The 230686-nt window shown below is 70.9% G+C and carries 201 protein-coding genes and 2 tRNA genes (2 of these 203 running past the window's edge); 123 read left to right on the top strand and 80 right to left on the bottom strand.

The genetic code is table 11. The annotated features are described in order from the left end of the window. A protein-coding gene (locus KAF39_RS09695; RefSeq protein ID WP_210677067.1) for a PHP domain-containing protein crosses the window boundary here: on the top strand, positions 1–462 show its 3' portion. The gene continues 402 nt to the left of window position 1, outside the view; only the last 462 of its 864 coding nucleotides appear in the window; its start codon lies off the left edge, out of view; its stop codon occupies positions 460–462. Between the two features lie 63 nt (positions 463–525). After that, positions 526–1455, top strand: a complete 930-nt coding sequence (locus KAF39_RS09700; RefSeq protein ID WP_210677068.1) for a DUF817 domain-containing protein — start codon at positions 526–528, stop codon at positions 1453–1455. Here the strand turns inward: KAF39_RS09700 and KAF39_RS09705 are convergent. Continuing rightward, on the bottom strand, positions 1442–2962 hold the full coding sequence (locus KAF39_RS09705) for a DEAD/DEAH box helicase (protein ID WP_210677069.1): 1521 nt from the start codon (positions 2960–2962) through the stop codon (positions 1442–1444). The genes KAF39_RS09700 and KAF39_RS09705 overlap by 14 nt on opposite strands. A 192-nt stretch (positions 2963–3154) precedes the next feature. Between KAF39_RS09705 and KAF39_RS09710 the strand changes: the two genes are divergently transcribed. Then, on the top strand, positions 3155–3868 hold the full coding sequence (locus KAF39_RS09710) for a ferritin-like fold-containing protein (protein WP_210677070.1): 714 nt from the start codon (positions 3155–3157) through the stop codon (positions 3866–3868). Here the strand turns inward: KAF39_RS09710 and KAF39_RS09715 are convergent. Together KAF39_RS09715 and KAF39_RS09720 are read right to left on the bottom strand one after the other, a co-directional pair. Then, positions 3865–4152: a hypothetical protein gene (locus tag KAF39_RS09715; RefSeq protein WP_210677071.1), complete on the bottom strand. Its 288-nt coding sequence runs from the start codon at positions 4150–4152 to the stop codon at positions 3865–3867. The genes KAF39_RS09710 and KAF39_RS09715 overlap by 4 nt on opposite strands. Before the next feature lie 7 nt (positions 4153–4159). Next, complete coding sequence (locus KAF39_RS09720; protein ID WP_149084878.1) at positions 4160–4384, bottom strand: DUF3107 domain-containing protein; 225 nt, start codon at positions 4382–4384, stop codon at positions 4160–4162. 150 nt (positions 4385–4534) lie between these two features. Here KAF39_RS09720 and KAF39_RS09725 point away from each other — a divergent pair, with 150 nt between their 5' ends. Both KAF39_RS09725 and KAF39_RS09730 read left to right on the top strand, forming a co-directional pair. After that, positions 4535–7744, top strand: a complete 3210-nt coding sequence (locus KAF39_RS09725; RefSeq protein WP_210677072.1) for an ATP-dependent DNA helicase — start codon at positions 4535–4537, stop codon at positions 7742–7744. Next, entirely contained in the window at positions 7741–11226 is a 3486-nt protein-coding gene (locus KAF39_RS09730; protein ID WP_210677073.1) for an ATP-dependent DNA helicase, read from the top strand. Before KAF39_RS09725 ends, KAF39_RS09730 begins: the two co-directional genes overlap by 4 nt. Here KAF39_RS09730 and KAF39_RS09735 read toward each other — a convergent pair. Continuing rightward, positions 11172–12506 carry a hypothetical protein gene (locus KAF39_RS09735; RefSeq protein WP_246878275.1) on the bottom strand — a complete coding sequence of 445 codons (1335 nt, stop codon included), beginning with the start codon at positions 12504–12506 and terminating at the stop codon, positions 11172–11174. The two genes, KAF39_RS09730 and KAF39_RS09735, sit on opposite strands and share 55 nt — an antisense overlap. Before the next feature lie 64 nt (positions 12507–12570). Here KAF39_RS09735 and nudC point away from each other — a divergent pair, with 64 nt between their 5' ends. Together nudC and KAF39_RS09745 are read left to right on the top strand one after the other, a co-directional pair. Continuing rightward, positions 12571–13452, top strand: a complete 882-nt coding sequence (nudC, locus tag KAF39_RS09740; RefSeq protein WP_210677074.1) for an NAD(+) diphosphatase — start codon at positions 12571–12573, stop codon at positions 13450–13452. Beyond that, on the top strand, positions 13449–15170 hold the full coding sequence (locus tag KAF39_RS09745; protein WP_210677075.1) for an ATP-dependent helicase: 1722 nt from the start codon (positions 13449–13451) through the stop codon (positions 15168–15170). Before nudC ends, KAF39_RS09745 begins: the two co-directional genes overlap by 4 nt. Before the next feature lie 811 nt (positions 15171–15981). On the opposite strand, the gene KAF39_RS09750 is transcribed toward KAF39_RS09745, so the two are convergent. Continuing rightward, entirely contained in the window at positions 15982–17394 is a 1413-nt protein-coding gene (locus KAF39_RS09750; RefSeq protein WP_210677076.1) for a zinc-dependent metalloprotease, read from the bottom strand. Positions 17395–17512: 118 nt separating this feature from the next. Between KAF39_RS09750 and KAF39_RS09755 the strand changes: the two genes are divergently transcribed. The 4 genes from KAF39_RS09755 to KAF39_RS09770 all read left to right on the top strand — a co-directional run bounded on the left by KAF39_RS09755 (position 17513) and on the right by KAF39_RS09770 (position 23791). Further along, positions 17513–18604 (top strand): PDZ domain-containing protein, encoded by a 1092-nt coding sequence (locus KAF39_RS09755; RefSeq protein WP_210677077.1) that lies wholly within the window; start codon positions 17513–17515, stop codon positions 18602–18604. Positions 18605–18677: 73 nt separating this feature from the next. Beyond that, complete coding sequence (locus tag KAF39_RS09760; RefSeq protein WP_210677078.1) at positions 18678–21587, top strand: UPF0182 family protein; 2910 nt, start codon at positions 18678–18680, stop codon at positions 21585–21587. Positions 21588–21894: 307 nt separating this feature from the next. After that, positions 21895–22761: a hypothetical protein gene (locus KAF39_RS09765; RefSeq protein WP_210677079.1), complete on the top strand. Its 867-nt coding sequence runs from the start codon at positions 21895–21897 to the stop codon at positions 22759–22761. 187 nt (positions 22762–22948) lie between these two features. Beyond that, complete coding sequence (locus KAF39_RS09770) at positions 22949–23791, top strand: universal stress protein (protein ID WP_210677080.1); 843 nt, start codon at positions 22949–22951, stop codon at positions 23789–23791. Positions 23792–23814: 23 nt separating this feature from the next. Here KAF39_RS09770 and KAF39_RS09775 read toward each other — a convergent pair whose 3' ends face one another. Then, entirely contained in the window at positions 23815–24690 is an 876-nt protein-coding gene (locus KAF39_RS09775; protein WP_307805168.1) for an aminoglycoside phosphotransferase family protein, read from the bottom strand. Between the two features lie 905 nt (positions 24691–25595). Continuing rightward, positions 25596–25669 (bottom strand) — tRNA-Met (locus tag KAF39_RS09780). A 78-nt stretch (positions 25670–25747) separates the two neighbouring features. Between KAF39_RS09780 and KAF39_RS09785 the strand changes: the two genes are divergently transcribed. Continuing rightward, complete coding sequence (locus tag KAF39_RS09785; protein ID WP_210677081.1) at positions 25748–26557, top strand: carbon-nitrogen hydrolase family protein; 810 nt, start codon at positions 25748–25750, stop codon at positions 26555–26557. A gap of 7 nt (positions 26558–26564) precedes the next feature. On the opposite strand, the gene KAF39_RS09790 is transcribed toward KAF39_RS09785, so the two are convergent. Beyond that, entirely contained in the window at positions 26565–27767 is a 1203-nt protein-coding gene (locus tag KAF39_RS09790; RefSeq protein WP_210677082.1) for an aminotransferase class I/II-fold pyridoxal phosphate-dependent enzyme, read from the bottom strand. A gap of 95 nt (positions 27768–27862) precedes the next feature. On the opposite strand from KAF39_RS09790, the gene KAF39_RS09795 reads away from it, so the two are divergent. Genes KAF39_RS09795 through KAF39_RS09805 form a run of 3 tightly spaced genes read left to right on the top strand, consistent with a single transcriptional unit; the run spans position 27863 to position 32164 of the window. Next, positions 27863–29431: a S1C family serine protease gene (locus KAF39_RS09795; RefSeq protein ID WP_246878276.1), complete on the top strand. Its 1569-nt coding sequence runs from the start codon at positions 27863–27865 to the stop codon at positions 29429–29431. 46 nt (positions 29432–29477) lie between these two features. Further along, positions 29478–30731, top strand: a complete 1254-nt coding sequence (locus KAF39_RS09800; protein ID WP_210677083.1) for a CDP-glycerol glycerophosphotransferase family protein — start codon at positions 29478–29480, stop codon at positions 30729–30731. Continuing rightward, the gene (locus KAF39_RS09805) at positions 30728–32164 is read left to right on the top strand and encodes a CDP-glycerol glycerophosphotransferase family protein (RefSeq protein WP_210677084.1); all 1437 of its coding nucleotides are present in this window, start codon (positions 30728–30730) and stop codon (positions 32162–32164) included. The genes KAF39_RS09800 and KAF39_RS09805 overlap by 4 nt, the downstream gene beginning before the upstream one ends. 8 nt (positions 32165–32172) lie before the next feature. Here KAF39_RS09805 and KAF39_RS09810 read toward each other — a convergent pair whose 3' ends face one another. Beyond that, the gene (locus tag KAF39_RS09810) at positions 32173–33198 is read right to left on the bottom strand and encodes a glycosyltransferase family 2 protein (RefSeq protein ID WP_246878607.1); all 1026 of its coding nucleotides are present in this window, start codon (positions 33196–33198) and stop codon (positions 32173–32175) included. Between the two features lie 151 nt (positions 33199–33349). Here KAF39_RS09810 and KAF39_RS09815 point away from each other — a divergent pair, with 151 nt between their 5' ends. The 6 genes from KAF39_RS09815 (at position 33350) to KAF39_RS09840 (ending at position 39257) form a co-directional block, all read left to right on the top strand. Next, a complete protein-coding gene (locus KAF39_RS09815) occupies positions 33350–34633 on the top strand; it encodes a CDP-glycerol glycerophosphotransferase family protein (protein WP_210677085.1) in 1284 nt (427 codons plus the stop codon). After that, entirely contained in the window at positions 34630–35400 is a 771-nt protein-coding gene (locus KAF39_RS09820; RefSeq protein ID WP_210677086.1) for a biotin--[acetyl-CoA-carboxylase] ligase, read from the top strand. The genes KAF39_RS09815 and KAF39_RS09820 overlap by 4 nt, the downstream gene beginning before the upstream one ends. A 58-nt stretch (positions 35401–35458) precedes the next feature. Further along, complete coding sequence (locus KAF39_RS09825) at positions 35459–36007, top strand: PH domain-containing protein (protein WP_307805169.1); 549 nt, start codon at positions 35459–35461, stop codon at positions 36005–36007. 82 nt (positions 36008–36089) lie between these two features. Then, positions 36090–37214, top strand: a complete 1125-nt coding sequence (locus KAF39_RS09830; RefSeq protein ID WP_210677087.1) for a 5-(carboxyamino)imidazole ribonucleotide synthase — start codon at positions 36090–36092, stop codon at positions 37212–37214. A 124-nt stretch (positions 37215–37338) separates the two neighbouring features. Beyond that, a complete protein-coding gene (gene purE, locus KAF39_RS09835) occupies positions 37339–37806 on the top strand; it encodes a 5-(carboxyamino)imidazole ribonucleotide mutase (RefSeq protein WP_210678027.1) in 468 nt (155 codons plus the stop codon). Next, positions 37803–39257 carry an LCP family protein gene (locus KAF39_RS09840; protein ID WP_210677088.1) on the top strand — a complete coding sequence of 485 codons (1455 nt, stop codon included), beginning with the start codon at positions 37803–37805 and terminating at the stop codon, positions 39255–39257. The genes purE and KAF39_RS09840 overlap by 4 nt, the downstream gene beginning before the upstream one ends. A gap of 238 nt (positions 39258–39495) precedes the next feature. On the opposite strand, the gene KAF39_RS09845 is transcribed toward KAF39_RS09840, so the two are convergent. Together KAF39_RS09845 and KAF39_RS16255 are read right to left on the bottom strand one after the other, a co-directional pair. Then, positions 39496–40062, bottom strand: a complete 567-nt coding sequence (locus tag KAF39_RS09845; protein WP_210677089.1) for a hypothetical protein — start codon at positions 40060–40062, stop codon at positions 39496–39498. Between the two features lie 141 nt (positions 40063–40203). Beyond that, the gene (locus KAF39_RS16255; RefSeq protein ID WP_210677090.1) at positions 40204–41967 is read right to left on the bottom strand and encodes a DUF4012 domain-containing protein; all 1764 of its coding nucleotides are present in this window, start codon (positions 41965–41967) and stop codon (positions 40204–40206) included. Between the two features lie 122 nt (positions 41968–42089). On the opposite strand from KAF39_RS16255, the gene KAF39_RS09855 reads away from it, so the two are divergent. The 5 genes from KAF39_RS09855 to KAF39_RS09875 all read left to right on the top strand — a co-directional run bounded on the left by KAF39_RS09855 (position 42090) and on the right by KAF39_RS09875 (position 49324). Beyond that, positions 42090–43163: a glycosyltransferase gene (locus KAF39_RS09855; RefSeq protein WP_210677091.1), complete on the top strand. Its 1074-nt coding sequence runs from the start codon at positions 42090–42092 to the stop codon at positions 43161–43163. A gap of 101 nt (positions 43164–43264) precedes the next feature. Continuing rightward, positions 43265–45727, top strand: a complete 2463-nt coding sequence (locus KAF39_RS09860) for a VCBS repeat-containing protein (protein ID WP_210677092.1) — start codon at positions 43265–43267, stop codon at positions 45725–45727. 47 nt (positions 45728–45774) lie between these two features. Further along, on the top strand, positions 45775–46698 hold the full coding sequence (locus KAF39_RS09865; protein WP_210677093.1) for an ABC transporter permease: 924 nt from the start codon (positions 45775–45777) through the stop codon (positions 46696–46698). Continuing rightward, complete coding sequence (locus tag KAF39_RS09870) at positions 46695–47432, top strand: ABC transporter ATP-binding protein (RefSeq protein WP_210677094.1); 738 nt, start codon at positions 46695–46697, stop codon at positions 47430–47432. Before KAF39_RS09865 ends, KAF39_RS09870 begins: the two co-directional genes overlap by 4 nt. Continuing rightward, positions 47429–49324: a DUF6541 family protein gene (locus KAF39_RS09875; protein ID WP_210677095.1), complete on the top strand. Its 1896-nt coding sequence runs from the start codon at positions 47429–47431 to the stop codon at positions 49322–49324. The genes KAF39_RS09870 and KAF39_RS09875 overlap by 4 nt, the downstream gene beginning before the upstream one ends. Here the strand turns inward: KAF39_RS09875 and KAF39_RS09880 are convergent. Both KAF39_RS09880 and KAF39_RS09885 read right to left on the bottom strand, forming a co-directional pair. Beyond that, complete coding sequence (locus KAF39_RS09880) at positions 49308–49661, bottom strand: DUF2304 domain-containing protein (protein ID WP_246878277.1); 354 nt, start codon at positions 49659–49661, stop codon at positions 49308–49310. The genes KAF39_RS09875 and KAF39_RS09880 overlap by 17 nt on opposite strands. Before the next feature lie 2 nt (positions 49662–49663). After that, positions 49664–50362, bottom strand: a complete 699-nt coding sequence (locus KAF39_RS09885) for a glycosyltransferase family 2 protein (protein WP_210677096.1) — start codon at positions 50360–50362, stop codon at positions 49664–49666. A gap of 140 nt (positions 50363–50502) precedes the next feature. Here KAF39_RS09885 and KAF39_RS09890 point away from each other — a divergent pair, with 140 nt between their 5' ends. From KAF39_RS09890 to KAF39_RS09930, 9 genes are read left to right on the top strand one after another with little or no spacing between them, the layout of a single operon-like run. Continuing rightward, positions 50503–51114 carry an acyltransferase gene (locus KAF39_RS09890; protein WP_307805171.1) on the top strand — a complete coding sequence of 204 codons (612 nt, stop codon included), beginning with the start codon at positions 50503–50505 and terminating at the stop codon, positions 51112–51114. Then, the gene (locus KAF39_RS09895) at positions 51111–52208 is read left to right on the top strand and encodes a DegT/DnrJ/EryC1/StrS aminotransferase family protein (RefSeq protein WP_210677097.1); all 1098 of its coding nucleotides are present in this window, start codon (positions 51111–51113) and stop codon (positions 52206–52208) included. Before KAF39_RS09890 ends, KAF39_RS09895 begins: the two co-directional genes overlap by 4 nt. Then, complete coding sequence (locus KAF39_RS09900; RefSeq protein WP_210677098.1) at positions 52208–53194, top strand: Gfo/Idh/MocA family protein; 987 nt, start codon at positions 52208–52210, stop codon at positions 53192–53194. The genes KAF39_RS09895 and KAF39_RS09900 overlap by 1 nt, the downstream gene beginning before the upstream one ends. A 3-nt stretch (positions 53195–53197) precedes the next feature. Continuing rightward, positions 53198–54358, top strand: a complete 1161-nt coding sequence (locus KAF39_RS09905; RefSeq protein WP_210677099.1) for a glycosyltransferase — start codon at positions 53198–53200, stop codon at positions 54356–54358. Between the two features lie 48 nt (positions 54359–54406). After that, positions 54407–56188: an ABC transporter ATP-binding protein gene (locus KAF39_RS09910; RefSeq protein WP_210677100.1), complete on the top strand. Its 1782-nt coding sequence runs from the start codon at positions 54407–54409 to the stop codon at positions 56186–56188. Continuing rightward, entirely contained in the window at positions 56185–57276 is a 1092-nt protein-coding gene (locus tag KAF39_RS09915) for a glycosyltransferase (protein ID WP_210677101.1), read from the top strand. The genes KAF39_RS09910 and KAF39_RS09915 overlap by 4 nt, the downstream gene beginning before the upstream one ends. Next, positions 57269–58429 (top strand): glycosyltransferase, encoded by a 1161-nt coding sequence (locus tag KAF39_RS09920; protein ID WP_210677102.1) that lies wholly within the window; start codon positions 57269–57271, stop codon positions 58427–58429. Before KAF39_RS09915 ends, KAF39_RS09920 begins: the two co-directional genes overlap by 8 nt. Continuing rightward, positions 58426–59547 (top strand): glycosyltransferase, encoded by a 1122-nt coding sequence (locus tag KAF39_RS09925; RefSeq protein WP_246878613.1) that lies wholly within the window; start codon positions 58426–58428, stop codon positions 59545–59547. Before KAF39_RS09920 ends, KAF39_RS09925 begins: the two co-directional genes overlap by 4 nt. Before the next feature lie 49 nt (positions 59548–59596). Further along, complete coding sequence (locus KAF39_RS09930; protein WP_210677104.1) at positions 59597–61777, top strand: glycosyltransferase; 2181 nt, start codon at positions 59597–59599, stop codon at positions 61775–61777. 18 nt (positions 61778–61795) lie between these two features. On the opposite strand, the gene KAF39_RS09935 is transcribed toward KAF39_RS09930, so the two are convergent. Beyond that, a complete protein-coding gene (locus KAF39_RS09935; protein WP_210677105.1) occupies positions 61796–63304 on the bottom strand; it encodes a cell wall-binding repeat-containing protein in 1509 nt (502 codons plus the stop codon). A gap of 128 nt (positions 63305–63432) precedes the next feature. Between KAF39_RS09935 and KAF39_RS09940 the strand changes: the two genes are divergently transcribed. The 6 genes from KAF39_RS09940 to KAF39_RS09965 are packed head-to-tail and all read left to right on the top strand — an operon-like array spanning position 63433 to position 69844. Then, entirely contained in the window at positions 63433–64662 is a 1230-nt protein-coding gene (locus KAF39_RS09940) for a glycosyltransferase (RefSeq protein ID WP_210677106.1), read from the top strand. Positions 64663–64664: 2 nt separating this feature from the next. After that, positions 64665–65762: an acyltransferase gene (locus KAF39_RS09945; RefSeq protein ID WP_246878614.1), complete on the top strand. Its 1098-nt coding sequence runs from the start codon at positions 64665–64667 to the stop codon at positions 65760–65762. A 37-nt stretch (positions 65763–65799) separates the two neighbouring features. Then, on the top strand, positions 65800–67095 hold the full coding sequence (locus KAF39_RS09950) for a nucleotide sugar dehydrogenase (RefSeq protein WP_210677108.1): 1296 nt from the start codon (positions 65800–65802) through the stop codon (positions 67093–67095). 49 nt (positions 67096–67144) lie between these two features. Continuing rightward, on the top strand, positions 67145–68281 hold the full coding sequence (glf, locus tag KAF39_RS09955; protein ID WP_210677109.1) for a UDP-galactopyranose mutase: 1137 nt from the start codon (positions 67145–67147) through the stop codon (positions 68279–68281). Between the two features lie 10 nt (positions 68282–68291). After that, positions 68292–69110 carry an ABC transporter permease gene (locus KAF39_RS09960; RefSeq protein ID WP_210677110.1) on the top strand — a complete coding sequence of 273 codons (819 nt, stop codon included), beginning with the start codon at positions 68292–68294 and terminating at the stop codon, positions 69108–69110. Then, positions 69110–69844: an ABC transporter ATP-binding protein gene (locus tag KAF39_RS09965; protein WP_210677111.1), complete on the top strand. Its 735-nt coding sequence runs from the start codon at positions 69110–69112 to the stop codon at positions 69842–69844. The genes KAF39_RS09960 and KAF39_RS09965 overlap by 1 nt, the downstream gene beginning before the upstream one ends. A gap of 28 nt (positions 69845–69872) precedes the next feature. On the opposite strand, the gene KAF39_RS09970 is transcribed toward KAF39_RS09965, so the two are convergent. From KAF39_RS09970 to KAF39_RS09980, 3 genes are read right to left on the bottom strand one after another with little or no spacing between them, the layout of a single operon-like run. Beyond that, positions 69873–70472 carry a hypothetical protein gene (locus KAF39_RS09970; RefSeq protein ID WP_246878278.1) on the bottom strand — a complete coding sequence of 200 codons (600 nt, stop codon included), beginning with the start codon at positions 70470–70472 and terminating at the stop codon, positions 69873–69875. 2 nt (positions 70473–70474) lie between these two features. Next, the gene (locus tag KAF39_RS09975) at positions 70475–71437 is read right to left on the bottom strand and encodes a glycosyltransferase (protein ID WP_210677113.1); all 963 of its coding nucleotides are present in this window, start codon (positions 71435–71437) and stop codon (positions 70475–70477) included. Beyond that, positions 71434–73344 carry a glycosyltransferase gene (locus tag KAF39_RS09980; protein ID WP_210677114.1) on the bottom strand — a complete coding sequence of 637 codons (1911 nt, stop codon included), beginning with the start codon at positions 73342–73344 and terminating at the stop codon, positions 71434–71436. Before KAF39_RS09980 ends, KAF39_RS09975 begins: the two co-directional genes overlap by 4 nt. A gap of 147 nt (positions 73345–73491) precedes the next feature. Here KAF39_RS09980 and galE point away from each other — a divergent pair, with 147 nt between their 5' ends. Then, positions 73492–74481, top strand: a complete 990-nt coding sequence (gene galE / locus KAF39_RS09985; RefSeq protein ID WP_246878279.1) for a UDP-glucose 4-epimerase GalE — start codon at positions 73492–73494, stop codon at positions 74479–74481. A 22-nt stretch (positions 74482–74503) separates the two neighbouring features. On the opposite strand, the gene KAF39_RS09990 is transcribed toward galE, so the two are convergent. Together KAF39_RS09990 and KAF39_RS09995 are read right to left on the bottom strand one after the other, a co-directional pair. Further along, entirely contained in the window at positions 74504–75802 is a 1299-nt protein-coding gene (locus KAF39_RS09990; RefSeq protein ID WP_307805172.1) for an O-antigen ligase family protein, read from the bottom strand. Next, complete coding sequence (locus KAF39_RS09995) at positions 75799–77214, bottom strand: O-antigen ligase (protein WP_210677115.1); 1416 nt, start codon at positions 77212–77214, stop codon at positions 75799–75801. The genes KAF39_RS09990 and KAF39_RS09995 overlap by 4 nt, the downstream gene beginning before the upstream one ends. Positions 77215–77282: 68 nt before the next feature. On the opposite strand from KAF39_RS09995, the gene manA reads away from it, so the two are divergent. From manA to KAF39_RS10015, 4 genes are all read left to right on the top strand, one after another. Continuing rightward, positions 77283–78410, top strand: coding sequence for a mannose-6-phosphate isomerase, class I (gene manA / locus KAF39_RS10000; RefSeq protein ID WP_210677116.1), 1128 nt, complete (start codon positions 77283–77285; stop codon positions 78408–78410). A gap of 158 nt (positions 78411–78568) precedes the next feature. Then, positions 78569–78886 (top strand): WhiB family transcriptional regulator, encoded by a 318-nt coding sequence (locus KAF39_RS10005; RefSeq protein WP_210677117.1) that lies wholly within the window; start codon positions 78569–78571, stop codon positions 78884–78886. Positions 78887–78967: 81 nt separating this feature from the next. After that, positions 78968–82027 (top strand): glycosyltransferase, encoded by a 3060-nt coding sequence (locus tag KAF39_RS10010; RefSeq protein ID WP_210677118.1) that lies wholly within the window; start codon positions 78968–78970, stop codon positions 82025–82027. After that, positions 82024–83406 (top strand): DUF5719 family protein, encoded by a 1383-nt coding sequence (locus tag KAF39_RS10015; protein WP_210677119.1) that lies wholly within the window; start codon positions 82024–82026, stop codon positions 83404–83406. Before KAF39_RS10010 ends, KAF39_RS10015 begins: the two co-directional genes overlap by 4 nt. 12 nt (positions 83407–83418) lie before the next feature. Here the strand turns inward: KAF39_RS10015 and KAF39_RS10020 are convergent, their stop codons facing one another. Continuing rightward, on the bottom strand, positions 83419–83844 hold the full coding sequence (locus KAF39_RS10020) for a hypothetical protein (protein WP_246878280.1): 426 nt from the start codon (positions 83842–83844) through the stop codon (positions 83419–83421). A 77-nt stretch (positions 83845–83921) separates the two neighbouring features. On the opposite strand from KAF39_RS10020, the gene KAF39_RS10025 reads away from it, so the two are divergent. Then, entirely contained in the window at positions 83922–84128 is a 207-nt protein-coding gene (locus KAF39_RS10025) for a DUF3499 family protein (protein WP_021199833.1), read from the top strand. A gap of 49 nt (positions 84129–84177) precedes the next feature. On the opposite strand, the gene KAF39_RS10030 is transcribed toward KAF39_RS10025, so the two are convergent. Then, positions 84178–84987: an RDD family protein gene (locus KAF39_RS10030; protein ID WP_210677120.1), complete on the bottom strand. Its 810-nt coding sequence runs from the start codon at positions 84985–84987 to the stop codon at positions 84178–84180. A 16-nt stretch (positions 84988–85003) separates the two neighbouring features. On the opposite strand from KAF39_RS10030, the gene KAF39_RS10035 reads away from it, so the two are divergent. Continuing rightward, the gene (locus KAF39_RS10035) at positions 85004–85996 is read left to right on the top strand and encodes a stage II sporulation protein M (RefSeq protein WP_210677121.1); all 993 of its coding nucleotides are present in this window, start codon (positions 85004–85006) and stop codon (positions 85994–85996) included. Positions 85997–86011: 15 nt separating this feature from the next. Here KAF39_RS10035 and KAF39_RS10040 read toward each other — a convergent pair whose 3' ends face one another. The 5 genes from KAF39_RS10040 to KAF39_RS10060 all read right to left on the bottom strand — a co-directional run bounded on the left by KAF39_RS10040 (position 86012) and on the right by KAF39_RS10060 (position 91461). Further along, on the bottom strand, positions 86012–87319 hold the full coding sequence (locus KAF39_RS10040) for a DUF58 domain-containing protein (protein ID WP_210677122.1): 1308 nt from the start codon (positions 87317–87319) through the stop codon (positions 86012–86014). Continuing rightward, positions 87320–88243 carry a MoxR family ATPase gene (locus KAF39_RS10045; protein ID WP_246878618.1) on the bottom strand — a complete coding sequence of 308 codons (924 nt, stop codon included), beginning with the start codon at positions 88241–88243 and terminating at the stop codon, positions 87320–87322. A gap of 97 nt (positions 88244–88340) precedes the next feature. After that, positions 88341–89525 (bottom strand): DUF4350 domain-containing protein, encoded by a 1185-nt coding sequence (locus KAF39_RS10050; RefSeq protein WP_210677124.1) that lies wholly within the window; start codon positions 89523–89525, stop codon positions 88341–88343. Further along, positions 89522–90151, bottom strand: a complete 630-nt coding sequence (locus KAF39_RS10055; RefSeq protein WP_210677125.1) for a DUF4129 domain-containing protein — start codon at positions 90149–90151, stop codon at positions 89522–89524. The genes KAF39_RS10050 and KAF39_RS10055 overlap by 4 nt, the downstream gene beginning before the upstream one ends. Before the next feature lie 8 nt (positions 90152–90159). Next, a complete protein-coding gene (locus tag KAF39_RS10060) occupies positions 90160–91461 on the bottom strand; it encodes a glycerophosphoryl diester phosphodiesterase membrane domain-containing protein (protein WP_210677126.1) in 1302 nt (433 codons plus the stop codon). A gap of 95 nt (positions 91462–91556) precedes the next feature. On the opposite strand from KAF39_RS10060, the gene mtrA reads away from it, so the two are divergent. The 5 genes from mtrA to hpf all read left to right on the top strand — a co-directional run bounded on the left by mtrA (position 91557) and on the right by hpf (position 97169). Then, positions 91557–92237 (top strand): MtrAB system response regulator MtrA, encoded by a 681-nt coding sequence (mtrA, locus tag KAF39_RS10065; protein WP_025103044.1) that lies wholly within the window; start codon positions 91557–91559, stop codon positions 92235–92237. A gap of 7 nt (positions 92238–92244) precedes the next feature. Beyond that, complete coding sequence (gene mtrB, locus KAF39_RS10070) at positions 92245–93924, top strand: MtrAB system histidine kinase MtrB (protein ID WP_210677127.1); 1680 nt, start codon at positions 92245–92247, stop codon at positions 93922–93924. After that, positions 93921–95642 carry an LpqB family beta-propeller domain-containing protein gene (locus KAF39_RS10075; protein ID WP_246878282.1) on the top strand — a complete coding sequence of 574 codons (1722 nt, stop codon included), beginning with the start codon at positions 93921–93923 and terminating at the stop codon, positions 95640–95642. Before mtrB ends, KAF39_RS10075 begins: the two co-directional genes overlap by 4 nt. A gap of 91 nt (positions 95643–95733) precedes the next feature. Next, positions 95734–96381 (top strand): ComF family protein, encoded by a 648-nt coding sequence (locus KAF39_RS10080; protein WP_210677128.1) that lies wholly within the window; start codon positions 95734–95736, stop codon positions 96379–96381. Between the two features lie 131 nt (positions 96382–96512). Beyond that, the gene (gene hpf / locus KAF39_RS10085; RefSeq protein ID WP_210677129.1) at positions 96513–97169 is read left to right on the top strand and encodes a ribosome hibernation-promoting factor, HPF/YfiA family; all 657 of its coding nucleotides are present in this window, start codon (positions 96513–96515) and stop codon (positions 97167–97169) included. Positions 97170–97230: 61 nt separating this feature from the next. On the opposite strand, the gene KAF39_RS10090 is transcribed toward hpf, so the two are convergent. Together KAF39_RS10090 and KAF39_RS10095 are read right to left on the bottom strand one after the other, a co-directional pair. Then, positions 97231–98556, bottom strand: a complete 1326-nt coding sequence (locus KAF39_RS10090) for a hypothetical protein (RefSeq protein ID WP_210677130.1) — start codon at positions 98554–98556, stop codon at positions 97231–97233. 63 nt (positions 98557–98619) lie between these two features. Next, positions 98620–99258 (bottom strand): PadR family transcriptional regulator, encoded by a 639-nt coding sequence (locus KAF39_RS10095; protein ID WP_210677131.1) that lies wholly within the window; start codon positions 99256–99258, stop codon positions 98620–98622. Between the two features lie 188 nt (positions 99259–99446). On the opposite strand from KAF39_RS10095, the gene secA reads away from it, so the two are divergent. After that, positions 99447–102251 (top strand): preprotein translocase subunit SecA, encoded by a 2805-nt coding sequence (secA, locus tag KAF39_RS10100; RefSeq protein WP_210677132.1) that lies wholly within the window; start codon positions 99447–99449, stop codon positions 102249–102251. A 67-nt stretch (positions 102252–102318) separates the two neighbouring features. Further along, a complete protein-coding gene (locus KAF39_RS10105; RefSeq protein WP_210677133.1) occupies positions 102319–103545 on the top strand; it encodes a pyridoxal phosphate-dependent aminotransferase in 1227 nt (408 codons plus the stop codon). Here the strand turns inward: KAF39_RS10105 and KAF39_RS10110 are convergent. Both KAF39_RS10110 and KAF39_RS10115 read right to left on the bottom strand, forming a co-directional pair. Beyond that, the gene (locus KAF39_RS10110; RefSeq protein ID WP_307805177.1) at positions 103436–104713 is read right to left on the bottom strand and encodes a P-loop NTPase; all 1278 of its coding nucleotides are present in this window, start codon (positions 104711–104713) and stop codon (positions 103436–103438) included. The two genes, KAF39_RS10105 and KAF39_RS10110, sit on opposite strands and share 110 nt — an antisense overlap. Further along, positions 104710–105330: an SAF domain-containing protein gene (locus KAF39_RS10115; RefSeq protein ID WP_210677134.1), complete on the bottom strand. Its 621-nt coding sequence runs from the start codon at positions 105328–105330 to the stop codon at positions 104710–104712. The genes KAF39_RS10110 and KAF39_RS10115 overlap by 4 nt, the downstream gene beginning before the upstream one ends. Before the next feature lie 98 nt (positions 105331–105428). Here KAF39_RS10115 and KAF39_RS10120 point away from each other — a divergent pair, with 98 nt between their 5' ends. Next, entirely contained in the window at positions 105429–105704 is a 276-nt protein-coding gene (locus KAF39_RS10120) for a helix-turn-helix domain-containing protein (protein ID WP_210677135.1), read from the top strand. Here KAF39_RS10120 and KAF39_RS10125 read toward each other — a convergent pair. Continuing rightward, positions 105692–106309, bottom strand: a complete 618-nt coding sequence (locus tag KAF39_RS10125) for a hypothetical protein (protein ID WP_210677136.1) — start codon at positions 106307–106309, stop codon at positions 105692–105694. The two genes, KAF39_RS10120 and KAF39_RS10125, sit on opposite strands and share 13 nt — an antisense overlap. Positions 106310–106482: 173 nt before the next feature. On the opposite strand from KAF39_RS10125, the gene KAF39_RS10130 reads away from it, so the two are divergent. Next, positions 106483–106869: an Rv3235 family protein gene (locus tag KAF39_RS10130; protein WP_210677137.1), complete on the top strand. Its 387-nt coding sequence runs from the start codon at positions 106483–106485 to the stop codon at positions 106867–106869. Positions 106870–106893: 24 nt separating this feature from the next. Further along, positions 106894–108378: a sensor histidine kinase gene (locus tag KAF39_RS10135; RefSeq protein ID WP_210677138.1), complete on the top strand. Its 1485-nt coding sequence runs from the start codon at positions 106894–106896 to the stop codon at positions 108376–108378. Positions 108379–108438: 60 nt separating this feature from the next. On the opposite strand, the gene KAF39_RS10140 is transcribed toward KAF39_RS10135, so the two are convergent. After that, the gene (locus tag KAF39_RS10140) at positions 108439–108687 is read right to left on the bottom strand and encodes a WhiB family transcriptional regulator (protein ID WP_017203224.1); all 249 of its coding nucleotides are present in this window, start codon (positions 108685–108687) and stop codon (positions 108439–108441) included. A gap of 229 nt (positions 108688–108916) precedes the next feature. On the opposite strand from KAF39_RS10140, the gene KAF39_RS10145 reads away from it, so the two are divergent. Continuing rightward, the gene (locus KAF39_RS10145) at positions 108917–109303 is read left to right on the top strand and encodes a hypothetical protein (RefSeq protein WP_210677139.1); all 387 of its coding nucleotides are present in this window, start codon (positions 108917–108919) and stop codon (positions 109301–109303) included. Between the two features lie 15 nt (positions 109304–109318). Here the strand turns inward: KAF39_RS10145 and bcp are convergent, their stop codons facing one another. Genes bcp through aroA form a run of 3 tightly spaced genes read right to left on the bottom strand, consistent with a single transcriptional unit; the run spans position 109319 to position 112192 of the window. After that, positions 109319–109792, bottom strand: coding sequence for a thioredoxin-dependent thiol peroxidase (gene bcp / locus KAF39_RS10150; RefSeq protein WP_210677140.1), 474 nt, complete (start codon positions 109790–109792; stop codon positions 109319–109321). A 9-nt stretch (positions 109793–109801) separates the two neighbouring features. Further along, positions 109802–110872, bottom strand: a complete 1071-nt coding sequence (gene rsgA, locus KAF39_RS10155; protein WP_210677141.1) for a ribosome small subunit-dependent GTPase A — start codon at positions 110870–110872, stop codon at positions 109802–109804. 3 nt (positions 110873–110875) lie between these two features. Next, the gene (gene aroA, locus KAF39_RS10160; RefSeq protein ID WP_210677142.1) at positions 110876–112192 is read right to left on the bottom strand and encodes a 3-phosphoshikimate 1-carboxyvinyltransferase; all 1317 of its coding nucleotides are present in this window, start codon (positions 112190–112192) and stop codon (positions 110876–110878) included. Positions 112193–112258: 66 nt separating this feature from the next. Here aroA and KAF39_RS10165 point away from each other — a divergent pair, with 66 nt between their 5' ends. From KAF39_RS10165 to KAF39_RS10175, 3 genes are read left to right on the top strand one after another with little or no spacing between them, the layout of a single operon-like run. Then, positions 112259–112921 (top strand): sigma-70 family RNA polymerase sigma factor, encoded by a 663-nt coding sequence (locus KAF39_RS10165; RefSeq protein WP_210677143.1) that lies wholly within the window; start codon positions 112259–112261, stop codon positions 112919–112921. Continuing rightward, entirely contained in the window at positions 112918–113163 is a 246-nt protein-coding gene (locus tag KAF39_RS10170) for a zf-HC2 domain-containing protein (RefSeq protein ID WP_025103064.1), read from the top strand. Before KAF39_RS10165 ends, KAF39_RS10170 begins: the two co-directional genes overlap by 4 nt. A 49-nt stretch (positions 113164–113212) precedes the next feature. Beyond that, complete coding sequence (locus KAF39_RS10175; RefSeq protein WP_210677144.1) at positions 113213–114514, top strand: GNAT family N-acetyltransferase; 1302 nt, start codon at positions 113213–113215, stop codon at positions 114512–114514. A gap of 66 nt (positions 114515–114580) precedes the next feature. Here the strand turns inward: KAF39_RS10175 and KAF39_RS10180 are convergent, their stop codons facing one another. Continuing rightward, positions 114581–118258, bottom strand: coding sequence for a multifunctional oxoglutarate decarboxylase/oxoglutarate dehydrogenase thiamine pyrophosphate-binding subunit/dihydrolipoyllysine-residue succinyltransferase subunit (locus KAF39_RS10180; RefSeq protein WP_210677145.1), 3678 nt, complete (start codon positions 118256–118258; stop codon positions 114581–114583). A gap of 161 nt (positions 118259–118419) precedes the next feature. On the opposite strand from KAF39_RS10180, the gene KAF39_RS10185 reads away from it, so the two are divergent. The 3 genes from KAF39_RS10185 to KAF39_RS10195 all read left to right on the top strand — a co-directional run bounded on the left by KAF39_RS10185 (position 118420) and on the right by KAF39_RS10195 (position 122365). Next, positions 118420–119874: a GuaB1 family IMP dehydrogenase-related protein gene (locus tag KAF39_RS10185; RefSeq protein WP_210677146.1), complete on the top strand. Its 1455-nt coding sequence runs from the start codon at positions 118420–118422 to the stop codon at positions 119872–119874. A 113-nt stretch (positions 119875–119987) separates the two neighbouring features. Further along, a complete protein-coding gene (locus KAF39_RS10190) occupies positions 119988–121307 on the top strand; it encodes a hemolysin family protein (RefSeq protein WP_210677147.1) in 1320 nt (439 codons plus the stop codon). Next, complete coding sequence (locus KAF39_RS10195) at positions 121304–122365, top strand: hemolysin family protein (RefSeq protein ID WP_210677148.1); 1062 nt, start codon at positions 121304–121306, stop codon at positions 122363–122365. The genes KAF39_RS10190 and KAF39_RS10195 overlap by 4 nt, the downstream gene beginning before the upstream one ends. Positions 122366–122431: 66 nt before the next feature. On the opposite strand, the gene KAF39_RS10200 is transcribed toward KAF39_RS10195, so the two are convergent. Further along, complete coding sequence (locus tag KAF39_RS10200; protein ID WP_210677149.1) at positions 122432–123499, bottom strand: NADH:flavin oxidoreductase/NADH oxidase; 1068 nt, start codon at positions 123497–123499, stop codon at positions 122432–122434. A gap of 56 nt (positions 123500–123555) precedes the next feature. Here KAF39_RS10200 and KAF39_RS10205 point away from each other — a divergent pair, with 56 nt between their 5' ends. From KAF39_RS10205 to KAF39_RS10225, 5 genes are read left to right on the top strand one after another with little or no spacing between them, the layout of a single operon-like run. Further along, positions 123556–124386 (top strand): ADP/ATP-dependent (S)-NAD(P)H-hydrate dehydratase, encoded by an 831-nt coding sequence (locus KAF39_RS10205; RefSeq protein ID WP_210677150.1) that lies wholly within the window; start codon positions 123556–123558, stop codon positions 124384–124386. Then, positions 124383–125621 carry a glycosyltransferase 87 family protein gene (locus tag KAF39_RS10210; protein WP_210677151.1) on the top strand — a complete coding sequence of 413 codons (1239 nt, stop codon included), beginning with the start codon at positions 124383–124385 and terminating at the stop codon, positions 125619–125621. The genes KAF39_RS10205 and KAF39_RS10210 overlap by 4 nt, the downstream gene beginning before the upstream one ends. 4 nt (positions 125622–125625) lie before the next feature. Further along, complete coding sequence (locus tag KAF39_RS10215) at positions 125626–125958, top strand: thiamine-binding protein (RefSeq protein WP_210677152.1); 333 nt, start codon at positions 125626–125628, stop codon at positions 125956–125958. A 9-nt stretch (positions 125959–125967) separates the two neighbouring features. Further along, positions 125968–127197 carry an MFS transporter gene (locus tag KAF39_RS10220; protein ID WP_210677153.1) on the top strand — a complete coding sequence of 410 codons (1230 nt, stop codon included), beginning with the start codon at positions 125968–125970 and terminating at the stop codon, positions 127195–127197. Between the two features lie 9 nt (positions 127198–127206). Then, positions 127207–127812 carry an NUDIX domain-containing protein gene (locus KAF39_RS10225; protein WP_210677154.1) on the top strand — a complete coding sequence of 202 codons (606 nt, stop codon included), beginning with the start codon at positions 127207–127209 and terminating at the stop codon, positions 127810–127812. Positions 127813–127818: 6 nt separating this feature from the next. Here the strand turns inward: KAF39_RS10225 and KAF39_RS10230 are convergent, their stop codons facing one another. Both KAF39_RS10230 and KAF39_RS10235 read right to left on the bottom strand, forming a co-directional pair. Beyond that, complete coding sequence (locus KAF39_RS10230; protein ID WP_210677155.1) at positions 127819–129024, bottom strand: homoserine O-acetyltransferase; 1206 nt, start codon at positions 129022–129024, stop codon at positions 127819–127821. 105 nt (positions 129025–129129) lie between these two features. Further along, positions 129130–130452, bottom strand: a complete 1323-nt coding sequence (locus KAF39_RS10235) for a bifunctional o-acetylhomoserine/o-acetylserine sulfhydrylase (RefSeq protein WP_071328312.1) — start codon at positions 130450–130452, stop codon at positions 129130–129132. A 160-nt stretch (positions 130453–130612) separates the two neighbouring features. On the opposite strand from KAF39_RS10235, the gene KAF39_RS10240 reads away from it, so the two are divergent. From KAF39_RS10240 to KAF39_RS10250, 3 genes are read left to right on the top strand one after another with little or no spacing between them, the layout of a single operon-like run. Then, complete coding sequence (locus KAF39_RS10240; protein WP_210677156.1) at positions 130613–131395, top strand: SDR family oxidoreductase; 783 nt, start codon at positions 130613–130615, stop codon at positions 131393–131395. Next, positions 131392–132111 carry a uracil-DNA glycosylase gene (locus tag KAF39_RS10245; protein ID WP_210677157.1) on the top strand — a complete coding sequence of 240 codons (720 nt, stop codon included), beginning with the start codon at positions 131392–131394 and terminating at the stop codon, positions 132109–132111. The genes KAF39_RS10240 and KAF39_RS10245 overlap by 4 nt, the downstream gene beginning before the upstream one ends. 4 nt (positions 132112–132115) lie before the next feature. Then, the gene (locus KAF39_RS10250) at positions 132116–132727 is read left to right on the top strand and encodes a GNAT family N-acetyltransferase (RefSeq protein WP_210677158.1); all 612 of its coding nucleotides are present in this window, start codon (positions 132116–132118) and stop codon (positions 132725–132727) included. A gap of 87 nt (positions 132728–132814) precedes the next feature. Here the strand turns inward: KAF39_RS10250 and KAF39_RS10255 are convergent, their stop codons facing one another. From KAF39_RS10255 to KAF39_RS10280, 6 genes are all read right to left on the bottom strand, one after another. Next, positions 132815–133603 (bottom strand): ABC transporter ATP-binding protein, encoded by a 789-nt coding sequence (locus KAF39_RS10255; protein ID WP_210677159.1) that lies wholly within the window; start codon positions 133601–133603, stop codon positions 132815–132817. Continuing rightward, complete coding sequence (locus tag KAF39_RS10260; protein WP_210677160.1) at positions 133600–134391, bottom strand: ABC transporter ATP-binding protein; 792 nt, start codon at positions 134389–134391, stop codon at positions 133600–133602. The genes KAF39_RS10255 and KAF39_RS10260 overlap by 4 nt, the downstream gene beginning before the upstream one ends. After that, positions 134388–135257: an ABC transporter permease gene (locus tag KAF39_RS10265; RefSeq protein ID WP_210677161.1), complete on the bottom strand. Its 870-nt coding sequence runs from the start codon at positions 135255–135257 to the stop codon at positions 134388–134390. Before KAF39_RS10265 ends, KAF39_RS10260 begins: the two co-directional genes overlap by 4 nt. After that, entirely contained in the window at positions 135254–136204 is a 951-nt protein-coding gene (locus tag KAF39_RS10270; RefSeq protein ID WP_210677162.1) for an ABC transporter permease, read from the bottom strand. The genes KAF39_RS10265 and KAF39_RS10270 overlap by 4 nt, the downstream gene beginning before the upstream one ends. A 16-nt stretch (positions 136205–136220) precedes the next feature. Further along, complete coding sequence (locus KAF39_RS10275) at positions 136221–137741, bottom strand: ABC transporter substrate-binding protein (protein WP_210677163.1); 1521 nt, start codon at positions 137739–137741, stop codon at positions 136221–136223. 92 nt (positions 137742–137833) lie between these two features. Continuing rightward, the gene (locus tag KAF39_RS10280; protein WP_307805180.1) at positions 137834–138751 is read right to left on the bottom strand and encodes an alpha/beta hydrolase; all 918 of its coding nucleotides are present in this window, start codon (positions 138749–138751) and stop codon (positions 137834–137836) included. Between the two features lie 177 nt (positions 138752–138928). Between KAF39_RS10280 and KAF39_RS10285 the strand changes: the two genes are divergently transcribed. From KAF39_RS10285 to KAF39_RS10295, 3 genes are read left to right on the top strand one after another with little or no spacing between them, the layout of a single operon-like run. Further along, positions 138929–139405 (top strand): carboxymuconolactone decarboxylase family protein, encoded by a 477-nt coding sequence (locus tag KAF39_RS10285; protein WP_210677165.1) that lies wholly within the window; start codon positions 138929–138931, stop codon positions 139403–139405. Beyond that, positions 139402–140136, top strand: coding sequence for a tyrosine-protein phosphatase (locus KAF39_RS10290; RefSeq protein ID WP_210677166.1), 735 nt, complete (start codon positions 139402–139404; stop codon positions 140134–140136). Before KAF39_RS10285 ends, KAF39_RS10290 begins: the two co-directional genes overlap by 4 nt. Before the next feature lie 33 nt (positions 140137–140169). Next, complete coding sequence (locus KAF39_RS10295; RefSeq protein ID WP_210677167.1) at positions 140170–140640, top strand: SIP domain-containing protein; 471 nt, start codon at positions 140170–140172, stop codon at positions 140638–140640. A 2-nt stretch (positions 140641–140642) separates the two neighbouring features. Here the strand turns inward: KAF39_RS10295 and KAF39_RS10300 are convergent, their stop codons facing one another. The 4 genes from KAF39_RS10300 to KAF39_RS10315 all read right to left on the bottom strand — a co-directional run bounded on the left by KAF39_RS10300 (position 140643) and on the right by KAF39_RS10315 (position 144786). Further along, positions 140643–141086, bottom strand: coding sequence for a Fe-S oxidoreductase (locus KAF39_RS10300; protein ID WP_210677168.1), 444 nt, complete (start codon positions 141084–141086; stop codon positions 140643–140645). Beyond that, a complete protein-coding gene (locus tag KAF39_RS10305) occupies positions 141083–141886 on the bottom strand; it encodes an arginase family protein (RefSeq protein WP_210677169.1) in 804 nt (267 codons plus the stop codon). Before KAF39_RS10305 ends, KAF39_RS10300 begins: the two co-directional genes overlap by 4 nt. Before the next feature lie 63 nt (positions 141887–141949). Next, positions 141950–142693, bottom strand: coding sequence for a PspA/IM30 family protein (locus KAF39_RS10310; protein ID WP_071328326.1), 744 nt, complete (start codon positions 142691–142693; stop codon positions 141950–141952). 59 nt (positions 142694–142752) lie between these two features. Further along, positions 142753–144786: a TPM domain-containing protein gene (locus KAF39_RS10315; RefSeq protein WP_210677170.1), complete on the bottom strand. Its 2034-nt coding sequence runs from the start codon at positions 144784–144786 to the stop codon at positions 142753–142755. 122 nt (positions 144787–144908) lie between these two features. On the opposite strand from KAF39_RS10315, the gene KAF39_RS10320 reads away from it, so the two are divergent. The 4 genes from KAF39_RS10320 to KAF39_RS10335 are packed head-to-tail and all read left to right on the top strand — an operon-like array spanning position 144909 to position 148478. Continuing rightward, complete coding sequence (locus KAF39_RS10320) at positions 144909–145748, top strand: DUF3097 domain-containing protein (RefSeq protein WP_210677171.1); 840 nt, start codon at positions 144909–144911, stop codon at positions 145746–145748. A 41-nt stretch (positions 145749–145789) separates the two neighbouring features. Then, entirely contained in the window at positions 145790–146515 is a 726-nt protein-coding gene (gene trmB / locus KAF39_RS10325; protein WP_210677172.1) for a tRNA (guanosine(46)-N7)-methyltransferase TrmB, read from the top strand. Then, entirely contained in the window at positions 146512–147363 is an 852-nt protein-coding gene (locus KAF39_RS10330; RefSeq protein WP_210677173.1) for a CPBP family intramembrane glutamic endopeptidase, read from the top strand. Before trmB ends, KAF39_RS10330 begins: the two co-directional genes overlap by 4 nt. A gap of 38 nt (positions 147364–147401) precedes the next feature. Beyond that, complete coding sequence (locus tag KAF39_RS10335; protein ID WP_210677174.1) at positions 147402–148478, top strand: DNA polymerase IV; 1077 nt, start codon at positions 147402–147404, stop codon at positions 148476–148478. Positions 148479–148480: 2 nt separating this feature from the next. Here the strand turns inward: KAF39_RS10335 and KAF39_RS10340 are convergent, their stop codons facing one another. Together KAF39_RS10340 and KAF39_RS10345 are read right to left on the bottom strand one after the other, a co-directional pair. Beyond that, entirely contained in the window at positions 148481–148882 is a 402-nt protein-coding gene (locus KAF39_RS10340) for a RidA family protein (RefSeq protein ID WP_210677175.1), read from the bottom strand. 93 nt (positions 148883–148975) lie between these two features. Further along, positions 148976–149362 (bottom strand): SHOCT domain-containing protein, encoded by a 387-nt coding sequence (locus tag KAF39_RS10345; protein ID WP_210677176.1) that lies wholly within the window; start codon positions 149360–149362, stop codon positions 148976–148978. Between the two features lie 184 nt (positions 149363–149546). Here KAF39_RS10345 and KAF39_RS10350 point away from each other — a divergent pair, with 184 nt between their 5' ends. From KAF39_RS10350 to KAF39_RS10360, 3 genes are all read left to right on the top strand, one after another. Then, positions 149547–151220, top strand: a complete 1674-nt coding sequence (locus tag KAF39_RS10350; RefSeq protein ID WP_210677177.1) for a SulP family inorganic anion transporter — start codon at positions 149547–149549, stop codon at positions 151218–151220. A 105-nt stretch (positions 151221–151325) separates the two neighbouring features. Further along, positions 151326–152306, top strand: a complete 981-nt coding sequence (locus KAF39_RS10355; protein ID WP_210677178.1) for an FUSC family protein — start codon at positions 151326–151328, stop codon at positions 152304–152306. Positions 152307–152401: 95 nt separating this feature from the next. After that, positions 152402–154987, top strand: coding sequence for a LuxR C-terminal-related transcriptional regulator (locus KAF39_RS10360; protein ID WP_210677179.1), 2586 nt, complete (start codon positions 152402–152404; stop codon positions 154985–154987). Between the two features lie 23 nt (positions 154988–155010). Here the strand turns inward: KAF39_RS10360 and KAF39_RS10365 are convergent, their stop codons facing one another. From KAF39_RS10365 to KAF39_RS10385, 5 genes are all read right to left on the bottom strand, one after another. After that, positions 155011–157353: an arylsulfatase gene (locus tag KAF39_RS10365; protein ID WP_210677180.1), complete on the bottom strand. Its 2343-nt coding sequence runs from the start codon at positions 157351–157353 to the stop codon at positions 155011–155013. Positions 157354–157482: 129 nt separating this feature from the next. Beyond that, a complete protein-coding gene (locus KAF39_RS10370) occupies positions 157483–158199 on the bottom strand; it encodes a GAP family protein (RefSeq protein ID WP_210677181.1) in 717 nt (238 codons plus the stop codon). 42 nt (positions 158200–158241) lie between these two features. Beyond that, positions 158242–158913: a GAP family protein gene (locus KAF39_RS10375; RefSeq protein ID WP_210677182.1), complete on the bottom strand. Its 672-nt coding sequence runs from the start codon at positions 158911–158913 to the stop codon at positions 158242–158244. Then, a complete protein-coding gene (locus tag KAF39_RS10380) occupies positions 158914–160593 on the bottom strand; it encodes a SulP family inorganic anion transporter (RefSeq protein WP_210677183.1) in 1680 nt (559 codons plus the stop codon). Between the two features lie 130 nt (positions 160594–160723). Beyond that, positions 160724–161857, bottom strand: a complete 1134-nt coding sequence (locus KAF39_RS10385; RefSeq protein WP_307805182.1) for an AI-2E family transporter — start codon at positions 161855–161857, stop codon at positions 160724–160726. An 89-nt stretch (positions 161858–161946) separates the two neighbouring features. Between KAF39_RS10385 and KAF39_RS10390 the strand changes: the two genes are divergently transcribed. From KAF39_RS10390 to KAF39_RS10410, 5 genes are all read left to right on the top strand, one after another. Then, positions 161947–162993, top strand: a complete 1047-nt coding sequence (locus KAF39_RS10390; RefSeq protein ID WP_210677185.1) for an AAA family ATPase — start codon at positions 161947–161949, stop codon at positions 162991–162993. A 39-nt stretch (positions 162994–163032) separates the two neighbouring features. Then, positions 163033–163353, top strand: a complete 321-nt coding sequence (locus KAF39_RS10395; protein WP_210677186.1) for an SHOCT domain-containing protein — start codon at positions 163033–163035, stop codon at positions 163351–163353. A gap of 4 nt (positions 163354–163357) precedes the next feature. Then, a complete protein-coding gene (locus KAF39_RS10400) occupies positions 163358–164731 on the top strand; it encodes a hypothetical protein (RefSeq protein WP_210677187.1) in 1374 nt (457 codons plus the stop codon). Positions 164732–164809: 78 nt separating this feature from the next. Beyond that, a complete protein-coding gene (locus KAF39_RS10405) occupies positions 164810–167143 on the top strand; it encodes an arylsulfatase (RefSeq protein WP_210677188.1) in 2334 nt (777 codons plus the stop codon). Positions 167144–167240: 97 nt separating this feature from the next. Next, entirely contained in the window at positions 167241–168125 is an 885-nt protein-coding gene (locus KAF39_RS10410) for a formylglycine-generating enzyme family protein (RefSeq protein ID WP_210677189.1), read from the top strand. An 18-nt stretch (positions 168126–168143) separates the two neighbouring features. On the opposite strand, the gene KAF39_RS10415 is transcribed toward KAF39_RS10410, so the two are convergent. Then, positions 168144–169076 carry an HAD family phosphatase gene (locus KAF39_RS10415; protein WP_210677190.1) on the bottom strand — a complete coding sequence of 311 codons (933 nt, stop codon included), beginning with the start codon at positions 169074–169076 and terminating at the stop codon, positions 168144–168146. Between the two features lie 155 nt (positions 169077–169231). Here KAF39_RS10415 and KAF39_RS10420 point away from each other — a divergent pair, with 155 nt between their 5' ends. The 3 genes from KAF39_RS10420 (at position 169232) to KAF39_RS10430 (ending at position 174027) form a co-directional block, all read left to right on the top strand. Further along, positions 169232–169441: a heavy-metal-associated domain-containing protein gene (locus KAF39_RS10420; RefSeq protein WP_210677191.1), complete on the top strand. Its 210-nt coding sequence runs from the start codon at positions 169232–169234 to the stop codon at positions 169439–169441. After that, complete coding sequence (locus tag KAF39_RS10425) at positions 169441–171696, top strand: cation-translocating P-type ATPase (protein WP_210677192.1); 2256 nt, start codon at positions 169441–169443, stop codon at positions 171694–171696. Before KAF39_RS10420 ends, KAF39_RS10425 begins: the two co-directional genes overlap by 1 nt. Before the next feature lie 177 nt (positions 171697–171873). Continuing rightward, positions 171874–174027: a heavy metal translocating P-type ATPase gene (locus KAF39_RS10430; RefSeq protein WP_210677193.1), complete on the top strand. Its 2154-nt coding sequence runs from the start codon at positions 171874–171876 to the stop codon at positions 174025–174027. A gap of 30 nt (positions 174028–174057) precedes the next feature. Here KAF39_RS10430 and KAF39_RS10435 read toward each other — a convergent pair whose 3' ends face one another. The 6 genes from KAF39_RS10435 to KAF39_RS10460 form a co-directional block, all read right to left on the bottom strand. After that, positions 174058–174624 (bottom strand): hypothetical protein, encoded by a 567-nt coding sequence (locus KAF39_RS10435; RefSeq protein WP_210677194.1) that lies wholly within the window; start codon positions 174622–174624, stop codon positions 174058–174060. A 2-nt stretch (positions 174625–174626) separates the two neighbouring features. After that, positions 174627–175775, bottom strand: coding sequence for a zinc-dependent alcohol dehydrogenase (locus KAF39_RS10440; RefSeq protein ID WP_210677195.1), 1149 nt, complete (start codon positions 175773–175775; stop codon positions 174627–174629). Between the two features lie 100 nt (positions 175776–175875). Beyond that, positions 175876–177162: a Na+/H+ antiporter NhaA gene (gene nhaA / locus KAF39_RS10445; RefSeq protein WP_210677196.1), complete on the bottom strand. Its 1287-nt coding sequence runs from the start codon at positions 177160–177162 to the stop codon at positions 175876–175878. A 61-nt stretch (positions 177163–177223) separates the two neighbouring features. After that, a complete protein-coding gene (locus KAF39_RS10450; protein WP_210677197.1) occupies positions 177224–177397 on the bottom strand; it encodes a hypothetical protein in 174 nt (57 codons plus the stop codon). Positions 177398–177494: 97 nt separating this feature from the next. Then, a tRNA-Arg gene (locus KAF39_RS10455) sits at positions 177495–177567 on the bottom strand. A gap of 16 nt (positions 177568–177583) precedes the next feature. Further along, positions 177584–178393 (bottom strand): SGNH/GDSL hydrolase family protein, encoded by an 810-nt coding sequence (locus KAF39_RS10460; RefSeq protein ID WP_210677198.1) that lies wholly within the window; start codon positions 178391–178393, stop codon positions 177584–177586. 93 nt (positions 178394–178486) lie between these two features. On the opposite strand from KAF39_RS10460, the gene argS reads away from it, so the two are divergent. Together argS and KAF39_RS10470 are read left to right on the top strand one after the other, a co-directional pair. Then, on the top strand, positions 178487–180151 hold the full coding sequence (gene argS, locus KAF39_RS10465) for an arginine--tRNA ligase (protein ID WP_210677199.1): 1665 nt from the start codon (positions 178487–178489) through the stop codon (positions 180149–180151). Between the two features lie 8 nt (positions 180152–180159). Further along, complete coding sequence (locus KAF39_RS10470; RefSeq protein WP_210677200.1) at positions 180160–181005, top strand: DUF2993 domain-containing protein; 846 nt, start codon at positions 180160–180162, stop codon at positions 181003–181005. Positions 181006–181020: 15 nt separating this feature from the next. On the opposite strand, the gene KAF39_RS10475 is transcribed toward KAF39_RS10470, so the two are convergent. Genes KAF39_RS10475 through KAF39_RS10490 form a run of 4 tightly spaced genes read right to left on the bottom strand, consistent with a single transcriptional unit; the run spans position 181021 to position 184343 of the window. Next, entirely contained in the window at positions 181021–181755 is a 735-nt protein-coding gene (locus tag KAF39_RS10475) for an alpha/beta fold hydrolase (RefSeq protein ID WP_210677201.1), read from the bottom strand. Position 181756: 1 nt separating this feature from the next. Beyond that, entirely contained in the window at positions 181757–182338 is a 582-nt protein-coding gene (locus KAF39_RS10480; protein WP_210677202.1) for a TetR/AcrR family transcriptional regulator, read from the bottom strand. Then, positions 182331–183218, bottom strand: coding sequence for an alpha/beta fold hydrolase (locus KAF39_RS10485; RefSeq protein WP_210677203.1), 888 nt, complete (start codon positions 183216–183218; stop codon positions 182331–182333). The genes KAF39_RS10480 and KAF39_RS10485 overlap by 8 nt, the downstream gene beginning before the upstream one ends. 51 nt (positions 183219–183269) lie before the next feature. Continuing rightward, positions 183270–184343, bottom strand: a complete 1074-nt coding sequence (locus KAF39_RS10490; RefSeq protein WP_210677204.1) for a YihY/virulence factor BrkB family protein — start codon at positions 184341–184343, stop codon at positions 183270–183272. 147 nt (positions 184344–184490) lie between these two features. On the opposite strand from KAF39_RS10490, the gene lysA reads away from it, so the two are divergent. The 5 genes from lysA (at position 184491) to prfA (ending at position 191399) form a co-directional block, all read left to right on the top strand. After that, the gene (gene lysA, locus KAF39_RS10495; RefSeq protein WP_210677205.1) at positions 184491–185909 is read left to right on the top strand and encodes a diaminopimelate decarboxylase; all 1419 of its coding nucleotides are present in this window, start codon (positions 184491–184493) and stop codon (positions 185907–185909) included. A 21-nt stretch (positions 185910–185930) separates the two neighbouring features. Then, on the top strand, positions 185931–187235 hold the full coding sequence (locus KAF39_RS10500; RefSeq protein WP_210677206.1) for a homoserine dehydrogenase: 1305 nt from the start codon (positions 185931–185933) through the stop codon (positions 187233–187235). Further along, entirely contained in the window at positions 187232–188200 is a 969-nt protein-coding gene (thrB, locus tag KAF39_RS10505; RefSeq protein ID WP_307805184.1) for a homoserine kinase, read from the top strand. The genes KAF39_RS10500 and thrB overlap by 4 nt, the downstream gene beginning before the upstream one ends. A gap of 143 nt (positions 188201–188343) precedes the next feature. Beyond that, a complete protein-coding gene (gene rho, locus KAF39_RS10510) occupies positions 188344–190311 on the top strand; it encodes a transcription termination factor Rho (RefSeq protein ID WP_210677207.1) in 1968 nt (655 codons plus the stop codon). Positions 190312–190319: 8 nt separating this feature from the next. Further along, positions 190320–191399: a peptide chain release factor 1 gene (gene prfA, locus KAF39_RS10515; RefSeq protein WP_210677208.1), complete on the top strand. Its 1080-nt coding sequence runs from the start codon at positions 190320–190322 to the stop codon at positions 191397–191399. A gap of 15 nt (positions 191400–191414) precedes the next feature. Here the strand turns inward: prfA and KAF39_RS10520 are convergent, their stop codons facing one another. Together KAF39_RS10520 and KAF39_RS10525 are read right to left on the bottom strand one after the other, a co-directional pair. Then, complete coding sequence (locus KAF39_RS10520; protein WP_210677209.1) at positions 191415–192068, bottom strand: response regulator; 654 nt, start codon at positions 192066–192068, stop codon at positions 191415–191417. Beyond that, complete coding sequence (locus KAF39_RS10525; protein ID WP_210677210.1) at positions 192065–193702, bottom strand: sensor histidine kinase; 1638 nt, start codon at positions 193700–193702, stop codon at positions 192065–192067. The genes KAF39_RS10520 and KAF39_RS10525 overlap by 4 nt, the downstream gene beginning before the upstream one ends. Positions 193703–193852: 150 nt before the next feature. Between KAF39_RS10525 and KAF39_RS10530 the strand changes: the two genes are divergently transcribed. Next, complete coding sequence (locus KAF39_RS10530; protein WP_210677211.1) at positions 193853–195400, top strand: CitMHS family transporter; 1548 nt, start codon at positions 193853–193855, stop codon at positions 195398–195400. A 3-nt stretch (positions 195401–195403) separates the two neighbouring features. On the opposite strand, the gene epsC is transcribed toward KAF39_RS10530, so the two are convergent. Both epsC and cysK read right to left on the bottom strand, forming a co-directional pair. After that, positions 195404–195973: a serine O-acetyltransferase EpsC gene (gene epsC / locus KAF39_RS10535; RefSeq protein ID WP_210677212.1), complete on the bottom strand. Its 570-nt coding sequence runs from the start codon at positions 195971–195973 to the stop codon at positions 195404–195406. A gap of 8 nt (positions 195974–195981) precedes the next feature. Continuing rightward, positions 195982–196920, bottom strand: a complete 939-nt coding sequence (gene cysK, locus KAF39_RS10540; protein WP_210677213.1) for a cysteine synthase A — start codon at positions 196918–196920, stop codon at positions 195982–195984. A 97-nt stretch (positions 196921–197017) separates the two neighbouring features. On the opposite strand from cysK, the gene prmC reads away from it, so the two are divergent. From prmC to KAF39_RS10620, 16 genes are all read left to right on the top strand, one after another. Continuing rightward, positions 197018–197878, top strand: a complete 861-nt coding sequence (gene prmC / locus KAF39_RS10545) for a peptide chain release factor N(5)-glutamine methyltransferase (protein WP_210677214.1) — start codon at positions 197018–197020, stop codon at positions 197876–197878. 52 nt (positions 197879–197930) lie between these two features. Beyond that, on the top strand, positions 197931–198626 hold the full coding sequence (locus KAF39_RS10550) for an L-threonylcarbamoyladenylate synthase (protein ID WP_210677215.1): 696 nt from the start codon (positions 197931–197933) through the stop codon (positions 198624–198626). Further along, a complete protein-coding gene (locus tag KAF39_RS10555; RefSeq protein WP_210677216.1) occupies positions 198623–199795 on the top strand; it encodes an MraY family glycosyltransferase in 1173 nt (390 codons plus the stop codon). Before KAF39_RS10550 ends, KAF39_RS10555 begins: the two co-directional genes overlap by 4 nt. Beyond that, positions 199792–200310, top strand: a complete 519-nt coding sequence (locus tag KAF39_RS10560; RefSeq protein ID WP_210677217.1) for a hypothetical protein — start codon at positions 199792–199794, stop codon at positions 200308–200310. The genes KAF39_RS10555 and KAF39_RS10560 overlap by 4 nt, the downstream gene beginning before the upstream one ends. A gap of 144 nt (positions 200311–200454) precedes the next feature. Further along, positions 200455–201243, top strand: a complete 789-nt coding sequence (gene atpB, locus KAF39_RS10565; protein ID WP_036292497.1) for a F0F1 ATP synthase subunit A — start codon at positions 200455–200457, stop codon at positions 201241–201243. Positions 201244–201286: 43 nt separating this feature from the next. Next, positions 201287–201523 (top strand): ATP synthase F0 subunit C, encoded by a 237-nt coding sequence (gene atpE / locus KAF39_RS10570; protein ID WP_025103147.1) that lies wholly within the window; start codon positions 201287–201289, stop codon positions 201521–201523. 27 nt (positions 201524–201550) lie between these two features. After that, positions 201551–202129 (top strand): F0F1 ATP synthase subunit B, encoded by a 579-nt coding sequence (locus KAF39_RS10575; RefSeq protein WP_210677218.1) that lies wholly within the window; start codon positions 201551–201553, stop codon positions 202127–202129. Next, a complete protein-coding gene (locus KAF39_RS10580) occupies positions 202129–202920 on the top strand; it encodes a F0F1 ATP synthase subunit delta (RefSeq protein WP_210677219.1) in 792 nt (263 codons plus the stop codon). Before KAF39_RS10575 ends, KAF39_RS10580 begins: the two co-directional genes overlap by 1 nt. Positions 202921–202967: 47 nt before the next feature. Continuing rightward, positions 202968–204608, top strand: a complete 1641-nt coding sequence (atpA, locus tag KAF39_RS10585; protein WP_062634989.1) for a F0F1 ATP synthase subunit alpha — start codon at positions 202968–202970, stop codon at positions 204606–204608. A 19-nt stretch (positions 204609–204627) separates the two neighbouring features. Then, the gene (locus KAF39_RS10590) at positions 204628–205524 is read left to right on the top strand and encodes a F0F1 ATP synthase subunit gamma (protein ID WP_025103151.1); all 897 of its coding nucleotides are present in this window, start codon (positions 204628–204630) and stop codon (positions 205522–205524) included. A gap of 26 nt (positions 205525–205550) precedes the next feature. Next, positions 205551–207005, top strand: coding sequence for a F0F1 ATP synthase subunit beta (gene atpD, locus KAF39_RS10595; protein ID WP_025103152.1), 1455 nt, complete (start codon positions 205551–205553; stop codon positions 207003–207005). 2 nt (positions 207006–207007) lie between these two features. Further along, entirely contained in the window at positions 207008–207268 is a 261-nt protein-coding gene (locus tag KAF39_RS10600) for a F0F1 ATP synthase subunit epsilon (RefSeq protein ID WP_025103153.1), read from the top strand. A 76-nt stretch (positions 207269–207344) separates the two neighbouring features. Further along, a complete protein-coding gene (gene yaaA, locus KAF39_RS10605) occupies positions 207345–208091 on the top strand; it encodes a peroxide stress protein YaaA (RefSeq protein WP_210677220.1) in 747 nt (248 codons plus the stop codon). A gap of 135 nt (positions 208092–208226) precedes the next feature. Next, the gene (locus KAF39_RS10610) at positions 208227–209021 is read left to right on the top strand and encodes a large exoprotein (RefSeq protein WP_210677221.1); all 795 of its coding nucleotides are present in this window, start codon (positions 208227–208229) and stop codon (positions 209019–209021) included. A gap of 244 nt (positions 209022–209265) precedes the next feature. After that, positions 209266–210063, top strand: coding sequence for a PP2C family serine/threonine-protein phosphatase (locus tag KAF39_RS10615; RefSeq protein ID WP_210677222.1), 798 nt, complete (start codon positions 209266–209268; stop codon positions 210061–210063). A gap of 58 nt (positions 210064–210121) precedes the next feature. Then, the gene (locus KAF39_RS10620; RefSeq protein ID WP_210677223.1) at positions 210122–212890 is read left to right on the top strand and encodes an FtsK/SpoIIIE domain-containing protein; all 2769 of its coding nucleotides are present in this window, start codon (positions 210122–210124) and stop codon (positions 212888–212890) included. A gap of 37 nt (positions 212891–212927) precedes the next feature. Here the strand turns inward: KAF39_RS10620 and KAF39_RS10625 are convergent, their stop codons facing one another. Next, a complete protein-coding gene (locus KAF39_RS10625; protein ID WP_210677224.1) occupies positions 212928–213923 on the bottom strand; it encodes an asparaginase in 996 nt (331 codons plus the stop codon). 83 nt (positions 213924–214006) lie between these two features. On the opposite strand from KAF39_RS10625, the gene KAF39_RS10630 reads away from it, so the two are divergent. Next, positions 214007–214504 carry an OsmC family protein gene (locus tag KAF39_RS10630; protein ID WP_210677225.1) on the top strand — a complete coding sequence of 166 codons (498 nt, stop codon included), beginning with the start codon at positions 214007–214009 and terminating at the stop codon, positions 214502–214504. A gap of 5 nt (positions 214505–214509) precedes the next feature. On the opposite strand, the gene KAF39_RS10635 is transcribed toward KAF39_RS10630, so the two are convergent. Beyond that, positions 214510–215289, bottom strand: a complete 780-nt coding sequence (locus tag KAF39_RS10635; protein ID WP_210677226.1) for a 1-acyl-sn-glycerol-3-phosphate acyltransferase — start codon at positions 215287–215289, stop codon at positions 214510–214512. Positions 215290–215413: 124 nt separating this feature from the next. Between KAF39_RS10635 and KAF39_RS10640 the strand changes: the two genes are divergently transcribed. Both KAF39_RS10640 and dxr read left to right on the top strand, forming a co-directional pair. Further along, positions 215414–216376 (top strand): FKBP-type peptidyl-prolyl cis-trans isomerase, encoded by a 963-nt coding sequence (locus tag KAF39_RS10640; protein WP_210677227.1) that lies wholly within the window; start codon positions 215414–215416, stop codon positions 216374–216376. A 43-nt stretch (positions 216377–216419) separates the two neighbouring features. After that, positions 216420–217502: a 1-deoxy-D-xylulose-5-phosphate reductoisomerase gene (dxr, locus tag KAF39_RS10645; RefSeq protein ID WP_210677228.1), complete on the top strand. Its 1083-nt coding sequence runs from the start codon at positions 216420–216422 to the stop codon at positions 217500–217502. A gap of 15 nt (positions 217503–217517) precedes the next feature. On the opposite strand, the gene KAF39_RS10650 is transcribed toward dxr, so the two are convergent. The 3 genes from KAF39_RS10650 to KAF39_RS10660 all read right to left on the bottom strand — a co-directional run bounded on the left by KAF39_RS10650 (position 217518) and on the right by KAF39_RS10660 (position 220579). Then, positions 217518–219134 (bottom strand): Mur ligase family protein, encoded by a 1617-nt coding sequence (locus tag KAF39_RS10650; protein WP_210678036.1) that lies wholly within the window; start codon positions 219132–219134, stop codon positions 217518–217520. A gap of 91 nt (positions 219135–219225) precedes the next feature. Then, positions 219226–219900, bottom strand: a complete 675-nt coding sequence (locus tag KAF39_RS10655) for a YcnI family protein (protein ID WP_210677229.1) — start codon at positions 219898–219900, stop codon at positions 219226–219228. A 94-nt stretch (positions 219901–219994) separates the two neighbouring features. Then, complete coding sequence (locus KAF39_RS10660) at positions 219995–220579, bottom strand: hypothetical protein (protein WP_210677230.1); 585 nt, start codon at positions 220577–220579, stop codon at positions 219995–219997. A 66-nt stretch (positions 220580–220645) separates the two neighbouring features. On the opposite strand from KAF39_RS10660, the gene KAF39_RS10665 reads away from it, so the two are divergent. Next, entirely contained in the window at positions 220646–221959 is a 1314-nt protein-coding gene (locus tag KAF39_RS10665; protein ID WP_210677231.1) for an RIP metalloprotease, read from the top strand. A 17-nt stretch (positions 221960–221976) separates the two neighbouring features. On the opposite strand, the gene KAF39_RS10670 is transcribed toward KAF39_RS10665, so the two are convergent. Next, complete coding sequence (locus KAF39_RS10670; protein WP_210677232.1) at positions 221977–223860, bottom strand: chorismate-binding protein; 1884 nt, start codon at positions 223858–223860, stop codon at positions 221977–221979. A 171-nt stretch (positions 223861–224031) separates the two neighbouring features. Next, entirely contained in the window at positions 224032–224658 is a 627-nt protein-coding gene (locus tag KAF39_RS10675) for a pyroglutamyl-peptidase I (RefSeq protein ID WP_210677233.1), read from the bottom strand. 81 nt (positions 224659–224739) lie between these two features. Here KAF39_RS10675 and ispG point away from each other — a divergent pair, with 81 nt between their 5' ends. Further along, positions 224740–225870 carry a flavodoxin-dependent (E)-4-hydroxy-3-methylbut-2-enyl-diphosphate synthase gene (gene ispG, locus KAF39_RS10680; protein ID WP_025103167.1) on the top strand — a complete coding sequence of 377 codons (1131 nt, stop codon included), beginning with the start codon at positions 224740–224742 and terminating at the stop codon, positions 225868–225870. A gap of 5 nt (positions 225871–225875) precedes the next feature. Continuing rightward, positions 225876–226742 (top strand): hypothetical protein, encoded by an 867-nt coding sequence (locus KAF39_RS10685; protein ID WP_210677234.1) that lies wholly within the window; start codon positions 225876–225878, stop codon positions 226740–226742. Between the two features lie 102 nt (positions 226743–226844). On the opposite strand, the gene KAF39_RS10690 is transcribed toward KAF39_RS10685, so the two are convergent. Together KAF39_RS10690 and KAF39_RS10695 are read right to left on the bottom strand one after the other, a co-directional pair. Beyond that, entirely contained in the window at positions 226845–227537 is a 693-nt protein-coding gene (locus KAF39_RS10690; RefSeq protein WP_210677235.1) for a nucleotidyltransferase domain-containing protein, read from the bottom strand. Positions 227538–227651: 114 nt separating this feature from the next. After that, on the bottom strand, positions 227652–229067 hold the full coding sequence (locus KAF39_RS10695) for an RNB domain-containing ribonuclease (RefSeq protein WP_210677236.1): 1416 nt from the start codon (positions 229065–229067) through the stop codon (positions 227652–227654). Positions 229068–229147: 80 nt separating this feature from the next. Between KAF39_RS10695 and KAF39_RS10700 the strand changes: the two genes are divergently transcribed. Together KAF39_RS10700 and KAF39_RS10705 are read left to right on the top strand one after the other, a co-directional pair. Continuing rightward, positions 229148–229918 (top strand): isocitrate lyase/phosphoenolpyruvate mutase family protein, encoded by a 771-nt coding sequence (locus KAF39_RS10700; protein WP_210677237.1) that lies wholly within the window; start codon positions 229148–229150, stop codon positions 229916–229918. A 39-nt stretch (positions 229919–229957) separates the two neighbouring features. Next, positions 229958–230686: the beginning of a proline--tRNA ligase gene (locus KAF39_RS10705; protein WP_210677238.1), read on the top strand. 1032 nt of this gene lie beyond the right edge of the window; the window shows 729 of its 1761 coding nt (coding positions 1–729); its start codon is at positions 229958–229960; its stop codon lies off the right edge, out of view.

Below are 230686 nucleotides of genomic sequence, written 5' to 3' on the forward strand. Positions count from 1 at the left end.
ACCGTGGGACGCCCGCACATTGCCGACGCCCTCGTTGCGCGCGGCATCGTGCGCGACCGCGGAGAGGCCTTCGACGGGATCCTCCACCCACGGGAGGGCTACTACGAGCCGCACTACGCCCCCGACCCGCTGACCGCCGTCCGGCTGATCACCGAGGCAGGGGGAGTGGCGATCATCGCCCACCCGGTCACCGCCGGCCGGGATCGCATGATGCCGGTGCCGTACATCGAACGACTCATCGATGCGGGGCTGGCCGGCTTCGAGGTGGACCATCGCGAGAACACCGCGGCCGGCAAGCGGCTGCTGCGGGAGCTCGCGTCCGCGCACGACCTCATCGTGACGGGATCCAGCGACTACCACGGGACGGGGAAGCCGAACATCCCCGGCGAGAACACCACCGCCGACGAGATGGTGGCGCGGCTCATCGCGCGCGCCTCGGGTTCGGCGCCGCGCCGCCCCTGAGGGAGGCGGACCTGTCGGCGGTCTCCCGGCATTCTGTCGAGGTGGGCCGATACGGTCCGAGGCATGCAACGTGCCACCTCCCTGGAACGCCGCGTCGACGCGGCGGCCCGTCGTCTCCTCCGTGCGGTGCCGACGTCGGGCTTCCGGGCGGGGATGGCCGAGTTCCTCGTCTTCGTGCTGAAGCAGGCGTGGGCGTGCGTGTTCGGGGCCGCCCTGCTGGTGGTGATCGTCGCGGCGCGCCTCTGGTATCCGGACGATGCCGCGCTCGCCCGCAACGACGCGCTGACGATCGCGGCGATCCTCATCCAGGTGGCGATGCTCGTGTTCCGTCTGGAGAGCGGCCGCGAGCTCTGGGTGATCGTCCTGTTCCACCTCACCGGGACGGCGATGGAGCTGTTCAAGACGGACGTCGGCTCCTGGGCCTATGCCGCCGACGGCGTCCTCCGCATCGGCGGCGTGCCCCTGTTCAGCGGCTTCATGTATGCGGCCGTCGGCTCGTACATGGTGCGGGTGTACCGCCTGTTCGACCTCGGCTTCATCCGCTACCCGCGCCGCTGGCTCACGGCGATCCTCGCGGCCGCCATCTACGTCAACTTCTTCACCCACCACTGGTGGTGGGACGCCCGGTGGGTGCTCCTCGCCGGTGTCGTCGTGCTGTGGCTGCCGACCGTCATGCAGGCCCGGGTGTGGCGGCGGACGATCCGCCTGCCGCTGCTGCTGGTGTTCGCCGGGGTGGCGGTGTTCATCTACCTGGCCGAGAACATCGGCACCTGGGCCGGCGCCTGGGCCTACCCCGATCAGGCGGAGGTCTGGCAGCCGGTGTCGGTGAGCAAGCTCAGCTCCTGGTTCCTGCTGATGATCATCTCCGTGGTGCTCGTCGCCTGGGTGTACCCGCCGCAGGTGCCGAGCGCCGCGATACGGGACGAGGGGCGCCCCACGGAAGACCGTGCGGACGCCCCTCGATCGAAGCGGACGCGGATCAGGCGCCGGTGACGGGAGCGGCGCCGGTGCCGGAACCACCGCGGCGGCGCCGACGGCGACGCGCCGGAGCGGGCTTGCCGTCGTGGTGCTCCTTGCCGGCCCCGTCGTGGGTGCCGGCGCCCTCGGCGCTGCGGTCGGCGGACGGCGCGGTGGACTCCCCACCGGACGCCGTGTCGCCGGAGCCGTCCGCGAACGTCGATCCGACCGCCGTGGTGCTGTTGCGACGACGACGGCGGCGGCGCGTGCCGCCCTCACCGGTGCCCTCGGCGGCCGCATCGGCGGCGCGCTCGGGGCGGCGGCTGCGCTCAGGCTTCGCGACGTCCTTCTTCGGAGCACTGACGAGTCGGCCCTTCGTCCCCTCGGGGATGTCCAGGTCGGTGTACAGGTGCGGGCTCGACGAGTAGGTCTCGACGGGCTCGGGCTGACCGAACTCGAGGGCGCGGTTGATGAGGGCCCACTTGTGCAGGTCCTCCCAGTCCACGAACGTGACGGCGATGCCGGTCTTGCCCGCGCGACCCGTGCGGCCGGCGCGGTGCAGGTACGTCTTCTCCTCGTCCGGGATGGTGTGGTTGATGACGTGCGTGACGTCGTCGACGTCGATGCCGCGCGCCGCGACGTCGGTCGCGACCAGCACGTCCTTCTTCCCGGCCTTGAACGCGGCCATCGAGCGCTCGCGCTGATCCTGGCCCATGTCGCCGTGCACGCCGCCGACGTTGAAGCCGCGGTCGCTGAGCTCGTCGACGAGGCGCTGTGCCGCGCGCTTGGTGCGCGTGAAGATCACGGTCTTGCCGCGCCCCTCGGCCTGCAGGATGCGGGCGATGACCTCGTCCTTGTCGAGCGAGTGCGCGCGGTACACGAGGTGCTTGATGTTCGCCTGGGTGAGCCCCTCGTCCGGGTCGTTGGCCCGGATGTGGATGGGGTTGGTCATGAACCGGCGGGCGAGCGCCACGATCGGCCCGGGCATCGTCGCGGAGAACAGCTGGGTGTGCCGCACCGCGGGGACCTTCTGGAAGATCTTCTCGATGTCCGCGAGGAATCCGAGGTCGAGCATCTTGTCGGCCTCGTCGAGGACGACCTCCGTCGCGTTCGACAGGTCGAGCAGGCGCTGGCCGGCGAGGTCGATGAGACGCCCCGGCGTGCCGACGACGATCTGCGCGCCGGCCTTGAGCTGGTCGATCTGCCCCTCGTACGCCTTGCCGCCGTAGATGGCGACGACGCTCGTGGAGCGGTTGCTGGTGAGCAGGTCGATGTCCTCGTACACCTGCACCGCGAGCTCGCGGGTCGGGACGACGATGAGGGCCTTGACGCCGTGCTCCGGATCCTTGCCGAGGCGCTGCACGACGGGGATGCCGAAGCCGAAGGTCTTGCCGGTACCGGTCTTCGCCTGACCGATGATGTCCTGCCCCGGCAGTCCGAGGGGGATGGTCTGCTCCTGGATCGGGAAGGCATCCACGATGCCCTTCGCGGCCAGTGCGTCGACGATGTCCTGATCGATGCCGAGTTCGGCGAAAGTTGTCACTGTGTTCAGATGCCTGTCCGGCGACCGTGCGATCGCCTCGTAAACGGATCCACGCCGTCTCGTGTGCCACAGGCGCGGGCCCCGCTCCGACGGCGGGGACACGCCCAGCCTACCGGAGGGGCGGCTCCGGACAGGAGAGGCGGCGTCCGCCGAGTATTGTGAACGACGTGGCCGACTCGGGAGGAACACGTCGTGGTTAAGTGGTTCTGGCAGCGCGATGCCGCGCCCCGGCGCACGCTCGCGTTGCGCAGCCGCGGAGAGCAGGGCGACGCGACGCGCGTCGACTTCGCGGAGCTCGCGCCCGAGCTCGACCGGTTCCTCGGGCAGGCGGCGTACCTGCAGCTGGGCTACTTCGAGACACTGACGCGGCTCATCCGCGGCACGCCCGAGCTCGCCGAGAAGGAGTCGCTCTCCCGCGCCGCCGGAGCCGCGCTCACCAAGCACCGCGGCATCGTCGACCTCATCGCGGCGCGCGGGGAGGATCCGACGCAGCTGATGCTCCCGTTCCGGGAGCAGCTCGACGCGTTCCGGCGCAAGACGATCGGAGCCCGCCCGCGCGAGACGCTGCTGGCGGTCTACATCACGGCGGGCATGCTCGACGACTTCTACCTGGCGCTCGCGTCCAGCTACGGCGAGACCGGTCGTCGGGTCGCCCAGATCCTCCGCGAGGACGACGCGCGGCACGAGATCGTCGCGATCATCCAGGAGACGATCGAGAGCGATGAGGAGTGGCGGTCGCTGCTGTCGATGTGGGCGCGCCGCCTCGTCGGCGACACGATCCTCGTCTGCCGGGCCGCGCTGCGGCCGGAGCTCCTCGCGGTCGAGGAGGCACGCATCGAGCCCGTCTACACGGAGCTGATGGGTGCGCACGCCCGGCGCATGGATGCGATGGGCCTCGCCTCTTAGATCCCCAGAGCGGCGCGCTTGTGCACATCCGCACGACGGCGCGCTGCAGTGAGCCCCGCCGTCGCGAGGGCGGCGACCAGGACGGCGCCGAGGACGCTCGCGAGCCACAGCCAGACGCTGTCCTCGCCGACGCCCGCCCATTGCAGGCCGGTGTAGACGATCGCCGAGACGGCGGTCGCGATCGCGGGCGCGAGTGCCACGCCGCGCAGCTCGCGGCCGCCGATCAGGTAGTGCACGGCGATGCCGAGCACGCACGCGCCCACGAGGGCGAGGAGGATGTACATGCGCGGGTCAGGCGACGAAGCCCACGCGACGCGACTCCTCGGTGCCCAGCTCGATGTAGGCGAGGTTCGCGGTCGGCACGATGTAGGAGTTGCCCTTCACGTCGGCGAAGCTCACGTGCGAGGCGCTCTGCTCCAGCGCTGCGGCGACCTGGGTGCGGACCTCGTCCGCCGTGGCAGCGGTGTCGAAGCTCAGTTCGCGGCCGGTGTTGATGATGCCGATGCGGATTTCCACGGGTGCTCCTTGAAGTTCGTCGGACGGGGCCAACTCTATCGCGCGCCGGGTGGGGGGAGAGCGGCCGCGGCGGTCGTTTCGCCGTGAGCGCACAGCCGTCGGACGGAGGCCGTCGAGGCCGATGTCCCCTGCTCCCGATAGCGTGGAGGCATGATGTCGGATGCCGCCCAGCGAGCCGTGATCACGGCCGCCCCGACGGCGTCCGCGGTCGTCATCGGTGCCCCGGGGACCGGCAAGACCAGCACGCTCGTCGACCGCATGGTGCACCTGCTCGACGCCGAGGGGCTGCGCCCGGAGGAGGTACTGGCGCTTACGCCCAGCCGGCAGGCGGCGACCGCCCTGCGCGACCGCATCGGCGTGCGGATCGGCCTGGCGACCCCGGGTCCGCTCGCACGGTCGCTGGGTTCCTTCGCGTTCCAGCTCGTCCGCGGCGCGATGGTGCGCGAGGGCGCGGAACCGCCCGCGCTGCTCACCGGCGCCGACCAGGACCGCATCATCGCCGAGCTGCTCGCCGGCGATGCCGAGGACCGGCGCATCCGCTGGCCCGAGTCGCTCAGCGAGCCCGTGCGCGCCTCGAAGGGCTTCCGTTCCGAGCTCCGCGCGTTCCTGGCCGAGTGCACCGAGCTCGGCGCGAGTGCGGACGAGCTCCGCGCCACCGGGGACGCGGTCTGGGCCGCGGCGGCGGACTTCATGGAGGAGTACCGCAGCGTGCTCGATGCCCTCAGGGCCGCGCACCGGGATGCCGCCGACCTGCTCAGCGAGGCCGCGGGCATCCTCCGCGCGGCCGACGCGCCGACGCTCGGCGCGCTGGCCCCGCTCCGCGTCGTCCTCATCGACGACGCCCAGGAGCTGACGCGCGGCGGCATCGGCGTCGTGCGCGCCCTTCGGGAGCGCGGCATCGCCGTGCAGGCGTTCGGCGACCCCGACATCTCCTCCGGGGCCTTCCGGGGCGCGAGTCCGGAGCTCTTCGCGCAGCTCGCCGGGGCGCTGGACGCAGTGCACGTGCTCGACGGCGCACACCGGCAGCACCCCCTCCTGACGACCCTCACGCGGACGGTGACGCAGGCGATCGGCGTGTCCGGCCGGGTCGAGCACCGCCGCGCCCCGGTGCCGGCGCCGGAGGACGACGGCGCGGACGTCTCGACCTTCCTCGCTCCGTCGCCGTACGAGGAGTTCGACCGCATCGCGGGCGTGATGCGCGACTGGCACCTCAGCGCCGGGGTCCCGTGGGATCGCATGGCGGTCATCGCCCACGACACCCGGCAGGTGACGGCCCTGGAGACCGAGCTCGCTGCGCGCGAGATCCCGACGCGGGCCGCCGGGGTGCAGCGACCGCTCGGCAGCGAGGGGATCGTCCGTGACATCGTCGGGATCGTGCGGCTCGCGCTCACCCCCGACGAGGAACGGACGGTGCAGGCCTGGGAGGAGGCGCTGCGGACACCGTTCGGCGGCATGGACGCGATCGCGCTCCGCCGCCTGCGCGCGCGATTGCGGCACCTCGAACTGGGCCAGGGGGGATCGACGCCCGCGCGGGAGCTGCTGCGCGCCGCGATGGCGGCGCCCGCGACGCTCACGCTCATCGACGCGCCGGAGTCGCGGACTGCCGAGCGGTTCGCCGAGACGGTCGCCGCGGTCGCCCGGGCCGCGGCCGCGGGGGAGACCATCCACGATCTCCTGTGGCGCATCTGGGACCAGGCCAGGGCCGTGGACGGACGGCGTCTGCAGGTGGCCTGGCGCGAGATCTCCCTGCTGCCCACCGGTGCCGAGACGGCACGGTCCCTGGATGCCCTCGTCGCGCTCTTCGATGCGGCGAAGCGCTTCGTCGAGCGGAGCCCCGACGAGCGTCCGGAGATCTTCGTGCGCGACATCCTCGACAGCGAGGTCCCGGAGGACACGCTGTCGGCACCCGAGCGGCCCGGCACGGTCACGCTGCTGACGCCGGCGACCGCCCTCGGGACGGAGTACGACGCGGTGGTGGTGGCCGGAGTGCAGGACGGCATCTGGCCCAACGTCCGGCTGCGCGGCGGTCTCCTCCAGACCTGGCGACTGGCCGACGCCCTCCTCGCTGCCCGCTCCGGGACCGCCGTCGAGGTACCGGGGGTGCTCGACCGTCGTCGGGCCGCGCTGCACGACGAGCTGCGGCTGTTCGTGCGGGCGATCTCGCGCGCGCGGCATCGGCTGCTGATCACCGCGGTGGACGACGACGATCTGTCCCCCAGCGCCTTCTTCGGTTTCCTGCCGCCCCCCGGACCGCCGGAGCGTCATGCCTCCGCCGAGCACCCGCTCACGCTCCGCGGACTCGTCGCCCGCCACCGCCGTGTCCTCACCACGGTGCACGCCGAGCCGCTGCGTCGCGAGGCCGCCGGCCAGCTCGCCGTGCTCGCCAGGGAAGGCGTGCCGGGTGCGCATCCGCATGACTGGTACGGCATCACCCCGCCCTCCACCGCGGCGCCCCTGCGCGATCTCGCGGTCGCCGGGGCCCGCGTGTCGCCGTCCGCGGTCGAGTCCTACGAGGAGTGCGGCCTCAACTGGGTGGTGTCCGCGCTCGGCGGCGACACGGTGATGCCGCCCACAGCCGGGATCGGCACGATCGTCCATGAGGCGATGGAGCGCGTCCCGGACGGCGACCTCGAGCGCATGCGGGCGATCGTCGAGGAGCACTGGCCGGAGCTCGACTTCGAGACCGCCTGGATCGGTCGGAAGGAACGCCGGCGGGCCGATCTCTTCGTCGACCGGCTGCACAGCTATCTCGGCGAGGTGGCGAGGGACGGCGGACGCGTGCTCGGCAGCGAGGTGGAGTTCCGGTTCGCCGTGGACGTGTCCGGCGACACGGCGGTGCCGACCGTCCATCCGGTGGGGGAGGATCGCGGTCATCGGGCGATCGTGCACGGGTACATCGACCGCGTCGAGGCGTATCCTCCCGGCGCCGGTGAGCACGGCGCGGCTCGGGGGCGCGGGTGGGAGCCGATGGCCGGCGCCCCTGAGGGGGCGACGGTCGTCGTCGATCTGAAGACGGGCAAGACCGACCCGGAGTCGGACGGGGGCGTGCTCGACCACGCCCAGCTCGCCGCGTATCAGATCGCCGTGCAGGAAGGACTCGTGCCCGGTGCCTCGCCGGCGTCCCTGGGCGGCGCCCGTCTGGTGATCGTCTCGAAGACGCTGGCCAAGAGCGACTACCGGGTGGCGCATCAGCACGCGCTCGACGGGGAGGCGCGGACGCGGTTCCTGCAGCGGGTCGCCGAGGTCGCCCGCGGAATGTCGGCGGCGAGCTTCACGGCTCAGGTGGAGGCGCATTGCGCCGACACCCAGCGCCGTGTGCACCCGTGTCGCATCCACACGGTGCCGGCGGTGAGCGCATGACCGCAGCATCCCCGGCCGCCGTCCTCTCGGCGACCGACATCGCCGCCGCGCTCGGACTGCCGACCCCGACCCCTGCCCAGCAGCAGGTCATCGAGGCACCGCTCGAGCCCGCGCTCGTGGTGGCCGGCGCCGGCAGCGGCAAGACCGAGACGATGTCGGCCCGGGTCGTCTGGCTCGTGGCGAACGGCCTCGTCCGGCGGGACGAGGTGCTCGGTCTCACCTTCACCCGCAAGGCGGCCGGCGAGCTGGCGGAGCGCATCGGCGCCCGTCTCGCCGTCGTCGACGAGTATGGACGCCGCGGGCTCCTGCCGCATCTGTCCGAGATCGTGGCGGGGGACGCGCTGCGGCGCGTGGGCGAGGCCGCGCCGGGTCGTCAACGCGAACTCGTGCGCGCGCACGTTCTGGACGAGCTGGCGGAGCGGCACGGCACGGGATGGGTCCCTGGTGCGGCCCGCACGGCGGACGATCTCATGATCCGGCCGCGGGTGTCGACCTACAACGCCTTCGCCGACGGGATCGTCCGTGAGCACGCCGCCCGGATCGGACGGGATCCCGACGTGGCGATGCTGAGCCAGGCCGCGTCCTGGATGCTGGCGCGGGAGGTCGTCCTCCGCAGCGACCTGCCGGAGCTCGAGGAGGTCGACTACGCACTCGGAACGGTCATCGACGCGGTGCAGCGGCTCGCCGGCGAAGCGCTGGACCATCGGGTGGACCTCGCCGAGGCGGAGCGGATCGCGATGGCGCAGGCCCTGGCGTTCGACCCGTACCGGGGCAACGCGGACGTCGAGAAGGCCGCCGTCAATCTGCGGAGCCTGCCGACCCTGACGCGGCTCGTCCGCGAGTACATCGCCGAGAAGGACCGGCGCGGCGTGCTGGACTTCGCCGATCAGGTGGCGGGGGCGTACGACATCGTCGAGTCGGCGCCGGATGTGCGCGCGGAGCTCCGGGAGCAGCACCGGGTGGTGCTGCTCGACGAGTACCAGGACACCTCCGTGATCCAGACGCGGTTCCTCGCGGAGCTATTCCGCGACGCGGCGGTCATGGCGGTGGGCGACCCGCACCAGTCGATCTACGGATGGCGTGGCGCGAGCGCCGACAACCTCTACGCGTTCCCGCGGTCGTTCTCGAGCGCGGGCGGCGTCCGCACCTACAGCCTCATGACGAGCTGGCGCAACGATCGCGGCATCCTCGACGTCGCCAACCGCGTGCTGGAGCCGCTGCAGCGCCCCGGGCTCGACGTGCCGCCGCTGGAGGCACGGCCCGGCGCGGGCGAGGGGACGGTCGCCGTGCGCTACCCCTTCACCGTGGACGACGAGGCGGATGAGGTGGCGGCGTGGTTCGCGGAGCGGCGCGCGCGACACGAGGCGACGACGACCGCCCCGCACACCGGAGCGATCCTGTTCCGCTCCAAGCGGCACATGCAGACATTCGCGGCGGCACTCGCGGCCCGCGGGATCCCGCACCGCATCCTCGGTCTCGGCGGCCTGCTCGCCACCCCCGAGGTCGTGGACGTCGTCTCGACACTGCGGGTCGTGCATGATCCGACGGCGGGCTCCGCACTCATCCGGCTCCTCACCGGCCCTCGTTTCGGGGTCGGCGTGGCCGACATGGCGGCCCTGTACGAGCTGGGGCGGGCGTTGGCGGAACGCGACACCGCGCTGGTCCCGCTTCCGGAGGAGGTCCGTGCGCGCTTGCGGTCATCGCGTGGTGCCGACGAGGCGATCTCCATCGTGGACGCGGTCGACGTCGTGCGCGCCGTGCGCGACGACTACCGGCTGCTGGAGGGCATCACGGCCGAAGGGCGAGCACGGATCCGCGCGGCGGGGGAGATGCTGGAGCGTCTGCGTCGCGCGTCGTCCCAGCCGATCCCCGAGCTGATCCGGCTCATCGAACTGGAGCTGCGGCTGGACATCGAGCTCGCGGCGAACGAGACCCGTGGCCCGGCGCGTGTCGCGGCCACCCAGCTCCGTGCGTTCGCGGATGAGGTGCGCGCCTTCCTCGCCGCCGACGAGCGCGGCACGATCGGCAGCCTGCTGGCATGGCTGGACAAAGCGGAGAGCACCGACGAGCTGATGCCGCGCCCCGAGCCGCCGGAGCCGGGGGTGGTCCAGCTGCTCACGATCCACGGTTCCAAGGGGCTGGAGTGGGATGCGGTGGCGGTCGTGCGCCTGGTCGTGGACGAACTGCCCGGACGCGTGTCCGACACGTCCGGCTGGTTCGGCTTCGGCGTCGTGCCCTTCGCCCTGCGCGGTGACCGTGACGCGCTGCCGCGCTTCGCCTGGGATCCCGATGAGGCGATGGGTGACGAGACCGATCCCGCCAAGCGGCTGAAGCTCGCACAGGCGTCGCTGTCGGGCGGGGTGACGAAGGCGAACCCGCACGGCGGCGCGCTCAAGCGGTTCAAGGACGCCTACCGGGAGTATCAGCGTCAGGAGGAGCGTCGCCTGGCGTACGTGGCGGTCACCCGCGCCAGGAGCGACCTGCTGCTCAGCGGAGCGCACTGGGCGGGGCAGAAGGCACCGCGCACGCCGAGTCCCTACCTCCAGGAGGCCATCGAGGTCCGGGGCCTCGAGGAGATCCCGACGGTGGACCCGGAGGACAACCCGTACGACGGCCCGGGCGCGACCCTGCACTGGCCCCTCGACCCGCTCGGCGCCCGCCGAGGGGTGGTGAGCGCGGCGGCCGATGCCGTCGAGGAGGCGCTCCGCGACGGCACCGCCGCGCCCTCCGACGAGCTGCGGCGGCTGCTGGCCGAACGGGAGGCGCGTCAGCGGGGGACCGATGCGGAGGCGCCCACCCGGGTGCCGGCGTCGCGGTTCAAGGACTACGTGACGGATTACACGGGGACCCTGTCCTCCCTCGTGCGCCCGATGCCGGAGCGCCCGTACCGCCAGACCCGGCTCGGGACGCTGTTCCATGCGTGGGTCGAGCAGCGCTCGGAGCTCGTCGGCGTCGGCACCCGCGTGGACGAGGCGCTCTGGGAGCAGGACGAGGACGAGCCGGACGGCGACGCCCCCCTCGACGGCCTGGCACCGGGCGCCGCGGCGGACGCGGCCGATCTCGCGGCGCTGCAGGAGACGTTCGAGCGCAGCGAGTGGGGGCCGCTGCAGCCGCTCGCGGTGGAGATCGAGATCGACTTCGCGCTCGGTGCGGGTCTCCCGGGCGCGCGGCCGGGGGCGGCCGACGCCCACATCGTGATCTGCAAGCTCGACGCGGTCTATCGCCGCGCCGACCGCGGCGGCAGGATCGAGATCGTCGACTGGAAGACGGGACGAGCACCCCGCACAGCGCAGGAGCGGGAGGAGCGCATGCTCCAGCTCGCCCTGTACCGGCTCGCCTACCACCGGCGCTTCGGCGTCCCCCTCGAGGAGATCGACGTGGCGCTCTACTACGTGGCCGACGATCTCGTGATCCGCGGCGACCGGGTCTACTCCGAGGAGGAGCTCTTCCAGCGCTGGAGCGCCGCCCGCGCCGCGCGCTGAGCCTCGTCGGAGTCGTCGTCGTCGGTGGCCGCCGTCGAGAAGGTGCGGACCTCGTCACGGTCGTCGCCGCCGCTGTCGGCGAAGCGCAGTGCCACGCCGGAGAGGTCCTCGGTCTCGACGCTCGCCGCCGCCGTGCGCTGGGCGGCGTCGAAGTGCGGGGTGGCGGACGAGTCGACGCCCGCGTCCCGGGGGGCCTCCTCACCCTGCTCGTCCGCATCGGCGGCCCAGAACTCCTCCGGGTTGTAGGCGTCCGTCTGCATGGACGTGTCGACCTCCGGAGCGGGGGCGACGGGCACGCGGTCGAGGGCGTCCAGCGCAGAGTCCACACCGGACCGGCGGTCGCCGGGCACGCCGAGGTCGTCGTCGCGCAGACCGTCGGCGAGAGCTTCGAGCAGGGCGGCGGCGTCTTCGACGATGTCGTTGCGGCGGAGGGCGTCGCCGTGGACGAGCCAGCGGGCGAACTCGAGCTCCGCGAGCAGTCGCGCCCGGATCTCGAGGCCGGCATCGGGGGAGCGCTCGAGGGAGCGCGCGTAGGAGGCGTGCACATCGGCGGCCGCGTCGGGGGCCGCAGACAACCAGGAGAGATCGAGGGCCGGGTCGCCGACCGCGAGCCCATGCCAGCCGATCACGCCGGTGACCTCGGGGCCGCGCTCGGGGTGGTCGTCGAACAGGAACGATGTGGCCTGGGCGCCGCCGAGCACGACGGTCGATTCGAACCGCCACAGTTCGTCGTCGGCGACGGCCTCCCGCCAGCGCACGGTGAGGCGCGCGGGGACGCGTCCGGTCGCGGCGGCCGTGTCGACCAGGCGCTCCAGCTCGGCCCGGCTCTCGTCGGCGCTGCGCATCACCAACCCGGCCCCGCGGACGACGGATGTCGGCAGGCCGTGCACCGCGGCGATGGCCGCGCCCATGGACTCGGCGGCGCCACGCCCGGCGGGGACCATCGACGCCTCGATCTGGAATCCGGGCAGCAGCTCGGTCACGAGCGCACGGCCGTCGCCCACCCGGGTCTCGCCGATGTACGCGGGGGCACGGAAGGGCAGCATCGCACGCGCACCGTCCGTGAGCGCCCGCAGGGCGAGCGCCTCGGCGGCGAGCTCTCGGGCCGCGTCGTCGTCGTCCGCGACGCGGATGGCCAGTTCGCGGCCGTCGGCGAGCGACGCGACGGCGGAGTCGAAGCGGCCGTCGCCGCCGGCGGTGAGCGTCCGGGTGCCCGTGACCTCCGCGCCGGGAAGTGCGGCCGTCACCGCCGCGGCTAGAGTGAATGGAGAGCGTCCCATGCCCCCAGGGTAGGTGGGCTCAGGGGCGGTCCCGCCTCCGCCACGCCCGTGAAAGGGGGAGTCGATGAGCATTCCGCGCCCGTTCTTCGACCGTGCCGCCGACCTCCGCGAGGAGGAGGGCGTGCTCGAGCGACTGCGCGACGATCTGGCGTCGCGCGTCGTCGTGGTGCGCGAAGGGCGCGTGCGTGTCGTCGCCTCCGCGTTGCTGCGCGTCTCAGTCGACGAGGTCGCCGATGCGACATGGGCGCTCCTCGGACGGGACGTCGACGGAGCGGTGCTGCTGCTCGCGGCACTGCCACCGGAGACCGAGGCGCTGGACGCCGCGCCGGACGAGGTCTGGCTCGGCCTGCGCGACCTCGGCGGGCGACTGGATCCGACCGAGTCGGAGGTGCTGGTGGCGGCGGTCGCACTCGCCGGCTGGCTGCGGGACGCCCCGTTCTGCCCGACGTGCGGAGGGGGCACGGAGCTGCGCAACGCGGGCTGGTCCCGTCGGTGCCTGGTCTGCGGGCGCGAGCACTTCCCCCGGACCGACCCCGCGGTGATCGTCGCCGTCGAGAGTGCGGACGGTGAGCGGCTCCTCCTCGGAGCCAACGCGAACTGGGGCGGACGCATGTACTCGTGCTTCGCCGGGTTCACCGAGGCGGGCGAGTCGCTCGAGGCCACGGTGCACCGCGAGATCGAGGAGGAGTCCGGCGTGCGCCTGGCGGCGCTGCGCTACGTCTCCTCGCAGCCGTGGCCGTTCCCACGATCGCTGATGGTCGGGTTCCGTGCGGTGGTCGAGGACGAGTCGGCGGTGCGCCCGGACGGCGAGGAGATCATCGACGTCCGCTGGTACACGCGGGCCGAGATCGGCTCGGCCCTGGCCGGCGAGGGACCGGTCGGTTTGCCCGGACCCGCGTCGATCGCGCGCGCCCTCATCGTCGACTGGTTCGAGGAGCGCCCGTGAGCGCACTCGATGCCCTCGACGAGCGGCAGCGAGCGGCGGCGTCCGTCCTCCGGGGACCGGTCGCGGTGCTGGCGGGAGCAGGGACGGGGAAGACCCGGGTGATCACCCACCGCATCGCGCACGGGGTGGACACGGGGGCGTACTCGCCGTCGCGCGTCATGGCCGTGACGTTCACGGCGAAGGCCGCGGGGGAGCTGCGGGGGCGGCTCCGGGCGCTCGGGGTCGAAGGGGTCGCCGCCCGCACGTTCCATGCTGCGGCACTCGCGCAGCTCAACTTCTTCTGGCCGACCCTGGCGGGCGCGCCCGCGCCGTCCCTCATCGACAACAAGGTGCGCATGCTCGGTCAGGCGGCCGATGCGCTGCGGCTCCGCCCTCGCACGGCGACCCTGCGCGACATCGCGTCCGAGATCGAGTGGCGCAAGGTGTCGATGATCTCGATCGACCGCTACGCCGAGCTCGGCCGTCCGATCAGCGGGGTCGATCCCACGCAGCTCATCGAGCTGATGCGCGGGTACGAGGCGCTGAAGGACGAGCGCCACCAGCTCGACTTCGAGGACGTGCTGCTGGCGTGCGCGGGGATGCTGGAGACCGAGCCGCGGGTCGCGGCCGCCGTCCACGAGCAGTACCGGCACTTCACGGTGGACGAGTTCCAGGACGTCTCGCCGCTGCAGAACCGGCTGCTGGAGCTGTGGCTCGGCGACCGGCACGACATCTGCGTGGTCGGCGACGCGAGTCAGACGATCTACTCGTTCGCCGGGGCCGAGCAGCGCTTCCTCCTCGAATTCGAGCGTCGGCATCCGGATGCGACGGTCGTGCGACTGGAGACGAACTACCGGTCGCAGGCCCCCATCCTGACCGCCGCGAACGCCCTGATGCACGGCCGCCCGGGAGCACTCGAGCTCGTCCCCGCCCGCGAGCAGTTCTCGGCGGAGCCGCCCACGGTCACCGCCTACGACTCCGAGAGCGACGAGGCTGCGGGGATCGCGGCCGGGGTGGCGGCACGCATCGCGGGCGGCGCCTCGCCGTCGGAGATCGCCGTGCTCTACCGGGCGCATGCGCAGTCGGCGGTGCTGCAGCAGGCTCTCGCCGCCGAGGGGATCGCGACCTCGGTGCTCGGCGGCACCCGCTTCTTCGCGATGCCGGAGGTGCGGCAGGCGATCCTCGCGCTCCGCGCGGCCGCGGTCGCGCCCACCGAGCACGGGTTCCTCCCCGGCGTCCGTCGTGTCCTCCGGGAGCTCGGGCTGACGGAGGAGCCGCCGGCGGCGGGCGGCGCGCAGCGGGACGGCTGGGAGGCGCGCCGGGCCATCCTGCGGCTCGCGGAGGAAGCGGGGCCGGAGACGACTCTCCGATCGTTCAGCGACGAGATGATGGCCCGCGCGAAGGACCAGCACGAGCCGACGATGCGGACGGTCACGCTGTCGACGCTGCACGCGGCGAAGGGTCTCGAGTGGCCGCACGTCTACCTCGCGGGGTGGGCGGAGGGCTCGTTGCCGATCTCGTACGCCACCACCTTCGAGGCGATCGACGAGGAGCGCCGGCTGGCGTACGTCGGTGTCACACGCGCGGCGCGCACGCTGGAGCTGTCGTGGGCACGCTCGGCGGGTCGAGGGGAGCGTGCGCCGTCGCGCTTCCTCGCGGAGATGGGGACGACGGCCCGCGGCACAGGCATCCTGCGCGAAACGACACCGAACGCCACGCGATCCCGCCGTCCGAGGTGATCCGCGCGATCCGCGCCGGGTCGGCCGCGGCGAGCAGACGCGCCGCCACGGCTCCGGCCACGGCCAGCCGCGCGAGCGCGACCCGCCCCGGGTCGCGGGCGACGAGCTGACTGTGCACCAGCGGCCACGCATCGTCACGGGCGGCGTCCTCCGCATCGCGACAGGTCAGGCAGGGGGTGCTCCCCGGGACGACGAGCGGTCCGACGGTGATCCGTCCCGGTTCGATCGCGACCGGGAGGTGCGGGGCGTCCGCGCGCAGGAGTCCGGTGAACTGCGCGGCCGCCGCCGCCCCGGGGACCAGGACGACCGCGACGGCAGCCGGATCGTCGGCGAGGGGGACGCCCTCATCCGCGAGAACCTCCCGCAGCCGTGACTCCGCCCGCTCGTCGACGAGGCCGAGCGCCCGCACGCGAGCCGCGCGAGGGGGAGGGGACTCGTCCCGCAGCACCGACTCGACGGTGCGGAGCAGCTGCCGGGCCTCCTCTCGCGGCGCGCCGGCCTGATGCGCGATGACGTCGAAGGCGGAGCGCCGGAACCCTCGGCGCATCCGGCTGAGGAGTCGTTCGACCCAGGGGGCCGAGGCGGGGATGCGGATGGCGGCATCGTCGCCGAGCTGGAGGGTGGTCCCGTCCCGCCAGAGCAGCGGCACGCCGGGATCGAGCTGGGTCAGGATGGTCGGACTGAGCGGCACCCCTCGATTCTGCGGAGGAACGGGCACCGGTGGGCGGTCCGAACGGATCGGTGGAGAAATCCGGCGTCCGGCCGGGGCGGGGGAGGGAGCATGCCCTGCGCCCCGCCGCGGCGTGGTCGCTCAGACGGGGCGCTCGCCCTCGGGGGCGTCGTCGTCGCCCTCGTCGCGCGGAGGCACGTCGTCGCCCTCCGGTGCGGCTTCGGCGGAGAAGTCGTCGCCGTCCAGCAGGCGTGCGAGAGCCTCGTCGAACTCGTCGGCCTCGGGCTCCTCGCCGCGTTCGGCGGCCTGCAGACGGGCGACGAGAGCGGTCGGGTCGTCGATGTCCTCCGCCGTCGGCATGAGGTCGGGGTAGTCCCACAGGGAGTCGCGGGCGGCGATGCCGACCGCGTCCGTCACCGTCCGCCACATCGCGGACGCCTCGCGGATGCGTCGCGGTCGCAGCTTCAGGCCGACGAGGGCGCCGAGGGCGTCCTCCGCCGGACCCCCCACCGCACGACGGCGACGTGCCGCCTCCGCGATCCGTCCACCGTCGGGGAGCCGCGACGTCGCTTCCGCCGTGACCACGTCGACCCAGCCGTCGATCGTCGCGATGAGGTTCTCCAGGCGGGCGAGGGCCTCGCGCTGCGCCTCCGTCTGGGTGGGCAGCAGGGCGCCGCCCTCGATCGCCGCCCGCAGTTCCTCGGGGTTCGAGGGATCGAGGCGGCTCGCCACGTCCTCGAGCGCGTCGACGTCGACGGTCACCCCGCGGGCGAAGTCGGTGATCTGCGCCATCACGTGCAGGTGGAGCCACTTGGCGTGCCGGTACAGGCGGGCATAGGCGAGCTCTCGCGTCGCGACGTAGAGGGCGATCTGGTCTTCCGGGATCTCGAGGCCCTCGCCGAACGCGGTGAGGTTCTGCGGGATCACGGCCGCGATGCCGGCCGGCAGCACGGGGATGCCGACGTCGCCGCCCGAGACGACCTCCAGCGAGAGGTTGCCCAGCACCTGACCGAATTGGGCCGCGAACACCGAGCCGCCGAGACCGCGCATCAGACGTCCCGCGCCCTGCACGACGCCGCGCATCTCCTCCGGCACCTGCGTGTCGAGGGCGGCCGTCAGCGCGTCCGCGATGCTCGTCGACACCGGGTCGGCGATCTCCTTCCACACGGGGAGGGTCTTCTCGACCCATTCTCCGCGCGTCATCGCCACCGGCGCCTCGGCGAGCTCGGAGATCGTCGTCGCCTCGCCCAGCCAGAGGTTCGCGAGCGCGAACGTGTCGGCGAGGGAGGATCGCGAGCCGTCGCCGATGCCCTGGCCCTCCCTGTTCGCGATGTGCAGCGCCTGGCGCAGCGAGTTCTCCCAGGGGTCACCGGCGAAGGCCCCCTGGAGCTGCGCCATGATCGTCTGCATCATCGCCGGATCGAAGGTGAACCCGTCCATGCCCTCGAAGGCGCCGCGCAGCGCTTCGGGGTCGATGTCTCCGCCGCCCTGGTTCGAGAGCATCCGTCGCAGGAACTCCTGGAAGTCCTCCGGGTTCGGGTCGTTGTCTGCCATGTCGCTCGCCCTCTCAGCACGTCTGAAGCCGTGCCATCTACGCTAGTCACAGGTTTCAGTGCGCGACCCCGAAGCGGGCAGATCGCTGTACGCCGCTCGCGAACGACGGAGGATTGCTGTGGAACGACCGCGCGCAGGAAAGCTCGGACTGGGTGTCTGGGCGCTGGTGGTCGCGCTCGCCGCGCTGGCCGTCCTCACCTTCCTGCCGTCGCCGTACGTGATCCAGCGTCCCGGCCCGGTCTACGACACCCTCGGCACGGCGAAGAACGCGGACGGCGAGGAGGTCCCGCTCATCAGCGTCGAGGGGGCGGAGACGTACGAGACGGGCGGCACGCTCGACCTCACGACGGTCCAGGTCGTCGGCAACCGGGAGCGCACGCCGAGCTGGTTCGAGCTCGCGCTGGCGTGGATGGACTCGTCCCGGGCCGTCGTGCCCCTGGACGCCGTCTTCCCCGAGGGCGTCACGACCGAGCAGCGCGACGAGCGCAACGCCATGCTCATGGTCGACTCGCAGCACGAGGCGACGGCGGCCGCACTGAACGAGCTCGGCTACGACACCGGCGCGCAGGTCGTGGTCGTCGATGCGGTCGAGGGGTCCCCGGCCGACGGCCTGCTCGAGGCGGACGACGTGATCACCGCCATCGACGGCGTGCCCGTGACCTCGGCCACCGCGTTGCGCGAGGCGATCCAGGAGGCCGGTGGCGATCCGGTGGCGCTGACCGTGCGCCGCGACGGCGCGGACCGGACGGTCGAGGTCACTCCGGAGGAGCAGACCCAGGATGGGACGACGACCTGGCTGATCGGCATCACCCTGCGCACGGACTACGACTTCGAGGTCGACGTCACGCTCCAGCTCGACAACGTCGGCGGTCCCAGCGCCGGCATGATGTTCGCCCTCGGGATCATCGACACCCTGACGCCGGGGGAGCTCAACGGGGGCAAGGACGTCGCCGGCACCGGCACGATCGACGCCGAGGGCACCGTCGGGCCGATCGGTGGCATCCGTCAGAAGCTCTACGGCGCCCGGGACGCCGGCGCGGACTACTTCCTCGCCCCGGAGGCGAACTGCGACGAGGTCGTCGGGCATGTGCCGGACGGACTGCAGGTGATCCGCACCGCGACGCTGGACGAGTCGCTGGCGGCACTCGAGGTCATCGCGGACGGGGGCGACGTCGACGCCCTGCCGACCTGCGAGGTCCCCGCGACCTGATCGCCCGGGGCCGTGACCTCGCTGTGACCGGCATGACAGCCACCCCACAGCGAGCGATGCCTAGGATGGAAGGGTGACCTCGACCCCAGCCCAGCCCCCGGCCACGCCTCGAACATCCCGACGCATCCTCGGAATCTCCCTGGTGATCATCGCCGCTCTGATCGCGGCGTTCTTCGTCTTCGCGTCGCTCTACACCGAATTCCTCTGGTTCGACCAGGTCGGGTTCACCGGCGTGCTCACCACGCAGTGGATCGCGACGGCGGTGATGTTCGTGATCGGCTTCCTCGGCATGGCCGTGCCGCTGTTCGTCGTCATCCAGCTGGCCTACCGGCTCCGTCCGGTCTACGTCCGGCTGAGCTCGCAGCTCGACCGCTACCAGGAGGTCATCGAGCCCCTGCGGCGCCTCGCCATGTGGGGCATGCCGATCTTCTTCGGCCTCTTCGCGGGCTTCGCCGCGGCGGGCAACTGGAAGACCGTGTGGCTGTGGGCCAACGGTGTCGCCACCGGTGACGTCGATCCGCAGTTCGGTGTCGACACCGGCTTCTACATGTTCGCGATGCCGTTCTACTCGATCCTCCTCGCCTTCGTGTCGGCGGTGCTGCTGCTGTGCCTCCTCGTCACGGCGCTGGTGTCGTACCTCTACGGCTCCGTCCGCATCGGCCAGGGGGAGCTGCGAATCTCGAAGCCGGCCCGCATCCAGCTGGCGGTCATCGCGGGGCTCTACCTGCTCGTCCAGGCGGCCAGCCTGTGGCTCGACCGGTACAAGACCCTCGTCGAGCCGGACGACCGCATCACGGGTGCGGCCTACACCGGCGCCAACGCGACGATCCCCGGCCTCGGCATCCTCGCGATCATCGCGGCGGTCGTGGCGATCCTCTTCTTCATCACCGCGGTCATCGGCCGGTGGCGCTTCCCGCTCGCGGCGACCGCGCTGCTGATCGTGGCGTCCCTCGTGGTCGGCATCGGCTACCCCTGGGTGGTCACGACCTTCCAGGTGAAGCCGAACCAGAACGCCTATCAGGCCGAGTACTACCAGCGGAACATCGACGGCACGAAGGAGGCCTACGGGGTCGCCGACCTGGAGACCACAGCCTTCGAGGCGGAGACGGACGCCGAGGCGGGCCAGCTCCGTGCCGATGCCGAGACGACCGCGTCGATCCGCATCATGGACCCGAAGGTCATCCCGCCGACGGTCCGTCAGCTCGAGCAGTACCGCGGGTACTACCAGTTCCAGACCAACATGGACGTCGACCGGTACGAGATCGACGGCGTGAAGCAGGACACCGTCGTCTCCGTCCGCGACCTGGACATGTCGGGCCTGGGCGACGGGGACAACTGGAACAACCGCGTCGCGGTCTACACGCACGGCTACGGTCTCGTCGCCGCCGCGGGCAACCAGCGCACCACGGACGGCGAGCCCGTCTTCCTCGAGCGCGGTATCCCGACCTCCGGCTTCCTCTCCGACCAGGGTGACTTCGAGCCGCGGGTCTACTTCGGCGAGAACTCCCCGGAGTACTCGATCGTGGGAGCCCCTGAGGGCGCGGACCCGGTCGAGATCGACTACCCGCGCGGTAAGGACGGGTCGAGCGAGACGAAGACCACGTTCTCCGGGAACGGCGGGCCGAAGATCGGCGACACGTTCACCAAGCTGCTCTACGCGCTGAAGTTCCAGTCGGAGCAGATCCTGTTCTCGAACCTCGTCAACGACGACTCGCAGATCCTCTACGACCGCGACCCGAAGACGCGCGTGCAGAAGGTCGCGCCGTACCTCGAGCTCGACAGCGACCCGTACCCCAGCGTGGTCGACGGACGCATCGTCTGGATCGTGGACGGCTACACGACCAGCTCGACGTACCCGTACTCGACGAGCGTGAGCCTGTCGGACGCGATCGCCGACTCGAACGTGCCCACGCCGTCGCTCGCGATCGACGACATCAACTACATCCGCAACTCGGTCAAGGCCACGGTCGACGCCTACGACGGCTCGGTCACCCTCTACGCCTGGGACGAGGAGGACCCGGTCCTGAAGACCTGGCAGAAGGTGTACCCGTCGACCCTCAAGCCGATCAGCGAGATGTCGGGCGAGCTCATGAGCCACGTCCGCTACCCGACCGATCTGTTCAAGGTGCAGCGCGACATCCTCGGCATCTACCACGTCGACAAGGCCGGCTCGTTCGCGCAGCAGGACAACCGCTGGCAGACGCCGAACGATCCGCGCAGTGACGCGATGCTGCAGCCGCCGTACTACCTGACCATGCAGATGCCCGGTCAGGACGAACCGCGGTTCTCGATGTTCTCGACCTTCATCCCCGCCTCCCAGGGTGCGGGCGGAAGCCGCGACGTGCTGATGGGCTACCTGGCGGTCGACTCCGATGCCGGCGCCGAGAAGGGCGTCAAGGCCGAGGGGTACGGACAGCTCCGCATGCTGGAGATCGATACCGACACCACGGTGCCCGGACCCGGTCAGGTGCAGAACACGTACAACTCCGACACGGCGGTGGTCCCGCAGCTCAACCTGCTCCAGCAGGGGGAGTCGGAGGTCATCTACGGCAACCTGCTGACCCTGCCCGTCGGCGGCGGTCTGCTCTACGTGCAGCCGGTGTACGTCCAGTCGTCCGAGGGCACGCAGCTGCCGCGTCTGCAGAAGGTGCTCGTCGCCTTCGGAGACCGGGTGGCCTTCGAGAACACGCTGACCGAGGCGCTCGACACGCTGTTCGGCGGCGACTCCGGCGCGACCGGTGGCGATGATGAGGTCGAGCCCACGGATCCGGGGACGACCGATCCGGATGCGGGGGAGACCCCGACCACGCCACCCACGCCGACCGACGAGCAGGCCGACGCCCTGGCGCAGGCACAGCAGGCGCTCCTCGACCGGCAGGCCGCTCTCGCCGAGGGCGACCTGGAGAAGTTCGGCGAGGCCGACAAGCGCCTCACCGCGGCCGTCGAGAAGCTCCTGGAGCTGGAGGCCGCTGCCGGCGAGTGAGTTCCGAGCACAGGAAAGGGCACCCCTCGGGGTGCCCTTTCGTGTTCAGCGGCACTCGTGGGCGGGAAGCCCGCCCGCCGCATCGGGCGCAACCGCGCCCGCAGGCGAGATCCTGCGCCAGAGGCCTGACGCCGCCCGGACGCCTGCCTCCGATCGTGTTAGCGTGGGGGACGTACCGCATCCGGTAGCGGCCTTCATTTCCTGATTCCTCTGGAGGCCCGCAATGCACCATCCACCCCGTGCCCGATTCTTCCGGCGCGACGACAGGGACCAGCTCGCAGACCTGGTCAACGTGCATCTTTCGACCGTGATCCCGGGAGCCCGGGTCTCGGTCAACACCGTTCTCAGCACCCTCGAGCGCCAGCCGGACGAGTATGTCCTCGACCCCTGGGTCACGGAGCGCGCGACCATCGTCGTCGAGCAGCGCGACCGTGTCGTCGCCGCGGCGCATCTGCAGCGGTTCTCCGGCGATGCCCGGGTAAGCGACGATTATCGCGACGCGGGGCTGATCCTGTTCGCACTGGCTTTCCCGGACTCCGATGACGCTTCGGTGCTCGATGTGCTCCTGCGTGCGTGCCTGGCCCAGCTCCGGACGTGGCGTGTGGGGGCGGTGTACGCGGATGGACAGCTTCCGTTCCCGGGAGTCACCGGGGTTCCCGCGTCCTGGCCGCACGTGCGCCGGGCCTTCGTGCGGGCGGGGTTCGTGCACGCCGGTTCGACGGAGGTCGTGCTGATGGCGACGTCGGCCGCGCTCGCGGGAGCGCGAGTCGCCAGCGAGCGGATCACGGTGCGCCGCGAGCTCGGTCCCGGCGGAGTCCGTTTCGTCGCAGGCGCCGACGGTGCCGACACCGGGTACCTGCAACTGGATCTCACGGTCGGTCGCCCCGAACGCCACCCGGTCGGCCCCGTCCTGGCCGAGCTGTCCGACGAAGACGCGGAGGACCCGGCAGTGCGACGTGCGCTCCTGGCGGAAGCCGGCGAGTGGATGCGGCTCGGGGGCGTGCACGCCCTCCTCGTCGTCGTCGATGGCGCGGACGCGCAGGAACGGGCTCGGTGGACGGGATTCCGAGAGGTCACGGAGAACGCCCGCGGCTGGCGGTACGAACGCGAGGAGGAGACTCGCGGGCTCAGGCCGGTCGCGCGACATCAGGCCACCTCCGCGACACAGGCCTGAATCCACGCGAGCGCCTGCCCCGGAGGTGTTCTGCGCGCCCGCAGGCGCATGCGCGAGGTCAGGCGTTCTGGGGGCACGACGCCTGAATGAGCGCGAATGCCTGGGGCGGCGGAGGGTTTTGTCCGGGACGGACCGTCGCGCCGTGAGGGGGTTGCATGGGAGGGTGGAGGGGAACAAGGAGGTTGCCGTGACAGAGCGCATCGTTGTGGGAGTCGTGGACACGTCGGCGGGTCGGCGAGCACTGGAGTGGGCGACACAGCGCGCCCGCGCGCGGAAGGCGACGATGCTTCTCGCGAGCGTCGTCGGGGGAGCGGTCGGCGCGGTCGGCGAGGGGCCCGTGGTGGACGCCGCGATCGCTGCCGCCCGGAGCCTTCTCGAGGAGCACGCCCGCACGCTGACCGCTCAGGGGCTGGATGTCGACATCGTCGTCCTCCGAGGCGACCCGGTCCGACAGCTCGTCTCGACCACCGCGGGCGCGAACCTGCTCGTGATCGGAAGCGACTATCGCGCGGACGATGCGGACAGCCCCCGGCGGGGCGCGCACGGACTGCGCATCGTCGCCGACTCCTCCTGCCCGGTCGTGGTGATCCCCGACATCGAGACGGTCGACCGTCGCGGTGTCGTCGTCGGGGTCGACGGGTCGCCGATCTCGGAGGCCGCCGTCGCCTTCGCCGCGGCCGAGGCCGACCGTCTCGGCGAGCCACTCATCCCGGTGACGGTGTGGACCCCCGTCCCCCTTCCGCGCGGATCGAGGGCCTACCCGGAGCAGTATCTCTCCTCGATGCAGGAGCTGTCCGAGGAGACCCTCGCCGTCGCCCTGGCCGGACTGCGCCAGACGTACCCGGATCTCGAGCTGCAGCCCCGGGTCGAACGCGGATACCCGTCCGAGGTCATCAACCGTGCGGCCGCCACGGCTCGTCTCGCCGTGGTGGGATCGCACGGTCGCGGTGCCGTCGCGCGGTTCCTTCTCGGCTCCATCAGCCACGAGGTGATCGCCGCGCTCGTCGCCCCCACGGCCGTCGTCCGCTGACCCGAGGCGGCGGATCCGCAGGCCTAGAGGGGACTGGTCAGCACTTCGTGGAGCACGCGTCGGCTGTCGTCGCCGCCCGGTCCTGACGCGCCGGAGAGCGTCACCAGCGCCTTCCACAGCGCCCAGCCGCGAGCCCGTCGCCAGGTCGCTGCATCGAGGTCGACGGCGTCATGGAAGGCGTCGCGCGCGTCCCCCTCGAAAGAGGTCCAGGCCATGACGAGGTCGCAGGCCGGATCGCCGACGCCGCAGGTGCCAAAGTCGATCATCGCCGAGAGCCGGCCGTCGCTGACGAGGAGGTTGCCGACGGCGACGTCGCCGTGGAACCAGACGGGCGCGGACTCCCACGCGCTGTCCGTCGCGGCGCGCCAGATGCTCCGGCAGAGGTCCGTATCCACGGTGCCGTCCAGCCGGTCGAGCGCCGCGCGGACGTCATCGCTGTGGACGCTCGGATGGGAACCGCGGAAGAACGAGTGCCGGCCGGCGGGTCGACCCGCGCGCACGGGCAGGGATCTCAGGACGCGGAGGAGGGTCCCGAGATCGACGGCGAGACGAACGCGATCGAGCCGCGGGGCCGCGTCCACCGTGTCGCCGTCGAGCCATCGGCGGATCGACCACGGGAACGGATAGCCCCGGCCGGGTTCGCCGACCGCCACGACGGAGGGAACGGCGACGGGGAGCCTCCCCTCGAGGAACTCGAGCGCGCTGCTCTCCTTCTGCACGGCCGCGGCGTAGGGCTCGGCGACCGGAAGCCGTACCGACAACTCCTCGCCCAGGCGGAAGGTCCTGTTGTCCCACCCCTGACGCGCCACTGCGCGGACGGGCAGGTGCGCCCAGCGGGGGAACTGCTCCGCGACGAGTTCGGCCACCATGCGCGCATCGATGTCCACCGGTCGGCTCACCCCTCGATCCTCGCAGAGGTGCACTCTCCCCGCGGAGACCGGCTGCCCGTGTCCGCCCCGCTCCCGCCCCGCGGATCTCTCCCGGCCGGAGGGCCGTTCATTCGATGCGGGGACTGGATGTGAACCTGCGACCTCGGGGAGCTGTGCGGCGTGGACCGCGGGACGGTATCAGGTTCTCGCTCTGTATGCCTTCGCGGTGTTTGGCTGGGAGCTCAGGGTGGATGCGCGCACGCCAGGGCGATCAGCGGGAGAGGTAGAGCAGCCGGATCGCGGCGGGCACGCGGATCACGAAGTGGGTCAAGCCGGTGATCGCACCTGAGAGAGTATGGAGTGGGAGAGGACAGGTGAGGGAAATGGTGCAGGGGAGACACGGCGAGCTCGTTGACGAGTTCCTTGACGAGGTGCGGGGGACGAGCCTTGAGCAGTGGCGAGTGTTCGCAACTCACTCCGTCCCCAGTGAGGCCGACGTCGAGGCCACGCGCGCGACAACAGACGTCAAACTCAGTGCTGCAACGCTGACCAGCATGAATGCGGCTGCGACCAACGCGTACCGCAGTCTCGGTCTCGACCGCAGCATGTTCGAGAGCCGGTTGTATCCGAGCCGCATTGCGACATCGATCCGTGTCGCGAGCAGGGCGATTGCTGGTCACGATCAGCTAGACCCGCGCCACCTGGAAACCCTGCTGCGGCCGTTCGCCGCAATCGGCTTCACTTCCGCCACCCGGCTGCTGGCCTCGGAGGACGGGCGGAGGTGCCCTCGACACCCTGGGTAGCACGTCGACGGCGGGCATGCGCAACGGCACCCTCGCGCTGCCCGAGTCGCGGCTCAAGACCGAATCTGCCGAGTTGTGCCTGATTCAAAAGGAAAAGGCCCCGAGATCGTGATGATCTCGGGGCCTTACTTGTTGCGGGGACAGGATTTGAACCTGCGACCTCCGGGTTATGAGCCCGGCGAGCTACCGAACTGCTCCACCCCGCGGCACAAGAGATAACTTATCACGGATCTGGAGGGCCGTCGAATCGAGCGGGGTCGGGGCGGGTGCGAGAGGATGGCGTCATGCCTGAGAACACCGCCGTGCCCGTCGCCGTGTGCCAGTTCGCGCCGATCGATTCCCGCGAGCAGAACAGGGAGCGCGTCGCGGAGCTCGCGACCGAGGCCGCCCGACTCGGAGCGAAGCTCATCGTCTTCCCCGAGTACTCGAGCTACTTCGTCGACCCGATGGATGAACGGCTCGCAGCGAACGCGGAGGATTTGGACGGGCCGTTCGTGAGCGGACTCATCGGGCTGGCCGCCGATCTGGCCGTCGTCATCGTCGCGGGGGTCACGGAGAAGGCCGCGGCTGACGGACGTGTGCGGAACACGGTCGTCGCGGTCCGCGGCGACGGCATCCTCGCGGTCTACCGCAAGCAGCACCTGTACGACGCGTTCGGGCAGACCGAGTCGGATTGGGTGGAGCCCGGGGAGATCGGCGAGCCGGCCCTGTTCGAGGTCGGCGGCCTCCGCTTCGGTCTGATGACCTGCTACGACCTGCGGTTCCCGGAACTGTCGCGGCTCCTGGCCGTCGCCGGTGCGGACGCGCTGGTGGTGCCGGCGGAGTGGGTGCGGGGGCCGCTCAAGGAGCACCACTGGACGACGCTGCTGGCGGCGCGGGCCGTGGAGAACACCGTGTTCGTGGTCGCCGCCGACCACCCGGCGCCGATCGGCATCGGTCACTCGCGGATCATCGACCCGCAGGGTGTCGTGCGAGCGGGCATCGGGCCGGAGCCCGGAGTGGCGCTGGGCGTCGTCGACGGCGCGGCGATCGCCCGGGTCCGGGAGACGAATCCGTCCCTGCGGGCGCGGCGCTACGCGGTGACCCCGCGCTGACCGGCGTTCACCCCTGCAGGGCGGCGAGCCGAGCGGCGGCCTCCTCCAGCACCTCGACGCGCTTGCATGCCGCGAAACGCACGAGTCCTGCGTAGTCGGCGCGGTGTGCGGGGGAGACGAATGCGGTCAGGGGGATGGCCACGACCCCCGCCCGTTCCGGGAGTTCCCGGCAGAAGGCGGCCGCGTCACCGCCGCCCAGCGCGCTCGCGTCCGCGACGGTGAAGTAGCCGCCCTGGGGAGCGTACACCGTGAAGCCGGCCGCACGCAGGCCGTCGCCGAGGATCGTCTGCTTGCGGGCGAGCAGGGCGGCGCCGTCACGGAAGAAGGCGTCGTCGAGGCGAAGACCGACGGCCACCGCGGGCTGGAACGGCGCCCCGTTCACGTAGGTGAGGTACTGCTTGACGGTCAGGACCGCCGTGATGAGTGCCGCGGGACCGTGCACCCAGCCGATCTTCCAGCCGGTGGTGGAGAAGGTCTTGCCCGCGGAGGAGATGGTGAGGGTGCGCTCGGCCGCACCGGGAAGGGTGGCGATCGGCGTGTGCGGGCCGCGGAAGGTCAGGTGCTCGTAGACCTCGTCGGTCACGATGACCGCGTCATGGAGCGCAGCCAGGCGCACCACCTCCCGGCGCACCTCCTCGCCGAACACCGCCCCGGTGGGGTTGTGCGGGTCGTTGACGAGGATGATCCGGGTGCGATCGGTCACGGCATCGGCGAGCCGCTCGAGGTCCGGCTGGAAGTCCGGAGCGCGCAGCGGCACGGTGCGCAGGCGGGCGCCGGCCAGCGCGACAGCCGCGGCGTACGAGTCGTAGTAGGGCTCGAAGACGACGACCTCGTCCTCCGGCCCGTCGATCAGGGCGAGCAGCGTCGCGGTGAGGGCTTCCGTAGCGCCGGCCGTGACGATGACCTCGGTCGCGGGGTCGACATCGAGCCCGTAGAAGCGCTGCTGGTGCTCCGAGATCGCCGCGCGGAGATCGGGGAAGCCGCGCCCCGGCGGGTACTGGTTGACGCCCTCGGTGATCGCGCTGCGGGCGGCGGCGAGCACCGCTTCCGGACCGTCCTCATCCGGGAAGCCCTGCCCCAGATTGATCGCACCGGTCCGGGCCGCTGCGGCGGACATCTCTGCGAAGATGGTGGGCGCGACGGTACCGTCCGCGTCGAGCAGACCGGCACCGGCCGCCGTGCGACGCCATGCGCCGGAGATGACACTCATGAAGAACAGGCTAAGGCCATAGCGGAAACTCAACCTCGGCATAAGAAACGCACAGGGACGCGCGGCATCCTGGAGGAGCGTTGAAGGAGCACACCATGAACCAGGACAACTCGCAGGACCGCCCGGTACCGGCGTCGGACGACGCCGTCTCGGCCGGACAGACCCCTCAGACCCCGCAGACCCCGCAGGCGCCCGAGGCCGGGACGACCCCGCCCTCCGCCCCTGCCGCTGACGCCCCCGCGACGGGCGTCCCTGCTGCGCCGCACGGCCACCACATGCCGCCGACGTTCGCATCGCACGCCGCCGGCGGACCGACCGTCGCGCCCGTGCCGCATGGCCTGGCCGCCCCGGGCCCGGCCGCCGCCGGAGTCCCCGGCGCCGCGTTCGGCGTCCCCGCGCAGGACACCCGCCGGCTCGACGGCACGGTGCCGCCGAGCGACGGCACGCCGACCGCCACCAAGGAGAAGTCCCGCGGCGGCACCCGCGTCGCGGCCTTCATCGTGGCCGCCGCGCTCGTCGGCGGTGTCGCCGGCTTCGGTGGCGGTGCCCTCCTCACCGGGCTGCAGGACACCCCGTCCTCCGGCACCGCGCAGGGCCCGCAGACCGTCACCGTGAACAACCCCGGGTCGGTCAACGAGACCACCGCGGTTGCGACCGAGGCTCTTCCGTCCGTCGTCACCATCGAGGTGGCGGGGTCGCAGGAGGCCGGCAGCGGCTCGGGCGTGATCATCAGCAAGGACGGCTACGTCCTGACCAACACCCACGTGGTCACCCTCGGCGGTGCCGTGGCGGATCCCACCATCCGCGTCACCACCTCCGACGGGCGCATCTATCAGGCGACCATCGTCGGCACCGACCCGATCTACGACCTCGCTGTCATCAAGCTCACCGACGCCAAGGACCTGACGCCGATCAAGTTCGCGGATTCGTCGAAGCTCAACGTCGGTGACACGGCCGTGGCCCTCGGCGCGCCGCTCGGGCTCGCCAACTCGGTCACCACCGGCATCGTCAGCGCGCTCAACCGCAGCATCCAGATCGCGTCCTCCGCGCTGCCCGACTCGTCCTCCGAGGACGCGCCGCAGGAGCAGGCGCCGGAGCAGGGCCAGGGAGAGGGACCGTTCCAGTTCGACCTCCCCGGCAACAGCGGACAGCAGGCCACCGAGTCGATCTCGATCGCCGTGATCCAGACGGACGCCGCGATCAACCACGGCAACTCGGGCGGAGCCCTCGTGAACAGCAAGGGCGAGCTCATCGGCATCAACGTCGCGATCGCCGGCTCCGGCAACTCCGAGGACTCGGGCTCGATCGGCATCGGCTTCGCGATCCCGTCCAACATCGCCGAGCGCGTCTCCGAGGAGATCATCGCCGACGGCCAGGCCACCCACGGCCTGCTCGGGGCGTCGGTCCGCGACGCCGCCGGCGTCGAGGGAGCGACGGAGGCCGGCGCGTACATCGCCGAGGTCACCGACGGTGGCGCCGCCGCGGCGGCGGGCCTCAAGGCCGGCGATGTCGTGACGAGCTTCAACGGCGTGCCGATCTCGAATGCCACCGACCTGACCGCCCAGGTGCGGGCCGCCGCCGCCGGCAGCAAGGCGGATGTCACGTACGTCCGGAACGGTTCCCAGGACGAGGTCGAGGTGACGCTCGGCACGCTCGCCGGCTGATCCCGACCGTCAGAGAAGGACGCCACCCGCGCGATAGGCTCGCCGGGTGGCGTCCTTCTCTTTCGGCACCGGCAACGCGGCCAAGCTGCTTCGGATCCCGTTGTACGCCGTCGGCCGTCTCGGCACCCTCCTCGTCCCGCGCGGTCGGCGGTGGGTCTTCGGCTGCGGCGCCGGGGTCGGGGACGGCGCTCTCGCGCTGCAGCGGTATGCGGCGGCGCAGGGACACGACACCCTCTGGGTGACGGGGTCCTCCCGCGAGGCCGTGGACGCCGCGGCCCTCGGCTTGCGGACCGTCCCGCGCCACGGACTGCGGGGCTGGTGGGCGACCGCGCGCGCCGGGGTCCTGGTCGTGACGCACGGCCTCGGCGACGTGAACCGATACGGCAACGGCGGCGGGTTCGTCGTGCAGCTCTGGCACGGCATCCCGCTCAAGCGGATCGGCCTCGACTCGCCGGCGACGACGCAGGTGCCTGCGGTCCCGGGGGCGCCGATCCTGCGGAGACTCGTCGGTCTGCTCTACCGCGGTGCCGCGCAGCGGATCCGTGTGCTCCCGGCGGCGTCTCACCGTGCGCGGGCGCGCCTGGAGTCCGCGTTCGGGCTGGGCGACGACCGCGTGGTGGTGACCGGGGAACCGCGCGTCGACGTGCTGTCGACCGGTGCCGTCGAGGATCGCCGCGCCGCCGCCCAGCGACTGCTCGAGGCAGCGGTGGGACCGATCGCGGACGATCACCGCGTCGTCCTCTACGCACCGACCTGGCGTGACGGCGCCCCGGATCCCTCGGTGCCGACGGCGGAGGAGTGGGTGCGCATCATCCGACTGCTCGATGAGCAGGACGCCGTCCTCCTCATCCGCTCCCACCCGCTCGGCGACGGATCGTACGCGCCGCCGCTTCCGACCGCGCGCGTGCGGGCGCTGTCGAGCACGGTCGTCAGCGACGTCACGCCACTGCTCCCCGCCGTCGACGTCCTCGTCACGGACTACTCCTCGCTCGCCTACGACGTAGGTCTCCTCGCGATGCCCGTCGTCTTCCTCGCGCCCGACGTGGACGAGTACGCGCGCACCCGCGGGTTCTACGGCCGATTCGAGGAGGTCGCCGCGTCCGGAGTCGCGTCGGGGTGGGACGCCGCCGTCGCCCGGCTGGCGTCGCTGCTCGGCGATCCGGCCGCATTCGACGAGGCCGCCGAGCGTTCCGCTACGCTCAGCGCGGGGATGCATGCTTTCCGCGACGGTCAGAACACCCGTCGGGTGTACCGGGCGATCCTCTCGCGGGGTGTCCCCGCGCCGAAGGGAGCAGTATGACGACGGCCCGCATCGATGACACGGCACAGGCGCTGGTCATCGCAGGGACCGGGCAGCGTCCGGGGAGCGCCGAGCTCTCCGGGCCGCGGGCGCGGGTGGAGGCCCGCCTCACCGGTGGGGGGAAGACCTGGAAGGCGACGTTCGCTCTGCGCGCGTCCCGCTGGGGCGGCGCCGAACTGCCGCTGCCGTCCGGGGAGTATGAGCTCCGTATCGACGGCGCGGACCTGACGGAGCTGCACCTGGCGCCGGTGGTGCTCCCCGGGCTGCGGGTCGCGGTGCAGGGCGCCGCCGTCCGCATCGCCCCGCCGATCGACCCCGTGTACGACACGGCCGAGGGGCGATCGACGCTCGAGGAGCGCTACGTGGCGCAGGCGGGCGGCACGGAGAACGCCGTGTTCTTCGAGAGCTTCTACGGCCGCACCGCGGGGTGCAACCCGCGCGCCATCGACCGGGAGCTCGCGGCGCGCGCCCCCGAGGTGCGCCGGTACTGGAGCGTCGCGGACCTGTCCGTCGAGGTCCCGGACGGCGCGATCGCCGTCATCGAGGGTAGCCCGGAGTGGTGGCACGCCCGCGGTGCCGCCCGCCTGCTCGTGGTGAACGACTGGTTGCGGCGCCGGTTCGCCCGCAAGCCCGGACAGAAGGTGCTGCAGACCTGGCACGGCACCCCGCTGAAGCGGCTCGCCCTGCACCGCCCCGGGTTCGACCCCCGTCGGATGGCGGCCGTGGTGAAGGAGTCGCGGCGCTGGGACGTGCTGCTCGCACAGAACACGTATGCCGCGCGGATCCTGCGCAAGGCCTACGCGTTCCTCGGGCGGCCGATCTGGGTGGACGGCTATCCGCGCAACGACGCGCTGCGCACCGGCGATCCCGACGCCGTGCGGGCCGCCCTCGGCATCGGCGCCGACGAGCGGGTGCTGCTCTACGCGCCGACCTGGCGCGACGACCGGGCGGAGATGGTGGATTTCGTCGATCCGGAGCTCCTCGCACGGCAGACGAACGCCGTCGTGCTGGTCCGCGGCCATTCCCGGACGCTGGAGCAGGGCAGGGACCGGGCCGGTGCGCGGGTGATCGACGTGACCGGGTACCCGGAGACCGCACAGCTGCTGCTCGCCGCGGACGCCCTCGTCACGGACTACTCCTCGGTCATGTTCGACTTCTCGGTGACAGGGAAGCCGATGTACTTCCTCGTCCCCGACCTCGACCACTACCGCGGGCAGCTGCGAGGCTTCTACTTCGACCTCGCCGCGCGCGCCCCCGGCCCTCTCGTGGGCAGCCAGGACGAGCTCGTCGCCGCCCTCGCGGACGACGGGCACCGGGAGCGCTACGCCGAGCGGTACGCCGCGTGGCAGCGGCAGTTCAACGTGCTCGACGACGGTCACGCCGCGCGCCGCGTCGTGGACCGGATCCTCGACCTCGGATTCGTGACGCCCTAGCCCGCGGCTCAGGGGAGCGGGGTGTTGCGCGTCCCGAGACGCGACGCGTCCACCGTGTCGCCGGCGCCCCGCAGCACCCCGCCGAGGAAGCCGAGCCCCCACGACAGGTGCATGGTCGGAAGGACCACCAGGGTCCACAGCCGCTGCCGCACGCCTCCTCCGCCCGGAGCGAGCGCCACCCCGACCACGAGGAGCGCGTACAGCGCGAGCGGGAGATAGACGAGGCACGAGGCGACCAGAGAGGCCGGGCCGGACACGGCGCCCGTGAGCTGCAGGACGCCGAGCAGCACGGCGAGGGCGACGAGGAGCACTAGCACGGGCGGAGCGAAGTAGCGCAGACCGTTGCGGCGGCCGAAGCGGCGCACGAGCTCTCCGCGCCAGGCCCCGGTCGCGCGGAACTGGCGGGCGAGACGCAGCCAGCTCTCCCGTGGCCAGTAGGTCACCGACAGATCGGGATCGAACCACACCCGGTGCCCCGCCTGGCGGATGCGCAGATTGAGCTCCCAGTCCTCGCCGCGGCGGATGGACTCGTCGAACAGTCCGACCTCGTCCAGCACCGCTCGCCGCATGACGCCGAGGTACGCCGACTCCGCCTCGCCCTCGACGCGGCCGCTGTGGTACGCACCGCCGCCGAGACCGACGGGGGAGTTGTACAGCCGTGCGACGGCCTTCTGGAACGGGGTGCGTCCCTCCGCGTGCATGACACCGCCGACGTTGGCTGCTCCGGAACGGTCGAGGGTCTGCAGCGCGCGCGCCGCATAGCCGGGGGCGAGCTCGGAGTGCGCGTCGACGCGCACGATGGTGTCGTAGCGACTGGCGCGGATCGCGGCGTTGAGCCCCACGGGGATGTGGGCCGCCGGGTTCTCGACGAGACGGATCCGGTCGTCGGCGGCGGCGAGTCGGCGGGCGAGGTCGGTGGTGCCGTCGGAGGAGGGGCCCAGAGCCAGGACCAGCTCCGTCGGCACGCCCACCTCCTGCGCGAGCACCGACGCCACGGCGTGCTCGAGGTAGGCGCGCTCGTTTAGCACCGGCATCACGAAGGACACCCCGGTGACGGGGGCGGGGGATCCGTTGGCTGGCACACGTCGATCATGTCACGGGCTCCTCCCGCCCCCTCCCAGGCGAGGGCGGCGAGGCTTCCTCCGGAGGCCGGGGGAAGACGGCCGGACGAACTATCCTGGAGGGATGGGTGCACTCTCTGACGCGAAGAAGGCCTACCGTCTCCTGCAGCGGGCCCTCGCGTCGCGCTCCGCCGTGCAGCGGGTCCGTCGCCGGCTCGCGGACCGGGAGCCGTACCCGGCGGATCACTTCCGTGTCGCGGTGTACTTCGCGGACGGCGCGGTGAACATGTACCAGATGCGGCAGTGGTACCGGCCGCTCGCGGCCCTCGCGGAGCGCTGGCCCGTGGTCGTGCTGGCGCGTCAGGCGACCGGTGCGGAGAAGCTCCTCGAGGAGGATGCACCACCGGTCGCGTTCGTCCCGAAGGTGCGCGACCTCGAGCGCTTCCTCGCGACGCAGGACATCCGCGTCGTCCTGTACGTCAACCAGAACACCCGCAACTTCCAGATGTTCCGGTACGGCCGTCGCTGGCACGTGTTCATCAACCACGGCGAGTCCGACAAGATGTACATGACCACGAACCAGTACAAGGCGTACGACTACGCCTTCGTCGCCGGTCAGGCCGCCAGGGACCGCCTCTCCCGCACGCTGTGGGACTACGACGTCGAACGGCGGACGATCGAGATCGGCCGTCCCCAGGCCGACCACTATTCGGGCTCGCTGCCGTACACCCCGGACGACCGCCTCGTCGTCCTCTACGCGCCGACGTGGGAGGGGGACCGTCCGAGCGCGCACTACGGCTCGATCGCGTCCCACGGGGAGCGCCTCGTCGACCGGCTCCTGGCCACGGGCCGGCACCGGGTCATCTACCGACCGCATCCCCGCAGCGGCGTGGTCGACGAGGCCTACGGTGCGGCGCACCGGCGCATCATCGCGGCGATCGCCGCCGCCAACGCCGCCGACCCGGCCGCGCAGCACGTGTACGACGACGGGCCCGAGCTCGGATGGCAGCTGGCTGCGGCCGACGTCGCGGTCGTGGACATCTCGGCGATGGTCTACGACCGGCTGGCCGCCGGGAAGCCGCTCATGATCACCCGTCCGGTCGACGAGGAGGCCGCCGTCGACACGACCGGCTACCTGTCCGACTGTGAGTGGCTGACCGCGGAGTCGGCCGACGACATCGTCGCCGAGCTGGAGCGGGTCCGGGCTGACGACGCCGCGGTCGCACGCCTGCAGATGTGGGTCCGCCACTATTTCGGCGACACCACGCCGGGGGTGGCGACGCAGAAGTTCCACGCGGCCGTCGACGGGCTGATGCAGGAGTGGGAGCAGTGGCGCGACCGCGAGATCGGTGCGGTCCGCGGCGACGAGGACGATGATGACGACGAGACGGACGACGAGGACGCATGAGCGGCGACCTCCCGCTGTCCGCGGCGCGTGCGGGGCGCCTCGAGGTGCTCGCCGCCACCGGCTCCACCAACGCCGACCTGCGGGCACGGACGGCGGACGTCGAGGGCTGGCCGCATCTGTCCGTCCTGCTCACGCGCGATCAGACCGCAGGACGCGGCCGGCTCGACCGTCGCTGGGAGGCTCCGGCGGGCACCGCGCTCGCCGTGTCGGTGCTCCTGCGCGCGCTCCCCGCCGATCCCGCCGCACGCGGCTGGATCCCGCTGGCAGCCGGGGTGGCGATGGCGGAGGCGGTCGCCGCGCAGCTCCCCGCTGATGCGGTGGCGCTGAAATGGCCGAACGACGTCCTCGTCGACGGCCGGAAGATCTGCGGCATCCTCGCCGAAGCGGGGCCCGACACGGTCATCGTCGGCGCGGGGGTGAACACCGCCATGACGACGGCGCAACTCCCGGTGCCGACCGCGACGTCCTTCGCCGTGCAGGGCGTGGCCGTCGACGAGGACGCGCTCCTCCACGCGTACCTGACGGCGCTGGACCGGCACCTGACGGCGCTCGCCGCGGCGGGGGACGCGCGCTCGAGCGGTCTGCATGAGGCGGTCACCGCCCGCTGCGCCACGATCGGACAGCGGGTACGGGTGGCCCTTCCCGGCGGAGCGGCGCTCGAAGGCACGGCGGTCGGCATCGACGACGAGGGCCGGCTGCTCGTGGAGGTGGAGGGGGCGGTGCACGCCGTCTCCGCCGGCGACGTCGTGCACGTGCGTCCGGCGTGACGCGGGGACACGCCGCCCCGCGGCCGGTGTTGTCGGGGATCCCGGGCACAATGGGGGTGTGACCCAGCCCGTGACGCTCGGCGGACGCCCGATGATGCCGCCGCCCGGCACTCCCGCCGAGGAGCTGCTGATCGCGCGCTTCCGCGGGCATGCGCGTCGGCTGTTCTGGTCCGCGCTCGTGCTCATCGCCACGTTCGGCGCCACCGGCTTCCTCTACGGCAACCTTCCGGCCGGGTTCGAGGACTGGATGCTCCTCGCCGCTGCCGGACTCGTCGTCCTGGTGGCCGTGGTCATCCCGTTCATCGTCTGGTACTCCCGGACCATGACCCTCACGACCCGTCGGGTGATCGTGGTGCAGGGGCTCGGATCGCGGCACCGCCGCGAGATGTCGCATGCCCGGGGGTACACGATCGGCGTGCGGCGCGGGCCGCTGCAGCGGATGTGGGGGTGCGGCACCATCACCCTCTCGAACGGCGTCGATGCACCGCTGTCGCTCGTCAACGTGCCCAACGTCACCCTCGTGCACGAGACGCTGGCCGACCAGGTCGAGGTCGGGCAGATCCTCGCTCATCGCGACGCGCAGGCCAGCGGCGACGACTTCGCCTGAGCGGGTCCGAGCCCGCCGCTCCTCCGCGTCCCCCGCAGGGCCGCACGTGCGGAAGAATGGAGGGGACGAATGGAGGCGGCACATGGCGCTGCGCGTGGGCGTGATCGGCGGAGGACAGCTGGCACGGATGATGATCGCTCCGGCGGTCGAGCTCGGTCTCGACCTTCGGGTTCTCGCGGAGGAGGACGGCATGGCGGCCGGCCTGGCTGCGACCGCGGTCGGTGACTACCGCGACCTCGACACGGTGCGCGCCTTCGCCGCTGACGTCGACGTCGTCACGTTCGATCACGAGCACGTGCCGCAGGACGTGCTCCGTGCTCTCGTCGCCGAGGGCGTCGCCGTCCACCCGGGCCCGGACGCTCTCCAGTTCGCCCAGGACAAGCTGGTGATGCGCGCCCGTCTCGCCGAGCTCGGCGTCCCGCAGCCGGAGTGGGCACCGGTCCGCACCGCCGACGACCTGCAGCGCTTCCTCGACGCCCACGACGGTGCGGCGGTGGTGAAGACGTCGCGGGGCGGGTACGACGGCAAGGGCGTGCGGGTCGTGCGATCCGCCGCGGAAGCGCAGGACTGGCTGGACGGCCTCGCGGACGGCGATGCCCTCCTCGCCGAGGAGCTGGTGCCGTTCGTCCGTGAACTCGCCCAGCAGATCGCCCGCCGGCCCGGGGGCGAGATGGTGTCGTACCCGGTCGTCGAGACCGTGCAGCGCGACGGTGTCTGCGCCGAGGTCATCGCGCCGGCGCCCGCGGCCACCGAGCGTCTCGCGCAGGTGGCCGAGGAGATCGGCCGCCGCATCGCGGACGGCCTCGGGGTGACGGGCATGCTCGCGGTCGAGCTGTTCGAGACCGACGACGAGCGCATCCTCGTGAACGAGCTCGCGATGCGACCGCACAACAGCGGGCACTGGAGCCAGGACGGTGCGGTGACCGGCCAGTTCGAGCAGCACCTGCGGGCCGTGGCCGACCTTCCCCTGGGCAGCACCGAGCCGCGCGCGGCGTGGTCGGTGATGGTGAACATCCTCGGCGGACCCGCCGATGGCACGCTCGGGGAGCGATTCGGCGCCGCGATGGCCGCGCACCCGACCGCGAAGATCCACACGTACGGGAAAGCGCCGCGCCCCGGCCGGAAGGTCGGCCACGTCAACGTCTCCGAGGATGACCTCGACGACGCCGTCTACGTGGCCCGTGCTGCAGCGGCGCACTTCGTCTGACTCGACGCGCGTCGGGAGACGGGAAAGTCGTGTGCCGCTCGGGTGTTCTCCCAGCGCGAGACCGTAGCCTGATCTGGTGACCGAGCCACTGCACTCCTCCGCCGCCCCTCTGGTCGGCGTCGTCATGGGATCCGACTCCGACTGGCGCGTCATGAGCGACGCGTCCCAGGCGCTCACCGACTTCGGGATCCCGCACGAGGTCGAGGTCGTCTCGGCCCACCGCACGCCGGACAAGCTCATGTCCTACGCGCGGGAGGCGCGGGCCCGCGGGCTCCGCGTCATCATCGCGGGTGCCGGCGGCGCCGCCCATCTTCCCGGGATGCTCGCGTCCATGACGGCGCTTCCCGTCGTCGGGGTGCCCGTGCCGCTGGCCTACCTCGACGGCATGGACTCGCTGCTGTCGATCGTGCAGATGCCGGCCGGGATCCCGGTCGCGACGGTGTCCATCGGGGGCGCCCGCAACGCCGGGCTGCTGGCCGCGCGCATCCTCGGCGCCGCGGACGACGAGCTCGCGGACCGCGTGGAGGCCTATGCGGCCGAGCTCGAGGCGCAGGTCACCGCCAAGAACGATCGGCTGAAGGACTCGCTGTGACCTTTGCGCCCCCGCGCGCGACGCGACGCCCGCTGATCGAGACGCGGCCGCTCCGTCACCCGGACTCCGCCGATCCCGGGCTGATGTCGAAGCGCGCATGGTGGCTCGTCGGGCTCAACGTCCTGCTCCCGGGGTCGGCCCAGGTCCTCGCGGGCAACCGCCGGCTCGGCCGGTTCGGACTCGGGGTGACACTGACCACCTGGTTCCTCGCGATCGTCGCGGTCGGCCTCGCCCTGTTCGCCCGCCCCGTCTTCCTCTGGCTCACGATCGGCGGCGGTTTCGTCTCCGCCGCCCTCCTCACACTCGTGCAGGTGCTGCTGATCGGCGTTGTGATCATGTGGATCGTCCTCACGTTCGACACTCTGCGCCTGGTGCGACTGGTCAAGGTCCCCGCGCCTTCGCGCTTCCTCCTCCCGGTGGTCGCTCTCGTGCTGCTGGGACTCGTCGGCGGCGTCACCGGCTACGCCGCCACGGCCGTGGGTTCCGTACGCGGCAGCGTCGGGGCGATCTTCGGACAGAGCGGACCGAGCCTGCCGCCGAGCGACGGCTACTACAACATCCTCCTGCTCGGCGCGGACAGCGGTGACGGCCGGGATTCGATGCGTTTCGACAGCATCTCCGTCGTTTCGGTCAACGCCGAGACCGGCGCCGTCACGATCACGGGCATCCCTCGGGAGCTCCCGCACTTCCCGTTCAGCGACGGCAGCCCCATGCAGGAGCTCTATCCCGATGGGTTCGAGGGCCACGGGTCGTCGACCTGCGGGTGGAACGGCTGGATGAACCATGTCCGCAACGCCGCGGAAGTCTGCCGCGAGGACAAGGGGACGGGGCTGTATCCGGACGCCGAGGCCGCCGGGTCGGCTCCGGGCATCGAGGCCACGAAGGACGCGGCGGAAGGTGTGCTGGGGATCGAGATCCCGTACTACGTGTTCGTCGACATGCACGGCTTCGCAGATCTCGTCGATGCCCTCGGCGGCGTCGACATCACGGTCACCGAGCGGCTTCCCAAGGGCGGACCGCCCGAGGGGTGGACCGGGACGGATGTGAACGAGTGGGCCATCGGCTGGATCGAGCCGGGTGCGCAGCACATGGACGGCGACACCGCGCAGTGGTATGCCCGCTCGCGCTACACGACGAGCGACTGGGATCGGATGAAGCGGCAGCGTGAGCTGCAGGAGGCGATCCTCGCCCAGTTCACGCCGCAGACCGTCCTCACGCGGTTCAACGAGGTCGCTGCCGCCGGTACGGCCCTCATCAGCACCGACCTGCCGCAGGGCAAGCTCCCGGAGTTCTTCGATCTCATGCTCAAGGCCAAGGAGCAGCCGGTGCAGACGATCGAGCTCACGCCGGAGAACGGCGTCGACGAGTTCGAACCGAACTACGACTTCATCCGCGAGCTCATGCAGCAGAAGCTGCACCCGCCCACGGAGACCCCGACGCCCACCCCCTGACCGGGGGAGTGCCGTGCAGCGATCGGCATCCGTCGAACGCCGCCCGCGCCCTCTGTCGTCCGCCCCTCGGGCATGACGCAGCCCACGGGCGACGTTCCAGGGAACGTCGCCCGTGGGCTGTCCGGTACAGGACCGGATTTCACCAGACGACGGTGATCGGAGGGGGAGGGATCACCGTCGTCCAGCCGGCCACCGCACGAGGCGGCAGCCTGGCTCAGGTGCGCGCACGGCGCGCGGGTCAGGCGCGCTTGCGGCGCGCGGCTCCGACGGTGACGAGGGCACCACCGGCGACGAGAGCGACTGCTCCACCGCCGATGACCCACGGCGAGACCGAGCCGCCGGTGAGGGCGAGCTCCGTGCCGCCCGTGAGCGGCAGCTCGGTGCCGGCGGCGGCAGCGGCCGCCGGGTCGTGGTCACAGCTCGAGGCTGCGGAGTTGCCGTGCGAGACGGTCACCGTGGCGGTGTACGGCCGCGACCCGTCGAAGGCGAGGGCGTAGGAGCCCTGCCCGTCGGAGGGCGGACGGAACGTGACCCGCAGGCTGCCGTCGGATGCGGCGGTGTTGCCCGAGATGGCGGCCTCGCCGGCGTTCTGCCCGGAGACCGACACACCGACGGTCTCCGAAGGCTCGAAGTACCCGGCGCCGAAGGAGACGGTCGAGACCTGGCAGGTGTCGATGATCGCGTCTCCCACCTTCGCGCCCGGAGGCGACGGGTAGGAGTCGCTCGGCGCCGCGGAGGCGACGGTCGGCGCGGCCAAGATGAGCGCGCCAGCGGTGAGGCTGATGGCAGCCAGTTTCTTCAGCATGATTTCTCCCCAGAATTTCACGCGGAATCGCCCCGGACACACCCCTGCGTCCGATTGCGGGAGGTCCTCTGCCCCCACGGCAGGTTCACGGACCTCGGTTATTCCCCAGTGAGACGACAGTACATCATCCGCCGGGGAATGTCACGAGCCGCACTGCAGGGTGTCGCGCGACACCTTCGGCGCGACGATCAGGGGCGTGTGCTGTACCTCGGTGAGTCGTTCCCCCGCGCCCTCGCCCTGGAACTCGACCGTGATCGTGGTCGACTCCCCGGGCGCGAGCAGCACCTCGTGCTGCACCACCGACCGATCATCGATGGTCGCCGTCTGGACGCCGTCCTCGGCGCCGTCGCGATCGATGTGCGACGGCGTCGCCCCCTGCGGGCCGTACACGGCGATGAGGGTCCGGACGCTGCCGGCCGGCACGCCGTAGACGCCGTCGGCGGTGACGTAGGGAGGAAGGGACGTCGCCGCATCGGCGGGGGCGGTGTTGGTCCATGTGACGCGCACCTGCGTCGTGGCTTCCCCGGCGCAGGTGCCCACCGCGGTCACGATCGAGGCGCGGGTGTAGTAGTCCATCTTCCCGCCCGTGCCGTCGTTCATCAGCACTCCGACGACGGGGGCGTCCGCGCCATCCTCCGGGATGGTGCCGCCCAGGTCGCTGGTGGCCAGGAGCGCCTCCTCCTCCTCGTGCGCGCTCCAGATGCGGATGCGTCCTTCTCCGGCGGCATCGGACAGGGCGCGCAGGAGCGCGGGCGGCTCCGCCCGGGAGAGCGCGGCGGCGAAGAGGCCGCCGGCCGCATCGGCGAAGATCTTGTCCTGGACCGCGGGGTCGGGGACGGCCGCGTAGATCTCGGACAGCAGGATGTCGGTCACCGTGTCGGCGGTCGCGGTGAACGGTCCGAACGAGAGGTCCCCGGTGGCGCGCATGAGATGCGAGGCGACCACCGCGTCCACGGCGATCACGCCGTCGATCTCGCCGCCGAAGCGGCCCTCCCAGCGCGCGGCGATGGTCGCGCCGGCCTCGCGGAAATCGGGGATGCTCGTGATGTTCTGCAGGTAGCGACCTGGGCGGTCCTCGAAGAGCGCGATCGTGCTGTCGCTGAGCGGGAGCGCCGTGTCCAGCGGCGGGAAGTCGCGCGTGGACGCCTGTCGTTGCAGGGTGACCCTCCCGTTCTCGGCGTGCAGGAGGGCGATGGATCCGATGATGCCGCCCGAGGAGCGCAGCTCCGCGTTGTTCTGCATCGCGAGCACGTACGAGCGCGGTCCCTCGCCGCCCAGCATGGTGGGAAGCAGCACCGACGCGCCGTGCAGTGCGCCCACCGCCGTCGCCGCCTGCGTGACGGAGCCGCGCATCTCGCGGATCGCGTCGGCCAGCGGGGGGAGGGTCGCGTCCGGGTCGATGCGTCGGGCCCGCTCCTCGGCGGAGTCCAGCGCGGCGCTCGCGGTCCCGAGCGGCTTCTCGACCGCGGCGAACGGGGCGAGGTCGATCGCTCCGCCGGAGAACCCGAGACTCGACAGGTCGACGTCGTCCGCGACAGCCAGCAGCGGATCGAGCGCATCAGTCGAGACGTCGTCCGCGATCACCGCGATCTCGCTCACGGCACGGAAGTTCGGTCCGATGAAGGGGAGGATGCCGAACGCCTGCCAGATCGGGTCTCCGGTCAGCGATCGGGCCGACTCCGCGTTCCGGGAGATGCGGTCGGCGATCGGTGCGGCCCCGTCCAGGTCGCCCTCCGCGATCGACTGCTTGAGCTGGCTGGTCGCTCGGGCGACCTGCTGCAGGTTGTCGACCGCTCCGATCCCGCGCACCGTCACCCACCCGACCGCCAGTACCAGCAGGGTGACGAGAAGGCCGATGGTCCACCCGATCCATCGGCGCCGGACGGGAAGTCGACCATCGCTCACCCTCGCATTCAAGCACGACGGGATCGTCGGGCGGGGTCCGGATGCTGTGGGAACGCTGTATACCGCCGCCCACGGGCGATCCGTTCCCGGGATGGCCCGCCTCCCGCGGTTAACCTGATCCCATGGGTGCTCGGCTGCGTGTGGTTCTGGATCAGCTCGTGCACGTCGTCGACCCCGACCAGGCCGCGGCCTCGCGGGATCTCGCAGCCGGTCTCATCCAGACGGCACCGCCGAACTGCGCGGTCGACGCGATCGTGCCCACCGGCGCGCAGGTCGCGCTCCGCGGCATCGGCGAGGTACGGACGCTGGCGGTCGGGCGACGCGAGCTCGCCGCCTCGTGGCAGCTCGGCATCGCGCCCGGCGTCGGGGGCGGCCTCATCCATGCGCCGACGCTGCTCGCCCCGCTGGTCCGCCACGATCGCGTGCACGACAACGACCAGACCACCGTCACGGTGTGGGATCTGCGGGCCTGGGAGGCCCCGTCCCAGCTGTCGCGCGGCACCGTCGCCTGGCGGCGCGGAATGCTCCGGCGTGCCGTGAAGCATGCGGACGCGGTCGTGGTGCCGTCCCATTCGATGGCGGAGCACCTGTCCGGGGTCGCCAAGCTCGGCGACCGCATCCGCGTCATCGCCGGCGCTCCTCCCGCGGACCTGGCCTCCGCCGCGGATGCCTCGTCCCGTCGCGACGCCCTCGACCTGCCCGCCGACTACCTCGTGCTGGCCGGCCCGGAGGACACGCTCGAGGCCGGCTTCCGCGGGGCGGTCGCCGCCGGCCTCGACGCCGTGGTGATCGGCGCGGAGGAGGGGACGGAGCCCCGGCTCGCCGAGATCGCGGCGGCGTCCGGGCTACCGGAGCGTCGCGCGCACATCCGCGGGGTGCTGGATGTGCGCGACCGCGCCGCGGCCCTGGGCGGCGCACGCGCGTTCGTGTCGACGGATCCGGTGACCGGATGGCCCTGGCGGGCCGTGGAGGCGATGGCGCTCGGCATCCCGGTCGTGGCGGTGGAGTCCGGCTGCCACCGCGACGTCATCGCGGACGGGGGCGTGGTCGTCGCCGCCGGAGACCTTCCGGAGGCCGTGGAGGATGCCGCCGGTGCGGGGGCCGATCGCCTGCGGGTGCTCGCGACCGACCGCTCACGGGCCTTCTCCTGGGCGAGTGCGGCGGAACGGGTGTGGAGCCTGCACGCGGACCTCTGATCACCTGAACGTCAGCTTCGCATCGACGCGACACGCCGGGCGCTGATCGCGTTTCCGGGGCAACAGTGGCATCATCCCGCAACTTCCGTCACACTGGTCACATGTCTCGACGTGCCCCACGCTCTCGAAACACCACGAAGGTCACCCGCCTTCTCACCTGTTTCCTCGCTGCCTCCGCCCTGGTGATCGGCACGGTGGTCCCCGCCTCCGCCGCTTCCGCCGCCGCGACCTCCGTCGCCCCGACCGTCGCGCGCACGGCTGCCGACCCTGCGCAGACAGGGCTGGCCCAGACCACCCTCGCGGGCTTCACGCCGGGCAACATCATCAGCGACGCCGTGTTCACCAACAAGAGCACGATGACCGAGGCGCAGATCCAGACGTTCTTCAACGGCAAGGTGTCGCGCTGCCTCGGCGGACGCGACGAGAACAACGAGCCGATCGTCTGTCTCAAGGACTTCCGCATGAACACGGTCACCCGCCCGGGCGACCAGTACTGCAGCGGCTACTCCGGTGCGGCGAACGAATCGGCCGCGCGGATCATCTACCGGGTGGCCCAGGCCTGCAACATCAACCCGCAGGTCCTGATCGTCATGCTCCAGAAGGAGCAGGGGCTCGTGACGCACACCTGGCCGAGCGCCTGGCGGTATCGGATCGCGCTCGGGCAGGGCTGCCCGGACACCGCCCCGTGCGACCCGAACTACATCGGCTTCTTCCACCAGATCTACGGTGCCGCGCGCCAGATGCAGATCTACATGGAGGGCAAGTGGTTCCAGTGGTACGCCCCCGGCCGCACCTGGAACATCCTCTACAACCCCAACAGCTCCTGCGGATCCTCGCCGGTCTACGTCGCGAACAAGGCCACCTCGGCGCTGTACTACTACACGCCCTACCAGCCGAATGCGGCAGCTCTGCGTGCCGGGTACGGAACGGGTGACGGGTGCTCCGCGTACGGCAACCGGAACTTCTACAACTACTTCACCGACTGGTTCGGATCCACCCAGAAGCCCACCGCTCCTGCCGGGACTCCACCCGTGTTCAGCGCCGTGAATTCGTCGTCCTACGTGGTCGCGACGGGAACGAACGGCACCGTCTGGGGATACCCGTTCGCCCGTGGCCTCTGGGGCAAGGCGGTCGCGCTCGCCGATGGGCAGACCGACATCGCCTCGGTGCACATGGTCGGTGACCTCGACGGTGACGGCAACCGGGACATGATCGCGGTCGGGAAGGACAAGAAGGTCTGGCGTCTGCTCGGCGTCGGGAATAACACGTTCCAGCAGCGCACGCAGGTGAACGTCGACTGGTCCGGCATGGTGATGGCCACGGCGGCGGGGGACTTCGACGGCGACGGCATCCCCGACATGTTCACGACGGACAAGTCCGGTGCGCTCCTGCTCTGGCGCGGTGACGATCGGGGAGGATTCCGTGCCCCGGTGACCGTCGGGTCAGGCTGGCAGTCCATGAACCTGATGAGTGGCGGGTTCGACTTCTCCGGTGACGGGCGTCCCGATCTCCTCGGGCGCGACACGTCGGGCCGTCTGACGCTGTTCGTCGGTGACGGCCGTGGAAAGTGGGAGCGTTCGGTGCGGATCGGCACCGGCTGGCAGAACATGCGCACACTCACGGTCGCCGGCGACTTCGACGGCGATGGCCGACCCGACCTTCTGGCCGCGGATGCCACCGGAGCCCTGTGGAAGTATGCGGGCGATGGACGCGGCAGCATCAAGGCCGGCGTGAAGGTGGGATCCGGATGGCAGTCCATGGCGTCGCTCGCCGGGGCCGGCCCTGTCGTCGCGAAGGCGCGCCCGCTCCCTCCCGGCATCGGCGACGTCGATGGTGACCGGCACTCCGACGTCGTGGCGACGGCCGCCGACGGTTCGGCCCTGCTGTACTCGGGGAACGGCCTCGGCGGATGGCTCGGATCCCGATCCGTCGCCTCCGGGTGGTCGGCGGAGGACCGAGCGATTCCGCTCGGCGACTTCACGGGTGACGGTACCAGGGACATCGGCCGGGTCGACGCGTCCGGGGCCTTCCAGCTGCACGCCAGCGTGGGGCGCGACGGAACGTCGCGCACGATCGGCCGCGGCTGGGCGAACCTCGATCTCCTGATCGGCAGCGTGGACTTCGACGGGGACCGCAACACCGATGTTCTCGCCAGGGACCGCGAGGGCAACCTCCTGCTCTACCCGGGCGACGGTAACGGCGGCTGGCGCGAGTCGAGCGTGGTCGGCAAGGGCTGGTCTGCGATGGACACGGCCTTCTATGCCGGTGATTTCGATGGGAACGGCGGCGGGGGAGACATCCTCGCACGTCGCACCGACGGCACCCTCTGGCTCTACAGCCTGACCGGCACCGGTTCTTGGGGCGACGCTCGCCAGATCGGCAAGGGCTGGGGAGGCATGGCCCAGATCATCTCCCCGGGCGACTTCGACGGCGATGGCAAGATGGACGTGCTCGCGCGGACGACCGCCGGTGAGCTTCTCCTCTACCGCGGTGACGGCCGGGGTGGTTGGCTCGGCTCCCGGGTGGTCGGCAAGGGGTGGGTCACAGTAGAACCCATCGGGTAGTGGCATAGACTGTTGGAGTCCTCGGCAGCACCCGCCGCCGTCGCCGAATGAGTGGGCCTGTGACCGATACCCGAGATCTTTTCGCCGCCGTACCGCGTTCCGCCTTCGACACTCCGGGCAAGAGCCGCGGGCTGATCGATGTCGTGCGCTGGCGGTATCTGCTGAACCTCCTCGTCCGAACGGGCGTCACGACGCGGTACCGGAACTCGGTGCTCGGATGGACGTGGTCCTACGTCCGTCCCGCGGCGCAGTTCCTGGTGTTCTGGATCGTCCTCGGGCTGTTCATGAATCTCGACAAGGGCATCCCGAACTACGCCGTTTACCTGTTCTCCGGCATCGTCGTGATCAATCTCTTCTCGGAGGGGTTCAAGAACGCGACCACGTCGATCGTCGGCAACGCGCCGCTGGTGCGGAAGGTCTTCCTGCCTCGTCAGCTCTTCGCGGTGTCGGCCGTGATCGTCGCGTTCGTGCACTTCCTGCCACAGGTCGGGCTCCTGCTCATCGTCTGCCTGTTGCTCGGCTGGATCACGCAGGTGTCCCTTCTCACGGTGCTGGCGATCGTGGCCGGCATGGTGATCGTGATGCTCTTCGCCCTCGGACTCGGTCTGTTCTTCGGCGCCATCAACGTGCGCTACCGCGATGCGGAGAACGTCGTCGAGCTCATGCTCCTGCTCGCCACATGGGCGTCGCCCGTCCTGTATTCCTGGGTCATGGTCCAGGACGCCGTGGTGGAGCGCCTGGGATGGCCGCAGTGGCTGCTCGAGGTCTACCTGCTGAATCCGATCACCCAGGCCGTGGAGCTCTTCCACTACGCCTTCTGGCGACCGGCGACCGCGCATTCCGCGATGGATCCGCTCCCGCCGGACCTGGCGTGGAACACGCTGTGGACCCTGCTCATCGCCGTGGGAACACTGCTCATCGGACAGCTCGTGTTCCGTCGCCTCGAGGGAAGGTTCGCGCAGGATCTATGAGTGCCCCCACCACGCTCCGTCCGAGCATCATCATCGACGGTGTCAAGAAGCGCTTCACGCTCAACCACGCGTTCTCGCTCAAGGACACCGTCGTGTCCTGGATCAAGCGCCGCAAGCTCACCAGTGAGTTCGAGGCGCTCAAGGGCGTCGACCTCGTGATCGGGGAGGGCGAGTCCGTCGCCATCCTCGGACTGAACGGCTCCGGCAAATCCACCCTCCTCAAGCTGATCTCCGGCGTCATGGAGCCCGACGACGGCGAGGTCCTGACCCGGGGCCGTGTCGCGGGCCTGATCGAGGTCGGTGCCGGGTTCCACCCGGAGCTCTCCGGGCGGGAGAACGTCTTCCTCAACGCCGCCATCCTCGGGATGAAGAAGCACGAGATCGAGGAGCGCTACGACGAGATCGTGGCGTTCAGCGAGATCGAGCAGTTCATCGACCAGGAGGTCAAGCACTACTCCTCGGGCATGTTCATGCGGCTCGCGTTCTCCGTGGCCATCCACGTCGAACTCGATGTGCTCCTCGTCGACGAGATCCTCTCCGTGGGCGACGCGCCCTTCCGGGAGAAGTGCCGGCTGAAGTTCGAGGAGCTCATCGCCGAAGGCAAGACCCTTGTCGTCGTCAGCCACGACATGGAGATGGTCCGGGAGCTGTGCACCCGCGGGATCGTGATCAACAAGGGTTCCGTCGTGTACGACGGTGAGATCGAGGGCGCGATCGCGCTGGTGGACAAGTGACCGCCTGGGTCGCGCAGGCGCCCGCGCTGCTGGTGGCGCTGGCATACCTGGTCGTCCCCGGTCTTCCCGCGGCCCTGTGTCTGCGTGGTGTGCGGAGCGTCGTGCGGCTGGCCGCCGCGGTCGGGGTGTCTCTCGGCATCGTCGCCGCGGCGTCCCTTCTGGCGCCGGTCGTCGGGCTGCGATGGGGCGTGCTCCCCGTCGTGGGTGTCGCGATCGTCGTGTCCATCGTCGCGGGTGCTCTTCGTCTGAGCGACCGGCGCCCGACTCCCGAGGCCATCGGCATCACCGCGCGGCGGTCGTGGGTCTGGGGCGGGCTCGCCGTCGCGTTCCTCGGATGGGTGGTGCTCCTGGTGCTGGGGATGCGCGACCCCGGCCATCCGTCTCAGCTGTACGACGGGCTGTTCCATCTCAACGCCGTGGAGTTCATCCTCGATGCCGGGGATGCGTCACCGCTCCACATGACCATGGTGACGCCGGGTGAGGCGACCAGCTTCTACCCGACGCTCTGGCACGCGCTCGTGAGTCTCCTCGTGCCGGTGTCCGGCGGAGTGGTGGCCGCCACCAACGTGGCGACGATCGCGGTGATCGCACTGATCTGGCCGGTCGCGCTGGCCGCGCTGACCACCGTGGTCTTCCCGGAGCGGCCGCTGGCCGCCGCCTGCGCGCCTGTCCTGGGATTCGCGTTCAGCGTCTTCCCTCTCGGATTCCTGAACTGGGGTGTGCTCTACCCCAACCTCATCGGCACGGTGCTGATCCCCATCCTGCTCGCCAGCGTCCTCCTCGCCTGTGCCCCCAGTCTGTCCTGGCAGCGCCGCACCCTGCGGGTTCTGGTGGCGCTGGCGGTCGCCGGAGGGACGGCGCTCGGGCATCCGTCCGCCCTCCTCGGCGGGGTCGCTCTGCTCGTGCCCTTCGCGGTGTGGCGCGCCTGGAGTGTGGCACGCCGCGGCACTGCCGCACGTGTCGTCGTGATCGCCCTCATCGGGCTGGCCCTGGCGGTGTTGCTGGCGGTCTGGTGGGCGGCCAACGTCACGACCCACGAGTGGCTTCCGACGCAGACGATCGCGCAGTCCGTGGGCGAGGTCGCCTTCCTCAGTCCCGTCGGGCGCAGCACGGGACTGCTCCTCGGCCCGCTCGTCGCGATCGGCGTCTGGCACCTCGTGAGGCGACGCGTCTGGTGGGTGCTGGGCTCGTATGCCGTCAGCATCGCCCTGTATCTCGCTGCGGCGTGGCTCCCGATCCTTGCGCTCCGGAGCTTCTTCGTCGGCGTCTGGTACGACGACACGACGCGCGTCGCCGCGCTGCTCGCGGTGTGGGGTCTGCCGCTGGCCGCGGTGGGTGCCTCCGTCGTCGGCGAATGGATCACGCAGCTGCACAGGGCTCGCCGCCGGGGAGTCCTGATCGCGGTCATCGCCCTGCTCGCGGTCACGGCGAGCAGTCACCTCCTCGCCGTGCGGAACGACCTGCGCTATCTGCGCGACGTGAGCTATCGCTTCGACGAGCAGTCGCAGGGCCTGTCGCCCGACGAAGCGGCGCTGTTCGAACGCGCCGAGAGCGAACTGGGCCCGGACAGTCTGGTGGTCGGCGATCCTCTCACGGGGGCCGGGCTGCTCTACGCGTACACCGGACACGATGTCGTCTTCCCGCATGTGACCGGCCGGTACGGGGCGGAGTCCGCGGTGTTGGCCCGCTCTCTCGTCACCGGCGATGCCGCCGTGTGTGACGCGATCGAGGACCTCGGAGTCACGCATGCCGTGGACTTCGGCGACACGGTGCTCTTCCAGAACCACTACACGACCTACGACGGTCTGCACGATCTCGACGAGTCGCCGATCCTCACCGAGGTGGATCGGGTCGGCGATGCCGTCCTCTACGAGATCACGGGTTGCGACTAGCGTCCTTCTCGTGCTCCTCCGCCTCGAGCAGCGCGATCTTGCGGGCGAGGAGCGTGAGCTGTCGCTGCAGTGCGATGTTGCGTCGGTACTGGGAATAGACGAAGGCCAGGAACATCACGATGAGGCCGTAGAGCACGAGATCCGTGCCGCGTCCGACGCCGACGAGGCCCGCGACGAAGCTCAGCCATTGGGGGAACAGCACCGACAGCACGGCCACCACCACGAACAGCCCCATGAGGAGGCGTCGGATCGCGAGATGGCTGTCGGCGCCGGTCCGGCGCATCATGAAGACGGCGAGGATGATGATCGCCGCGATGAGAAGGAACTGGATCCACATGATCAGCGCACCACCAGGTCGACGAGGATGTTCACGGAGTTGAGCACGCTCTGGCCCTTCGCCTTGGAGTAATCGGTGTAGAGGAGCTCCACCGGATACTCCTTCCAGGGGAGACCCGTCCGTCCCAGCTCGAGCACGATCTCGGTGGCGTGCGCCATGCGGTCCTGCTGGAGGGTGATGCCGGCCGCCGCATCGCGGCGGATCACGCGCAGACCGTTGTGCGCATCGGTGAGCTTGAGGCTCGTGGTCAGGTTCGTCACCCACACGGCGGTCTTGAGGATGACCTTCTTGATCCACCCCGGGTTGGTGCGGTCGTCGAGGAAGCGCGATCCGAAGACGATCGCGACATCCTCTTCCCTCGCGAGTCGGAGCATGCCGACCGCGTCCTCCACACGGTGTTGTCCATCGGCATCGAACGTGACGATGTAGTCGCAGTCGGGGTGCGCGAGCGCGAAGTCGATTCCCGTCTGGAGCGCCGCCCCCTGCCCGAGATTCACGGGATGCTGCACCAGGATCGCGCCGGCGGCCGCCGCTTCCGCAGCCGAGCCGTCGGTCGAGCCGTCGTCGACGCAGACGACGTTCTCGAAGTGCGGCTTGAGGCCCTCGATCACGCCACCGATGACGCTTGCTTCGTTGTAGAGCGGGATGACGACCCACGCACGGGGGTCGGCGGGGGAGGGCGCGGGGACGCTCGAGGACATGGCTCTATTGTGTCAGGTGTCGATTCACTCCCCGTGCAGGGGGCGCTGGTGCGCGTTCGCGGCGCGCGTCGAGGTTCGCGGAGCGACGCCAAGTAGAATCTGGTCAGTGCTGCCCGATCGCGCAGCGTGCAAGGAGTCCCGTGACTGAAACCCCCCGAGTGCGGATCGTCGATTCCGCCGACGTGTCCGCCGACGCCCTCATCGGCGACGGCTCCTCCATCTGGCACCTCGCCCAGGTCCGTGAGCAGGCACGCCTCGGCGAGAACTGCATCGTCGGCCGTGGCGCGTACATCGGGACCGGCGTGGAGATGGGCGACAACTGCAAGGTGCAGAACTACGCTCTCGTCTACGAGCCGGCCAAGCTCGGCGACGGCGTGTTCATCGGCCCGGCCGTCGTGCTCACCAACGACACGTATCCCCGAGCCATCAACGCGGACGGCAGCCTGAAGAGCGCCCATGACTGGGAGCCCGTCGGGGTCACCATCGAGCGCGGCGCGTCGATCGGCGCCCGCGCCACCTGCGTCGCGCCGGTCACGATCGGTGCCTGGGCGACGGTGGCGGCCGGCGCGGTCGTCGTCAAGGACGTCCCGGCGCACGCGCTCGTCGCCGGCGTTCCCGCCCGCCGGATCGGCTGGGTCGGCGAGGCCGGCGTCCCGCTGACCCGCGGCGACGACGAGCACACCTGGGTGTGCCCCGCGACCGGGGCGCGCTTCATCGAGACCGACGGAACACTGAGCAAGGAGACCGTGTGAGCGAGTTCATTCCCCCCGCCAAGCCCCTGATCGGCGACGAGGAGCGGGAGGCCGTCGACCGCGTCCTGCGCAGCGGCATGGTGGCCCAGGGCCCCGAGGTCGCCGCTTTCGAGCAGGAGTTCTCCGCGCACTTCGTGCCCGGTCGTCCCTCGGTCGCCGTCAACTCCGGGACGGCGGGTCTGCACCTCGGCCTCCTCGCCGCCGGCGTGGGCCCCGGCGACGAGGTCATCGTGCCGTCGTTCACGTTCGCCGCGACCGGCAACTCGGTCGCGCTCACCGGGGGCACTCCGGTTTTCGTCGACATCGAACCCGACACCTTCTCCCTGGACCCGGAGGCCGTCGCCGCGGCGATCACGCCGAAGACCAAGGGCATCCTCCCCGTGCACCTCTACGGCCACCCGGCGCGCATGCGCGAGCTCGAGGCGCTGGCCGCCGAGCGCGGCGTGGCCCTGTACGAGGACGCGGCGCAGGCGCACGGCGCCGCGCTGGACGGCCGCCCCGTCGGCTCGTTCGGCGAGTTCGCCATGTTCAGCCTCTACCCGACGAAGAACATGACCAGCGGCGAGGGCGGCATGGTCACCACGGCCACCGACGAGATCGCCCGTCGCGTCAAGCTGCTGCGCAACCAGGGCATGGAGCGGCAGTACGAGAACGAGATCGTGGGCTTCAACGCCCGCATGACCGACATCCACGCCGCGATCGGCCGTGTGCAGCTGACCAAGGTCGATGCCTGGACGAAGACCAGGCAGGAGAACGCCGCCTTCCTCGACGCGAACCTGCAGGGTGTCGTCGTCCCGCCCGTCGCCGACGGCGCCGTGCACGTGTACCACCAGTACACGATCCGCGTCCCCGAGGACCGGGACGGCTTCGTGGCCGCGCTGAAGAGCGAGCACAACGTGGGCGCGGGCGTGTACTACCCGATCCCCAACCACCGCCTGCCGTCGCTCGCGCACTTCGCTCCCGGGCTCGACCTGCCGGAGACCGAGCGCGCCGCCCGCGAGGTCGCCTCGCTGCCGGTGCACCCGTCGCTCAGCCGGGACGACCTCGAGCGCATCGTCGCCGCGGTGAACGCCGTCGCGAAGGCGGGTGCCTGATGGCGGACCTGCGCGCCGGACTCCTCGGCGTCGGGATGATGGGCCGTCACCACGCCCGCGTCCTGCGCGAGCTGGACGGCGTCGAGCTCGTCGCCATCGCCGATCCCGGGGGAGACCCGCACGGCGTGGCCGGTGACCTCGAGATCCTCCCCGACATCGATGCTCTCATCGACGCGGGCATTGACCTCGCTGTCGTCGCGGTTCCCACGCGGTTCCATGAGGACGCGGCGCTCAAACTCGCCGCCGCCGGAGTCCACACCCTCGTCGAGAAGCCGATCGCCCACAGCGTCGAAGCCGGGCAGCGCATGGTCGAGGCCTTCGCGTCAGCGGGACTCATCGGCGCGGTGGGCCACATCGAGCGCTTCAACCCCGCTGTCCAGGAGCTGCGTCGTCGGATCGAAGCCGGTGATCTCGGTGCGGTGTACCAGGTCGTGACGCGGCGTCAGGGGCCGTTCCCGTCGCGCATCGCCGATGTGGGCGTGGCGAAGGACCTCGCCTCGCACGACGTCGACCTCACGGCGTGGGTCGTGCAGAGCGACTACGAGCGCGTGTTCGCCCAGACCGCGTTCAAGAGCGGGCGTGAGCACGAGGACATGATCACGATCACGGGTCGGACCACCAACGGCGTGATCGTCAACAACATCGTCAACTGGCTGAGCCCGATGAAGGAGCGGCTCACGGTCGTCACGGGGGAGAAGGGGGCGTTCCTCGCCGACACCTCCACCGGCGACCTGACCTTCTACGCCAACGGCACGATCCCCCTGGAATGGGAATCCGTGTCCTCTTTCCGCGGGGTCTCCGAAGGAGACGTCACGCGCTACGCGTTCGCCAAGCGCGAGCCGCTGCGCGTCGAGCATGAGGCCTTCCGCGATGCTGTGCTCGGGCACCAGACCGACGTCGTCACGATGGAGCAGGGACTGCGCACGCTCGCCGTGGTCGAGGCGGCGCTGGAGTCGTCTCGGACCGGCGCGGCGGTCGCACTCTAGGTGATGCGCCTCTCGATCGTCAGCCGCATCTTCGCACCGGAGCCGAGCGCCGCCTCGTTCCGGCTGCGTGCCGTCGCGGATGCCGCTGTCGGTGAGGGCCACGCGGTCGACGTGGTCACGTCGCGGGCGCCGTCGACCCTCGAGGGTGCGCCGGACGGTGTCGACCCTCGCGTCCGTGTCCGCCGCGCCCGCGTGCTGAGAGACCGCTCCGGGTACGTGCGCGGCTACCTCCAGTACCTCAGCTTCGACGTGCCGCTTGCCTTCCGCATGCTGCGGGGGCCGAGACCCGACGTGGTCCTCGTCGAACCGCCGCCCACCACCGGCACGGTCATGCGGATCGTGTGCGCGGTGCTTCGTCGCCCGTATGTGTACTACGCGGCGGACATCTGGTCGGACGCGGCCGGTCTGACCGGCGCGTCGCGACCCGTCGTCGCGGTCGTGCGCGCGATGGAGAGGTTCTGTCTTCGTGGGGCGCGTCGCGTCCTCGCCGTGAGCGACGGTGTCGCCGCGCGCCTGCGGGAACTGGGCGTGGAACGGATAGAGACGATCGGCAACGGCACCGATCTCAGCGACTTCGCGGTCGACGGACCGGACATGGGCGCGCCCGGGCCCTACTTCGTGTACACCGGTACGGCATCCGAGGTGCACGGCGCGGTGGTCTTCGCGGAGGCGTTCGCCGCCGTGTACCGAGACCACCCCGACGCCCGCATCGTCTTCATCGGTCAGGGGACGGATTGGCCCGTCATCACCGAGATCGCGGGCGGTCTGCCGTCCGGTGTGATGTCGGTTCTCCCGCGCACGGAGCCGAGCGAGATCGCACGATGGCTGCGGGGCGCGACGGCGGCCCTCGCCTCGGTCGCGCCGGGAAAAGGGTACGACTTCGCATTCCCGACCAAGATGTACGCGGCCCTGGCCTGCGGTACTCCGGTGCTCTACGCGGGCGTCGGGCCAGGGCGGGACTTCGTTCAAGCCACCGGGCAGGGGCTCGCCGCCGCCTACGGTGTCGAGGAGGTGGCGGCCGCGATGCGGCGGTTCCTGTCCCTCCCGGTCCGGACGGCAGAGGAACGCCACGCGGCGGCGCGGACGGCCAGGGAGGTCGCGGACATCGACGCCGTCGCGACACGGGCTGTCCGGGTGCTGGAGTCGGCGGCAGGGAAACGTTGAGGTTGATGTGATGAGGTATCCGGTGGTTCTGATCTCGGCGGGAGCAGCATGAAGCTCATATGGAAGACCTTGCGGTCGATCGTGCCGTTGCTGCCCGCACGCGCGCGACGGTTCCTCTGGATGTATGTGGTGTCGACGAGCGCCCTGGCGATCCTCGATGTCGCCGCGCTGATGCTGCTGGCGGTCTCCGTGACCTCCATGGTCCAGATGGAGGACGTGAATCTGCCGGTGATCGGCACGATCACCAGTGACGGCTACATCTGGATCATCGCGACCGTCGCGATCCTCATCATCACCAAGTCGGCGCTGGCGGTGACGCTCCAATGGTTCGCGACTCGACGGTTCGCGACGTTCGAGCTGGAGATCGGTGACCGCCTGTTCGATGCCTACATCCGGGCGCCGTGGACCGAGCGACTCCAGCGCAACACCTCGCAGCTCGTGCGCCTGGCGGACGTGGGAATCGCCAACGTCACCTCCGGCTTCCTGCTTCCCGTGCTCGGACTGCCGCAGCTGCTGTGCACGTCGGCCGCCGTCATCGTCGTGCTCGTCGTGGCGAACCCCGTGACAGCGGTCGTGACGATGGTGTACCTCGGCTTCATCGCGCTGATCCTGTACTTCTGGATGTCGCGCAAGTCGGTGGAAGCCGGCCGGGTGAACCGCGACTACTCCTTCCGTGTCGCCTCCCTGATGACCGACATGGTCGCGGCTCTCAAGGAGATCACCCTGCGCAACATGGCGCCGGACGTGGCGAAGGTCGTGCATGACAACCGCATCCACACCACGCGCGCCCGAGCGAACCTCGGCTTCCTCGGCGCCTTCCCCCGGTTCGTGCTGGATGCCGCCCTGATCGGTGGCTTCCTCCTCGTGGGCGGCGTCGCCTTCATCGGTGGCGGTGCGGCTCAGGCGATCTCAGCGGTCGCCGTCTTCGCGGTCGCGGGATTCCGTCTCGTCCCGTCGCTCACCGGTTTCCAGGCCGTGCTCACCCAGGCCACGTCGAACGTCCCGCACGTCACCGCTGTCATCAGCGACATCGAGGCGGCGGAGGGGTACCTCGAGCGCGCAGAGCGGATCGGCCATGATCCCTTGGCGGCCGATCCCCGGCAGCTCGTGCTGCAGGGCGTGGCGTTCACGTACCCCGGCAGTGAGCATCCCGCGCTGAGCGGGGTCGATCTCACTCTCCCGATCGGCAGCACGCTGGCGCTCGTCGGTTCCTCGGGTGCGGGCAAGTCGACCCTCGTCGACCTCATCCTCGGCCTGCTGGAGCCGACCGAGGGCACCGTCCGCCTCGACGAGCAGAACCTGCATGACGTGATGGCGGCGTGGCGGTCGAAGGTGGGCTATGTGCCTCAGGACGTCGCGCTGTTCGATGGGACGATCGCCCAGAACGTCGCGCTGTCCTGGACGACGGAGCTCGACCGGGATCGCGTCGAGACGGCGCTGCGCCGAGCCCAGCTGTGGGACATCGTGAGCAAGCGCCCCGGTGGCATGGACGGCCGCGTCGGTGACCGCGGAATGTCGCTCTCGGGAGGGCAGCGTCAGCGACTCGGAATCGCTCGTGCCCTGTACAGCGATCCGCTGGTGCTGGTGCTGGACGAGGCGACGAGCGCGCTCGACACGAAGACGGAGGCTGACGTGACATCGGCGATCCAGGAGCTTCGCGGGGACGTGACGCTCATCTCCGTCGCCCACCGGCTGGCCACGGTCCGCGACCACGATCAGATCTGCTTCATGCGCGACGGGGGGATCGTCGCGAGCGGGACCTTCGACGAGGTCGTCGCCGGCGTCCCCGAGTTCGCTGTGCAGGCGCGCCTGGCGGGGCTCGTCCGTTGACCACACCGCTTCTGGAGGTCGTCATCGCGGTGCACGCCGTCACCCGTCCGATCGATCGAGCGGTGTCTTCGCTGCTGAGCGGCGAGCCGGCGTCCGGAGTGCGCGTGACGGTCGTGTGTCATGGCATCGACGCCTCCGAGATCGCGGCCGTCGTCGGTCGGCCGGAGAGCGCGTCGCTCCGATACGTCGAGTACCGCGACGGCGTGCCGAGCCCGGCGGGTCCGTTCAACCACGGCCTGCGGTCGGCGGAGGGGCAGTACGTGGCCATCATGGGTTCGGACGACTATGTCGAGCCCGGAGCGGTGCGCGCATGGACGGACGCGCTCCGGTCGCGTCGTCCGGACGTCGCGTTGATGCGCCTGCGCCGTCAGGGCGGTCCCGTGCTGGCCAGCCCCCTCACACGGATCGGGCGCACTCGTCGACTCGACGCCGTGAAGGACCGCCTGTTCTATCGGACCGCTCCTCTCGCGTTGATCCGGCGTGACCTGCTGACGGATCGCGCGCTCTCCCTCACCGAGGGACTGCGGACCGGTGACGACATGGCGATGTCCGCACGGCTCTGGACGGAGGCACCCCGGGTCGACCTCCTCCACGACGCGCCGTGCTACGTGATCGGGGCCGACGCGGGTGATCGCATCACGGAGGCGTCCATGACGGTGGCGGAACAGCTGCGGGCTGTGGAGCTGCTGGTGGGCGACGGTTGGTGGCGCGCGCTCGCTCCTCGTGTACGGACGTCGCTGGGTGTGAAGCTGCTGCGCGTGCACGTGCTGGACGCGCTCCTCGGTCGTCCCTCGGTCGACGCATGGGCGCCCCGCGAGCGGGCCGACCTCGCGCGGGTCGTCCGAGCAGTCCTCGCCGATGCCCCGGCCGCTGTGGAGCCGCTCTCCCGTGCGGACCGCGTACTGATCGAGACCGCGTCCGGCGAACCCCCTGCGGAAGAGCTCGTGGCCGCCATCGCGCGGCGGAAGAACGCCGGCCGGCTCGACACGATCCTTCCGCGGCGCCTCAGGAGGATGTTCGACAGGGAGAGCACGCTGGTTCGCTTCGTGCTCTATCGGGTGAGAAGAGGAGGAGCCGAGCGTGGCTGATTCGATCCGAGGGCAGGACGACCGTCCCTGCGTGCTGGTGCTGTCGTTCTCCCCGATCCGGCGAGACGCGCGCGTGCTCAAGCAGGTCCGTCTGCTCGAGAAGGACTACCGCGTCGTCACGTGCGGCTACGAGGGGGCGCCGAGCGACGAGGCCGAGCACATCGAGATCCCCGCAGAGGCCCGCGTGGACAACCCGTACGGCAGATTCGTGTCTCTCCGCCAGTACTCCCTCGCGTACTGGCGTCTGTCCGGTGTGGAGTGGTCCCGGCGGGCTCTCGCCGCGCGCCGATTCGATCTGATCATCGCCAACGATGTGCAGGCTGTGCCGCTCGCGCTCTCCCTGAAGCCGGGGGACGGAGTGGTCGCCGATCTGCACGAGTACTGGCCGCGTCTGCACGAGGAGAACCCGGCGTGGATGCGCTGGATATCGCCCTACTACCGCTGGATGTGCCGCCGCTACGTGCGTCGCGCATCGGCCGTCACGACCGTCAGTGCTGGGCTGGCACGCGAGTACGAGCGGGAGTTCGGTTTCGTCGCCGAGGTGGTCACCAACGCCACCCCCTATGCCGAGCTCGTGCCGTCGGATGTGCGTGCCCCGTTGCGCCTCGTGCACAGCGGTGCGGGCCTGCGCAATCGCGACATCGGGTTGATGGTCGAGGCCGTGCAGCGGACCTCCGCTGACGTGACGCTCGATCTGTACCTCACGCCGAACCATCCCGACTACCTGGAGGAGTTGCGGGTGCGCGCCGGGGAGTCCGACCGCGTGCGGCTCCGGGAGGCCGTTCCCTACGACCGTCTCGTCTCCACCTTGAACGAGTACGACGTCGGCATCTTCGTCCTCCCGCCCGTGAACTTCAGCTATGCGCACGCGCTGCCCAACAAGTTCTTCGACTTCGTGCAGGCACGCCTGGGCGTGATCGTCGGGCCGTCGCCCGAGCTCGGGCCGTACGTGGAGGAATACGGGCTTGGCCGCGTCACGACGGGCTGGGACGTCGACGCGTTGACCGCGGCGATCGAAGGGCTGGCGGAGGACGATGTGCGCGCCTTCAAGGCGGGGGCCGCGCGGGCAGCGCACGCCCTGTCCGCCGAGGAGGCCGTGGGCCCGTGGGCCGATGCGGTTCGGCGTCTCACGGGGAAGGGCGGGTGGCGATGAAGACCCTGCTGATCCTCTCCTTCTCCGACATCTCCGCGGACGCGAGGGTGCTCAAGCAGGTCACGGCGTTCCGCGACCGCTACGAGGTGACGACCTGCGGGTACGGTCCGGCACCGGAGGGCGTCGCCCATCACGTGCAGCTGCCGTCGACCGAGGAGGTGTGGCGATACTCCCGGCGCCTGCTCCTGCTCCGGCAGTACGCGCGTGCCTACCGGGAGAACGGGGCGATCCGCGCCGCGACGGAGGCGCTCGCCGACAGGCGTTTCGACGTGATCCTCGCGAACGACGTCGATGCGGTGCCTCTCGCCCTGAGCCTGCGACCGCGGGCGGGCGTCCATGCCGACCTGCACGAGTTCGCGCCGGCGCAGAAGAGCGAACTGCTGCGGTGGCGTCTGTTCGTCTCCCCGTTCATGGCATGGCTGTGTCGCACCGCGGTCACGCGCGCCTCGAGCGTGAGCACGGTCGCCCACGGGATCGCCCGCGAGTACCGGCGCCGCTTCGGCATCACCGCGAGCGTGGTCACCAACGCCACGCCGTACGTCGACCTCGAGCCGACGGCGGTGCACGATCCCCTCGCGCTCGTGCACAGCGGCGCCTGCTTCCGCAACCGTCATCTGGGCATCATGCTCGACGCGGTGGAGAAGGCACGGACGCCGGTCACCCTCGACCTGTACCTCACTCCGAACGACCCCGCCTACCTCGCCGAGCTCCGGCAGCGGGCGCAGGGACTGCCCGGCGTCCGTGTGCACGACCCGGTCCCGTACCCGCAGCTGGTCGCCACGCTGCACGACTACGATCTCGGCGTCTTCATCCTTCCGCCGGTGAACGCCAACTACCGGTGGGCGCTGCCGAACAAGCTGTTCGACTTCATCCAGGCTCGACTCGGCGTCGTGGTGGGGCCGAGCGCCGAGATGGCGGAGCTCGTGCGCGCCGAGGGCTTCGGGCTGGTGACGCCGGACTTCGGCGGCGACAGTCTCGCCCGTATCCTCGATGGGCTGACGCCCGAGCGGGTCGCTGCTCTGAAGCAGCGATCGAACGAGGTGGCTCGGCCGTTGTCGAGCGAGACACAGCTCGCGGGCTGGGGCGCCGCCGTCGATCGCCTCGTTCGGAACGAATGAGAGGCCCGGCCTTCGAAGGAGGTCGGCGCGGACTGCTAGCGTCGAGAGCATGAAGGTTCTCGTCGTCTCGACCTGGTTCCCCAGCGAGGAGGCGCCGCAGACCGGAACGTTCGTCGCCGACGACGTGGCGCTGCTGGCGGCCGATCACGAGCTGACGGTCCTCCATCTCGCACCGCCGAGCCAGGTGGCGGAGGAACGGACCGACGTCGTCGACGGCATCACCGTCGTGAGAGTGCCGATGGCGCCTTCCCGTGTCGACCATCTGCTCCGGGTCGCGCCGGTGCTCCGCCGCCATCTCGCGGCAGCCGAGGTGCTGCACACGATGGCGCTGTCGTCACTGCTGCCTTTCGCGACCGTCAGGGTGCGCGTCCCCTGGGTCCACACCGAGCACTGGTCGGGTCTCATCGCGCCGGAGACCGTGCCCGCCGCGATGCGGGCGACGCTCCCGCTGACCGCGCGTGCTCTCGCGCGTCCCGATGTCGTCGTGGCGGTCAGCAGACGGCTGTCCGAGCGTGTATCGGCGACCCGTCGCGGACCGGTCGCCGTCATTCCGAACCATGTGGAGCCCGCGCCGCCCGAGGGGAGCCGTCGCCGTGACGACAGCGGTGTCCGTCTCGTCGCGGTCGGGGGACTGGTCGCGCACAAGGGCCCGCTGCTCGCCGTCGGCGCGCTCGCCGAACTCCGCAGTCGCGGAATCGACGCCTCACTCACCTGGCTGGGGGACGGCCCCCTCCGCGCGGAGATCGCCGAAGCCGCGGCCGCGGCCGGTGTCGCCGACCGTCTGCGGCTGGACGGAGCCGTTCCGCGGCAGGCTGTCATCGAGACGATGCGGGAGTCGGACGTGTTCATCCTGCCGACCCGATCCGAGACCTTCGGCGTCGCCATCGCCGAGGCGCTCGTGGCGGGTGTGCCGGTCGTCGTCGGTGCTCGCGGTGCGCAGAGCGAGTTCGTGAGCGAGCCGGACGGGGTGCTCGTCACCGAGCGCACGGCGGCCGCATACGCGGACGCCGTCCAGCGTGTCATCGACCTCAATCGCGGACGAGGGCCGGCCGACATCGGGGCCGCAGCGAGAGAACGGTTCGCGCCCTCGACACGGAGGCAGGCGTATCTCGACGTCTACGCCGACGCGGGGGCTCCGCTCACGGGACGGCCGCGGGTGGACGTCGTCATCCCCGTGCACGAGCAATCCCGACCGATCGAGCGCGCCGTCGCGTCGGTGCTCCGCAACACCCTCGCCGTACGGGTCACCGTCGTCGCTCACGATCTCGACGCTGACCTCGTCCGGCGACGACTCGCGGCTCTCGCCGATGACGCCAGGGTGCGGGTCGTGGAGCATCGCGACGGCCTGCGTCGTCCCGCCGGCCCCTTCAACCACGGACTGGATCTCGCGACCGCCGACTATGTCTCGGTCATGGGCTCCGACGACGAACTGGAGCCGCACGCCGTGGACTCCTGGTACCGCCGCGCTCGACGTGACGGCGCGGATGCCGTCATCCCCGTCCTCGCCCGGGCCGGTGGCAGCCCGGTTCCCACTCCGCCGACCCGGCCGCTCCGGACGCGCCGACTCTCCCTCGTCCGCGACCGGCTGTCGTATCGGAGCGCGCCGCTGGGTCTGGTCGCGCGGGCGGCGTTCCCGGACCTGCGTTTCGATACGACGGTGGCAACCGGCGAGGACATCGGCTTCGTGACCGCCGTCTGGTCCCGTGCCCGGGGCGTGAGCTTCGATCGTCACGGTCCGGCCTATCTGGTCCACTCCGACGCCGAGACCCGCACATCGACCGCGACGAGACCTGTCGCCGATGATCTCGGTTTCATCGCTCCGCTGCTGGCATCCGACGATTTCCGAGCACTCGCGCGCGACGGTCGCGAGAGCGTGGTTATCAAGATCCTGCGCATCAATGTGATCGGGGCCGTGCACAACCGGCGTGATGCCGTGCTGTCGGAGGCTGATCGCGCCGCTCTGGCTCGCGCCATCCGGGAGCTCCGCGGGGCCGCGCCCGCGGCCGAACGCCCGCTGTCGCTGATCGACCGCCGTCTCCTCCACCTCGCTGCCGACCCCGGCTCTTCGACCGCGGCGCTGAAGACGATGGCGAAGCGCCGGGAGAGACGGCTGGCACCGTCGTCGCTCGTGGCACGGAGCCTCGCCGGCACTCTGCACCGGGAGGGTCCCGTGCGGATGGCGGCGGCGTCCGTGCTCGCCCTGCGGCGGCTCCGGGCAGGGCGCGGCTAGAAGGCACCCGCCGCTTCCTCAGACCTTCGATGCGCGATAGCCGGCCGCGCGTGCGGCGGCTTCGGTGCGGAAGCAGTCCTCCGGGTCCGTCTTCGCATAGTCGCGTCCGGAGGGAAGATGGTAGATCCACTCGCCCCGGCTGTTCCGGTTGCCCTTGATCGGCGCCCAGGAAGGACATGTGGACACCGTCGCCGGGGCCGTGCGGTCCGGGTAGGGGACGCGCGGCGTCGCTGCCGCGGCTCGCGCGACGGTGGTGTAGCCGGGCTGGCTGCCGGTCACGCGCACCGAGAGGGTCTTGTTGACGTAGGACGTGGTGACCGAGAGCGTCGGCCCGGTCGCTCCGCTGATCGCCACGCCGTTCGCGAGCCACTGATACGTGAAGACCGTACCCGGCGTCCAGGATCCCGGAGCGGCCTGCAGCGTGTACCCGACCCGCGCCGTTCCCGTGATCCAAGGGGTCGCGGAGGAGAGACAACCGGTTCCGGCCGCGGCCGTGGCGGTGACCGACGCCGTCCCGCCCAGGACGACCCGTGAGGTGATGCCCAGCGCGGCGGAACCGGTGCGCACGGATTCGGGCAGGCAGGCGGGCGCCGTCACATAGAGCGGAGCACCCAGGCGTCCGGCCAGGGCGGCCCCGGAGAGCGCATCGGGGAAGGTGATGCCCGTGGCGAAGAAGGCGGTCGCGGCGCCGGTGCCGAAGTAGGCGGCATTGATCCCGGCCGCGACGGCGTACCGATCGGCGCCTCCGAAGCGTCGGACGCTGTACCCTTCGGCGCGGAACTGGTTCTCGATTCCCGTCGAGACGGACGCGGGTCCGCCGGCGATGGAGACGACGCTGGTGCCCAGATCGCGTAGCAGGGCGAGGGTGGCCGGCGGCAGCGTCGCCCTGGTCCCGTCCACGAGGATGACCGGGGCGCCGACCTTGCCGGCGGCGCCGGAGGCGGCGAGGGCGTCCGCGAAGGTGCGTCCCGTCGCGATCATGACTTCGCTGGAGGGCCCGACGCCCTCGAAGGCGGCGCGACTGATGTTCCGGCTTGCGTCGTACCGGTCCGTACCGCCGCGTCGTGTCGTCGGGGCGATACCGGCGAGCTGCGCCTCGACCCCGGACGCCACCGATCCCGGGCCGCCGACGACGACGATGCGCTCGGGGCGCAGACGCTGCAGCTCGGCCCGCACGGACGGGTGCAGCTGATTCGTGGGTGTGAGCAGCAGGGGTCCGCCCTCGAGCGCGGCGGCCGCGGCGGCGGAGAGGGCGTCCGGGAAGTCGGAGCCCTTCGCCACGTACGCCACGGGAACCCCGGGTTCGTACCGGCGCGAGATCTCCACGGAGACTCCGTAGCGATCCGCGGCGCTGAGTCGCGTGACGCCATCGGGGAACGGCGTGATGACGGGGGCGGCGGCCGGGGCGCTCTGCGCGGCCGGCAGGGCCTCCGCGCCGCGGGGCGACGCGATGCTCGCGGCGGGGAAGAGGAGGGTGAGCCCCACGGCCACGGCGGTGGCGAGTGGGACGAGGGCGGTCTTCGACATGACGCTCCAGCGCGTGATGAGAGGGGGGACGACGCGCGGCAGCGGAGCCCGGCCGAGGGCGCTCGGCTGCGCCCAGCATACGATGGATCGCGGCGGCGCTCCGCGCCGCCGTCCCGCGAAGGAAGGCGATGATGACGCGACTGCTGCTGTTCACGAACGAGTACCCCTACCGCACGGGCGACGTCGTGTTCGTGGAGAAGGAGATTCGCGACCTCGCAGCCGCTTTCGACGACGTGGTCGTCTTCTGTCACGCGCGCGACACGTCCGCCGGGATGGTGGATCTGCCGGCGAACGTGACGTTCGGATCGAATCTCTTCCTGCCGGCACCGGAGGACAGCCCGCGAGCGATCCTCCGACCCCACGCCCTGAGGATGCTCCTGGCCGCGGCCTGGCGAGAGCTCCGCGCCGGGCGACTGCGGCAGCACGCGCTGCCGTTCCTCCTGGGGGCGCGCATCGGGCTCACCCAGGCGGATCGTCGGGCGGTCCGCGCGGCGATCGACGGGGCGGACGACGTGGTGGCGTACGCCTTCTGGGGCATGGGTGGGGGACAGGCGCTTCCGTGGCTCCGCGGGGTGCGTCGTCGCGTCGCCCGGGTGCACGGGTACGACCTCTATGAGGAGCGCGCCGCCTCCGGGTACCTTCCCGCGCGCCCCTTCTACTACGGCAGAGCAGACCGCATCCTCACGATCTCGGAGCACGGCCGCGCCTATCTCCTCGATCGTCTTCCTGCGCTCGACCGTGCCGACACGGTGCGGCTCAGCCGGCTCGGAGTGGCCGGCCCCGCGGCTCTCGTGCGCCCTGTGCGGGGCGAGGGACTCGTCGTGGTCTCGTGCTCGACCATCAGCGCCCTCAAGAGGGTGCCCTTGATCCTCGATGCGGTCGCCGCGTTCGCACGTGCGGACGGCCGCCCGATCGAATGGGTGCACTTCGGAGACGGGCCCGAGCGCGAGGCGGTCGCCGCGCGAACGGCCGACCTTCCGGAGAACCTCACCGTGACACTGCGCGGGAGCACGCCGAACTCCGACATCCTCGCGTTCTACGCCGCGCGGCGCGTGGACGTGTTCGTGAATCTCAGCACGACCGAAGGAGTCCCGGTCAGCATCATGGAGGCGATCTCCTACGACATCCCCGTCGTCGCGACCCGCGTCGGCGGTACGCCGGAGATCGTGGGGGAGGAGCATGGTACCGGTCGGCTCGTCGCCGCGGACCCCGGCGCGGAAGAGGTGGCCGGCGCGCTCGCCGCCGTGGTCGACGCGGCGGACGGCGAGTTCTCGCCGCGGGCACGGTGGGAGGCGGAGTTCGATGTGCGGGTGACGGGTCCGCGTGCTGCCGCCCTCGTCGCCGGGCGCGACGCGTGACGATGCCGCAGCGAGGCGACGTCGCCCCGGCGTCGGACGGTGTGGCGGCTCCGGCCCGTCGGTGGGCTCTGGACGTCCTCCGGATCGTGTCGGTCATCGGTGTCGTGGCGATCCATGTCTTCGGGAACATGGTGGGCAACGACGCCGTCCGTGGCAGCGGTCGGTGGTGGGGAGCCGTCATCGTCGACCTCGGCTTCGTCTGGGTGGTGCCCGTCTTCGTGATGATCAGCGGCGCGCTGATCCTCGAACCGCGCCAGTTCGCCAAGGGTCCTGCGGACTTCTACCGGCGACGCCTGCTCAGGCTCGGGCCCGCGTTCGTCTTCTGGCCCCTGTTCTACGTGTTCGTCGTGAGCAGCGTCATGGCGGGTCAGCTCGCGGACGTGAAGGGCTTCCTGCTCGGGGTCATCGACGGCCGCAGCTACACTCATCTGTACTTCCTCTGGCTGATCGTGGGACTGTACGTCGTCGCACCGGTGCTCGCCGCGTTCCTCCGTGACGGCGGTCGACGCCGCGCGCTGATCTTCGCCGGATCTGCGCTCCTCGTCACCGTCGGCGCACTGATGTCGGCGACCGTGCTGACCGCCGCGGGATACGAGCGCTCGCTGTCGCAGAGCGCCATGACGCAGTGGCTGCCCTACGTGGGGTTCTTCCTCGCCGGGTGGGCCTTGCGCGACACGGTTCTCCGCGGATGGCGCCTCGCAGCCGTGACGGCGGTCGCCGTCGCTGGGACGGGCGCCGTCATCCTGCAGTACGGGTGGCAGGATCGTCTTCCCGTCGCCAACGCGCTGCTCCCCATCAGTTATTTCGGTCCTGTCGTGACCGTCGTCGCGCTGGCATGGTTCGTGGTCGGCGTCAGCGTGCTGAACGAGTGGCGGCCTCGCGGTGCCGCCGCCGGGTTCATCCGTGTGCTGTCCGATGCCTCTTTCGGTGTCTTCCTCGTGCACTTCGCTCTCATCCACGTCGTCCGCACGGTCCCGGCGCTGGCACCGACGGATGAGTTCCTGCCGGTGACGATCCTCGTGTGGATCCTGGTCACGGTGCTGTCGTTCGCGCTCGTGATCGCGCTGCGGCGGATTCCCTGGGTGAACCGGCTGGTGTGACGATCGACGCGCCCGAGACGGCCATAGACTAGAACCCATGCGCATTGCTGTCGTCGCCCTCGGCAAGATCGGGCTTCCCCTCGCCGTCCAGTTCGCGTCGTCCGGTCATGAGGTGATCGGCGTCGATGTCAACCAGACGGCCGTCGATACGATCAACGCCGGGATCGAGCCGTTCCCCGGTGAGGCGGAACTGCAGGAGAGACTGTCCGAGCTGGTCCCCGCCGGTCGGCTGCGCGCGACCACGGACTACGCCGAGGCGATCCCGGGTGCGGATGCGGTCGTCCTGGTGGCGCCGGTCTTCGTGGACGATGACACGTGGGAGCCGGACTTCCGGTACATGGACTCCGCGACGAGGTCGCTCGCCGAACACCTCACCCCCGGCACGCTGATCTCCTACGAGACGACACTGCCCGTGGGCACGACCAGGGAGCGCTTCACGCCGATGCTCGAGGAGGGGTCGGGCCTCACGGAGGGTACGGACTTCCACGTGGCCTACTCGCCGGAGCGCGTGCTCACCGGGCGGGTCTTCGCCGACCTGCGCAAGTACCCGAAGCTCATCGGTGCGCTCTCGGAGGAGGGGAACCGCCGGGCTCGCGAGTTCTACGAGGCGGTCCTGCAGTTCGACGAGCGTCCCGACCTGCCGCGCCCGAACGGGGTGTGGGATCTCGGGACGACGGAGGCCTCGGAGATGGCGAAGCTCGCCGAGACCACGTACCGCGACGTGAACATCGGCCTCGCGAACCAGTTCGGGCTGTTCGCCGCCGCGCACGGCATCGACGTCTACAAGGTGATCGAGGCCTGCAACTCGCAGCCCTACAGTCACATCCACCGCCCGGGCATCGCCGTCGGCGGGCACTGCATCCCGGTCTATCCGCGGCTGTACCTGTCGACGGATCCGGATGCGGACATCGTCCGGGTGGCGCGCCAGCTCAACGCCTCCATGCCCGAGCGTCTGGTCGCGCAGGCCGAGGGCATCCTGGGCGACCTCACCGGTCTGCGAGCCGTCGTCCTCGGTGCGGCCTACCGCGGCGGTGTCAAGGAGACGGCCTTCTCCGGCGTCTTCCCGACGGTGAAGGCGCTCCAGGACCGCGGCGCGCAGGTCGTGGTGCACGATCCGCTGTACAGCGACGAGGAGCTCGCTCGCCTCGGCTTCGACGCATACGCGATCGGCGGCGAGGCGGATCTCGTGATCCTGCAGACCGATCACGCCGACTATCGCGAGCTCACCCCGGCAGACCTGCCGGGGGTGCGTCTGCTCGTCGATGGCCGCAACGCCACGGATGCGGCTCGCTGGGCGGGTACCCCCCGGATCGTGGTGGGCGCGGCAGCCTGACCGGCCCGGCGAGCCGACCTCCCAGGCGCGCCCCGATACGATGGAGCACATGGATCTTCTCGTCGTCGGGTCGGGTTTCTTCGGCCTCACCATCGCCGAGCGTGCCGCGGAAGCGGGCCGCACGGTGACCGTCATCGACCGCCGCTCCCACATCGGCGGCAACGCCTACAGCGAGGAGGAGCCCGAGACCGGGATCGAGGTGCACCGGTACGGCGCGCACCTGTTCCACACGTCGAACGCGACGGTGTGGGAGTACGTCAACCGCTTCACGTCGTTCACGAACTACGTGCACCGCGTGTACACGACCCACAAGGGTGTCGTGTTCCCGATGCCGGTGAACCTCGGCACGATCAACCAGTTCTTCCAGGCCGCCTACACGCCGGACCAGGCCCGTGCGCTCGTCAGGGAGCAGGCGGGCGAGTTCGACGTGAAGTCCGCGACGAACTTCGAGGAGAAGGGCATCGCGCTCGTCGGGCGCCCGCTGTTCGAGGCGTTCTTCCGCGACTACACCGCGAAGCAGTGGCAGACCGACCCGCAGAAGCTCTCCGGTGACATCATCAGCCGGCTCCCGGTGCGCTACACCTACGACAACCGCTACTTCAACGACACGTGGGAGGGTCTGCCCACCGACGGCTACACCGCGTGGCTCGAGCGCATGGCCGACCACCCCAACATCGAGGTGAAGCTGGACGTCGACTACTTCGACGAGTCCCAGCCGCTGAACAAGAAGGCCACCGTCGGCCAGGTCCCGGTGGTCTACACCGGTCCCGTCGACCGCTACTTCGACTATGCCGAGGGCGCGCTGAGCTGGCGGACGCTCGACTTCGAGCAGGAGGTGCTGGACGTCCGCGACTTCCAGGGCACCAGCGTCATGAACTACCCGGACATGGACGTGCCGTACACCCGCATCCACGAGTTCAAGCACTTCCACCCGGAGCGCAAGGACGTCTACGAGTCCGACAGGACCGTCATCATGCGGGAGTTCTCCCGCTTCGCGGAGCGTGCCGACGAGCCCTACTACCCGGTGAACACCCCAGCCGACCGCGAGGGCCTGCTGGCCTACCGTGAGCTCGCGAAGGGGGAGAAGGACGTGCACTTCGGCGGACGCCTGGGCACGTACCAGTACCTCGACATGCACATGGCCATCGGGTCGGCGCTGTCGCTCTGGAACAACACTCTCTCCTAGACTCGGAATCGTGAGTCACGCTGCTGTCGGGGCGCCCGGGACGCCCCGGCGCTATCTGCATTCGCTGTGGCTGCTGTCGGCCCGCGACCTCAAGGTCCGGTATGCGACGAGCTTCCTCGGCTACGTGTGGTCGGTTCTCGACCCACTGGTGATGAGCGCGATCTACTGGTTCGTGTTCACTCAGGTGTTCCGTCGCGACGTCGGTGAGCAGCCGTACATCATCTTCCTCATCAGCGCGCTGCTGCCGTGGGTGTGGTTCAACAGCTCGGTGTCGGACTTCACGCGGGCGTTCAAGAAGGACGCCCGCCTCGTCCGCTCGACCTCGATCCCGCGCTCGATCTGGGTGAACCGCATCGTGCTCAGCAAGGGTATGGAGTTCCTGTTCTCGCTGCCGGTGCTGGCGCTGTTCATCGTGGTCAACCTCCTGTTCGAGAGCCATCCCGACCAGGTGGTGCAGATCGGCTGGGGCGTGCTGTGGGTGCCGGTGGCGATCCTCATGCAGACCGTGCTGCTCGTCGGACTCGGCCTGCTCGTCGCTCCGCTGTGCGTGCTCTACACGGACCTCGAGCGCACCACGGCGCTCATCCTCCGGGCGATGTTCTACGCCACCCCGATCATCTACAACGTCACGGACCTTCCCGGCGTCTTCCAGACGCTCGGTGCCTTCAACCCGCTCGCCGGGATCTTCATGCTGTATCGCATGCCGTTCTTCCCCGACCAGTGGAACCCGTTCACGCTCACGGTCAGCGCCGTGATGTGCCTGCTCATCCTCGCGCTCGGCGTCTGGGCGTTCCGGCGTCTCGAGCGCCCCGTGCTGAAGGAGCTGTGATGGACGCCGCGATCGACGTGCAGGGCCTCGGTGTGCGCTTCCGCCGCAACCGTCGCGGGCAGCGCAGCTTCAAGGACCTCTTCGCCGGGGCATCCCGGCGCTCACGTCCCGGGGAGTTCTGGGCACTCCGCGACGTCTCCTTCACCGTGCAGCCGGGCGAGTCGATCGGCGTGGTCGGACGGAACGGTCAGGGCAAGTCGACGTTGCTCCGCCTCGTGGCCGGTGTGCTGCTGCCCGATGAGGGCTCCGTCAGCGTCAACGGCGGCGTCGCTCCGCTGATCGAGATCACCGGCGGCTTCGTCGGCGATCTCACCGTGCGCGAGAACGTCCGGCTCACCGCCGGTCTGCACGGGATGTCCAAGGACGAGGTGAGTCGCCGGTACGACGACATCATCGCCTTCGCCGAGCTCGCCGGGTTCGAGGAGACGCCCTACAAGCACCTCTCCAACGGCATGAAGGTGCGCCTCGCGTTCTCGGTGGTGTCGCAGCTCGACGAGCCCATCCTGCTCGTCGACGAGGTCCTCGCGGTGGGGGACAAGGCGTTCCGGGAGAAGTGCTACAAGCGCATCGACGAGCTGCTCTCGGACGGCCGCACCCTGTTCTTCGTCAGTCACAACGAGCGCGATCTCCGTCGCTTCTGCGAGCGGGGGCTCTACCTCGACCGCGGAGCGCTGGCGCTCGACGCACCGATCGGCGAGGTCCTCGACCGGTACAACGCGGACTACTCCGCCTGAGGGGCGTGCGGCCTCGGCCCCTGCGTGGTCAGAGTCCGACGAGGCCCTTCAGCTGGGCGGCGGCGGTGCGGGCGGCGTCCACGGCTCCCGCGACGGCGGCGCCGTTCTCGATCGCGGTACGCAGCGCCGAGAGGCGCTGGGTGTACGTCTCGACCCCGGAGCGCCAGGCTTCCTGGATCGAGGAGGGCGGCAACGCGTCCCCCAGCCGTTGCGCATCCTGCTGGAGCGAGTCGACCACGGGGAGGGCATCCTGCCCGCTCGCGCCGGCGATGATGTCGAGGCCTCGGTCCGCGGAGGTGAGCCACCCGGACACCTTGTCGCGGAACACGTCCATCGTCGGGTCGCCCACCGGTGGCGCCGTCGTGATCGGGGTCGGGGCCGGCGAGGCGGATTCCGTCGGTGCGGTGGTCGGTGTGGGCGCGGGCGTCTCCGACGGGCTGGAGGTCGGGGACGGCGAGGCGCTCTCACCCGGCGTGGGGCCGCTGTCGCGCGGAAGCAGGAAGAACAGCAGCACGCCGACGATCGCCAGCCCCGCGACGGCCAGGCCGACGATGAGCCAGATGCGGCCGGTGCGCTTCGGCGCGGCGGGAAGCGGGGCCCACCGGAGTTCGGGCTGCGGTTCGTCCATCGTCACGCCTCCAGCGGACTCATCGGCTCCCAGGAGCGGTCGCGACCGATGCGACCGCCGTCCCGGAGACCGCGGAAGAGGTTGCTCGTCCCGCGCACGGTGCGCTCGACGAACACGAGCCGGATCAGCTCCTTGAAGAACGTCGCGGTCGTCCCGAGTCCGAACAGGACCGGGTTGTAGACGCCGTGCACGCGGTAGTACTGCTTGATGAACGCCCGGTTGCGCATGATGTAGTACCGGTACGCGTTGCTCGACGCGTTCATATGCCGGATCCCCATGTCCCACTGCCGGATCTCGCGGGTGCGACGCAGGACGAACTCGTCCACGATCACGGCGGTGGTCAGGCGCGAGGCCAGCCAGCCGTACATCTGGTCGTCCCAGTAGATGAAGAAGCGCGGGTCGGGGAGGCCGATCTGCTTCACGATCGAGCGGTGGATGAACATGCCCTCGAAGCAGCCGCTGTTCATCTCCTTGTAGCCGGAGGAATCGAAGCCGGCCGGTGCGAAGGGGATCGGGATGCCCATGCGCTCCGCGATGCGGTACTGCCAGTAGAACTCGCTGCCGTCGTAGTCGTAGCGGCGTCCCTGGATGCTCTTGAAGCGCGGCGCCCATGCCCCCATCCGGGCGAGACCGTCGGGGAGGACCTCGACGTCGTCGTCCATCATCCAGATCCATTCGGAGCCGAGGTCGTACGCGGCGCGCATGCCCTCGCTGAATCCGCCGGAACCGCCGGTGTTGACATCCAGGCGCCGGTAGACGAGGTCCGTGCCGATGTCGTCGCGGAAGGACTCCACGACATCCGTGGTGTCGTCCGACGAGGCGTTGTCGATGACGACGACACGGCCCGGCTTCGGGTCCATCGCGGTGATGCTCGTGAGCAGCCCGGACAGCAGGTGCGACCGGTTGAAGGTCACGATGACGATCGCCGTGCTCGCGGGATCGAACACGGACGTCTCGGCGGTCATGCCTTCTCCTCGAAGATCTGCTGCCAGGCAGCGGGCGAGACCAGCTCCGGCAGCGCCTCCCGGTACTGTCGCTGCAGCTCCGGCCACCGCCGTCGCAGCTCGGCGTGCAGACGGACCGTCTCGCGGAGCATCCGGCGGTACTTGGCGCGGTCGCGGGTGTAGACGTTCTTCCCGGAGCCGTCGGCGGCGCTCACGAGTGCGCTGTCGAAGTGCGGGACGCGCCACCAGTGCGCGTCGCCCTTCCCGAACTCCACCTCGGGCTGCGCGATGTTCGCGGGATCAGGGCGGTGGAACCAGTGTGAGACGAGGGTCTTCAGCGTGAAGATCCTCAGCTGCAGGCCCGTCGGACTGTCGAACTCGTTCTTCGGCAGACGTTTGAACACCTGCCGACCGCGGCGGGAGTGCAGGACCCGCGCCGGGTCGCGGTGGACGACGGTCTCCGGGTACTCGGCGGCCAATGCGCGTGCCGCGGGCATCGCGGTCGCGAGGTTCCGGCGCATGTGGTCGGGACCCGACAGCACATCCCGCAGGGCGCGTGCCCGGAGGGCCACCGGGTAATACTGCATCATCATGAGGTGCTTCAGGTCGACTCGGCGACTGTGCACGATCAGGCGCCCGCCATGCGGCACGTTCGAGTGCAGGAGACCGGCGACGATGCGGTTGCGAGCGTGGAAGTAGGCCTGCCAGTCGATCGAGTCGTCCTTGTTCACCCACGAGACATGCCACAGCGCGACGCCCGGCATCGAGACCGTGGGGAAGCCCGCCTCGCCGGCGCGGAGGCAGAACTCCGCATCGTCCCACTTGATGAAGGCCGGCAGGGAGAGCCCGACCTTCCGGACCGCGTCGAGCGGGATGAGGCACATCCACCAGCCGTTGTAGTCGGAGTCCATCCGCATGTGCAGCAGCGGGGACTGCCGGAGGTTCGAGACCCCGAAATCGTGGGGCATCTTCTCCTGGTAGAGGTTCCGCCACATGAACGGCCCCTCGTCGACGACCTCGGCCCAGCCGTGGAGCTTCGGGCGGTCGAGGAGGTCGAACATGTGCCCGCCGACGAGGACGGGCGTGGTCGCGAACTGTCCGAAGACGATCGAGCGGCGCAGCGACTCCGGCTCGATGCGGACATCGTCGTCGAGGAGCTGGACGAAGTCGCTCTCCGGCCGCTGCAGGGATTCGTGCATGGCGCGGGCGAAGCCGCCCGATCCGCCGAGGTTGCCCTGACGGATGACCTGGAGAGTCTCGCCCAGGCGCTCGGCGACCTCGGCGTAGCCCTCCTGCTCGGCCACGAGCTGCGTGCCCTGATCGACGAGGAAGATGCGGTCCACGAACTCGAGCGCGTCGGGGGAGGCCGCGAGGGCCCGCAGCGTCTCGACGCAGTAATCGGGCTTGTTGTACGTCGTGATCCCGAGGGACGCCTTGCCCGTGCGGGCGGGCTCGTGCTCGGTGGTCCACTCCGCGCCTTCGAGCACCGCCGGCTTCTCGTCCGCGACGATGTCGAACCAGATCCAGCCGCCGTCGCTGTACTGCGTGAGATCGAGATCGAAGGACGTCGTCGCCTCGCCGGTGACCTCGCGGGTCGCGACGCGCTGCCGCACGCCGGAGCCGTTGGAGCGGTAGACGAGGATCGTCGCCGGGCCCGTCGTGCGGACGGTGAGCTGTACCTCGCGGACGCTCGTCCAGTGCTGCCAGTAGGAGGCGGGGAAGGCGTTGAAGTAGGTGCCGAGCGAGACGCGGCGACCGGCCACGATCCGGGCGCGGTGTCGGCCGAGGATGTTGCCGAGGTGCGCGCGATTGGAGACCCGGACCGGCTCCTCCTCGATCACGGACCACGTCTCCGGGTCCGCATACAGCGGGAGCAGGTCGGGGTCGCGATCGAGCGGGAAGACGACGTTCTGAAGGACGTGGGCCACAGGGAGGTTCTCCGTTGTTGATGCCGCGGCCGCTGCCGAAGGGCAGCGCGGGACTCGACGAGCAGTGAGTAGCCTACCGGTGCTCGCCTTCGGATCTCCGGAGAGCCGTACCGGGCGCGCTCAGCGCGCCTGGCTAGACTGACCGCGATGAAGGTACTGATCACCGGCGGGGCCGGCTACATCGGATCGACCGTGGCGACGGCGTGCATCGAAGCCGGGATCGAGGTCGTCGTGCTCGACGACCTCTCCACCGGCCTCGCCGCCTTCGGCGAGGGACGCCACCTGTACGTCGGCGACATCGCCGACGCCGACGTCCTCGATCGGCTGCTGACGGATCACCCGGACATCGATGCGGTCGTGCACTGCGCCGCGCGCATCGTCGTCCCCGAGTCCGTCGCCGATCCGCTCGGATACTACGACAGCAACGTCGGCAAGACGATCACACTCCTCCGCCACCTCAGGGACGCCGGGATCGGGCGCATCGTGTTCAGCTCCTCCGCCTCGATCTACGCGGGGGAGACGGGGGACGGGGTCGACGAGAGCGGGCGGCTCGCCCCCTCCAGCCCCTACGCGACCACCAAGGCCATGGTCGAGCAGATCCTCGCCGACGCCGCAGCGGCCGGCGACTTCCGCGCCATCGCGCTGCGCTACTTCAACCCGATCGGCGCAGACCCGCAGCTGCGGACCGGACTGCAGAACCCGACGCCGTCGCACGCGCTCGGCAAGATCATGCAGGCGCGGGCGGCGGGGGAGCCGTTCACGATCACCGGCACCGACTGGGCCACCCGCGATGGGTCCGGACTGCGGGACTACATCCACGTGTGGGACCTCGCGCTCGCGCACGTCGCGGCCGTCACCCGGTTCGACGAGGTGGCGACCACGGCGGAGCCGTACCAGGTGATCAACCTCGGCACCGGCGACGGCGTGACCGTCCGGGAGCTCGTCCGCGCCTTCGAGCGGGTGACCGGTGCGCCGATGCCCGTCGTGGAGACGGACCGCCGCCCGGGGGACCAGGCCGGTGCCTACGCGATCGTGGACCGGGCCCGCGAGGTGCTGGGCTGGCGCGCGGAGCGCTCGGTCGAGGACGGCGTCCGCGACGCGCTCGCGTGGGCCGAGAAGCTCCCCACCGTCCGCTGACATCCACGGACGTCCGCCGGCGTCACTCCTGCGGACGCAGCGTCGGGATCGCGCCCGTGTGCGCGGCGTCGATGTTCTCGCGCCAGGACCGGGACTGCCCGGCGCGCAGGGCGCACAGGGCGAGCATGAACCAGCCGGCGCCGACGAGGGTGAAGCTCTCGAACATCGAGTCGACGGCGAGCGTGACGAGAGTGATCGGCGTCCACGCGTAGACCACGGAGCGGCGGACGCTCGCGACGAGCCACGAGCGGATCAGGGCGATCCCGCCCAGCAGCAGGAACAGCACCAGTCCGGCCGCACCGAGCTGCAGCAGGACGTCGAAGAAGGCGTTCAGCGCGCTCTGATGGTGGTCGTCCAGCTGGAAGTTGATGAACGTGAAGGGGTACTCGCCGCGTGCCCAGTCGCCGAACCATCCCCATCCGGTGATCGGCTTGACGGCGGCGAAGTCGAGGATCATGTTCCACAGCTCGGCGCGCATCGAGAAGTCCGAGCCGGCGTCGAGCAGGGCGATGATCTGGTGACGCAGCGCGAACGCCACCACGAGGGCGAGGGCCACCAGGACCCCGAGCGTCCATTGGACGAGGTTGCGCCGAGCGGGGGCGGTGTGCCGGACGATCGTGAGGGCGACGGTCACGATGCCGACGGCGACGGCGAGCACGAGCACGGTCGGCGACGCCGAGAGGAAGGCGAGGCCGCCGGCGAGCGCGACGGAGACCACCGCGAGCGGCGGGTCGACGGATTGGGTGCGCCACTCGATGACGAACGTGATCAGCGCGAGCACGGCGATGAACCCGAGCATGTTGCGGCTGCCGAACAGACCCTGGACCGGGCCGCCGGCGGCGAGGTTGCCCTGGATGTCGAGGAAGGCGAACGGCATGTCGAAGAGGACCCCGGAGAGGATCTCCACGCCGAGCGAGATGCCCAGGAGCACGCGCAGCGCGTCGCCCAGCGCGCGCACGGTCTGCAGCGTGTCGCGGATGTGTCCGATCGTGATCGCGAGGAACGCATAGCCGAAGAGGGCGAGCCACCCCAGGACGGTGTCCGAGCGATCGGTCGTCCACAGCAGGCTCACGAGCGCCCACGCGAGGAACGCCAGCAGCGAGGACGGCGCGATACGCAGCAGGGACAGCTCCTCCCGGCGCACCCAGAGGATCGCGGCGCCGAGCAGGCAGAGCGCCGTGATGATCGTGGCGAGGGTGACCCTCGACGTCATCCGTTCGATCGCGAAAGACGCGAAGACCGCGAGGAGGGCCGCGAACGTGAAGGCCCTCGCCATCTCCGCGGAGCCGAGCAGGCGGCCCAGAGGATGCGCCGTCGTCACGGCACCCGCCGCGGTGCCGCGCCGCGCTCGAACACGAGGTCGCGCTCGCCGACGCCGACCAGCGGCACCGACTTGAGCTTGAAGGACAGCATCACCAGGAGCAGCCAGCCCCACAGCATGATCGGCGTGGACTCTGTGAGCCCCTGCACGAGCAGCACGATAGTGAACAGGCTGGGCAGCAGGGTCAGCGGCGAGTACGGACGACGGGCGTCCAGGTCCCACCGGGGGCGGTCGACGGCGAAGAACCACGAGCGCCAGAGCAGACTGCCGTAAGCGAGCGCCATCAGGAGCAGACCGAGCCCGCCGAGCTGGAGCAGCACGTCCAGCCACATGTTGTGGGCATGGAACACCGTGATCCCGTGGTCGACGATCCAGCCGTCGAAGGCCGGGTCGGTGGGCACCCAGGGGCTGGAGAACCCGTTGCCGAAGAAGGGGTGCTCGCGCACGCGCTCCCAGACCGCCGCCCAGATCTTGGTGGAGCGGCCGGTCAGGTCGGCGCTGCGCCCCAGGAGGCCCAGGAGCGGTTCGCGCAGCAGCCACACCGCGAGGGCGACGACGACGGTGGACCCGATCGCGACGACGTAGACCCGGGTGCGCGCGCCGGGTGACGAGGCGCGGCGCATCGCGAGGGCGACGAACAGGACGACCGCCGCGGCGCCGGCACACGCGAGCGCGGTGGCGGAGGCCGTGCGGAAGAGGAAGTATGCCGCCAGCAGCATCCACAGGGCGAGCGTGGTGCGCCACCGTGCCCGGGCGGCGAAGAGCACGCCGAAGGTGATCAGGGCGAACAGGGACACGATCCCGAGGAGGTTCGCGTTGCCCAGGATGCCCTGGATGCGTCCGCCGTCGAAGAGGTTGTCGCGGACCCAGTACCACTGGGGGTCGATCTCGCCGGCGGGGAGATCGACGAAGTTCGGCAGGAGGGGACCGTGCAGGACGAGGGAGACCCACAGCTCGAGCGCGAGGGAGAGACCGAGGATCCATTTGAACGCCGAGGACAGGGCGCGGACGATCTCATGCCACGTGAGCACGTGGGCGAGGAACAGGCCGTTCACCGTGACGGCGGCCAGCAGCACGCCGGTCACGACGGTCGGCACGCGCCACTGCGACCACGCCACGGACAGGAGCGCGAGCGCGGTGTAGCCGACGGCGGCCCAGGGGAGCCGTCGCCAGCGGAACGCCTGGGGTCGGTTCCTGGCGAGCATCGGGATGCCGATGGCCGCGGTGGCCGCGGTGAACAGGGCCAGTACGATGGCGGCGCCGACCTCGCCCAGCAAGTTGTAGACCGCCGAATGCGCGAACGCGACGAACAGGACGGCGATGACGTAGCCGCGCAGCAGCAGGTGCCCCGTGGATTCGCGCTCGGGCGCGGTGGGCGGGGCGGCCACCGGGTGCTTGGTGTACTGGGCCATCGCGACTCAGGCTACCGCGACGGGCGCGGATCCGAGCTGTGCGTCGCACCGGGCTCTACGCTGGGGGCATGCTGCGCAGCCTCACGAACGTGCCCCGCGACTACGCCTGGGGATCGCCGTCGCTCCTCGCCGACCTCGAAGGACGCACGCCGACGGGCGTGCCGGAGGCCGAGGTGTGGTTCGGCGACCATCCGGGCGATCCGGCCGACGTCGCCGGCGGGGGCACCCTCGACCAGCTGACCGGAGGCACGCTGCCGTACCTGCTGAAGCTCCTGGCGGCCGGGCGTCCGCTGTCCATCCAGGTGCACCCGACGAAGGAGCAGGCGCAGCAGGGGTGGGCGCGCGAGAGCGCGCTGCCGCTCGATGATCCGCGCCGGAACTATCGCGACGACAACCACAAGCCGGAGCTCATCGTCGCGCTGAGCGATCGCTTCGAGTCGCTCAGCGGTCTGCGGCCGATCCCCGACACCCTGCGCCTGCTCGACCGGCTCGACGACGCCCCCGGCGTGCGGTCCCTGCGCGAGCGGCTCACGGCGGAGGGCGACCCGCTCGGGGACGCCATCGGCTGGCTGCTGGGGGGCGAGGCCGCGCGGGAGGTCGACGAGATCATCGCCGCCGTGACCGACGCCGCCGCGGGGTCCGCGGGCGACGAGCATCCCGCGCTCCGCGCCGTCGCCGCGATCGCCGAGAGCTCTCCCGGCGATCCGGGGGTCGTCGTCGCCCTGCTCATGAACCACCTCGTCCTGCGCCGCGGGGAGGGTGTCTTCCTGCGGGCAGGACTGCTGCACGCCTACCTCTCGGGTCTCGGCGTGGAGATCATGGCGGCGAGCGACAACGTCCTCCGCGGCGGGCTGACGCCCAAGCGCATCGACGTCCCCGAGCTGCTGGCGGTGCTGGACACCACTCCGGGGGAGGTGCCGGTGCTGCGGCCCTCCGGCGACGAGAGCGTGACCACGTATCCGGTGCCGGTGCCGGATTTCGCGCTCCGCCGGGTGGCCCTCGACGGCTCCGCCGTGGAGCTGGACGTGACCGGGCCCACGATGGTGCTGGCCACGGACGGCGCCGTCCGCGTCACCGCGGCATCGGGGGCGGAGCTCGACGTGCCGGTCGGCACCGCCGCCTTCGCCACGGCCGAGGAGCGCGCCCTCACGCTCGCGGGCACGGGGGAGGCATTCATCGCCACGCCCGGGCGATGACCCGGCGCGGCTGCCGCGACACGCCGAGAGACGCTCATGAACCTTCAAGAATCGCTTGAGGGTTTACGATCCGCGACTTGACCCGAGCGAATGACACGGGTGTAATTAGGTGAGCACGGCCCGCCAGGGGGGCGGTTTCTGAAGGGTTGGAGGTCGAGATGACGGGATACCGTTCCGATGTGCCGGAGAACTGGTTCGTCGATCCGGTCAACCTCGGTGTCCCCGGGGTACGCCGGTCCGACCCCGAGGACGACAACGCCCTCGCCTGGCAGAGCGACGCCCTGTGCTCGCAGACCGACCCCGAGGCCTTCTTCCCGGAGAAGGGCGGCTCCACGCGGGACGCGAAGCGGATCTGCACCGCCTGCGACGTCCGCGGCGAGTGCCTCGAGTACGCGCTGGCGAACGACGAGCGCTTCGGCATCTGGGGCGGTCTCTCCGAGCGCGAGCGTCGCAAGCTCAAGCGCCGCGCCAGCTGACCCGTCCCCACGCGCGGCTTCGCGGGCGCGCCGGGAGCGGTGCCCTGCGGCGCGTGACGGCGCGCATAGGCTGACCACGTCATGCCAGCCCGAGTTCATGCCCTCATCGTCGCGCGCCCCGGCCCCTCGGCCCGCGCCCAGCTCCTCCGCACGCTCGAGGCCGTCCGCAGCCAGACGGTCCGTCCTGCCGCGGTCACGCTGATCATGTGCGGCGACGCCGCCACCGCTCGTGAGAGCGAAGCCGTCGCCGCCACCGTCGAGGGCATCATCGAGGCCCGCTCCTCGACGTCGTTCGCCGACGCCGTCGAGCTGGCCCGCCCCCGCGTCCTCGAGGGATCGGCCATCTGGATCCTCGCGCAGGACACGGCGCCGCATCCGCGGGCGCTGGAGCGGCTCACCGGCATGCTGGAACGTTCCCCCTCCGCCGCGATCGTCGCCCCGAAGCTCGTCGCCACCGACAACGACCGGGAGATCGTCTCGCTCGGGGTGAGCATGACCACGTTCGGTCGCTCCGTGGAACTGGCCGCAGGGGAGCTGGACCAGGGGCAGCACGACCGGATGGACGACGCCCTCGGCGCCGACATCCGGGGCATGCTCATCCGCGGCGAGGTCCGCGAGGCCCTGCGCCCCGATCCCGCACTCGCGGGCGCCGACGAGGGTCTCGACCTCGGCGTGCGCGCGCGCCTCGGCGGTGGCCGCGTCGTGCTCGCGCCGGCGGCGCGCGTCTCCGCGGCGCCGGACGGCCCCGCGGCGCTGCCGACCGGACGCTCCCGGCGCGCGTTCGTCACCCGCCTCGCCCAGCTGCACCGACGCCTCGCCTATGCCCCCGCGGCCGCGGTGCCGTTGCACTGGCTGACCTTCCTCCCGCTCGCCCTCTGGCGGTCGATCACGCATCTCGTCGGCAAGCGTCCCGAAGCCGTCCTCCCGGAATGGGGAGCGGCGCTCACGGCGATGATCCGATTCGGCGCGATCACACGATCGCGCTCCCGCATCCGCTCCTTCCGGTCGTCCACCTGGGCCAGCATCGCCCCGCTGCGCGTGACCTCCGCACAACTGCGGCGCCGGCTCGACGACGGACACGGCAGTGAACACGGGGCGGTCAGCGAGCTCCGCTTCTTCTCCGGTGGCGGCGCCTGGGCCGTGCTGGCCGCGCTGGTGGTGAGCATCGCCTCCTTCACCAGCCTCCTCGCCTGGCCGGCGATCGGCGGCGGGGGCCTGCTGCCGCTGCGCGAGACCGTCGGGGCGCTCTGGCAGGACGCCGCCTGGGGCGTACGCGGCCTCGGCATCGACCTCGTCGGCCCGGCGGATCCCTTCGCCGCGGTCGTCGCCGTGCTCGGCTCCCTGTGGCCGGGGGCACCGTCGTTCGCCATGGTCCTGCTCTGGATCCTCGCGCTGCCGCTGGCCGTGCTCGGCGGCTGGTTCGCGGCGACCCGGGTCACCGACCGTTCCGGGCTGCGGATCTTCGCGGGCATCGCCTGGGCCCTCGCCCCGACCTTCCTCACGGCGCTCGTCGACGGGCGACCCGCCGCAGTCCTCGTGCATCTGCTGCTCCCGTGGCTCTTCCACGCGGCGGTCGTCGCGCACCGTTCCTGGGGCGCCGCCGGCAGCGCCTCCCTCCTCCTCGCCGCGGTCGTCGCCTGCGCTCCCGTCCTCGCCCCCGCCCTCGCGCTGTTGTGGGTGGTCGCCCTGGGCATCGTGCTCGGCACGGCGCAGTTCCGCGGCGCCGGACGGTTGCTGTGGCTGCCGCTGCCCACGGTGGTGCTCTTCGCGCCCCTCGCGTTCTGGCAGTTCGCCCACGGCACGCCCCTTGGTCTGTTCGGAGACCCCGGCCTGGTCTGGCCCGGTCCTCAGGCCGCGGCGGATGCCGCCGGGCGTCTCGCGATCGCGACCGGATTCCCGACGACCGACCTCGCCGGCTGGGCGACCGTGCTGCCCGGCACCTGGGCGGCGCTCCTCGGCGCGCCCCTCGCGCTCCTCGCCCTCGGTTCCGCCGTGTCGCCGCGGTGGCGTGCCGGGATCACCCTGCTGGTCGTCGCGCTGACCGGGTTCGCGACCGCATTCCTCGCCGTGGGGATCAGTGTCTCCTTCGCGCAGGGCACGCCGGTGCCGATCTGGCCCGGCACCGGCCTCAGTCTCGCCTGGATCGGCGTGGTGGGCGCAGCGACGGTGACGCTCGACACCGCCCTCACGCTGCCCCGGCTGCGCGCCGCGGCGACCGGCCTGACCGCCGTCGCGCTCGTGGCCTGCGCCGTCCCCGCCCTCACCGCGTTCCACGCCGACCGCACGCTCCTCACGAACGGTCCCGAGTCGACGCTCCCCGCCTACGTGCGTGCGCAGGCCGCCGGGGACCGTCCGGTCGCCACCCTCATCCTCACGCCGCGGAACGACGGCGGTCTCGCCGTCGAGGTCGTGCACGGCGCGAGCGAGACGCTCGGTGCGCAGACCACCCTGCTCTCGACCGCGGTCGAGCCGCAGGGGTCCGACATCTCCACCCTCGCCGTCGACCTGATCTCCGCGCGCGACTTCGATGCGCCGGCGCAGCTGCTCGCGCAGGGGATCAGCTATGTGCTCCTCGCCGAGGAGGCGGGGGAGAGCGACCGAGCGCGCTCCCTGCGCACCGCGTCCGTCGCCGCGATCGACCAGCGGGCAGGACTCGTGCAGGCGGGATCGACCGACCGTGGCGTCCTGTGGCGCCTCGAAGGAGAACCCGCGGCCCCCGCAGGGCTCAGCGCGAGCCAGGAGGGCACGGCGCGACTCGTCCTCACCCTCCAGCTCCTCGTCGTCCTGGCGGCACTGCTCCTCTCCATCCCGACACGCGCGTCCCGGCGCGCCGCCCGCGCGCAGTCGCGCATCGTCGGCCGAGCTCCGGAAGAGCCGCTGGTGCTGCCGCGCCACGCGGAGGACCGTGAGCCCGAGCTGGCGGACGAGCCGCCCGTCGGTGCCGTGGAGGACCCGCAGGACGAGCCGGCCCTCAGCGACGAGGCACTCGCGCCGATCGCCGACGCGGACCCCGTGGACGACGATGCCGCTCCCGCCGACCCGGCGACGGAGGAGGACGACGCCGCGGTCGCCCAGGACGAGGACGGGGGCGCACCCGCCCCGCGCGACCGGGGCACCCGGACCGAGGAGGACGACCGATGACCGGCACTCGCGCATTCCGCGTCGCCGCGACCAGCGCACGGGTCGTGACCGGCGTCGTGGTCGCGGCCGCCTGCGTGCTGGGCGTCGCCGCGGCTGTCCATGCACCGTGGCCGACGGTGACCCACGAACCGGCCCAGGAGCAGGTGACGCCGCTTCCCGGTGACAGCGTCCTGGTGTGCAGCGGGGACTTCCGGGCGCTGGGGCGCAATTCCGCCGCGCCCCTGGAGATGCGCGCGGCGGCGACCTCCGAGTTGACGACGGGGGGCACGAACGGCGCACCGTCGCAGACGGGCCTCGCCGTCCCCGATCTCGTGGACGGCCGCGAGGTGCCCGTGCTGACGGGCGCCGTCGAAGGGCGCACGGCGCCGCTGATCGCCGGAGCCGAATCGTGGACCCTCGCCGCGGACGACATCGCCGGCTTCGCCGCCTCGCCGTGCGGCGTGCCGCGCCTGGAGTCCTGGCTGGTCGGAGGGACGGTCGGGACCGGTGCGGAGGACGTCGTCCTGCTGGCGAACGCCTCCGAGGTCCCTGCGACCGTGACGCTCGCCGTCTACGGGACGGCCCGTGGCGGCCGCACCGTCATCGTTCCCGCGCACACGCAGATCGCGCTCCCGCTCACCTCCTTCGCTGCGGGGAACGATGTCCCGGTCGTCAAGGTGAGCGCCGTGGGCGCTCCCGTCCGCGCCGTGCTGCAGTCCGCCCTGGTGCAGGTGCTCGATCCCGTCGGCGCCGATCAGCAGGAGGCCGTCTCCGGACCGCAGCAGCACCTCGTCCTCCCCGGTGTTCAGGCCTTCGCGGCGGACGGAGACCAGGGCGACATGACCGTGCTGCGCCTGCTCTCTCCCGGAGCGGACGCGCGCGCCGATGTCCGGGTGATCCCGGAGGGCGGTGGGGCCGGCGCCGACGAGTTCACGGTGCCCTTGACGGCGGACGAACCGGCGCAGGTGTCGCTCAGCGGCCTCGAGCCCGGGACGTACACCGTGGAGATCGACGCGGAGGCGCCCGTGGTCGCCGGCGTGCGTCAGCAGGACGGCTTCGGTGCCGACTCGGACTTCGCCTGGGTCACCCCGGCGCCGCAGATCGACGCCGACGTGGCCCTCGCGGTGCCGTCCGGTCCGTCCCCCCGGCTCCTTCTGGCCAACACGTCCGAGGAGGAGGCGGTGGTCACCCTGGAGTCGATCGACGGCGGCGCTCCGCAGGAGGTCGTCGTCGCCGCGGGCGAGACGCGCGGCGTCGACGTGACCGCCGGGACGACCTACCTCCTCCGTCCCACGGGAGAGGTGCACGCCGCGGTGGCGATGACCGCGCCTGGCGCGCTCGCCGTGGTCCCGGTCCCGCCGTCGCCCGGAGTGGAGACGTCGATCACCGTCTACCCCTGACCGCGCCCGTCGTCAGTGGTCGTGTCCGAGATCCCACGGCTCCCGGCCGACGTACTCGGCCGCCGCGCGGAAGACGGCGCTCTCGATCGCCATCCGGCGGTGGGTCGCGTCGTCGTGCCCCGGGGGGAGCAGACGCTCGATCGGGATGCGGAACAGCACGATCCGGCGACGGTCGCGGTCGAGGTGCCAGCGGGGCACCTCGCCGTCGGCCTCGAAGGCGGGGAGCGCACCGATCTCGAAGCGCACGTCCTGAAGCTCCGGCCAGGTGCCGCGCAGGAACTCGACGGCGGTGCCGACCGTGAGGTCGAAGCGGTCGATGCGGCCGTCCAACGGTGCCAGCGGCGGCTTCACGACCTCGCTGCGCCCGAGACGTCCGTGCCGGCCGTGCCGGGCGCCGCGGCGGGCGGCGGACGCGGGGGCGGAACGGCGACGGGGCATGCCGAAAGTCTAGGCGCTGCGGCCGCTCCCGGCGCGGCATCGGCGCCGCGGCCGCGGGGCGTCGTACGCTGACGGAGATGGACGGACGACTGTGCTCGAAGGTCGGCTGCGCGCGGGAAGCGGTGGCCACCCTGACGTATGACTACGGCGACCAGATGGCCGCGCTCGGGCCGCTCGGGGCGGCGAACGACCCGCAGGCCCACGATCTGTGCTCCCCGCACGCCGACCGGCTCTCGGTCCCGGCGGGATGGCTGGTCGTGCGCCACGAGGCTCTCCGCGCCTGAGCGGCCATCGTCCTCGACGACGGTGAGGCCGCTCGCGTGACGGCGGTCGTCAGACGCCCAGTCGGCGACCCGTCAGCCGTTCGGCGCGACGGTCCGAATTCTCCAGCGCCCGCCGTTCGCGTTGCCTCCGCAGAGCGGTGATCCCGACCAGCACGAGCTCGGGCGGCGCGGCGGGAACGGGCGAGACGAAGGGCGCCGCCTCCGTGAGCAGGTCGTGTGCGACGCGCTCCCGCGCGGCCGGGAGCATGCGCGGAGCGCTCACGAGGAACTGCGAGATGCGGCGGGCCAGGCGGTCGGGGAGGCGGGCGACATCGGCGACCTGCGCCCAGCCGGTCAGCGCGGGCGGCAGTGTCGGCGGCAGCGTCACGAGCGCGGGGGTGCGCACGCGCTGACTGTACGTGCCGGCGACGAGATCGCCGAGGCGCTGGGATCGAGAGGTGAACGCCCCGACGAGGACCGCGAGCCCACCGAAGGTGAGGTAGATCTCGAGGACTCCGAGCAGGGCGCGGACGAAGGCGTGGCGGAATCCGGCCGCGCCGCCGTCCACCCGCACGATCCGGCCGCCGACGGCGAGCTTTCCGAGGCTGCGTCCTCTGAGCGCGACCTCCATCGTGAGGGGGAGGACGACGAAGCTGAGGACGAGCGAGGCGACGAGCGCGATGCGGTCGGTGGCGTCGTCGAGGACGCCGATGTCGAGCAGCCAGAGGCGCAGGAAGATCGACCCGATGAAGACGGCGTAGCCGAGGAGCATGTCGATGACCGCTCCCGCCGCCCGCAGGAGGAAACCCACGGGCTGCACGTCGATCGCGACCGCTTCCCCGGAGAGCACCTCGTCGGAGACGTCGATCTGCGCGGACATGAGTACAGTAAATCAGGTGGATGCCGATGCCCTCACCGACGCGCGCCGGTCCGAATGGGAGCGGCTGGACGCCCTCAGCCGGGCCCGGCTGGACGGGGCGGGCGTGGACGAGCTCATCGTCCGGTACCGGGCCGCCTCCGCCGACCTGGCGGAGCTGAAGACGTCCGTCGGGGACTCGCCGCAGGGCGCGTACCTGTCGACCATCCTCGTGCGGGCCCGGCTCCGTCTCACCGGTGCCTCGGACAGCGTCCTCACGCAGACATCGCGCTTCTTCCGCCTCCAACTGCCGGCGGCGCTGTACCGCCTCCGCCGGACCACCCTGGTCATCGCCCTCGCCTTCGTGGCGGTCGCCGTCGGCACAGCGGCATGGATCGCGAGCGACCCCGCGCTCGTCGCCACCCTGGGGCCACCCGATGCGCTCCAGCAGTACGCGGACGAGAGCTTCACCGGGTACTACACCGAGAACCCCGCCGCGGTGTTCATGGGGATGGTGTGGACGAACAACGCCTGGATCGCGATGCAATGCGTGCTGTTCGGGGTGACCGGGATCTGGCCCGTCTACATGCTCGTGCAGAACGCCCTGGGTCTCGGCACGTCCGGCGCGGTGATGGCGATCCACGACAAGGCCGACCTCATGGTCCTGTACATCCTTCCGCACGGCATGCTGGAGATGACGTGCATCTTCGTCGCCGCGGCCGCCGGCCTGCACATGTTCTGGGCCTGGGTCGTTCCGGGACACCGCACCCGGGGCGAGGCGCTCGCCGAAGAGGGCAGGGCGCTGGCCACCGTCGCCCTGGGGCTGGTGTTCGCGCTGTTCCTGTCGGGTCTCGTGGAGGGTTTCGTGACGGGATGGGCACTGCCCTGGCCGATCAAGATCGGCATCGGCGCGGCGGCGCTCGCGGTGTTCCTCATCTACATGCTCGTGGTCGGGCGGCGCGCGTACCGGCTCGGCGAGACCGGCGACCTCGTCGAGTACGAATCGGGCACGCCCCGGCTCGTCGCGGGCTGACGTCCCCGGCCGAGGTCAGAGCCGACCGGCGGCCTTGAGCTCGAGGTAGCGGTCCGCGATCCGCGGCGGGAGGTCGTCGGGATCGGCGGCGATCGCCTCTCCTCCGGCCCGGCGGATCGCGTCCGCGACGTTCTCCGCGTCCCGGAGGGTGCGCTCGGCCGCCGCGGCGAGGTACACGTCCTCCCGGGAGTCCCTGGCACGGGCGAGCGCGGCGATGCCGTCGTCCGTGACCGAGCCGACGAGCACGGTCAGGGCGCGTGAGGCGGTCGGGAACGCCCCGAGGAAGCCGCGCGCGGACTCCGCCGCGTCCTGCGCCGTGAGGACGACGAGGAGCGACGGGCGAGTGGTCAGCGTCCGCACCGCCGCGAACGCGGAGGGCCAGTCGGTGTCGACGAGACGAGCGTGCACGGGGGCCATGGCGTCGGTGAGAGCCGGGAGCAGCGCGGCCCCGTCCACCCCGGTGACCCGCGCCCGGGTGACGCGGTCGTGCATCAGGAGGTGGACGTGGTCGCCCGCCCGCGCCGCGAGGGCGGACAGCAGGAGCGCGGCCTCGAGTGCCGCGTCGAGCCGGGTGCCGTCGCCCACCCGGGCGGCGGCCGTCCGCCCGGTGTCGACGAGGATGACGACGTGCCGATCGCGCTCGGGGCGCCAGGTGCGGAGCATGGTGGTGCCCGCCCTGGCCGTCGCCCGCCAGTCGATCGAGCGCACGTCGTCGCCACGGACGTACTCGCGCAGCGAGTCGAACTCGGTGCCCTGCCCGCGCACCTGGATGCTCGTGTTCCCGTCCAGCTCCCGCAGGCGTGCCAGTCGCGAGGGCAGGTGCTTGCGCGAGGAGAACGCCGGCAGCACGCGGATCGCGCCCCGGACGGGATGCCGTGACTGCCGTCCGGCCAGCCCCAGTGGTCCGCGGGAGCGGAGCACGACGAAGGCGCTCACGAGCTCGCCGCGGCGTCGCGGGCGGAGGGGGATGTCGACGCGCCGTCGCTCGCCGGGCGGGATGCGCAGCCGCTGGCGTTCCTCGGGGGCACCGGCCGTGGGCTGCCAGGCGTCGCGCAGGAGGAGATCGAGCGTCCGCGATCCGCGATTCTGGACCGCCACGCTGACCGGCACCGTTTCGCCGAGCCGGGCGCGCACCGGCACCCGGCGGGTCACCGTCGCCGCGCGCGGGGCGCCGGCGCGGATGACATCGACAGCGACGAGGAGGAGGCAGAGGCCGATCCACCCGCCCAGCACGGCGTACGGCGGGTACCCCGCCAGCCCGGCGAGGACCAGGGGCGCGATGCCGACGGCGAGGGCGACGGCGAGACGACCGGTGACGAACACCTAGATCGGGACCCGGGTCTGCTGCACGACCGACGTCAGCACGGCGTCCGCGGAGACGCCCTCCATCTGCGCATCCGGGCGGAGTTGGAGGCGATGCCGCCACACGGGGACGAGCATGGTCTGCACGTGATCGGGCGTGACGGCGGAGGAGGCGTTGAGCCAGGCCCACGCCTTCGCCGCCGCGAGCAGCCCGGTCGAGGCGCGCGGGCTGGCGCCGAGCTCGACCGAAGGGGACTGCCGGGTCGCGCGGGCGAGGTCGACCACGTAGCCGAGCACATCGTCGGTGACCTCCACCCGGGCGGCGGCGCGCTGGGCGGCGCGGATCTCGTCGGCGCCGATCACGGCCTCGACCCCGGTCAGCTCACGGGGCGAGAAGCCCTGGGCGTGCCGGCGCAGCACCGAGACCTCGGCGTCGCGCTCCGGCATCCCGACGACCAGCTTCATCAGGAAGCGGTCGAGCTGCGCCTCTGGCAGCGAGTAGGTGCCCTCGTGCTCGACGGGGTTCTGCGTCGCGGCGACGAGGAACGGGTCGGGGAGGGGTCGACTGACGCCGTCCGCGGACACCTGTCGCTCCTCCATCGCCTCCAGCAGCGCGGCCTGGGTCTTCGGGGGCGTGCGGTTGATCTCGTCTGCGAGCAGGATGTGCGTGAACACCGGTCCGGCACGGAAGTCGAACTCCCCGGTGCGGGCGTCGTAGACGAGCGATCCCGTCACGTCGCCCGGCATCAGGTCGGGCGTGAACTGCACGCGTTTCGTGTCCAGGCCGAGCGCACGGGCGAAGGAGCGGACGATGAGGGTCTTCGCGACGCCCGGCACACCCTCGAGCAGCACGTGGCCGCGTGCGAGCAGCGCGACGAGGAGGCCGGTGACGGTGCCGGCCTGGCCGACCACCGCCTTGTCGACCTCGGTGCGCACGCAGTGCATGGCCTGCCGCAGGGCGGCGTCGTCGGCGGGACTGTTCTCGTCGGTCACGGGTTCTCCTCGGCGTCGGTCGGGAAGGGGAAGCGGGGCGGGCGAGCGCTCATGTCTCGCCGGGTGGGGTCTGCAGGGTCCCCTCGACCGCGGTCTCGAGGTCGTCGAGACGCCGGGCGAAGGCGACGAGGGCGGCATCGTCCGCGGGCGGCGGTCCGGATAGCAGGCTCTGCAGCGAGCCGCGGGGCACCCGGAGCCGGTCGGCCGCGGCGTCGGCGACCTCGTCGGTCCCCGCGTTCACCGCGAGCCCGAGCCGGCGGGCCAGGCGGCGTCTGGTGCCGTCGCGCAGCGCCTCCGCCGCATGGGGGGCGTCGGCGGCCTTGGCGGTGAGTCGCGCGCGTCCGTGCATGGTCTCCGAGGCGCGGACGGTGACCGGGAGCGTCTCCGCGACGAGGGGACCGAAACGCCGGCCGCGGGCGGCGGCGATCGCGATCCCCGCCGCGAGGAGGAGGAGGATGGCAGGGGTGACCCATTCCGGTGTGAGGCTCCCCAGGGTGTCCGGGGTCGTGCCCGGGATGTCGGTGTCCTCCCACGACGGGACGTACCAGACGACCCGTTCCGTCTGGCCCAGCAGGGCGAGCGCGAGCGCGGCGTTGCCGTCGTCGGCGAGGGTGGCGTTGCTGAAGAGCCTGACGCCCTCGACGACGGAGCGGTGCCCGTCGCGGTCGTCCACGAGCACGGCGGCGGCGTCGCCGTCGCCGAAGCAGCCGGTGACCCCCGGGGCCGGCGAGAAGAGACGGTCGGGACGGATCCGGCCCACCTCTGCGAAGGCGGGAACGGCGCAGTCCGCGGATGCGGACGCCACGGAGCCCGATGCGTTCTCCCCGACCCCGAGCTCGCTGAGCAGATGAGTGCTCGTCGAGAGGAAGACGATCCGATCGGCAGGGGCGAGGAGAGCCGCCAGTGCGTCGTCGGACAGTGCGACGGGATTGGTCAGCGCGAGGGTGCTGTCCTCGTCCACGGCGGCCGCGGCCTCCGCCCGGGAGCGGACCACGTCGACCTCGATCCCCTGGTCGCGGAGGATCTCCGCGAGCGCGAGCGCGCCGGTGTCCGCCCGGCTCTCCGGATCGAGTGTGCCGCGGGCACCGGGGGCACTCGCCACCAGCTGGGAGGCCGCGAGGGCGACGGCGAGCACGAGCACGGCGATGAGGAGCCAGCCTCCGAGGGAGGCGGCGCGGCGGCGTGGGCGCTCCGCGGTGGCGACGTCGACATCGGACGCGGCGGTCGTCGTCATGCGGGCACCGCCTCGGGGCGGTGGGTGCGGAGCCGCTCGTCCGTCGCGGCGAGGTGGCGGTAGTCGTCCTCGCGCGCGGGGTGCCGCAGGTAGCGCACGTCGTCGAACGAGGCGGCGGCGCGACGCAGGGCCTCGGCCTCATCGGCGAAGACCGCGCTCGCGGATCGCGCGATCGACTGGGCGGTGGCGCCGGGGACGGGGTCGATGAGATCGCGTTCAAGGAGGCTGCGAGCGATCGCCCGGTAGCGCAGCACGACCGCGGCATCCCAGTCTCCCTGCCGGGCGCTGCGCTCGGCCTCGGCCCTGAGCTGCGCCGCGCTCCGGTCGTCCTCGGCGCCGAGGAGGTCGCCGTGCGGGCGGCGGACGGCCCGTGAGCGGCGCGGGCGCCCCCACACGATGAGCGCGGTGACGAGGGCAGCGGCGATGAGCACCGTGACGACGATCAGTGCCGTGGGACCGACGCTGGCGCCGTTGTCGGCGCTGAAGAGGTCGGTCAGGAAGCGCATCACGTCGCGGGCGAACAGATCGAACCAGGTGGGTTTCGCGTCGGCGTACTGCGGACGGGAGAGCTCCTCCTCCGCCCAGCGGCGTGCCTCATCGCCGTCCGGGACGAAGACGTCGTCCAAGCGCCGCATCATGGCTGTGCGTCGGAACCCGGAGCCGTCCACCCGGTGCCGGCGTCGGGTGCGGGCGGCGCGGACGGGGCGGGCGGCGGTGGCGGTGCGAAGGCGGACGGCGCGGCCGGGGGAGCAGGCGGTGAGGCGGGGAACGGCGGGGCACCGACCGTGCCGCCGGCGGCGGAAGGGGGGAAGCCGTAGCCCTGGGTCATCATGACGTGCTCGGGCACCTGACGCGGCGGCGGCGCGCTGCTGACGGCGCGCGCGGGGTCGACCGCGAACGGGTCGCCGAGCTGCTCCTCCGGCACGCCGAGGTCGCGGCGTTCCACGTGCGAGAGGAGCGTCTGGTCGAGTCCCTCGTAGCGCATCCGGCAGTCGAGGTACACGAGCACACCGCCCGTGCTCTGCACGACGATGGTGATGGCCTGGAGGATGAGGAGCAGCACCTGCGGGGCGAGGAGCGCGAAGACGTAGGCGATGACGGCGCTCGGCTCGCTCGCGCCGGTCGGGGCGATGACCGTCCCGAGGAACGAGGAGAACATCGCGGTCGGGAAGCTGACCACCTGCATCGCGAGCCCCATGATGAGGCTGATGAGGAACGTGACGCCGAAGGCCACCCAGAAGCGCCCGCGGGTCAGGCGCCAGGACCGCACGAAAGCCTCGCGGAAGCGCGCGCGCTCCAGGACGAGGATCGAGGGCACGAGCAGCAGCTTGGTCGACAGCCACACCGTCAGCGGGATCGCGGCGAGGGCCAGGAGGACGACGACGAGCACGACGATCCCGATCATCTCCGGTGTGCCGCCCAGACCGCCCGCGATGAGGGCGGCGATGACCGCCGCGACGATCGCGAGGCCGCCGAAGAGCGCGAGCACCGAGAGCGACGCGAATCCGGCCAGCCGCCAGAACGCGGGGAGCATCCGCCGCCAGAGCATCCCCAGCGTGGCCTTCACCCCGACCGTCGCATAGCCGACCTCGGCCGCCACGACCCCCTGCATCATCGCGGTGAAGGCGATGGACGCGAGGCCGACGACGAGCCCGGCGATGAGGTTGATCGCGATCGTGCCGGCGAGCACCGCCTCGAAGTCGGGAGAGGAGGGGGAGACCGTCTCCAGTCGGGAGAAGGTGGTGAACAGCACGACGCCCATCACGCCCGCGGTGGCGATCACGACGATGAGCTGGATGACGACGGCGAACCCGAACAGGACCTTGGGGTTGTGCCGGAGGGCCGCGAACGCCTTGCCCAGGAGCATGCCGAAGGTCAGGGGATGAAGGGGGATGATGCCCTTCTTGGGGGCTGGGGTCCACGTCTGGCCGCTCACGGGCCTCCCTCCGTCGTGCGCTCCCATCGTGTCATATCAGCGTGCTGACGCGCAGACCTGCGGAGGGCGGTACTCGGTGCCATAAGGTAACAGTTATGACCTCACGCATCCTTGTGGTCGACGACGACACCGCGCTCGCCGAGATGATCGGCATCGTGCTGCGCACCGAGGGATTCGAGCCGGTGTTCTGCGCGGACGGTGCCCGCGCGGTCGACGAGTGGCGCGCGCAGCGCCCCGACCTGGTGCTGCTCGACCTGATGCTGCCCGGAATGGACGGCATCGAGATCTGCACGCGCATCCGCGCCGAGTCCGGGGTGCCGATCATCATGCTGACCGCGCGCAGCGACACCGCGGATGTCGTCCGGGGGCTCGAGGTCGGCGCGGACGACTACATGGTCAAGCCGTTCAATCCGAAGGAGCTCGTGGCCCGCATCCGCACCCGGCTGCGTCCCACTCCGCAGGCCTCCAGCGAACAACTGCGCATCGGAGACCTCACGGTCGACGTGGACGCGCACGAGGTGCGTCGCGGCACGACGCCGATCGCCCTCACGCCGCTGGAGTTCCAGCTCCTCGTGGCGCTCGCGTCCAAGCCGCAGCAGGTGTTCTCGCGCGAGATGCTGCTGGAGCAGGTCTGGGGCTACCACTACAAGGCCGACACGCGGCTCGTGAACGTGCACGTGCAGCGCCTGCGGGCCAAGGTCGAGCTCGACCCGGACAACCCCAAGATCGTCATGACGGTGCGGGGCGTCGGCTACCGCGCCGGCAGCGTCACCTAGGACCGCGATGGCCGCGACGACAGCGACCACGGCCGTCGCGGTGCTGCGCGACTGGCGCGGCTGGCCGGATGTGCTGGCGGCGCTGTGGCGGCGTTCGCTGCGGTTCCGCACCCTGGCGATCACCCTGCTGGCGACGTCGCTGGCGATCTTCATCACCTGCGTGACGATGGCGCTGGTGATCCAGAACGATCTCTTCGTGTCGCGGAAGAACGTCGCACTCGAGGACGCCCGCCGTGCCGTGGATCAGGCGCAGTCGCTCCTCGACATCGCGGCGGTGGGCGACGACCCGGCGGCGCTGACCGACATGTGGAACAGCATCCCGGACACCCTCTCGCGGACGTCGAGCGCGGATCAGCTCGCGGGTTTCAAGATCCCGGACGGCACGGGCACCGTGCGGCTCAACGGGTTCACGGCCGGCCTCACGCCGGACCTGCTCAGTCCGGAGCTGCAGGCCAGGGTCCGCGAGCTGGACTACGTGCAGTCGTGGCAGTCGGTGGCCCTGCCCACCGAGGACGGCGGCGTCGTCCCGGGGATCGTCGTCGGGCAGCAGCTGCAGGTGCCCCAGGCCGGTGCCTTCGAGATCTACTTCGCGTACGACCTCGCGGACGCCGATCAGACGCTGGTCTTCGTGCAGCGCACGCTGTGGATCGCCGGCATCGGACTGGTGGCGATCGTCGCCGCCATCTCCTGGATCGTGCTGCGGACCGTGTCGACACCCATCGTGCAGGCCGCGGAGACCAGCGCGCGGCTCGCCGCCGGCGACCTCGGGGTCCGGCTGGAGGTGCACGGCGAGGACGAGCTGGCGACGCTCGGACGGTCCTTCAACGCGATGGCCGACAGTATCGAGGCGCAGATCAAGGAGCTCGGCGAGCTGTCGATGGTGCAGCAGCGCTTCGTGTCCGACGTGTCGCACGAGCTGCGGACCCCGTTGACGACGATCAGGCTCGCGGCGGACATGCTGAACGATCAGCGCGACGACTTCGACCCGACGACCGCGCGCACCGCCGAGCTCCTGCACGCGCAGGTCCAGCGGTTCGAGACGCTCCTGGCGGATCTTCTGGAGATCAGCCGCTACGACGCCGGGTCGGTGCAGCTCGAGCTGGAGGCGACCAGCCTCGCGCAGCTCGCGGAGGACATCATCGAGCAGATGCGTCCCCTCGCGGAGCAGCACGGCACCGAGATCCGGCTCGTGGCACCGGGCGGCTACTCGCCGGTGGACATGGATCCGCGGCGGGTGCGCCGGGTGCTGCGCAACCTCATCGGCAATGCGATCGAGCACGGCGAGGGCCGCCCGGTCGTCGTGACCGTCGACAGCAACCAGCATGCGGTGGCGGCGGGCGTGCGCGACTTCGGCCTCGGGATGGAGCCCGGGGACGCGGAACGCGTCTTCGACAGGTTCTGGCGCGCCGACCCGTCGCGTCAGCGCACGATCGGGGGTACGGGCCTGGGGCTGTCGATCGCTCTCGGCGACGCCACCCTCCACGGTGGCACCCTGGCGGTCTGGTCGGAGCTCGGGGTCGGTTCGCACTTCGTGCTCACCATCCCTCGACACGACCGCGTCCTCGACGGGCCCAGTCCGATCCCGGTGGAACCGCAGGAGCCGCTCGCGGAGCTCGGCGATGCCACCCAGCCGATCTCGATCGCCGAGACCTACTCTGATCTTCTCGACGGGAAGGAGCAGCCATGAGCGGTGCACAGGTGCGTCGGCGCGCGGTGCGCGGGCTCGCGCTCGCGCTCGTCGCTCTGCTGCTCCCGGCGTGTGCCGGTCTGCCCACGAGCGGGGACGTCGCGGTCGGCCTCGAGCTGGGGGAGTCGCCCGACGACGTCGACGTCCTTCCCGTCGCGTCGGGCCCGATCGCGGGCGCCGGGCCGGCGGAGATCGTCGAGGGGTTCCTCGAGGCCGGGATCACCACTTCCGACAACTGGGCGACGGCTAGGGAGTTCCTGGCGCCGTCGCTGCAGCGCAGTTGGCGTCCGTCGGCCGGCGTGTCGGTCGATGCCGGTCCCGAGGCGCGCACCGTGACGTCGGACGTGGCCGCGGACGAGGCGGATGAGGCCGAAGAGGCCGAGGTGCAGGTGCTCCTCGAACTCGTCGCGAGCGTCGACGAGTCGGGCGCCTACAGCGACGCGCCGGGGGACTCGAGCGTGCCGTTCTCTCTCGAGCGTCAGGAGAGCGGGGAATGGCGCATCACCCAGGCGCCGGACGGCGTGGTGATCGACGAAGCGCGGTTCCCGGACGTCTTCGAGGGGTACTCCCTGCAGTGGTTCGACGCCCGCTGGTCCCGGCTGGTCCCCGACATGCGCTGGTTCCCGCGACGCCAGAGTCCCGCGACGACGGTCACCCAGGCCCTCGTCGGCGGCACCCCCGCGGAGTGGCTCGACCCGGCGGTGCAGACCGCGTTCCCGGCGGACGTGCAGCTGGCGCAGGATGCGGTGCTGATCACCGCGCAGGTGGCCGAGGTGGCGCTGACGCGCCCGGCGGCCGGCCTGGACAAGACGACTCTGGCACGGATGCGCACGCAGCTGCAGGCGACGCTGAAGGGCGCCGGCGTGAACATCACCCAGGTCCGCTTCAGCGTGGACGGCAGGGCGCTCGACGCCGATCTCGTCGAACTCGCCGGGACCTCGCCGGAACCGGGGACGCTCGTGCTGAAGGACGGGGCGTTCGGACGCATCGTCGGCGATGAGATCGCGCCGATCCCCGCGGTCAGCGCGCAGATCCTCGCGATGCCGCCGCCGATCCGGTCCATCGACGTCGCGGCGGACGACGCCACCGCGGCGGTGATGCTGGACGACGGGCACGTGTATCTGGTGGGCAAGGACTCGCGCGACGAGCTCGATGCGCGCCCCGGGCTCATTCAGCCGTCCCTCGATCCCTACGGGTACGTGTGGTCCGTCCCCGCCGGGGCCCCGCAGGCCGTGCAGGCGATCGGCGCCGACGTCGTCGCGCACGCGGTCGCCGGTGCGTGGCCGAGCGCCTCGTCGATCTCCGATCTGCGCGTCTCCGCCGACGGCGCCCGCGTCGCCGCGGTCGTCGTCGTGGGCGGACAGCGCTGGGTGGCGGTCGCCGCGGTCGTCCGCGATGACGCGGGGGTCCCGACGGAGCTGGGGGAGCTGCGCCCGCTTCGGCAGCTCACCGAGTCGACGACCGGGCTCGTCTGGCTCGGCGCGGACCGGCTGGCCGTGCTGACCGCCTCGACCGCGCCGCGGCTCATCGTGCAGCCGGTCGGCGGGCCCGGGACGGCGGAGAGCGCACCGAGCGACGCCGCGGAGGTCGCCGGTGCGCGCACCGCGGCGGGAGTGCGCATCCTGGACGCCACGGGGCAGCTGTTCGCCCACGCGGGCTCGGCGTGGCGTGAGGTCACCGAGGGCGTCTCCGTCCTCGCCACGCGCGCCGGCGAGTGACTGCTCCTCCACGGAGACGGCGCACGCCGAGACCCTTCCCCGGAGACGCGGGACGGCACCGGACGGACGACCGGCGCGGGAGGATCTCCGGATGGGGATCGCGACACGGATCGATGCGCTCGTCGCCGAGATGGGAGCGCTGCTGCTCGCGGGAACCTGCGCCGGGTGCGCGCGCCCCGGGACGCTGTTGTGCGACCCCTGTCGGAGCGCTCTCGCGCCGGCGCCCCGCGCGGTGCGCACGCCGGGTGGTCTGCGGGTCGAGGCGGCGCTCGAGCTCGCCGGTCCGGCGGCTGCCTGCGTGCGCCGCCTCAAGGGGCAGGGGCAGACTTTCCTGGCCCGGCCGCTCGGCGCGGCGCTCGCCGCCGTGCTGATCCCGGTGCTCGTCCCCGAGACGCGAGCGGTCCCGGTGCCCACCTCCCGCGCCGCTTTCCGCCGCCGTGGCTACCGGGTCCCGGAGCTCCTGATCCGCCGAGCCGGAGCCGTTCCCCATCGCGCAGTGACGCTCACCCGGACGGTGCGGGACCAGCGCGAGCTGCCCGCCGCAGCCCGCGTGGAGAACGTTCGCGGGGCGATGGGCGCGCGGGCCAGCGGACACGGCGCGCCGGTGGTGCTGGTGGACGACGTCGTGACCACGGGCGCGACGCTCGACGAGGCCGCGCGAGCACTCGCCGCGGCCGGATTCGAGGTCGTCGGCGCCGTCGCGCTCGCCGCCACGCCGATGACCGGCGGATCCGGATGAGGTTCATCGGAGACTCACCGGAGACACAGGGGTTCGGGCCGTGACTTCCGCCGCCGGTCGGACTACGGTGGGGTGTCACAAGGCGACCACGGTCCGCCCTTGGCCGGGCGGACCGGGACAAGGAGGCAGCAATGGAAACGAGCATCGTGGGCGTCGGGGTGGGTATCACCGATCGCTTCCGCACCGTCGTCGAAGAGAAGATCGCCAAGATCCAGACGCTCGCGGCCAAGGCGCAACGCCTGGATGTGAAGGTCACGCATCGGGTGTACCGCAACGGTCGCATCCCGGATGAGACCGTCGAGCTGACGCTCGTCGGCAAGGGTCCCGTCGTCCGCGCGGAGGCGGTCGACGGCGACAAGTTCGTGGCGCTCGATCTCGCGGTCGACAAGATGACCGAGCAGCTGCGCCGCGCGAAGGAGAAGCGCGTCGACGGACGCCAGCACCCCCGGGGTCCGCACTTCGAGAAGGGCAGCGGGTCCCTCGAGGGCATCGACGTGCAGCCGGCGTCCGCCGAAGTCCTGCACGCGGTGGCGACCGGCAGCATCCCCGTGCAGAGCGACGAGGAAGAGGACTACTCGCCCGTCGTCATCCGCACCAAGAGCTTCGAGGCCGAGTGGATGACGGTCGAGGAGGCGGTGGACCGCATGGAACTCGTCGGACACGACTTCTTCCTCTTCGTGGACGCCCGCACCGACCACCCGAGCGTCGTCTACCGCCGCAAGGGCTGGGACTACGGTGTCATCGCCCTGAGCACACAGGCCCCGCCGGCAGAGGCGCTCGCCTCCTGACCGACAGCAGAAGGGCCCGATCCCCACGGGGATCGGGCCCTTCTGCGCTGTGTCCGCGGTCTCAGTCGAAGATGCCGTCGAGGAGGCTGCCGATGACGAGACCGCCGAGGATGCCCGAGGCGATGTCCCCGCCGCCCATGCCGCCGCCTCGACGGGGGCCGCCGCCCCAGCCGCCTCCCCAGTCCTGGTCCTGCGGGCGGGACGAGTCGATGTCGCGTTGCGCGAGCTGCAGGGCCTCGGCCGCGAGATACGCCACGCGGCGGGCCTGCGTGAGGGCGGCCTCCCTGGTCTCCTCGGCGGGAAGGAGCACGGGGAGATCGACGCGCAGGCGCTCCGCTTCCGCGAGGCGGGTGCGCGCGTCCGCGCCGATCCACCCGCGATGGCCGGCGATGAGTCCGCGGGCGACGCCGAGCTGGCGGTCCGCGTCGTCGATCGCGTGCTGCACCTGAGCGACGCTCGGCAGCGGGTTCTCGGCGCGATGGCGGGCCGTGGCGATGGCGTCGTCGAGGGCCGCGTTCGCCTCCCGCAGGCGCGACAGCTCGGCGAACGGGTCGTTCGGCTGACCCGCGGGGGTGAGAGCCGCGAGGGCCTGCTGCAGTCGGGTGACCGCCTCCGCCACGGCGGGGGTGGACGGCGCTGTCCGGGCCGCGATGAGGTCGTTGCGGGAATCCGCGATGACCTCCGCGAGCGTCGACTCGGCGCGGAGCGCCTCGATCTCGAAGTCCTCCACGGCGTCGAGCAGGGCCCCGGCGCGGCGTGTGGCCTCGGTCGCGGTCTCCAGGGCGAGGTTCGCCTCCTCGTTCTGCTTGGCGGCCCGGCGACGCTCGGAGATGTCGGCGCTGTGCGTCGCGAAGCGGATCAGCTGCTCGGCCTCGGCGGCGCTCGCGGTGATCTGGTGCATGGCGGAGTCGGAGTAGCGGGCGGAGAGGCGGGCCACGGTCTCATCGGTGTGCGGGATCCGGGCGCTCAGCGCCTCGGCGTCGGCCCGCACCTGCGCGATGATCTCCGGCGCCTTGCGCACGGTGGCGACGGACTCCGCGAGCACGGCCGTCTTCTCGTCGAGCAGGTCCTGCGCCCACTCGCACAGCTGCAGGATGCGGGCGTTGCGGGTGCGCAGCTCCTCGACGGTGTCCGGGATCTCGTCGTGATTGAGCTGGTGGAGCTGGAAGGCCTCGCGCAGGTGTGTGCGCACCGACAGCAGGGCGGCCTTGAGGTCGGCGGTCAGCCCTTCGCCCAGCTCGGCCTCGGCGAAGACGAGCTCGTCGGACGTGGTCCGGATCCGCTCGTCCGCGGCGACCAGTGCCTGCTCCGCGCGCCGGGCGAGGTCCGCGTCCTGCGCGGCGAGTTCTTCCTGTTCGCGTTTGCGTCTGCCCCAAAATCCAGCCATGTGCCGATCCTAGTTTCCCCGGTGCCTGCGCGGGCTGAGCATCCGCTCCGGGCGAACGCGGGTTCAGACGGGGGCGGGAAGGGCGTCGAGGGGCTCGTCGGCGCTCGCCGCGGGCGTCGTCTTCGCCGGACGGCCGCGTTTGGGGCGCTCCGTCGTCAGCTCCAGGGCCATCTCCGGGTGGGGGTGCTGCGCGAGCCGGGCCTCGGCCAGCTCGAGCCAGCGGAGCTCCGCCTCCGCCGCGCACACCAGGGAGTCGAGCACGAGAGACCAGGCGAGCTCCTCCGCGCTGCCGGCGGCGAGACCGGGGGAGGGCGTGCGGCGCAGCTCGTCCAACCGGTGCTGGGAGGCGTCCCGCTGCGTCCGCAGGATCTCCGTGGCGTCGACCCCGGGCAGCGTCGCCGCCACGGCGAGCTTCACCGCCAGCTCCTCCCGGGTCGCCGGGGCCCGGAGCACCGGGGTGGCGAGCCAGCGTGCGGCCTCCGCCGATCCGGCCGGGGTGATGCGCCAGTACACGTGTCCGTGCTCGTCGGTCTCGCCGCGCTGCACGAGGCCATCGCGCTCCAGTCGCTCGAGGGTGTTGTAGATCTGGCCCACGTTGAGCGGCCAGGTCGAACCCGTCCGACGGTCGAACTCGTGCCGCAGCTGGTACCCGTAGCAGGGACCTTGGTCGAGGATGGCGAGCAGGCTCTGGCGTACGGACATGACCGGTCTCCCGAGGACGGCGGATGGAAAGCAGTGCCGAGTATATGCATACCGGGCAATTTCCCCGGCGCGGCGCGGCGGCCCCATGCAGGCGACGTGGAGGTCACAGCCCGGTAACATGGCACAGTATGCCTGGCGCTCGCTTCGCGGCGACCGGCTAATGACCCAATGACAGGGAGATGACATCCGTGGCGAATCCTCTTGAGAAGCTGCTGCGTGCAGGTGAGGGGCGGATCATCCGCCGTCTGAACCAGGTGGTGAAGGCGGTGAACGCCCTCGAGGAGGACATCTCCCAGCTCACGGACGACGAGCTGCGCAACGAGACCGCGGAGTTGCGGGCCCGCTACGAGAAGGGCGAGACGCTCGATCAGCTCATGCCGGAGGCCTTCGCCGCCGTGCGCGAAGCCGCCAAGCGGACCCTGGGCATGCGCGCCTACGACGTGCAGATCATGGGTGGCGCGGCTCTCCATCTCGGCAACATCGCCGAGATGAAGACCGGTGAGGGCAAGACGCTCGTCGCGACGTTCCCCGCGTATCTCAACGCGATCGCCGGCAAGGGCGTGCACGTCATCACCGTGAACGACTTCCTCGCGAGCTACCAGGCCGAGCTGATGGGCCGCGTCTACCGCGCCCTCGGCATGACGACCGGCATCATCGTCTCCGGGCAGACCCCGGCGGTGCGCCGCGAGCAGTACGCCGCCGACATCACCTACGGCACGAACAACGAGTTCGGGTTCGACTACCTCCGCGACAACATGGCGTGGCGCAAGGAGGACCTCGTCCAGCGCGAGCACTATTTCGCGATCGTCGACGAGGTCGACTCGATCCTCATCGACGAGGCCCGCACGCCGCTCATCATCTCCGGCCCCTCGTCGGGCGAGGCCAACCGCTGGTTCGCGGAGTTCGCCAAGATCGCCCGCACCCTCGTCGCCGGGGAGGACTACGAGGTCGACGAGAAGAAGCGCACCGTCGGCGTGCTCGAGCCCGGTATCGAGAAGGTCGAGGACTACCTCGGCATCGACAACCTCTACGAGTCCGCGAACACGCCCCTCATCTCGTTCCTCAACAACTCGATCAAGGCGCTCGCGCTGTTCAAGAAGGACACCGACTACGTCGTGATGAACGACGAGGTCATGATCGTCGACGAGCACACGGGGCGCATCCTCGTCGGGCGCCGCTACAACGAGGGCATCCACCAGGCGATCGAGGCGAAGGAGGGCGTGCCGGTCAAGGCCGAGAACCAGACCCTCGCGACCGTGACGCTGCAGAACTACTTCCGCCTCTACGAGAAGCTCGCCGGCATGACCGGTACGGCTGAGACCGAGGCCGCCGAGTTCATGTCGACGTACAAGCTCGGCGTGATCCCGATCCCGACGAACAAGCCGATGATCCGCAAGGATCAGCCCGACCTCGTGTACAAGAACGAAGCGGCGAAGTTCGCGCAGGTGGTGGAGGACATCGCGGAGCGCCACGCGAGCGGCCAGCCCGTCCTCGTCGGCACCACGAGCGTCGAGAAGAGCGAGTACCTCTCGCGCCTCCTCGCGAAGAAGGGCGTCAAGCACGAGGTCCTCAACGCGAAGAACCACGCCCGCGAGGCCGAGATCGTCGCCCGCGCCGGCCGCCTCGGTGCGGTCACGGTCGCGACGAACATGGCCGGTCGAGGCACCGACATCATGCTCGGTGGCAACGCCGAGTTCCTCGCCGTGCAGGAGCTGAAGGCGAAGGGGCTCGACCCGGTCGAGACGCCGGAGGAGTACGAGGTCGCCTGGGACGAGACCTATGAGGCGATGAAGAAGGTCGTCGAGGAGGAGGCCGCCAAGGTCATCGAAGCCGGCGGCCTGTACGTGCTCGGCACCGAGCGCCACGAGTCGCGCCGCATCGACAACCAGCTGCGTGGTCGTTCCGGTCGTCAGGGCGACCCGGGTGAGAGCCGGTTCTATCTGAGCCTCACCGACGATCTCATGCGGCTGTTCCAGTCGGGCGCCGCCGAGGCGATCCTCGCCCGGACCAACTTCCCGGACGACGTGCCCATCGAGTCCGGCCTCGTCTCGCGTGCCATCCGCAGCGCGCAGTCGCAGGTCGAGGCCCGCAACGCCGAGATGCGCAAGAACGTCCTCAAGTACGACGACGTCCTGAACCGTCAGCGCGAGGCGATCTACGCCGACCGCCGCCACATCCTCCAGGGCGACGACATCGCGGACCGCGTGCAGCACTTCATCGAGGACGCCATCAGCGGCGTCGTTCGCGACCACACCGGCGAGGGTCACAACGAGAGCTGGGACTTCGACGCGCTCTGGACCGAGCTGAAGACCCTGTACCCGGTGAGCGTCACGATCGACGAGGTCGTCTCGGAGGCGGCCGACCGCAAGGGCGGCATCACCGCCGAGGGCCTCACGCGCGAACTGCTCTCGGACGCGAAGATCGCGTACGAGAAGCGGGAGGAGACGCTCGGTGAGGCCGCGACCCGGGAACTCGAGCGTCGCGTGGTCCTGCAGGTGCTCGACCGCCGCTGGCGTGACCACCTCTACGAGATGGACTACCTCAAGGACGGCATCGGCCTGCGCGCGATGGCGCAGCGCGACCCGCTCATCGAGTACCAGCGTGAGGGCTACGCGATGTTCCAGTCGATGATGGGGCAGATCAAGGAGGAGTCGGTCGGCTACCTCTACAACCTCGAGGTCGAGGTCCGTCGCGCCGGCGACGCCGAGACGGCGGAGGTCGAGGCCAAGGGGCTCGCGAACGACGGGGGAGACCAGCGCCTGGAGTACTCGGCTGCGAACGACGCCGGCGAGGTCGAGGTGCGCAACGACCGCGGGCAGGTGCAGCAGGCGGCGACCGATCGGATGCGTCAGGCCGCCGCGCGTGCACAGGCCCCGCAGGACGCGGAGCCGGAGGAGGCCCCGCGGGGCGCCTTCGGTCAGCGCACCGAACCGGCCGCCCCCGCCGCGGGCAACCGCGAGCAGCGCCGCGCGCAGAGCAAGAAGAAGAAGTAGCCTTCGGGCGAACGGGAGGGCCAGTCCGCGCGGATTGGCCCTCCTTTCGTCCCTGTAGGCTTGATCGATGACACCATCGCGCACCTTCGACCAGTCGTCGAAGCTCAAGAACGTCCTGTACGAGATCCGCGGAAACGCCCTCGTCGAGGCGGCGCGTTTGGAGGCCGAGGGCCACCGGATCCTCAAGCTCAACACGGGCAACCCCGCCATCTTCGGCTTCGACGCTCCGCACCAGATCGTCCACGACATGCTGGCCGCGCTGCCGACGGCGCACGGCTACAGCGAGAGCAAGGGCATCGTCTCCGCGCGGCGGGCCGTCGTGAGCCGGTACGAGGAGATCGAGGGGTTCCCGCGCTTCGATCCGGATGACGTCTACCTCGGCAACGGGGTCTCCGAACTCATCACCATGACGATGCAGGCGCTGCTGGACGAGGGCGACGAGGTCCTCATCCCCGCCCCCGACTATCCGCTCTGGACGGCGATGACGAGCCTCGCGGGCGGCACGCCGGTGCATTATCTGTGCGACGAGGACGACGGCTGGCAGCCGGACCTCGAGGACATCCGGTCGAAGATCACGCCGCGCACGAAGGCGCTCGTCATCATCAATCCGAACAACCCCACCGGCGTCGTCTACTCCCGCGAGGTGCTGGAGGGACTCGTGCAGATCGCGCGCGAGCACCAGCTGCTCATCCTGTCGGACGAGATCTACGATCGCATCCTCTTCGACGACGCCGTGCACATCCCGACGGCCACGCTCGCCCCCGACCTGCTCTGCCTCACCTTCAACGGTCTGTCCAAGACCTATCGCGTGGCGGGCTACCGGTCGGGGTGGATGGTCATCACGGGCCCGCAGGATCACGCCAAGGGGTTCATCGAGGGCATCACGCTGCTCGCGTCGACCCGGCTCTGCCCGAACGTCCCCGCCCAGCACGCCGTCCAGGCGGCGCTGTCCGGCGTGCAGTCGATCGACGCGCTCATCGCCCCGACCGGTCGGCTGCACGAGCAGCGGGACATCGCGTGGGAGGGGTTGGAGGCGATCCCCGGTGTGTCCTGCGTCAAGCCGCAGGGGGCGCTGTACGCCTTCCCGCGCCTGGACCCGAACGTGCATGAGATCCGCGACGATGCCCAGCTCGTCTACGACCTGCTGGTCTCCGAGCACATCCTCCTCGTGCAGGGCACCGGCTTCAACTGGCCGACTCCCGATCACCTGCGCCTCGTGACCCTGCCAGAGCCGCGAGTGCTGAGCGAAGCCGTCGAACGCCTCGGGAACTTCCTGTCGAGCTACCGGCAGTGACGTCCGCCCCGGCGGCGGGGTCGAGGTCTGCGGCGAGCCGACGGATGGCCGCGACGAGTGCCGACCGGGGCGCGACCTCGGAGATCGGGCGACCGTGCAGGAGGGCCGTGTCCACCGCGCGCTGATCCTGGGGCAGGAAGACGACGTCGGTGAGACCGGCGAAGCGCTCGAGCGTGCCGCGGATCTGTCGGCGTGCGTCCATCCCGAGCGGTCCCGGACGGACCCTGTTCACCACGACCTGCACCGGCGTCTGGCCGACGACACGGCGCACTTCGGCATGGTCGCGGAGGAAGCGGCTGATCCCGACCGGATCTGCGGACGCCACCGCCACGACCTGGTCGGCGGCGCCGAGCACGGCCGAGGCCGCGGCGTGGCGCCGCGGGCCGACGAGATCGTACGTGGCCTCGTCGTCCGCGTCGATCGCGGCGGACACGTCCACGACCGTCTCCTCCGTCCACGTCCGGCACACGGACAGCGCGGCCTGCAGGCGTGCCTCCGACAGTTCCGGCCAGCGGCTGGGGCGGTTCAGCCCGGCGAGCACATCGAGTTCCGTGCCTCCTGCGGTGAGCCGCGCGGACAGACGGGTGAGCTCGGCCGCGTCCAGCGCTCCCCGCTCGGCGCGGCGGCAGGCGCCGGCGAGACCGGGCGCGTCGTCGTCGACACCCAGCAACAGGGCGAGCGCGGGGGCAACGGTGTCGGCGTCCACCAGGGCGGTCGACCGGCCGCGGCGAGCGAACTCGACAGCGAGCTGGATGGCGACCGTCGACCGACCGGGCGCCCCGTGCGGACCCCACACCGCGGTGACGCGGTTCGACGGCGCGGGTCGGGACGGCGTGGGCTGGCCCGCCTCGGAGAGCGCCGCGGCGATCTGCCAGCCGGCCGAGCCGGCGTCCAGAGGCGGCGCGAGGCCGAGGCGGGCCACGGCCCGGCTGTCGTTCCCACCCAGCGAGAGGATGCGCACGCCCGCGCGATCGCAGGCGGACAGCAGCTCCGGGGTGAGCACCGCGCGAACGGCCGGCACGATGATCGCCTCGACGTCCGGCTCCAGCGCAGCGACGATCGCCGTCGGCGACGCGGACGGGAGGCTCCGGGCGGCGACGCCCTCCCACTCGAGTTCGGCGGCGAGCTCGTCGGCGCGCGGAGCGGCCACTGCGACGAGGACGCTCACGATCCGGCCCCGACCGGGACGACGGAGAGCGCGGCTCCGCCGGTGACGGCGGCGAGCACGTCCGCGACATTGCCGCGATCGATCACGATCTCGAGTTCTGCCGCCCCCTCCGCCAGCAGACCGTCGGGTTCCAGGACGGTGCGGACCACGACGTCGCCGACCAGGATGCGAGGGTCCTCGAAGGTGCGTCCGTCCTCGCCCAGCGGCGCCTGCCAGACCTCCACCTCGGTGCCCGCCTGCACATCCTCGGGGATCCTGACGCTGCTCTTGATGACCACCGTCGTCGTCCGGCCGTCCTCCGCGGAGGTCGCCGCCGAGCGCGGAACGAGCTCGCCCTCGGTCAGGGTGCGCGCCGCGATCTGTCCCGGAACCAGCTGTGACGGAGCCAGGTACTCGTCGGTGAGAGGCCCGAGGGACACGTCGACCTCCTCGAAGTCCGCGGCGCGGAGGACTTCTCCACGGACGACCGTGGTGCGTGCCTGCAGGACCGGGGAGGAGTGGTCCGACGCGGTGACGAGCGACCAGACCCCGGCGATCGAGGCGAGGACGAGGGCGATGCCCACCACGAAGCGGAGGTCGCCGCGGAAGCGACGAGGGGAACGGGAGAGCGCGGTCATGGCGATATCGTCACAGAACCGTGCGCCCCGGTCCCGGAGTTATCCACAACCGGCGCTCGACGCGGATGCGATGCCGCGCACCCGCCCAGAATGAGGGGATGACACCCCGGCCCCCGCACGCCCATCGCTTCCTCGCCCCGGCGCAGGTCGCCGAGCTGCTCGACATCGGCGTGGACGAGGTGATCGCCCTCGTCCACGCCGGACAGCTTCGCGGCGCACCCCTGGGGACTCCCGCACGCTGGCGCATCGAGGAGCCGAGTATCGAGGAGTATCTGGACGCGCAGGTCGAGGAGGCGCGGCGCATGGCTCTCTGGCGCCAGTCGCAGGCCGCGAGCTTCCCCGAACTGTGGGGGTCGGCGACTCAGATCGTGTGAGTGCCGTCGATCCGGACGGCGGCGACAGCGGCGTACGGCACCATGCGGAACCCGCGGACCGCATCGGCCCGGCGCGCGGTGCCGGCGTCATGCATCGCGAGGTCGAGATGATCGCCGGCAGCGCGGTCGATGGTGCCGTGGAGGTCGTCGCCGGCGAGCATCCGGAGATGCACCGGGATGCGGCGGCGCGCGAGGTCCCGGAGGACGAACCCCAGCGACATGCGCTCCCGAAGCGTCGTCGCGGAGGGCGGCGGCGCGCCGGCGTCGAGGCTGGCGAGCATCGACCCGTGGTCGACCACGAGACCGAGGACCGAGGCGACGGGGATCAGCAGGACGGAGGCGGGGAGCCGAGCGCCGTGCGGCACGCGGGAGACGGCGGCCAGCCAGTCCACCCCCAGTGACCGGAAACCCACGGGCAGGCGTTGCCCGTCGGCCAGGTCGAGCGTCACGTCGCTCTGCGCGGCGCACAGATGGCGCAGGCGCGAACGGAGGTCGAGCCGGGCGATGCGCAGACGCTCGGATTCGGCGTCACGGGCGGCGCGCTCCGCCTCCCATTCCGCGGCGAGCTGCCCTTCCAGACCGTCGAAGAGGGATTCCCAGTGCATCCGACCGAGCGTAGGCGTGTGCGCCACCGCCTCCGAGTTATCCACACGCGGGCGGCGGCGAGGACGCGGGCGCGCGACGTACGGGTTGTCCACATACGTTCGTCGTCGGCCCCCGTCACCGCCCGCGGTGTGGTGCACTGACGTCCCGCCGACGCTCCCGAGGAGACAACGAGATGATGCTGGCCGAGTACTTCGCACCGCAACCCACCCCCGCCGATCAGCTGCCTGATCCCGCGCCGTTGCTGCGAAGTCTCACCCGCGGTGTGCTGGAAGCCATCGCCGGGGTGCGCGAGGTCGACCAGCTCGCCCGCTGGTTCAGCGAGGAGGCCTACCGGAGCGTCGTCACCCGGGCCAACCTCGCCGCACGGGCACGCAGCGCGCGCGGCGTGGCCCCGGCTCGGCCGACGTTCGTGATCCGGACCCTGCGGGTGACCCATCCCCGGGACGGGATCGTCGAGGCGGTCGTGGTGGTGGCCGGTCCGGGACGGACCCGCGCCGTCGCCGTGCGCCTGGAGGGGCTGGACCGTCGATGGCGCGCGACGTCGCTCGCGATTCTCTGACCCATGGGAGCCTAGGCTGGAGGGGTGTCAACCCTCAGTGATCTCGCCCAGGCCCAGGGCCTTCTGACCGACGACGATGTGGAGTGGCTGCACCGGCTCGCCGGTGACGGACAGTTGCTCGCCGACCTCGCCTCCGCCGACATCGTCCTGTGGATCGAGACGAAGGACGGCTCTTTCATCGCGGTCGCGCACGCGCGGCCGAGCGGTGCGGCGACGCTGTTCTACCGGGACATCGTCGGGGAGCGCGTACGGCCGCAGTGGCGCACCCAGGTACAGGGCGCCTTCGAGTCGGCCGAGATCGTCGACTCCTCCTCGCCGGACTGGTTCGAGGAGACGCCCACCCGCGTGCGCGCGGTGCCGATCGTGATCGAACGTCGGGGTGAGGACAAGGCCCCCCGTGTGATCGGCGTCGTGACGCGGCACACGAACCTCGGAGAGGTGCGCACGCCCTCCCGTCAGCAGATCACCTTCGACGAATGCGCGAACGATCTGTTCCGCATGATCGCCGACGGCAGCTTCCCCGACCCCGCCGCACCGACGTCGCCGCGTCGTGGCGCGCCCCGGGCCTCGGACGGTCTGATCCGGATCGACGTGGACGGCGTCACGACGTTCGCCAGTCCCAACGCCCTCTCCGCCTTCAACCGCATGGGCTTCGACGACGAGCTGGAGGGGGAGTCCCTCGCCGAGGTGACGACCCGGCTCGTGCCGCCGTCCCGTCAGGTCGACGAATCCCTGCCCGTCGTGGTGACCGGTCGGGCGCCCTGGCGCACCGACATCGAGGCGCGGGGCGTGACGGTCTCGCTCCGGGCGATCCCGCTGAAGGACCACGGCACGCGCATCGGTGCGATCGTGCTGTGCCGCGATGTCTCGGAGCTGCGTCACCAGGAGCAGGAGCTCATCACCAAGGACGCGACGATCCGCGAGATCCATCACCGGGTCAAGAACAACCTGCAGACCGTGGCGTCCCTGCTGCGGATCCAGGCGCGGCGGACGCACTCCGACGAAGCGCGCGACGCTCTCACCCAGGCCATGCGACGGGTCGACGCGATCGCGGTCGTCCACGACACCCTCGCGCAGGGGCTCACGCAGAAGGTCGACTTCGATGAGGTGTTCGACCGCGTGCTGAAGCTCGTCGCGGAGGTCGCGTCGGCGCCGAACACGCGCGCTCGCACGCAGTCGACCGGCCGGTTCGGCGTGCTCCCCAGCGAGTACGCGACCCCGTTGGCGCTCGCGCTGACCGAGGTCGTGACGAACGCCGTCGAGCACGGGCTCGCGGGGCAGGAGGGCGTCGTCACCATCGATGCGAAGCGCACCGAGGACAACCTGCGGGTGACGGTGCGCGACACCGGTCACGGGCTTCCGGAGGGACGCGTGGGTCAGGGGCTGGGCACCCAGATCATCCGCACGCTGATCCAGGGCGAGCTCGGCGGCACGATCGACTGGCGGGGGAGCGAAGGCGAGGGCACCGAGGTGGTCATCGACATCCCGCTGCGCTGGCTCGAGCGCTGAGGATCGTCCGCCCACACGCAGAAGCGGCCTGAGACATCGTCTCAGGCCGCTTCGGAGTTCTCAGGAGGCGCGGCGTGCGCGAGCGGCGCGGCGCTTGAGCGCGCGGCGCTCGTCCTCGGAGAGGCCACCCCAGACTCCCGAGTCCTGGCTGGTCTCGAGGGCGTACTGCAGGCAGATCTCGGTGACCGTGCACGTCGCGCAGACCGTCTTCGCCTTCTCGATCTGATCGACGGCCGGGCCGGTGTTCCCGACGGGGAAGAACAGTTCGGGGTCGACGGTCAGGCAGGCGGCCTTGTCACGCCAGTCCATGGGGGCTCCTCGGTGTGGATTTCATGAGATGTCGCGATGCGACCTCTCGATTCGGGCGACGGTTCGGGTTCCGCTACCCTGTTGAGATACGGGCGGATGCCCGATGATTGTGATGCGAACGCACGCGTTCGCCCCACGCCGCTGTGGGAGCACATGACTTTCTCTATTCTGTTACATGAATACCCTGAAATCAAGGGTTTTCTCGTCATTCGATCCCCGGGAGGACACCGTGCGCGCACCCGGAATCGCCCGTGCCGCCGCCGCTGTCCTCACGGTCGAAGCGGTCGCCCTCCTCGTCTTCGCGGCGATCGAGATGGCAGGACTCGGTGCAGGTGATGCGGCATCGCTGCCGACGGCCATCGCCCTGATCGTCCTGACCCTGATCGGCGCCGCGGCGCTGGCGGCCTTCGCCTTCGGCACCCGCGCCGGACGCTCGTGGGCGCGGTCGGGCGGCGTGGTGTTCCAGGTGCTCGCTGTCGTCCTGGCGCTGAGCGCGCTCACGCTGCCGCCCATTCCGTGGGCCTTCGTGCTCGGCGTCGGCATCCCCGGGATCGCCGGCTTCGCGCTCCTCATCATGAGCGCACGCCGGGAGGGGACGCGCCGCGAGGCGGAGTGACGCCGCGGCGACTCGTCAGGCGTCGATGCCGAGCTGCTTGCGCAGCCGGGCGACGTGCCCCGTCGCCTTCACGTTGTACTGCGCGGTCGTGATGATCCCGTCCTCGTCGAGGACGAACGTGGAGCGGATGACACCCTCGACGACCTTGCCGTAGTTCATCTTCTCGCCCCAGGCGCCGTACGCCTCGTGGACCGCGTGGTCGGGGTCGCTGAGAAGCGGGAACGTGAGACCGTCGCGGTCGCGGAAGGCGGCGAGCTTCGCGGGCTCGTCCCTCGAGACGCCGACGACCTGGTACCCGGCGCCCTGGAGCGACGAGATGCTGTCGCGGAAGTCGCAGGCCTCCGTGGTGCACCCGGGGGTCATCGCCGCCGGGTAGAAGTACAGCACGGTCTTGGTGCCGCGGAGATCGGCCAGCCGGACGGTGTTGCCGTCCTGGTCGAGGAGGGAGAAGTCGGGCGCGGCGGTTCCGGTTTCCAGGCGTTCTGTCACAGCCCCAGCCTACCGTCCGGGCGGCTGCTCCGCCTTGTCGGCGAACGTCTGCAGCAGGCGCTGCAGCGAGTCCAGCCGCGCGCGTCCGGTCTCGCTGAGCTCGCCGCGCTCCGCGGCCTCGATGAGAGCGCAGTCCGGGGCGTCGGGCAGGTGCGTGCAGCCGCGCGGGCAGTTCTCCGCGATCACGGCCAGCTCCGTGAAGGCCGCGAGGATGTTCGCCGGGTCGACGTGCCCCAGTCCGAACGAGCGGACGCCGGGAGTGTCGATGACCCAGCCGGTGCCCCCTGGGCCCACGTAGCGCAGCGAGACGGTGGAGGAGGACGTGTGGCGTCCGCGTCCGGTGACCTGATTCACGTGGCCCGTGGCCCGGCCTGCGGAGGGGACCAGGGCGTTCACGAGTGTCGACTTGCCCACGCCGGAGTGGCCGACGAAGACCGTCGAGTGGCCGATCAGGGCCTCGCCGATCTCGTCGACCGGCATCTCCTCCCTGGCGCTGGTGAAGACGCGGAGGTCGAGGCCGTCGAAGTGGGACAGGAAGGGGCCGGGGTCCGCGAGGTCGGTCTTCGTCACCACGAGGAGCGGACGGATGCCGGCGTCCAGCGCCGCGACGAGGTAGCGGTCGACGAGTCGCGCGCGCGGCTCGGGGTCGGCGGCGGCGACGACGACGAGCATCTGATCCGCGTTGGCGACGATGACCCGCTCGACCTGGTCGGTGTCGTCGGCGCTGCGGCGGAGCAGGGAGGTGCGCTCCACGATGCCCACGATGCGCCCGAGAGTGCCCTCGTCGCCCGACGTGTCTCCGACGACCCGGGCCTGGTCGCCCGTGACGATGGGCGTGCGCCGCAGCTCACGAGCGCGGGCGGCGGTGATCGTCCGCTCCTCCGGGGTGTCCTCGCCGAGGAGCACCGAGTAGCGACCGCGGTCGACGCCCAGGACGCGCCCGATCTGCGCATCATCGTGCGCCGGTCGCCGCTTCGTCCGCGGACGGTTGGCCTTGGGATTGGGGCGGGTGCGGATGCTGCTCTCGTCGTAGTCCTCGAAGTCGTCCTCGAGGTCGTCGGTGTCGTCCAGCCAGCTCAAACGTCAGCCTCGCAGCATCCGCTCCCAGAGCATGGTGAACTCCGGGAGGGTCTTGGCGGTGGTGCCGATGTCGTCGACGACCACGTCGGGGACGCGGAGTCCGATGAGGGCGCCGGTGGTGGCCATCCGGTGGTCGTGGTGCGCGGCCCAGGAGCCGCCCTGCAAGGCGGCGGGGACGATGCGGATCCCGTCCGGCAGCTCCTCGGCGGTGCCGCCCAGCCCGCGGATGTTGCGCACCAGCGCCGCGATGCGATCGGTCTCATGGTGCCGGATGTGACCGATGCCGCGGATCGTCGTCGGGCCGTCGGCGAAGGCGGCCAGCCCCACGAGCGTCGGCGTCAGCTCGCTGGCGGCCGTCAGGTCGAGCTCGAGTCCGCGGATGCCCGATCCGGCACGGACCGTGAGGGTGCCGCCGTGGCGGCTGACGTGGGCGCCGGCGGCCTGGAGGATCTCGGGCAGCAGGGCGCCGGGCTGGGTGGAGTGCGCGGGCCAGCCGGTGATCGCGACCGAACCGCCCGTGACGAGGGCCGCGGCGAGGAACGGCGCGGCATTGGAGAGGTCCGGTTCGATCGGGATCTCCTTGGCGCGCGGGACGCCGGCCTCGACGAGCCATTCGCCCACGGCGGGGCGCTCGATGCGGATGCCCCGACGGCTCAGCGCCTCGATCGTCATGTCGATGTGGGGGAGGCTGGGCAGCCGCTCGCCGGTGTGGACGAGGTGCAGGCCCACGTCGAAGCGCGGGGCGGCGAGCAGCAGCCCGGACACGAACTGACTCGACGCCGAGGCGTCGATCTCCACCCGGCCGCCGCGGATGTGGCCGTGGCCGCGGATCGTGAAGGGCAGCGACCAGGTGCCCTCATCGTCGATGTCGACGCCGAGGTCGCGCAGAGTGCTGATGAGCCCGCCCATCGGCCGGTGCAGCGCCGTCTCGTGCGCGGTGAGGTGCACATCCTGCTCGGCGAGGCCGGCCAGCGGGGCGATGAAGCGCATGACGGTGCCCGCCTGGCCGCAGTCGATGGTCGTGCCGCCGCGGAGCTTGCCCGGGGTGACCACGAGATCTGGTCCGAACTCGTGCCCGGCGTCGACCTCCTCGATGCCGATGCCGAGGGCGCGGAGCGCCTCGACCATGCGCTGCGAGTCGTCCGAATGGAGCGGGGCGATCAGACGGCCGGGGCCGTCCGCGATGGCCGCGATGAGGAGTTCGCGGTTCGTGAGGGACTTCGATCCCGGGATCGTCAGCTCGGCGTGCACCGGGCCGTCGACCGTGGGCGCGGGGTAGGGACCCTGCACACGGGTGGGGGAATACCTTTTGGCGCTCATCGGTTCTCACCTTAGTAAACGCGACGCCGTCCTCGTGAGAGGCGGCCCTGGTGCGAAGGGAAGAGGATGCCTGCGACGCTGGAACGCGAGGCGATCGACCTCAGCCGCCTAGACTGGCCGGTGATGGACGACACCGCAACCGCAGCCACCGTCGGCGACCCTCGGCGCGAGTTCGAGGAGCAGGCGCTCCCCTTCATGGACCAGCTCTATGCCGCCGCGATGCGTATGACGCGCAATCCCGCGGATGCCGCCGATCTCGTGCAGGAGACCTTCGTCAAGGCCTACGGTTCGTGGTCCACCTTCGCCCAGGGTACGAACCTCAAGGCGTGGCTGTACAGGATCCTCACGAACACGTACATCAACATCTACCGCAAGCGTCAGCGCGAACCGTTCCAGGGCACCATCGACGAGCTCGAGGACTGGCAGCTCGGCGGTGCGGAGTCGACGACGGCCTCGCACAGCCGGTCGGCGGAGGCGGAAGCCATCGACCGCATGCCGGCGTCGGTCGTGAAGGACGCGTTGCAGGCCGTCCCGGAGGACTTCCGGCTGGCGGTGTACCTCGCCGACGTCGAAGGCTTCGCGTACCAGGAGATCGCCGACATCATGAAGACCCCCATCGGCACCGTCATGAGCCGTCTGCACCGTGGCAGGCGGATGCTGCGGGAGCTGCTGGCCGACTACGCCGCGGAGCGGGGAATCGCCGCGGCTGAACCGAGGAGCAAGAAATGAGCGACTGCGGCTGCGACAAGGCCCGTCAGGATCTGGAGGAGTACCTCCGCAACGAGGTCTGCAAGACCGAGCACGCCGAGATCCGTGAGCACCTGGAGAACTGCCCGGCCTGCCGGGACGAGGCGCTGGTGGCGACGACCCTCACCGAGGTCATCGCGCGTGCCTGCAAGGAGACCGCGCCCGAGGAGCTCCGCGACCAGGTGTTCGCCCGGCTGCGCGAGGTCCAGGCCGCCCAGCACTGAGGCGCCCGCCGGCGCGCGAGGCGTCGGGGACCGCCCGTAGGCTGTCTGCATGGCCCTCATCGATGCGCGCGGGATCCCCGCTGACCAGACCTCCGTCGACCGGCTGGCGGGGGACCACCTCGACTATCGCGTCCTGGACACGGCGGACAGCGAGCGGGTGACCGCGTTCCAGCGCGCCATGGCCCGGGGCTTTCTCGGGGCCGATCCCTCGGCCGCCGTCCGCGACGAGGGCGTCGGCACGCTGCGGAGCCGGCGCAACATCGGCGTATACGAGCCCGACGCCCCGGCCGACCGCTTCCCCGTGGCGACGATCGACTCGTGGGTCACCCCGCTGACGATCCCCGGTGGCGAGATCGGCATGTGGGCGATCAGCGGGGTCACGGTGGCCGGCACGCATCGTCGGCGCGGCATCGCTCGTGCGCTGCTGGAAGGAGAGCTCCGCGCCGCCGCGGACGCGGGCGTCGCGATCGCCGGGCTCACCGTGTCCGAGGCGACGATCTACGGGCGGTACGGCTTCGGCTCGGCCGTTCCCGTCTCGCGGTTCACCGTCGACATCCGGCGCGCCGGATGGGCGGGGCCTGCGCCCACCGGCCGCATCGAGTACCTCGAACGCGAGGAGCTCGCCGTCGAGCTCGGCGACGTGCACGAGCGTGCCAGGGGGCGGCGATCCGGGCAGGTCCCCGGATGGACGGCTCGTTGGGCGGGTGTCGCGGGTCTGGCGTCCAACGACACCGACCGCGACAGGGTCCGGGGTGTGCGCTACCGCGACGCCTCCGGGCAGGTCCGCGGCGTCATGGCCTTCCACCTCAGCGAACGGGGCGGCACCTTCCGCTTCGGTCTCCACGTCCGCCTGCTCATCGGCGAGACGGCGGAGGCGACCGCAGCCCTGTGGCGCTTCGCTCTGCAGCATGATCTCGTCGACGAGGTGACCGCCGACCTCCGTCCTCTCGACGACGCGCTCCCGTGGCTCGTCGTCGACCCGCGGGGCGTCACCCAGGAGGTGCACGACCACGGCTGGCTGCGGGTGCTGGACGTGCCGACGGCACTGACCGCCCGGACCTACGCCGCGACCCTCGACACCGTGCTCCGCATCGAGGACCCTCTCGGCTTCGCCGCCGGCACGTGGTGCCTGCGCATCGACGCCACGGGCAGGGCCGTCGCGGAGGCGGCGCCGGAGGCCGATGCCGCCGTCGTCCTCGACGTCTCGGCGCTGTCGTCGCTCTACGCGGGCAGCGTGCGCGTCGCCGCTCTGCACGGGGCCGGCCGGATCACCGGTGCCCTCGACGCGGTGGAGGCGCTGGATCGCGCGTTCGTCGCCTTCCCGGCGCCGTCACTCGACATCTGGTACTAGCCCTCGAAAACACGAGAAGGGCGCCCCGGCCGAAGCCGGGGCGCCCTTCTCGTCGGAGGAGGTCGCTCAGTCGAGGGTGACCGCCGCGCGGATCAGGGTGGCCTGCTCCGTGGCGTGCACCTTCGACGATCCCGTCGCCGGCGACGCCGAGGCGGGGCGGGAGACCGGGCGGAACGAGCGGTCACCGGGTACGTCCGCGAACGCGAGGGCCAGGAACGGCCAGGCACCCTGGTTCTCCGGCTCCTCCTGCACCCACACCAGCTCGGCGTTCGGATAGGAGTCGGTGATCTTCTTCAGCTCGTCGATCGGCGTCGGGTAGAGCTGCTCGAGACGTACCAGGGCGATCGCCGGGTTCGGGTTCTTCTCCAGCTCGGCGCGGAGGTCCCAGTGCACCTTGCCGCTGTGCACGAGCACGCGCTTCACGGCGGAACGGTCGAGCCCGCGGTCGTCGTCGATGACCGGCTCGAAGCGGCCGCCGGTGAACGCCTCCACGGGGCTCGTCGCTCCCCGCAGCCGCAGCATCGCCTTCGGCGTGAAGACGATCAGCGGCTTGCGCGGGCGGGCGTAGGCCTGACGGCGCAGCAGGTGGAAGTGCGATGCCGGCGTCGACGGACGCGCCACGATCATGTTGTCCTGCGCGCACAGCTGCAGGAACCGCTCGATGCGGGCGGACGAGTGGTCCGGCCCCTGGCCCTCGTAGCCGTGGGGGAGCAGGAGCGTGACGCTGGACTGCTGGCCCCACTTCTGCTCCGCGGCGGAGATGTACTCGTCGATGACCGACTGCGCGCCGTTGACGAAGTCGCCGAACTGCGCCTCCCAGAGCACGAGCGCCTCGGGCGCCTCCACCGAGTAGCCGTACTCGAAGCCGAGCGCGGCGTACTCGCTGAGCAGCGAGTCGTAGACGAAGAAGCGGCCCTGGGCGTCGGACAGGTTCGACAGCGGCAGCCACTCCTGACCGTTCGCCCGGTCGTGGAGGGCGGCGTGGCGCTGCACGAACGTGCCGCGGCGCGAGTCCTGGCCGGCGAGGCGCACCGGCGTGCCCTCGACCAGCAGCGACCCGAAGGCCAGCAACTCGCCGAAGCCCCAGTCGATGTTCCCGTTGCGGCTCATGTCGAGGCGCTTCTCCAGCAGCTGCTGGATCTTCGGGTGCACCGTGAAGCCCTCGGGCTTGTTCACGAACGCGTCGCCGATGAGACGGATGACCTCGGCGGGGACACCGGTGACCTCGGGAGCACCCACTTGGTCCTCGACCTGCGGGATCTCCGGGGCGATCGGCGTCGCCCCGGTCTCGGCGGCGTGCGTCTCGGCGAAGGCGATCTCCAGGCGGTTCTGGAAGTCGGCCTTGGCCTCGTTGTACTCCTCCTCGGTGATGTCACCGCGACCGACGAGAGACTCCGTGTAGAGGCGGCGGACGGAGCGCTTCGCCTGGATGAGGTCGGTCATCAGCGGCTGCGTCATCGACGGGTCGTCGCCCTCGTTGTGGCCGCGTCGGCGGTAGCAGACGAGGTCGATCACGACGTCGCGATGGAAGCGCTCGCGGTACTCGAAGGCCAGCTGGGCCACGTGGATGACGGCCTCCGGGTCGTCTCCGTTCACGTGGAAGACCGGCGCCTGGATCGTCTTGGCGACGTCCGTGGCGTAGACCGACGTGCGGGCGTCGCTCGGCGTCGTGGTGAAGCCGACCTGGTTGTTGACGACGACGTGGATCGTGCCGCCCGTGCGGTAGCCGCGCAGCTGCGACATCTGCAGGGTCTCGACGACCACGCCCTGACCTGCGAAGGCCGCGTCGCCGTGGACGAGGATCGGCAGCCACGCGAACGTGCCGATGGGCTTGCGGTCCTGCTTCGCGCGGACGATGCCCTCGAGCACGCCGTCCACCGTCTCGAGGTGCGAGGGGTTCGCCGCGAGGTACACCGGCAGCGAGGAGCCGTCGTCGGCGACGAACGTGCCCTCGGTGCCCAGGTGGTACTTCACATCGCCCGAGCCACGCTGGTTGCCGGGGGTCTGCGTGCCCTCGAACTCGCGGAACACCTGGCCGTACGTCTTGCCGGCGATGTTCGTGAGCACGTTCAGGCGGCCGCGGTGGGCCATGCCGATGGCGGCGCCCTCCAGCCCGGCCGTGGCTGCGCCCTGGAGGATCTCGTCGAGGAGCGGGATCAGTGACTCGCCGCCCTCGAGCGAGAAGCGCTTCTGGCCGACGAACTTCGTCTGGAGGAAGGTCTCGAAGGCCTCGGCCTCGTTGAGCTTGCGCAGCACGCGCAGCTGCTCGTCATGGCCCGGCTTCTGGTACTTGACCTCCACCTTCTCCTGGAACCAGCGGCGCTGCTCGGGGTCCTGGATGTGCATGTACTCGATGCCGAGCGTGCGGCAGTACGAGTCGCGCAGGACGCCGAGGATGTCGCGGAGCTTGGCGACGCGACGGCCGCCGAAGCCGCCGGTCACGAACTCGCGGTCGAGGTCCCAGAAGGTGAGGCCGTGGCTCTCGATCTCGAGGTCCGGGTGCGATCGCTGCCGGTACTCGAGCGGGTCGATGTCGGCCATGAGGTGGCCGCGCACGCGGAAGGAGTTGATGAGCTCCTGCACGCGCGACTGCTTGTCGACGCGCTCGGCGAGGTCGACGGCGATGTCCGGGTTCCAGCGGATGGGCGCGTACGGGATGCGCAGCGCGGCGAAGATGTCGTCGTAGAAGCCACGCTGGCCGATGAGCAGCTCGTGCACCTTCTTGAGGAACTCGCCGGAGCCGGCGCCCTGGATGACCCGGTGGTCGTAGGTGCTGGTGAGCGTGATGGTCTTGCCGATCGCGAGCTCGTTGAGCGTCTTCTCGCTCGCGCCCTGGAACTCGGCCGGGTACTCGAGGGCGCCGGCGCCGATGATGCAGCCCTGGCCCTTCATGAGACGCGGAACCGAGTGCACCGTGCCGATGCCGCCGGGGTTGGTGAGGGAGACCGTGGTGCCCTGGAAATCGGCGGCCGTGAGCTTGTTGGAGCGCGCACGGGTGACGAGGTCCTCGTAGGCGGCGAGGTACTCGGTGAACGTCATGGTGTCGGCGCGCTTGATGCTCGGGACCATGAGGGCGCGCGTGCCGTCGGGCTTGGGCAGATCGATCGCGATGCCGAGGTTGACGTGCGCCGGTGCCACGACGGAAGGCTTTCCGTCGATCTCCGCGTAGAAGACGTTCTGGCTGCGGAACTCGTCGAGGGTGCGGATGAGCGCCCAGCCGATGAGGTGGGTGAAGCTGACCTTGCCGCCGCGGGTGCGGGCCATGTGGTTGTTGATGACGATCCGGTTGTCGATCATCAGCTTGGCGGGGACCGTGCGGACGCTGGTCGCGGTGGGGACGGTGAGCGACTCGTCCATGTTCGCGGCCAGGGTCTTCGGCAGGCCGCGCAGCGGGGTGACCTTGTCCTCCTCGGAGGGCGGCTGGCTCTCCTGGGACTCCTGCTTCGGCTTCGGTGCCTGGGCGGGGATGGGGGCGGCGGCCGCGGGCTTGGCGGTGGTGCGCGCGACCGGCTGCGAGCCGATCACGGGGATGGGCGCGGTCACGGGGTGCGCGGGGGCCGCCGCAGCGGGAGCGGCACCGGCTCCGCCCGCGGTGGTCTCGGAGTGGTACTTCTCCAGGATGGGCCACCACTCCTTGTCGACCGAGTCGCGGTTCTCCTTGAACTGCTCGTAGAGCTCTTCGACGAGCCAGGAATTGGCTCCGAACCCCCCGTCGCCACCGACGCCGGTCACCTGGTTCGACACGCTCTATCGCCCTCTTTCATCGCTGAAGATCTCCGATGCGGACGCACGACGCAGGATGCGCTCGGGCCCGCACACTCTCGACCACCAAGCCTAACCTGTTTCGACCGGGGAGACGTCGAAGAGAACGACCCGCGCCGCGTCGATCTGAGTACCGTGGAGGCATGGAGTTCTCAGGTGCCCAGCCGACCGTCGATCTCACCTACTCGGACGTCTTCCTGGTGCCGCGCCGCTCGGCCGTCACCAGTCGTCTCCAGGTCGATCTCGCCCCGCACGACGGCACCCCGGCGACCCTGCCGCTCGTCGCCGCGAACATGAACTCGGTGACCGGGCCGCGCATCGCCGCCGTGCTCGCCCGGCGCGGTGCGCTCGGCGTCCTGCCGCAGGACCTGCCGCTCCAGGAGCTCGACGCCGCGATCCGCGACGTCAAGGGGCAGCCGGTGCTCTGGGACACGCCGCTCGTGCTGCCGCCGGAGGCGAGCGTCGCCGACGCGCTGCGGCTGCTGCCAGCGGCGGTGGGGCACGGCATCGTCGTCGCACACGGTGCCGCACCGGTCGCCGTGGAGCGGATCGTCGGCATCCTCCCGGCGACCCGGCTCGCGACGGCGCTCCCCGACGCCCAGCTGGGCGACCTCGTCCACCGTGGCACCCCGTCGATCGACGCCGACGACATCGGCTCCGAGCGGCATGCCTTCGACGTGATCACCGAGGCGGATGTCGAGATGGTCACAGTGATCCGTCACGGCCATCTCGTCGGCACGCTCAGCGCACGCAGCGCCCTGCGCGCCACCCTCTACCGCCCGGCCGTGGACGCCGACGGACGCCTCGCCGTCGCCGCGGCGGTCGGCATCAACGGCGACGTGGCGGCCAAGGCCGCCGCGCTCGCAGCGGCCGGCGTGGACGTGCTCGTCGTCGACACCGCGCACGGGCACCAGGAGGGCATGCTCCGCGCGCTGCAGGAGGTCGCCGCCCTCGGGCTCGGCCTGCCCATCGTCGCGGGGAACATCGTGACGGCCGACGGCGTGCACGACCTGGTCGACGCCGGCGCCTCGATCCTCAAGGTGGGCGTCGGGCCCGGAGCGATGTGCACCACCCGCATGATGACCGCGGTCGGGCGCCCGCAGTTCTCCGCCGTGCTCGAGACCGCGCAGGCCGCCGCCGAGGCCGGGGCGCACGTCTGGGCCGACGGCGGGGTGCGCTACCCGCGCGACGTCGCGCTCGCGCTCGCCGCCGGGGCCGCCTCGGTCATGGTGGGCTCGTGGTTCGCCGGCACGATCGAGGCGCCGGGAGAACTGCAGCGTGACGCCGATGGCCGCCTCTTCAAGGAGTCGTGGGGGATGGCCTCGACCAAGGCTGTCCAGGCGCGCTTCGGCCGCCTCGACGCCTATGAGCGCGCACGCAAGGAGTTGTTCGCGGAGGGGATCTCCTCGTCGAAGATCTACCTCGACCCCCTGCGTCCCGGCGTCGAGGACCTGCTCGACATGATCACCTCGGGCGTGCGGTCGTCGTTCACGTACGCGGGCGCCGCGACCGTGCCGGAGTTCCATGAGCGCGCCCTGGTGGGGCTGCAGTCGGCGGCCGGATACGAGGAGGGCAAGGCGCTGCCGGTCAGCTGGTGATCGACCGCCGCGTCCACAGTCGCCTTCTGTAGAATCGAGCGCACTATGGACGACCCTCCCAGTTGCCGAACATCGCCCCACCGTCCCGTTCTCTCCCCGGAGAGGAAGATCTGATGGACTACATCATGTTGGGCGTGGGGCTTCTGCTCACGGTCGGCACCGGCCTCTTCGTCGCGAGCGAGTTCGCTCTCGTGAACCTCGACCGTGCCGACCTCGAAGCGCGTCAGGCACGAGGCGAGTCCCGCCTCTCGCTGACGATCAGTGCCCTCCGGCACACCTCGACGCATCTGTCCTCCGCACAGCTCGGCATCACGCTGACCACGCTGCTGACCGGATACACGATGGAACCGGCACTGTCGAACCTGCTCCGTCCCACGCTCGTCGCCTGGAACATCCCGGAGGCCGCCGTCGCCCCCATCGCGACCGTGGTGGCGATGTTCGTCGCCACGGTGCTCTCGATGATCCTCGGCGAGCTCGTCCCGAAGAACTTCGCGCTGGCGCTGCCGCTGGCGACGGCGAAGCTCGTCGTGCCCTTCCAGATCGCCTTCACGACCGTGTTCAAGCCCGCGGTGGTGGTGCTCAACGGCAGCGCCAACGGCGTGCTGCGCAGCATGGGCATCGAGCCGAAGGAGGAGCTCTCCGGTGCTCGCAGCGCGGAGGAGCTCTCCTCTCTCGTGCGGCGGTCGGCGAGCGCCGGTGTGCTCGAAGCCGACACCGCGACGCTGCTGGACCGCACGCTCACCTTCTCGCGCCTCACCGCAGCCGATGTCATGACGGCACGGCCGAGCATGCATGCGATCGCCGCGGGCGACTCCGTGGAGGACGTCATCCAGCTCGCGCGCCGCACCGGCCACAGCCGCTTCCCGGTGTTCGATGAAGACCTGGACGACATCACGGGCGTCGTGCATCTCAAAGCGGCCATCTCGGTGCCGCGCGAGCGTCGGGCCGAGGTGCCCGTCGGTGCTCTCGCGACCGATCCGCTGCGCGTGCCCGAGACGGCTCACGTCGACGCACTGATCTCGGACCTCCGGGGTCGGGGCTATCAGCTCGCGGTCGTCGTCGACGAGTACGGCGGGACCGCGGGCATCGTCACCCTGGAGGACCTCGTGGAGGAGCTCGTCGGCGAGGTGTCCGACGAACACGACCGCACGCGCGCCGGCATCATCCGCAACCGCGACGGCATCACCTTCCCGGGCGAGCTGCGTCCCGATGAGCTGCGCAGTCGGGCGGGCGTCGAGGTGCCGGAGGGCGACGTGTACGACACGGTGGGCGGCTACGTCATGAGCGTTCTGGAGCGGGTGCCGGTCGTCGGCGACGAGGTGCCCGTGGAGAGCGGCACCCTGCAGGTGGTCCGCATGGACGGCCGCCGCGTGGATCGGGTGCGCTACGTCCCGAGACCGGACGCCGTCGTCATCGAGGGGGTGTCCCTGTGAGCGATTGGGGAGGCCTCGCCTGGCTCGTCGTCCTGCTGGCGGCGAACGCGTTCTTCGTCGGCGCCGAGTTCGCGGTGATCTCCGCGCGGCGTTCGCAGATCGAGCCGAAGGCGGAACGCGGCTCGCGCCCGGCCAAGACGGCACTGTACGCCATGGAGCACGCGACGCTCATGCTCGCGACCTCGCAGCTCGGCATCACGATCTGCTCGCTGCTCATCCTGAACGTCTCCGAACCCGCGATCCACCATCTGTTGGCCGTGCCGCTGCACGCGCTGGGCTGGTCGGACGGCGCGGTGGACGTCGTGTCGTTCACGATCGCGCTGCTCATCGTGTCGTTCCTGCACGTCGTGTTCGGCGAGATGGTGCCGAAGAACCTCGCGTTCTCCATCCCCGACCGGGCCGTGCTGCTGCTGGCGACGCCGCTGGTGTGGGTGTCGAAGGTGTTCATGCCGGTGATCTGGCTGCTGAACGCGGCAGCGAACGGCGTGCTGCGCCTGTTCCGGGTGGAGCCGAAGAACGAGGCGGCATCGACGTTCACGCTCGACGAGGTGGCGACCATCGTCAACCAGTCGCGGCGTGAAGGCGTGCTCATGGACACCGCGGGCACCGTCACGGCGGCCGTCGAGTTCACCGACAAGAAGGCGCGCGATGTGGCCGTGCCGCTGAGTGACCTCGTCACGCTGCCGCAGACGACCACGCCCGACGACATCGAGAAGGCGGTGGCCCGCTACGGGTTCTCGCGCTATGTGATCGTCGACGACGAGGACGCCCCGATCGGCTACGTCCACCTCAAGGACATCCTCCGGGCGTCGGAGGGACCGGATGCCGAGGCCAAGGTGCTCGAGCCGATCCCCGGCAAGCGCATCCACCACATGGTGCCCGTCCAGGAGGACACCGACCTGGAGGACGCCCTCGCCGTCATGCGTCGCGCGGGCCGCCACCTCGCCAAGGTGCGCGACGCCCGGGGCGAGACGACGGCCGTGCTGTTCCTGGAGGACATCCTCGAGGAGCTCGTGGGCGAGGTGCAGGACGCGACCCGTCGCGTCCGCGGCCACTGACCGCCGGGTCCCCGTGCACGAAGGCCGCCGGCTCCCCTCGGGAACCGGCGGCCTTCGTCGTGGGTGTCAGCGCCAGTGTGCCCGCTCGTACTGCGGCGGCCAGGCGACCTCGTCGCCCAGCTCGTGCGCGGCGCGGAGCGCGAAGTGCGGGTCGCGCAGCCACTCCCGTCCGGCGAAGATCGCATCGGCCGCCCCGTCGACGAGCACCTGCTCGGCCTGCGCGGCGGCGGTGATGAGGCCCACGGCCGACACCGGGATCCGTCCGCCCTGGCGGACGGTCTCGGCCAGGGGAACCTGATAGCCGGGGGAGACGCTGATGCGCTGGTGGGCGACGAGCCCGCCGCTGGAGACATCGATGAGGTCAGCGCCGCGCGCGGTCGCCCAGGTGCCGACCTCAGCCGCCTCCTCGGGCGTGAACCCGCCCTCGGCGTGATCGGTCGCGGAGATCCGGACGAACACCGGCACGCCCTCGCCGGCCGCCTCGCGCACCGCGTCCACGACGCGCAGCAGCAGCCGCGCCCGGTTCTCCAGGGAGCCGCCGTACTCGTCCTCGCGGAGATTCGACAGCGGCGACAGGAACTGGTGGAGGAGGTAGCCGTGGGCGCCGTGGATCTCGATGACGTCGAAGCCGGCCTCGAGCGCCCGCCGGGTCGCCGCGGCGAATCCGTCGACCACGCGGTCGATGCCCGCCGCGTCCAGCGCGACCGGGGCGGCGAACCCCTCATAGGCCACCGCCGAGGGTGCGGTGGTCGTCCAGCCGCCTGCCGCGGCCGGGACGGTGCCGCGTTCGTCGGCCCACGGCCACCAGGTGGAGGCCTTCCGTCCGGCGTGCGCGAGCTGGATGCCGGCGGTCGCCCCGCGGTCGTGGATCGCCCGGACGATCGGGGACAGGGCGTCGCGCTGCGCGTCGTCCCAGAGGCCGAGGTCGCGGGGAGAGATACGTCCCTCGGGCACGACGGCCGTGGCCTCGGCCACGATGAGCCCGGCACCACCCGAGGCGAACTGCGCGAGGTGGGTGTGGTGCCACTCCTGCGCGACGCCGTCGACGGCGCTGTACATGCACATGGGGGAGACCCAGAGGCGGTTGCGGAATGTGGTGGAGCGGATGGTCAGCGGGGAGAAGAGAAGACTCACCGTTCGACGGTACCGCCGGCGCGGACGGGAGAGGGCCGTCGGGCTAACGTGGAGTCATGAGCGACGTGCGCGAGTGGTCCCGCAGGGACGCGGCGCGGTTCTTCCGCGCTCCGACCGCCGAGGACGACAAATACTCGCGGGGCGTCGTCGGCGTGCGCACCGGATCGGCCGCCTACCCCGGCGCCGCGGTGCTGGGCGTCGAAGCGGCCTGGCGGGCCGGCGCCGGATTCGTCCGCTACGTGGGCGCGCCGTCGGCGGTGGCGGCGGTGCTGGCCCGACGCCCGGAGACCGTCGGGGGGCCGGACGCCGGACGCACGCGGATCGGCGCCTGGGTGGTCGGCTCCGGGACCGACCCGGACGACCGGAGCGCGGCGGAGGCGCAGGCGTTGCGGGAGATCGTCGACGGCGACGTCCCCGTGGTGATCGACGCCGGTGCGCTCGATCTGGCGCCGGGCGCCCATGCCCCGTTCGTCGCCACGCCGCACGGCCGGGAGTTCGCGCGGCTGCGGGAGCGGGTCGGCATCGACGGGGCGTCGGACGGCTTCGCAGACATCCGGGAGGTGTCCGCCGCGATCGACGGCGTGGTGCTGCGCAAGGGTGCCCGCACCGTGCTCGCCGCGCCCGACGGCACGCTCATCGCCGTCGAAGCGGGGACCGGCTGGCTCGCGACGGCCGGGACGGGGGACGTGCTGGCCGGGATCGTCGCCGCCGTGATCGCTGCGAATCCGGACAGCCCGCTCATCGAGTCCGCCGCGGCGGCCGTCTGGCTGCACGGGCATGCCGCCCGTCTCGCCGCCGCGGCGACCGGGAGCGCGAGCGGCCATCCGATCGTCGCGCTCGACGTCGCGGAGGCGTTGCCTCGCGCGGTCGCGGACCTGCTGTCGTGAGGACCACCGCCCGGAGGAGCGTCCTCGCGCTCTGGATCGCGTTCCTCCTCGCACACATCCTGACCGCGTGGCTCGGCTGGGTGTACCCGAGCCAGCCCATGGGCGATGTCGTGCTGGTCTACGAGCCCTGGGCGTCGGCGGCCTGGAGCGGCGGCGAGATCGTGGGCGTCACGGAGCCCTGGGTGTATCCGCAGGTCGCGCTCCTGCCGATGATGCTCGCGGCCGTGCTCGCCGCCCCGTTCCTCCCGCTGCTCGGCGCCTCCGGTGCGTACCTCATCGGGTGGGCGCTGCTGGTCACGGTGCTCGACGCCGTCGCCTTCGCCGTGCTCGTCGGGCGCGGACATGTGCGGGCGCGGCGCACCGCCGCATGGTTCTGGTGCGCGGCGCTGCTGCTTCTCGGACCCATCGCGCTGTACCGCATCGACGCCGTCACCGTGCCTCTCGCCGTCGTCGCGGGGCTCTGGCTGATCACGCGCCCGACCATCGCCGCGGCACTGCTGACCATCGGCGCCTGGATCAAGATCTGGCCCGGCGCGCTCCTCCTGGCGGCGGTCGTGACCGGGAGAGCGCGCCTGCGGATGCTCGTGGCCGCGGCGGCGGTCACCGCCGGTGTGGTGGTGGTGCTCCTGCTGCTCGGCGCCGACACCGAGATCCTCGGCTTCCTCACCGCGCAGACCGGCCGGGGACTGCAAATCGAGGCGGTCGGCGCGACGCCGTTCCTCTGGATGGCCGTGACGGGGGCCGCCCGCATCGAGTACAGCTACGAGATCCTGACGTTCCAGATCGTCGCGCCGGGCGCGGACGCGGTGGGGGGCGTGCTCACCCCGCTCATGGCGCTCGCCGTCGTCCTCGTCACGGTCGCCGGGGTGACGAAGGCCGCCCGCGGGGCCTCGTTCGCGCGTCTCTTTCCGCCGCTGGCGCTCCTGCTGGTCACCGTGCTCATCACGCTGAACAAAGTCGGCTCCCCACAGTTCCAGACGTGGCTGCTCGCGCCCGTGATCCTGTGGCTCGTCCTGGACCGCCGCCGCGCGCAGACCGTCGCCGCGCTCGTCCTCGCCCTCTGCCTCCTCACGTGCCTCGTGTACCCCCTGAGCTATGACGGGCTGCTCCGCGCCGAGACCGCGCCCGTGCTGCTGCTCACGATGCGGAATGTGCTGCTCGTCGTCCTCGCCGTCGTGAGCGCGGTCGCGCTCGCGAAGGTCCCCGTCGTCCACCGTCCCCGAACCCCGGAGTGAACCCATGCTGATCGCCTTCTCCGTCGCCCCCAGTGGCGCGCCCGCCGACGGTGCCGAGCGCACCGATGCCTCCGTGCACGACGCGGTCGCGGCGGCTGTCCGCGTCGTCCGTGCGTCGGGCCTCCCGCACCGCACGACGAGCATGTTCACCGAGATCGAGGGTCCGGACTGGGACACCGTCATGGACGTGGTCAAGCGGGCGACGGAGGCGGTGCTGCCGTTCGGCTCCCGGGTGTCGCTCGTCCTCAAGGCCGACATCCGTCCCGGCTACACGGGAGAGCTCGACGCCAAGGTCGAGCGTCTGGAGGCGGCGATCGAGGAGTCCGACGACCGCTAAGGTGAACCGGTGAATCCCTCGGCATCCTCGAGGGGTGCGGCGAAGTGGGCGCTCCTCTCCCTCGCCATCGGCAGTTTCGGCATCGGCATGACCGAGTTCGTGGTCATGGGCCTGCTGCCGAACATCGCCGCCGATCTCCTCCCGTCCGTCTGGGCGTCGAGCCAGGAGGAGGCGCTGAGCCAGGCCGGCTGGCTTATCTCGCTGTACGCACTCGGCGTGGTCATCGGCGCCCCGACCATCGCCGGCTTCGTCGCCCGCTATCCGCGGCATCGGGTGATGATCGTCCTCGCGCTGGCGTTGACGGTGTTCAACGCGCTCACCGTGGTGCTGCCGACGTTCGAACTCGTCGGGGTGTCGCGTTTCCTCGCCGGGCTCCCGCACGGGGCCTACTTCGGCATCGGCGCGCTCGTGGCGGCGGACGTGATGGGGCCGGGGAACCGGGCGAAGGGCGTCGCGTTCATCCTCACCGGACTCACGGTGGCCAATGTCGTCGGCGTGCCCCTGGGCACGTACCTCGGTCAGGAGTGGGGCTGGCGCGCGGCGTTCGCCGTCGTCGCCCTCGTCTTCGCGCTCGCGACCGTCTGCATCGCGCTGTTCGTCCCGGCGCATCCGGGCGACCCGGGCCGCACGATGCGGGCCGAGCTCGGGGTGTTCCGCATCGGGCAGGTGTGGTTCACGCTCGGCGTCGGGGCCATCGGCTTCGGCGGTTTCTTCGCCGTCTACAGCTACATCGCCCCGCTCGTGACGGAGGTCGCCGGGTCGCCGGACTGGGTCGTGCCGATCGTGCTCGTGCTCATGGGGCTCGGCATGACGGGCGGGAACCTCGTCGGCGGTCATCTGGCCGACATCGACCTCCGCCGGACGCTGCTGCTGGGCCTCGCCGCGATGGCCGTCGTGTTCGCTCTCCTCGCCGTGCTCTCGTTCTGGATCGTGACCCTGAGCCTCGTGGTGGTCCTCGTCGGTTTCGTCTCCTCCGTGCTCAGCCCGACGATCCAGACTCGGTTGATGGATGTGGCCGGCGACAACCAGTCGATCGCGGCGGCCATGAACCACTCCGCCCTGAACATCGGCAACAGTCTGGGCGCCTTCCTCGGCGGCATCGTCATCGCGATCGGCTGGGGCTTCACCGCACCCGCCTGGACCGGGGTCGTGCTCGCGGTGGCCGGGCTCCTCATCGCGCTGGTGTCGTATCGGGTGGAGGCGGGACGCGTCGTGCCGACACCCGTGCTCGCATCGTAGAGTGACCGGGTGACCACCGCCGACGCCGACCTGCCGCTTGCCGGAACCGTCGTCCTGCTGCGCTCGAGCCCCGGGGGTTTCGAGGTGCTGCTGCTGCGCCGTCCGTCGCGAGGCTCCTTCGCAGACGCCTGGGTGTTCCCCGGCGGGAAGGTCGAGCCGGGGGACCGTCAGGCGGGCGCCTCGGACGTCGAGGACGCGCACCGTGCCGCCGCCAGAGAGACCGCGGAGGAGGTCGGACTCGTCGTCGACGACCTGGTGCCGCTGTCGGAGTGGCAGCCGCCTGCGGAGGCGCCCGTGCGGATCCGCACCTGGTTCTTCCTCGCCCTCGCGCCGGATGCAGAGGCCTCGCCGGCGGCCGATGAGGTCGTCGAACTCGCGTGGACGACCCCGGCCGAGGCTCTCGCCCGTCACGCTGCGGGGGAGTGGCGGCTGTTCCCGCCGACCTGGCTCACGCTGCACCGCCTGTCCGCCTTCGCCGATGTCGACGCCGCGCTCGCATCCGGCGGCGCGGTCGAGTTGTTCCAGACGCAGGTGCGCGACGGGGGCCGCGTGTTCGGCTGGGCACAGGGGACGCTGCACGCCCACACTCTGCCGTGGCGGTTCGAGCCGGTCTGAGGGCAGTCAGGCCTCGAGGAGTCGCCGCAGGTGGGTGCCGACGGCGTCGGTCTCGATGAGGAACCCATCGTGGCCGAAGTCGCTCGTGAGCACCACGGCCTCGCCGTCGAGCACGTTCGTGATGCTCCGGGCGATCCGCTGCTGACCGTCCACCGGGAACAGGCGATCGCTGTCGATGCCGAGAACGAGCGTCGTCGCCGTCACTGCCGTCAGAGCCTCCTCGACACCGCCCCGACCGCGGCCGACGTCGTGCGAGTTCATCGCCTCGACGAGGGTGATGTAGCTGTTGGCGTCGAAGCGGCGCGTGAACTTGTTCCCGTGGAAGTCGAGGTACGACTCCACGGCGAAACGTCCGCCGTGGCCGAGCGGGGAGACGTCCGACTGCCAGGAGCGCTGGAACCGCTGGTTGAGCTCGATCGGGCTGCGGTAGTTCAACAGCGCCATGCGACGGGCGAGAGCCAAGCCGCGGTGCGGGCCGTCGCCGTCCGCGAGGTCGTAGTACTCGCCACCCTGGAAGCGCGGGTCCATGCGGATGGTCTCGAGCTGCACGGTGTTGAGCGCGATCTGGTCGGCGGTGGTCACCGGCGGCGAGGAGAGCACGGCGAGACGCTGCACCCGCTCCGGCTGCGACACGGCCCACTCCAACGCGTGCATGCCGCCCATCGAGCCGCCGATCACCGCCGCCCAGCTGTCGATGCCGAGCGCGTCGGCCAGACGCACCTGCGCTGCGACCTGGTCGCGGATCGTGAGGTAGGGAAAACGGGACGCCCATTCGTAGCCGTCGGGGGCGATGCTCGCGGGGCCGGTCGATCCCTGGCACCCGCCGAGCATGTTCGGCGCGATGACGAACCACTCGTCGGTGTCGAGCGGCGCACCGGGGCCCACGACGTCCTCCCACCAGCCCGCCGTCGGGTGACCGGCGCCGGCCTCACCGCGCAGGTGGCTGTCGCCGGTGAGGGCGTGCAGCACGAGCACGGCGTTGTCCCGTGCGGCGTTCAGCTCGCCCCAGCTCTCGTACGCGAGGCGGATGCCGGGGAGCCGGGCTCCGCTCTCCGTGTCGAAGGCGCCGAACGCGGCGAACCGGCGGCCGCCGACGGGGTCGCCGTCCCGCCAGGCGCCCGTGGCGGGCGGGCGGGCACGGAGCAGCCGGACGTCGGCCTCCGTCACCGGTGCCGACGGCACCGTGTCCTCGGAGGTCGTCTGCCAGTCCATGTCTCCATTCTCGCCTGGCCGGTCGGTCTCGGCCCGCAGGTTACGACCCCGGAGACGACGAAGGCCCCGGACCGTGCGGTCCGGGGCCTTCGCGGAGGTGTGTGCTCAGGCGCGGGCGGCCTCCGAGACGGCACGCGCGGCGGCGAGCGCCTGGTCCAGGTCGGCCTTGAGGTCCTCGATGTTCTCGAGTCCCACCGACAGACGCACGAGACCGGGGGTGACCCCCGCCGTCAGCTGCTGCTCCGGGGTGAGCTGCGCGTGGGTCGTGGACGCGGGGTGGATGACGAGCGAGCGCACATCGCCGATGTTGGCGAGGTGGCTGAACAGGGAGAGGCTGTTGACGAACTCGCGTCCGGCCTCGACCCCGCCCTTGAGCTCGAACGACAGCACCGCGCCGACACCCTTCGGGGCGTACTCGTTCGCCTTGGCGTACCAGGGCGAGGACGGCAGGCCGGAGTAGTTGACCGCCGCGACGTCGTCACGGCTGTCCAGCCACTCGGCGATCTCCTGCGCGTTCTGCACGTGGCGCTCGATGCGCAGCGACAGCGTCTCGACACCCTGGATGAGGTTCCACGCGCTCTGCGGGGCGATGGCCGAGCCGAGGTCGCGGAGCAGCTGCACACGGGCCTTGATGATGTACGCGAGCGGGTCGCCGACCGCCGCCGTGTAGCTGGCGCCGTGGTAGGAGGGGTCCGGCTCGGTGAGACCGGGGAACTTCTCGACGTTCTCCGACCACGCGAACGAGCCGCCGTCGATCACGACGCCACCGATGGTGGTGCCGTGGCCGCCGAGGAACTTCGTTATCGAGTGGACGACGATGTCGGCGCCGTGCTCGAACGGACGGATGAGGTAGGGGGTGGCGATCGTGTTGTCGACGATCAGCGGGACACCGCTCTCGTGCGCGATGTCGGCGACAGTGCGGATGTCGAGCACGTTGATCTGCGGGTTGCCGATCGTCTCCGCGAAGAACAGCTTGGTGTTCGGGCGGACGGCACGGCGCCACTCCTCCGGGTCGTCCTGGTTCTCGACGAAGGTGACCTCGATGCCGAGCTTGGCGAGCGTGTACTTGAAGAGGTTGTAGGTGCCGCCGTAGATCGAGCTCGACGCGACGAAGTGGTCGCCGGCCTGGGCGATGTTGAGGATCGCGAAGGTCGAGGCGGCCTGGCCGCTGGAGAGGACGAGGGCGCCGGTGCCCCCTTCGAGCGCGGCGAGGCGCTGCTCCAGGACGTCCTGGGTCGGGTTCTGGATGCGGGTGTAGATGTTCCCGAACTCGGCGAGGGCGAAGAGGTTCGCGGCGTGGTCGGCGCTGTCGAACACGTAGGACGTGGTCTGGTAGATCGGCGTCGCCCTGGCCTTGGTGACGGGGTCGGGGGCGGCGCCCGAGTGGATCTGCTTGGTCTCGAAACGCCAGGTCTCGGGTGCGGACATGTGTTCCCCCTGGAACGGTCGGAAGGTCGGATGGGCTGGTGCCCTTGCAGCGAGAGTACGGAATATCGCGCGGTGTCAACAACGATCGGGAAATGTGACGTAACACGGTGCCGCGTGCCCGAACGGGCGGAACCGGCGCGGACATCGTACGGTGGAGGACATGGCGAACAGACGTGCAGTGGTGACAGGTGCGAGTTCCGGGATCGGGCAGGCGACCGTGCGGGCGCTGCGGTCGCGGGGGTGGGACGTCGTCGGCGTCGCCCGCCGTGCGGACCGTCTCGCCGCCCTCTCCGCCGAGACCGGGGCATCGACCATCGCCTGCGATCTGACGGATGACGTGGCGGTGGAGGCGCTGATCGGCGAGCTCGAGCGGACCGGCCCCGTGCATGCGCTCGTCCAGGTCGCCGGCGGCGCACGGGGCACGGATCGTGTCGAGAGCGCCTCCGTCGCCGACTGGCAGTGGATGTACGAGGCGAACGTGCTCGCGACGCAGCGCCTCGTGGCGGGACTGCTGCCGCTGCTGCGTCGGACGGCGGACGCGGACGGCCACGCCGATCTGCTCTTCGTGACCTCGACGGCCGCCCAGAACGCGTACCCGGGTGGTGCCGGCTACAACGCCGCGAAGGCCGCGGAGGCGATGCTCGTGCGGGCATTGCGTCAGGAGCTGAACGGCGAGCCCCTGCGGGTGGCGGAGATCGCCCCCGGCATGGTGCACACCGAGGAGTTCACCCTGAACCGCCTCGGTGGCGACGCGGTGGCGGCGGAAGCCGTGTACTCCGGTGTCGAGGCGCCGCTCCTCGCCGAGGACGTCGCGGACGTCATCGCCTACGCCCTGGATGCGCCCGCCCACGTGAACCTCGACCTCATCACGATGCGGCCCGTCGCCCAGTCGGCACAGCACCTGCTCGCGCGCGGCCCCCTGCGCGTGCGCCCGGTCGAGTGACCGGAGGGCGCACCCTCGCCCAGCTTGCGGAGGAGGGGCTGATCGATGCGGGCTGGGCGGAGGCACTGGCCCCGGCGCAGGACACCCTGACGGCGCTCGGCGATCGGCTCCGTGCCGAGCAGGCGGCCGGCCACGGCTATCTCCCCGCCGGCCCGCAGGTGCTGCGGGCGTTCCAGCGTCCGCTCGCCGACGTCCGGGTGCTCATCACGGGACAGGATCCGTATCCGACCTCCGGACACCCGATCGGCTTGTCGTTCGCCGTGGACCGCGACGTGCGACCGCTGCCGCGGAGCCTGACGAACATCTACAAGGAGCGGGAGTCCGATCTCGGTCTGCCTCCCGCGCCGCACGGCGACCTCACCGCGTGGAGTGATCAGGGTGTGCTGCTGCTGAACCGGGTGCTGACGGTGCGCCCCGGCGCGGCGGGCTCCCACCGGGGCTGGGGATGGGAGCAGGTGACGGAGCTCGCGATCCGCACCCTCGTGGCCCGGGATCAGCCGCTCGTCGCGATCCTCTGGGGGCGCGACGCGGCGAACCTCCAGCCTCTCCTCGGCGACACCCCCGTGATCGCCTCCGCGCATCCGTCCCCTCTCTCGGCGCGTCGCGGCTTCTTCGGCTCCCGCCCCTTCTCCCGTGCGAACGCGCTGCTCGAGGGTCTCGGCAGCGGTCCCGTGGATTGGCGGGTGGAGGGCGAGGCGTCCGCCTCCCTAAGCTGAGCGCATGCAGTTCGAGCCGGGGGACCGCCGTCGTGTTCTGCCGCGCCATCTGCGCCCGGCCTCCGCGCCGGACACCTTCTCGTATGCGATCCGTCCTGCTCGCGCCGCTGACCTGCCGCACGTCCGTGAGATCTACAACCACTTCGTCAGCAACTCCGCCGTCACCCTGGACGAGCGCCGCAGCAGCATCCCGTACTGGCGGGACAAGTTCGCGCTGCTGGAGCGGCTCGGGCTGCCCTTCCTCGTGGCCGTCTCGCCGTCCGGCTCCGTCCTCGGCTATGCGCTCGCGCAGCCGTGGGCGGGCAAGAACGCCTACCGGTACACGGTCGAGGACTCCATCTACCTCGGTCCCGGCGCGGCTGGCAAGGGGCTCGGGTCGGCTTTGCTGCAGGCGCTGATCGAGGCGTGCGAGCAGCGCGGGCTCCGCGAGATGGTCGCTGTCATCAGCGATCAGGGCGCCGAGGCGTCGATCCGGCTGCACGAGAAGCTCGGCTTCGTGGAGGCGGGACGCATGGGTCGCGTCGGCCACAAGTTCGGTCGCGACCTCGGCACGGTCTACCTGCGCCGCGTCCTGCGCCCCTCACGCCCCCGTCGTCGTTCGCTCTTCCCGCGCTGACCCCGCGACCCACCCCTTTTCGTGTCTCCCGGCCCGTTGCGAGCGCCCGTAACGGGCCGGAGTGGCCGTAAGGGGGTGGGTCTGCGGTCAGGCGTCGGGGATGACGGGGATCGCGGCGAGGAGCGTGCGGGTGTAGTCCGCTTCGGGGTGCAGGAGCACCTCGCGGGTGGGACCGCGCTCGACGATGCGGCCGTCCTTCATCACGAGGACCGTGTCGCAGAGGTTCTGCACCACGCCGATGTCATGCGACACGAGCAGCAGCGTGAGCTCCTCCGTGACCCGCAGCTCCGCGAGGAGCTCGAGGATCTGCGCCCGCACCGTCACGTCCAGCGCCGACAGCGGCTCGTCACCCACGAGGATCCGGGGGCGATGCACGAGCGCGCGGGCCAGGGCGATCCGCTGCCGCTGCCCACCCGAGAACTCGTGCGGGTACCGGTCGCCCATCTCAGGGTCGAGTCCCACGCGGGCGAGCATTTCGCCCACCCGCGCCCGATGGTCTCCGTCGATGCCGAGGGCCCACAGCGGCTCGCGCACGATCTGGCCGGCGGTCATGCGCGGATCGAGAGAGGCGTAGGGGTCCTGGAAGACGAGTCCGGTCTGCCGGCGGAGCCAGTGCAGTGAACGCGCGGACGCTCGGGCATCCACGACCCGGCCGTCCACTCTCACCGTCCCGGCCGTCGGGTGGTCGAGACCGAGCAGGAGCCGCACGAGGGTCGATTTGCCCGAACCGGACTCGCCGATGATCCCGACGGAGGAACCCTCGGCGATGTCGAGGTCGGTCGGCTCCAACGCCGTCTGCCGGCGGGTCCGCTCGAACGCCGTGCGCTTCGGCACCACGTGGTCACGACGCAGCCCACGGGCCTCGATGAGGCTCATGCCTTTCCTCCCTCGGGACGCCAGAGCGTCGCGGTCGCATCCCGCAGCAGCCCCTGCGTGACCGGCGAGGACGGTGCGCTCAGCAGGCGCGACACCGGGGCGCTCTCGACCACGTGCCCGTGTTCGAGCACCACGCCGGCGGTGGCGACCTGGGAGAGCACCGCGAGGTCGTGCGTGATGAACAGCAGCGACATGCCCTCCTCGGCGACGAGACCGAGCAGAAGGGAGAGGATCTCGGCCTGGATCGTGACGTCGAGGGCCGTCGTGGGCTCATCGGCGATCAGCAGCCGCGGCCGGCAGGCGAGGGCCATGGCGATCGCGACCCGCTGTCGCTGCCCGCCGGAGAGCTGATGCGGGTACCGATCGACGATGGTCTCGGGATCGGGGAGCCGGACGCGGGCGGCTTCGGCGATCGCCCGGTCCCTCGCCTCGCGCCGCCCGATGCCCTCGTGGATCCGGATCGACTCCGCGATCTGGCGGCCCACGGTGCGGATCGGGTTGAGTGCCGTCCGCGGCTCCTGGAACACGATGCCGAGCTCGTCGCCTCGGAGACGCGCGAGGTCGCGGTCGGGCATCCCGATCAGCTCGATGCCGTTCCACCGGATGCTCCCGCGAGCGTTCGCGCCGTCGGGCAGCAGCCCGAGCACTGCGAGGGCGGTGAGGGACTTGCCGGAACCCGACTCGCCGATCACGCCGAGACGGGTGCCGTCGGGGACCTCGAACGAGACCCCGTCGACGACACGTCGTCCGTCGATCTCGATGACGAGATCCTCCACTGTCAGGCTCATGCGACCACCGCCGGTGTGTGCGTCTCGGCGGCGCGATGCCGCAGGGTGGGATCGGTGGCCTCCCGCAGTCCGTCGCCCAGCAGGTTGAGGGCGAGGACGGTGAGGGTGATGGTGAGCCCGGGCCAGATCACGGACAGGGGATGCACGCCGATGTAGCGCTGCAGGTCCGCGAGCAGCAGCCCCCAGCTGGGCTCGACCACCGAGGCGCCGAATCCCAGGTACGACAGGCCGGCCTCGGCGAGCACGGCCACGGCCATCGACCAGGACAGCTGCACGATGAAGACGGGGGCGACGTTGGGCAGGAGGTGCCTCACGAGGCTCTGCGCGGGGGTGAGCCCGGAGGCGCGCGCGGCGAGCAGGAAGTCGCTCTGCTGCACGCGGCGCAGTTCCGGACGGGTGACGCGGGCGATGTTCACGCCGAAGCCGATCCCCACCGCCCAGATCACGACCCAGAGCGAACCGCCCCAGACCGACGAGATCATCATCGCGATCAGCAGCACCGGGAAGGCGATGAGGATGTCGACGAGCACGGCCACCGTCTCCCGGATGAGTCGCGTGGTCAGCGCGCCCAGGGCGGCGAGGGCGATACCGACGAGGGTCGCCACGAGTCCTGCGCCGACGCTGACGAAGACGGTGGTCCGCGCGCCGGCCATGAGCAGGCTGAGGATGTCGCGCCCGGTGTCATCCGTTCCCAGCAGGTGGGGCCACCCGGGCGGCAGCCAGCGGTCACCGATGTCCGAGGCCCGCGGGTCGAAAGGCGTCCAGAACAGCGACACGGCGGCGGTGAGGGCGATGACGGCGACGACGATCAGCCCGAACCGCCCGGTCGAGGTCTGCCAGAACCGGGGGAACCAGTGCGCACTCATGCGGCCTCCCGCTGTCGGGGGTCGATCGCCCGGTGCAGAAGGTCGACGACGAAGCCGACGACGAGCACGAACCCGGTGAGGACCAGGAGTTCGCTCTGCACCTTGATGAGGTCTCGCGTGCCGACGTCGGCCACGAGCATCCGTCCGATGCCGGGGAGGGTGAACAGCTGTTCGATCACCACCGAGCCGACGATGATGCCGGCGACCTGGAGACCGAGCACGGTGATGATCGAGAGCCCCACGGCGGGGATGCCGTGCTGGACGAGGGCGCGTGTCTTGGTCAGTCCCTTGGCGGCGGCGGTCCGGACGAAGTCCTGTCCGGCCGCCTGCAGGGTGGCGCTGCGGACGAAGCGCATGAGCATGGCACCCTCGACGATGCCGATCGTGAGCGCGGGCAGCAGCAGCGCCTCGATCGCCCGGCCGGGTGTGGACCAGCCGGTGCGGGGGAAGCCCTGGGGCGGCAGCCAGCCGAGCCAGACCGAGAAGACGACGATCAGCATCATGCCCGCCCAGACGACCGGCACGGCCGCGAGGGCCTGGGCGCCCACGCTGAGCGCGGTCCCGTCCCGATGTCCGCGGCGCAGGGCGGCGATGATCCCGAACGGCACGGCGATGAGCACGGCGATCACGAGGGACATGATCCCGAGCGGGACCGTCACCTGCGCCTTCAGGAGCAGTTCCTCGCCGACGGAGGCACCCGACAGCATCGAGGTTCCGAGGTCGCCACGGAAGATGCCGCCGATCCAGTCCGTGTACTGCGCGAGCAGCGGCCGGTTCAGGCCCAGCGACTCCCGCAGCGCGTCGACCTCGGCGGGCGAGGCCTGGGTGCCGGCGATCAGCTGCGCGACGTCCCCGGGGAAGACGCGGAGGGTGAGGAAGATGAGCGCGCTCGACACGAGGAGCCCTGCGATCAGCAGGGCTCCTCGGACGAGCGCGTAACGCAGCACGGAGCGTCGACCGTGGTCAGCCGGCAGCGGAGACGGTCACACCCGCGAGATCGATGCGCGAGTTGATCGAGTCCTCCGGGAAGCCGCTGACGACCGGGCTCACGGCGGTGATCGTCTGACCGTTGTAGAGCCAGTCCGCCGCGTGGTCCTCGGAGACGATCCGGGCGGCCTCCGCGAGGAGCTTCGCGGAGGCATCGGGGTCGACTTCGGCCAGCGCCTGCGAGTAGAGGTCCTGCACCTCGGCGTTGTCATAGCCGAAGTAGTAGTCCGGGTTGGCGAAGTTGCCGAAGTCCCGCGGCTCGACGTGCAGCACGAAGCTGAGGTCGTAGTCCTTGTTGGTGTAGACGTCCTCCAACCAGGTCGGGAACTCCACGGAGTCGACCTCGAGGTTCACACCGACCTTGTCGAAGTCCGAGATGAGGACCTTCGGCACCGTCGTCCCGTAGAACGACGGGATCGTCAGGGTGAGGTCGAGGTCTTCCTGGCCCGCCTCGGCGAGCAGCTCCTTGGCCCGCTCGGGGTCGTAGGAGATGACGTCGGACAGGTCCTCGTAGCCGGGGTCGAGCTCGGGGATCGGACCGTACATCGGCGTCCCCGCGCCGACGGCCTCGATGAGCGCCTCATGGTCGATCGCGAGGCGCAGGGCCTCGCGGACCCTGACGTCGTCCAGCGGCGCCTTCTTGTTGTTGAAGGCGAGCGTGGCCTTGTCGGTCGTGCGGCCCGTCGTGAGCGTGAAGTCCCCGGAGTCCTCGAGCTGCGGAGCCAGGTTGGGGTCGACGGCGGTGAGCACGTCCACGTCGCCGGCGAGGGCCGCGTTCACTCCGGCCGTGAAGTCGGGGATGTACTGGAACTCGACCTCGGCGACGCCGGCCGGTTCGCCCCAGTAGGCGTCGTTGCGGGCGAAGGTGATCGTGCTGCCCTTGTTCCAGCGCGTGAGGGTGAACGGACCGGTGCCGTTCTCCGCGGTCTTCAGGTCGGTGGTGTCGCCCTTCTTGAAGACGAGGCCGGCCGGACCGGTGAGCGCGAAGAGGAAGTTCTGGTTCGGCTCCGACAGCACGATCTGGACGGTCGTCGCGTCCGGAGCCGAGATCGAGGCTACGGAGGCGAACTCGGCGTTGCCCTGCACGGTGGCGTCGGCGCGCACGGTCTCGTACGACGCGACGACATCAGCGGACGTGAGAGCGGAGCCGTCGTGGAAGGTGATGCCGTCGTTCAGCGTGAAGGTGTAGGTGAGGCCGTCCTCGGACACCTCGTAGTCCGACGCGAGGCGCTCGACGATCTCGTTGTCCTGGGTGCGGCTCACGAGGCCCTCGTAGATGTTGTCGATGAGCACCTGTTCGAGGGCGGCGCCGCTGGTGTGCCGGATGTCCAGGTTCGTGGGCTCCAGCACGAGACCGACGTGCAGGGTGGCGTCGGGGTCGGGCTCGCCTCCACCGGCGGATGGGTCGGGCGCGGCGGAGCCGGAGCAGGCGCTGAGGATCACGGCGGTGGCCGCGAGCCCGGAGATCAGCGCGAGGCGTCGATGACGTCGGAACATGGGTGTTTCCTCTCGGTGCGGCAGGTGCTGTGTGCCGGTGGGACGAGCCTAGGGTCGGGCGGGAGTGTGCGGGGCGGTCGTGGAACGGAACGTCATATTCCGGCTGCCGCGGTGGAGGCGACGAGCGCCGCGAGCTCGCGGGGGGCGGTCTCCTGCACGTTGTGGGTGGCCTCCATCACCACGATTCGGGCGTGGGGGAGCCGCTGCTGGAACGTCTCGGCATCGGAGGCGCTGACGAAGCCGCGAGCGGCGCGGACGAGGGTCACGGGTGCGGTGACGGCCGCCAGGTCGTCCCATCCGGTCTCGTGGAGCGCGGACGGGGCCGTCGCGGGTCCGGGGTCGTGGGCGGCGAGGGCGGTGGCGGCCAGATGCGCGAAGTGGTGCTTCCACTCGATGCGGCCGTCGTCGCGGACCCGTGTGTTGAGGAAGACGCCGCGCTCGGTCTCGGCGCGGGTGCCCCCGAAGCCGAGGGCCATCGCCTTGTCGACGAGCTCGTCCCGGGTGGCGAAGTCGGTGGGCCCGGCGTAGAACTCGCGGAGGGCGGCGGGACCGGCGGATACGTCGATCCCGGGCGTGATGTCCACGATGATCAGCGCGGCCACCAGCTCGGGGCGGGTCGCCGCCACAGCGGCACCCGTGAGACCGCCGAGCGACTGTCCGACGAGGACCTGCGGCTGCGTCGTCCACGCGTCCAACGCCGCGATCACGTCGGCGGCCAGCGTACGGGGGGAGTAGTCGCGGTCCTCACGCCAGGCGGAGTCGCCGTGCCCGGCGAGGTCGATCGCGAGGAGCGGCTGTCCGAGCGCCAATGCGGTCGTGTCCCATGTGTGCGCGTTCAAGCCCGCGCCATGCAGGAGGGTGACTCGCGGCGTCTCCGTCCCGAAGCGCAGCGCGCTCACGGAGCGGCCGCCCGGCAGGGGGAGAGTCAGGCGCTCCACCGTCGGGAGGGGGACGCCGATCGCTTCGGCCTGTGCGGGAAGATAGGAGAACTCGCTGGTGTCGATCGCCACGCCGCTATTCTGCGCCCCGGGGGACGCGAGCCGGAAATGTCGGATCAATGTGACAGTCATGTACCGGTTCAGGCTTGGCGTTCTGTGGCATAAATCTCGTTCTGACTTGTCTTTCTGCATTTCGGGCCTGGCGCGCGCCGGGGGCCGTGCGTCTCGTCCGACGAATATCATGGAGGCATGAGCGAACAGCGCGTCCACCTGTCCAAGACGGAGCCCGCGGCCTACCAGGCGCTCGACGCCTTCTCCAAGACCGTCGGCGGCATCTGCGCCGCGAACGGCATCGACGATCGCCTGAAGGAGATCGTCATGATCCACTGCTCCCAGCTCAACGGGTGCAGCTATTGCACGCGGGTGCACGTGGACCGCGCGGTGGCGGCGGGGCTGGACGCCGACACGATCAGCCAGATCGCCGTCTGGCGGGAGAGCGGCGTGTTCAGCGATCGGGAGCGTGCGGCGCTGGAGCTCGCCGAGGCCTTCACGTTCATCGCGGAGGACGGCATCTCGGATGAGGTGTACGACCTGGTGGGCAGCGTGTTCACCGAGAAGGAGTATGCCGCGCTGAGCTGGGCGTGCGTGTCGATCAACGCCTTCAACCGGATCGTCATCGCCGGGCGCTACCCGGTCCCGCCCCGCGGCGCGCAGGCGGGCGCATGACGATCCTCGACGTCGAAGGCGTGTCGAACGTCCGCGACGTCGGCGGCATCCCCACGGAGAGCGGTCGCATCCGCACCGGGGTGCTGCTGCGCTCCGGGCAGCTGTCCACCGCGACGACGAACGGGGCCGCGCTCCTGCGATCGGCCGTCCGGCACATCGTGGATCTCCGTGACGGCGAGGAGGTCGCGGCGGAGCCGAGCGAGATCGAAGGGCCGGAGACGACTCACCTCCCGCTCTTCCTCGGGTCCGTGCGCTCGTTCTTCGAGTCCGACACGAGCCTCGACGACCTGTATCTGCACCTGCTGGAGGAGAGCGGGGAGCGCCTCGTCGCCGCCGTGCGCGTGATCGCGGCGGGGAAGCCGACCCTCGTCCACTGCACGGTGGGCAAGGATCGCACCGGGGTCACCGTCGCCTTGGCGCTGTCCGCGGTCGGGGCGGATCGTGAAGCCGTGATCGCGGACTACGCCCTGACCGAGTCGCAGCTCCCGGCGGAGCGGTCGCGCCGCATCGCCGCCTACCTTCGCACGCAGCATCCGGAGGCGGTGCACGCGGTGGATCTCGCCACCCGCTCTCCGGCCGAGGTGATGCGTCGCCTGCTCGCGCAGGTGGACGAGCGGTGGGGGTCGGCGGCGGGGTACCTGCGCGCCAACGGGATGACCGACGAAGAGCTCGTCGCCCTGCAGGACGCCCTCGTCGAGTCGACACCGACGAATGCCCCGACGGAAGGTTAGGCAAGCCTTCGCTTGGTGTACGATGGGATCACCATGGACACCACGCTCGACACCCGAGGCACGCGTGCGGCTCGCCGCGCGGCGCGTCGTCGCGCACATCACCTGGTCACCGCCGACGAGCACTCCCTGCTCGATCTCGAGGCGTTCCTCGCGACCCTGCCGCTCTGCGCGTCCGGCCGCATCTTCGTCGAGGTGCCGGACGCCTCCGACATCGGTGTCGTCCACGCGCCGGCCCGCATGACGGTGACGTGGCTCGCGCGCTCGGCTCGCTCCGGCGCTCCGGGCAGTGGCCGTTCCTGCGCGCCGGGCCAGGCTCTCGCCAGGGCGACGTGCGCCTGGGCCGATGAGATGCTGTGCGATGACGAGGTCGAGACCCACGTCACGCTGCTCGGCGGCTACCTCGGCACCGCCGACATCGTCGAGCACCTGACGGACACCCTGGGTGTCGCGGCGACGCGCATCCGCGTGCCCGAGCGGTTCGGCCTCCTGCCCGTCACGGGCTGAGATCAGCGGGTGCGGCGCACGTAGTTGCCGTCCTCGAGTCCTGCTTCGATCTCGAAGCGGTTCCGCAACGGATCCCGCCCGGCGAGGAAGTACAGGACCGGCATCAGGAAGCCGTAGCGCAACCACTGCTGTTTGTGCACGGCCTCGTGGCGCAGGACGGCATCCGTTGGTCGATCGTCTCCGGTGAGGAAGCACCCGCCCACGCAGACCCCGCCGCGGTGGAAGGCCCATCGCGGCAGACCGCGGAAGACCCAGAGTCCCGCACGCCGCTCGATCGGTCCGGTACTCCACAGCGTCCCCCAGACCCAGCCGACAGCGGTGCCCCAGACGTAGCCCAGGCGGCTGATCGGTGAACGCAGCAGGAACGACGGGATGCGACAATCGAGGCGGCGCCCGCGGGCGAGCCGTTCCGCTGCGACCGCCTCCCACCCCGGCGTCGGGCTCATGCGACCGCTCCGACGAGGCGCAGGATCGCCCCGAGGTCGTCCACCGCGTCGGCGGGCGTGCGCGGGGCGAAGCCGGCGATCGTCGCCCCGGTGAGCGGTACACGAGCGCGGAGCTGACGGATCGCGGTGCTGAGCGCGGCCGGGGTGACGCCGAACGGCACCGCTGAGGAGACGCCGGAGAAGGACGCCGGATCGAGCACATCGACGTCGATGTGCACCCAGACGCGTGCGGCCCCGGTGGCCTGCACGGCTTCGGCGAGGGCGTCCGGGTCGTCCAGATCCGTCACGCCGAGGTTCCGGAGGCGGTCCCACTCCTCGCTCTCGGCGTCGTCCACGTTCCGCACGCCGACGGTGACCACCCGGTCCCGGGGGATGCCGGGGGAGAGGGCGACCTGCGGCTCTCCCTCGCCGAGGACGGCCCGGAGCGCCATGCCGGAGAAGGCCCCGGACGGCGACGTCTCTGGGGTATGGAGATCGGCGTGCGCATCGCACCAGACCACGGCGAGATCATCGGTGCCGCCGGGGAGCGCATCGAGGGCGGCGACGGTGATGCTGCAGTCGCCGCCGATCAGCACGGTCCCTGCGTCGAGATACCCGGCGACCAGCTCCCTCGTGCGGGCGAGGGCGCTGAGCCGCCGGACACCCGTGCCCAGTGCCTCACCGGCCTCGACCGGAACGTCGAGGGTCGTCGTCGCCGCACGCGGCAGATCGCCGGCGATGGCCGACGCGCCGTCGACGAGGAGCATCGCGCGCGCGGCGGGCGAACCCTGCCACTGCGGCACGACCAGGAAACGCACCATGGGAGACCTCCCGGAGACGGAACCGCGGATGCCCGGGCGTGCACCCGGGCATCCGCGTCGGTGTCAGTTGCCTTCGAGTGCCTGGCGCGGCGCGCTGCCGCCGGCCTTCAGCTCGGCCAGGCGCGCCTCGACCTCGGTCAGCTCACCGAGGTCCTCGAGGCTCTCGAACTGCGCGTCGAGGCTCGACGCGGCCAGCTCCGCCTTGCCCTGGGCGAGAGCCTCCTGGCGGCGGACCTTGTCTTCGAACCGGCCGAGCTCGCTGGTGGGGTCGAGCACGTTGATGGAACTGACCGCGTCCTGCACCTTGGTCTGCGCCTCGGCGACCTTGGCGCGGGCGAGCAGCTCGCTGCGCTTGTTCTTCAGCTCGTTGAGCTTGTCCTTCATGCCGTTCAGGCCGCTCTTGAGCTTGTCGACGATCTCGGTCTGGGCGGCGATCTGCGGTTCGGCGCTGGTCGCCTCGCGCTCGGCGCTGATCTGGCGCTGCAGGGCGATCTTCGCGAGGTTGTCGAACTTGTCGGCGTCGGCGGTGTTGCCCGCACCGCGCATCTCGTCGGCCTTGCGGCTGGCGGCGAGGGCCTTGTTGCCCCACTCGTTGGCCGCCTGCACGTCTTCCTCGTGGTCGCGCTCCAGCAGCCGCAGGTTGCCGATGGTCTCCGCGATGGCGGACTCGGCGTCGGCGATGCTGTTGGTGTAGTCGCGGACGAGCTGGTCGAGCATCTTCTGCGGGTCCTCCGCAGAATCCAGGAGGGCGTTGATGTTCGCGCGGACGAGGGTGGAGATCCGTCCGAAGATGGACTGCTTGGTCATGCGGGGTTCCTTTCAGAGGGGCGTCTTCGAGAGCTTTGCGTATGTGTCTGTGCGGGGGATCAGAAGCGTCGACCTCCGGAGCGTCCGCGTCCGCCGCCCCCGCGGGATCCGCCACCGCCGAAGCCGGAGCTGCGGAAGCCGCCGGAGGAGCGCCAGCTGCTGCTCCGGCGGGAGGACCCGCCGCCTCCGCCGCCGGCGAGGAGACCGCCGATGATCCCGCCCAGGATGTCGCCGCCGATGCCGGAGCCGCCGGAGCGGGACCCGGAGCCGCCGAAGAGGCCGCCCCAGCCGTCGTCCTGGTAGCCGCCGGGGCTGTAGGCACGCAGATCGGCCTCCGCGGCGGACGTGGCCTGGCGTGCGAGATCGAGGGCGCGCCGGGCCTCGGCCAGGGCGTTCTCGACATCCGACGCGCGCAGGGTGAGGGCCTGCGTCAAGGCGGTATCGGCGGCTGCGAGGCGCGTTCGGGCGGTGGAGCCCACGGTGCCGCGGCGCGTCTCGATGAACTCCCGGGCAGCCCGGATCTCGGAGGCCGCCTGCGAGAGCGTCTGCTCCAGGAGCTGTTGGGCCCGTCGGGCCCGCTCCACGGCTTCGTGTCCGAGGGCGATCGCGCCGTCGATCTGCGCGTTCGCGGCCGTGAGGGCGTCGAGGGCCCGCTGCGGGTTGCGTGGCCTGGCGACGAGATCGGCCTGTGCCGTCTGCAGCTGCGCGGTCACCGTGTGGGTCGCGCTCGCCAGGGCACCGGTCGGGTCGGGCAGCTGCGAGGCCGCCGTCACATCGCCCTGGAGCTCGGCGACGAGGGCCTGTGCCTGCGCCTCGATGCCGGTCAGTTCGGTTCCGAGCGCGGTGATCGCGTGGACCAGCTGCGTGGCCTGGGCCACCGCCTGCTCGGCTGTGCGGATCGCGAAGGCCGCTTCACCGGTGCGCCCGTTCGCGAGGGCCTGGGCCGCGGCGTCGATCGCCCGATCGGCCAGGGCCGCGCGCTCCTGGGCCTGCGCCGGGTTGTCCGTCACGGTGCTCAGGGCGCCCTGCTCGTAGGTCGCGGCGAGAGCGGCGAGGGAGGGAGCAGCCGAGGCGAGGAGCGGCGTCAGATCGGCGCGTTCGCGCCGCACCCGCTCCAGCTCCTGCGGTGCGTTCTGCTCGAGCTGGCGCAGCTCGTCGAAGGCCTCGGTGTTGTCGTCGAGGATGTCGTCGATCTCGTCGGCGAGCCGGATGATGCGGATGTGCCACGCGCGTCGGTCGTGGATGGAGTCCTCGATCTCGTCGTCGAGCTTCTGCCGGAGGTCGAACGCTTCGGCGATCTTCGTCTTCGCCTCGTCGATGGCGCGGGCGAACTCCGCGGTCGCGCCCTCGCCGTACTGCGCCACGGCGAACCCCAACTCCTCCCGGCTGGAGGTGATGGCGTCGTCCGCGCGCACGAGCGCGGTGCCGGCCTGCTGCTCGACCTGGGCATCGGTGAGAGTCGAGAACGGATCGGCGGGATCGGGGGTCTCCGGCATCGCGCCCCGCTCGCGGATCGCCGCGGTGCGGCGTGCGCGTCGGACCAGAGCGACGATGAGCCAGACGAGGAGGGCCGCGACGGCGACCCCGACGACGATCAGCGTGACGCGGAGCGCTCCGGCACCGCCGTCCCCCTGGATCTCGTCGGCGGCCAGGGTGATCGCGCCGGTCCAGTCGCCGCTGCCGGCGAGGGGCGCGATCGCGTCTTCGATGGCGGCGATCCGCCCGTCGCTCAACGGCCCGGAGGAGTCGGCGGAGATGTACAGGCTGCGGCCCTCCACGGCGATCGCGAGCAGGTACTGATCAGGGCCGAGCCGATTGTCGTTCGCGACCTGGTCGGCCCACGCGACGCTGTCGCTCGGGTCGGTGAAGTCGTCGACGAGGACGACGAACAGGTCGGCGGAGGAGTTGTCCGTGAGCTCCTGCAGGCGCGCCTCGACCTGGTCCTCCTCGGCGGGGGAGAGCACGTCGGCCTGGTCGGTGACGTAGCCGGAGTCGAGGGTGAGCGGATCGGTCGCGGACGCCGCCGAGGCGGACAGCGCACCTGTCGCGACCGCGAGGGCCAGAGCACCCAGCGTCAGCCACCGTTTCGTCATCGTGTTCCCTCCGACCGGCAGCCGAGCCCCATGCGTCGAGTCTATGCACTGCATCCGACACGCGACAGCACTCGCGCGCGTCTCGCCGTTCGCCGTCAGCGGAGACACATACGCTGGAAGGCATGGACGACAGGTACGGAACGGACGTGCTGGCGGCGGGATGGCGTGACCGCGGTGCGAAGCCGGTGCCACAGGTGCCCGCGGAACTCGACCTCGTGGTCGAGGTCGCCGCGGACGGATTCTGCGGAGCCGTGACGAAGGTGCACGGCGGCACGGTCGAGCTCGAGGACCGGCTCGGCCGTCGGCGGCTCTTCCCTCTCGGCGGCGGCTTCCTCATCGACGGCGCGCCGGTCCGGCTGTCCGTCCCCGCCGCCACCGCCCAGGGGCCCCGGCGGACCGCATCCGGCTCGTTCGCCGTGGCAGACCAGCGCGCGAGGACGGCCCTTCCCAGCCGCATCCTCGTGGAGGGTCGGCACGACGCGGAGCTCGTCGAGAAGGTGTGGGGCGCCGACCTGCGCGTCGAGGGCGTCGTGGTGGAGTACCTCCAGGGAGTCGATCTCCTCGATGAGCTCCTCGCCGCCGAACCTCCCAGCGCGCGGCGACGTTACGGCGTCCTCGTCGACCACCTGGTGCCGGGGTCCAAGGAGTCCCGGATCGCCAAGGCGGTCGCCCGCGGACCGCACGGGCGGCATGTCCGCATCGTCGGCCACCCGTTCGTCGACGTCTGGCAGTGCGTCACGCCGCGCGCGCTGGGTATCGCCGCCTGGCCGGAGATCCCGCGCGGTGTCGATTGGAAGACGGGCATCTGCCGGGCCTTCGGCTGGCCGCACGAGACACAGGCGGACACCGCACGGGCCTGGCAGCACATCCTCTCGAAGGTGACGACCTACCGGGATCTCGAGCCGGCGCTCCTCGGCCGTGTGGAGGAGCTGATCGACTTCGTCACGGAGCCGGCCGGCTGACCGTAGTCGGAGGCGTCGACGCCGCCGACTACCCTGGTTCCATGCCCGAACCCCGCACCTTCCGCGACGAACCGGTGTCCTTCGTGCGCCGGAGCGGCCGGATGTCCGAGGCGCAGGAGCGCGCCTTCTCCGATCTCGCCCCGCGCTACCTGCTCGATGTGCCGCGCGACGTGGCGTGGACATCGGTGCACCCCGACGCGCGGCTCGACGTCGCCGCGGAATACGGACGGGAGGCCGACCTCTACGTCGAGATCGGGTCCGGCCAGGGGCACGCCATCGTCGCTGCCGCCTCGACCCGTCCGCAGGACGACTTCCTCGCCGTGGAGGTGTTCCGTGCCGGCGTCGCGCGGACCATGCTCGACGCCGACCGTGCCGGCGCGCACAACCTCCGTGTCGTCGAGGCCAACGCTCCGGAGGTGCTCTCCTCGTATCTCCCGGAGGGATCCGCGGCCGAAGTGTGGATCTTCTTCCCCGATCCGTGGCACAAGAAGCGCCATACCAAGCGTCGTCTGGTGCGACCGGGATTCGGGGACACCGCCGCACGGGCTTTGCGGAGCGGCGGACTCCTCCGGCTCGCGACCGACTGGGAGGACTACGCGCTCCAGATGCGCGAGGTGCTCGACGCGGATCCGCTCTTCGAGCGGGCGTTCGACGGGGACTGGGCGGAACGGTTCGACGGCCGGGTGATGACGGCGTTCGAGCGCAAGGGCATCGCGAAGGGACGCGACATCCGGGACCTCGTGTACCGGCGACGGGATCGTGCATGACCCACGCCTCCGTCGCCGCGCACGGGAGAGCGCGGGTCGTGCCGGCGGCGCTGGTGTGCGCGGCCGCGCCGGCCTTCTTCGTCGCGCAGGTGCCCTGGCTCGGCTGGCTGCTGCTGGCGCTCGGACTCGGTGCCGCCCTGCTGATCGAGCGAGGCGAGCGACCGTCCCGCCGCACCGACCGGCTCCGTCAGCCCTCCCTCGTCCGGGACCTGTCGCTCATCGCCGTGGGCATGCTCATCGTGAGTGTCATCCCGCTCGCGGCGGAGCTCGACAACCTGGCCATGCTGCGCTTCACCCTCGCGCTCGGCGGCGCGGTCCTGGTGCCGTATCTGCTCTCGCGTTTCGTCTTCCACGATCACGCGATCCGGTTCCCCTGGCGCACGGGACAGCGCTGGGGGAGGCTGCAGTGGGGATGGCTGGTCGCCGTACTCGTGCTCGGCTGGCTGATCCTGCCGTTCTACTTCCTCACCAGCGGCGTCTATCTGAACTGGCCGGTGGTGGACACGCCGGATCTCATCGCCCGGCTGTTCATCGGGGTGGGAGCGGTGGGCATCTGGGACGAGCTGTTCTTCATCTGCACCGTGTTCGCGCTGCTGCGCCGCCACTTCCCGGACGCCCTGGCGAACGTGCTGCAGGCCGTCGTGTTCGTCTCCTTCCTCTGGGAGCTGGGCTACCGGGAGTGGGGGCCGCTGCTGACCATCCCGTTCGCGCTCCTGCAGGGGTTCATCTTCCTCCGCACGCATTCGCTGGCGTATGTGGTCACTGTGCACCTGCTCTTCGACGCGGTGGTCTTCGCCGTCCTGGTCCACGCGCACAATCCGGGCCTCCTGCCCATCTTCCTGATCTGACGGGTGACTTCCGGGTCCGCGGAGACCACACTCGAGGCATGGCCGAGTGGGTGCTGCACGTCGATATGGATCAGTTCATCGCCGCGGTCGAGGTACGCCGCCGGCCGGAGCTTGCCGGCCGCCCGGTGATCGTGGGTGGCCGTGGAGACCCGACGGAGCGCGCGGTCGTCTCGACCGCCTCGTATGAGGCGCGTGCGTCCGGCATCCGCTCGGGGATGCCGCTGAAGATCGCCGTGCGGAAGGCCCCGGAGGATGCGATCTTCCTCCCCGTGGACCGGGAGGAGTACGAGCGGGCCTCCGCGGAGGTGATGGCGGCACTGCGCGCCCTCCCCGACGTCGTGATCGAGGTCATCGGGTGGGATGAGTGCTTCCTCGGGACACGCACGGACGACCCGCAAGGGGTCGCGCGCGCGGCGCAGCGCGCCGTGCTCGAGGCGACCGGTCTGCACTGCTCGGTGGGCATCGGCGACAACAAGGTGCGGGCGAAGATCGCGACCGAATTCGGCAAGCCCCAGGGGGTCTTCCGCCTGACCGCCGACAACTGGTTCGAGGTCATGGGGGACAGAGGGACCAGGGACCTCTGGGGGGTGGGGCCGAAGGTGCAGAAGCGGCTGGCAGCACACGGCATCGACACCGTGCGGGAACTGGCCGCGGCGGACGAGGCGATGCTCGTGGCGGAGTTCGGTCCGAAGATGGGGCGCTGGTATCGCGACCTCGGCTCCGGACACGGACCGCGTGTCGTCGACGACACTCCCTGGGTCGCGCGCAGTCACAGTCGCGAGACCACGTTTCCGCAGAACCTGACCACCCGGGCCGAGGTCGAGGCCGCGCTGCGGGAACTCGCGGAGCAGGCGTTCGATGATTGTGCCGGCGAGGGCCGTCCGATCACGCGCGTTCATCTCAAGGTGAGGTACGCGCCGTTCGAGACCAGAACGTTCGGACGGAAGCTCACGGCGCCGACCGTCGAGCGCGAGGCCGTCGTCTCCGCCGCGCTCGCACTCGGCGAGACCATCGAGGCCGACCGCGAGGTGCGACTGCTCGGCGTTCGCGCCGAGATGACGATGCCGGATGAGGCCGATGGTGTTGAGCGGACCCCCGTGCGGGGCCGCATCTGAGCTCAGCCGCGGAGCATTGCGGCGATCGCGCTCACCTCGATGAGCGCGCCGGGCACGCCCAGGCCCGCGACGCGCGCGGCCGTCACGAGTGGCGGGGCGCCCGTGCGCGCGAGGGTGGATGCCACGGCGCCGTAGGCGGCCCGTAGGTCGGCGTCCTGATGGACGAGGATCGTCCAGCTCACGACATCCTCGAGAGTCGCACCGGCGGATTCTAGAGCGATCCGTGCGTTGTCGAGGGCCCGTCGTGACTGCTCGCCCACGTCGGACGAGATGACGGTGCCCGACGAATCGACGCCGTTCTGTCCACCGATGTAGACGGTGGTCGCGCCGGGCGGGATGACGGCGGCGTGGCTGAATGCGGGGCTGCGGACGAGACTGTCCGGCTGCAAGAAGGTGATGTCCATGTGCAGATGATGCCCGAGGGGACCGACACGGGGCGGTGTCCCCATCGTCCGCGGAGGTGCGGGGCGGGATTCTCGCACCTCCGCGGCGATGCCCTACTGGAGGGCCTTGGCCTTGATGAGCGAATACTCGTCAGGCGTGATCGTGCCGGCGTCCAACAACGCCTTGGCCTTCCCGATCTCTTCACTCGGGCTGCTCCCCGCGACCTGCTGGATGTAGGCGTTCGCCGCCTCCTGCGCCCGCCGAGCCTCCGCACTGCTGCGTTCGGCCATTCCGCTTCCGCGGGCGATGAGGTACACGAGGGCGGTGAGGAAGGGAACGAAGATCAGGAAGAAGATCCACACCGCCTTCCACCAGCCGTTCAGCTTGTGGTCGCGGAACAGGTCCCCGATGATCGCGAACAGCGCGAAGAGGTACGCGGCGAAAACGTAGATCCACAGGAACCACCAGATGATGTCCCAAAACGAATCCCAGAATCCCATGACAGCTCCTTATCTCAGTGTCCGCCGTCTCCGGGGCACGCTGGGACGATACCGGCCGTCCCGGCCGGCTCGCATCGGTTGCGAAGCGAGTTCACCCGGGTGAGCCGTGCATCCCCCTCTCCCGGGGTGGCGCGCGGCGGCGACGTCGGCAGTACGCTTCCCTCGATGAGGGAGGGAGCATCGCATGGGCGCAGCTCGCAGACCGGCCTGGCTCCTGAGCACCCTGGACGGCTACCACCGGGCCTGGATCGTGCGGGACGTCCTGGCCGGCCTCTCCGCGGGGGCCGTCGTGGTCCCGCAGGCCATGGCGTACGCGACGATCGCGAACCTACCCGTGCAGGTCGGCCTGTACACGTGCATCGTCCCGATGCTGGTCTACGCGCTCCTGGGGGGCAGCAGGGCGATGAGCGTGTCGACCACGTCCACCATCGCCACCCTCACCGCCACGACCCTGGTCTCGGCCGGAGTCGCCGCGGGGTCGGACGACGCGATCGGATCCCTCATGATGCTCACGCTCCTCGTCGGCGTGATCCTCTTGATCGCCCGCGCCTGCCGGCTCGGATCGCTCGTCGAGAACATCAGCGGGGCGACGGTCCTCGGGCTGAAGATCGGGGTCGGTGCGACGGTCGCCGTCGGGCAGCTCCCCAAGCTCCTGGGCGAGTCCGTCGACTTCTCGGGCCACGGCTTCTTCCGCTCGCTCGTCGCCGTCGGGACGGCCGTCGACAGCGTCAACGTGCCGACCGTCTTCCTCTCCGCCGGGTCCATCACGATCCTGCTCCTCCTCAAGCGATTCGCTCCGCGGGTTCCCGGCGCACTCGTCGTGGTGGCGGCAGGGATCCTGCTGGTCGGCGTCGGCGGGGTGGATGACCTCGGCGTCGACCTGATCGCGCCCGTGGCGAGCGGGCTCCCCGTGCCGGGCCTGCCCGATGCGTCGGACACGGTGGCCCTCGTGCCGGGAGCGCTCGCCATCGCCGTCATGGCGTTCCTCGAATCTGCCGCGGTCGCACGAAGCCTGCGCCGGGCGACCGAGCCGCAGATCGACAGCGATCAGGAGCTCTTCGCGACCGGTGCCGCCAACACCATCGGTGCGTTCTTCTCTGCGCTGCCCGCGGCCGGGGGTTTCTCGCAGAGCGCCGTCAACCAGGGCGCCGGTTCCCGGTCCCAGCTCGCGACGATGACGACGGTGGTGCTCGCCGTCCTCGTCGCGCTGTTCCTCGCCCCGGTGCTCAGCCTCCTGCCGGAAGCCACGCTCGCGGCGATGGTCTTCACCGCCGTCCTCGGTCTCGTCGACATCCCGGAACTCGTGCGGTGGGCGCGGATCAGCCGGATGGACTTCTGGGTGGCTGCGGCGGTGGCGATGATCGGTCTGACTGCCGGGCTGCTCCCTGCGGTCGCGGTCGGGGTGGTGGTGACGCTGGTGCTCGTCCTGCGGGAGCTGAACATCCCCCGGGTCCGGGTGGTGGGGCGTCGCGGGAGTGTGCTCGGACTCGAGGTCGAGCGGGGGCTCTACACCGCGAACGCTCTCGCCAACGAGCGCCTCATCATCGACACCGTCGCGACGCAGGACCCTCCGGTGCACGCCGTCGTGCTGGGCATGCCACAGCAGGTGGTGATGTCCATCACTGTCCTGGACGCGCTCGAGTCTCTGGACGACGAGCTGGCGCAGCGGGGAGCGCGACTCCATCTCGCCGCTCTTCCGGTGCAGGCGACCCTGGTCGCCGCGCGGACCCCCTGGTACTCCGCGCTCGTCGCGGACGGTCGTGTACACCCGGACGTCGATGCCGGTCTCGCGGCTGCGGCTCCCGGCACCGGGCCGAACGGAGGCGTTCACCCGGGTGAAGTGCGCGGCGAGCCCTGACCCGGACGCAGGGGATGCCTAGGCTGGCGCCACACCGCATCCGACCGCCGATCGAGACGGGGAGAACATGTCGAGCCGCAGCCACGGCAGGGGAACGAGGCGGTGATGGCGGCGCGCGGGGGCTTGAGCTGGCGATGGTCGCAGTTCGGCCTCGGGGCTCTGTATGCCGCGCCGGCCCTCGGCGTCGCGCCGAACGCGCCCGCGGCCGCCCTGGCGCTGAGCATCGGTGTACTGCCCGCTGCCGCGATGGGACTGCCGCCGCGACGACGCGGAAGGGTCGTGATCCCTCTCTTCGGTGCGGTGGTGGCGCTGGGACTCGTGTTCGGAGCGACGATCGCTCTCGTGCCCGTGGTGGCGGTCGTCGCCCTGGGCGGGATCTCGGTGCTCGCCGCCGGACTCGCCGCACACCGGCGGGCGGGCCGACTCACGCTGACGCTCTTCCTGCCCATGATGGGGATCGGCCTCAGTTTCCCCCTCTCGACGACGACGATGATGCTCGCCACGGCGATCCTGTGCGGCTCGATCTTCGCGTGGGCGGTCGGCCTCTTCTGGCCGGAGCAGCCGGAGAAGCCTCGCGTGGCGGCCACGGTACCGAAGGGGCGCGCGCTGTGGGGATACGGAGTGCTGCTCGGTGCCGCTGCGTCGACGGCGGCCGCGATCGGCTTCACCGCTGGTCTGGAGCACGTCGGCTGGGCCACGGGGACGGTCCTGCTGGTGATGCGACCGGTCCGTGGACAGCTCGTGCGGCGGAGCGTGGGTCGCGCGGGCTCAGTGCTCGTCGGAGCGCTGGCAGCGACAGGGCTCGCCGTCCTGAGCCCGAACGGCGTCGTGATCGGGGTCGCGATCGCTCTGGCAGTCGGCGCGCTCTGCGCGACGCACGAGAGCCGCTGGTACGTGGCGCCGGCGTTCACCACCTTCCTCGTGCTCACCTTTCTCGTGACGACCTCGACCGTCTCGGCGTCTGATCGCTTGCTCGAACGCACGGCGGAAACGCTCCTGGGAGTCGCGATCGCGCTCTTCTTCGGGGCGTTCATCCCGACGCTTCTCGCGATGCGGCGACCGGGGAAGGCGACCGCCGCCGAGTGAGGAGCGTTTCGCCGCGTCCCCCTCTTGCGGGAGCGCTCCCTGCATGGGATGATCTGCCCGCGAGGGGGAGCAATTTCGAAATCGGAGGGTTTCGAATGCTTGAAGGTGCGTACGATGCGGGCGGGGGCGACGGCTCTGAACCCGCCTCCGTCAACGGTGACATCCGGCGGGAGCGGCTGCTCTCGAAATTGGCGGCCGCGATGGACGGTGCGTGGACGCTCACCCTCGTCAGTGCCCCCGCAGGTTCCGGTAAGACGAGGCTGCTCGCCCACTGGGCGGCGGACCTCCGGTCGGCACCGGGCATCGACGTGGTGTGGGTCTCCCTGGAGCGCGGCGAGGCCGGCCTTCCCGTCCTTCGCGAGGCTCTGCGGAAGACTGCCGATCCGGCGCTGCGCAGAGCCATCGACTCCGCGACGCCCGAGAACTCGGTCGTCGGTGCCAGAGCGCTCGCGCGGGCGGTCCGGGAGGCGAGAAAGCGGATCGTCATCATCATCGATGACGTGCACCGTGCCGAGGACGGCGAGAGCGCGCGGATGATCTCGGCGTTCGTGGACACCGTGCCGGGGAACGCTCATGTCGTCCTCGCCGGTCGAGGCGTCCGGGCGATCCCCCTCGCACGCCGTCGCCTCGCCGGCGTCGCGTTGGAGATCGACGGCCACGCTCTCGCATTCACTCCCGCCGAGGTGCGGGAGTTCTTCCGGGTGCGCGGCATCCGGCTGTCCCAGGGGGAGATCAGCACGGTGCTCACGCGGACGGAAGGTTGGGCGGCCGGGCTGCAGCTCATGATGCTGGACGCCGCCGGCGAGCAGATCGTCCTCGCTCGCCCGCTTCGCGGAGACGCGCCGGAGGTCGCGGACTACTTCGTGGAGGAGATCTTCGGCGAGCTCGACCCTTCTCTTCGGACGTTCCTCGAGTCGACGGCCGTGGTCGACGCCTTCACGCCGGATCTGGCCACGGCGCTCTCCGGCGGAAGCTCCGCCGCGGCGGTGATCGACCGGCTGCGGCGTCTGCATGTGCTCGTGGGGCCGGACACGGCCGAGCCGCCGCAGTATCACTACCCGCCTCTGCTCCGGGAATTCCTCGCCGGGCGGTTGCGGGAGGGGGATCCCCGACGGGCGGAAGCGCTCCATCGCTGTGCGGCTGACTGGTTCGCCGCCCAGGGGCGGCCTCTCCTCGCGTTGCGGCACGCCACTCTCGGTGGGGAAGGATCCTGCTCCGCCGGAGTGTTGCGGCGATGCGGCATGCAGCTCGTACTCGACGGTCGATCGAAGGACGTGCTCCGCGTCCTCTCCGAGCTCCCTGCCGCGTTCCACGTCTTGCCGACGGTTCGCATGCTCGTCGCCGCGGCGGAGCTGGCAGGCGGGGATCCCTCGGGGGCTGTCGTCGTTCCGCTGCCGGGGATCGGCGAGTCGGTGGCCGACCGGCGTTGGCGACTCGGGATCGAACTTCATACCACGCTGCGCCGCGGTGGCATCGCGGAGACGCTCGCCGGGGCGGTCGCCGACCTGCGCAACCTGAGCGGGGAGGACCAGCTCGACGCCTATGCGCTTCTCCAGGCCGCGACCGCGGAACTGTTCGTGGGTCGACTCGATCGAGCGGAGACGACCGCTCGCCTTGCCGGCGACCTTTCCCGCGCGATCGGGGCGCGCTCGGCAGAACTGCAGGCGGAGGCGGTGATCGCCACCTGCGGGCTGTTCCACGGGCGGCTCCGCGAGGCCGTCGATGCCGCCACGGCTCTGGAACGGCGCTGGCGGGAACTCGGCGAGCCGGCCAACCCGTTCTTCGAGGTCACCCGGGTCTGGCGCTTCTGGGTGCCGTACGAGAGCATGCGACCCGTCGAGGAAGGGGAGACGCTGCGAAGGGCGGCCGAAGTCATCACGGACGGAGGGGAGACCGCGATCGCCCGGGGCCTGCAGGGCATGCGCGCGCTCCTCGGGCTCGATCGGCTCGGCGACCCCCGTGAAGCGGCGATCATGCTCCTCGATTCGCTGACACCACGGGACGATCTGCCACTCCCACCGCACTGGTACGCGATGATGGGCGCGTTCGCCGTGCGTGCCTTCGATCGCCTCGATGAGCCGACGCTTCGCGATCGGTTCCTCGCCGATGTCGAGGAGGCCTTGGGGGACACCGGAGAGGTGCTGGTGCTCCGCGCGATCGCCGCCGTGCACGACCACCGTGACGGCATCGCGCGCGGAGCACTGGCCCCGGTGCTCGACGGCAGAGTGCCCTGTCTGCTGCCGGCATCGATGGTGGACGCCTGGCTCGTCGAAGCCGAACTCGACGTCCGGGACGGGGAACCCGATCGGGCGCAGTTCGCGCTGGCGACTGCCCTCGCCCTGGCGGAACCCGAGGATCACGTCCGCCGAGTCGCCGAGGCCGGACCGGTGGTGTCGCGGCTGCTCTCGGCCCGAGCCACGGCGGGCGCGCGCACCCACTTCGCCGGGCGGGTGCGGGACCGGCTCGCTGCCGCCGGTGTGCTCGTCGAGGAGGATCTCACCGATCGTGAGCGCGTCGTCCTGAGCGCGCTGAGCCGCAACGCGACGCTCCGCCAGATCGCCCAGCAGGAGTACATCTCCCCGAACACCGTGAAGACGCACGTCCGGAACATCTATCGGAAGCTCGGAGTCTCGGATCGCGACGCGATGACGGCGGCCGCCCGAGCCCTCGGACTCCTCTGAGGCTCGGGCGGCCGCCGGTGCCGTCAGTCGCGAGCCAGGGCGGCGGCCAGGTGCGCCTCCAGGTCGAGGTACGCATCGTCGGCGATGTCGAACACGACCTGGGCGATGCTCCCGCCGCGGAAGTCGAACCCATACCCGTACAGGGATGACACCGGGTCCGCGCTGTCGCGTCCGATCGTCAGCCCTTCGCCGCAGAGCGAGAAGTGGCCGAGGACGGTGCGGATGCGTTTTTCGGCGACCTGATCCTCATCGATGTAGAGCCGCGCCGGTCCGACGCCCTCCCGGTACTCGCCCATGCCTTCCTTGACGAACTCGACGCCGATGATGTGCTTCCCGGAGGTCGGCGCCGGTGCCGAGATGCGATCTTCCGGGGGGATGCCGAGGAAGTTGTAGACGTAATGCACCTGGCCGTCCTTGACCACGAGGGCGTGCCCGCCGAACCGGGAACCGTGGGCGAAGATGACCCCCTCGGTGTCGGGCGTGAACTCGACCTCGGCCGCGATCTTGAAGGAGACACCGTGGGTGTTTGCCGCGGACCGCTCGGGGACCTCGCTGGTGCCCGGATAGTAGACGAACCGGCCTGAGGGCGGCGCGGGCTGATGGAACTCCATGCCCATGAACGTCTCGAAGTCCTTCGGGTTCCCGAGTACCTGCAGGTCGTTGAGCGGCAGGACTCCGTTGGTCTTCGCCTCCGCCATCCAGAGCGCCTTCAACTCTTCGACCTTCTCCGGATGCTCGGCGGCGAGGTTGACGGCTTCGGCGCGGTCGGCGTCGGTGTGGTAGAGCTCCCACTCGTCTTCGTCGAAGTGCCCTCTGCCGCTGACCGGGCCGTGCACGGTGACCGCCTTCCAGCCGTCGTGCCAGATCCCGCGCTGCCCGAACATCTCGTAGTACTGCGTCTCCTTCTGCGTGGGGGCGTCCGGAGCAGCGTCGAACGAGTAGGCCATCGAGACTCCCGACAGCGGCGTCTGCTCGACACCGTTGTAGACCTCGGGGAACTCGATGCCGCACGCCTCGAGGATGGTCGGCACGATGTCCGTGGAGTGGTGGTACTGGTGGCGGACCTCGCCGCGCGCCCTGATCCCCGCCGGCCAGTGGATCACGAGAGGGTCGCAGACGCCGCCCTGGTAGGTGTACCGCTTGAACATTTTGTAGGGCGTCGAGAACGCCGCCGCCCAGCCCGTCGGATAGTGGTTGTACGTGTCGGGCGAGCCGAGCTTGTCGACGAGGCGGAGGTTCTCGGCCTCGTCGTCCGGATATCCGCCGAAGATCTTGCCTTCATTGACCGAGCCGTTCGGGCTGCCCTCGCCCGACGCACCGTTGTCGGCGCAGTAGATGATGAGCGTGTTGTCGAGCTGACCCGACTCCTCCAGATAGTCGACGATGCGCCCGACCTGGGCGTCGGTGTACTCGCTGAACCCGGCATACACCTCCGCCATGCGCGAGAACATGGCCTTCTCGTCGTCGTTCAGCGAGTCCCACGGACGCACCGCGTCCGTCGACGTGTACGTGCCCTCCGGCATCGGGTTGAGCGCGGTGAGCTCCGTGCCCTCGGGGACGATCTCCCTCTCGATCATCCGGGCGAGGACCCATTCGCGGTACGCCTCATAGCCGTCGTCGAACACGCCCTTGTACCGATCGATGTACTCCTGTGGCGCGTGGTGCGGCGCGTGGTTCGCTCCCGGGCAGAACCAGAGGTACCAGGGCTTGTCCGGCTCGGTCTGCTTGACGTCTCGGATCATCGAGAGGGCCTGGTCCGCGAGATCCTTCGAGAGGTGGTACCCGTCCTCGGGAAGGGACGGCTGGTCGATGTAGTGGTTGTCCTCGGCGAGGGAGGGATACCAGTTGTTCGTCTCACCCCCGATGAAGCCGTAGAAGCGGTCGTAACCCTGCGCCAGCGGCCAGTGTTTCTTGGAGGCGCCGGCCGTCCACTCGTCGATCGGGACGTTGTGGTTCTTGCCCACCCAGAACGTCGACCATCCGGCGTCGCGGAGGACATGGGCCATGGTCGCGTTCGAGTCGGGGATGTGGGAGTTGTACCCCGGGAAGCCCGTTGATGACTCGGAGATCGTGGCGAAACCGTTCAGGTGGTGGTTGCGTCCGGTGAGGAAGGTCGACCGGGTCGGGGAGCACAACGCCGTCGTGTGCCATTGCGAGTAGGTGAGGCCGTTCTCCGCGAGTCGATCCATGGTCGGCATCCGGATGCGTCCGCCATAGGGCGACCATGCCGCCATCCCGGTGTCGTCGTACAGGACGACGAGGACGTTGGGTGCGCCCTCCCGCGGCTTCGCGGGGAGGAAGGCCTCCCAGTCCGCCTCCGAGTCGCGCACGTCGAGTTCGATCCTGCCGTGGAAGTCGCGGGTCATGTCCATCTCCTTCGTTTCTGCCGAAGCACCTTGCCCGCACAGTACTGCCGTGCCTCAGTGGCGTCTCGGACGACCCCTACGGCTCATCCGGGTGATTTTGGGCGGGTGCCGGATGGCGAGGACGCGACGTCAGACGAGGGCGGTGGCGCCCTTCTCCAGCTGCAGCACCCCGATGACGAGGAGCATCGCCGCGTTCAGAACGTGGGTGTTCCCGACCATCCAGCGACGAAGCCGGTCCAAGGCCGGCTGCGCGTTCACGCCCCGTGCGACCACATAGAGCACCGGCGCGGCGATCGGGAGAGCCCCGAGAATGACGAAGGCGGCTGAGACTGCGACCGTGGCGGTGACGCCGATGTCGGCCAGCGAGATGTCGAGCGCGGCGATGACAGCCCACGACGCGTCGACCGGGTTGAGGGCGAAGAGGGTGAGCCCGAGGAAATAGGTCCGGACCGGTCGAAACGCCTCGACCGAGTGCAACCAGCCGGGAAGCTGCGGTGCGGCGGCGACGACCTCGCGTGGTGAGGAGGCGTCCGCCATCGCGGAGAGGCGCGCCCGACCTCGGCGGTACACCCAGATCGCAGCGACGGTGAGGAAGAAACCGAGGATCAGACGGACGAGGGGGACCCAGAGCGGCGGTTCGAACTGAGTGTGGACGGAGGCCGCCCGGAACAGCCAGAGGAAGAGGAACAGAAGCCCGCCGAGCCCGGTGAGCCATCCGAGCAGATAGGCGATGCCGTTCCGGCGTGCGCGTCGGGAGACCAGCACGGCCACGAGCGCCATGATGGCGAGCGGACTCAGCACGACCCCGAGGACCACGGGGATGAGCGAGACGATGAGGTCTCCCATCCGTCCCTCCTTCGATCCGACTGTGCGGCGGTACTCGAGCAGTCAGAAGCTGCCGAGGCCCTTGCCGACCAGGGAGACCCCGATGACGAGCAGCAGGACGGCCATGATGACCGTGTTCTCGGCGGCGAGCCATCGGCGCAGCGAGTCCAGCGGTGCGCGGAGTCGGGACGCGGCGAACAGGTAGCCGACGACGGGCAGAGCGACCGTCGATGCTCCGATCAGCGTGAAGACGCCGATGGCGAGGACGGTGGTGCTTCCGCTCAGTTCGGCACCGCCGATGTCGATGCCGGCGGCGGCGGTCAGCAGGAGGTTCTTCGGATTCACGGCGGAGAGGAGGAGGCCGAGGCCGAGGGCCGTGCCGAAGGACATCGTGTCGATCGCCTTCATCCATGCCGGCAGCACGGGCGGCTCTCCGCCCTTCGGGCGCTTCCGCCACTGGCCGATCGCCAGCGCGATCAGGAGTGCGCCGAGGATGAGTTGGATGACCCCGCGGACGGGGCGCGACGCGTCCGGATCCTCCGCGGGGAGCACCCCCGACAGCAGCGTGAAGACCGTCACCGCCACGACGATGCCCCCGACCCAGCCGAGGAGGAAGCCGACACTCGTGGCGCGGGCCTTGGGCGACAGCAGCATGAGGATCGCGGCGATGATCGGCACAGGGCTGATCGCGACGCCCACGGCGAGGGGGAGGGTCTCTCCGATGACAGCACCCATTCAGGTGGCCTTCCTGCTCGGCGCCGGCGGTGCGGCGGCGGTCGGTGCGAGGTCGTTGAGGGCCGCGCGATTGGTCGCGTACACGGGCTCGTGATCGAGGAGGCCCAAGGACCGGAGGCGTCGTAGCGTGGGGGGACGGACACGGCTGAACGCCAGGGAGATCGTCTGGGAGCCGAGCCATTCCCGCAGCGCCCGGAAGCTCTCCGCGCCGGTGACATCGATGTCGGTGACCGCTTCCATGTCGATGACCACGTGGTGCACGGGACACGGACGCGCGGCCGAGACCGCGGACTTCACCGCAGCGGAGAACACGGCGCCGTTCGCGAAGAACAGGGGAGCGGCCAAGCGGACGACGATCACTCCCGGCGCGGTCGTCGTGCCGGCGGGGGCATCCTCCAGGAGAGACTCGCCGGGGTCCCCGGACGACTCGAGCACGTCGATCGCGGGGTGGGAGGCGCGCTGCGCGAGGTTGATCAGCGCGAGCACGAAGGCCACGACGATGCCGGCGATGGAGCCGACGAACAGCGTGACGAGGAAGCAGACCGCGCCGATGACGAACTCGAAACGGTCCAGGCGCCACAGGCTGATGAACTCCCGGATGCCGAGGAGCGGGACGATGGCCACGCCGACGATCGCGCCGATCGCCGGCGATGGGATGTCGGCGAGGAGCGCGGTGCCGAACAGCAGGAGGAGCAGGGTCCCGACCGCGAGCACGAGCGAGGGCAGTTGCGTGCGAGAACCGGCCTGGTCCATCGCCGCTGTGCGGGAGGTGGAGGAGCCGACGGCGAAACTGCCCTGAGCGCCGGCCGCCGCGTTCGCGAGGCCGAGGGCGAGGAGGTCACGATTCGCGCGGAACGGATATCGGTGCTTCTCCGCGTATGACCGGGACACGAGGAGGCCCTCCGCTGTCGTCACCAGCGTGAGGGCGATCGCGGAGGGGACGAGAGCGATCCACAGGGACCAGTCGATGATCGGCCAGGTGAGCGCAGGAGGCCCGGCCGGCACCGCGCCGAGCACGGCGACGCCGCGATCGTCGAGCCCGGTCAGGACGACGACGACGGTCGTCGCGATCAGGACGATCAGCGCCCAGGGGACGGATCGAAGGTACCGCTGCCCGAGGGGGAGCACGGCGACGGAGACGAGGGCGAGGAGAGCGGACCAGCCGTTGAAGGTCGAGAGACCGGTGACCAACCCGATCACCTTGTCGATGAACTCCCCGCCGGAGTCGATCTTCACTCCGAGCATCTTCGCGATCTGGCTCACCATGATGTCGAGAGCCAGTCCGCCCACGAATCCGACGAGGATCGGTTGGGACAGGAAGTTCGCCAGGAATCCCAGGCGGAAGACGGCGAGCAGGACGAACATGCCGCCGCAGAGGATCGCCTGGGCGAGGGCGAGTGTCGCGTAGTCGGCGCTCCCGGCGACGGCCAGACCGCCGAGCGACGACGCCACGAGCGCCGCAGCCGCCGCATCCGGCGAGGCGACGAGCTGGCGCGACGAGACGACCAGGGCGTAGACGATCGTCGGGACGATCAGGGCGTACAGGCCGGCGGTCGCGGGAAGGCCGGCGATCTGCGCGTACCCGATGTTGAGAGGGATCGCGATCGCCAGGAGGGTGACACCCGCGGTGAGTTCGGTGGCGATGGTGCGCCGGGTGAGGCCCGCGAGCGGACGCGACATGCCGTCTCCCTTCGTGAACCCGGATCGTGCTCCCGGTTCACGATGGCATCGCCGCGCGCTCGCGAACAGAGCCGGAGAGAACCTCGCCCTGGTGATATCGGCCGGCAGAAACGCCGTGGCGATGCCCGGGTCAGCGTCGGAGGGGACGCCGTCGGGAGTGCGCCGTCGGGTGGTCGGCGACCGGAGGGGCGGGACGAGCCGTCCGATCACCGCTCACCCAGCGCACCCAGGCGGATCCCGGATCGCCCTCGAGGACCACGGCGCGGACGAGCAGGGTCAGGGGGATGGAGAGGATCGCCCCCAGCGGGCCGATCACGAACGTCCAGAAGATGACCGAGAAGAAGCTCAGGGTCAGGCTCAGATCGACCGCGTCGCTGACGAACTTGGGCTGGACGAGCACCTGGAGCACGACGTTGACCACGCAGTACACCGCGATCACCCCCAGCAGCAGCGGCCAGCCTCCGATCACGAAGGCGAGGATCGCCGGCGGGACGAGGCCGAGGATGAAGCCGATGTTCGGGATGAAGTTCGTCACGAACGCGAGAATCGCCCACACCAGCGGCGCCGGCACGCCCATCCACCACAGCGCGAGCCCATCGATGATCGCGACGACCGCCCCGAAGACGGCGTTCACGACGTAATACCGTCGGACCCCCGTCTGCAGACGTGTGACGCGCTCGATGACCGACCCGTGGGTCGCGCCGAAGAGCGTGCGCGCCTGCCCGTATCGAGCGGCGTCCGCCGCGAGGAAGATGATGTACGCGCAGACGAAGAACAGGGCGGTGGCCACCGCCAGAACCGTGCTGCCCAGGCTGCCGACGATTCCGAGAAGAGTCTCCGGATCGAGGATCGAGCCGGCCGCGTCCGCGGCTTCCTGATCCAGTCCCAGCGACTGGAGCCAGGCGACCACCTGATCGGCGGTCCGCAGCAACTCGTCCTGGGAGGCGAGGTCTCCGACGAGCCGGGCGAACTGCGCGCCGGCCAGCCAGAGGAGTCCTGCCATCGCCAGGAGGATCACGTAGGCGAGCACGATCACCGCCGTCGTCCCGATCCACGGGTGCCAGCCCGGACGCTGGAACGGTCGGCGAAGCGGCTCGCAGATCACGACGGTCACGATCGCCAGCACGAGCGGGCCGACCACGTCGCGGGCGAGGTAGACACCGCCGAGCGTGATCGTCGCGGCGGCGAGCATCAACAGCACGCGCAGGGAAGGCGGCAGGAGAGGAGCGCCGGGGACGGAGGGAGACGATGTCTGCGCGGTCACGCGCTCAGCGTAGTCAGTCGACTCATTCATCCGGGTGATTGGTGCTCGGGCCCTCCCGAGGACGGGAACCGCCTGGCTACCGTTGTCGCATGTCGAGATCTGAGCGGTCGCCGGCGCTCAGCGTCGGACCGCGCTTCCGAGCGCCGCGGCCGTCCTTCCGCCCCGTCCGGCGGGAGCGCGTCACGGCGGCGATCACGGCGGCCGTCGAGACCGATGGAGTGACGGTCGTCAGCGCACCGAGCGGGTTCGGGAAGACCACCGCGGTCGCGGCATGGGCGGCGAAGCGCGACGACGTCGTCTGGCTGACACTCAGGGACGCGGATGCCGATGCCGTCCGCCTCGCCGAGGATGTGCTGCAGGCCCTGGGCCTCGCCGATGACGAGCACGCGGACGCGTCGCCTAATCCGCTGGCACCCGCAGCGGCATATTCGAGGATCTGCGCGACGTTGCGGTCCGCAGGTGCTCCCGTGCACCTGGTCGTCGACGATGCGCATCGTGCGGGACCGGCCTGGCGCGACGGCGTGCTGGGCATGCTCGCGGAGTGGCCTCCGGACGGCCTGCGCCTCCTCCTCGTCGGTGCGCCCCCTCTCCACGCCTCGCTGCCGAGGCTGCGGCTGACCAACCCCGGGGCCTTCGTCGGCGCTGATGTGCTCGCCTTCGACCGGACGGAGGCGACGCGTCTCAGCGCCCGGGCGGGCCTCGATGGTGACGCGCTCCTCGCCGAGACGGGCCGGTGGCCCATCGCCATCGGCGCCGTGGTGAGGGCCACGGGAACGGTCGACAGCACGGCGGCGCTGCGAGGCTACATCAGCGAGCACGTCCTGGCCTCGCTGCCCCGGCACCTGTCCGAGTTCGTGCTGGACGCCACCGTCTGCACCGAGATCACCCCGCAGACAGCGGCGGTCGTCGCCGAACGCGACGATGCCCCGGAACTGCTGGAGAGCTGCGTGCGGCTCGGGATCTTCCTGGACCGCTTCGAGGGCGCCGAGGGTCCCCTCTACCGCTGGCACCCGGTCTTCGCGCGGCAGTGCTCCGAACTCGTCCGCGCCGATGCGCCGAGGTTCACGGCGCTCAGGACCTCGCGGCGAGCGGCGGCTCCGTCCTCCGCAGCGAACGCGTCCCTGCGCCGGTCGTGAACGCGATGGTCGACATCCTCGAACAGGAAGGTGCATGACATGCCCATGGGAAGATTCGGACGACCGGGCCTGATCGGGCTCGCCGTCCGCACGGCGGTCGTCGCCGGTACCGCTTCGGCCGTGCAGGGAGCGTCGATGCGCCATCAGCAGCGGCGTGCGCAGAACGAGTACGAGCAGCAGCAGTACGAGGCAGCCCAACAGCAGGCGCAGATGGCCATGGCCGCCCCGCAGACTCCGGTCACGGCGAGCGCACCGGAGGACGACATGGTCGCCCAGCTGCAGCAACTGGCGGCGCTGCGGTCCAGCGGCGTGCTCACGGAGGAGGAGTTCGCCGCCGCCAAGCAGAAGCTGCTGGGCTGACGCGATGGCGCACGCGGAGATCCCCGGAAGCGAACTGGAGGAGCTGCGCGCCCGTGTGCTTCTCCTCGAGCGGGAGAACGCGGCACTGCAGCAGCCGCGCCGGCGGTCGCGGACTCGCAGCATCGCCGCAGGAGCGGTGCTCGTCCTGGCCGTCCTGATGGCGCCGATCGCCGCGGTGGGTACATGGGCCCGGCTGGAACTCGTCGACACCGAGCGGTTCGTCGCCACCTTCGCCCCGTTGGCGCAGGATCCGGACGTCCAGGACCTCGTCGCGGACGAGGTGACGGCCGCCATCGACGAGAAGGTGGACGTCGACGCCGTGGTGGGGGATCTGTTCGACGGCATCCGCACCCTCGACCTCCCTCCGAGGGCGGAATCCGCTCTGACGCTGTTGCAGGGACCGGCCGCGAGCGGCCTGTCGTCGCTGATCGACCGGGTCGTGCGACAGGTCGTCGCCTCCCCGCAGTTCGCCGACATCTGGGAGCAGTCGCTCCGTGTCGCGCATGAGCGGGCGACCGCGATCCTGGAGGGGGAGCCGGGCACGGCGTTGCAACTCGGAGAGGACGGCGTCCTCTCCCTCGACGTCGGTATCGTGATCGACAGGGTCCAGGCCGTGCTCGTCGAGAACGGGGTGGGCATCGCCGATCTGATCCCCGACGTCGACCGCACCATCCCGATCGTCCAGTCCGACTCCCTGGCCTCCGTGCGGGTGCTGTATCAGGTCGCCGCCGTCGCCGGGTTCTGGCTGCCCTGGGTCGTGCTCGGTCTGGTCGCGGCCGGCGTGCTGCTCGCCCGTGATCGGCCGCGAGCGATGCGGCGGACGGCGGCGGGGCTGACAGTCGTGTTCCTCGTCGTCGCCGGGGCGATCAGCGTCGGGCGCTTCTTCTTCGTCGGTGCGGTCAGCCCTTCCGTCATGTCGGCCGCCGCCGCCCAATCCGTGTTCGACCAGGTGACGGCCGTCCTGAGCTCGACGATGATCGCTCTCGCGTTCGCCGCGGTGCTCATCGGAATCTGGGCGTGGCTCGCCGGAAGCGGCCGCAGCGCATCCGCTGTGCGCCGAGCAGCCGATGACGCGTTCGGCTGGGTGCGGACGGCGGGGGAGCGGCACGGTCTTTCGACCGGCCGCTTCGGTCGGAGCGTCCACCGCTATCGGGGGGCGATCCTCATCGTCGGCATGACCGTCGCGTTGCTCGCGCTCGTCGCGACCAGGCCGGTGACCGCGGGAGCGGTACTCGCCGCCGCGGTGGGGCTGGCGGTGCTGGCGCTCCTGGTCGGGCTCCTCGAGCGTCCCGAGGAGGACGAGGAGGAAATCGCGCACGGCTCGACGTCGGAGACGGCGACGACGTCGGAGCGCGCGGCGGTCACCCCGCCCGGGTGACGCGGTGCGGAGTTCCCGCGCGGGATCTCGCAGACTCAGCGAGCGGGGCGGAGCTCCGCTGTGAACGAAGGAGACAAGATGTCGGAACTGAACGCGAACTTCCGCGGAGAGATCTCGCTCGATGTCCGTGACTCGCGCCCCGATTGGTCGGAGTACGAGTTGCCGAAGGCGCCGGACGGCGCCCCGAACATCCTGGTGGTGCTCTACGACGACACGGGGTTGGCATCGTGGTCACCGTACGGGGGGCGCATCAACATGCCGACGTTGGATCGACTCGCGCGTGACGGTCTGACCTACACCCAGTGGCACACCACAGCGCTGTGCTCGCCCACTCGGTCGACCATGCTCACCGGCCGGAACCACCACGTGAATCGCGCGGGCGTGATCATGGAAGGGACGAACGGCTTCCCCGGATTCGCCGGATGTCTGCCGGCGGAGTGCGCCACGATCGGTCAGGTCCTCCAGCAGAACGGCTACTCCACGTTCTGGCTCGGCAAGAACCACAACGTCCCGGAAGAGGACGTCGCGCCGGGTGGCGATCGCTCCATGTGGCCGCTTCAGCTGGGATTCGACCGGTTCTACGGCTTCCTCGGAGGCGAGACCAACAACTGGTACCCCGATCTCGTCGAGGACAACCACTTCATCGAGCCGCCGGCGACCCCCGAGGAGGGGTACCACCTCTCCCAGGACCTCGCCGATCAGGCGCTCGGCATGATCCGCGACCAGCAGGCCTCCAACCCCTCCAAGCCCTGGTACATGTGGTTCTGCCCGGGGGCGAACCACGCTCCGCACCACGCTCCGCAGGAGTACATCGACAAGTACAAGGGCATGTTCGACGACGGGTACGACGCGTATCGGGAGTGGGTGCTCGCGCGCATGATCGAGAGGGGCGTCCTCCCGGCCGACACGCAGATGACGCCGCTCAACCCCCTTCCGGAGGATGTCGCGAACCCCGCCGACTACGTGCGCCCGTGGGCCGAGCTGAACGAGGACGAGAGGCGACTGTTCTCGCGGATGGCCGAGGTGTTCGCCGGATTCTCGGAGTACACCGACGCGCAGATCGGACGGGTCATCGACTACCTCGAGGAGTCCGGACAGCTCGAGAACACGATCGTGTTCTACTGCGCGGACAACGGCGCCTCCGGCGAGGGCACTCCCGACGGCTCCGTCAACGAGAACAAGTTCTTCAACGGCTACCCGGATGACCTCTCCGAGAATCTGGCGATGATCGACCGCCTCGGTTCGGTCGACACCTACAACCACTATCCGACGGGATGGGCCGCGGCCTTCTCCACGCCGTTCCAGATGTTCAAGCGCTACTCCCAGTTCGCCGGGGGCACCTGCGACCCCCTGGTGGTCCACTGGCCGAAGGGGATCGCCGCGAAGGGCGAACTGCGCCACCAGTACCACCACTCGGTCGACATCGTCGCGACGGTGCTCGACGTGATCGGGGTCGAGATGCCCGAGACGTTCCGCGGGGTGCCGCAGCGCCCGCTCGACGGTGTGTCCATGAAGTACAGCTTCGATGCGCCCGCGGACGGACCGACCGAGAAGAGGATCCAGTACTACTCGATGCTCGGGACGCGGGGCATCTGGAAGGACGGCTGGAAGGCTGCCGCCGTCCACGCACCGCTCAGCGGCAAGGGCCACTTCGAGGATGACGTCTGGGAGCTGTACCACGTCGCGGAGGATCGGTCGGAGTCGAACAACCTGGCGGAGAGCCACCCCGAGAAGCTGCAGGAGCTGATCGCGGACTGGTTCGCCGAGGCGGAGAAGAACTTCGTCCTGCCGCTGGACGACCGCTCCGCGCGCGAGATCCTCACAGTGGAACGGCCGCAGGCCGAGCCTGTCCGCGATCGGTACGTCTACTATCCGGGCACCGTCGCGGTGCCGGAGAGCGTCGCGGCGAACGTGCGCGGGCGGTCGTACAAGATCATCGCGGACGTCGTGCTGGAGGAGGGGACGGAGGGCGTCATCTTCGCTCACGGCTCGCGCTTCGGCGGTCACTCGCTGTTCATCAAGGACAATCGCCTCACGTACGTCTACAACTTCCTGGGCGTGCAGCCGGAGCAGACCTTCGTCTCGGACGAGCTCACGCCGGGACCGCACACCCTCGGCGTGGAGTTCGCCCGGGAGGGGGCCGGCGAGCACGGCGAGTCTCTCGGAACAGCGACCCTGTATGTCGACGACCAGCCGGTGAGCAGCGGTCCGATGCGTGCGCAGGTCGGGAAGTTCTCGCTCGGAGGGGACGGGCTGTGCGTGGGATGGGACAGCGCTGATCCGGTGAGTCGTCAGTACAGCAACCCGTTCCCGTTCCGAGGTGGCAAGCTTCTCGGTGTGGCCGTCGATGTCAGCGCGGAGCGGTACATCGATCTCGAACTCGAGGCTGCGGCGATGCTTGCTCGCGAGTGAGGAATGCGCAGCGGCGCCGGGATGAGGCTTCTCGTCCCGGCGCCGCTGCGCGGACGAGGTAGTGGGCGACGGAAACGCGGCAGGAAGGTGGACGACGATGATCGAGATCCCCGGGGGCACCCTTCTCATGGGTTCGGACGAGTTCTATCCCGAGGAGGGTCCCGTCCACGAACGCACCGTCGACGGATTCTCCCTGGATGAGCATCCCGTGACGAACCGGGAGTTCGCCGCCTTCGTCGCGGACACGGGATACGTCACCGTCGCCGAGCGGCCGATGGACCCCGCCGACTACCCGGGTGTGCACCCCGACGACCTCGTCCCGGGGGCGATGGTGTTCACACCCACCCGCGGACCCGTCGATCTGCGTGATTGGCGGCAGTGGTGGCGCTGGGAGCCGGGGGCATTCTGGCGCCGCCCCTTCGGGCCGGCGTCGTCGATCGACGACCGCCTCGACCATCCGGTGGTCCAGATCGCCTACCCGGATGCCGCCGCCTACGCGGCGTGGGCAGGCAAGCGGCTGCCGACCGAGGCGGAATGGGAATGGGCGGCGCGCGGTGGGCTGATCGGCGCGCGGTTCGCCTGGGGAGACGAGACGAGGCCGGGCGGTGCCGTCATGGCGGACACCTGGCAGGGAGCCTTCCCCTACCGGAACGACGGCGCCGGCGGATGGGTCGGCACCGCACCGGTGGGGTCCTTCCCCGCGAACGGTTACGGTCTGCGGGACATGATCGGCAACGTCTGGGAATGGACGGCGGACTACTGGACGCACCGGCACGTGCTGCCGGGTGCCGTGGGCGTGGAGGCGGGACACCGCGCGAGCCTGCTGTCGTCCGAGCCTGGATCGCCCATTCCGCGCCGGGTGCTCAAGGGCGGGTCGCACCTCTGCGCGCCCGAATACTGCCTGCGGTATCGCCCGGCCGCACGCTCCGCGCAGGCGGAGGACACGGCGATGACGCACATCGGCTTCCGCTGCGCCCTCTGATCGCCCGCGGCTCCCGGCTCAGGCGGGGTCGGCGAACACACTGGCCCAGTCGTCCCGGACGCTCACCACGGTGTACCCGCGGTCGCCGGCCGTGTCCAGAGCCCGCTCGGCCCCGGTGTCGTAGGGCGTGTCGTCGCGGGCCGCGTCGTCGTGATGGACCAGCAGCGCCAGCCCGCGACGAGAGCCGCCACGAGCGAAGTCGAGCATCGGGATGTCGCCGTCGGAGTTGCCGGCCGCCAGTAGCGGGCGCTGACCGATCCGGCTCCAGATCCGCACCGGCTTCTCCGGTCCGTCGTCGAAGAACGCCAGGGCAGACGAGTAGCGGACACTGGCATCCTTCTCGTCGTAGGTGAGCCCCAGCGCCGAGCCGATCACCCGCTCCGGAGGAATTCCGTAGTTCGCCTGGGTCATCGGCCGCATGAAGTCGCGCTCGCCGCCCGACACGATGTAGCAGGTGAAGCCATGGCTCTCGAGGTACCGCAGCAGCTCGACCATCGGCTGATACACGGACTGCGCGTAGGGGCGGCCGAGGAGCGGGTGCCGCGCGGAGCGATAGAACTCCGTGACCGAACGGGCGTAGTCCTCCACACTGACACCGTCGGTCAACCCCACGAGCGCCTGGATGATGACGCCGAGGTCGGAGTCGTCGCCGGCGTAGTGTCTGTCGATCGCGGTTCCGAGCCAGGCGAGGTCGCCGGTGACCGCGGCGCGGTACGGCTGCCGGGCGGCGAGCGACGGGTCGCGGGTGGCCGCCTCGCGCCAGCGCTCCACCACGTAATGCAGTTGGGTGGGCATGGGCTTCTCCGACCACAGGGTCCCGTCGTTGTCGAAGACGGCGATGCGTTCGTCCACGGGGACGGCGTCCGGCCCCTCGGTCGCGGCGACGACGAAAGCCTCGACGGTGCGGCGTGTGGCGGTGTCCCGCCAGGAAGACAGCGGTGAAGACTGCATGACTGTGATCTTCGCAGGTGCGACCGACGATCTTCAGCCCTCTTCACCCGCCGCAGAGGAGCCCGCCGGCGACGGGAGATGCGGGAATACCCGCGGAGGGTATAGGGTTGAGCCGAAGGTATACCCCAGGGGGGTATCCCGAGAAAGGAATCACGATGAGCACCACCGAGTACCAGGTCACCGGAATGAGCTGCAGCCACTGCGAGATGGCGATCCGCGACGAGGTGTCGCGCATTCCCGGTGTCGAGGGTATCGACGTCAGTGCGCAGAGCGGGAAGCTCGTGGTGCAGAGCTCCGCACCCGTCGATGAGGGCGCCGTGCTGGCCGCCGTCGATGAGGCGGGATACCAGGCGGTCAGGGCCTGATGGACACCCCATCCGCGACCAGCGTGGAGCTGGAGATCGGCGGCATGACCTGCGCGTCGTGCGCGATGCGGATCGAGAAGAAGCTCAATCGTCTCGACGGCGTCACCGCCACCGTGAACTACGCGACAGAGAAGGCGAGCGTCACGGCGCCGGCGGGCGTCGACACCGCCTTGCTCATTGCCGAGGTCGAGAAGACCGGATACACCGCGGTCGTCCCCGCGCCTCCCGGGCCCGAGGGGAAGGAACCCGACGGGGAAGAGCCGGATCCCGAGCTCACGGCGCTCCGGCAGCGACTGATCGCCTCCGTCGTGCTCACCGTCCCGGTCATCGCGATGGCCATGATCCCGGCGCTCCAGTTCACGTACTGGCAGTGGCTGTCGCTCGCGCTCGCGGGTCCCGTGATCGTGTGGGCGGCCTGGCCGTTCCACAAGGCGGCGTGGATCAACCTCCGGCACGGTGCGGCCACGATGGACACGCTCATCTCGATGGGCACGATCGCCGCCCTGCTGTGGTCGCTGTACGCGCTCTTCTTCGGCACTGCTGGGATGCCCGGCATGACGCACCCCTTCGAACTCACCGTCGCGCCCAGTGACGGTGCCGGGAACATCTACCTCGAGGTCGGGGCGGGGGTGACCACGTTCATCCTCGCCGGGCGCTACTTCGAGAAGCGCTCTAAGCGTCAGGCCGGTGCGGCGCTCCGCGCGCTGCTGGAGCTCGGCGCGAAGGAGGTCGCCGTGCTCCGGCAGGGCGTCGAGACCCGGATCCCGACGAGCGAGCTGCGGGTCGGGGACGAGTTCGTCGTGCGTCCAGGGGAGAAGATCGCCACGGACGGCGTCGTTGCCGGTGGCTCCTCCGCGGTCGACGCCTCGATGCTGACCGGCGAGTCGGTACCTGTGGAAGTGAGGGAGGGCGACGTCGTCACCGGGGCCACGGTGAATGCCGGCGGACGCCTCGTCGTCCGCGCGACCCGCGTCGGCGCCGACACTCAGCTCGCGCAGATGGCGCGCCTCGTGGAGGAGGCGCAGACGGGGAAGGCGGAGGTCCAGCGACTCGCGGATCGTGTCTCCGGGATCTTCGTGCCGATCGTGATCGTGATCGCCCTCGGCACGCTGGTGGCATGGCTGGCCGCCGGGTTCCCGGCTGCCGCCGCCTTCACGGCCGCAGTCGCGGTGCTCATCATCGCCTGCCCCTGCGCGCTGGGCCTGGCCACGCCGACCGCTCTGCTCGTCGGCACCGGTCGCGGCGCCCAGATGGGCATCCTCATCAAGGGGCCCGAGGTGCTGGAGTCGACCCGGAAGGTCGACACGGTCGTGCTCGACAAGACGGGGACCGTCACCTCCGGTCGCATGACGCTGACCGCGGTGCACACTGACGCCAGCGTCCAGCGGGAGGAGCTGCTGCGGCTCGCCGGTGCCCTCGAGGACGCCTCCGAGCACCCCATCGCGCAGGCCGTGGCGGCCGCGGCCACCCGGGAGCTCGGCGCCCTGCCGCGCGTCGAGGAGTTCGTGAACATCGAGGGCAAGGGCGTCCAGGGGATCGTGGACGGCCACGCCGTCGTCGTGGGACGCGCCACGCTGCTCGCCGACTGGTCGCAGCACCTGTCCGCGGCGCTGAGTGCGGCCAAGGCAGAGGCGGAGGCCCAGGGCAAGACCGCGATCGCGGTGGGCTGGGACGGCCGTGCCCGCGGGGTGCTGGTGGTCGCCGACTCGGTCAAGGCCACGAGCGCGGAGGCGGTGGCGCAGCTCCGGGCGCTGGGGCTGACGCCCGTCCTGCTCACGGGAGACAGCCGCGCGGTGGCAGAGCAGATCGCGCGCGAGGTCGGGATCACCGAGGTGATCGCCGAGGTCCTGCCCCAGGAGAAGGTGGACGTGGTGCGCCGTCTCCAGGACGAGGGCAAGGTCGTCGCGATGGTCGGGGACGGCGTGAACGACGCTGCGGCTCTCGCGCAGGCCGACCTCGGGATGGCGATGGGGACCGGGACCGACGCGGCGATCGAGGCGAGCGACATCACCCTCGTCCGCGGCGACCTCCGCAGTGCGGCCGACGCGATCCGGCTGTCCCGCCGCACGCTCGGCACGATCAAGGGCAACCTGTTCTGGGCCTTCGCCTACAACGTCGCAGCGATCCCGCTCGCGGCGCTCGGTCTGCTCAACCCCATGCTCGCCGGTGCGGCGATGGCGTTCTCCAGCGTCTTCGTCGTCGGCAACAGCCTCCGCCTGCGGTCCTTCCGCAGCACGGCGGTGGACACCCCGTGAACGAACGACAGAGGAGCACCGACATGTCCGATTCCCCCGCAGGATCCTGCTGCGCGGGCTGCGGGCCGGCGTTCGACGCCGATCCCGCGAAGTACACCAGGGTGGCCTGAGCGCCCACCCGTGCGGGGACGCGGCCGGACCGGCCCCGCACGGCAGCATCGACGTTGGAGGGAAGACATGAGCACCTCGCATCACGACCATTCCGACCACGGACACCCCGCCGGGGCGGGGACCGGGACGCACGCGGACCACAGCGGGCACTCCGGGCACGCTGATCAGGCGGGGCACGGCGATCACGCGGGACACGGCGATCACGTGGGACACGGCGGTCACGGCGGCCATGGCGGTCATGGCGACCACGTCGCCCAATTCCGGCGGCTGTTCTGGATCATGCTCGTGCTCGCGGTACCGACCGTGCTGCTCTCGGGCATGTTCGCGATGATCGTCGGCTACCCGCTTCCCGACATCCCCGGGCTCTCCTGGGTGTCGCCGGTCCTCGGCACGGTCATGTACGTGTGGGGCGGCAAGCCGTTCCTCACCGGCGCCGTCAGCGAGATCCGTGCGCGGCAGCCCGGCATGATGCTGCTCATCGGGCTCGCGATCACGGTGGCGTTCGTCGCCTCCTGGGGAGCGAGCCTCGGCCTGCTGCATCACGAGCTCGACTTCTGGTGGGAGCTCGCGCTCCTCATCGTCATCATGCTGCTCGGACACTGGATCGAGATGCGCTCGCTGGCGCAGACCACCTCCGCCCTCGACTCGCTGGCCGCGCTGCTGCCGGACGAGGCCGAGCGCGTCGAGGGCGATCAGGTCGTGCGGGTCTCGCCGTCGGACCTCCGCGTGGGCGATGTCGTGCTGGTGCGTCCCGGCGGCAGCATCCCCGCGGACGGGCGGATCGTCGACGGCCGCGCCTCGATGGACGAATCGATGGTGACGGGGGAGTCCCGCACCGTCACCCGGGCGGCTGGCGATCCGGTGACCGCGGGCACCGTCGCCACGGACTCCGGGCTGCGCGTCGAGATCACCGCGACCGGAGACGACACGACGCTCGCCGGGATCCAGCGGCTGGTCACGGAGGCACAGAACTCCTCGTCCCGTGCGCAGCGCCTGGCCGATACGGCCGCCGGCTGGCTGTTCTGGTTCGCGCTGGGCGCCGCCGTGATCACCGCGGTGGTGTGGAGCGCCGTCGGCCTGCCGGACGATGCCGTCATCCGGACGATCACCGTGCTCGTGATCGCCTGCCCGCACGCGCTGGGCCTGGCGATCCCGCTCGTCGTGTCCATCGCGACGGAGCGCGCGGCCCGCGGTGGCGTGCTCGTCAAGGACCGGCTGGCCCTGGAGAGCATGCGCACCGTCGACACGGTGCTGTTCGACAAGACCGGCACGCTGACGAAGGGCGAGCCCGTCGTCTCCGAGGTGTCGGTGGCCGGTGCCGCGACGGCGGACGAGGTGCTCGCGCTCGCCGCGGCCGCCGAGGCCGACAGCGAGCATCCGCTCGCGAAGGCCATCGTCCGGGCCGCTCGCGGCAGGGAGCTCCGGGTGTCGGCCAGTCGCGATTTCTCATCCTCGCCGGCGGTGGGCGTCACCGCGACGGTGGATGGAGCTGTGATCCGGGTCGGCGGCCCGCACCTGCTCACGGAGGAGGGGGCGCAGGAGCTCCCCGTCGCGGAGGGCTGGCGTGCGGACGGCGCGATCATCCTGCATGTGCTGCGGGATGGACACGTCATCGGGGCGCTCAAGCTCGCGGACGAGGTGCGCCCGGAGTCGCGGGACGCGGTCGACGCGCTGCACGCGCTCGGTGTCCAGGTCGTGATGATCACCGGCGACGCGGAAGCCGTCGCCCACACCGTCGCGGAGGACCTCGGCATCGACCGCGTGTTCGCCGGCGTCCGGCCGGAGGACAAGGCCGCGAAGGTGCAGGAGCTGCAGCGCGAGGGGCGCAGGGTCGCGATGGTGGGGGACGGCGTGAACGACGCCCCCGCGCTCGCTCAGGCCGACGTCGGTCTCGCCATCGGGGCCGGCACCGAGGTGGCGATCGCCTCCGCCGGCGTCATCCTCGCTGGCGACGACCCGCGTGCGGTGCTGTCGGTGATCGAGCTGTCCCGCGCCTCGTACCGGAAGATGACGCAGAACCTCTGGTGGGCGGCCGGCTACAACCTGCTCTCCGTCCCGCTCGCGGCGGGTGTCCTCGCCCCGATCGGCTTCGTGCTGCCGATGTCGGTGGGCGCGGTGCTGATGTCGCTGTCGACGATCGTGGTGGCGCTCAACGCGCAACTGCTGCGGCGGCTCGATCTCCGTCCGGAGGTCGTCACCGCGGGCATCCTGCAGCGCTGAACGCCACCACGCCGCCGTCTCGGTCCCGGCTCAGCGCCGACGGCCGAGGCGGCGGAGAGCGCGGACGCTCAGGACCGCCGTCAGCACCCAGGGCCCCACGACGATGATCGGGTCGAGCCACGTGTGCCGGAGATCGACGCGGCCCCGTCCGAACCGCGACGAGAGCGGACGATGCTGCGGTTCCGCGAGGACGCCGGTCTGTGTGATGGGGTCGTCCGGTCGCCGGGTGAGCAGGGAGCGGGCGTGCGCCGTGACGGCGTCCACACGGTCTCCCAGCACGAGCAGCAACCAGCGCGTGTTCTTCGTCTCACTGAACCGGTCGTAGGCGACGCGCCGGATGGCACCGGACAGGCCGTGCAGCGGCTGCGCGGTGCCCCAGACGGGAGGCAGCATCGCGTGCTCGATCGAGCGCTCGCGACCGCGGTCGGGGCCCTGACGCTCGGGGAGGTCCCAGTGCGCGCCGGTGTCACCCACATCCTCCAGCTGCTGCCAGGTGCGCCGATGCTCGGGGGCGAGATCGGCACCCCAGCCCGGAATGCGGGCGCGCAGTTCCTCGGGGGTCGGTGCGGGGATGGGGCGAGATCCTTCGTACGGCATGGTCATTCCTCTCCGACGACGATGAGCGGCTTGATGCAGTCGTCGAGCTTGGAAGAGAACACGTGGTAGGCCTCCGCGATGTGCTCCAGCGGGAACCGATGCGTCAGCAGCTCGGACGGACGGATGTGGCCCGCCTGGATGTGTTCGAGCAATCGCGGCCACTGCCTCTTCACGGGAGCCTGGTTGCCGCGTACCGTGAGCCCTTTGTTCATGATGTCGCCGAGGCGCACCGAGGTCACCAGCGGGCCGTAGGCGCCGAGGATCGACACGGTGCCGCCCTTGCGTGCGCTGTCGATGGCCCAGTTGACCGCGACGGGGGAGCCGCCCTGCAGCTTGAGCTTCGCGGCGGTCACGTGCTGGATGACGCTGCCGTCGGCCTCCGCGCCGACCGCGTCGATCACCACGTCCGCGCCGAGGTAGCCGGTCGCCTTCTTCAGCGCGAGCACGATGTCGCCGGCTTCGTGGAGGTGCATCGTCTCGGCGAAGGCGAAGTCCCGTGCCTTCTCGAGCCGGTAGTCGAGGTGGTCGACGACGATGACCCGTCCGGCGCCGAGGAACCAGGCCGAGCGGGCGGCGGCGAGGCCGACGGGCCCGGCGCCGAAGACCACCACCGTGTCGCCTTCGGCGATGTCGGCCTGCTGGGCGCCGAAGTATCCGGTGGAGAACGCGTCGGTGAGCAGCAGCGCGTCCTCGGAGGCCAGCCACTCCGGGATCACCGACGGGCCGACATCCGCGAACGGCACACGGACACGCTCCGCCTGCCCGCCGTCGTACCCGCCTGTCGTGTGCGAGTAGCCGTAGATCCCCCCGACCGCGGTCGCGTTGGGGTTCACGTTGTGACAGTTCGAGAAGAGGCCGCGCCGGCAGAAGTAGCAGGAGCCGCAGTAGATGTTGAACGGCACCATTACCCGGTCTCCCGGCCGCAGGCTCTCCACGGAGGGACCGACTTCTTCCACCACCCCGACGATCTCGTGACCGAAGGTGTGCCCGATGCGGGTGTCGGGCATCATGCCGTGGAAGAGGTGGAGATCCGACCCGCAGACAGCAGCTCTCGTGACCCGTACGATCGCGTCGTTCGGATGCTGGATCGTCGGATCGGGTTTCTCCTCGACGCGGATCTTGTACGGTCCGCGGTAGGTCATCGCCTTCATCGGGTGCTCCTTGTCTGCGTGGGGAGACCGACGCTAACCAGCGTCCCCAGCGGTCCCTGAGGGCGTTGACGGATGGAGCGGGAAAGCGTAGAGGGTGCGATCACCCCGCGGCCACGGTTCTTTCCTCCGCGCGGGCCTTCCGGCTGCGGGCCGCGAGGACGAGTCCGCCGAGGACCGCGGCGAGGAGCGAGCCGACGAGCACCCCGATCTTCACGTGATCGTCCGCGACGCTGCTGCTGCCGTACGCGAGCTCGCCCACCAGCAGCGAGACGGTGAACCCGATGCCCGCGAGCAGGGACATGCCCGCGAGATCCGGCCAGCGCAGCGTCTCGTCGAGGCGCAGGGCCGGCACTCGGCTCAACAGGAAGGTCGTGAGCAGGATGCCGACGGGCTTCCCGAGCACGAGGCCCACGATGATCCCGATGGTGATCGGATCGGTCAGCGCCGAGACGAGGCCGTCCATGCCGCCGATCTCGACGCCGGCCGCGAAGAAGGCGAACACCGGGACGGCGACGAGGGTCGCGACGATGCCCCAGCGGTCCGCGAAGTGCGCGGCGAGGCCGTCGTAGACCGCGGCGCCGTCCGCGTCCGTCCCGGTCCGCACCCGCGCGCGCTCGGTCGGGCGCACCGGGACCATGAAGCCGAGCAGCACGCCGGCGACCGTCGCGTGCACCCCCGACGCATGCACGAGGCCCCAGACGGCGAGCGCGAGGGGCAGCAGGATCCACCAGGACCGGATGCCGTTCTGCACGGCGAGTGCGAAGCCCGCGAGGGGGAGGAGCGCGAGGATCAGCCACGGGAAGCTGATGGTCTCGGTGTAGAAGGTGGCGATGATCGTGATGGCGATGAGGTCGTCGATGATCGCGAGGGTCAACAGGAAGACCCGCAGGGCCGGCGGCAGGAAGCGGCCGACGACGGCGAGCACGGCGATCGCGAACGCGATGTCGGTGGCCGTGGGGATCGCCCATCCGCGCAGCACGTCGGCGCCCGAGGTCGCGTTGATCGCGACGAAGAACAGGGCGGGCACGATGACGCCGCCGACCGCGGCGGCGATCGGAAGCGCCGCACGGCGCGGGTCGCGCAGGCGCCCGGCGACGAACTCCTCCTTCAGCTCCAGTCCGACGACGAAGAAGAACACCGCGAGCAGGCCGTCGGCGGCCCAGGCGCCCACGCTGAGCTCGAGGTGCCACTCCGTGACCCCGAAACGGAAGTCCCTGAGCGCCTCGTACCAGGGGGCGGCGGGGGAGTTGGCGAGGATCAGCGCGGCGAGCGTGGCGGTCAGCAGCAGACCGCCGCCGAGCACGTCGCTGCGAGCGGTGGAACGGATGCCGCGCCAGAGCTCATGCGGCGCGAGACGGAAACGGGCAGGGGACGACGAAGAAGACACAGGGAGACCTCACGGCAGATGGGTGGGTGACGCGATGGCGCCGCACCCGTCCGGGTGCGGCTTATCCCTGTGGCGGCGGGCAGCCCGCGATCTCGCCGTGCGAGAGGGTGCCCCAGACGCTCGTCCACCCGTTGGTGCCGGGGTGCAGGACCACGCGCATCCACTCCGTCATCGGCGTCGCGGACGACAGACGGCGCGGAGCGCGCGTCGAACCGGCGACGTGGAGGGAGGGCACGGATCCAGGCTACCGGTCCGGGCGTCGGGCCCGCTGAGCGACCTCCGGGTGAACGAGAAGAGGGACCGTCCGTGCGGACGATCCCTCTTGCTGTACGTGCCCCCGACAGGAGTCGAACCTGCGACCTACGGTACCGGAAACCGGCGCTCTATCCACTGAGCTACGGAGGCGTACCGATCGACAATATCACTCGTCGGGGGTGGTCTCCGACCCACCGGCCTCCGTGACCGGCGCGGCGCGCAGTTCCTCGAGCGCTGCCGCCAGCTTTTCCGCGAGATAGCGGTGACCGTCGGTGGACGGATGCTTGCGCCCGACCTCCACGTCGATCACGGAGAGATAGTTGTCGTCGGTGATCCAGTCTCGCTCGATCGGGGAGATGTACCACCAGCCGCGGGCCGAGGCGAGAGCCGCGAGGTCCCGGTCGATGCGGGCGGTCTGGTCGCCGAGCGGAAGCTCGTGCGGCGCGGGGCCGAGCACGACGATCGCGGCCTTCGGGTAGAGCGCCGTTAGTGCGTCCCACGCGGCGGTGACGGCGTCACGGTAGCCGGCCTCGCCCTGCGCACGGTCGTTGATGGAGCCCTGGATGATGACGAGGTCCGGATCGAGGGCCGGGTCCAGTGCCGCGATGCGCTCGCCGAAGGTGGGGCCGTCGATACCGGGCTTGAGGTAGCCGCTGCCCCGGACGCCGTCCACGATGGTCGTGCCGTGGAGGAGGTCGGCCAGGACGTACGCATAGCCGAGCGTGGGCTCGGATGCGGCTGAGCCGTAAGTCCAGGAATCGCCGAAGACGAGGACGGTCGGCTCGTCGGGGAGTGCGAGGGGTGCGGGGGCGATCACCGCGACGGAGTCGTCACCGGCGGCGGCGCCGACCGGGAGGGACGACGGCGCCGGAACCCAGGGCCGCCAGACTCCCAGAACGCCCGCGGCGACGGCGACGAGGAGGGCGGCGGCGACGCCCGCGATGCGCAGTCGACGAGAGGCGGCGGGGGCGTTCATGGTGTGAGAGTAGATCACGGACGACGGATCGCAAACTCCGCGGCACGCGGGGCGACGGGGTGGGCCCGCGCGCCCCCGTAAACTGGGGGATCTATGAATCCTGAAACGCTCGCCCACGCCCTCCTCGCCGTCCTCGCTCCCATCGCCGAGGAACGACGTCCGGGCGAGCCGTTCGACCTCTCCGCCGCCGACATCGTGCTCGAGCGTCCGCGCAACCGCGACCACGGCGACTGGGCCTCGAACATCGCCATGCGCCTGGCCAAGCCCTTCGGCACGAACCCGCGCGAGCTCGCCCAGCAGATCGCCGACGGACTGGCTGATGTGGACGGCATCGCGAGCGTGGAGGTCGCGGGCCCCGGGTTCCTCAACATCCGTCTCGACGCGGCGGCCGCCGGTGCGCTCGCGAAGGTCATCGTCGACGCCGGTCCCGCGTACGGGACGAACTCCTCGCAGGAGGGCGTCAGCGTGAACGTCGAGTTCGTCTCGGCCAACCCCACCGGCCCGCTGCACATCGCGCACACGCGCTGGGCGGCCCTCGGTGACGCGATCGTCCGCCTGCTCCTCGCGAGCGGTGCCCACGCGGTGCGCGAGTACTACATCAACGACGCGGGTGTGCAGATGGACCGCTTCGCCGCCTCCGTCCTGGCGGCGGCCAAGGGGGAGCCCACGCCGGAGGGCGGCTACCCGGGGCAGTACATCGCGACGCTCGCCGGACGCGTGCTCGAGGCCCGCCCCGACCTGCTCGACCTCCCGGAGGAGGAGCAGCTCACGGTGGCCCGCGAGCTCGGCTACGAGTACCAGCTCGCCGAGATCAAGAACTCCCTCGAGCGCTTCAACGTGCCGTTCGACGTGTGGTTCTCCGAGCGCACCCTCCACGCGAAGGACGCCTCGGGTACCAGCCTCATCGACCACGCCGTCGATCGTCTGCGCGAACAGGGCCACGTGTTCGACGAGGACGGCGCCGTCTGGGTGCGCACGACCGACTTCGGCGACGACAAGGACCGCGTGATCCGTCGCTCCAACGGCGAGTACACGTACTTCGCCGCCGACGCCGCCTACTACCTGAACAAGGGCGACCGCGGCTTCCGCGACAAGATCTACCTGCTCGGCGCCGACCACCACGGCTACGTGCACCGTCTCAAGGCGGTCGCGGGGGCGGCAGGCGACGACCCCGCGACGAACATCCAGGTGCTGATCGGACAGATGGTGTCGATCAACGGCGCCCGCCTCAGCAAGCGCGCCGGCAACATCATCGAGATGGACGACCTGCTGGACTGGCTCGGCACGGACGCGCTGCGCTACTCGCTGGAGCGCTCACCCGCCGATTCTCCGCTCGACCTCGATCCCGAGCTGCTGCAGAAGCGCACCAACGACAACCCCGTGTTCTATGTGCAGTACGCGCATGCCCGCACGCACAACGTCGCTCGCAACGCCGCCGACTCCGGCATCGACCGGTCGGTCTTCGCTCCGGAGACGCTCACGCATGAGACCGAGGCGGCGCTGCTGGGGGCGCTCCAGGAGTTCCCCCGCATCGTGGCCTTCGCCGCCGAGGTGCGCGAGCCGCATCGCGTCGCCCGCTACCTCGAGGAGCTCGCCGGGCTCTACCACCGCTGGTACGACAACTGCCGGGTGATCCCGCTGAGCGACGCGCCGGTCGAGGACGTGCATCGCACGCGCCTGTGGCTCAACGACGCCGCCGGTCAGGTCTTCCGCAACGGGCTCGACCTGCTCGGCGTCTCCGCGCCCGAGCGCATGTAGGGAGCGCCATGAGCGACGACAACCGCACGCTGCCGTACCCGGAGCCCTCGGACGAGCATCCGACGCTCGTCATCCCCGGCTCCAGGGACGACCGGGGTGATACCGGTGCGACGCGTCGTCGTCGGTGGCCCTGGGTGGTGCTCATCGTCGTGGTCGTGCTCGCGGCGCTCGTGGTGGCGGCGGAGTTCGTCGCCCGCGCGGTGCTCCCCGGCGCCGTCCGATCGATCGTGATCGAGCAGCTCGACCTCCCCGCCGATCAGCAGCTCGACGTCGAGACCGAGGGGCTTCTGGTCCCGCAGCTCGTCGCCGGACGCCTGGACACCCTGCGACTGTCGACCGATGCCATCACCTTGGAGGGCATCACGGGAGCGGCGGACGTCACGGCGACGGGCGTGCCGCTGCGGGGCGGAGACCTCGACGGCGCGGACGGCACCATCCGCATCGATCAGGAACAGTTCACCGCTCTGCTCTCCGATACCGACCTCCCGGTGGAGACGGTCGAGTTCGCGGCGCCGAACGCGACGCTCGCCGGCTCGTTCGACGTGCTCGGCACTGCGGTGCCGGTGTCGGTGACCCTCACTCCCGGGGCCGTCGACGGTGATCTCGAACTCACGCCGGTAGCGGCGAGCATCGGCGGCGTGGACATCGATCTGGACCGGGTCGGGTCGTCCCTCGGCTCCCTCGGTGCCGGGATCACGGAGCCGCGGCGCGTGTGCATCGCGGACCAGCTCCCTGCCGGTCTCACGCTGACAGGCGTGGAGATCGTCGACGGTGAGGCCGTGATCGACATCGACGTGAACGGCGCGATCGTCACCGACGAGTCGCTCCAGGAGAAGGGCACCTGCGACCGCTGACCGCTCCGCCCCGGGTCAGGCGGACAGGCTCTCTTCCAGACGGGCGGCGAGCGCGGCGGGCTGCTGCAGCGGAATGCCGTGTCCGCACTCCGCGACCACGTCGAGGGTCGCCCGCGGATGCACGCGACTGAGCAGTTCGGCGGAACGGTGCATGAGCGGCTTCTCGTTCGCGCCGACGAGCACCAGAGCGGAGCCGGGGTGCGCGCGCCACGCCGGCGGGGTCGTGAACCGTAGATTCTCCCCGACCGCGCGCAGCAGCGTCGTGCGGGAGAGGGCGGCGGAGGTCTCCAGATACCGAGGGAGCAGCTCGTCGGGGATGAACAGCTCGCGCGCCTGGAGACGGGCGAAGCGCGGGTTCCTCGCGAGTCCGGCGGTCAGGCGGAGCAGGGCGAGGGTGGGACCGGCGGCGCGCATCGGCTCCGCCTGGGCGCTGATGACGACGGCGTCGCCGACGAGATCCGGGCGCCGGGCGGCGAGCAGCACGGCGAGTTGCGCGCCCAGGGAGAACCCGACGACGGTGGCTGCTTCCCCTTCCTGCTCCAGGAGGGCGACGAGCCCCGCCACCGTCTCCTCGTGGGACACGTAGTCCGCCGTCGCGCTGCGACCGTGGCCGGGAAGGTCGGGGATGATGATGCGCCGTGCCGGGTCGAGGTGACGACGCATCGGGTCCCACATCCACCCGGCGACGCCGCCGCCGTGCAGAAGCAGCAGAGGACGGGTCCCCGGGGAGCCGAAAGTCTCGTGATGCATGTCACTCCGTCTCGAAGGTCGCGGCCATGCGGCCGATGGTGTCGATGGCGCTCTCCAAGCGAGCGGCATCCAGGGGGCCCAGGACGGAGGCGGCGGAGAGCAGCCCGATTGTCGCGCTGGACAGCGCCAGAGCCAGGCCTTCGGGGTCGACGTCGCGCCGGATGCGTCCGCGTTCCTGCAGATCGCGGATCGTGGCGACGACGCGCGCATGCCGCGCTCGGTACCGGGCGGGCGGCTGTGCGGACACCCGCGCGCCCAGCACGCCCGCGTCGTCGAGGAACGCCGCGGTCATGAGGTCGTCGTCGAGCAGCGCCACCGCCGTCGCGCGGTAGAGGGTGCTGAGCGAGGGATCCACGCCCGCGAGCCGCGCGACGTCGTCCGCGAGCCGCGCGGCGCCGCGTTCGAGCAGGGCGTCGAGGATGTCCTGCTTCGCCGCGAACTCCCGGTACACCGCGCCTTTGCCGATGCCGGCACCGTGCGCGATCGCCGCAACGCTCATCGCGTCGAACCCGGCCGTCAGGACGAGGTGCTCCGCCGCGTCCAGGATGCGGCGTCGGCGGTCCGGCACGAGCGGCCTAGGCATCGGACCCCCCGGCGAAGGCGTCGCGCAGCGCCGGGATGACGACGTCGGGGCGGTCGCGCTGCACCCAGTGGCCGGCACCGGGGACGACCACGAGCGTTCCGCAGGGCAGGGCCGCGGCCGCGTCCTGCGCTCGTCGCAGCGGGACCCCGGAGTCCCGGTCGCCGTGCACGAGGAGCACGGGGGTGCGGATCTCGGCGAGCCGATCGCGGTAGTCCGTCCGGAGCCGCATCGGCCGTACCTGGTCGCGCTGCCACTCTCCGAACGTGCGGAGTCCCTGACCGGTCGTCGCTTCGTCGAGCACCGCGTCCACGAGAGCGGGCGTGCGTGCCGCGGGGGAGCGCACCAGATCCCGGAGCCCGCGCTCCATCGCCCTCCGGTCACGGCCGTATGCGCGCGTCATCGCCCCGAGCAGGCCGGACCGTAGGAGCAGGAAGGTGGACAGATGGGCGACGGCGCTGAACGGACCGTCGGTCAGACGCGGCATCAGACCGTAGCTTCCGAGGAGGGCGGCGGACCGCACCCCTTCCGGACGATCCAGGAGGTGGCCGAGCGTCATCCCCGCGCCGAGCGACAACCCGGCGATCGCATACTCGCGGAGACCGAGGGCCTCGACGACGTCGCCCACCCCCGCGACGAGGCACTCCTGCGTCAGAGGGTGCGTCGCGCGGGGACTGCGACCGAATCCGGGATGATCGGGGGCGAACACGCGGTGGCCCGCCGCGGCGAGCGCAGGCCCGACTTCTCCCCAGGAGAGGGCGGCGCTGTCGGCGCCTCCGCCGTGCAGGAGGAGCACCGGGACCCGGGTCTCCGCGGCGGGTCGCCACTCCAGCACCGACGCCTCCCCTCCGGGAAGGATCACGGTGCGACGATGCGCGGACATGCATCCCCTCTCGTTGTGACCACCGTAGCGGATTCGGTCACTACGAGGGCGTCACGACTTCTCGGGGGTGCCGTTCTCCTCGGCCGCCGCGCGCTGCGCCTCGCGCAGCTCGGCGGTCGCGACCTTCACGTCGACCTCGGCGCGTTGCAGACGCCGCTGGACGAACGTCCGCGCCCCGAACCGTTCGTGCAGACGGTCGCCGCGCTCCTCCTCGGCCGTGACGATGTAGGCGCACGCGACGAGGATCACCTGGGTGGACAGCTGCAGCCAGATCAGCAGGGCGAGCAGCGAGGCGAACGAGGCCAGGAGCGGGTTGCTCGTGGCGCCCCCGACGAAGAGGCCCGAGAGCTGCTGCAGCACGATCAGGCCGAACGCGCCGAGGAGCGCTCCGGTCCACAGCGAGCGGGCGGAGGGGCGCACCCCGGAGAGCAGCAGGAAGGCGCCGACGATGAGGGCGGCGTCGAGGGCGAAGACCACCAGCAGGGAGAGCACCCGCACGCTCCATGCGAGCAGCGGGGAGTCCGACGGCACACCGAGCAGGTCGCCGATCCAGGTCACACCGAGCTGTCCGATGAACGTGACCCCGGCGGCGAGCACGAAGGCGAGCCCGATGCCCAGACCCAGGAGGAGGTTGCGGATGATGACCCAGATCCACAGGATGTCGGCCTGGATCGTCCCGGCGATCGTGCGGATGGCAGTACGGAGCGAGCCGATGGCACCGAGAGCTGACCCCAGCAGCGCGACGAGGGAGATGATGCCGGCGATCGAGAACGAGGCCGGCGACCGAAGGTCTTCGGTATTGATGACACCGCCGTCCCCGATGAGGCCGGGGACGGCCGACTGCACCGCGTCGACGATCGCCCGCCAGGCGTCGGGATTGCCCGAGAGCCAGAGGGCGGCGAGCGAGAACCCGAGGAGGACGCCGGCGAACACGCTGAACAGCGCGCGGTAGGTGACGCTGTCGGCGAGCATCGGACCGCGGCGTTCGGAATAGAGCAGCACGGCGCGGACAGGCCGCCGGGCCAGCGCCCAGGCGATCGCCGGTCCCGTGATGCGGGCGACGAGTCCGGGGCGCGACGGGGCCTCGGGACGGTTGTCGGTGTCTCGGGTGTCGGTGTCTGCCACGCCCCCACCCTATGAGCCCCGGGGAGGGCGTCCACAGGGGGTTGACGCGGCGTGTCACCATGACCAGGGCGATGCAGGGGGTGCCCTAGAATCGGGGCAACTCGATGTGCGCCTCCCGCCCGAGATCCGTCCCACGATTGGTGTTCCGTGCTCGACTCTGCCGCCACGCTCGCTCCGGACTGGCTCGTCGTCCCCGACGACCCGAACGATCTCGCGGCCGGCGTCTGGCCGGCGTCGGCGGCACGGGATGAGGACGGCGCTCTGGTGCTCGCCGGCGTGCCCGCACCGGAGCTGGTGCGCACCTACGGCACGCCGCTCCTCGTGCTCGACGAAGACGAGGTGCGCGGGCGCGCGAGGGCCTTCCGCGACGCGTTCGACCGTGCCGCCTCCGCGCATGGCACGACCGCGCAGGTGTACTACGCGGGGAAGGCGTTCCTGTGCACGACGGTCGCACGCTGGGTCGTCGACGAGGGACTGCGCGTCGACGTATGCACAGGCGGCGAGCTCGAGGTGGCCCTCGCCGCGGGCGTGGCGCCCTCCTCGCTCGGCTTCCACGGCAACAACAAGTCGGTCGCCGAACTGGAACGAGCGGTCGCCGTCGGGGTCGGCACCATCGTCGTCGACAGTGCGATCGAGATCGAGCGGTTGGCGGCCATCACGGCGCGGACCGACACCGTGCAGCGCGTGATGGTCCGCGTGATCAGCGGTGTGCACGCGGAGACCCATGACTTCCTCGCCACGGCCCACGAGGACCAGAAGTTCGGTTTCCCGCTCGCCGAGGCGGAGGTCGCGGTCGCCCGGATCCGCGAGATCCCCGGTCTGGAGTTCGCCGGCCTGCACTGCCACATCGGTTCCCAGATCTTCGGCGTCGCCGGATTCCGGGAATCCGCATCGCGCGTGCTCGAGCTGCACGCCGCGCTCCTCGCGCACGGCCCTGTGCCGCAGCTGAACCTCGGCGGCGGGTTCGGCATCGCCTACACCCGGGTCGACGACCCCACCCCGATCGACGACCTGGCCGGCGGGATCGTCGCCGCAGTCGCCGAGGGCTGCGAGGCGCGGGGGATCCCGGTGCCCGCGCTCTCGTTCGAGCCCGGCCGCGCGATCGTCGGCACGGCCGGCGTCACACTGTACGAGGTCGGCACGACGAAGGACGTCACCGTCGCTTCGGGGGCGACCCGGCGCTACGTCAGCGTGGACGGCGGCATGAGCGACAACGCCCGCACCGCCCTCTACGGGGCCAGTTACTCGGCCCGCCTCGCGTCGCGGACGGGCACGGGGGTGCCGCAGCTGAGCCGGGTGGTCGGCAAGCACTGCGAATCGGGTGACATCGTCGTCGATCACGAGTACCTTCCGGGCGATGTCACACCCGGCGACCTCCTCGCCGTCCCCGCCACGGGGGCGTACTGCGCGTCGCTCGCGAGCAACTACAACCACGTCCCGCGTCCGCCGATCGTGGCGGTCCGCGAGGGCCGCTCGCGGGTGATCGTCCGCGGCGAGACCGTCCACGACCTGCTGGCCCGCGACGCGGGCATCGACGGGGCGCACGCCCCCGAGGGAGCACGATGACCCACCTCCGAAGGAGCACCCATGACTGACTACAGACGACTTCGCGTGGCGCTGCTGGGCGCCGGAGCCGTCGGCTCCCAGGTGGCGGCCCTGCTGCTCCGCCACGGCGACGAGCTGGCCGACCGCGCCGGAGCCGCGCTGGAACTGGCGGGCATCGCCGTGCGCGACCTCGATGCGCCCCGTGACGTCGAGCTGCCGAAGGAGCTCTTCACGACGGATGCGGAGTCGCTCATCGTCGGCGCCGACATCGTGATCGAGCTGATCGGCGGCATCGAGCCCGCCCGCACCAACATCCTCCAGGCCATCGGCTCGGGGGCCGATGTCGTCACCGCCAACAAGGCGCTGCTCGCGACGCACGGACCCGAGCTCTTCGAAGCCGCGGACAGGGTCGGCGCCTCGGTCTACTACGAGGCCGCGGCCGCGGGCGCGATCCCCATCATCCGCCCCCTGCGCGACTCGCTCGCGGGCGACCGCGTGGTGCGGATCATGGGAATCGTCAACGGCACCACGAACTACATCCTCGACCGGATGGACACCGAGGGCGCCGACTTCGCCGACGTGCTCGCGGACGCGCAGCGCCTGGGCTACGCGGAGGCGGACCCCACCGCCGACGTGGAGGGCTACGACGCCGCGCAGAAGGCGGCGATCCTCGCGAGCCTCGCCTTCCACACCGCGGTCCCGCTCGAGGCGGTGCACCGCGAGGGCATCACCACCATCACGGCGTCCATGATCGAGGAGGCGCGCGCGGCGGGTTTCGTCATCAAGCTGCTTGCGGTGTGCGAGCGGATCGAGGCCGACGGCGCCGAGTCCATCTCGGTGCGGGTCTACCCGGCGCTGGTGCCGGTCACCCACCCGCTCGCCTCCGTGCACGGCGCCAACAACGCCGTGTTCGTCGAGGCCGAGGCCGCCGGTTCCCTCATGTTCTACGGCGCCGGGGCGGGTGGCGTCCAGACCGCCTCCGCCGTCCTGGGCGACGTCGTCTCGGCGGCGCGTCGGCACATCGCCGGGGGCGTGGGCGTCGGTGAGTCCACCCGCGCCAACCTCCCGGTGGTGCCGATCGGTCACGTGACGACGCGGTACCAGATCACGCTCGAGGTCTCCGACGCCCCCGGCGTGCTGGCCACCGTTGCCGGCATCCTCAGCGACGGCGGCGTGTCGGTCGCGACGGTCGTGCAGACCGTCGAAGGCGAGGACGAGCCCACCGCGCGGCTCATCATCGGTACGCACCGCGCCACCGAGCAGGCGTTGAGCGACACGGTGCGCGTGCTCGCCGAGAGCGATGTCGTCGCCCGTGTGGTCTCCGTGCTCCGGGTGGAAGGCGAGTGACGACGGTGACGGCTCCCGCTCCCGAGGAGCACGGTGCGCGCATCGGCCGCACGGTCGAGGTGACGGTCCCGGCGACGAGCGCCAACCTCGGCCCCGGGTTCGACACGCTCGGCCTCGCGCTCAGCATCTACGACCGTCTCGAGGTGACCGCACTGCCCGCGGGGCAGCTCGAGATCGAGGTGTCCGGCTCCGGGGCCGAGGACATCCCGCGGGACGCGTCGAACCTCATCGTGCGGACGATCGCCCATGTGTTCGCGGACGCGGGCAGGCCGATGCCGGGTCTGCGCATCGTGGCCGAGAACGCCGTCCCGCACGGGCGTGGCCTCGGCTCCTCCGGAGCGGCGGTCGCCGCGGGCGTGCTCGCCGCGAAGGGGCTGCTCGCGGGGGACGTCGATATCTCGGACACGGACCTCCTTCGCCTCGCGACCGAGCTGGAAGGGCACCCGGACAACGTGGCGCCCGCCCTGTTCGGCGGGCTCACGATCGCCTGGATGGGGGAGAGGGGCCCGCAGCACAAGAAGCTCCTGGTGCACCGCGGCGTCTCCCCGCTCGTGCTCGTCCCGGCCTACACGATGTCGACCTCGCAGGCGCGTTCGCTGCAGCCTCCGCACGTCTCGACGGCGGATGCGGTGTTCAACGTGTCGCGCTCGGCGCTGCTGATCGCGGCGCTGATGCAGAGCCCGGAACTGCTCCTGGACGCCACCGCCGATCGCCTGCACCAGGACTACCGGGCCGGTGCCATGCCGGAGACGCAGCGGCTGGTCCAGGCCCTCCGTGCCGCGGGCTTCGCCGCCGTCGTCTCCGGTGCGGGGCCGAGCGTGCTCGTGCTGGCGGACGGTCCGGGCAGTCGTCTCGATGCGGTGGAGGTGGCCAATCAGGTGACCGACACCCCGTGGGAGGCGCTCCTGCTCGCCGTCGACGTCCGTGGTGGTACAGTGGGGGATCGAGCGGAGGGCTCCACGTAGCATTCGTGAATCTGGCCCCATTGCATCTCTTGCAAGACCCGCACGCAAACCCCTGAGGCACAAGTGCCGAGGCTGGCTGACGCCGAGCGTCAGCCCGTGCGATCGTGCGCAGCACCCGTTGTGCGCGTTCACGCTCATTTCCCATGACCTATAAGGGAGTACTCGTGGAGAACCTCTCCGAGACCCAGAACGATCAGGCGGCTCCGGCCGCTGACGCCCCCGTCGCCGAGGCGGCGACCGAGTCCGCTCCGGCGAAGAAGCGCGCGCCGCGTCGGGCCACCACCGCGACCGCCGCCACCAAGGCCGCCAAGGCCACGGAGGAGTCCGGAACCGCCGAGGCTCCCGCCGCGGCCGGCGACGCCGCCGACGCGGCGGAGGCTGCGCCGAAGGCGAAGGCCCCGCGCCGCACCCGGGCGAAGAAGGCCGATGCCGAGGCTCCCGCCGAGGCCGGCGCTGCCGAGTCGACGCCGGCGGCCGAGGCCGCCGATGCGCCGGCGGAGGCCCCCAAGTCCGGGCGCGGCCGTCGCACGAAGAAGGCGGACGCCGAGGCCCCGGAGGCGAAGACCGAGAAGGCCGAGGCCGCACCGGCCGACAACGCGACGGAGTCCGCCGAGGCGGGCACCGCGCAGGGCGGTCGCACCAAGAACGACGCGGCGAAGAACGAGTCGAAGAACGACGGCGCTGCCGCGAAGAACGACGCCGAGGCGGACGCTCCCGCGAAGGACGCGTCCGGCGAGGCTGAGAACGGCGAGGAGCAGGGCGGTCGAGGCCGCAGCCGTAACCGCAACCGCAACCGCGGCCGCGGGCAGGGCGGCGGTCAGGAGCAGGCGCAGAACGCACCGGCCGATGACGAGCAGTCCGGCAACGGCCGCAACCGTCAGCGCAACAAGCGTCGCGGCGGCGGCCAGGTCGACGAGTTCGAGACGGAGATCACCGAGGACGACGTCCTCATCCCGATCGCCGGCATCCTCGACGTGCTCGACAACTACGCGTTCGTGCGCACCACCGGCTACCTCGCGGGTCCCAGCGACGTCTACGTGTCGCTCGGCCAGGTGAAGAAGTACAACCTGCGCAAGGGCGACGCGGTCGTCGGCTCCATCAAGCAGCCGCGCGAAGGCGAGCAGCAGGGCCGTCAGAAGTACAACGCCCTCGTCAAGGTGGACTCGATCAACGGCCTCTCCGTCGACGACGCGGCCACCCGCGTGGAGTTCGGCAAGCTCACCCCGCTCTACCCGCAGGAGCGCCTGCGCCTGGAGACGGCGCCGGAGAAGCTGACGCAGCGCATCATCGACCTGGTGGCGCCGATCGGCAAGGGTCAGCGTGGTCTCATCGTCGCGCCGCCCAAGGCCGGCAAGACGATCGTGCTGCAGCAGATCGCCAATGCGATCGCGCAGAACAACCCCGAGGTGCACCTCATGGTCGTTCTCGTCGACGAGCGCCCCGAAGAGGTCACCGACATGGAGCGCACCGTGAAGGGCGAGGTCATCGCCTCGACCTTCGACCGCCCCGCCGAGGACCACACCACGGTCGCCGAACTCGCGATCGAGCGCGCCAAGCGTCTCGTCGAGCTCGGCCGCGACGTGGTCGTGCTCCTCGACTCGATCACCCGCCTGGGCCGCGCATACAACCTGGCGGCTCCGGCCTCCGGGCGCGTCCTCACCGGCGGCGTCGACGCGTCGGCGCTCTACCCGCCGAAGCGCTTCTTCGGTGCTGCACGCAACATCGAGAACGGCGGCTCCCTCACCATCCTCGCCACCGCGCTGGTGGAGACCGGTTCCAAGATGGACGAGGTCATCTTCGAGGAGTTCAAGGGCACCGGCAACAGCGAGCTGCGTCTGTCCCGTCAGCTGGCCGACAAGCGGATCTTCCCGGCGGTGGACGTCAACGCGTCCAGTACCCGTCGCGAGGAGATGCTGCTCTCCGCCGACGAGGTCAAGATCACCTGGAAGCTCCGCCGCGCCCTCGCCGGCCTCGACCCGCAGCAGGCACTCGAGGTCGTGCTCGGCAAGCTCAAGGAGACCCACTCGAACGTGGAGTTCCTCGTGCAGATGCAGAAGTCGATCCCGACGCTGCCCTCGGGCGCCCACGGGCACGACAACAACATCCGCTGAGGCCCGACGTGTTCGAGTCCGTCCAGACTCTCATCGACGAGCATCGCCGGGTGCAGGAGGAGCTCTCCGACCCGGCGGTGCACGCCGACGCGGCACGCGCGAAGCGCGTCAACCGTCGGTACGCCGAGTTGTCGCGCATCGTCGCGGCGCACGAGGCCTGGACGGCGGCCGTCGACGACCTGGAGGCGGCCCGCGAGCTCGCGCGCGAGGACGAGGCGTTCGCCGCCGAGATCCCTGCCCTGGAGGAGGGCGTGCAGACGACGCAGGAGCGCTTGCGGCGTCTGCTGATCCCGCGGGATCCGGACGACGCCCGCGACGTCATCATGGAGATCAAGGCGGGGGAGGGCGGCGCCGAGTCGGCCCTGTTCGCCGCCGACCTGCTGCGCATGTACGTGCAGTACGCCGCATCGAAGGGGTGGAAGACCGAGCTCCTGGAGCGCAACGAGTCCGACCTCGGCGGCTACAAGGACGTCCAGGTCGCCATCAAGGGGTCCTCGTCCGATCCGGCGCAGGGCGTCTGGGCGCATCTGAAGTACGAGGGCGGCGTGCACCGCGTGCAGCGGGTTCCCGCGACGGAGTCGCAGGGGCGCATCCACACGTCGACCACCGGGGTGCTCGTGTTCCCCGAGGTGGACGAGCCCGAGGAGATCCAGATCGACCAGAACGATCTGAAGATCGACGTTTTCCGCTCGTCGGGGCCCGGTGGGCAGTCCGTGAACACTACGGACTCGGCGGTGCGCATCACCCACGTGCCGACCGGCATCGTCGTGTCGATGCAGAACGAGAAGTCGCAGCTGCAGAACCGTGAGGCCGCCATGCGCGTCCTGCGTGCCCGCTTGCTCGCCAAGCAGCAGGAGGAGCTCGACGCGGCGGCCTCCGATGCCCGCAAGTCGCAGATCCGCGGGATGGATCGCTCGGAGCGGATCCGCACCTACAACTTCCCGGAGAACCGGATCGCGGATCACCGGACCGGGTTCAAGGCCTACAACCTCGATCAGGTCATGGACGGCGCGCTGGATCCGATTATCGAGAGCGCCATCGCCGCCGACGAGGAGGCGCGTCTCGCCGCCGTCGGCTCCGAGAGCTGACCGGCGGCTTCCCTCTCAGGATCGGGCGGCGTACCGGTGCTCGGGGCGGCCGGTCGACCCGTAGCGGAGACGCACCTCGACGACCGCCCGCGCCGCGAGGGCCGCGAGGTGCCGCTGCGCTGTCGCCCGGGAGATGCCGACCTGTTCGGCGACCTCCGTGGCCGAGGCCTCGCCGTCGCCCAGCGCCTCCAGGACCCGCTGCTCGGTGGCCGAACGGGAGAGTGACACCGGCTCGCCCGCGCCGTGCAGGATGGCGAGGGCCCTGTCCACGTCCTCCTGGCGCAGGGCGCGGTCGCCCGCGAGGAGGTTGCGGTAGCGCAGATAGCGGTCGAGGAGACCATTCAGGGCGCGACGGTCGAACGGCTTGACGAGATAGCCCACGGCGCCCGATCGGAGGGCGCGTCGCACGGTCACCGCATCGTCCGCGGCGGAGATGAGGATCGTGTCGACATCGGTCTCCCTGGCGAGCGCGACGCCGTCCCCGTCAGGGAGGTACACGTCGGCGAGCAGCAGATCGGGGCGGGAGGAGCGCAGCAGATCTCGTGCCTCGGCGCAGGACCGCGCGGTCGCGGTCGCCGTGAAGCCCGGATGGCCGTCGACGATGCTCTCGTGCAGCTGGGCGACCCGGAAGTCGTCGTCGAGGATGAGCACGCGAAGCGGTTCGGTCATGGATTCTCCTGACGGTCCGGCGGTGTGGGGTCGAGGGCGTCGCCGAGGCGGGCGGCGAACACGGCGCCGTGGTCCGCGCCACCGGGGTCGATGACCCAGAGGTCTCCGCCGTGGCGGCGTGCGATCTCCGTGGCGAGCGGCAGACCGATCCCGTGTCCGTGTATGCGGTCCTCGTCGACGGGCTCCGGCCGCGGTGGGGGAGTCGACAGACCCGGTCCGGAGTCCGCGACCGTGACCACGAGGTCCTCGTGGTCGCTCAGGACGGAGACCTCGACCCAGCGCGGGGTGCGGGGCCCGGCCACGGCGGCGGTGACCGCGTTGTCGATGAGGTTGCCGAGGACACTCGCGACGTCCTCCGCGCGCCGGACGGTGCCCAGGAGCTGAGAGTCCTCGGCGACGCGCAGCGCGACGCCGCGCTCGGCCGCCTCCACGCCCTTGGCGCCGAGGAATGCATGCAGGAACGGATCGCCCACGAGATCGAGGCCCGCGACCGGGAAGGCGACCGGCCCGCGGGTCACGAGTTCGTCCAGGAATGCGCGCGCGTCGACGATGCGTCCGGCGTCGATCAGACCGGCGGCCACGTGCAGGCGGTTCGCGAACTCGTGCCGCTGCACGCGCAGCGCGGCGGTCATGGTGCGCACCGTCTCCAGCCGTTCGGTCAGCGCGATCAGGTCGGTGCGGTCGCGCACGATGAGCACGTCGCCGAGGGCGCGTCCGTCCCGGCGCACCGGCCGGGCCTCGAGGTACAGCATCCGATCCCCGACGACCGCCTGCGCGCGATCGCGCTGGCCCCTGGCGGCGTCGACGACGGCCGGCGGCAGTCCGAGGGCGTCGATCGCGCGCCCCGTCGGCGCGTCGATGCCCAGCATCCGATCGGCTGCGGCGTTGCTCACCCGCACGATGCCGTCTTGATCGAGCGCGATCACCCCGTCGCCCACGCCGTCGAGCACCGCCGTCTGGTTCTGGACGAGAGCGACGAGTTCCTCCGGCTGGACGCCGAGCGTCAGGCGCTCCCATCGTCGGCGCAGGAGCAGGAACGCGAGGAGGGCGAGGGCCAGGGCGCCCGCCGCGGTCAGGCCGAGCGCCAGGAGGAGCGGCGGAAGGTCGTCGAAGACACCGCTGCGCTCGAACCCGACGCTGATCTCGCCGACGGGCGTGCCGGCGGCGTCGCGCACGGGTACCTTCGCGCGGGCCGACTCGCCGAGGGTCCCGGTCTGCCAGTCGACGACCTCGTTGCCCGTGAGCACCTCGGCGAACGGGGTGCTCACCTCCTCACCGAGCCGCGAGGGCAGGGGATGGGCGAGCCGGATGCCGTGGTCGTCCGTGATGACCACGAAGAGGGCGCCCGTGCGCGCGGTGACGTCCGCGGCGATCCGCTGCAGTTCGCCGTCGCGGAGCGCGACGGGATCCGGCTCCTCGTCCGCCGCCGACGCGCTGGTGACGGCGGCGCGTACCTGGGGATCCTCGGCGAGGGTGCGGGCGATGCCGAGGGCCGTCGACTCCGCTTCGGCGCGCAGCTGCTGGACCGCGAGGGCCAGGTACACCCCGGTGCAGAGCGCCACGACGAGGGCGACCGCCGCGAGGTGCAGCAAGAGCACGCGCGTCGCGAACCGGGCCCGAGTGCGTCTCGTCATCGACGGCGCCCTCCTTCTGCGCAATATGCGCAGAACCAACGGTACGCGCAGAAGGCGCGAGAATGCGGCATACCGCGCTCTCCGGCCGCGGATTTCCTACGCTCGTCGGGATCCGTCAGTGATGACGGAGCGACGACGAAGGAGTCACGCATGCCAGACGCATCGATCGGTCTGATCGCCGCCGCCTCGGACGAGGCGCCCACGTACGACGTGGCCTTCGTGCCGCCCGAGGGTGTGCTGGTCATCCTCGGCTTCACGATGGTCCTCGTGTTCATGACGCTCATCATGACCAAGCGTCTCACCCCGATGGTGGCCCTGATCCTCGTGCCGACCGTCTTCGGTCTCTTCGCGGGTGCCGGTCTCGGGCTCGGCGACATGATCCTCGACTCCATCGCGACCATGGCGCCGACGGCGGCGCTGCTCATGTTCGCGATCATGTTCTTCGGCATCATGATCGACGTCGGTCTCTTCGATCCGCTGATCCGCCTGATCACGCGGCTGCTGGGCGATGACCCGGCGAAGGTGGTGCTCGGGACGGCGATCCTCGCGGGCGCCGTGTCCCTCGACGGCGACGGGTCGACGACCTTCATCATCACGACCTCCGCGATGCTGCCGATCTACCTCCGTCTGGGGATGAGCCCCGTGGTGCTCACATGCGTCGCCGGACTCATGAACGGCACGCTCAACATCGTGCCGTGGGGTGGGCCGACCGTGCGCGCCGCGACCGCCCTGGGCGTGCAGCCCACCGAGATCTTCGTGCCGATGCTGCCCGCCCTCGGCGCCGGCATCGTCGTGACGCTCGGCTTCGCCTGGCTGCTGGGTCTGGGGGAGCGGCGCCGACTGGGACGGATCGACGCGGACGGGCGCCTGACCGGTGCCGACGGGGGCGTGCTCGCCGCCGTGCCACGGATCTTCCGTGGCGCCGAGCTGAAGCCCGGGGCCCGCGCCTCCCTGCGCACCGGCAACCTGGTGGTCGTCGCCGGCGGCCGCGGGCCCGTCGCGGCGGCCAGCGTCGACCCGGCGGACACGGCGATGGCCGACACCATGCTCGACCCGTCCCGGCCGACCCTGCGACCCCGGCTGATCTGGTTCAACCTCGGGCTGACCGTCGCCGTGATGGTCCTGCTCGTCATCGACATCTTGCCGCTGCCCTATGTGTTCATGGTCGGGGCCGGCATCGCGCTCCTCGTGAACTTCCGCGGGATCAAGGATCAGGCGGCGGAGATCGTGGCGCACGCCCCGAGCATCGTCGGCGTCGTGTCGATGGTGATCGCCGCGGGCGTCCTCGTCGGCGTCCTCTCCGGCACGGGCATGGTCGACGCGATGGCGACCTGGATCACGAACGTGCTGCCTCCCGCGCTCGGGCCGTTCCTCGCGCCGATCACCGGCGTGCTGTCCATCCCGTTCACGTTCTTCATGTCGAACGACGCGTTCTACTTCGGCATCCTGCCCGTGCTCGCGCAGAGTGCGGCCAACTTCGGCATCGATCCCGTCGAGATGGCGCGGGCCTCCATCACCGGTCAGCCGGTGCACCTGCAGAGCCCGCTCGTCCCGGCGATCCTGCTGCTGGTCTCCCTCGCCGGCGTGAACCTCGGAGACCACCACCGCAAGGTGCTGTGGCGGGCGACGATCGTCTCCCTGGTGATGCTCGGCGTCGGGATCCTGGTGGGGGCGGTCCCGTTCTTCGTGGCCTCGTGACCCTCAGATCGAGTAGTCGGGGGCGGTCAGCAGCGCCCGGGTGTCCTCGCCGGCCGTCCGCTGGCGCGGCTTGGCGGGGACGCCGACGAGCACACTGTCCGCCGGTGCGTCCTTCGTCACCACGGCGTTCGCTCCGATGACGGAACGCGCTCCGACGGTGATGGGACCGAGGATCTTCGCGCCGGCGCCCACGGCCACGCCGTCGCGCAGAGTCGGATGCCGCTTGCCGACGTCGCGCGTGCGGCCGCCGAGGGTCACACCGTGGTACATGAGCACGTCGTCGCCGATCTCGGCGGTCTCGCCGATCACGACTCCCATGCCGTGATCGATGAAGAAGCGGCGGCCGATCCGGGCACCGGGATGGATCTCGACCCCGGTCAGCCAGCGGGCCACCTGCGATCCGGCGCGGGCGAGGAGACGCAGGCGGCGCCGCCACAGCGCGTGCGACACCCGGTGCGCCCAGATGGCGTGCAGTCCGGGGTACAGCAGCGCGACCTCGATCGCCGTCCGCGCCGCCGGATCGCGAAGGCGCGCGGCGGCGATGTCCTCGCGCATTCGCCCGATCATGCCCATCGAGGACCTCAGTCTTCGCGGAGGTCCTCGAACAGGGCGGTGGAGAGGTACCGCTCGCCGGTGTCCGGGATGATGACGACGATGGTCTTGCCGGCGTTCTCCGGACGTGCTGCCACGGTCAGCGCGGCCGAGACGGCCGCGCCGGACGACATGCCGACGAGGAGTCCCTCCTTCGCCGCCAGCGCGCGGGCCGTGCGCAGCGAGTCCTCGAACTCGGCGGTGATGACCTCGTCGAGGACGTCGCGGTCGAGCACATCGGGCACGAAGTTCGGACCGATGCCCTGGATCTTGTGCGGTCCGGGGTGTCCTTCCGTGAGGACGGGGGAGTCCTTCGGCTCGACGGCGATGACCTGCACCCCGGGCTTGGCGGCCTTCAGGGCCTGGCCGGTGCCGGTGACGGTGCCCCCGGTGCCGACGCCGGCGATGAAGATGTCGACGGCGCCATCGGTGTCGCGGAGGATCTCCTGCGCGGTCGTCTCGCGGTGGATCTGCGGGTTGGCGGGGTTTTCGAACTGACGGATCCATACGGCTCCGGGCGTCTCGTCGACGATGCGCTTGACCTCTTCGATCGCGCCCTTCATGCCCTTGGTGGGATCGGTGAGGACGATCTCCGCGCCGAAGGCCTTGAGCAGCACCCGACGTTCCTTCGACATCGACGCCGGCATGGTGAGGATGACGCGGTATCCGCGGGCGGCGCCGACCATCGCCAGTGCGATGCCGGTGTTGCCGCTCGTGGACTCGACGATGGTGCCGCCGGGGGCGAGCGCACCGGCGGCCTCGGCCGCGTCGATCATGGCGATGCCGATGCGATCCTTCACGCTGGAAGCGGGGTTGTAGTACTCGAGCTTGGCGAGCACGGTGGCGCCGAGCCCCTCGGTCACGCGGTTGAGGCGGACGAGCGGGGTGTTCCCGAAAGCGGTGGTGATGTCGGGGTGGATGCCGGACATGGGGGAGCCTTCCTGTGCGGGTTCGCTGCCGTTCCAGCCTAGGCGAGGGCGGGGGGAGCGGGAGCATTGTGACGGCGGCGCACTCTACGCTGGAGCAATGCCCGACCTCTCTCTCGCTGCGGCCGTGCGCGCTGCCGCTCAGCGTCTCGCCGACGCAGGCGTCCCCGATCCCCTCGTCGACGCCGAGCTGCTCGTCGGGCACGTGCGCGGGCAGCGGCGGGGAGAGGTCCAGGCGGCCCTCATCCGCGGTGAGCTCCTGTCCGCTGACGATGCCGCCGTGCTGGACGGCCTCGTCGCGCGGCGGGCGGGCCGGGAGCCGCTGCAGCACCTGACCGGCACCGCACCGTTCCGTCATCGGGAGCTGCTGGTCGGGCCCGGGGTGTTCGTGCCCCGCCCCGAGACGGAGACGGTGGTGCAGTACGCGATCGATGCGCTGCTGGGCTCGGGGGAGCCCGCCCCCGTCGGGGTTGACCTCGGGACGGGCAGCGGAGCGATCGCGGTCGCGATGGCCACTGAGGTGCCGCACGCCCGCGTTTATGCGGCGGAGATCTCTCCGGAGGCGCACACCTGGGCGCGCCGCAACGTCGCGGGCATCGACAACCTCACACTGGTTCTGTCGGATCTCGCGGACGCGTTCCCCGAACTCGACGGCACGGCCACCGTCGTGATCTCGAACCCGCCCTACGTCCCCGATCAGGCCGTCCCACGCGACCCGGAGGTGCGGCTGTTCGATCCGGCACTCGCCCTCTACGGCGGCGAGGACGGCCTCGACGTCGTCCGCGTGCTCAGCACCCGTGCGCTGCGCCTGCTGCGCCCAGGAGGAACGCTCGTGATCGAGCACGGCGAGCTGCAGGGCGCTCCGATCCGGGAGCTCCTCGCGGCGGACGGGTGGAGAGCCGCAGCCACCCATCGTGATCTGACGTTGCGCGACCGTGCCACCACGGCCGTCCGCCCCTGATCAGCGGACGTCGAGCTCCTCCCGAACCCGCCCTGCGTAGAATCGAACCGTCATGTCCCCCATCTTCGACTGCAGCGACGAGGCGCAGCTGCTCGCCGGGATGCGCAACGCGCGCCAGGCGATCGGCCGCGGCGACCTCATCGTCATCCCCACCGACACCGTCTACGGCGTCGCCGCCGACGCATTCTCCCCGGCGGCCGTGCAGCGCCTGCTCGACGCGAAGGGTCGCGGCCGCGACCAGCCGCCGCCCGTCCTCATCGGCACGAAGGAGACCCTCACGGCTCTCGCGGAGTCCGTGCCCGAGCCGGTCCAGCGACTCGTCGACGCCTTCTGGCCCGGCGGGCTCACGATCGTGCTGCCCGCGCAGCCCTCGCTCGTCTGGGACCTGGGGGAGACCCAGGGCACCCTCGCGGTCCGGATGCCGGAGGGGCGCGTGGTGCTCGAGCTGCTGGCTGAGACGGGACCGCTCGCGGTGTCCAGCGCCAACCTCACCGGCAAGGCGGCGGCGATCTCGGCCCTGGATGCCGAGAAGATGCTCGGCGACAGCGTCGCGGTGTATCTCGACGACGGCATGAGCCGGAACGGCGTCGCGTCGACGATCATCGACGCCACGTCGCTCGTGCGCCGGGGCCCCGACGGCGACGCCGGCGTCGTCCGCATCCTCCGGCACGGCGTCGTGACCAGGGAGCAGCTGCACGACGTGCTCGGCGACCTGCTCGAACCGGAGCAGCAGGACGGGGATTCGTGAAGCAGTATCTCTTCACGATCATCGTCACCGCCGCGATCACCTTCGTGCTGACGTGGGCGGTGTGGCGGCTGAGTCTCCGCTACAAGCTGTACCCCGGCATCCGGGAGCGCGACGTGCACACGACGCCCACGCCCCGCCTCGGTGGCGTCGCGATCTTCCTCGGTATCGTCGCCGCCTTCGCCGTGTCCGCCACGAACCCGTTCTTCCAGAGCATCTGGACGCCACCGCAGACCATGTGGTCGATCCTGGCGGCGGCGCTGCTGATCGCCGTCATCGGCGTTCTCGACGATCTCTGGGACATCGACTGGATGATCAAGCTCGGAGCGCAGTTCCTCGCCGCGGGCATCATCACCGTGGGCGGGGGCCTGCAGATCCTCTCGCTGCCGTTCGGTGACCTGATCGTCGTGTCGAGCTGGCTCAGCATCACGATCACGATGTTCGCGATCGTCATCGTCATGAACGCCGTGAACTTCATCGACGGGCTGGACGGACTCGTCGCCGGCGTCTGCCTGATCTCCAACGGCGTCTTCTTCGCCTACTCCTACATCTTCACGCGCGACTCCGGCGCGTCCAGCTACTTCAACCTCTCGACATTCCTGGCCGCTGTCCTCATCGGCGCCTGCCTCGGCTTCCTCCCGTTGAACTGGAGCCCGGCGAAACTGTTCATGGGCGACTCCGGCGCGCTGGTGATCGGTCTGCTCATGGCGACGTCCGCGATCGCGATCACCGGCCAGATGGATCCCTCCGCCCTCGACCCCGAGCGCCTGGGGCGGTCACAGTTGGTCGGTGCGTTCCTGCCGATCCTGCTGCCGCTGCTCGTCGTGCTCCTGCCGCTGCTCGACTTCGGGCTCGCGGTGCTGCGTCGGATGAGCGCGGGACGCTCGCCCTTCTCGCCCGACCGCAAGCACCTGCACCACCGCATGCTCGACCTCGGGCACCGCGACCGGGACGCCGTCCTCATCTTCTACGCCTGGACCGCCGTCATCTCGCTCGCGGTCCTCCTGATGTACGTCGGAGCCCGCGAGGACTGGCCCGGCCAGTACCTTCCCGGCGTCGCCTTCGGCGTCGTCGGCATCGCCGCCTGCCTCGTCATCACCCTGAGCCCCACCCGCCGACGCAAGACCGCCGCGGGCGCCCCGCCCGACCCGATCCCGATGGAGCCCCGATGAGCCCGAGCCCCGTTTCCAGCACCCCGATCCTGCGCCGCACTCTCGTCTGGTCGGCCGTGGCCACCGTCGTGCTGGCCCTCCTGGCGGGAGGGATCGGCTTCGCCGTCGCGCAGGGGGAGGGTCTGATCAGCGGTCTCCTCGGCGTGCTGCTGGCCGCCCTCTTCCTCGGGATCACCGGCCTCAGCATCCTGATCGCGAACCGCTGGTACGGCGACCCGCTCTACGTGCAGCTGTTCTTCGCGATCGTGCTCGGCGGCTGGCTGCTCAAGCTCGGCGTGTTCGTCGTCGTGATGATCCTCCTCTCCGGTCAGCCGTGGATCGAGCCGATGGTGTTCTTCCTCTCCATCGTCGCCGGCGTCCTCATGTCGCTCGTCATCGATGTCGTCGTGCTGACGCAGATGCGCCTGCCGGCAGTCAGCGACACCACGCTGCCCACCGAGGTGCCGGAGGACCGCGCTCCCGGGGCCGCGAACGGCACCGCGGACGGCCCGGCGGATGCCGCCCCGCGGTCTTAGGGCACCCTTGGATTCTGATAGTGTTGAGGAGTGCCCGCCGCTCGCCCGCGAGCGCTTGCGCTGTGTAGCACACCGACCATCGTCGCCCCGGTTCTGACCGGTGCCCCGAAGCTGGAGCCCGCGCTGTTTAATCTTGCTGCGACCCTGACCCCCCGACTCGCGTCCTCCGATGGCGAGTTCCACGGCCCTTCGATCGATGAGTTCTTCCCGGAGATCCTCTTCCACGTCGGACCCATCCCGGTCAACCGGATCCACCTGATCCAGTTGCTCTCGGTGATCGCCGTCGTCCTCATCCTCTGGCTCGGCACCCGCCGCATGAAGGTCGTGCCCGGCCGGTTCCAGAGCCTCGTCGAGATGGGCCTCGGCTTCGTCCGCGGCGGCATCGCCCACGACCTGCTCGGACGCAAGGACGGCGACCGGTTCCTGCCGATCCTCACCACCATCTTCTTCATGGTGCTGTTCATGAACATCACGGGCATCATCCCGTTCCTGAACATGCCGGGCACCGCGATCATCGCCGTGCCGCTCACGCTCGCGGTCGTCAGCTACGTGACCTTCATCTACGCCGGCATCAAGAAGAGCCCGAAGAACTTCTTCAAGAACGCCCTCTTCCCGTCGGGCGTGCCGTGGCCGGTCTACTTCATCGTCACGCCGATCGAGCTCATCTCGACGTTCATCATCCGCCCGGTGACCCTCACCCTGCGACTGCTGATGAACCTGGTCGTCGGCCACATGATCCTGGTCCTCTGCTTCGCAGCGACCCAGTTCTTCTTCTTCACCGCGGGTGGCGGCTGGGCCGCCCTCGGTATCGGAACCCTCGCCTTCGGTGGCGCCTTCACTCTCTTCGAGATCCTGGTGGCCGTCCTGCAGGCATACGTCTTCACCGTCCTCACCGCGGTCTACATCCAGCTCGCGGTCGCAGAAGAGCACTGAGCGGGCGGGCAACAGCCCTCCCACCCAACGAAAGGAAAAACCCGTGGACGCAACTACGGTTCTCGCTGAAATCAACGGCCACCTCGCGGCGGTCGGCTACGGCCTCGCGGCCATCGGCCCGGCCATCGGTGTGGGCATCGTGGTCGGCAAGACCATCGAGGGCGTCGCCCGTCAGCCCGAGCTGGCCGGTCGCCTGCAGGTCCTCATGTGGATCGGTATCGCCTTCACCGAGGCGCTTGCGTTCGTCGGCATCGCCGTCGGATTCATCCCCTTCCCGTAATCCCCACCGACTTCTGAAGGAGACAGGATGCTGAACGCTCTTGTCACGAACCTCGCGGCTGAGGGTGAGGCGGCGAACAACCCGCTGATCCCCGCGTGGTACGACATCATCTGGTCGGGCTTCTGGTTCCTCATCATCCTCATCGTCGTGTGGAAGGTCGCCCTTCCCCGTCTGACGAAGATGCTCGACGAGCGGTCCGCCGCCATCGAGGGCAACATCGCCAAGGCCGATGAGGCGCAGAAGCAGGCGGAAGCGGCTCTCGAGGAGTACACCCGCCAGCTCGCCGAGGCGCGCACCGAGGCCGGGGAGATCCGTGAGGCCGCCCGTGAGGACGGCAAGAAGATCATCGCCGAGGCGAAGGAGACCGCGGCCAGCGAGGCCGCGCGTCTGACCGCCACCGCGCACACGCAGATCGAGGCCGAGCGCCAGACGGCTCTCGTCTCCCTGCGCAGCGAGGTCGGCTCGCTCGCTCTCGACCTCGCCGGCGGCGTGGTCGGCGAGACGCTCTCCGACGACGCTCGCGCGGCCGCCGTGGTCGACCGCTTCCTCGCCGATCTCGAAGCATCCGACCTTCGACAGGCTCAGGTACCGGGCGGGCAGTCGTAATGGGCAGCGCGACCGCTCAGGCACTCGCGGCATCCACTCAGACGCTTGCCGCAGCGAAGGACGTCACCCTCGAGACCGCGCGCGAGCTGTTCGCGGCCGCGCGGGCCGTGGGCGAATCGTCTCAGCTGAGCGGCGCGCTGGCTGACCCCTCGGCTCCGACCTCGGCCCGGCAGAACGTCGTGTCCGCCGTGTTCGGCCAGTATGGCTCCGCAGCGCAGGACGTCCTGCGCACCGCGGTCGCAGAACGCTGGTCGAACGCGTCCGAGCTGATCGACGGTCTCGAGGAGCTCGCGATCCGGGCGGCGACCATCGCCGAGCCGGGCGCGGACATCGAGGGAGAGCTCTTCGGCTTCTCGCGGGTGATCGCGGCGAACCCGGAGCTCGAGCTCGCTCTCGGCAGCCGGCTCGGGGGAGAGGACGCGAAGGCCGCCCTGGTCGAGCGCCTCCTCGTCGATGCCTCTGCCAGCGCTCCGACCGCCCTCATCGTCACGTCCCTCGTGCGTCAGCCGCGCGAGCGCCGGGTGCGGCAGCTGCTGAGCCGGGCGATGCGTATCGTCTCGAGCCAGCGCGGCCGCCTCGTTGCCACGGTGCACACGGCGACCGAGCTCAGCGACGCGCAGCGCACGCGACTCGGCCAGACGCTCTCGCAGCGATACGGCGGCCAGGTGTCCCTCAACGTCGTCATCGACCCCAGCGTCGTCGGAGGCCTGCGTGTGCAGATCGCCGATGACGTGATCGACGGCAGCATCTCCGCACGACTCGCCGACCTTCGCCAGAAGCTCGCGGGCTAACACGACTTCGCGCGGGGAACCGCGCACCCAGATACAAAGGGAAGACAATGGCAGAACTATCGATCAGCCCCGACGTCATCCGTGACGCGCTGAAGGATTTCGCCGCCGCGTACGAGCCCACCGGGGCCGCGGCGACCGAGGTCGGCACCGTCATCGACGCCGCCGACGGCATCGCTCACGTCGAGGGACTTCCCGGCGTCATGGCGAACGAGCTCGTGACCTTCGCCGACGGCACCAAGGGTCTCGCGCTGAACCTCGACGAGCACGAGATCGGCGTCGTCGTCCTCGGCGACTTCACCGGCATCGAGGCCGGTCAGGAAGTCACCCGCACGGGTGAGGTCCTCTCCGTCCCGGTCGGTGACGGCTACCTCGGCCGCGTCGTCGACCCGCTCGGCAACCCGATCGACGGCCTCGGCGCGATCGCGACCGAGGGCGTCCGCGAGCTCGAGCTCCAGGCCCCCGGCGTCATGCAGCGCAAGTCGGTCCACGAGCCGATGCAGACCGGTATCAAGGCCATCGACGCGATGATCCCGGTCGGTCGCGGCCAGCGCCAGCTCATCATCGGCGACCGCCAGACCGGTAAGACGGCCATCGCGATCGACACGATCATCAACCAGAAGGCCAACTGGGAGTCCGGCGACGTCAACAAGCAGGTCCGCTGCATCTACGTCGCCATCGGTCAGAAGGGCTCGACCATCGCTTCGGTGAAGGGCGCGCTCGAGGAGGCCGGCGCTCTGGAGTACACCACCATCGTGGCGGCTCCGGCGTCCGACCCCGCCGGCTTCAAGTACCTCGCTCCGTACACCGGTTCGGCCATCGGTCAGCACTGGATGTACGGCGGCAAGCACGTCCTCATCATCTTCGACGACCTGTCGAAGCAGGCTGAGGCCTATCGCGCCGTCTCCCTGCTGCTCCGCCGCCCGCCGGGCCGCGAGGCCTACCCGGGCGACGTCTTCTACCTGCACTCGCGTCTGCTCGAGCGGTGCGCGAAGCTGTCCGACGAGCTCGGCGCCGGGTCGATGACGGGTCTCCCGATCATCGAGACCAAGGCGAACGACGTCTCGGCGTACATCCCGACCAACGTGATCTCGATCACCGACGGCCAGATCTTCCTGCAGTCCGACCTCTTCAACGCCAACCAGCGTCCCGCGGTCGACGTGGGTATCTCGGTGTCGCGTGTCGGTGGTGACGCCCAGGTGAAGTCGATCAAGAAGGTCTCCGGAACGCTGAAGCTGGAGCTGGCGCAGTACCGCTCGCTCGAGGCGTTCGCGATGTTCGCGTCGGACCTCGACGCCGCGTCGCGTCGTCAGCTGTCCCGCGGTGCCCGTCTGACCGAGCTGCTCAAGCAGCCGCAGTACTCGCCGTACCCGGTGGAGGAGCAGGTCGTCTCGATCTGGGCCGGCACCAACGGTAAGCTCGACTCGATCGAGGTCGAGGACGTGCTGCGCTTCGAGCGCGAGCTGCTCGACTACCTGCGTCGCAACACGAAGGTCCTCGACACCCTGCGTGAGACGAACGTCCTGGACGACGCCACCGTCGCCGAGCTCGACAAGCAGACCGACAACTTCCTCCTGGAGTTCCAGGGCGGCAAGGGCCACGCCATCGGCGCCCCTGGTCACGAGGAGCACGCTGCGGCCGAGGCCGAGGACGTCAACCAGGAGAAGATCGTCAAGGGTCGTCGCGCGTAATCGCGTGAGGTACTGATTCATGGGCGCTCAACTCAGGGTCTACAAGCAGAAGATCTCTTCTGCTCAGACGACCAAGAAGATCACGAAGGCGATGGAACTCATCGCGGCTTCGCGCATCCAGAAGGCGATGGCACGCGTCAAGGCGTCCACCCCCTTCGCGCGGGCCGTGACGAGGGCCGTGTCCGCCGTCGCGACGCACTCGAACGTCGACCACCCGCTCACCCGTGAGCCCGAGACGATCCGCCGCTCCGCGGTCGTGATCTTCTCGTCCGACCGCGGTCTGGCCGGAGCCTTCAACTCGCAGATCCTCCGTGAGGGTCTCGAGGTGGCAGAGCTCCTGCGCGAGCAGGGCAAGGAGCCGGTGTTCTACCTCGTGGGCCGCAAGGCCGTCGGGTACTTCCAGTTCCGTCGTATCGAGGCCGCTGCAGAGTGGACCGGCGACACCGACACCCCCTCGTTCCACACGGCGGAGGAGATCTCGCAGACGCTTCTCGAGGCCTTCAACCGTGGGGGAGAGGACGGCGGCGTCGACGAGATCCACCTCGTGTACAACCGCTTCGTCAGCATGATGACGCAGTCGCCGGAGTCCGTGCGCCTGCTGCCGCTGGAGATCGCGGAGGCCGACGACTCGGAGGCGGGCAGCACCGTCTACCCGCTGTACGAGTTCGAGCCCGACGCCGAGACGGTGCTCGACGCGATCCTGCCGGTGTACATCCAGAGCCGCGTCTTCAACGCCCTCCTGCAGTCGTCCGCCGCCAAGCAGGCCGCGACGCAGAAGGCGATGAAGTCGGCCAGCGACAACGCCGACAAGCTCATCACCGACTACACCCGCCTGCGCAACAACGCGCGTCAGGCCGAGATCACCCAGCAGATCGCCGAGATCGTCGGTGGCGCCGACGCTCTCGCATCGAGCTGACAGACCCTCAGGAAAGAGACGAAGAAATGACCACCACCGCCACGGCTGAGCAGCCGGCGACCGCGGTCGTCGGGCGCGTCGCCCGCGTCAACGGTCCGGTTGTCGACATCGAGTTCCCGCACGACTCGATCCCCGACATCTACAACGCGCTGAAGACGACGATCACGATCGGCGAGGAGTCCACCGAGATCACGCTCGAGGTCGCGCAGCACCTCGGCGACGACCTGGTCCGCGCCATCGCCCTGAAGCCGACCGACGGCATCGTCCGCGGTCAGGAGGTGCGTGACACCGGTGAGGCCATCTCGGTCCCCGTCGGTGACATCACCAAGGGCAAGGTCTTCAACGTGATCGGCGAGGTCCTCAACGGCGAGCCCGGTGAGACCATCGAGGTCACGGAGCGCTGGCCCATCCACCGCAAGGCCCCGAACTTCGACCAGCTCGAGTCGAAGACGACGATGTTCGAGACGGGCATCAAGTCGATCGACCTCCTCACCCCGTACGTGCAGGGTGGAAAGATCGGTCTGTTCGGTGGTGCCGGTGTCGGCAAGACCGTCCTCATCCAGGAGATGATCCAGCGCGTCGCGCAGGACCACGGTGGTGTGTCGGTGTTCGCCGGTGTCGGTGAGCGCACCCGTGAGGGCAACGACCTCATCCACGAGATGGAGGAGGCGGGCGTCTTCGACAAGACCGCCCTCGTCTTCGGCCAGATGGACGAGCCGCCGGGGACGCGTCTGCGCGTCGCCCTCTCGGCTCTGACGATGGCGGAGTACTTCCGTGACGTGCAGAAGCAGGACGTGCTGCTCTTCATCGACAACATCTTCCGCTTCACGCAGGCCGGTTCCGAGGTCTCCACGCTGCTGGGCCGCATGCCCTCCGCCGTGGGGTACCAGCCGAACCTCGCCGACGAGATGGGCCTCCTCCAGGAGCGCATCACCTCGACGCGTGGTCACTCGATCACCTCGCTGCAGGCGATCTACGTGCCGGCCGATGACTACACCGACCCGGCCCCGGCCACGACCTTCGCGCACCTCGACGCGACGACCGAGCTCTCCCGAGAGATCGCGTCGAAGGGTCTGTACCCGGCCATCGACCCGCTGACCTCGACGTCGCGCATCATGGACCCTCGCTACTTGGGCGAGGACCACTACCGCGTGGCCACGACGGTCAAGCAGATCCTCCAGAAGAACAAGGAGCTGCAGGAGATCATCGCCATCCTCGGTGTCGACGAGCTCTCCGAGGAAGACAAGATCGTCGTGTCGCGTGCACGTCGCATCCAGCAGTTCCTCTCGCAGAACACCTACATGGCGAAGAAGTTCACGGGCGTCGAGGGCTCGACCGTGCCGCTGAAGGAGACCATCGAGTCGTTCGATGCGATCACCCGCGGTGACTTCGACCACGTCGCCGAGCAGGCCTTCTTCAACGTCGGTGGCATCTCCGACGTGGAGGAGCGCTGGGCGCAGATCCAGAAGGAGAACGCCTGACCATGGCGCTGCACGTCAGCCTCGTCTCCGCCGACGCGGAGGTCTGGACGGGAGAGGCGAGCCTCGTGGTCGCCAAGACCGTCGAGGGCGAGATCGGCTTCATGTCCGGTCACGAGCCGGTGCTGGCCATCCTCGCCGAGGGCCAGGTCCGGATCACCCAGACGGATGGCGCCAAGGTGCTGGCGAACGCGCAGGACGGATTCCTCTCCATGGAGGGCGACGTCCTGACGATCGTGGCCGGCAACGCGGCACTCATCTCCTGACAGTCCTGTACATCGCGTCCGCCTCGACACCTTTCCCGGGTGTCGAGGCGGACGCGTCTCTTTTCCCCGAGGTGTCATGAAGATCCTGCTCCCGCCCTCCGAGACGAAACGTGAAGGGGGAGGCGGCGCACCGTTGGACGTGTCCGTGCTGGCGCTCCCGGAGCTGGCCCCGCAGCGGAACGCGGTCGTCGACGCGCTCGTCGCTCTCGCCGAGGACGAGCAGACCGCGCGTCGCGTGCTGAAGCTGAGCGCGCGCCAGCTCGGTGACATCGCCCACAACCGCGCGCTGCGCATCGCCCCCACGCTGCCGGCGGTCGACCGCTACACGGGCGTGCTGTTCGACGCCCTCGACGCGGGGTCGCTGTCGGCGGCCTCCCGGCGTTGGCTGCATGCGCACGTGTGGATCCACAGTGCGCCCTTCGGTCCCGTCGCGGCGCTCGACCCTCTGCCGACCTACCGGCTCGCCGCCGGCACGGCGGTCCCGGGACTGCCCCCGCTCCGTCGGCACTGGGCCGCGCCGACGGCGGCGGCCCTCACAGCCGCGGCGCCGCCCTTCGTGCTCGACTTGCGCAGCGAGGCGTACGCGGCTCTCGGCCCCGTGCCGGCGGACCTGCCGTCGGCGTATGTGCGGGTCGTGACGACGCAGGGCCGGGCTCTCAATCACTTCAACAAGAAGTCCAAGGGACTGCTCGTGCGCGCGCTGGCGGAGGACCGTCCGCGCATCGGTTCTCTCGCCGCCCTGCGCCGGTGGGGGCAGGCCCGCGGCCTCGTGCTGCGAGACGCCGCGGTGAGCGGCGAGGTCGAGCTCGTCGTCGCCGACTGACCACGTCCCGGTGGCGAATCGCCCGGGGCGGTCGTTGCCCGCTTCTGGGCGCACCGCTACCATGTGCAATGCGAGGCGGGGAGTCTCGTGGTGGGGGACGAGAGTCGTCTCCCCTGACCAGAGAATGTGAGCCTCATGGGTTACGACGACTATTCCGGGGCAGGCTATCTCGGCCTGCTCTTCGCCTACTTCTTCGTCATCCTTCTGATCGCGGTCGCCGGGTACGTCCTGTCGTCGCTCTTCTACATGAAGATCTTCCAGAAGGCCGGAGTCCAGGGCAACTGGCGTGCCTGGGTGCCTGTGTACAACTCCATGATCTTCTTCAAGCTCGGCGACCTCAGCCCGTGGCTGGTGCTCTACGGCATCGCCGGAGCGGCGCTGCTCAGCTGGATCGGGATCGGCTTCGTGTTCTCGATCGCTCTCGCGGTGTTCTCCGTGATCGCCGCGTGGCGCGTGGGACTCAAGCTCCAGAAGGACGCCGTGTGGGTCGTCCTCTACGTGTTCCTGTCCATCGTGTGGCTCGGTATCAACGCGTTCGACAAGTCGCGCTGGAACCCGAACATCCAGCCGGCCTCCTGGGCGGGCAACGGGTTCCTCGGTGACCGCACGGTGTGGGACGGCATCCCCGTCCAGCCGTCGGCCGTCGCTCCGCAGCAGGGCTACGGTGCGCCGCAGGGCTATGGCGCCCCGCAGCAGGGCTACGCGCCCCCCACGCAGGCCTACACGCCGCCGACCGCTCCGGGCTACGCACCGCCCGCCGCTCCCGCGGCCCCGGCGACGGGTGCCCCGATTCCTCCGGTGCCCCCGACCACGCCGCCGGCACCGCCGGCTGCTCCGCCGACGACGCCTCCGGCACCGCCGGCAGCGCCCCCGGCCGCCCCGCCCGCACCGCCGACCACCCCGAACGATCCCACGCAGCCGCCTGCGTGACGAGGGGAGGAGAACCCCCGGTCCTCGGACCGGGGGTTCTTCGCGTCGATGGCACCGACGGGTCCCGCTGTGCCGCTAACGTGGAGGACATGGACTTGTCGCAGCGTGGAGCCGCCGTCCCTGTTCCCCTCGTCCTGCGCTCGCCTGAGGTTGCTCCCGGCGCGACCCGGGAGAGCGAGTTCCACTACGATGTGTGAGTATCCTGCGCCCGCCCCATCTGCTGCAGGTCCATCGGAGGCAGTTCGTGGCTGAGACCAAGACGCACACCATCACGGTTGCGGATCGTCCGTTGCTGCTGTCCTGGGCCGGGGTCACCGACCAGGGCCGACGTCGCGAGACCAACCAGGACGCTCTTCTCGCCGAGTTCCCGCTGTTCATCGTCGCGGACGGCATGGGCGGGCACGCCGGAGGCGAGATCGCGAGCCAGAGCACGGTCGCCCGCCTCCGGGCCGTCGTGGCCGCCGACGATGTGAGCCCGTCCGCCATCGAGAAGGCCCTTGCTCTCGCCGTCGACGACATCGCGGAGCATCCGGACACCACCGATGAAGGCACCGGCACGACGCTCACCGGGGTGTACCTCGACGAGCACGGGGACGAGCCGCACTGGGTCGCGCTGAACATCGGTGATTCGCGGGTGTATCTGCTCCGTGACGATCGGCTCCTCCAGGTGACGACCGATCACTCGGTGGTGCAAGAGCTCATCGCCGCCGGCAAGCTGAGCCCGGAAGAGGCCGAAGGACACCCGTACAGCAACGTGATCACCCGGGCGGTCGGTGCGAGCGAGCTGACGGCGCCGGATTATGTGACCATCGACGTCCGACCGGGCGACCGTTTCGTGATCTGTTCCGACGGCCTCACCAAGGAGCTCACGGACTACGGCATCCAGCACTTCCTCCGCGAGCACGCGGAGCCCGGAGCGAGCGTCGATGCGATGCTCGCTGCGGCCCTCGACAACGGCGGACGTGACAACGTCACCGTGATCGTCGTGCAGGTCGGCGAGCCGGAGGACGCTTCCTCCACACTCGGCGACACCGCCGAATAGGCGCCCGAGCCTGGGGAGAGGCCGGTTCCGACCCGGCGAGTGCGCTGCACTGGGGGGCATGGATTCCTCGCCCATCCCGCTCCCGTCCGCGTCCGTCCCGCCTCGCCGCAGCTCGCTTCCGCTCGTGGCTGCCGTGGTCCCCGTGGGCGTCGGCGTGGCGATGTGGCTGACGACGGGGGCGGTGCAGGCGCTGTGGTTCGCGGCGGTCGGACCCCTGATGATCGGGGCCTCACTCCTCGACACCGTGCGTATCCGCCGTCGCGAGCGATGTGCGGACGACGCGCGACTCCGGCGTGCGTGGAGCGAAGCGGAGTCGGAGCTGCGGCGACGACACGACGAAGAGCGGCGACGGGAGGAGCGTCGCCACCCCGATACCGCGGCGTGCGTACGTGAACGTCCTCTGCGCGACGCGCGACCGCCGGGGCCGGAGACCGCGCTCGTCGTGGGGCGCGGACACCGCGCGAGTGCGGTCCGGTGCGTCGGCGCGGATGACGACACGGGGCGGGAGTTCCGTCGGCGCTGCACGGTGCTGGATGATGCTCCCGTCGTCGTCCCGCTCGGGGCGGGGCTGTGTCTGCGTGGCCCCGGTCCGCTGGTCGAGGCGACGGCGCGAGCGCTCGTGCTGCAGCTCTGCCTGCGGCACGCACCGGCGGCCCTCGCCGTTACCATCGCGGAAGAGAGCGTGGGCGGACTGGCGGCCCTTCCTCACGCCCGGTACTCCCGACGCGCCGCATTCCGCCTCGCTGTCGCGACCCCGGAGGGCCGGGCGCCCGATGCGACGGCCGTGGTCTGGGTGGGGCCGCCCGATGCCGAGGTCCCGGAGGGCGTCACCACGGTGATCGACATCGCGCAGCCCGACGTGGCGACGCTGCGGACACCGGAGGGCGTCACGACACTCGCCGTGGAGTGTCTGTCGGTCGCTCAAGCTGCCGGGGTGGCGGAGCTGTGTGGCGGGCTCGTCGACGACGAGACCCCGACCACCGGGCCGCTGAGTCTCCAGAGCGTCACGCAGCCGTCCGCCGGCTCCGGGCTCCCCGTCGCTCTCGGCCGGGCGGCGCAGGACGAGCCGATGACGGTCGACATCGTCGACGACGGCCCGCATGCGATCGTGACCGGGATGACCGGCACGGGAAAGAGCGAGCTCCTCGTCACGTGGGTCGCCGCCGTCTGTGCGTCGCAGGGCCCGGAGCGGGTGACCTTCCTCCTCGCGGACTTCAAAGGTGGGACGGCGTTCGACCGGCTCCGAGACCTGCCGCACGTCGTCGGCGTCCTCACCGACCTCGACGAGACGGAGGCGGGTCGGGGCGTCGCCAGCCTCACGGCGGAGATGCGGCGACGCGAATCCCTGCTCGCCGCGGCGGGCGCCCGGGACATCTCCGAGATCGACCTCGCCCGCCTGGTGATCGTGGTCGACGAATTCGCCGCGCTGCTGCACGAGCACGCGGAGCTCGCGGCCGTGTTCACGGACGTCGCCGCGCGGGGCCGGGCTCTGGGCATGCACCTGATCCTCGGGACGCAGCGTGCGGCGGGGGTGATCCGGGACGCGTTGGCGACCAACTGTCCTCTCCGGATCAGCCTGCGCGTGGCCGAGGCGGCCGACAGCAGGGCTGTGGTGGGCACGGCGGGAGCGGCCGAGCTCCCCGGAGGTGTCGACGGGCGGGGGAGGGCCCTCGTCCGGCGTCCTCAGGACGAGGGCCCGCGTCCGGTGCGGATCGCGCTCACGGACGACGCCTTCCTCGAACGCATCGTGGCGCGCTGGACGTCGGCACCGACCGTCGCGCCACCGTGGTACCCGGCGCTGCCGACCCGTCTGCCCCTGACAGCCCTCACCGCCGAACGGGACGCCCTGCGCGGATCGATGCCGGGACCACTCCTGGTGCTCGGACGCGCTGATGACCCCGCAGTCCAGGCGCAGCCTCCGGTGACGCTGCGGCCCGGCCTCGAGCGCGGTCTCGTCGTCCTCGGAGCCGCCGGCACGGGACGGACGACGGTGTTGCGGGGGATCGCGGCGCAGGATCCGACGAGCGCCTGGTTCCCGACGGATCTCGAGGTGGCTGTCGATCAGATGGCGGCGTGGGAGCAGGGCGAAGCCGCGATACCCGGCACCGTGCTCGTCGACGATATCGATCGTCTCCAGGCCGACCTTCCCCTCGAGTACGGGCAGGACTTCGCGCTCCGCTGGGAGCGGCTGGTGCGGTCGGCGGCGACGGTCACTTGGGTGCTGACGGCGACCCGTGCCACCGGCCCGCTGGCGCGGGTGCTGGATGCGCTGCCGCGCCGGGCGCTGCTCCGGATGCCGAGTCGGGTGGAGCATCTCGCGGCGGGCGGGGAGATCGCGGATTTCCGTCGTGACCGTCCCCCGGGGCGGGCCCTGCTCGACGGTCGGGAGATGCAGTTCGCGTGGGTCGACGAGGAGGGGGAGCCACACTCGTCCACGGTCGTCGCCGGGGGTGCGGAGAGTAGGTGGGTGCCGGCGACGGCGTCGACGGCGCTCGTGACGCCGGGGGCGCGCGGTGTCGCCGCTGCGCTGGCGGCCGCGCACCCCGAGTGGGAGGTGGCACTGCTCGGGGCGGAGGTGGGCGGGACGGCCCGGCCGTGTGTCGTGGTCGGCGACGCCGAGACCTGGCAGCGCCATTGGACCGACTGGCAGCGTGCGCGCTCCGAGGGTGAGGTGCTGATCCGGGCCGAGCGGCCGGCGGAGCTCCGTCAGCTCGTCGGGGTGCGCACGCTGCCTCCCTACGCGCGACAGGACGCGGGACGAGCGTGGGCCGTCGTCGGCGATCGGGCACCGCGTCGCGTGGTGCTTCCCGCGCTTGCTCCCCGGTGACCGAGTCGCCGGGGACGCGGCGGTCGAACGGGTCGGATCAGATCCCGGCGCCGGGGCGGATCGCGCCGACCGCGGCCCCGCCCCCGAGCACCGTGAGGGGGAGGGCATCGGCCAGGGCGGCCACGTCGGCATCGGCCAGGCCGCCCGCCCGTGCCAGGAGCAGTGCGGCCACGATGGCCGACGCCCGCCCGCTTCCGTCGAGCATCTTGAGGGCGACCGTGGTGCCGTTCGGCGCGACCATCACCATGACGCCCTCGGCCCCGCCCTTGGCGAACACTCCGAGCCGCTCGATCGCGATGGTGTCGGGGCGGCCAGGCCCGTCGATGGTCCAGGGGTTCTCACGCACAGCCTTCACCAGCGATCCGGCCACACGGTGCAGGGCGAACGGAGAGCGCTCCGATGCGGTGCCGATCCGATGGATGGCGCGGGCCAGCCCGGTGAGAGTGAGGGCGTACACGGGGGCGCCACAGCCGTCGATCGCGGTGTGCGCCATCTTCTCGCCCGTGAGCCGTTCGATGACGTCGCGGATGTGCGCCTGGAGCGGGTGCGCCGGGTCGAGGTAGCCCTCGGTCGGCCAGCCCGTCGCGATGCAGGCGCGGAGCATCGCCGCGTGCTTGCCTGAGCAGTTCATCCGCACCCGTGCCTCTTGGCCGTGCTCGCGCACCATCTCGTCGCGCGTCGCGGAATCCGAGGGCCAGGCGGGGGGACAACCCAGATCATCCTCATTGAGCCCGCCGGCCGTGAGGATCTCACGGACGACCTCCGCGTGCCGATCCGTCCCGGAATGGCTGGCGGTCGACAGAGCCAGCTGCTCGCCTTCGAGAACGGCCCCGGCGGTGAGACAGGCGACCGCCTGCAGGGGCTTCAGGCTGGATCGGGGGAGGATCAGTGCGTCCGCGTTCCCGTGCCGTGCGATCACCTCGCCCTCGGGGGAGAGCACGACGGCGACCCCGGCGTGACGCGACTCGATGAACCCGCTGCGCTCCACGACGGCGAGTTCGACGGCATCCTGAACGGTGAGAGTCTCCAGCACCCGACAACTCTACCGGCGGGGGCGGAGCGCCACCGTCGTCGGACGCGCGCACGAACGTCGGCGGCCGCTGGCAGACTGGGCGGATGACACAGCAGACGAGCCCGCGGCCCCTGGGCGAGCATCGCTACGCCCTCACCTCCACCTGGACGGGGAACACCGGGTCCGGTACGAGCGGGTATCGGGACTACCGTCGCAATGTCACGATCGAGATCACAGGCAAGCCCGAACTTCTCGCGTCTTCCGACAAGCCGTTCCGGGGAGACCCGTCGCGGTGGAACCCCGAGGACCTCCTGCTGGCGTCGCTGTCGGAGTGCCACCTGCTGTCGTATCTGCACGCGTGCGTCACCGCTGGAGTCGTCGTGGTCTCCTACCGTGACGACGCGAGCGGCGTCATGCGCGAGAACGGCGCCGGTGGCGGCTCCTTCGTCGAGGTGCTGCTCCGCCCGGAGGTCGTCGTCGCGGAGGCGTCCATGATCGAGGCGGCCGAGCGTGCCCATGCCCAGGCGAACGAGTGGTGCTTCATCGCCAGTTCGGTCAACTTCCCCGTCCGGCACCAGGCGACGGTGACAGCCGCCGGCTGAGCCGCTCAGCGACGCTCGTGCGGAAGCGCCTGCTTGATCTTCTCGATCGTGTTCTGGGCGGGTGCTTCGTTGTAGACCCCCGCGAGTTCCTGTTCCGACAGGCCGTGGATGGCGGCCATGATCTCGTCGGTCGCCAGACGGCGGGCGCGACCGCTCGTCGCCGGACCGTGGGGCGACAGATCCAACGGTGCACCGAATCGGACGGTGATCCGCTCGGACAGCGTCGGCATCGTCGCGCCGACCGGCATCACCTTGTCCGTCCCGATGAGTCCCACCGGGACCACGGGTGCCCCGGTCTGCAGGGCGAGGAAGGCGACTCCGGTGCGGCCCTTGTACAGTCGTCCGTCGGTGGAGCGCGTCCCCTCCGGATACAGGGCCACGGCGAGCCCCTCATCCAGCAGCTGACGCTGCAGGTCGAGGGCGTCGAGCGCCGCCTGACCGGCACCGCGGCGGACGGGGATCGCGCCGATCGCCTGGAAGAACGTCTTGGAGGCCCAGCCCTTCAGGCCGGTGCCCTCGAAGTAGCTCGACTTGGCGAGGAAGTGCACAGGGCGAGGTGCGGCGACCGGGATCGCGATGGAGTCGATGAACGACAGATGGTTGCTCGCAAAGATCACCGGTCCCGTGGTCGGGACGTGCTCGCGACCCTCGATGCGCGGGCGGTAGACCAGACGGGCCAGCGGCGCGATGAGGCTGCGACCCAGCCTGTACGTGAAGCCGGCGTGACGGGGCTTCGGGGAGTCCTCTGAGGGCGTTTCGGGGTCCACGGACTGCTCAGAGCTCATCAGATCAGGCTACTCCCGGATCCATGCCGAGGGAGGAATGGAGACTCGCGCCGCACGTTCCCAGCGCGGGCAAAGCGCGATGAGGCAGGATGGAGTCTTCCGCCCGTGATCGTGAGGTCTTCCTGTGCGCACTCGTCCGCTGCTCGTCCTGTCCACCGTCGCTGCGGCGACCCTGCTGCTGGCGGGCTGCTCCGGAAACGGGAATCCCGAGAGTTCCTCGTCCCCGAACCCGTCCGCGTCGAACCAGTGCCTGGTGAACGCCAAGGCGGGCGAGACGTCCGATGCGGTCGAGGTCAACGGCGAAGGGGCCGACGCGAAGGTCACCGTTCCCGCCGACGCGGAGTTCGCCAACGTCGAGCGGACCGTCATCTCCGAGGGTGAAGGCGACGACCTCGCGGCGAACGATCTCGTCTCCGTGCAGTACCAGATCGTCGATGCCGCCAGTGGTGATGTCGTCGACTCCTCGGCGCGCGGCGAGGACGGCACGCTGCCCGTACTCCTCGACCCGAACCAGTCCTCCCTGTTCGTCGCCGCGCTGGAGTGCGAGCCCGTCGGCTCGCGCGTCGTCCTCGCCATCCCGGGCAGCGCTCTCGGCGAGGGCGGAAGCAACATCGTCGTCTACGCCGAGGCCGTCGACCGCCTCCCCGAGGTGGCGACGGGTACGGACGTCGAGCCGACCGCCGGCATGCCCGAGGTCGAGCTCGACGACGACGGCAAGCCGTCCGTCACGATCCCGGACGGCGACGCGCCGACGGAGACGAAGATCTCCGTCCTCAAGCAGGGCGACGGGCCCACGGTGGCGTCGGGCGACCTCGTCGTCGTCCAGTACCTCGGGGTGAAGTGGTCCGACGGCGAGGAGTTCGATTCGAGCTGGAGTCGCGACGCGGCCCCGGCCCAGTTCCAGACCACGGGCGTGGTCGCCGGCTTCCAGAAGGCGCTCGAGGGCCAGAAGGTCGGCTCCCAGGTCCTCGTCGTGATCCCGCCGTCCGACGGCTACGGGGCGAGCGAAGGCCACGAGCTCCAGGACGAGACCCTCGTCTTCGTCGTCGACATCCTCGCGACCACTCCCGCACAGCCGCAGCAGTAGAGCGGTGTCGGGCCGTTCCGGGGACGTGACCTAGGCTGGCGTCATGCGTCGCGTCATCGTCCTCGGCTCCACCGGTTCCATCGGCACTCAGGCGCTGGACGTGATCCGCGCCAACCCGCGGCGATTCGAGCTGGTCGGCCTCGCCGCGGGGTCGAATGCCGCGATGGTGCAGGAGCAGGCCGCACAGTTCCAGGTCGAGCACACCGCTCTCGGCGCGACGGAGGCCGAGCAGCTGGTCCGCGACGTCGAGGCCGACGTGGTGCTGAACGCCATCACGGGTTCCATCGGTCTGGGCTCGACCCTGGCCGCGCTCCAGGAGGGACGAACGCTCGCTCTCGCGAACAAGGAGTCCCTGATCGTCGGCGGCGACCTCGTGCTCGCCGCGGCCGCGCCGGGTCAGATCGTCCCGGTGGACTCCGAGCATTCCGCGCTCGCGCAGGCGCTGCGCTCCGGGACGCACGACGAGGTGCGCCGCCTCGTCGTCACCGCCTCCGGAGGGCCTTTCCGCGGTCGCAGCCGGAACGAGTTGACCGCGGTGACGCCGGAGGAGGCGCTTGCGCACCCGACCTGGAACATGGGCCGCACGGTGACCACGAACTCCGCGACCCTCGTCAACAAGGGGCTCGAGGTGATCGAGGCGCACCTGCTGTTCGATGTGCCCTACGACGACATCGAGGTCGTGGTGCATCCGCAGTCGATCGTGCACTCGATGGTGGAATTCGTCGACGGCTCCACGATCGCGCAGGCGTCACCGCCCGACATGCGGCTGCCGATCTCGCTCGGTCTCGATTGGCCTCACCGCATCGGCGGCGTGGGTCGCCCGCTCGACTGGACGACGGCCACCTCCTGGACGTTCGAGCCGCTCGATGACCAGGCCTTCCCGGCGGTCGCGCTGGCGAAGGCAGTGGGCCGCGCAGGCGGCACGTTCCCCGCCGTCTACAACGCTGCCAACGAGCAGGCGGTCGACGCCTTCCACGAGGGACGCCTGCCCTTCCTCGGTATCGTCGACACGGTCTCCCGGGTCGTGGACGCGCACGACGCACCGGACGCCCTGACGGTGGACACGCTGGCCGAGGCGGAGGCCTGGGCGCGGCGGAAGGCCGACGAACTCATCGCCGCCGCCTGACCGGACGGCCCGGAGTCAGTCCTCGTCCGGGTACGGCACAGGCCAGCGCGGCTCCGGGACCGGCCAACCCGCCGCCTTCAGCGCACGACGGGAGAGCTCCCGAGCCGAGTAGGGCGTGCGCACTCCGCGGATGTCGCGGTAGTCCTGGTGACCCGGACCCGCCCAGAGGATCGCGTCGCCGTCACCGACGAGGCCGACGGCAGCGACGATCGCGGCCTCCGGAGGAGAGAACTCGTGGATCTCCGCGTCCGGTCGGGCGCGTCGCGCGCCCTCGACGAGCGTCGCGCGGATCGAGGCGGGGTCCTCGAAGCGCGGGTGATGGTCGGTCACGACGAGGATGTCGCTGCCCTCCACGGCCGTGCGTGCCATGTCGAAGCGCTTGCTGGCATCGCGGTCGCCGTCGGCGCCGAACAGCATGAGCACCTTGCCCGAGGTCACGCGGCGGACCGCGGCCAGCGTCTTCTCGAACGCGTCGGGGGAGTGGCCGAAGTCGACGAAGACGGCGGGGCCGCTCTCGCCCGACACCAGCTGGGTACGACCGGGAAGGTAGGCGCGGATGCCGCCGTCGCGTTCCAGAGCCGCGACGATGCGCTCCCAGGCGTAGCCGCCCTCGGACAGCATGACGATCGCGAGGGCCGCGTTCGCCGCCATGTGCGGGCCGATGACAGGGACGGTGGTGGTGAGGGTCCCCGCCGGTCCGGTCATCGTGAAGGTCGTGCCGGTCGTGCGCTCGTCGTCGATCACGACGACCCAGTCAGCCGCGGCGGCCGAGTCGGCATCGGCGGCGATGGACGGCGTGCCGACGGTCACGACGGGGATCTCGGCGCGCTCGACGACCGTGGCGCCGGACGGCGAGTCGAGGCAGACGACGCCGCGCAGGGCGCGATCGGGACGGAAGAGCGGCAGCTTCGCCTCGAAGTACTCCTCCATGTCGGCGTAGTCGTCGAGGTGATCGTGGCTGAGGTTCGTGAAGCCGGCGACGTCGAAGCGGATGCCGTCGACGCGGTGCCGGGACAGGGCTTGTGCGCTCACCTCGACCGCGACGGCCTCGACCTCGCGCTCGCGCATCAGCGCGAGGAGGGCGTGCATCTCGGAGGCTTCGGGGGTGGTGAGCCGCGAGACGATCACCTCACCGGCGATGTGGCGCTCGGCCGTGGAGGAGAGCCCGGTGACGACGCCCATCTGCTCGAGGATCCCCTCCAGCAGGTGGGAGACGCTCGTCTTCCCGTTGGTGCCGGTGGTCGCGAAGAGGAGAGGCAGTGGGTCCTCCGCTCCCGTTCCGTACACCCAGGCGCTCAACGCGCCGAGCACTCCGCGCGGGTCGTCCACGATGAGGATCGGGAGGTCGACGTCCGCGGCGATGTCAGCTCCGGCCTCGTCCGTGATGACGGCGACCGCGCCCTTCTCGGCGGCGGTCTTCGCGAAGTCCGCACCGTGGCGGTTCACGCCCCGGATGGCCACGAAGGCCTCGCCGGGACGGAGGTCCGCCGTGGCGAGAGTGATGCCGCTGAGGGTGACGCCCTCCACGTCGCCGCGCACGGAGCGGGCGAACCGGGAGGCGAGTTCGGACAGCTCACGCCGGGGCGGGTTCGCGGGGCGGAGCACGGGGGGCAGGGTCGGCTGTTGTTCCATCGACATGTCGTCTCCATGTTCTCACGGCCGGGGGAGTGGACCCGGGCGCGTCGGTCCGCCGCGCCGGGGAGCGGCGCGGCGGACCGGGGTCTCAGGCCCGCCGACGGAAGGCCAGCACCGCGACCACGAGGGCCGCGACCCCGGCGAGGAGGCCCCCGGCGCCGAGCCCGATGCCCAGGGCGTCATCGTCCGCGGCGGTGGCCGTCGCAGGATGCGCGGGGGTGGTGCCGTGGGCTCCCTCGCCGCCGTCAGTGACCGTCACGACGGGGGCGGGGGCATCGAGGTCGTGCGGGTCCTCGCCCTTCTCGGCGAGCTGGGTCCACTCGGTGGCCCCGTCGACGCACTGCTGCACCACGGGGAAGGCCAGCGTCTCCGGCGTGTCCTCGTCCAGCCCGACCGACATGCTGACGGCACCGCGGAGGTCGGTCGGCACCGGGGTGAGAGCGGTGTAGGTGACGGCGCTCACCAGGCCGTCGTCTCCGCGCTCCACCTGGATCGTCCAGTCGCCGTCGAGGGTGGGGGCGACCGAGGCGAGGCCGTCGGGCATGGTGACGCGCAGTGCCGTGGTGGGCGATGTGCCGCACCCGTGCGCGAACGAGAACGTCAGGACGCCGTGATCGCCGGCGGCGAGCTGGTCGGGGCTCACGGAGACGTGGGCGCCGGCCATCGCGGGAACGGCGAGGGTGAGGGCGAGTCCGCCGACGAGGCCGGAGGCTCCGAGGAGAGCGCGGCGAGGACGGCGTGAGCGGATGGGGGTGTGCGACATGGTGTCTCCAGATGATCGTGTGCGGGCGCGCCGACAGAGCGCCGCCCGGAAAGGGAGGGCCGTCACCGAGGACGGCGGGTGCCGGAGAGGCGGCTCAGCCGCCGATGACCGCCGGAGGGCCGCGTCGGGACAGGACGGTATCGACGGCCCCGTCCCGCAGGGTGAGCGGGAGCGAGCGGAGCGGCTGCGGCGGGGCGGTGGTGACCGTGGGCAGCACGTCGCCGCGTCGGACCGCGGCCTGGAACCACCGGGCGATCGTCGCCACGACGCTCTCCCCGTGCCAGAGCAGCAGGGTGGTCAGCACGGCGGCGGCGAGGTGCGCCGACAGCATGGCGGCGTCGAGCGCGGGGGCTGTCGACAGCGGGCCGAGCGCGCTCAGGTCGACGTGGTGAGCGTGCCCGACGGTGCCCGCGACTCCGCCCGCCGTCGGAGCGCCGAGGGCCTGGAAGAGCACGTGGAACGCGGCCTGCGCCGCGAACACGGCTCCCGCGACCCGTATCCGGGAAACCCGGCTGCCGACGAGGGCCGCCGAGACCGGGAGGAAGAGCACGGAGACCGCCGCGATGAGCAGCGGGTGCGGGGCGGCGCCGCCGCCGATCGTGTGCGAGACGGCCGCGAGAAGCGTGGCGATCGTCGAGACGGCGGCGGCACGGACGAAGCGCAGCTGCCGGGAGGTCACCCCGTCAGCCTAGCCACCCTGCGCGAGTCAGGCGGATTCCTAGGCGACGGGCAGTACCGTTGGCACGTGGAATTCCTGCTCTATCTGGGCGGCATCGTGTTCATGCTGATCGGCCTCGGCCTCTCGATCGGCCTGCACGAGGTCGGTCATCTCGTCCCCGCGAAGCTCTTCGGCGTCCGTGTCGGCCAGTACATGATCGGTTTCGGGCCGCGTCTGTGGTCGAAGCGGATCGGGGAGACGGAGTACGGCTTCAAGCTCCTGCCCCTCGGCGGGTTCATCTCGATGTCGGGGATGTACCCGTCGTCGAAGGACAGCGGGCCCGCGTCGGGGGTGTTCCGCACGCTGATCCAGGACGCACGCTCCGCGAACGACGAGACGATCGCGGAGGGCGCGGAGGATCGCGTCTTCTACCGGCTTCCGGTGTGGAAGCGGGTGATCGTCATGCTCGGCGGCCCGCTCATGAACCTCCTGCTCGCCGTCGTCATCTTCACCGTGCTGGTGAGCGGCATCGGTGTGCAGCAGGGCACGACGACGGTGGCGGCGGTGAACGAATGCGTGGTCCCCGCGTCCTCGTCGGCCACCGAGTGCAGCCCCGAGGACCCGGAGTCCCCGGCGGCCGTCGCCGACGTGCAGGCCGGGGACGTGCTCGTGTCGATCGACGGCACCCCGGTGTCCACCTTCGCGGAGGCGACCGCGATCGTGCAGGCATCGCCGGGGAAGGATCTCGCGCTCGTCGTCCGGCGGGACGGTGAGGAGAAGACGCTGACGCTCACACCGATCGCGGCGGAACGCACGATCACGGATGCGAGCGGGCAGCCGGTGCGGGACGATGACGGCGAGCCCGTGGTGAAGGAGGTCGGCTACGCCGGCATGATCGCCCAGATGGGCTACGTGCAGCAGCCGCTGACGGCCGGGCCGCAGATGGCGGCGGACACGGTGGCCCGGGTCGGTTCGCTGATCGTCACGCTGCCGGTCCGGCTGTGGGATGTGGGGGTGTCCCTCGTGACGGGTGGGGAACGCGACCCGAACGGTCCGCTCAGCGTCGTCGGAGTGGGACGACTGGCCGGCGAGGTGGCCGCGACGGATGCGCCCGTCCTCAATCGCTTCGCTGTGCTGCTCGGCCTTCTCGGCTCGCTCAACGTGGCGCTCTTCGTGTTCAACCTCATCCCGCTGCTGCCCCTCGACGGCGGTCACATCGTCGTCGCGCTGTGGGAGGGGATCAAGCGGGCGTGGGCGAAGCTCTTCCGCCGCCCGCCCCCTGCTCCGGTCGACGCCACCAAGCTCGTGCCGCTGACCGTCGTCGTCGCCACGCTGCTGATCGCGATGGGCGCACTGCTGCTCGTGGCCGATCTGTTCAACCCGGTGAAGCTCCTGGGCTGAACCGTCGCGGCCGGGACTCAGCCCAGCGCGTGCCCGACCAGGCGCTCCAGCGTGCGGATGCCGTCGCGGGACAGGATGGACTCGAGGTGGCCCTGCACCGACGCGAAACCGTCCCCGCGGAGCGCGGAGACGTCGCCGGTGGCCGGGTCCGCGGAGACCTCGGCTGCGCCGACGTTCATCGTCCCCGGGGCCACGCGTGCCGTGAACGTGTTGTAGAACCCGATCGACGCGTCCTCCCCGAAGACCGGCACGGTCTTCTGCAGGCCCTGATGCGGCGCGTCCAGAGGCGTGAGGGGGACGCCCAGCCGATCCGCCAGGATCTGGTGGCTCAAACAGACGGCGAGCAGCGGTGTGCGCGCACGCAGCCGGGCGGCGACGACCTCCCGCATCCGGGCGATGCGCGGGCTCTCGCGGTCGCGCGGGTCGCCGGGGCCGGGCCCGGCGACGACGAGGTCCGCCGTCTCCACGGCCTCGTCGTCCACCTGGTCCCATGACGCGATGGTCACGTCCAGCCCGAGATGACGCAGCTGGTGCGCGAGCATCGTGGTGAAGCGGTCCTCCGCGTCGACGACCAGTGCGGAACGGCCGGAGAACGGGCCCGTGAAGTCCTCGCCCTGCGGGTTCAACCAGAACTCGGCCAGACGGGCGTTGCGCGAGGCGAGCAGCGCGGCGACGTCGGGGTCGTCCGCGAGGCTCCGGGGGGTACCGGGAGCGTCGGCATCGCTGCGGGCCTCGGCGACGCGGTCCCGGTCGATCGCGCCGATCGCGCCGAGCACGCCCGCAGCCTTGCCGTGCGTCTCCGAGACCTCGCCGTGGGGGTCGGAGTGCCGCACGAGGGTGGCGCCGACGGGGACGCTGAGCTCCCCGCCCTGCAGGTACACGGTGCGGATGAGGATCGGGGCGTCGAGATCGTGGCCGCCGTCCGCATTCGGGGTGAACAGTGCGGCCACCCCGGAGTAGTAGCCCCGCGGTTTGCGCTCGTGCCGCCGGATCACCGCACAGGCGTTCTGCATGGGGGAGCCGGTGACGGTGGGGGCGAACATCGTCTCGCGGAGGATGTCGCGCGGGTCGAGACCGCTGCGCCCGCGCAGCATGTACTCCGTGTGGGTCAGGCGGGACATCTCCTTGAGGTGCGGACCCGTGATGCGTCCGCCGTCCGCGCAGACGGCGCTCATCATCTTGAGCTCCTCGTCGACGACCATGAACAGCTCCTCGGTCTCCTTGGTGGAGGCGAGGAAGTCGGTCAGCGTCTCCTTCGTCGCTCCTCCCGCCGGATGCCGGAAGGTGCCGGAGATCGGGTTCATCGTCACGATGCCGCCGCGCGCCACGACGTGCGCCTCCGGGCTGGCCCCGACGGCGATGTGCCCGGGGGTGAACACGGCGAACGTCCAGTACGCGCCGCGCTCGTGGGCGAGGAGTGCCCGGAACCACGTCAGCGCCGCCTGACGCTCGTCGGCGTCGACGGTGGCGGTGAAGTCGCGACGGATGACGAAGTTCGCTCCCTCGCCCCGTCCGATCTCGTCCGCGATGACGGTCTCGACGATCGCCGCATACTCTTCGTCGGCGATGTCGAAGCCCTCGTCGCGTAGCGGGACGGGGGCCGCGGGGAGGGCGTCGAGCACGGCCGGGGTCGGCAGGTGCAGGTGCTCGTCGACGAGGAGGCAGCGCAGCGGCGCGCCGTCGTCCTGTGCCACGAACCCGCGCTCACGCACCTGGCGATAGGGGACGAGCGCGAAGACCTCGCGGCGGCGCCCGTCGGTCGTCAGCGGGATGTCGGCGAGCAGATCCACGTCCGTCACCTCACCCGTGAGCAGCTCCACGGTGTCCGCGCCGTCGCGGGCGATCAGTACGAAGGAGGCGTCGGGGTCGGCGCTGAGCTCGTCGAGGCGAGAGAGGGTCATCGATGTCTCCTGTGCGAGGGCTCCGGCTCGGCGCAACGAAAAGACCGCCCCGGAGGCGGTCTGGATTCGAGGGAACGCGAACACACCGCCTAGGAGGCGGGCCACCAGGTGATGTGCGCGATCATGGGGCGAAACTACCACACCCGGGTCGGGCGACCGGGCGTCGTGACGTCACCAGAGAGAGCCCCCCGGGGCATCGTCGTCATCGTCGAGACAGTGGTCGACGACCAGGCGCACGCTCCGCGCGATGTCCTCGTCGTCCAGGAAGAATGCCCCCGCAGGCGCGGTGCTCCGGGACCAGGGCAGATGAACGAAGCCCGCTGGTACGCCCCTGGGGACGACGGAGAGCGCCGTGTAGAGCACGTGGTTGCACACATACGACCCGGCGGACAACGAGAGGCGGGCGGGGAGTCCGGCATCGGTGAGCCGACGCACCAGGCGCTTGGTGGGAAGAGTGGCGAACCGGGCAGCCGGACCGTCGGGGTCACTGGGCTCGTCCACCGGCTGAGCGCCGTCGTTGTCGGGGATCCGCGCGTCCATGAGGTTCACCCCCACGCGCTCGACGGTGATGCGGTCGCTGCCGCCCGCCAGACCGGTGCACACGACCGCATCGGGGGAGTGCCGCGCGATCGTGTCTCGCAGAAGCGCCGCAGCCCGCGCGAACGACACCGGCAGCGTCGCGATGGCCAGATCGTGCGGGCCGTCGTAGCCTGCGGCGACGGTCCGCACCGCCTCCATCGAGGGATTGCGGGCGGCGCCGTCGAACGGATCGAAGCCGGTGAGGAGGATGACCGCCATGCCCTCAGCGTAGGCGCGCGCATCCAGCCCTTCCGCATCCAGGCGGCGTAGGCTGGAGTCGTGCCAGCAGTGAATCTTGGGATGCCGAAGGTCCCCGAAGTCCTCGCCCCGCGTCGCAAGTCCCGCCAGATCAAGGTGGGCAAGGTGCTCGTGGGCGGTGATGCCCCCGTGAGCGTGCAGTCGATGACGACCACCAAGACCACCGACATCAACGGGACGCTGCAGCAGATCGCGGAGCTCACCGCCTCCGGCTGCGAGATCGTCCGTGTCGCCGTGCCCTCGCAGGACGACGCGGACGTGCTGCACATCATCGCGAAGAAGAGCCAGATCCCGGTCATCGCGGACATCCACTTCCAGCCGAAGTACGTCTTCCAGGCGATCGACGCCGGGTGCGCGGCCGTGCGGGTCAACCCCGGAAACATCCGCAAGTTCGACGACCAGGTCGGCGAGATCGCCAAAGCGGCGAAGGATGCGGGCGTCTCGCTCCGGATCGGTGTGAACGCGGGCTCGCTCGACCGTCGCCTGCTCGAGAAGTACGGCAAGGCCACGCCCGAGGCGCTGGTCGAGAGCGCGGTCTGGGAGGCCTCGCTCTTCGAGGAGCACGACTTCCACGACTTCAAGATCTCGGTCAAGCACAACGACCCCGTCGTCATGGTGAAGGCCTACCGTCAGCTCGCCGAGCGGGGCGACTGGCCGCTGCACCTCGGCGTGACCGAGGCGGGCCCTGCCTTCCAGGGCACGATCAAGAGTGCGACCGCATTCGGCATCCTGCTCGGCGAGGGGATCGGAGACACGATCCGCGTGTCCCTGTCCGCGCCGCCGGCCGAAGAGGTCAAGGTCGGTCACCAGATCCTGCAGTCCCTCAACCTCCGCGAGCGCAAGCTGGAGATCGTCTCGTGCCCGTCGTGCGGTCGCGCGCAGGTGGACGTCTACACGCTCGCCGAGGACGTCACCGAGGGGCTCAAGGAGATGACGGTGCCGCTGCGCGTCGCCGTCATGGGCTGCGTCGTCAACGGCCCCGGAGAGGCGCGCGAGGCCGACCTCGGCGTGGCATCCGGGAATGGCAAGGGTCAGATCTTCGTCAAGGGCGAGGTCATCAAGACCGTGCCCGAGGCCGACATCGTCGCGACCCTCATCGAGGAGGCGAACCGCATCGCCGCCGAGATGGGACCGGACGCTCCGCTCGGCACCGCCCAGGTCGTCACGGCCTGATCCCCATGACCACTCCCACGATCGTCGCCTTCCCGGACGGCAGCCTTCGCGGCGACGCCGTCGTGACCCGCGTGGCGGCCGATGCCGACGGAACCGTGGTCGTCGTCGACGCCACGCCGTTCCACCCGGTGGACCACACCTGGCCTGACCAGCCCGGCGATGTCGGGGTGCTCTCCGGCGAGGACGGATCCGTCCGCGTGACCGAGGCGCTCATGGCGGCGGTCTCGGACGACGGCGAGTTCGCGGTGGGCAGCGCCATTCCCGTCAAGCGCGGGACCGAGGGGTGGACCTGGCTGGTGGGCCACCGGCTCGATGGCGCGGCGCCGGGCTGGCTCGCGGAGGGGGCTCGCGTGTCTCTCGCCGTCGACGAGGCGCACCGTGCCGGCCTCAGCCGCGGTCACACCGCGTGCCACCTCGCCTCCCTCGCTCTGGATCTCGCGGTCGCCGACCTCTGGCGCAAGGACCCGGGGGAGGATGCGCTGGGAAACCCGGACTTCGAGGGACACGCGAACCAGTCCAGCCGCATCCACGAGGACGGTGCGGTCGACGAGTACCGCCTGGGCAAGAGCCTGCGCCGCGCGGGCTTCGACACCGAGACGTTCGCGGCCACGCTGGCGGACCGCGAGCAGCGCATCAACGCGCAGCTCGCCGCCTGGGTCTCTTCCGGGGCCACCAGCCGCATCGCGGTGGAGGGGCCGACGATCGTCGATCGGCGCCGCTGGCACTGCGAGCTGCCCGACGGCGAAGCCGTCATCCTCTGCGGCGGCACGCACGTCCGATCCCTCGCGGAGTTCGCCGCCATCACGGTGACCCTGGATCTGTCCGACCCGCAGCTCCTCGTGATGACGACGAGCGCGACCCCCGCCTCCTGACATCGCGCCGGCATGTCGCGTGCGCGCAGTCGGACGCGGGGGAACAGGCGCTGGTGGCCGGCGTCGCCTGTTGCGGCGCGACTGCCTGTTTTCGCGATGAGGTCAGCGCACCAACCCCGCCTGCACCCGACCACCTGCGAGTTCCAGTTCCTCGCCGACCCGCGCCGCGAACCCCGGGATGTCTCCGGCGAGCAGCGGAGCGCTGAGCTGCTTCGCGCGCTCGGGACTCCACGCGCGCAAACGTCGGGGGAGCCACTTCCCCGAGCCGATCCACTGCCCGTCGGTCAGCAGCATCAGCTCGGCGATGCGCTCGAACAACAGGCCGGCCACCACATGCTGTTCGAGAGGGTCCGCCGCGTCCTGCAGGTCGTCGAGGAGATCGGTGATCACGTACCGCCGGAATCGCGACTCACTCTCTTCCACTGTGGGGCCGGCGGCGAGCACGGCACCCCACCGCGCGCGCAGGTCGTCAAGCCCGGGCCCGGAGCGCACCGGCACGCCCTCCACGAGCATGTGCACGATGACAGGTCGGTGCTGTGCGACGCCGCGATTCGCCCATGTCTCGAACCCTGCCGCCGTGTATGCGAACACCTCGAAGGTCTCGCCCTCGAACTCGAACGTGGCGGCCTCGCTCGCCTGGGCGTCGTCAGCGAACAGGTCGTCGGCGATGAGCAGGAGGTCGATGTCGCTCGTGTGGGTGCGCTCGCCGCGGGCGGTGCTCCCGGCGACGATCGCGATGCGTGCGCGCGGATACTTCTCCACGAGGAAGCGCTCGACGCGCTCGGCCTGATCCATCTCGACAGGGTATCCGGCGGGGACGCAGGTGATCGCGGCTGCACAGGCAGTCGTGCCTGGGGGTGCCTGACTCCGGGCGTCCGCCTGACCCGGCGGTCGCCTGACCCGGCGGAGTCAGACAGCGAGCTCGATCTCACCCGCGGCGATGTCCACGCGCAGAACGCGCAGTCGCACCACGTCCCCGGGTTTCGTGTCGGGGGCCACCGGCGCGGTCGTCGTCACCGCGGGCTCGGCGATCTGGACGGCGGCCCTCTCTCCTCGGAGTTCGATCACGGTCGCCTCGACCGTCTGCCCGACCAGGGGCGTGAGGAGTGCCGCCTCGACGCGGTTCACGGTGTCGGCATCCAACTGCGACGCCCGTCGCCCGGACTCCTGCATGAGTGCGGGAAGGTCACCGAGCGAGGAGCGCACCCACTCCGGAACCGGCTGCCCGGTCGACACGGCGAGGCAGATGGTGAGGACCCAGCGGTCGACGAGCCGGCGGAGGGGCGCAGTCGCGTGCGCGTAGGGGGCGCCGATCGCCGCCTGCACGGCGTCATCGGGCGTCTCGCCGTCGAACACGAGGTACCCCGCGCCGCGGAACAGCGAGGCGGCCGCCTCCAGCACGGGAAGAGTCATCGGGTCCGTGCGGTCCAGGCTGCGCAGGTACTCACCGTAGGGGCCGTCGGTCCACGGACGCCCCAGCGCCTCCGTCTGGTGACGGAAGGCCGCGAACGCGTCGTCGTCCGGCTCCGGCATCGTCCGGAGGATCCCGATACCCGCATCCATCATGAGTGCGGCGGCCGCCATCCCGGTCATGAGGGACAGCTGCGCGTTCCACTCCTCGACGGGGAGGGGACTACGGCGCTCGATCGCGTACGCCCCGTCCTCGGTGCGCACCACCTCTTCGTCCGGCAGGTTCAGACTCGCGCCGCCGCGCTGACGCTCCTGGTCCAGGCGGAGCGCGCCGATCTCCGGCAGCAGAGCGGCGGGGCCGCCCTCGCCCCGGTCCAGGGCCGCCTGGGTGGCGGCGTAGTCGAGCTGGGCGCGCGACCGGACGAGGGCGCGCTCCAACCGGAAGTCGGTCACCGTCCCCGTCGCGTCGAGGGTGAACGTCCACACCAGGGCGGGTCGGTCCTCGTCGGGGAGCAGGGACGCGCGGTCCTCGCTGAGCACCGGCGGATGCAGGGGGATCGTGCCGTCCGCGGCGTACAGGGTCTGTCCGCGCCGGCGCGCCTCCGCATCCACCGCCCCACCCGGAGCGACGAGCCCGGGCACGTCCGCGATGGCGTAGCGCACACGGTAGCCGTCGCCGTCCCGATCGAGGTGGAAAGCCTGGTCGAGGTCGCGGGCGCCCAGCGGGTCGAGTGTCACGAACGGGACGTCCGTCAGGTCGAGGTCCGGTGGGGTGGCCGAGGCGGCCTCGGCCTCCGCGAGCGCCTCGGCCGGGAACGCCGTCGGCGTCTCGAGGGATTCCCGCAGGGCCGAGAGCGCCGCAGCGAGCTCGGTCTGCGCGGCGGACGGGGCGACATGCGAGCGGCGCTGGGGCATGCTGCCAGCCTAGGTCGACCACCCGAGTGATCAGGGAGCATCCGCCCCGCGTGCCCGCATCGGCCGCTAGCGTGGTTGGCATGACCACTGCTGCAAAGGCCCAGACCCTCGTCGGACTCTATGACGCTCCGGAGATCCTCCGCGTGGTGAACGTGTGGGACGTCGTCTCCGCGCGCGCCGTCGCCGCCCTTCCCGAGACGAAGGCGATCGCGACCGCCGGCCACGGCATCGCGGCGTCGTTCGGTTACGACGATGGCGACACCCCGCGCGACGTGATGATCGACATGGTCGGTCGTATCGCCGCCGCCGTGACGGTGCCCGTGACCGCCGACCTCGACGACGGATACGGCGACGCGGGGGAGACCACCCGCCTCGCGATCGGCGCCGGCGTGGTCGGCGCGAACGTCGAGGACCGCCTGAAGCCCCTCGACGAGTCCGTCGCCGTCGTCGAGGCGATCGTCAAGGCCGCCGAGGCCGAAGGCGTGCCTTTCGCCCTGAACGCCCGGACGGACGCCTTCGTGCGCGCCGGGTCGCGCCCGGTGGAGGAGAGCATCGCGGACGCGATCCAGCGTGGACGCGCGTTCCTCGACGCGGGTGCCACCGCGGTCTTCGTCCCTGGCATCCTCGACGCGAACGTCACCCGTCAGCTCGTCGACGGCATCGGTGAGCGCAAGGTCAGCGTGATCGGGATCCCCGGCGCGCTCGCCGCCTCGGAGTACGAGAAGCTCGGCGTGGCCCGCATCTCGTACGGCCCCCTTCCGCAGCGGGTGGCGCTCACGGCGCTGCAGGAGCTCGCGGAGAGCCTGTACAGCGGCGGGGTCGTGCCGCACGGACTCCCGGCTCTCAACTGACCGACGAGGCGGGTGGCCGCGGCTCACTACACTTGAGCCGTGGTCACTCGTCTTTCGAACTTCTTCCTCCGTACGCTCCGCGAAGATCCCGCCGGTGCCGAGATCGCCAGTCACAAGCTGCTGATCCGTGCCGGCTACATCCGACCGCAGGCCGCAGGGATCTTCGCGTGGCTGCCGCTGGGCCTGCGCGTCAAGGCGAAGATCGAGACCGTCATCCGCGAGGAGATGGCCGCCGCCGGCGCCCAGGAGGTGCACTTCCCCGCGCTCATGCCCCGGGAGGCGTACGAAGCCACCGGCCGCTGGGAGGAGTACGGCGACCTGCTGTTCCGGCTGCAGGACCGCAAGGGGGGCGACTACCTCCTCGCGCCGACCCATGAGGAGGCGTTCACGCTCCTCGTGAAGGACCTGTACTCGTCGTACAAGGACCTCCCGCTGACGCTCTTCCAGATCCAGGACAAGTACCGCGACGAGGCTCGGCCCCGCGCCGGACTCCTCCGCGGCCGCGAGTTCACGATGAAGGATGCGTACTCGTTCGATGCGTCCGACGAAGGGCTCGAAGCCAGCTATCAGGCGCAGCGGGATGCGTACGAGCGCATCTTCCAGCGTCTGGGTCTCGAGTACGCGATCGTGCAGGCCGACGCCGGGGCCATGGGCGGTTCGCGGAGCGAAGAGTTCCTGCACCCGACCCCCGTGGGGGAGGACACGTTCGTCCGCAGTGCCGGCGGCTACGCGGCCAACGTCGAGGCCTTCCGCACGCCCGTCTCTGCG

It is taken from the genome of Microbacterium sp. BLY (genome assembly GCF_017939615.1).
Taxonomy (GTDB): Bacteria; Actinomycetota; Actinomycetes; order Actinomycetales; family Microbacteriaceae; genus Microbacterium.

Excerpts from the sequence above, each read along its gene's own strand:
- KAF39_RS09700 (WP_210677068.1), top strand. The coding sequence starts at position 526 with ATGCAACGTGCCACCTCCCTGGAACGCCGCGTCGACGCGGCGGCCCGT.
- KAF39_RS09715 (WP_210677071.1), bottom strand. The coding sequence starts at position 4,152 with ATGTACATCCTCCTCGCCCTCGTGGGCGCGTGCGTGCTCGGCATCGCC.
- KAF39_RS09725 (WP_210677072.1), top strand. The coding sequence starts at position 4,535 with ATGATGTCGGATGCCGCCCAGCGAGCCGTGATCACGGCCGCCCCGACG.
- KAF39_RS09730 (WP_210677073.1), top strand. The coding sequence starts at position 7,741 with ATGACCGCAGCATCCCCGGCCGCCGTCCTCTCGGCGACCGACATCGCC.
- KAF39_RS09735 (WP_246878275.1), bottom strand. The coding sequence starts at position 12,506 with ATGGGACGCTCTCCATTCACTCTAGCCGCGGCGGTGACGGCCGCACTT.
- nudC (WP_210677074.1), top strand. The coding sequence starts at position 12,571 with ATGAGCATTCCGCGCCCGTTCTTCGACCGTGCCGCCGACCTCCGCGAG.
- KAF39_RS09750 (WP_210677076.1), bottom strand. The coding sequence starts at position 17,394 with ATGGCAGACAACGACCCGAACCCGGAGGACTTCCAGGAGTTCCTGCGA.
- KAF39_RS09785 (WP_210677081.1), top strand. The coding sequence starts at position 25,748 with ATGCCTGAGAACACCGCCGTGCCCGTCGCCGTGTGCCAGTTCGCGCCG.
- KAF39_RS09790 (WP_210677082.1), bottom strand. The coding sequence starts at position 27,767 with ATGAGTGTCATCTCCGGCGCATGGCGTCGCACGGCGGCCGGTGCCGGT.
- KAF39_RS09795 (WP_246878276.1), top strand. The coding sequence starts at position 27,863 with ATGAACCAGGACAACTCGCAGGACCGCCCGGTACCGGCGTCGGACGAC.
- KAF39_RS09805 (WP_210677084.1), top strand. The coding sequence starts at position 30,728 with ATGACGACGGCCCGCATCGATGACACGGCACAGGCGCTGGTCATCGCA.
- KAF39_RS09810 (WP_246878607.1), bottom strand. The coding sequence starts at position 33,198 with ATGCCGGTGCTAAACGAGCGCGCCTACCTCGAGCACGCCGTGGCGTCG.
- KAF39_RS09815 (WP_210677085.1), top strand. The coding sequence starts at position 33,350 with ATGGGTGCACTCTCTGACGCGAAGAAGGCCTACCGTCTCCTGCAGCGG.
- KAF39_RS09820 (WP_210677086.1), top strand. The coding sequence starts at position 34,630 with ATGAGCGGCGACCTCCCGCTGTCCGCGGCGCGTGCGGGGCGCCTCGAG.
- KAF39_RS09830 (WP_210677087.1), top strand. The coding sequence starts at position 36,090 with ATGGCGCTGCGCGTGGGCGTGATCGGCGGAGGACAGCTGGCACGGATG.
- purE (WP_210678027.1), top strand. The coding sequence starts at position 37,339 with ATGGGATCCGACTCCGACTGGCGCGTCATGAGCGACGCGTCCCAGGCG.
- KAF39_RS09845 (WP_210677089.1), bottom strand. The coding sequence starts at position 40,062 with ATGCTGAAGAAACTGGCTGCCATCAGCCTCACCGCTGGCGCGCTCATC.
- KAF39_RS09855 (WP_210677091.1), top strand. The coding sequence starts at position 42,090 with ATGGGTGCTCGGCTGCGTGTGGTTCTGGATCAGCTCGTGCACGTCGTC.
- KAF39_RS09860 (WP_210677092.1), top strand. The coding sequence starts at position 43,265 with ATGTCTCGACGTGCCCCACGCTCTCGAAACACCACGAAGGTCACCCGC.
- KAF39_RS09865 (WP_210677093.1), top strand. The coding sequence starts at position 45,775 with ATGAGTGGGCCTGTGACCGATACCCGAGATCTTTTCGCCGCCGTACCG.
- KAF39_RS09870 (WP_210677094.1), top strand. The coding sequence starts at position 46,695 with ATGAGTGCCCCCACCACGCTCCGTCCGAGCATCATCATCGACGGTGTC.
- KAF39_RS09880 (WP_246878277.1), bottom strand. The coding sequence starts at position 49,661 with ATGTGGATCCAGTTCCTTCTCATCGCGGCGATCATCATCCTCGCCGTC.
- KAF39_RS09885 (WP_210677096.1), bottom strand. The coding sequence starts at position 50,362 with ATGTCCTCGAGCGTCCCCGCGCCCTCCCCCGCCGACCCCCGTGCGTGG.
- KAF39_RS09900 (WP_210677098.1), top strand. The coding sequence starts at position 52,208 with ATGGCGGACCTGCGCGCCGGACTCCTCGGCGTCGGGATGATGGGCCGT.
- KAF39_RS09905 (WP_210677099.1), top strand. The coding sequence starts at position 53,198 with ATGCGCCTCTCGATCGTCAGCCGCATCTTCGCACCGGAGCCGAGCGCC.
- KAF39_RS09910 (WP_210677100.1), top strand. The coding sequence starts at position 54,407 with ATGAAGCTCATATGGAAGACCTTGCGGTCGATCGTGCCGTTGCTGCCC.
- KAF39_RS09925 (WP_246878613.1), top strand. The coding sequence starts at position 58,426 with ATGAAGACCCTGCTGATCCTCTCCTTCTCCGACATCTCCGCGGACGCG.
- KAF39_RS09930 (WP_210677104.1), top strand. The coding sequence starts at position 59,597 with ATGAAGGTTCTCGTCGTCTCGACCTGGTTCCCCAGCGAGGAGGCGCCG.
- KAF39_RS09935 (WP_210677105.1), bottom strand. The coding sequence starts at position 63,304 with ATGTCGAAGACCGCCCTCGTCCCACTCGCCACCGCCGTGGCCGTGGGG.
- KAF39_RS09940 (WP_210677106.1), top strand. The coding sequence starts at position 63,433 with ATGATGACGCGACTGCTGCTGTTCACGAACGAGTACCCCTACCGCACG.
- KAF39_RS09945 (WP_246878614.1), top strand. The coding sequence starts at position 64,665 with ATGCCGCAGCGAGGCGACGTCGCCCCGGCGTCGGACGGTGTGGCGGCT.
- KAF39_RS09950 (WP_210677108.1), top strand. The coding sequence starts at position 65,800 with ATGCGCATTGCTGTCGTCGCCCTCGGCAAGATCGGGCTTCCCCTCGCC.
- glf (WP_210677109.1), top strand. The coding sequence starts at position 67,145 with ATGGATCTTCTCGTCGTCGGGTCGGGTTTCTTCGGCCTCACCATCGCC.
- KAF39_RS09965 (WP_210677111.1), top strand. The coding sequence starts at position 69,110 with ATGGACGCCGCGATCGACGTGCAGGGCCTCGGTGTGCGCTTCCGCCGC.
- KAF39_RS09970 (WP_246878278.1), bottom strand. The coding sequence starts at position 70,472 with ATGGACGAACCGCAGCCCGAACTCCGGTGGGCCCCGCTTCCCGCCGCG.
- KAF39_RS09975 (WP_210677113.1), bottom strand. The coding sequence starts at position 71,437 with ATGACCGCCGAGACGTCCGTGTTCGATCCCGCGAGCACGGCGATCGTC.
- galE (WP_246878279.1), top strand. The coding sequence starts at position 73,492 with ATGAAGGTACTGATCACCGGCGGGGCCGGCTACATCGGATCGACCGTG.
- KAF39_RS09995 (WP_210677115.1), bottom strand. The coding sequence starts at position 77,214 with ATGGCCCAGTACACCAAGCACCCGGTGGCCGCCCCGCCCACCGCGCCC.
- manA (WP_210677116.1), top strand. The coding sequence starts at position 77,283 with ATGCTGCGCAGCCTCACGAACGTGCCCCGCGACTACGCCTGGGGATCG.
- KAF39_RS10005 (WP_210677117.1), top strand. The coding sequence starts at position 78,569 with ATGACGGGATACCGTTCCGATGTGCCGGAGAACTGGTTCGTCGATCCG.
- KAF39_RS10010 (WP_210677118.1), top strand. The coding sequence starts at position 78,968 with ATGCCAGCCCGAGTTCATGCCCTCATCGTCGCGCGCCCCGGCCCCTCG.
- KAF39_RS10015 (WP_210677119.1), top strand. The coding sequence starts at position 82,024 with ATGACCGGCACTCGCGCATTCCGCGTCGCCGCGACCAGCGCACGGGTC.
- KAF39_RS10020 (WP_246878280.1), bottom strand. The coding sequence starts at position 83,844 with ATGCCCCGTCGCCGTTCCGCCCCCGCGTCCGCCGCCCGCCGCGGCGCC.
- KAF39_RS10025 (WP_021199833.1), top strand. The coding sequence starts at position 83,922 with ATGGACGGACGACTGTGCTCGAAGGTCGGCTGCGCGCGGGAAGCGGTG.
- KAF39_RS10030 (WP_210677120.1), bottom strand. The coding sequence starts at position 84,987 with ATGTCCGCGCAGATCGACGTCTCCGACGAGGTGCTCTCCGGGGAAGCG.
- KAF39_RS10045 (WP_246878618.1), bottom strand. The coding sequence starts at position 88,243 with ATGCACTGCGTGCGCACCGAGGTCGACAAGGCGGTGGTCGGCCAGGCC.
- KAF39_RS10050 (WP_210677124.1), bottom strand. The coding sequence starts at position 89,525 with ATGACGACGACCGCCGCGTCCGATGTCGACGTCGCCACCGCGGAGCGC.
- mtrA (WP_025103044.1), top strand. The coding sequence starts at position 91,557 with ATGACCTCACGCATCCTTGTGGTCGACGACGACACCGCGCTCGCCGAG.
- mtrB (WP_210677127.1), top strand. The coding sequence starts at position 92,245 with ATGGCCGCGACGACAGCGACCACGGCCGTCGCGGTGCTGCGCGACTGG.
- KAF39_RS10075 (WP_246878282.1), top strand. The coding sequence starts at position 93,921 with ATGAGCGGTGCACAGGTGCGTCGGCGCGCGGTGCGCGGGCTCGCGCTC.
- KAF39_RS10080 (WP_210677128.1), top strand. The coding sequence starts at position 95,734 with ATGGGGATCGCGACACGGATCGATGCGCTCGTCGCCGAGATGGGAGCG.
- hpf (WP_210677129.1), top strand. The coding sequence starts at position 96,513 with ATGGAAACGAGCATCGTGGGCGTCGGGGTGGGTATCACCGATCGCTTC.
- KAF39_RS10090 (WP_210677130.1), bottom strand. The coding sequence starts at position 98,556 with ATGGCTGGATTTTGGGGCAGACGCAAACGCGAACAGGAAGAACTCGCC.
- KAF39_RS10095 (WP_210677131.1), bottom strand. The coding sequence starts at position 99,258 with ATGTCCGTACGCCAGAGCCTGCTCGCCATCCTCGACCAAGGTCCCTGC.
- KAF39_RS10105 (WP_210677133.1), top strand. The coding sequence starts at position 102,319 with ATGACACCATCGCGCACCTTCGACCAGTCGTCGAAGCTCAAGAACGTC.
- KAF39_RS10115 (WP_210677134.1), bottom strand. The coding sequence starts at position 105,330 with ATGACCGCGCTCTCCCGTTCCCCTCGTCGCTTCCGCGGCGACCTCCGC.
- KAF39_RS10120 (WP_210677135.1), top strand. The coding sequence starts at position 105,429 with ATGACACCCCGGCCCCCGCACGCCCATCGCTTCCTCGCCCCGGCGCAG.
- KAF39_RS10125 (WP_210677136.1), bottom strand. The coding sequence starts at position 106,309 with ATGCACTGGGAATCCCTCTTCGACGGTCTGGAAGGGCAGCTCGCCGCG.
- KAF39_RS10130 (WP_210677137.1), top strand. The coding sequence starts at position 106,483 with ATGATGCTGGCCGAGTACTTCGCACCGCAACCCACCCCCGCCGATCAG.
- KAF39_RS10140 (WP_017203224.1), bottom strand. The coding sequence starts at position 108,687 with ATGGACTGGCGTGACAAGGCCGCCTGCCTGACCGTCGACCCCGAACTG.
- aroA (WP_210677142.1), bottom strand. The coding sequence starts at position 112,192 with ATGAGCGCCAAAAGGTATTCCCCCACCCGTGTGCAGGGTCCCTACCCC.
- KAF39_RS10165 (WP_210677143.1), top strand. The coding sequence starts at position 112,259 with ATGCCTGCGACGCTGGAACGCGAGGCGATCGACCTCAGCCGCCTAGAC.
- KAF39_RS10170 (WP_025103064.1), top strand. The coding sequence starts at position 112,918 with ATGAGCGACTGCGGCTGCGACAAGGCCCGTCAGGATCTGGAGGAGTAC.
- KAF39_RS10175 (WP_210677144.1), top strand. The coding sequence starts at position 113,213 with ATGGCCCTCATCGATGCGCGCGGGATCCCCGCTGACCAGACCTCCGTC.
- KAF39_RS10185 (WP_210677146.1), top strand. The coding sequence starts at position 118,420 with ATGGAGTTCTCAGGTGCCCAGCCGACCGTCGATCTCACCTACTCGGAC.
- KAF39_RS10190 (WP_210677147.1), top strand. The coding sequence starts at position 119,988 with ATGGACTACATCATGTTGGGCGTGGGGCTTCTGCTCACGGTCGGCACC.
- KAF39_RS10205 (WP_210677150.1), top strand. The coding sequence starts at position 123,556 with ATGAGCGACGTGCGCGAGTGGTCCCGCAGGGACGCGGCGCGGTTCTTC.
- KAF39_RS10215 (WP_210677152.1), top strand. The coding sequence starts at position 125,626 with ATGCTGATCGCCTTCTCCGTCGCCCCCAGTGGCGCGCCCGCCGACGGT.
- KAF39_RS10230 (WP_210677155.1), bottom strand. The coding sequence starts at position 129,024 with ATGGACTGGCAGACGACCTCCGAGGACACGGTGCCGTCGGCACCGGTG.
- KAF39_RS10235 (WP_071328312.1), bottom strand. The coding sequence starts at position 130,452 with ATGTCCGCACCCGAGACCTGGCGTTTCGAGACCAAGCAGATCCACTCG.
- KAF39_RS10240 (WP_210677156.1), top strand. The coding sequence starts at position 130,613 with ATGGCGAACAGACGTGCAGTGGTGACAGGTGCGAGTTCCGGGATCGGG.
- KAF39_RS10250 (WP_210677158.1), top strand. The coding sequence starts at position 132,116 with ATGCAGTTCGAGCCGGGGGACCGCCGTCGTGTTCTGCCGCGCCATCTG.
- KAF39_RS10255 (WP_210677159.1), bottom strand. The coding sequence starts at position 133,603 with ATGAGCCTCATCGAGGCCCGTGGGCTGCGTCGTGACCACGTGGTGCCG.
- KAF39_RS10260 (WP_210677160.1), bottom strand. The coding sequence starts at position 134,391 with ATGAGCCTGACAGTGGAGGATCTCGTCATCGAGATCGACGGACGACGT.
- KAF39_RS10265 (WP_210677161.1), bottom strand. The coding sequence starts at position 135,257 with ATGAGTGCGCACTGGTTCCCCCGGTTCTGGCAGACCTCGACCGGGCGG.
- KAF39_RS10275 (WP_210677163.1), bottom strand. The coding sequence starts at position 137,741 with ATGTTCCGACGTCATCGACGCCTCGCGCTGATCTCCGGGCTCGCGGCC.
- KAF39_RS10285 (WP_210677165.1), top strand. The coding sequence starts at position 138,929 with ATGAGCGAACAGCGCGTCCACCTGTCCAAGACGGAGCCCGCGGCCTAC.
- KAF39_RS10290 (WP_210677166.1), top strand. The coding sequence starts at position 139,402 with ATGACGATCCTCGACGTCGAAGGCGTGTCGAACGTCCGCGACGTCGGC.
- KAF39_RS10295 (WP_210677167.1), top strand. The coding sequence starts at position 140,170 with ATGGACACCACGCTCGACACCCGAGGCACGCGTGCGGCTCGCCGCGCG.
- KAF39_RS10300 (WP_210677168.1), bottom strand. The coding sequence starts at position 141,086 with ATGAGCCCGACGCCGGGGTGGGAGGCGGTCGCAGCGGAACGGCTCGCC.
- KAF39_RS10305 (WP_210677169.1), bottom strand. The coding sequence starts at position 141,886 with ATGGTGCGTTTCCTGGTCGTGCCGCAGTGGCAGGGTTCGCCCGCCGCG.
- KAF39_RS10310 (WP_071328326.1), bottom strand. The coding sequence starts at position 142,693 with ATGACCAAGCAGTCCATCTTCGGACGGATCTCCACCCTCGTCCGCGCG.
- KAF39_RS10315 (WP_210677170.1), bottom strand. The coding sequence starts at position 144,786 with ATGACGAAACGGTGGCTGACGCTGGGTGCTCTGGCCCTCGCGGTCGCG.
- KAF39_RS10320 (WP_210677171.1), top strand. The coding sequence starts at position 144,909 with ATGGACGACAGGTACGGAACGGACGTGCTGGCGGCGGGATGGCGTGAC.
- trmB (WP_210677172.1), top strand. The coding sequence starts at position 145,790 with ATGCCCGAACCCCGCACCTTCCGCGACGAACCGGTGTCCTTCGTGCGC.
- KAF39_RS10330 (WP_210677173.1), top strand. The coding sequence starts at position 146,512 with ATGACCCACGCCTCCGTCGCCGCGCACGGGAGAGCGCGGGTCGTGCCG.
- KAF39_RS10335 (WP_210677174.1), top strand. The coding sequence starts at position 147,402 with ATGGCCGAGTGGGTGCTGCACGTCGATATGGATCAGTTCATCGCCGCG.
- KAF39_RS10340 (WP_210677175.1), bottom strand. The coding sequence starts at position 148,882 with ATGGACATCACCTTCTTGCAGCCGGACAGTCTCGTCCGCAGCCCCGCA.
- KAF39_RS10345 (WP_210677176.1), bottom strand. The coding sequence starts at position 149,362 with ATGGGATTCTGGGATTCGTTTTGGGACATCATCTGGTGGTTCCTGTGG.
- KAF39_RS10350 (WP_210677177.1), top strand. The coding sequence starts at position 149,547 with ATGGGCGCAGCTCGCAGACCGGCCTGGCTCCTGAGCACCCTGGACGGC.
- KAF39_RS10355 (WP_210677178.1), top strand. The coding sequence starts at position 151,326 with ATGGCGGCGCGCGGGGGCTTGAGCTGGCGATGGTCGCAGTTCGGCCTC.
- KAF39_RS10360 (WP_210677179.1), top strand. The coding sequence starts at position 152,402 with ATGCTTGAAGGTGCGTACGATGCGGGCGGGGGCGACGGCTCTGAACCC.
- KAF39_RS10365 (WP_210677180.1), bottom strand. The coding sequence starts at position 157,353 with ATGACCCGCGACTTCCACGGCAGGATCGAACTCGACGTGCGCGACTCG.
- KAF39_RS10370 (WP_210677181.1), bottom strand. The coding sequence starts at position 158,199 with ATGGGAGACCTCATCGTCTCGCTCATCCCCGTGGTCCTCGGGGTCGTG.
- KAF39_RS10375 (WP_210677182.1), bottom strand. The coding sequence starts at position 158,913 with ATGGGTGCTGTCATCGGAGAGACCCTCCCCCTCGCCGTGGGCGTCGCG.
- KAF39_RS10380 (WP_210677183.1), bottom strand. The coding sequence starts at position 160,593 with ATGTCGCGTCCGCTCGCGGGCCTCACCCGGCGCACCATCGCCACCGAA.
- KAF39_RS10390 (WP_210677185.1), top strand. The coding sequence starts at position 161,947 with ATGTCGAGATCTGAGCGGTCGCCGGCGCTCAGCGTCGGACCGCGCTTC.
- KAF39_RS10395 (WP_210677186.1), top strand. The coding sequence starts at position 163,033 with ATGCCCATGGGAAGATTCGGACGACCGGGCCTGATCGGGCTCGCCGTC.
- KAF39_RS10400 (WP_210677187.1), top strand. The coding sequence starts at position 163,358 with ATGGCGCACGCGGAGATCCCCGGAAGCGAACTGGAGGAGCTGCGCGCC.
- KAF39_RS10405 (WP_210677188.1), top strand. The coding sequence starts at position 164,810 with ATGTCGGAACTGAACGCGAACTTCCGCGGAGAGATCTCGCTCGATGTC.
- KAF39_RS10410 (WP_210677189.1), top strand. The coding sequence starts at position 167,241 with ATGATCGAGATCCCCGGGGGCACCCTTCTCATGGGTTCGGACGAGTTC.
- KAF39_RS10415 (WP_210677190.1), bottom strand. The coding sequence starts at position 169,076 with ATGCAGTCTTCACCGCTGTCTTCCTGGCGGGACACCGCCACACGCCGC.
- KAF39_RS10420 (WP_210677191.1), top strand. The coding sequence starts at position 169,232 with ATGAGCACCACCGAGTACCAGGTCACCGGAATGAGCTGCAGCCACTGC.
- KAF39_RS10425 (WP_210677192.1), top strand. The coding sequence starts at position 169,441 with ATGGACACCCCATCCGCGACCAGCGTGGAGCTGGAGATCGGCGGCATG.
- KAF39_RS10430 (WP_210677193.1), top strand. The coding sequence starts at position 171,874 with ATGAGCACCTCGCATCACGACCATTCCGACCACGGACACCCCGCCGGG.
- KAF39_RS10435 (WP_210677194.1), bottom strand. The coding sequence starts at position 174,624 with ATGCCGTACGAAGGATCTCGCCCCATCCCCGCACCGACCCCCGAGGAA.
- KAF39_RS10440 (WP_210677195.1), bottom strand. The coding sequence starts at position 175,775 with ATGAAGGCGATGACCTACCGCGGACCGTACAAGATCCGCGTCGAGGAG.
- KAF39_RS10460 (WP_210677198.1), bottom strand. The coding sequence starts at position 178,393 with ATGAACGCCCCCGCCGCCTCTCGTCGACTGCGCATCGCGGGCGTCGCC.
- argS (WP_210677199.1), top strand. The coding sequence starts at position 178,487 with ATGAATCCTGAAACGCTCGCCCACGCCCTCCTCGCCGTCCTCGCTCCC.
- KAF39_RS10470 (WP_210677200.1), top strand. The coding sequence starts at position 180,160 with ATGAGCGACGACAACCGCACGCTGCCGTACCCGGAGCCCTCGGACGAG.
- KAF39_RS10475 (WP_210677201.1), bottom strand. The coding sequence starts at position 181,755 with ATGCATCACGAGACTTTCGGCTCCCCGGGGACCCGTCCTCTGCTGCTT.
- KAF39_RS10480 (WP_210677202.1), bottom strand. The coding sequence starts at position 182,338 with ATGCCTAGGCCGCTCGTGCCGGACCGCCGACGCCGCATCCTGGACGCG.
- KAF39_RS10485 (WP_210677203.1), bottom strand. The coding sequence starts at position 183,218 with ATGTCCGCGCATCGTCGCACCGTGATCCTTCCCGGAGGGGAGGCGTCG.
- KAF39_RS10500 (WP_210677206.1), top strand. The coding sequence starts at position 185,931 with ATGACTGACTACAGACGACTTCGCGTGGCGCTGCTGGGCGCCGGAGCC.
- rho (WP_210677207.1), top strand. The coding sequence starts at position 188,344 with ATGACCTATAAGGGAGTACTCGTGGAGAACCTCTCCGAGACCCAGAAC.
- KAF39_RS10520 (WP_210677209.1), bottom strand. The coding sequence starts at position 192,068 with ATGACCGAACCGCTTCGCGTGCTCATCCTCGACGACGACTTCCGGGTC.
- KAF39_RS10525 (WP_210677210.1), bottom strand. The coding sequence starts at position 193,702 with ATGACGAGACGCACTCGGGCCCGGTTCGCGACGCGCGTGCTCTTGCTG.
- KAF39_RS10530 (WP_210677211.1), top strand. The coding sequence starts at position 193,853 with ATGCCAGACGCATCGATCGGTCTGATCGCCGCCGCCTCGGACGAGGCG.
- epsC (WP_210677212.1), bottom strand. The coding sequence starts at position 195,973 with ATGGGCATGATCGGGCGAATGCGCGAGGACATCGCCGCCGCGCGCCTT.
- cysK (WP_210677213.1), bottom strand. The coding sequence starts at position 196,920 with ATGTCCGGCATCCACCCCGACATCACCACCGCTTTCGGGAACACCCCG.
- prmC (WP_210677214.1), top strand. The coding sequence starts at position 197,018 with ATGCCCGACCTCTCTCTCGCTGCGGCCGTGCGCGCTGCCGCTCAGCGT.
- KAF39_RS10550 (WP_210677215.1), top strand. The coding sequence starts at position 197,931 with ATGTCCCCCATCTTCGACTGCAGCGACGAGGCGCAGCTGCTCGCCGGG.
- KAF39_RS10560 (WP_210677217.1), top strand. The coding sequence starts at position 199,792 with ATGAGCCCGAGCCCCGTTTCCAGCACCCCGATCCTGCGCCGCACTCTC.
- KAF39_RS10575 (WP_210677218.1), top strand. The coding sequence starts at position 201,551 with ATGCTGAACGCTCTTGTCACGAACCTCGCGGCTGAGGGTGAGGCGGCG.
- KAF39_RS10580 (WP_210677219.1), top strand. The coding sequence starts at position 202,129 with ATGGGCAGCGCGACCGCTCAGGCACTCGCGGCATCCACTCAGACGCTT.
- atpA (WP_062634989.1), top strand. The coding sequence starts at position 202,968 with ATGGCAGAACTATCGATCAGCCCCGACGTCATCCGTGACGCGCTGAAG.
- KAF39_RS10590 (WP_025103151.1), top strand. The coding sequence starts at position 204,628 with ATGGGCGCTCAACTCAGGGTCTACAAGCAGAAGATCTCTTCTGCTCAG.
- atpD (WP_025103152.1), top strand. The coding sequence starts at position 205,551 with ATGACCACCACCGCCACGGCTGAGCAGCCGGCGACCGCGGTCGTCGGG.
- KAF39_RS10600 (WP_025103153.1), top strand. The coding sequence starts at position 207,008 with ATGGCGCTGCACGTCAGCCTCGTCTCCGCCGACGCGGAGGTCTGGACG.
- yaaA (WP_210677220.1), top strand. The coding sequence starts at position 207,345 with ATGAAGATCCTGCTCCCGCCCTCCGAGACGAAACGTGAAGGGGGAGGC.
- KAF39_RS10610 (WP_210677221.1), top strand. The coding sequence starts at position 208,227 with ATGGGTTACGACGACTATTCCGGGGCAGGCTATCTCGGCCTGCTCTTC.
- KAF39_RS10620 (WP_210677223.1), top strand. The coding sequence starts at position 210,122 with ATGGATTCCTCGCCCATCCCGCTCCCGTCCGCGTCCGTCCCGCCTCGC.
- KAF39_RS10630 (WP_210677225.1), top strand. The coding sequence starts at position 214,007 with ATGACACAGCAGACGAGCCCGCGGCCCCTGGGCGAGCATCGCTACGCC.
- KAF39_RS10635 (WP_210677226.1), bottom strand. The coding sequence starts at position 215,289 with ATGAGCTCTGAGCAGTCCGTGGACCCCGAAACGCCCTCAGAGGACTCC.
- dxr (WP_210677228.1), top strand. The coding sequence starts at position 216,420 with ATGCGTCGCGTCATCGTCCTCGGCTCCACCGGTTCCATCGGCACTCAG.
- KAF39_RS10650 (WP_210678036.1), bottom strand. The coding sequence starts at position 219,134 with ATGGAACAACAGCCGACCCTGCCCCCCGTGCTCCGCCCCGCGAACCCG.
- KAF39_RS10655 (WP_210677229.1), bottom strand. The coding sequence starts at position 219,900 with ATGTCGCACACCCCCATCCGCTCACGCCGTCCTCGCCGCGCTCTCCTC.
- KAF39_RS10670 (WP_210677232.1), bottom strand. The coding sequence starts at position 223,860 with ATGACCCTCTCTCGCCTCGACGAGCTCAGCGCCGACCCCGACGCCTCC.
- KAF39_RS10675 (WP_210677233.1), bottom strand. The coding sequence starts at position 224,658 with ATGGCGGTCATCCTCCTCACCGGCTTCGATCCGTTCGACGGCGCCGCC.
- ispG (WP_025103167.1), top strand. The coding sequence starts at position 224,740 with ATGCCGAAGGTCCCCGAAGTCCTCGCCCCGCGTCGCAAGTCCCGCCAG.
- KAF39_RS10685 (WP_210677234.1), top strand. The coding sequence starts at position 225,876 with ATGACCACTCCCACGATCGTCGCCTTCCCGGACGGCAGCCTTCGCGGC.
- KAF39_RS10690 (WP_210677235.1), bottom strand. The coding sequence starts at position 227,537 with ATGGATCAGGCCGAGCGCGTCGAGCGCTTCCTCGTGGAGAAGTATCCG.
- KAF39_RS10695 (WP_210677236.1), bottom strand. The coding sequence starts at position 229,067 with ATGCCCCAGCGCCGCTCGCATGTCGCCCCGTCCGCCGCGCAGACCGAG.
- KAF39_RS10700 (WP_210677237.1), top strand. The coding sequence starts at position 229,148 with ATGACCACTGCTGCAAAGGCCCAGACCCTCGTCGGACTCTATGACGCT.